This window comes from Paenibacillus polymyxa M1 (assembly GCF_000237325.1).
GTDB lineage: Bacteria > Bacillota > Bacilli > Paenibacillales > Paenibacillaceae > Paenibacillus > Paenibacillus polymyxa_C.
In genome coordinates, this window is sequence record NC_017542.1 from 288,015 (window position 1) to 518,700 (window position 230,686).

At 45.8% G+C, this 230,686-nt stretch carries 180 protein-coding genes, 21 tRNA genes, 6 rRNA genes, 3 pseudogenes and 3 riboswitches (1 of these 213 running past the window's edge); of the genes and pseudogenes, 138 read left to right on the top strand and 72 right to left on the bottom strand.

Annotated features, from left to right (window positions below):
* The first annotated feature begins 167 nt into the window (after positions 1-167).
* The 9 genes from PPM_RS01250 to PPM_RS01290 all read left to right on the top strand — a co-directional run bounded on the left by PPM_RS01250 (position 168) and on the right by PPM_RS01290 (position 7,254).
* Positions 168-842: a hypothetical protein gene (locus PPM_RS01250; RefSeq protein WP_013368883.1), complete on the top strand. Its 675-nt coding sequence runs from the start codon at positions 168-170 to the stop codon at positions 840-842.
* Entirely contained in the window at positions 839-2,254 is a 1,416-nt protein-coding gene (locus PPM_RS01255; RefSeq protein WP_013368884.1) for a contractile injection system protein, VgrG/Pvc8 family, read from the top strand. Before PPM_RS01250 ends, PPM_RS01255 begins: the two co-directional genes overlap by 4 nt.
* A 77-nt stretch (positions 2,255-2,331) precedes the next feature.
* Complete coding sequence (locus PPM_RS01260; RefSeq protein ID WP_013368885.1) at positions 2,332-3,579, top strand: pentapeptide repeat-containing protein; 1,248 nt, start codon at positions 2,332-2,334, stop codon at positions 3,577-3,579.
* A gap of 14 nt (positions 3,580-3,593) precedes the next feature.
* The gene (locus PPM_RS01265) at positions 3,594-4,115 is read left to right on the top strand and encodes a hypothetical protein (protein ID WP_013368886.1); all 522 of its coding nucleotides are present in this window, start codon (positions 3,594-3,596) and stop codon (positions 4,113-4,115) included.
* Positions 4,116-4,532: a DUF4280 domain-containing protein gene (locus tag PPM_RS01270; protein WP_013368887.1), complete on the top strand. Its 417-nt coding sequence runs from the start codon at positions 4,116-4,118 to the stop codon at positions 4,530-4,532.
* A 56-nt stretch (positions 4,533-4,588) separates the two neighbouring features.
* The gene (locus PPM_RS01275) at positions 4,589-5,128 is read left to right on the top strand and encodes an antitoxin YezG family protein (protein WP_419775816.1); all 540 of its coding nucleotides are present in this window, start codon (positions 4,589-4,591) and stop codon (positions 5,126-5,128) included.
* Positions 5,129-5,532: 404 nt separating this feature from the next.
* A complete protein-coding gene (locus PPM_RS01280; protein ID WP_013368889.1) occupies positions 5,533-5,760 on the top strand; it encodes a DUF896 domain-containing protein in 228 nt (75 codons plus the stop codon).
* Between the two features lie 69 nt (positions 5,761-5,829).
* Positions 5,830-6,228 (top strand): DoxX family protein, encoded by a 399-nt coding sequence (locus PPM_RS01285; protein WP_013368890.1) that lies wholly within the window; start codon positions 5,830-5,832, stop codon positions 6,226-6,228.
* Between the two features lie 75 nt (positions 6,229-6,303).
* Positions 6,304-7,254 (top strand): ring-cleaving dioxygenase, encoded by a 951-nt coding sequence (locus PPM_RS01290; protein ID WP_013368891.1) that lies wholly within the window; start codon positions 6,304-6,306, stop codon positions 7,252-7,254.
* A 221-nt stretch (positions 7,255-7,475) separates the two neighbouring features.
* Here PPM_RS01290 and PPM_RS01295 read toward each other — a convergent pair whose 3' ends face one another.
* Positions 7,476-8,627 (bottom strand): glycosyltransferase, encoded by a 1,152-nt coding sequence (locus PPM_RS01295; RefSeq protein WP_013368892.1) that lies wholly within the window; start codon positions 8,625-8,627, stop codon positions 7,476-7,478.
* Between the two features lie 316 nt (positions 8,628-8,943).
* On the opposite strand from PPM_RS01295, the gene PPM_RS01300 reads away from it, so the two are divergent.
* The 8 genes and pseudogenes from PPM_RS01300 to PPM_RS01335 all read left to right on the top strand — a co-directional run bounded on the left by PPM_RS01300 (position 8,944) and on the right by PPM_RS01335 (position 21,170).
* Positions 8,944-9,666, top strand: coding sequence for a GntR family transcriptional regulator (locus PPM_RS01300; protein WP_013368893.1), 723 nt, complete (start codon positions 8,944-8,946; stop codon positions 9,664-9,666).
* A gap of 304 nt (positions 9,667-9,970) precedes the next feature.
* On the top strand, positions 9,971-12,355 hold the full coding sequence (locus PPM_RS01305) for a phosphoketolase (RefSeq protein ID WP_013368894.1): 2,385 nt from the start codon (positions 9,971-9,973) through the stop codon (positions 12,353-12,355).
* Between the two features lie 269 nt (positions 12,356-12,624).
* Positions 12,625-13,466, top strand: a pseudogene (locus PPM_RS01310) (aldo/keto reductase).
* A 177-nt stretch (positions 13,467-13,643) separates the two neighbouring features.
* Positions 13,644-14,303, top strand: a complete 660-nt coding sequence (locus PPM_RS01315; RefSeq protein WP_013368895.1) for a PspA/IM30 family protein — start codon at positions 13,644-13,646, stop codon at positions 14,301-14,303.
* A gap of 26 nt (positions 14,304-14,329) precedes the next feature.
* A complete protein-coding gene (locus tag PPM_RS01320) occupies positions 14,330-15,364 on the top strand; it encodes a TFIIB-type zinc ribbon-containing protein (RefSeq protein WP_013368896.1) in 1,035 nt (344 codons plus the stop codon).
* Complete coding sequence (locus PPM_RS01325) at positions 15,361-16,155, top strand: TPM domain-containing protein (RefSeq protein ID WP_013368897.1); 795 nt, start codon at positions 15,361-15,363, stop codon at positions 16,153-16,155. The genes PPM_RS01320 and PPM_RS01325 overlap by 4 nt, the downstream gene beginning before the upstream one ends.
* A gap of 21 nt (positions 16,156-16,176) precedes the next feature.
* Positions 16,177-17,169: an SPFH domain-containing protein gene (locus PPM_RS01330; RefSeq protein ID WP_013368898.1), complete on the top strand. Its 993-nt coding sequence runs from the start codon at positions 16,177-16,179 to the stop codon at positions 17,167-17,169.
* Positions 17,170-17,429: 260 nt separating this feature from the next.
* A complete protein-coding gene (locus PPM_RS01335; RefSeq protein WP_013368899.1) occupies positions 17,430-21,170 on the top strand; it encodes an alpha-L-arabinofuranosidase C-terminal domain-containing protein in 3,741 nt (1,246 codons plus the stop codon).
* Between the two features lie 141 nt (positions 21,171-21,311).
* Here the strand turns inward: PPM_RS01335 and PPM_RS01340 are convergent, their stop codons facing one another.
* Both PPM_RS01340 and PPM_RS01345 read right to left on the bottom strand, forming a co-directional pair.
* Entirely contained in the window at positions 21,312-22,709 is a 1,398-nt protein-coding gene (locus PPM_RS01340) for a phytase (RefSeq protein WP_014599384.1), read from the bottom strand.
* A gap of 99 nt (positions 22,710-22,808) precedes the next feature.
* On the bottom strand, positions 22,809-23,684 hold the full coding sequence (locus PPM_RS01345) for a helix-turn-helix transcriptional regulator (RefSeq protein WP_013368901.1): 876 nt from the start codon (positions 23,682-23,684) through the stop codon (positions 22,809-22,811).
* A gap of 193 nt (positions 23,685-23,877) precedes the next feature.
* On the opposite strand from PPM_RS01345, the gene PPM_RS01350 reads away from it, so the two are divergent.
* The 3 genes from PPM_RS01350 (at position 23,878) to PPM_RS01360 (ending at position 28,887) form a co-directional block, all read left to right on the top strand.
* Positions 23,878-25,821: a glycoside hydrolase family 127 protein gene (locus PPM_RS01350; protein ID WP_013368902.1), complete on the top strand. Its 1,944-nt coding sequence runs from the start codon at positions 23,878-23,880 to the stop codon at positions 25,819-25,821.
* 27 nt (positions 25,822-25,848) lie between these two features.
* Positions 25,849-27,219 (top strand): MFS transporter, encoded by a 1,371-nt coding sequence (locus PPM_RS01355; RefSeq protein ID WP_013368903.1) that lies wholly within the window; start codon positions 25,849-25,851, stop codon positions 27,217-27,219.
* Between the two features lie 276 nt (positions 27,220-27,495).
* Positions 27,496-28,887 carry an MATE family efflux transporter gene (locus PPM_RS01360; RefSeq protein ID WP_014599385.1) on the top strand — a complete coding sequence of 464 codons (1,392 nt, stop codon included), beginning with the start codon at positions 27,496-27,498 and terminating at the stop codon, positions 28,885-28,887.
* Positions 28,888-28,973: 86 nt separating this feature from the next.
* On the opposite strand, the gene PPM_RS01365 is transcribed toward PPM_RS01360, so the two are convergent.
* On the bottom strand, positions 28,974-29,963 hold the full coding sequence (locus PPM_RS01365; protein WP_013368905.1) for a zinc-binding dehydrogenase: 990 nt from the start codon (positions 29,961-29,963) through the stop codon (positions 28,974-28,976).
* A 134-nt stretch (positions 29,964-30,097) separates the two neighbouring features.
* Between PPM_RS01365 and PPM_RS01370 the strand changes: the two genes are divergently transcribed.
* Together PPM_RS01370 and PPM_RS01375 are read left to right on the top strand one after the other, a co-directional pair.
* A complete protein-coding gene (locus tag PPM_RS01370; protein WP_013368906.1) occupies positions 30,098-30,970 on the top strand; it encodes a LysR family transcriptional regulator in 873 nt (290 codons plus the stop codon).
* Positions 30,948-32,096: an RDD family protein gene (locus PPM_RS01375; protein WP_013368907.1), complete on the top strand. Its 1,149-nt coding sequence runs from the start codon at positions 30,948-30,950 to the stop codon at positions 32,094-32,096. The genes PPM_RS01370 and PPM_RS01375 overlap by 23 nt, the downstream gene beginning before the upstream one ends.
* Positions 32,097-32,200: 104 nt before the next feature.
* On the opposite strand, the gene PPM_RS01380 is transcribed toward PPM_RS01375, so the two are convergent.
* Positions 32,201-34,456, bottom strand: coding sequence for a glycoside hydrolase family 127 protein (locus PPM_RS01380; RefSeq protein ID WP_013368908.1), 2,256 nt, complete (start codon positions 34,454-34,456; stop codon positions 32,201-32,203).
* A gap of 130 nt (positions 34,457-34,586) precedes the next feature.
* Between PPM_RS01380 and PPM_RS01385 the strand changes: the two genes are divergently transcribed.
* The 4 genes from PPM_RS01385 (at position 34,587) to PPM_RS01400 (ending at position 38,890) form a co-directional block, all read left to right on the top strand.
* Positions 34,587-35,480, top strand: coding sequence for a helix-turn-helix transcriptional regulator (locus tag PPM_RS01385; protein WP_013368909.1), 894 nt, complete (start codon positions 34,587-34,589; stop codon positions 35,478-35,480).
* Positions 35,481-35,595: 115 nt separating this feature from the next.
* Positions 35,596-36,534, top strand: a complete 939-nt coding sequence (locus PPM_RS01390; RefSeq protein WP_013368910.1) for a YwqG family protein — start codon at positions 35,596-35,598, stop codon at positions 36,532-36,534.
* 237 nt (positions 36,535-36,771) lie between these two features.
* Positions 36,772-37,290: an RNA polymerase sigma factor gene (locus PPM_RS01395; RefSeq protein ID WP_013368911.1), complete on the top strand. Its 519-nt coding sequence runs from the start codon at positions 36,772-36,774 to the stop codon at positions 37,288-37,290.
* Positions 37,274-38,890, top strand: coding sequence for a DUF4179 domain-containing protein (locus PPM_RS01400; RefSeq protein ID WP_013368912.1), 1,617 nt, complete (start codon positions 37,274-37,276; stop codon positions 38,888-38,890). Before PPM_RS01395 ends, PPM_RS01400 begins: the two co-directional genes overlap by 17 nt.
* A gap of 172 nt (positions 38,891-39,062) precedes the next feature.
* Here PPM_RS01400 and PPM_RS01405 read toward each other — a convergent pair whose 3' ends face one another.
* The 9 genes from PPM_RS01405 to PPM_RS01445 form a co-directional block, all read right to left on the bottom strand.
* On the bottom strand, positions 39,063-42,107 hold the full coding sequence (locus tag PPM_RS01405) for a glycoside hydrolase family 2 TIM barrel-domain containing protein (RefSeq protein WP_013368913.1): 3,045 nt from the start codon (positions 42,105-42,107) through the stop codon (positions 39,063-39,065).
* A 51-nt stretch (positions 42,108-42,158) separates the two neighbouring features.
* The gene (locus tag PPM_RS01410) at positions 42,159-42,983 is read right to left on the bottom strand and encodes a carbohydrate ABC transporter permease (RefSeq protein ID WP_013368914.1); all 825 of its coding nucleotides are present in this window, start codon (positions 42,981-42,983) and stop codon (positions 42,159-42,161) included.
* Positions 42,980-43,876 (bottom strand): carbohydrate ABC transporter permease, encoded by an 897-nt coding sequence (locus PPM_RS01415; protein ID WP_013368915.1) that lies wholly within the window; start codon positions 43,874-43,876, stop codon positions 42,980-42,982. The genes PPM_RS01410 and PPM_RS01415 overlap by 4 nt, the downstream gene beginning before the upstream one ends.
* 101 nt (positions 43,877-43,977) lie before the next feature.
* Positions 43,978-45,267, bottom strand: coding sequence for an ABC transporter substrate-binding protein (locus PPM_RS01420; RefSeq protein ID WP_013368916.1), 1,290 nt, complete (start codon positions 45,265-45,267; stop codon positions 43,978-43,980).
* A gap of 288 nt (positions 45,268-45,555) precedes the next feature.
* Positions 45,556-47,370 carry a cache domain-containing sensor histidine kinase gene (locus PPM_RS01425; RefSeq protein ID WP_013368917.1) on the bottom strand — a complete coding sequence of 605 codons (1,815 nt, stop codon included), beginning with the start codon at positions 47,368-47,370 and terminating at the stop codon, positions 45,556-45,558.
* A 39-nt stretch (positions 47,371-47,409) separates the two neighbouring features.
* Positions 47,410-48,975 carry a response regulator transcription factor gene (locus PPM_RS01430; protein WP_013368918.1) on the bottom strand — a complete coding sequence of 522 codons (1,566 nt, stop codon included), beginning with the start codon at positions 48,973-48,975 and terminating at the stop codon, positions 47,410-47,412.
* A gap of 235 nt (positions 48,976-49,210) precedes the next feature.
* Positions 49,211-49,846, bottom strand: coding sequence for a uridine kinase (udk, locus tag PPM_RS01435; RefSeq protein WP_013368919.1), 636 nt, complete (start codon positions 49,844-49,846; stop codon positions 49,211-49,213).
* A gap of 75 nt (positions 49,847-49,921) precedes the next feature.
* Positions 49,922-50,443 (bottom strand): ClbS/DfsB family four-helix bundle protein, encoded by a 522-nt coding sequence (locus tag PPM_RS01440; protein WP_013368920.1) that lies wholly within the window; start codon positions 50,441-50,443, stop codon positions 49,922-49,924.
* 153 nt (positions 50,444-50,596) lie between these two features.
* A complete protein-coding gene (locus PPM_RS01445) occupies positions 50,597-51,556 on the bottom strand; it encodes an NmrA family NAD(P)-binding protein (protein WP_013368921.1) in 960 nt (319 codons plus the stop codon).
* A 122-nt stretch (positions 51,557-51,678) separates the two neighbouring features.
* Here PPM_RS01445 and PPM_RS01450 point away from each other — a divergent pair, with 122 nt between their 5' ends.
* Together PPM_RS01450 and PPM_RS29780 are read left to right on the top strand one after the other, a co-directional pair.
* Positions 51,679-52,560, top strand: coding sequence for a LysR family transcriptional regulator (locus PPM_RS01450; RefSeq protein WP_013368922.1), 882 nt, complete (start codon positions 51,679-51,681; stop codon positions 52,558-52,560).
* 23 nt (positions 52,561-52,583) lie between these two features.
* A pseudogene (locus PPM_RS29780) lies at positions 52,584-53,153 on the top strand (IS3 family transposase); the annotation flags it as partial.
* Positions 53,154-53,231: 78 nt separating this feature from the next.
* On the opposite strand, the gene PPM_RS01460 reads toward PPM_RS29780, so the two are convergent.
* The 12 genes from PPM_RS01460 to PPM_RS01510 form a co-directional block, all read right to left on the bottom strand.
* Positions 53,232-54,167, bottom strand: a complete 936-nt coding sequence (locus tag PPM_RS01460) for a bifunctional helix-turn-helix transcriptional regulator/GNAT family N-acetyltransferase (RefSeq protein WP_013368925.1) — start codon at positions 54,165-54,167, stop codon at positions 53,232-53,234.
* 266 nt (positions 54,168-54,433) lie between these two features.
* Entirely contained in the window at positions 54,434-54,733 is a 300-nt protein-coding gene (locus tag PPM_RS29785) for a hypothetical protein (RefSeq protein WP_013368926.1), read from the bottom strand.
* Between the two features lie 127 nt (positions 54,734-54,860).
* Positions 54,861-55,205: a hypothetical protein gene (locus PPM_RS01470; protein ID WP_016820169.1), complete on the bottom strand. Its 345-nt coding sequence runs from the start codon at positions 55,203-55,205 to the stop codon at positions 54,861-54,863.
* 112 nt (positions 55,206-55,317) lie between these two features.
* Positions 55,318-58,281 (bottom strand): DEAD/DEAH box helicase, encoded by a 2,964-nt coding sequence (locus PPM_RS01475; protein ID WP_013368928.1) that lies wholly within the window; start codon positions 58,279-58,281, stop codon positions 55,318-55,320.
* A complete protein-coding gene (locus tag PPM_RS01480; RefSeq protein ID WP_013368929.1) occupies positions 58,278-59,933 on the bottom strand; it encodes an SWIM zinc finger family protein in 1,656 nt (551 codons plus the stop codon). The genes PPM_RS01475 and PPM_RS01480 overlap by 4 nt, the downstream gene beginning before the upstream one ends.
* 189 nt (positions 59,934-60,122) lie before the next feature.
* Positions 60,123-60,752, bottom strand: a complete 630-nt coding sequence (locus PPM_RS29790) for a GerAB/ArcD/ProY family transporter (protein ID WP_014599388.1) — start codon at positions 60,750-60,752, stop codon at positions 60,123-60,125.
* A complete protein-coding gene (locus tag PPM_RS29795) occupies positions 60,736-61,242 on the bottom strand; it encodes a GerAB/ArcD/ProY family transporter (RefSeq protein ID WP_014599389.1) in 507 nt (168 codons plus the stop codon). Before PPM_RS29795 ends, PPM_RS29790 begins: the two co-directional genes overlap by 17 nt.
* Positions 61,243-62,397, bottom strand: coding sequence for a Ger(x)C family spore germination protein (locus PPM_RS01490; protein ID WP_013368930.1), 1,155 nt, complete (start codon positions 62,395-62,397; stop codon positions 61,243-61,245).
* A 4-nt stretch (positions 62,398-62,401) separates the two neighbouring features.
* On the bottom strand, positions 62,402-63,880 hold the full coding sequence (locus tag PPM_RS01495; protein WP_013368931.1) for a spore germination protein: 1,479 nt from the start codon (positions 63,878-63,880) through the stop codon (positions 62,402-62,404).
* 165 nt (positions 63,881-64,045) lie between these two features.
* Positions 64,046-64,711: a beta-phosphoglucomutase gene (gene pgmB, locus PPM_RS01500; protein ID WP_014599390.1), complete on the bottom strand. Its 666-nt coding sequence runs from the start codon at positions 64,709-64,711 to the stop codon at positions 64,046-64,048.
* Between the two features lie 24 nt (positions 64,712-64,735).
* Positions 64,736-67,018, bottom strand: coding sequence for a glycoside hydrolase family 65 protein (locus PPM_RS01505; RefSeq protein WP_014599391.1), 2,283 nt, complete (start codon positions 67,016-67,018; stop codon positions 64,736-64,738).
* Between the two features lie 154 nt (positions 67,019-67,172).
* Positions 67,173-68,180, bottom strand: a complete 1,008-nt coding sequence (locus tag PPM_RS01510; protein WP_013368935.1) for a LacI family DNA-binding transcriptional regulator — start codon at positions 68,178-68,180, stop codon at positions 67,173-67,175.
* A 244-nt stretch (positions 68,181-68,424) separates the two neighbouring features.
* On the opposite strand from PPM_RS01510, the gene PPM_RS01515 reads away from it, so the two are divergent.
* Together PPM_RS01515 and PPM_RS01520 are read left to right on the top strand one after the other, a co-directional pair.
* Positions 68,425-70,089 (top strand): PTS transporter subunit IIBC, encoded by a 1,665-nt coding sequence (locus PPM_RS01515; protein WP_013368936.1) that lies wholly within the window; start codon positions 68,425-68,427, stop codon positions 70,087-70,089.
* 5 nt (positions 70,090-70,094) lie between these two features.
* The gene (locus tag PPM_RS01520) at positions 70,095-70,916 is read left to right on the top strand and encodes an endonuclease/exonuclease/phosphatase family protein (RefSeq protein WP_013368937.1); all 822 of its coding nucleotides are present in this window, start codon (positions 70,095-70,097) and stop codon (positions 70,914-70,916) included.
* A gap of 25 nt (positions 70,917-70,941) precedes the next feature.
* Here PPM_RS01520 and PPM_RS01525 read toward each other — a convergent pair whose 3' ends face one another.
* Complete coding sequence (locus tag PPM_RS01525) at positions 70,942-72,141, bottom strand: MFS transporter (protein ID WP_013368938.1); 1,200 nt, start codon at positions 72,139-72,141, stop codon at positions 70,942-70,944.
* Between the two features lie 190 nt (positions 72,142-72,331).
* Positions 72,332-72,829, bottom strand: coding sequence for a DinB family protein (locus PPM_RS01530; protein ID WP_013368939.1), 498 nt, complete (start codon positions 72,827-72,829; stop codon positions 72,332-72,334).
* A 309-nt stretch (positions 72,830-73,138) separates the two neighbouring features.
* Between PPM_RS01530 and PPM_RS01535 the strand changes: the two genes are divergently transcribed.
* A complete protein-coding gene (locus tag PPM_RS01535) occupies positions 73,139-74,638 on the top strand; it encodes a monooxygenase (RefSeq protein WP_013368940.1) in 1,500 nt (499 codons plus the stop codon).
* 97 nt (positions 74,639-74,735) lie between these two features.
* Entirely contained in the window at positions 74,736-75,218 is a 483-nt protein-coding gene (locus PPM_RS01540; protein ID WP_013368941.1) for a MarR family transcriptional regulator, read from the top strand.
* A gap of 103 nt (positions 75,219-75,321) precedes the next feature.
* Here PPM_RS01540 and PPM_RS01545 read toward each other — a convergent pair whose 3' ends face one another.
* Entirely contained in the window at positions 75,322-76,251 is a 930-nt protein-coding gene (locus PPM_RS01545) for a response regulator (RefSeq protein WP_013368942.1), read from the bottom strand.
* A gap of 5 nt (positions 76,252-76,256) precedes the next feature.
* Positions 76,257-77,561, bottom strand: coding sequence for a sensor histidine kinase (locus tag PPM_RS01550; RefSeq protein ID WP_013368943.1), 1,305 nt, complete (start codon positions 77,559-77,561; stop codon positions 76,257-76,259).
* Between the two features lie 211 nt (positions 77,562-77,772).
* Between PPM_RS01550 and PPM_RS01555 the strand changes: the two genes are divergently transcribed.
* From PPM_RS01555 to PPM_RS01595, 9 genes are all read left to right on the top strand, one after another.
* Positions 77,773-79,026, top strand: a complete 1,254-nt coding sequence (locus tag PPM_RS01555) for a cation:dicarboxylate symporter family transporter (RefSeq protein WP_013368944.1) — start codon at positions 77,773-77,775, stop codon at positions 79,024-79,026.
* A 258-nt stretch (positions 79,027-79,284) separates the two neighbouring features.
* Entirely contained in the window at positions 79,285-80,796 is a 1,512-nt protein-coding gene (locus PPM_RS30355) for a PAS domain-containing methyl-accepting chemotaxis protein (RefSeq protein ID WP_013368945.1), read from the top strand.
* A gap of 136 nt (positions 80,797-80,932) precedes the next feature.
* Positions 80,933-81,295, top strand: a complete 363-nt coding sequence (locus tag PPM_RS01565; protein WP_014599392.1) for a DUF1304 domain-containing protein — start codon at positions 80,933-80,935, stop codon at positions 81,293-81,295.
* Positions 81,296-81,487: 192 nt separating this feature from the next.
* Complete coding sequence (locus PPM_RS01570) at positions 81,488-81,937, top strand: hypothetical protein (RefSeq protein WP_013368948.1); 450 nt, start codon at positions 81,488-81,490, stop codon at positions 81,935-81,937.
* Positions 81,938-82,212: 275 nt separating this feature from the next.
* Positions 82,213-83,241, top strand: a complete 1,029-nt coding sequence (locus PPM_RS01575) for an iron ABC transporter permease (protein WP_013368950.1) — start codon at positions 82,213-82,215, stop codon at positions 83,239-83,241.
* A 125-nt stretch (positions 83,242-83,366) separates the two neighbouring features.
* On the top strand, positions 83,367-83,924 hold the full coding sequence (locus PPM_RS01580; protein ID WP_014599394.1) for a GNAT family N-acetyltransferase: 558 nt from the start codon (positions 83,367-83,369) through the stop codon (positions 83,922-83,924).
* Between the two features lie 270 nt (positions 83,925-84,194).
* Complete coding sequence (locus PPM_RS01585; protein WP_013368952.1) at positions 84,195-85,493, top strand: ABC transporter substrate-binding protein; 1,299 nt, start codon at positions 84,195-84,197, stop codon at positions 85,491-85,493.
* 38 nt (positions 85,494-85,531) lie between these two features.
* Positions 85,532-86,404 (top strand): carbohydrate ABC transporter permease, encoded by an 873-nt coding sequence (locus PPM_RS01590; protein WP_013368953.1) that lies wholly within the window; start codon positions 85,532-85,534, stop codon positions 86,402-86,404.
* A complete protein-coding gene (locus PPM_RS01595) occupies positions 86,394-87,224 on the top strand; it encodes a carbohydrate ABC transporter permease (protein WP_013368954.1) in 831 nt (276 codons plus the stop codon). Before PPM_RS01590 ends, PPM_RS01595 begins: the two co-directional genes overlap by 11 nt.
* A gap of 10 nt (positions 87,225-87,234) precedes the next feature.
* On the opposite strand, the gene PPM_RS01600 is transcribed toward PPM_RS01595, so the two are convergent.
* Positions 87,235-88,071 carry a helix-turn-helix transcriptional regulator gene (locus PPM_RS01600; RefSeq protein WP_013368955.1) on the bottom strand — a complete coding sequence of 279 codons (837 nt, stop codon included), beginning with the start codon at positions 88,069-88,071 and terminating at the stop codon, positions 87,235-87,237.
* A 137-nt stretch (positions 88,072-88,208) separates the two neighbouring features.
* Between PPM_RS01600 and PPM_RS01605 the strand changes: the two genes are divergently transcribed.
* On the top strand, positions 88,209-89,495 hold the full coding sequence (locus PPM_RS01605; RefSeq protein WP_013368956.1) for a Gfo/Idh/MocA family protein: 1,287 nt from the start codon (positions 88,209-88,211) through the stop codon (positions 89,493-89,495).
* A gap of 119 nt (positions 89,496-89,614) precedes the next feature.
* Here PPM_RS01605 and PPM_RS01610 read toward each other — a convergent pair whose 3' ends face one another.
* The gene (locus PPM_RS01610) at positions 89,615-90,451 is read right to left on the bottom strand and encodes a carbonic anhydrase (RefSeq protein ID WP_013368957.1); all 837 of its coding nucleotides are present in this window, start codon (positions 90,449-90,451) and stop codon (positions 89,615-89,617) included.
* Between the two features lie 241 nt (positions 90,452-90,692).
* Between PPM_RS01610 and adhP the strand changes: the two genes are divergently transcribed.
* Positions 90,693-91,709 (top strand): alcohol dehydrogenase AdhP, encoded by a 1,017-nt coding sequence (adhP, locus tag PPM_RS01615; RefSeq protein ID WP_013368958.1) that lies wholly within the window; start codon positions 90,693-90,695, stop codon positions 91,707-91,709.
* An 80-nt stretch (positions 91,710-91,789) separates the two neighbouring features.
* Here adhP and PPM_RS01620 read toward each other — a convergent pair whose 3' ends face one another.
* On the bottom strand, positions 91,790-92,155 hold the full coding sequence (locus tag PPM_RS01620; RefSeq protein ID WP_013368959.1) for a winged helix-turn-helix transcriptional regulator: 366 nt from the start codon (positions 92,153-92,155) through the stop codon (positions 91,790-91,792).
* 140 nt (positions 92,156-92,295) lie between these two features.
* Here PPM_RS01620 and PPM_RS01625 point away from each other — a divergent pair, with 140 nt between their 5' ends.
* From PPM_RS01625 to PPM_RS01645, 5 genes are all read left to right on the top strand, one after another.
* The gene (locus tag PPM_RS01625) at positions 92,296-93,492 is read left to right on the top strand and encodes an MFS transporter (RefSeq protein ID WP_013368961.1); all 1,197 of its coding nucleotides are present in this window, start codon (positions 92,296-92,298) and stop codon (positions 93,490-93,492) included.
* A 31-nt stretch (positions 93,493-93,523) separates the two neighbouring features.
* The gene (locus tag PPM_RS01630) at positions 93,524-94,366 is read left to right on the top strand and encodes an aldo/keto reductase (protein ID WP_014599397.1); all 843 of its coding nucleotides are present in this window, start codon (positions 93,524-93,526) and stop codon (positions 94,364-94,366) included.
* A 166-nt stretch (positions 94,367-94,532) separates the two neighbouring features.
* Positions 94,533-95,555 carry a LacI family DNA-binding transcriptional regulator gene (locus PPM_RS01635; RefSeq protein WP_013368963.1) on the top strand — a complete coding sequence of 341 codons (1,023 nt, stop codon included), beginning with the start codon at positions 94,533-94,535 and terminating at the stop codon, positions 95,553-95,555.
* Between the two features lie 181 nt (positions 95,556-95,736).
* The gene (locus PPM_RS01640; protein WP_013368964.1) at positions 95,737-97,212 is read left to right on the top strand and encodes a glycoside hydrolase family 32 protein; all 1,476 of its coding nucleotides are present in this window, start codon (positions 95,737-95,739) and stop codon (positions 97,210-97,212) included.
* 67 nt (positions 97,213-97,279) lie between these two features.
* Positions 97,280-98,698 carry a sucrose-specific PTS transporter subunit IIBC gene (locus PPM_RS01645; protein ID WP_013368965.1) on the top strand — a complete coding sequence of 473 codons (1,419 nt, stop codon included), beginning with the start codon at positions 97,280-97,282 and terminating at the stop codon, positions 98,696-98,698.
* A 127-nt stretch (positions 98,699-98,825) separates the two neighbouring features.
* Here the strand turns inward: PPM_RS01645 and PPM_RS01650 are convergent, their stop codons facing one another.
* A complete protein-coding gene (locus tag PPM_RS01650) occupies positions 98,826-99,614 on the bottom strand; it encodes an AraC family transcriptional regulator (RefSeq protein ID WP_013368966.1) in 789 nt (262 codons plus the stop codon).
* A gap of 178 nt (positions 99,615-99,792) precedes the next feature.
* On the opposite strand from PPM_RS01650, the gene pyk reads away from it, so the two are divergent.
* Positions 99,793-101,208, top strand: coding sequence for a pyruvate kinase (gene pyk / locus PPM_RS01655; RefSeq protein WP_013368967.1), 1,416 nt, complete (start codon positions 99,793-99,795; stop codon positions 101,206-101,208).
* Positions 101,209-101,283: 75 nt separating this feature from the next.
* Here pyk and PPM_RS01660 read toward each other — a convergent pair whose 3' ends face one another.
* Complete coding sequence (locus PPM_RS01660; RefSeq protein ID WP_013368968.1) at positions 101,284-101,682, bottom strand: hypothetical protein; 399 nt, start codon at positions 101,680-101,682, stop codon at positions 101,284-101,286.
* A 291-nt stretch (positions 101,683-101,973) separates the two neighbouring features.
* A complete protein-coding gene (locus PPM_RS01665; protein WP_013368969.1) occupies positions 101,974-102,315 on the bottom strand; it encodes a DUF805 domain-containing protein in 342 nt (113 codons plus the stop codon).
* Between the two features lie 429 nt (positions 102,316-102,744).
* On the opposite strand from PPM_RS01665, the gene PPM_RS01670 reads away from it, so the two are divergent.
* The 3 genes from PPM_RS01670 (at position 102,745) to PPM_RS01680 (ending at position 106,112) form a co-directional block, all read left to right on the top strand.
* Positions 102,745-105,180, top strand: a complete 2,436-nt coding sequence (locus tag PPM_RS01670; RefSeq protein ID WP_013368970.1) for a LamG-like jellyroll fold domain-containing protein — start codon at positions 102,745-102,747, stop codon at positions 105,178-105,180.
* A 384-nt stretch (positions 105,181-105,564) separates the two neighbouring features.
* Positions 105,565-105,765, top strand: a complete 201-nt coding sequence (locus PPM_RS01675) for a cold-shock protein (RefSeq protein WP_007428290.1) — start codon at positions 105,565-105,567, stop codon at positions 105,763-105,765.
* 131 nt (positions 105,766-105,896) lie between these two features.
* A complete protein-coding gene (locus PPM_RS01680) occupies positions 105,897-106,112 on the top strand; it encodes a cold-shock protein (RefSeq protein ID WP_013308357.1) in 216 nt (71 codons plus the stop codon).
* 82 nt (positions 106,113-106,194) lie between these two features.
* Here PPM_RS01680 and PPM_RS01685 read toward each other — a convergent pair whose 3' ends face one another.
* A complete protein-coding gene (locus PPM_RS01685; RefSeq protein WP_013368971.1) occupies positions 106,195-107,019 on the bottom strand; it encodes an alpha/beta fold hydrolase in 825 nt (274 codons plus the stop codon).
* Between the two features lie 186 nt (positions 107,020-107,205).
* Here PPM_RS01685 and PPM_RS01690 point away from each other — a divergent pair, with 186 nt between their 5' ends.
* Positions 107,206-107,538: a hypothetical protein gene (locus PPM_RS01690; RefSeq protein ID WP_013368972.1), complete on the top strand. Its 333-nt coding sequence runs from the start codon at positions 107,206-107,208 to the stop codon at positions 107,536-107,538.
* Between the two features lie 50 nt (positions 107,539-107,588).
* Here the strand turns inward: PPM_RS01690 and PPM_RS01695 are convergent, their stop codons facing one another.
* Positions 107,589-108,134 carry a GNAT family N-acetyltransferase gene (locus PPM_RS01695; protein ID WP_013368973.1) on the bottom strand — a complete coding sequence of 182 codons (546 nt, stop codon included), beginning with the start codon at positions 108,132-108,134 and terminating at the stop codon, positions 107,589-107,591.
* 261 nt (positions 108,135-108,395) lie between these two features.
* Positions 108,396-108,968 carry a hypothetical protein gene (locus PPM_RS01700; RefSeq protein WP_013368975.1) on the bottom strand — a complete coding sequence of 191 codons (573 nt, stop codon included), beginning with the start codon at positions 108,966-108,968 and terminating at the stop codon, positions 108,396-108,398.
* A 218-nt stretch (positions 108,969-109,186) separates the two neighbouring features.
* On the opposite strand from PPM_RS01700, the gene PPM_RS01705 reads away from it, so the two are divergent.
* The 6 genes from PPM_RS01705 (at position 109,187) to PPM_RS01730 (ending at position 113,933) form a co-directional block, all read left to right on the top strand.
* The gene (locus PPM_RS01705) at positions 109,187-109,600 is read left to right on the top strand and encodes a GntR family transcriptional regulator (RefSeq protein WP_013368976.1); all 414 of its coding nucleotides are present in this window, start codon (positions 109,187-109,189) and stop codon (positions 109,598-109,600) included.
* A complete protein-coding gene (locus PPM_RS01710; protein ID WP_013368977.1) occupies positions 109,597-110,310 on the top strand; it encodes an ABC transporter ATP-binding protein in 714 nt (237 codons plus the stop codon). The genes PPM_RS01705 and PPM_RS01710 overlap by 4 nt, the downstream gene beginning before the upstream one ends.
* The gene (locus tag PPM_RS01715; RefSeq protein ID WP_013368978.1) at positions 110,307-111,074 is read left to right on the top strand and encodes an ABC-2 transporter permease; all 768 of its coding nucleotides are present in this window, start codon (positions 110,307-110,309) and stop codon (positions 111,072-111,074) included. The genes PPM_RS01710 and PPM_RS01715 overlap by 4 nt, the downstream gene beginning before the upstream one ends.
* 39 nt (positions 111,075-111,113) lie before the next feature.
* Complete coding sequence (locus tag PPM_RS01720; RefSeq protein ID WP_013368979.1) at positions 111,114-111,599, top strand: cytochrome c biogenesis protein CcdC; 486 nt, start codon at positions 111,114-111,116, stop codon at positions 111,597-111,599.
* A gap of 355 nt (positions 111,600-111,954) precedes the next feature.
* On the top strand, positions 111,955-113,172 hold the full coding sequence (locus PPM_RS01725) for a stalk domain-containing protein (protein ID WP_013368980.1): 1,218 nt from the start codon (positions 111,955-111,957) through the stop codon (positions 113,170-113,172).
* Positions 113,173-113,255: 83 nt separating this feature from the next.
* Positions 113,256-113,933, top strand: coding sequence for a hypothetical protein (locus PPM_RS01730; RefSeq protein WP_040102345.1), 678 nt, complete (start codon positions 113,256-113,258; stop codon positions 113,931-113,933).
* A 93-nt stretch (positions 113,934-114,026) separates the two neighbouring features.
* Here the strand turns inward: PPM_RS01730 and PPM_RS01735 are convergent, their stop codons facing one another.
* The 3 genes from PPM_RS01735 to PPM_RS01745 form a co-directional block, all read right to left on the bottom strand.
* Positions 114,027-115,031: a LacI family DNA-binding transcriptional regulator gene (locus PPM_RS01735; RefSeq protein WP_013368982.1), complete on the bottom strand. Its 1,005-nt coding sequence runs from the start codon at positions 115,029-115,031 to the stop codon at positions 114,027-114,029.
* 166 nt (positions 115,032-115,197) lie between these two features.
* Positions 115,198-118,638, bottom strand: a complete 3,441-nt coding sequence (locus tag PPM_RS01740; protein WP_013368983.1) for a GH36-type glycosyl hydrolase domain-containing protein — start codon at positions 118,636-118,638, stop codon at positions 115,198-115,200.
* 13 nt (positions 118,639-118,651) lie between these two features.
* Positions 118,652-120,826 (bottom strand): glycoside hydrolase family 3 N-terminal domain-containing protein, encoded by a 2,175-nt coding sequence (locus PPM_RS01745; protein ID WP_013368984.1) that lies wholly within the window; start codon positions 120,824-120,826, stop codon positions 118,652-118,654.
* A gap of 504 nt (positions 120,827-121,330) precedes the next feature.
* On the opposite strand from PPM_RS01745, the gene PPM_RS01750 reads away from it, so the two are divergent.
* The 14 genes from PPM_RS01750 to PPM_RS01810 all read left to right on the top strand — a co-directional run bounded on the left by PPM_RS01750 (position 121,331) and on the right by PPM_RS01810 (position 137,103).
* Positions 121,331-122,584 (top strand): extracellular solute-binding protein, encoded by a 1,254-nt coding sequence (locus PPM_RS01750; RefSeq protein ID WP_014599401.1) that lies wholly within the window; start codon positions 121,331-121,333, stop codon positions 122,582-122,584.
* Between the two features lie 36 nt (positions 122,585-122,620).
* The gene (locus tag PPM_RS01755) at positions 122,621-123,505 is read left to right on the top strand and encodes a carbohydrate ABC transporter permease (RefSeq protein WP_013368986.1); all 885 of its coding nucleotides are present in this window, start codon (positions 122,621-122,623) and stop codon (positions 123,503-123,505) included.
* 18 nt (positions 123,506-123,523) lie between these two features.
* Positions 123,524-124,378 (top strand): carbohydrate ABC transporter permease, encoded by an 855-nt coding sequence (locus PPM_RS01760; RefSeq protein WP_013368987.1) that lies wholly within the window; start codon positions 123,524-123,526, stop codon positions 124,376-124,378.
* Positions 124,379-124,911: 533 nt separating this feature from the next.
* Entirely contained in the window at positions 124,912-125,292 is a 381-nt protein-coding gene (locus PPM_RS01765; protein WP_051507720.1) for an SPASM domain-containing protein, read from the top strand.
* Positions 125,273-126,160 carry an ABC transporter ATP-binding protein gene (locus PPM_RS01770; protein WP_043885855.1) on the top strand — a complete coding sequence of 296 codons (888 nt, stop codon included), beginning with the start codon at positions 125,273-125,275 and terminating at the stop codon, positions 126,158-126,160. The genes PPM_RS01765 and PPM_RS01770 overlap by 20 nt, the downstream gene beginning before the upstream one ends.
* 4 nt (positions 126,161-126,164) lie before the next feature.
* A complete protein-coding gene (locus tag PPM_RS01775) occupies positions 126,165-126,854 on the top strand; it encodes an ABC transporter permease (RefSeq protein WP_013368991.1) in 690 nt (229 codons plus the stop codon).
* Positions 126,851-127,996, top strand: a complete 1,146-nt coding sequence (locus PPM_RS01780; protein ID WP_013368992.1) for a hypothetical protein — start codon at positions 126,851-126,853, stop codon at positions 127,994-127,996. The genes PPM_RS01775 and PPM_RS01780 overlap by 4 nt, the downstream gene beginning before the upstream one ends.
* A gap of 63 nt (positions 127,997-128,059) precedes the next feature.
* A complete protein-coding gene (locus PPM_RS29810; protein WP_228392882.1) occupies positions 128,060-128,488 on the top strand; it encodes a hypothetical protein in 429 nt (142 codons plus the stop codon).
* Between the two features lie 223 nt (positions 128,489-128,711).
* Positions 128,712-129,905, top strand: a complete 1,194-nt coding sequence (locus PPM_RS29815; RefSeq protein ID WP_228392883.1) for an ABC transporter ATP-binding protein — start codon at positions 128,712-128,714, stop codon at positions 129,903-129,905.
* 419 nt (positions 129,906-130,324) lie between these two features.
* Positions 130,325-131,107, top strand: coding sequence for a hypothetical protein (locus PPM_RS01790; RefSeq protein WP_013368994.1), 783 nt, complete (start codon positions 130,325-130,327; stop codon positions 131,105-131,107).
* A gap of 247 nt (positions 131,108-131,354) precedes the next feature.
* On the top strand, positions 131,355-132,869 hold the full coding sequence (locus tag PPM_RS01795) for an alpha-N-arabinofuranosidase (RefSeq protein WP_013368995.1): 1,515 nt from the start codon (positions 131,355-131,357) through the stop codon (positions 132,867-132,869).
* A gap of 415 nt (positions 132,870-133,284) precedes the next feature.
* Positions 133,285-135,180 carry an HSP90 family protein gene (locus PPM_RS01800; protein WP_013368996.1) on the top strand — a complete coding sequence of 632 codons (1,896 nt, stop codon included), beginning with the start codon at positions 133,285-133,287 and terminating at the stop codon, positions 135,178-135,180.
* 24 nt (positions 135,181-135,204) lie between these two features.
* The gene (locus PPM_RS01805) at positions 135,205-136,266 is read left to right on the top strand and encodes a hypothetical protein (protein ID WP_013368997.1); all 1,062 of its coding nucleotides are present in this window, start codon (positions 135,205-135,207) and stop codon (positions 136,264-136,266) included.
* Positions 136,267-136,356: 90 nt separating this feature from the next.
* Positions 136,357-137,103 (top strand): glycerophosphodiester phosphodiesterase, encoded by a 747-nt coding sequence (locus PPM_RS01810; protein WP_013368998.1) that lies wholly within the window; start codon positions 136,357-136,359, stop codon positions 137,101-137,103.
* A gap of 165 nt (positions 137,104-137,268) precedes the next feature.
* On the opposite strand, the gene PPM_RS01815 is transcribed toward PPM_RS01810, so the two are convergent.
* The 5 genes from PPM_RS01815 to PPM_RS01835 all read right to left on the bottom strand — a co-directional run bounded on the left by PPM_RS01815 (position 137,269) and on the right by PPM_RS01835 (position 142,999).
* Positions 137,269-138,096: a class I SAM-dependent methyltransferase gene (locus tag PPM_RS01815; protein WP_013368999.1), complete on the bottom strand. Its 828-nt coding sequence runs from the start codon at positions 138,094-138,096 to the stop codon at positions 137,269-137,271.
* 142 nt (positions 138,097-138,238) lie between these two features.
* On the bottom strand, positions 138,239-139,120 hold the full coding sequence (gene galU, locus PPM_RS01820; RefSeq protein WP_013369000.1) for a UTP--glucose-1-phosphate uridylyltransferase GalU: 882 nt from the start codon (positions 139,118-139,120) through the stop codon (positions 138,239-138,241).
* Complete coding sequence (locus tag PPM_RS01825; protein ID WP_014599404.1) at positions 139,117-139,539, bottom strand: GtrA family protein; 423 nt, start codon at positions 139,537-139,539, stop codon at positions 139,117-139,119. The genes galU and PPM_RS01825 overlap by 4 nt, the downstream gene beginning before the upstream one ends.
* Positions 139,540-139,541: 2 nt before the next feature.
* The gene (locus tag PPM_RS01830; RefSeq protein WP_013369002.1) at positions 139,542-140,633 is read right to left on the bottom strand and encodes a glycosyltransferase family 2 protein; all 1,092 of its coding nucleotides are present in this window, start codon (positions 140,631-140,633) and stop codon (positions 139,542-139,544) included.
* 17 nt (positions 140,634-140,650) lie between these two features.
* Positions 140,651-142,999 carry an ArnT family glycosyltransferase gene (locus PPM_RS01835; RefSeq protein ID WP_013369003.1) on the bottom strand — a complete coding sequence of 783 codons (2,349 nt, stop codon included), beginning with the start codon at positions 142,997-142,999 and terminating at the stop codon, positions 140,651-140,653.
* A gap of 241 nt (positions 143,000-143,240) precedes the next feature.
* Between PPM_RS01835 and PPM_RS01840 the strand changes: the two genes are divergently transcribed.
* Together PPM_RS01840 and PPM_RS01845 are read left to right on the top strand one after the other, a co-directional pair.
* Complete coding sequence (locus tag PPM_RS01840; RefSeq protein ID WP_014599406.1) at positions 143,241-143,927, top strand: response regulator transcription factor; 687 nt, start codon at positions 143,241-143,243, stop codon at positions 143,925-143,927.
* On the top strand, positions 143,924-145,420 hold the full coding sequence (locus PPM_RS01845; protein WP_013369005.1) for a sensor histidine kinase: 1,497 nt from the start codon (positions 143,924-143,926) through the stop codon (positions 145,418-145,420). Before PPM_RS01840 ends, PPM_RS01845 begins: the two co-directional genes overlap by 4 nt.
* 83 nt (positions 145,421-145,503) lie before the next feature.
* On the opposite strand, the gene PPM_RS01850 is transcribed toward PPM_RS01845, so the two are convergent.
* A complete protein-coding gene (locus PPM_RS01850; RefSeq protein ID WP_013369006.1) occupies positions 145,504-149,790 on the bottom strand; it encodes a S8 family serine peptidase in 4,287 nt (1,428 codons plus the stop codon).
* Positions 149,791-150,152: 362 nt separating this feature from the next.
* On the opposite strand from PPM_RS01850, the gene PPM_RS01855 reads away from it, so the two are divergent.
* The gene (locus tag PPM_RS01855; protein ID WP_013369007.1) at positions 150,153-151,088 is read left to right on the top strand and encodes a manganese-dependent inorganic pyrophosphatase; all 936 of its coding nucleotides are present in this window, start codon (positions 150,153-150,155) and stop codon (positions 151,086-151,088) included.
* A gap of 62 nt (positions 151,089-151,150) precedes the next feature.
* On the opposite strand, the gene PPM_RS01860 is transcribed toward PPM_RS01855, so the two are convergent.
* The 3 genes from PPM_RS01860 to PPM_RS01870 form a co-directional block, all read right to left on the bottom strand.
* Complete coding sequence (locus PPM_RS01860) at positions 151,151-152,074, bottom strand: alpha/beta hydrolase (protein ID WP_051507721.1); 924 nt, start codon at positions 152,072-152,074, stop codon at positions 151,151-151,153.
* Complete coding sequence (locus PPM_RS01865; RefSeq protein WP_013369009.1) at positions 152,071-152,610, bottom strand: MarR family winged helix-turn-helix transcriptional regulator; 540 nt, start codon at positions 152,608-152,610, stop codon at positions 152,071-152,073. Before PPM_RS01865 ends, PPM_RS01860 begins: the two co-directional genes overlap by 4 nt.
* Before the next feature lie 111 nt (positions 152,611-152,721).
* Positions 152,722-153,684, bottom strand: a complete 963-nt coding sequence (locus tag PPM_RS01870) for an RNA ligase family protein (protein ID WP_080567848.1) — start codon at positions 153,682-153,684, stop codon at positions 152,722-152,724.
* 193 nt (positions 153,685-153,877) lie between these two features.
* Between PPM_RS01870 and PPM_RS01875 the strand changes: the two genes are divergently transcribed.
* The 35 genes from PPM_RS01875 to PPM_RS02045 all read left to right on the top strand — a co-directional run bounded on the left by PPM_RS01875 (position 153,878) and on the right by PPM_RS02045 (position 173,316).
* Entirely contained in the window at positions 153,878-154,153 is a 276-nt protein-coding gene (locus PPM_RS01875; protein ID WP_013369011.1) for a GNAT family N-acetyltransferase, read from the top strand.
* Positions 154,154-154,440: 287 nt separating this feature from the next.
* The gene (locus PPM_RS01880; protein WP_013369012.1) at positions 154,441-155,007 is read left to right on the top strand and encodes a DUF420 domain-containing protein; all 567 of its coding nucleotides are present in this window, start codon (positions 154,441-154,443) and stop codon (positions 155,005-155,007) included.
* 184 nt (positions 155,008-155,191) lie between these two features.
* Positions 155,192-156,466, top strand: coding sequence for an ABC transporter substrate-binding protein (locus PPM_RS01885; RefSeq protein WP_013369013.1), 1,275 nt, complete (start codon positions 155,192-155,194; stop codon positions 156,464-156,466).
* Between the two features lie 64 nt (positions 156,467-156,530).
* A complete protein-coding gene (locus PPM_RS01890; protein WP_013369014.1) occupies positions 156,531-157,412 on the top strand; it encodes a carbohydrate ABC transporter permease in 882 nt (293 codons plus the stop codon).
* A complete protein-coding gene (locus PPM_RS01895; protein WP_025674445.1) occupies positions 157,412-158,302 on the top strand; it encodes a carbohydrate ABC transporter permease in 891 nt (296 codons plus the stop codon). The genes PPM_RS01890 and PPM_RS01895 overlap by 1 nt, the downstream gene beginning before the upstream one ends.
* A 50-nt stretch (positions 158,303-158,352) precedes the next feature.
* Positions 158,353-160,179: a protein O-GlcNAcase gene (locus PPM_RS01900; protein ID WP_013369016.1), complete on the top strand. Its 1,827-nt coding sequence runs from the start codon at positions 158,353-158,355 to the stop codon at positions 160,177-160,179.
* Between the two features lie 95 nt (positions 160,180-160,274).
* Positions 160,275-161,816, top strand: a complete 1,542-nt coding sequence (locus PPM_RS01905) for a DUF4127 family protein (RefSeq protein WP_013369017.1) — start codon at positions 160,275-160,277, stop codon at positions 161,814-161,816.
* Between the two features lie 5 nt (positions 161,817-161,821).
* On the top strand, positions 161,822-162,541 hold the full coding sequence (locus PPM_RS01910) for an N-acetylmannosamine-6-phosphate 2-epimerase (RefSeq protein WP_013369018.1): 720 nt from the start codon (positions 161,822-161,824) through the stop codon (positions 162,539-162,541).
* Complete coding sequence (locus PPM_RS01915; protein ID WP_013369019.1) at positions 162,519-163,358, top strand: MurR/RpiR family transcriptional regulator; 840 nt, start codon at positions 162,519-162,521, stop codon at positions 163,356-163,358. The genes PPM_RS01910 and PPM_RS01915 overlap by 23 nt, the downstream gene beginning before the upstream one ends.
* A 116-nt stretch (positions 163,359-163,474) precedes the next feature.
* Complete coding sequence (locus PPM_RS01920; RefSeq protein WP_014599409.1) at positions 163,475-164,416, top strand: ROK family protein; 942 nt, start codon at positions 163,475-163,477, stop codon at positions 164,414-164,416.
* 23 nt (positions 164,417-164,439) lie between these two features.
* Positions 164,440-166,050, top strand: a complete 1,611-nt coding sequence (locus tag PPM_RS01925; protein WP_013369021.1) for an FAD-dependent oxidoreductase — start codon at positions 164,440-164,442, stop codon at positions 166,048-166,050.
* Positions 166,051-166,438: 388 nt separating this feature from the next.
* Positions 166,439-167,992 (top strand): 16S ribosomal RNA (locus PPM_RS01930).
* Between the two features lie 217 nt (positions 167,993-168,209).
* Positions 168,210-171,138, top strand: a 23S ribosomal RNA gene (locus tag PPM_RS01935).
* Positions 171,139-171,215: 77 nt separating this feature from the next.
* Positions 171,216-171,332 (top strand): 5S ribosomal RNA (gene rrf, locus PPM_RS01940).
* The 16S, 23S and 5S rRNA genes sit together here with 21 tRNA genes alongside, the layout of an rRNA operon.
* Before the next feature lie 34 nt (positions 171,333-171,366).
* A tRNA-Ile gene (locus tag PPM_RS01945) sits at positions 171,367-171,443 on the top strand.
* A 22-nt stretch (positions 171,444-171,465) separates the two neighbouring features.
* Positions 171,466-171,541: transfer RNA gene (locus tag PPM_RS01950), tRNA-Ala, on the top strand.
* A gap of 4 nt (positions 171,542-171,545) precedes the next feature.
* Positions 171,546-171,621, top strand: a tRNA-Asn gene (locus PPM_RS01955).
* Between the two features lie 34 nt (positions 171,622-171,655).
* Positions 171,656-171,729 (top strand) — tRNA-Met (locus tag PPM_RS01960).
* 3 nt (positions 171,730-171,732) lie between these two features.
* Positions 171,733-171,824 (top strand) — tRNA-Ser (locus tag PPM_RS01965).
* 31 nt (positions 171,825-171,855) lie between these two features.
* Positions 171,856-171,927, top strand: a tRNA-Glu gene (locus PPM_RS01970).
* 6 nt (positions 171,928-171,933) lie between these two features.
* Positions 171,934-172,009: transfer RNA gene (locus PPM_RS01975), tRNA-Val, on the top strand.
* A gap of 10 nt (positions 172,010-172,019) precedes the next feature.
* Positions 172,020-172,093, top strand: a tRNA-Met gene (locus tag PPM_RS01980).
* A 25-nt stretch (positions 172,094-172,118) separates the two neighbouring features.
* A tRNA-Asp gene (locus PPM_RS01985) sits at positions 172,119-172,195 on the top strand.
* A gap of 50 nt (positions 172,196-172,245) precedes the next feature.
* A tRNA-Phe gene (locus PPM_RS01990) sits at positions 172,246-172,318 on the top strand.
* Between the two features lie 25 nt (positions 172,319-172,343).
* Positions 172,344-172,419, top strand: a tRNA-Thr gene (locus PPM_RS01995).
* Positions 172,420-172,424: 5 nt separating this feature from the next.
* A tRNA-Tyr gene (locus tag PPM_RS02000) sits at positions 172,425-172,510 on the top strand.
* Positions 172,511-172,526: 16 nt separating this feature from the next.
* A tRNA-His gene (locus tag PPM_RS02005) sits at positions 172,527-172,599 on the top strand.
* Between the two features lie 18 nt (positions 172,600-172,617).
* Positions 172,618-172,692, top strand: a tRNA-Gln gene (locus PPM_RS02010).
* 4 nt (positions 172,693-172,696) lie between these two features.
* A tRNA-Lys gene (locus tag PPM_RS02015) sits at positions 172,697-172,772 on the top strand.
* 15 nt (positions 172,773-172,787) lie between these two features.
* A tRNA-Leu gene (locus tag PPM_RS02020) sits at positions 172,788-172,875 on the top strand.
* A 6-nt stretch (positions 172,876-172,881) separates the two neighbouring features.
* Positions 172,882-172,956, top strand: a tRNA-Gly gene (locus tag PPM_RS02025).
* A 10-nt stretch (positions 172,957-172,966) separates the two neighbouring features.
* Positions 172,967-173,037, top strand: a tRNA-Cys gene (locus PPM_RS02030).
* 26 nt (positions 173,038-173,063) lie between these two features.
* Positions 173,064-173,140: transfer RNA gene (locus PPM_RS02035), tRNA-Arg, on the top strand.
* Between the two features lie 22 nt (positions 173,141-173,162).
* A tRNA-Pro gene (locus PPM_RS02040) sits at positions 173,163-173,236 on the top strand.
* 9 nt (positions 173,237-173,245) lie between these two features.
* Positions 173,246-173,316: transfer RNA gene (locus PPM_RS02045), tRNA-Gly, on the top strand.
* 204 nt (positions 173,317-173,520) lie between these two features.
* Here the strand turns inward: PPM_RS02045 and PPM_RS02050 are convergent.
* From PPM_RS02050 to PPM_RS02060, 3 genes are all read right to left on the bottom strand, one after another.
* The gene (locus PPM_RS02050; RefSeq protein ID WP_013369022.1) at positions 173,521-174,624 is read right to left on the bottom strand and encodes a PAS domain-containing sensor histidine kinase; all 1,104 of its coding nucleotides are present in this window, start codon (positions 174,622-174,624) and stop codon (positions 173,521-173,523) included.
* Complete coding sequence (locus PPM_RS02055) at positions 174,617-175,270, bottom strand: response regulator (protein ID WP_013369023.1); 654 nt, start codon at positions 175,268-175,270, stop codon at positions 174,617-174,619. The genes PPM_RS02050 and PPM_RS02055 overlap by 8 nt, the downstream gene beginning before the upstream one ends.
* Before the next feature lie 143 nt (positions 175,271-175,413).
* Complete coding sequence (locus PPM_RS02060; RefSeq protein WP_013369024.1) at positions 175,414-175,863, bottom strand: GAF domain-containing protein; 450 nt, start codon at positions 175,861-175,863, stop codon at positions 175,414-175,416.
* Positions 175,864-176,161: 298 nt separating this feature from the next.
* Here PPM_RS02060 and PPM_RS02065 point away from each other — a divergent pair, with 298 nt between their 5' ends.
* The 4 genes from PPM_RS02065 to rrf (PPM_RS02080) all read left to right on the top strand — a co-directional run bounded on the left by PPM_RS02065 (position 176,162) and on the right by rrf (PPM_RS02080) (position 182,314).
* Positions 176,162-176,902: a Crp/Fnr family transcriptional regulator gene (locus PPM_RS02065; protein ID WP_013369025.1), complete on the top strand. Its 741-nt coding sequence runs from the start codon at positions 176,162-176,164 to the stop codon at positions 176,900-176,902.
* Between the two features lie 520 nt (positions 176,903-177,422).
* Positions 177,423-178,976, top strand: a 16S ribosomal RNA gene (locus PPM_RS02070).
* Positions 178,977-179,193: 217 nt separating this feature from the next.
* Positions 179,194-182,119, top strand: a 23S ribosomal RNA gene (locus PPM_RS02075).
* 78 nt (positions 182,120-182,197) lie between these two features.
* Positions 182,198-182,314: ribosomal RNA gene (gene rrf, locus PPM_RS02080) — 5S ribosomal RNA — on the top strand.
* A gap of 176 nt (positions 182,315-182,490) precedes the next feature.
* Here the strand turns inward: rrf (PPM_RS02080) and PPM_RS29545 are convergent.
* Positions 182,491-182,649, bottom strand: a complete 159-nt coding sequence (locus PPM_RS29545; RefSeq protein WP_013369026.1) for a hypothetical protein — start codon at positions 182,647-182,649, stop codon at positions 182,491-182,493.
* A 294-nt stretch (positions 182,650-182,943) separates the two neighbouring features.
* Between PPM_RS29545 and PPM_RS02085 the strand changes: the two genes are divergently transcribed.
* The 5 genes from PPM_RS02085 (at position 182,944) to PPM_RS02105 (ending at position 189,130) form a co-directional block, all read left to right on the top strand.
* Positions 182,944-184,275, top strand: a complete 1,332-nt coding sequence (locus PPM_RS02085) for an extracellular solute-binding protein (protein ID WP_013369027.1) — start codon at positions 182,944-182,946, stop codon at positions 184,273-184,275.
* A 133-nt stretch (positions 184,276-184,408) separates the two neighbouring features.
* Positions 184,409-185,299, top strand: a complete 891-nt coding sequence (locus tag PPM_RS02090; protein WP_013369028.1) for a carbohydrate ABC transporter permease — start codon at positions 184,409-184,411, stop codon at positions 185,297-185,299.
* A 5-nt stretch (positions 185,300-185,304) separates the two neighbouring features.
* Positions 185,305-186,138, top strand: coding sequence for a carbohydrate ABC transporter permease (locus tag PPM_RS02095; RefSeq protein ID WP_014599411.1), 834 nt, complete (start codon positions 185,305-185,307; stop codon positions 186,136-186,138).
* A gap of 30 nt (positions 186,139-186,168) precedes the next feature.
* A complete protein-coding gene (locus PPM_RS02100) occupies positions 186,169-187,965 on the top strand; it encodes a cache domain-containing sensor histidine kinase (RefSeq protein ID WP_013369030.1) in 1,797 nt (598 codons plus the stop codon).
* Positions 187,946-189,130, top strand: a complete 1,185-nt coding sequence (locus PPM_RS02105; protein ID WP_013369031.1) for a response regulator — start codon at positions 187,946-187,948, stop codon at positions 189,128-189,130. The genes PPM_RS02100 and PPM_RS02105 overlap by 20 nt, the downstream gene beginning before the upstream one ends.
* 72 nt (positions 189,131-189,202) lie before the next feature.
* Here the strand turns inward: PPM_RS02105 and PPM_RS02110 are convergent, their stop codons facing one another.
* Positions 189,203-190,108, bottom strand: a complete 906-nt coding sequence (locus PPM_RS02110) for a LysR family transcriptional regulator (RefSeq protein WP_013369032.1) — start codon at positions 190,106-190,108, stop codon at positions 189,203-189,205.
* Positions 190,109-190,269: 161 nt separating this feature from the next.
* On the opposite strand from PPM_RS02110, the gene PPM_RS02115 reads away from it, so the two are divergent.
* From PPM_RS02115 to PPM_RS02140, 6 genes are all read left to right on the top strand, one after another.
* Positions 190,270-190,860 carry a flavin prenyltransferase UbiX gene (locus PPM_RS02115; protein ID WP_013369033.1) on the top strand — a complete coding sequence of 197 codons (591 nt, stop codon included), beginning with the start codon at positions 190,270-190,272 and terminating at the stop codon, positions 190,858-190,860.
* A 28-nt stretch (positions 190,861-190,888) separates the two neighbouring features.
* Positions 190,889-192,307, top strand: coding sequence for a non-oxidative hydroxyarylic acid decarboxylases subunit C (locus PPM_RS02120; RefSeq protein ID WP_043885860.1), 1,419 nt, complete (start codon positions 190,889-190,891; stop codon positions 192,305-192,307).
* 41 nt (positions 192,308-192,348) lie between these two features.
* Positions 192,349-192,573, top strand: a complete 225-nt coding sequence (locus PPM_RS02125; RefSeq protein ID WP_016818874.1) for a non-oxidative hydroxyarylic acid decarboxylases subunit D — start codon at positions 192,349-192,351, stop codon at positions 192,571-192,573.
* Positions 192,574-192,644: 71 nt separating this feature from the next.
* Positions 192,645-193,106 carry a hypothetical protein gene (locus PPM_RS02130; protein ID WP_013369036.1) on the top strand — a complete coding sequence of 154 codons (462 nt, stop codon included), beginning with the start codon at positions 192,645-192,647 and terminating at the stop codon, positions 193,104-193,106.
* A 163-nt stretch (positions 193,107-193,269) separates the two neighbouring features.
* Positions 193,270-194,430, top strand: coding sequence for a serine hydrolase domain-containing protein (locus tag PPM_RS02135; protein WP_013369037.1), 1,161 nt, complete (start codon positions 193,270-193,272; stop codon positions 194,428-194,430).
* A gap of 139 nt (positions 194,431-194,569) precedes the next feature.
* Positions 194,570-196,906: an Ig-like domain-containing protein gene (locus PPM_RS02140; RefSeq protein WP_013369038.1), complete on the top strand. Its 2,337-nt coding sequence runs from the start codon at positions 194,570-194,572 to the stop codon at positions 196,904-196,906.
* 111 nt (positions 196,907-197,017) lie between these two features.
* On the opposite strand, the gene sdaAA is transcribed toward PPM_RS02140, so the two are convergent.
* The gene (gene sdaAA / locus PPM_RS02145; protein WP_013369039.1) at positions 197,018-197,917 is read right to left on the bottom strand and encodes an L-serine ammonia-lyase, iron-sulfur-dependent, subunit alpha; all 900 of its coding nucleotides are present in this window, start codon (positions 197,915-197,917) and stop codon (positions 197,018-197,020) included.
* Entirely contained in the window at positions 197,907-198,596 is a 690-nt protein-coding gene (gene sdaAB / locus PPM_RS02150) for an L-serine ammonia-lyase, iron-sulfur-dependent subunit beta (protein WP_013369040.1), read from the bottom strand. The genes sdaAA and sdaAB overlap by 11 nt, the downstream gene beginning before the upstream one ends.
* Before the next feature lie 211 nt (positions 198,597-198,807).
* A riboswitch (glycine riboswitch) is annotated at positions 198,808-198,922 on the bottom strand.
* Between the two features lie 214 nt (positions 198,923-199,136).
* Here sdaAB and PPM_RS02155 point away from each other — a divergent pair.
* The 8 genes and pseudogenes from PPM_RS02155 to PPM_RS02185 all read left to right on the top strand — a co-directional run bounded on the left by PPM_RS02155 (position 199,137) and on the right by PPM_RS02185 (position 207,789).
* Entirely contained in the window at positions 199,137-200,741 is a 1,605-nt protein-coding gene (locus PPM_RS02155) for a DUF6359 domain-containing protein (RefSeq protein ID WP_013369042.1), read from the top strand.
* A gap of 328 nt (positions 200,742-201,069) precedes the next feature.
* Positions 201,070-202,101 (top strand): ABC transporter ATP-binding protein, encoded by a 1,032-nt coding sequence (locus PPM_RS02160; protein WP_013369043.1) that lies wholly within the window; start codon positions 201,070-201,072, stop codon positions 202,099-202,101.
* A complete protein-coding gene (locus PPM_RS02165; RefSeq protein WP_013369044.1) occupies positions 202,079-203,005 on the top strand; it encodes an ABC transporter ATP-binding protein in 927 nt (308 codons plus the stop codon). Before PPM_RS02160 ends, PPM_RS02165 begins: the two co-directional genes overlap by 23 nt.
* A gap of 13 nt (positions 203,006-203,018) precedes the next feature.
* On the top strand, positions 203,019-203,987 hold the full coding sequence (opp4B, locus tag PPM_RS02170; RefSeq protein WP_013369045.1) for an oligopeptide ABC transporter permease: 969 nt from the start codon (positions 203,019-203,021) through the stop codon (positions 203,985-203,987).
* A gap of 37 nt (positions 203,988-204,024) precedes the next feature.
* Entirely contained in the window at positions 204,025-204,924 is a 900-nt protein-coding gene (locus tag PPM_RS02175) for an ABC transporter permease (protein ID WP_016818864.1), read from the top strand.
* A gap of 43 nt (positions 204,925-204,967) precedes the next feature.
* Positions 204,968-206,788: an oligopeptide ABC transporter substrate-binding protein gene (opp4A, locus tag PPM_RS02180; RefSeq protein ID WP_013369047.1), complete on the top strand. Its 1,821-nt coding sequence runs from the start codon at positions 204,968-204,970 to the stop codon at positions 206,786-206,788.
* A 158-nt stretch (positions 206,789-206,946) separates the two neighbouring features.
* Positions 206,947-207,027: pseudogene (locus PPM_RS29820) on the top strand (LysR family transcriptional regulator); the annotation flags it as partial.
* 6 nt (positions 207,028-207,033) lie between these two features.
* Positions 207,034-207,789, top strand: a complete 756-nt coding sequence (locus PPM_RS02185; RefSeq protein WP_231860481.1) for a LysR family transcriptional regulator substrate-binding protein — start codon at positions 207,034-207,036, stop codon at positions 207,787-207,789.
* A 27-nt stretch (positions 207,790-207,816) separates the two neighbouring features.
* On the opposite strand, the gene PPM_RS02190 is transcribed toward PPM_RS02185, so the two are convergent.
* The 4 genes from PPM_RS02190 to PPM_RS02205 form a co-directional block, all read right to left on the bottom strand.
* Positions 207,817-208,467, bottom strand: coding sequence for an amino acid ABC transporter permease (locus PPM_RS02190; protein WP_013369049.1), 651 nt, complete (start codon positions 208,465-208,467; stop codon positions 207,817-207,819).
* 14 nt (positions 208,468-208,481) lie between these two features.
* On the bottom strand, positions 208,482-209,141 hold the full coding sequence (locus tag PPM_RS02195) for an amino acid ABC transporter permease (RefSeq protein ID WP_013369050.1): 660 nt from the start codon (positions 209,139-209,141) through the stop codon (positions 208,482-208,484).
* A gap of 71 nt (positions 209,142-209,212) precedes the next feature.
* Entirely contained in the window at positions 209,213-210,043 is an 831-nt protein-coding gene (locus PPM_RS02200; protein WP_013369051.1) for a transporter substrate-binding domain-containing protein, read from the bottom strand.
* Between the two features lie 45 nt (positions 210,044-210,088).
* Positions 210,089-210,871 (bottom strand): amino acid ABC transporter ATP-binding protein, encoded by a 783-nt coding sequence (locus PPM_RS02205; protein WP_013369052.1) that lies wholly within the window; start codon positions 210,869-210,871, stop codon positions 210,089-210,091.
* A gap of 284 nt (positions 210,872-211,155) precedes the next feature.
* On the opposite strand from PPM_RS02205, the gene PPM_RS02210 reads away from it, so the two are divergent.
* Complete coding sequence (locus PPM_RS02210; protein WP_013369054.1) at positions 211,156-211,620, top strand: cupin domain-containing protein; 465 nt, start codon at positions 211,156-211,158, stop codon at positions 211,618-211,620.
* An 80-nt stretch (positions 211,621-211,700) separates the two neighbouring features.
* Here PPM_RS02210 and PPM_RS02215 read toward each other — a convergent pair whose 3' ends face one another.
* From PPM_RS02215 to PPM_RS02235, 5 genes are all read right to left on the bottom strand, one after another.
* Positions 211,701-212,402, bottom strand: coding sequence for a GGDEF domain-containing protein (locus PPM_RS02215; RefSeq protein ID WP_014599412.1), 702 nt, complete (start codon positions 212,400-212,402; stop codon positions 211,701-211,703).
* A 51-nt stretch (positions 212,403-212,453) separates the two neighbouring features.
* Positions 212,454-213,104: a class D sortase gene (locus tag PPM_RS02220; RefSeq protein WP_013369056.1), complete on the bottom strand. Its 651-nt coding sequence runs from the start codon at positions 213,102-213,104 to the stop codon at positions 212,454-212,456.
* A gap of 107 nt (positions 213,105-213,211) precedes the next feature.
* Positions 213,212-216,823 carry an LPXTG cell wall anchor domain-containing protein gene (locus PPM_RS02225; protein ID WP_013369057.1) on the bottom strand — a complete coding sequence of 1,204 codons (3,612 nt, stop codon included), beginning with the start codon at positions 216,821-216,823 and terminating at the stop codon, positions 213,212-213,214.
* A 359-nt stretch (positions 216,824-217,182) separates the two neighbouring features.
* Positions 217,183-217,992: a transglutaminase-like domain-containing protein gene (locus PPM_RS02230; protein ID WP_080567849.1), complete on the bottom strand. Its 810-nt coding sequence runs from the start codon at positions 217,990-217,992 to the stop codon at positions 217,183-217,185.
* 12 nt (positions 217,993-218,004) lie between these two features.
* Positions 218,005-218,086: riboswitch (cyclic di-GMP riboswitch) on the bottom strand.
* A gap of 40 nt (positions 218,087-218,126) precedes the next feature.
* Positions 218,127-218,205: riboswitch (cyclic di-GMP riboswitch) on the bottom strand.
* A 107-nt stretch (positions 218,206-218,312) separates the two neighbouring features.
* On the bottom strand, positions 218,313-219,188 hold the full coding sequence (locus tag PPM_RS02235; protein ID WP_013369059.1) for a helix-turn-helix transcriptional regulator: 876 nt from the start codon (positions 219,186-219,188) through the stop codon (positions 218,313-218,315).
* 583 nt (positions 219,189-219,771) lie between these two features.
* Between PPM_RS02235 and PPM_RS02240 the strand changes: the two genes are divergently transcribed.
* Together PPM_RS02240 and PPM_RS02245 are read left to right on the top strand one after the other, a co-directional pair.
* Entirely contained in the window at positions 219,772-221,028 is a 1,257-nt protein-coding gene (locus PPM_RS02240) for a DUF445 domain-containing protein (RefSeq protein ID WP_013369060.1), read from the top strand.
* Positions 221,029-221,174: 146 nt separating this feature from the next.
* Positions 221,175-224,237, top strand: a complete 3,063-nt coding sequence (locus tag PPM_RS02245) for an ATP-binding protein (RefSeq protein WP_013369061.1) — start codon at positions 221,175-221,177, stop codon at positions 224,235-224,237.
* Positions 224,238-224,345: 108 nt separating this feature from the next.
* On the opposite strand, the gene PPM_RS02250 is transcribed toward PPM_RS02245, so the two are convergent.
* Together PPM_RS02250 and PPM_RS02255 are read right to left on the bottom strand one after the other, a co-directional pair.
* Entirely contained in the window at positions 224,346-225,497 is a 1,152-nt protein-coding gene (locus tag PPM_RS02250; protein WP_013369062.1) for a response regulator, read from the bottom strand.
* Between the two features lie 200 nt (positions 225,498-225,697).
* Positions 225,698-226,372, bottom strand: a complete 675-nt coding sequence (locus PPM_RS02255) for an NAD(P)H-dependent oxidoreductase (protein WP_013369063.1) — start codon at positions 226,370-226,372, stop codon at positions 225,698-225,700.
* Between the two features lie 186 nt (positions 226,373-226,558).
* Between PPM_RS02255 and PPM_RS02260 the strand changes: the two genes are divergently transcribed.
* Positions 226,559-226,942 (top strand): winged helix-turn-helix transcriptional regulator, encoded by a 384-nt coding sequence (locus PPM_RS02260; protein ID WP_013369064.1) that lies wholly within the window; start codon positions 226,559-226,561, stop codon positions 226,940-226,942.
* 96 nt (positions 226,943-227,038) lie between these two features.
* On the opposite strand, the gene PPM_RS02265 is transcribed toward PPM_RS02260, so the two are convergent.
* From PPM_RS02265 to PPM_RS02275, 3 genes are all read right to left on the bottom strand, one after another.
* A complete protein-coding gene (locus PPM_RS02265; RefSeq protein ID WP_013369065.1) occupies positions 227,039-228,286 on the bottom strand; it encodes a stalk domain-containing protein in 1,248 nt (415 codons plus the stop codon).
* 191 nt (positions 228,287-228,477) lie between these two features.
* Positions 228,478-229,227, bottom strand: a complete 750-nt coding sequence (locus PPM_RS02270) for a YcnI family protein (protein WP_013369066.1) — start codon at positions 229,225-229,227, stop codon at positions 228,478-228,480.
* 30 nt (positions 229,228-229,257) lie between these two features.
* Positions 229,258-230,686 carry the 3' portion of a copper resistance CopC/CopD family protein gene (locus tag PPM_RS02275; protein ID WP_013369067.1) on the bottom strand. The gene runs 290 nt beyond the window's last position, so 1,429 of the gene's 1,719 nt are visible here — the last part of the coding sequence; its start codon lies beyond the right edge, outside the window — the gene reads right to left on this strand; the stop codon is at positions 229,258-229,260.

Consider the following 230,686-nt stretch of genomic DNA (forward strand, 5'->3'; position numbering starts at 1 on the left):
GATTTCAGAAATATACATTGAAAATAACGCATGCTATGGTTCTTTCTGTAAACAAAATATCTATTCTGGCCGATACATACATAAGATGGGTTATTGTTAAATATGCCCTTTTGCTTTTATATTTTGAATTAAATACTCATCTTTTTTAAGAAGAAGGGACTAACCCTATGAACTATATGGACGAGCATATTTTAAGTCTTAAAAATAAGCTTAATTATGATGTTGCATCTAATAACGTAAATACGAGTCTTTCCCAAACTGTTATTTCCGAACAGGATCACTCCGTTTCTGAGAAAAGTTTGGCGTTACGGTTAGGTGATGAGCTCATTCCGCTGGAATTAAGGGTGATTTTGGACGGACAAATGCAGGTAAGCGTGCCGAAATCTTTTAGTTTGATGCCACTGGAGCAGGCCAAATTTAAGTATCCTTCGGAATATCGTCCAGAGGCCATTTACACCTCAGAGGATGGGACGGTGAATATCACCTTTAGTCGGACAGAATCATTTTTGGCGGACGAGGAACTTCCTGATTTTGTGGAGCAAATGGCGGACACTTTGCGAGCTGTACAACCAATCCGTAATTGGCTGGGCACTCAAGTGATCGTGAATCATTCTGGTCTGTCCATTAGGTTGATCCGTTTTGTTGCTGCAGGCGTGGATACAAATTTGTACAACGAAATCCTGCTGTTCACCCATGCAGGACAGGTAATGATGGGAACGTTTAACTGTATGGAATCGGACATGGAGGCATGGCTGCCTGTAGCGGAAAATACAGTACATTCACTCCATGCAGTTTCATTGCTTTTACATCCTACGCTTGAGAAAGAGGCGAATCAAATATGAGTTTGGGCTACGATAATATCCAAATCCAGCCTTACGAGCTGGTTGAGCTGGAGCACCTTACCCTCGCGAAGAAAATCAACGAGCATACTCGGCTCTATTTTACAGGGATCATCCCGGAAGAAATGCAGGACAGCTATGTGGAAACGACGGAAAAGAACACGGTTATTGAGGTAAGCCATCGCAATGAATCGGGTGAAAGTAAGCCGCTATTCAGCGGAATTGCGCTATCGGTCGAAGTGAAGGTTGTGCGGGATGTGTACTATCTGGAGGTAGAGGCCATTTCCCATACTTATCGGATGGATATCCAGCAACGCACCCGTTCTTTTCAATATACCAAAATGACAATTCCTCAGATGCTGGAGCAGATTGGTAAGGATTATGAGGGGTTGGATGTGATTGATGGAGCGACCGGTGGAGAGCCTATCGGACGGATTGCCATCCAGTATCAGGAGACGGATTGGGCTTTTTTAAGACGCATGGCTTCCCGCTATCATACGAGCCTGATGCCTGTGTCGCGTTTTGATAGTCCCAAATTTTATTTTGGCATTGAAGACAGCTCTGCACAGGCCGTACTGGATCATACCCGTTATACGGTACGCAAGCAGATGCTGCCTTTCCGCTACTTTCAGGAAAATGAGCAGGCAAAGGTGAACGAAAATGATTTTATTTTTTATGAGGTGGAGACAGACGAGGTGCTGGATTTGGGCGCTCAGTTGACCTTTCAGGGACACAGTTTGTATGTCATGGAGGCTTATACGGAAATGAGACAGGGTCTGTTGCGGCATCAATATGTGCTTGCCTCGTATAAAGGCTTACGGCAGAAAGGCTACTATCAGGAAAAGCTGGCGGGCGCTTCATTAGGAGGGGTGGTCGTGGACGTGCGTCAGGATCAGGTACGTATCCATCTGGATTGCGACGAGAAGCAGGCGGTCGATCAGGCGCATTGGTTCAATTATTCGACGGTATATAGCGGCGGGGGACATACAGGCTGGTACGTAATGCCGGAAAAAGGGGACCCGGTTTCACTCTATTTTCCGGGCAGCCGTGAAGAGGATGGGGTAGCAGGCAGTGCAGTCCGACGTACAGACAGAGGAAGCGGGCATAACAAGCTATCAAATCCGCAGATGAAAATATGGCGAACGCCTCATGGAAAAGAAATTCGTTTGGGACCGGATGAACTGGTCGTGACGGGTAAAGATGGTGCTATTTTTATCAAGCTGGACGACAAGGAAGGTATTCATATTGTGAGCAATAAACAGGTAAGTATCTCGGCGGGTGGCAATCTGAGCTTGTCGGCAGGGAAAACGATGAGTTTGTCGGCGGGCAGCGAGCTGCGTATGGATTGCAATGGCAGTCATATTCAATTGAGTGGATCAGCGGACATGAAGGGCAGTGAAGTGAAGTCGAATTAGCCTATAGGGCAGCGGATGACTGGCGTCAGCCTGAAGATATGAATTTATGAAGAGCTTTAGGTGGTGGTTGAGTACAAATGAAAAAGTCTATTGATGAGTTAGAACCGCAATGGCGAGCTATATTGAATCAGGCGTGGTTTCTCATCAGCAGAGACTGGGCACTGAAGTTTAAGACGACGCAGGAGCAACGGATTCAGGCTTGTGTCGAAGAGTTTCGGGGCTATTGCCGGCACATTCGACAAGAGCAGCTTCAAGGAAAGGAAAGGATCGGCTATATCACATACTCTATGCTACGTACCACATGGCTGGAAGAACGGCCTGCTTATCTCGTAGAGGCTTCCGATGCTTTATGGATGCTTGATCCGCAGCCGATCCGATTGGAATGGGATACAAGCTGGGCATATTCCTATTGGACCGATTTGCAGCGACAATTGCGAGGGGAGGTAGAGAAGCAGCAAGTTTCTCTATCAGAGCTTGAATGGGAGCAGGTTATGTTGGAAGCAGCGGTACACATTCATGCGCTCGTTGTGAATGTGGTGCGCTCGGCAATGAAACAGGCGGTGTACTTATCGGAGTTTCAAGAGCTGGAGCGAGAAGAGACATTCGAGATTCGTGTCGGCGAATATTTGGATCATAGTGTATCGGTATATCGAGAAGATCGCAGAGCCATGGAGGCGAATGAGATTCGGTCGTGGTTGGAGGAAAAAGAGGAACATGCGTACAGCTATCAGGCGTTGACTCAAGTTCATTTGTCGGATGGGGATTTTAGCCTGTTGGATTTTCGTTATACAGCCTTTCGCCAAATCAGGTCGGAGCATAGCCGTCTACATGGCTGTGTTCTAGTAGGAACAGTGTGGCAGGAAAGTGAGTTAAATGGAATTGATTTGACATACAGTTTGCTTCATGGAGCCAATTTTAGCGGATGCTCGATGAAAGGGGCCATATTGGATGTCGTTATAGGGAACGCCAGATATGGATCAGATGCTTCACTGGATTGGGAGCCATTAGGTTTTGCTGGAGTAGATTTCACAGGTGCGAGCTTGCAAGGAGCCCGTTTTCATGATGCACAATTGCGGGGAGCCATTTTTCAAGAGGCGTTACTACAAAAAGCGTCCTTGGACGGGGCAGATCTAACCGATGCCTGCTTTGTTGGAGCAAATGTGACAGGTGCATCCTTTAAAGAGGCTTGTTTGATCGGAGCTAATTTTACAGGTGCCAATGTACAAGGAGTTATTTTTACCGATGAACAGCGTAGAGGAGCTATTGGTTTGGAGTGGTCTACGCAGGTGAGGGATGTTGGTAGCAAAGGGGAGTGGCTGCATTGAGATATTTTCGACTGATGATAGACGAGCGGGTAAAACATCGGGTGGAGCCTGCTGCGCTATCTCCTTTGCAAGTAGAAGAAATCCTGACGGAGGCTGAGGGAGAGCAACAGCAGGATGATCCGCTTTTTTTGGCTGTACATACCGATCCACGAACAGTGTACCCGGATTTCCTGGAATTTCCCCTACCCCTGGTGTCCGACCGGTTGAAAGTATTATTGGAGAAATATATGCCAGGACTGAAATGGAAAGCGGCCATCCTTACCGATTTCCAGCAGGCTAGACAGGAGGTATACTGGGTGCTTCGTCCGCCGCTGGTGGACTGTTTGTCCGCACAAACGGAATGGTACCCCAGCGGTACATTGAAGCATTTGATACTAAGACAGGGGGAGATAGAGCCCCCTGTTTTTCGGATTGAGGGACTGATTGAACCTCATATCTATATCCATTTGGCTGTGGCAGAGAGCCTGCTGCGCCGATCTTTTACAGGCATTCGAGTGCAAAGAGTCGAGATGGAAGCACTAAGGAGGATGGGGTAAGTGGAAGAAGCCCAAGTGAAACCGGGAACGGGCGCAAAAAAAAGCTATGTCGTGGCAGGAGCGATCTTAAGTTATAGTTATGGCACACAACCTACCCGTTTGAAAAGACCTTTTAGCCATGGCGTCTACGTAAAAAACAAAGCACAAATGAACATTGGAGATTACGTTCCAGGAGTGAACATTCAGTCTTTTGGAAATTGCTCCAGTCCTTTAAATCCGGCCGTGCAGGCCAGTGAGATGGTGGACATCTATGGCGTGAAAAAGGCTCCGTGTGTTCCAGTTCTGACCATGCCTTGGCTGAATGGGAAAAGTGATGTGAAGATCGAGGGACAGCCGGCCTTGACACAAAATTGTACCCATCAGTGTCTGTATTGTGGTCATATCCAAATTGAAAATGATGGACAGGAGCTGGACTAAGAGTCTGTTTCTCTAGTCCCTGCGAATGGTTTGAAAATATTAATATGGGGAGGGCATTGATATTATGGCAGGAGGACTCAATAAAAAATCAAAACGGGGTTGGTAAGACTATGGAGAAGCAAATGGATCAGTTATATCCTCAAATTGCAGAGCATATTTTAGATATGATACCTGAAGACAAATGGCATGAGATTTATTTGTATGCTGAAATATTAGATGGCTCTAGTAATGTATACTTTTATTTCAATGCTTCTGAGGACGGAGACAATATATATTCTCATGATATCTCTGATAAATACGGTGTAAGTGGGGAAGTTTATGATGACTTGCTATTAGGATTACAATCCAAATTTGAAAAGCTAAGAAAAATATTTATTGATAATGATCAGGAGGCGTGGACGAATTTAACCTTAGCACTGAAGTATCCTGGTAAATTAAATATTCAGTATAGCTATGAAGATATGATAACTTCAGAATTAACGTCAACCCAACGACAAATAATTTTTGAATATCAACATTTAGGGTTGTTGCCTATAAGTGAGAGAAATATACAATTTTTAGAGGGGTATTTAGATAATCAAGATAAGTCCCGGTAGAACCAAGCCCACTTTGACATAATCGTCATTGTGGTTTTTTATTAAGCTATAGCCTCGGGATGAAAGAGCGCTATATATTGGGAAGGAAGTAAGTAAAAAATGACGAAATGAAAAAATAAAACCATTCCAACTTCTAAACTAAAAAAAGGAGCCCTTTATAAAGTCTAAAGAAATATTTAAGGGATGGAACAAACAGGATCTTTGGAAGGGGACTTGCCTCCGTTGAGTATGCAATCATGTTTTCGCGGCTTCTTTTTTCATTCATCTTCAAAGGCAACTCAAGGATTCATTTTTTCCTCTCTTTAATAAAGTGTTGACAAGAACAATAAAATATTATATCTTTATATCAAGATAAATAAATTAAAGATAAAACAACAGCGAATTTTGAATAGGGAGGTATACACATGATTGCGATTTTAGAAAGAATTAACCAGTTGGCAAAAAAAGCAAAAGAAGTTGGGTTAACTGAAATTGAAAAAACGGAACAAATGGATCTTCGCAAAGAATACCTTCAAATCTTTCGAGGCTCTATCAAAAGCATACTTTTGAATGCTACGATTTATGATCCGAATGGAGATGATGTTACTCCTGAAAAATTAAGAAAAGAACAGGCTCAAATCGTTAAGCCATGAATTTAATTTTGTCTAATATCTCTAATTTAAAAATCTTTAAATAATAAATATAATATGGAGAGTGATTTTATGTTGGCGAGTGGATTGTTGTTAATACGTTTGGTGGTTGGATTGCTATTCGTGGGGCACGGGGCTCAGAAGCTTTTTGGCTGGTTTGGCGGCTATGGTCCAAAAGGTACCGGTGGTTGGATGGAATCAATCGGGATCAAGCCTGGGGTATTGATGGCTGTGGCCGCTGGATTGATGGAATTGCTGGGAGGGGCTCTATTTACTGTAGGACTGCTCACTCCACTAGCTGCACTTTTGATTACGATGGCGATGCTCGGAGCGATTGTCAAAGTGCATGGTCAAAACGGAATCTGGGCAACCGCTAATGGCTATGAATATCCACTGGTTCTTATTGCTGTCGTAATCGGGATTGCGTTGACAGGTGCAGGTTCATATTCCATTGATGCAATACTTCATTAATACATGAACTTAGATCATTAAAAATTGAACGATAATGGAAAATAAGGATTTCTACGATTTAAAGGAGGGTTTTATATGTCACTTCAAACGACAGGTATCCATCATATTACAGCTTTTGCCGGTAATCCGCAGGCTAATGTCGATTTCTATGCAGGTATTCTTGGACTTCGGTTAGTGAAGAAAACCATCAACTTCGATGCCCCCGAGGTTTACCACTTGTACTTTGGTAACGAGGCAGGGAGCCCAGGAACGATCATTACTTTTTTCCCTGCACCGGGAACTCCCAAAGGGCGAATCGGAGGCGGCCAGGTGGGTACAACCTCGTATGTGGTACCGCTAGGTTCGCTTGATTTTTGGCAGCATCGTTTGAAAAGCTTTGGTATTCAAGTTACGAAAACAAGCCGTTTTAATGAACAATACCTTCAATTCGAGGATAATGAGGGCCTACGTCTTGAGCTTGTTGAACGTGCAGAGGGAGCGAGCAGTACTTGGTCTTACGATGGCATTTCGGCTGATAAAGCAATCAAGGGGTTCGGAGGTGCAGTGCTATTTAGCGCCAACCCACAGAAAACGATGGATGCATTGGAGAGCATACTCGGATTTACGAAAATCGATGAAGACGCCGAATATGCTCGTTATCAGTCCGCTGGAGAAATCGGCAACATTGTGGATGTTCCGCTCGTCAAAATGGGCTTAGGCTTTGGTGGAGCAGGCACGGTACATCACATTGCATGGCGCGCAAAAGATTTCGAGCAACATGAAGAGTGGAGAAGCGCAGTTCAGCATTATGGCTATCAGCCAACTCCAATCATCGACCGCCAATATTTTAATGCAATATATTTCAGAGAAGCGGGCGGCATACTTTTTGAAATTGCTACAGATCCACCGGGATTTGCTAACGATGAACCTGCAGAATCTTTGGGGCAGAAATTAATGCTGCCAGAGTGGTATGAACCGCAGCGGGCTCAGATCGAGGCAAACCTGCATCCTATTGAAGTGAGAACATTAACAGATAAACAAAAGTAAACGAAATCAAACGAAATAGCTGCTGTTTTGCATCCAGATGAAGTCACGTAAATCCACAATCTCATTCGATTGTGGATTTTTCATTTGATAGGTTACCACCTGAAAATGAAATCCTCCGCAATTAACCTATATTTATGATTTGACTAATCTAATATACGACATTATCTATCCAGGACAGAATCTGCTTCCAGGTATGTGTCTCGTGTGCTACCGTCCTCTTGTTATTCCAACAGCTTTTCAGACTTTACCAGCATTTCTCGTAACACGTGGGCGACTCGGCTTTTCCGGTTCTCAGCTTTCTTTTTTATCGCTCGTAATGATTGCTGGTATGCTGGGGTATTGTTGTGATAATAAAACTGCTTGGCAGCAATGCGTAGTGTCCTTCTCAACAACATAGCCGATGAACGTGTTAACCTAGAACGGAGTCCCCTGCGCAACACGCGCAGCGTATTTTTGTAGGTCTCAAAATCCTCGGATGGAGGAATTAGAGCGAATAAATTTAACGAGGAGTCATTGAACCCGTAAGTTTCATACATAATTCTCAAATTTTCCGTATTTAAAACGTTACCTCTAAGATGGGTTGGATGTTCTTGATGATATCCGACCAACTCTTTGATGCAATAAAAAGGGATTTTTAAGCGATGCAGTCTATAGCCCAAGTCCCAGTCTTCGAGTCCGTACAGCACAAACCGTTCATTGAAACCTCCAATACGAATCAAGTGGTTGCGTCTGATGGCTACACAACGAGTTACTAGCATCATCCAGGGAGCTACGTCCGTTGAGGCAAATTGTTTTTGAGTACTGGGCGGAACCCTGGTGGGGCTAACGACTTTAGGCAATGCACCCGTTTGATGCAGGACATCATGAGGGGTGATGATCGGGATAATTTCATTCGCTGTTTCAAAGTCGGGATTCCATAAGCCTGATTGTGTAAGTATGCTCCGACAATGTTCTTTTTCTTCCACAGAAAAGTCAGGGTGATAATGGGTAAATGCATCGTCCCACGAGTGAGGAATGCCTGAAAGCACGGATTTGGGATACTTGCGGTGATAACGACTCACGGTTTTAATGAAATGAGGTAGCACCAAAAAGTCAGCGTCGCAGAAAATGATATATATCCCTTTTGCCTGGCGCAGTCCCAAATTTCGAACGGCAGATCGACCACGTTGTTCCGGGTGTGACACATAGATAAGAGGATAGGATGCTTTGAAGTCTTCAACCATTTCTTTCGTTCCATCTGTAGAGCCGTCATCAGCTACAATCACTTCGAATAGTTGCTTGGAATAGGTTTGCGCTTCAAATGAGGCGAGTGTGAGCAGCAGCTGCTGGGCTCGATTATAGGTTGGAATGATGACGCTGTAGCGGATAGCCAATGTGATCTCCCCCCACCATTTTTATTAGAACACGTTTGAACAAGATAAATAATAACAATGTATTCAAGGATTTTAGCCTGGTCTGGTCAAACACCCCTCAAGGTGCGAAACAGGCTTGGTCATATTGAGGATGTTAAGGTGGAGGTTCCGTAATTTTTGCTATTTTGCAGGTATTTTCAGTGGTGTGATGTATATGTCATGGCAGCATTACGCATAAGGATGTAAAGTAAAAGAGATACAAACAAACATGAGATGAAATGGACATGTTTATGGTAAACTATATGGAGTTATAGAAGACCTGAAAGAGGAGTACTATATGACACAATTTGTCTATAAGCAAATTATTGACGATCTTAAAATGAAAATTTTCGCTGGAAAGTTTGCAGATATGAGATTGCCAGATGAACGTAGTCTTAGTGAGACTTACCAGGTTAGTCGTAGTTCCATTAAACGCGCTCTGACTAAAATGGAGAGTGTCGGAATTATTTTCAAAAAACAAGGCTCCGGGACATTTATTAATCCCTTATACATAAGAAATGAATCTATCTTTAACTATGAAGGCTCTAATCTAGGAGTTACTGATAATTTTCAAATGCATGGCAAAAAGCCAAAAATCAAAGTATTGAGTTTCGAGGTCATTCCACCGACAGAAGAACTACAGCGCGATTTGTTCTTGGATACCCATGATTTTGTTTATAAAATCGTTCGCTTACGCCTGTTTGATGACGATCCCTTTATGATCGAAACGGGCTACATCCCCATTAAAATTGTCCAAGATTTAAATCAGACGATTATTGAGGGTTCCATTTTTAATTATTTGGAAGACTCGCGGAACCTGGCCGTCACCAAATCTTTTTTATCCATTTTTGCAGAACCGTCCCAAGAGAATGACCAAAAGCTACTACAATTGAAAGAAAATGAACCGGTAGGCATTATGGAGGGTGTTTTCTTTTTAGATAACGGCACGCCATTTGAATTTTCACATATGCGGTTTCATTACAAATATTTGAAATTTAATACCTTTGTATCGGTACACTAACGAAAAGACTGGAGAATTCTCCGGTCTTTTTTTTATGGTTTTGAAAAAGAATTAGAGTCTGCAAACCTTTCATTTATCACAAATTTTATTGGTTTATCTTTCTATATATTTTAATGTAAGAGCTTTTTTACTGTCTTTTTAATTTATATTTCATAGTATGTTCAAAATTTCACAAAATTGGACCGTATCACTTGTGAAAAAGGTTGAATTAATTTAGCGTAGCGTTATGATGTACATGTAGATGAAATTTCCGGAAATAAATTACAAACAAAATTACAAACCAAATTACTAGGGAGTGGACACCATGGCCTTAACACCCGTGTTAGCAGAATACTCATCTCAAACATATTTGAAAAAACTTGATGCATACTGGCGTGCAACCAACTACATTTCAGTAGGTCAGCTTTATTTAAAAGACAATCCTTTGTTGAGAGAACCTTTGAAAGATTCGGATGTAAAGGTGAAGCCTATTGGACACTGGGGCACGATTCCAGGCCAAAACTTTATTTATGCTCATCTTAATCGTGTTATTAATAAATATGATTTGAACATGCTTTACATTGAAGGTCCTGGTCACGGCGGTCAGGTTATGGTTTCAAATTCATATCTTGATGGAAGCTACACTGAAATCTATCCACAAATCACTCAAGATATCCCAGGCATGAAGAAACTGTTCAAACAATTTTCGTTCCCTGGCGGTATTGCTTCGCATGCTGCTCCTGAAACACCTGGATCTATCCATGAAGGTGGAGAGCTGGGCTATTCCCTTTCTCATGGTGTAGGTGCTATTTTAGATAATCCGAATCTGATTTCGGCTGTTGTTATTGGGGATGGTGAAGCTGAAACGGGACCATTAGCCGCTTCGTGGTTCTCTAACAGATTTATCAATCCAATCACGGATGGCGCAGTGCTGCCAATCTTACACTTGAATGGCTTCAAAATTAGTAACCCAACGATTATGTCTCGCCAATCGAAAGAAGAGTTAACTTCGTTCTTTAAAGGTTTAGGTTGGGAACCGTTTTTTGTTGAAGGTGAAGACCCTGATCACATGCATCCAGAAATGGCGAAAGTATTGGATACTGCCATCGAGAAGATCGAAGCTATCCAGAAGAATGCGCGTGAAAATAATGATCTTACTCGTCCGGCGTGGCCAGTACTTATCTTCCGTTCACCTAAAGGCTGGACGGGTCCAAAGGAATGGGACGGAGTGCCGAATACAAATTCGTTCCGTGCCCATCAGGTTCCAATTCCGGTTGATCAAAAAAATATGCAGCACGCACCTGCCTTATTAGAATGGCTGAATAGCTATAGACCAGAGGAATTGTTCGACGAAAACGGTCGTTTAAAAGCTGAGATTGCTGAAATTCTGCCTACAGGCGAGAAACGAATGGGAATGAACCCTGTTGCGAATGCGGGTAACCTTATTAAAGACTTGAAATTGCCAGATTTCCGTAATTATGCGCTGGATAACTCCACACCTGGTAAAGTGATTGCGCAAGATATGTCGGTTTTGGGCAAATACGTTAAAGATGTGGTTGTATTAAATGAAGAGAATCGCAATTTCAGAATCTTCGGACCTGATGAAACGATGTCTAACCGCTTGGCTCCTGTTTTTGAAGTAACCAAACGCCAATGGATGGATCAAATTATTGAGCCTAATGATGAATTCTTATCATCTTATGGTCGTGTCATTGATTCCCAATTGTCTGAACACCAAGCTGAAGGATTGCTGGAAGGTTATGTGTTAACAGGCCGTCATGGTTTCTTCGCAAGTTACGAAGCCTTCCTGCGTGTGGTTGACTCGATGATCACTCAACACTTCAAATGGTTGCGTAAAGCAACGGATCAAGGATGGCGTGCAGACATCCCATCATTGAATGTTGTAGCTACTTCAACGGTCTTCCAACAGGATCATAATGGGTATACACACCAAGATCCAGGTTTGTTAGGTCATTTGGCTGATAAGAAACCAGAATTTATTCGTGAGTATCTGCCAGCTGACGCCAACTCTCTGCTAGCTGTTTTTGACACTATTTTAAATGATCGTCAAAAGATCAATTTGGTTGTTTCGTCCAAACACCCACGCCCACAATGGTTTTCTGCTGATGAAGCGAAGGAATTGGTGGACAAAGGTTTGAAGATTATTGACTGGGCAAGTACAGATCAAGGTGGAGAGCCTGATATTGTTATCGCTTCTGCCGGTACAGAGCCAACGATTGAAAGCTTAGCTGCGATCTCGATCTTGCATAAAAAACTGCCTGATTTGAAGATTCGTTACATCAACGTAGTAGACTTACTGAAGCTGAGAAGCCAAAAGTTAGATCCTCGTGGATTATCTGACGCTGAGTTTGATCAATTTTTCACAAAGGACAAACCAGTTGTGTTCGCTTTCCATGGCTACGAAGGTCTGATCAAAGATCTGTTCTTTGATCGTCACAACCATAACCTGCATGTACATGGTTACCGTGAAAATGGCGATATTACGACACCATTTGATATGCGTGTATTGAATCAAATGGACCGTTTTGATTTAGTGAAGGAAGCTGTTCTAAACTTACCTGACGCTGGAAAGTACGCGAATATTGCGGATGAAATGGATGCAATGGTTAAGAAGCATCATCAATTCATTCGCGAAGAAGGCATTGACTTGCCAGAGGTAGAGAACTGGGTATGGGAAGGCCTGAAATAAAAAAAGTACAGTACATTTCAGCTTTGTGTTGGACAACCAAGCAGTCTAGCATGAAGTGAAATATATGATTTGGTAGCAGAATAGAAGTGCCTGACCCCCTTGATTTCAACGGGGATCAGGCATTTTTTGATGCAGCACACAGAGAATTTAATAGGGAAGTCACGAGCAAGTGGGTAATAAGTATATGGGGAACTGAATGGTTCGCTGCATTTTGTCTGAATATTGAAGAGGTGTTATGGTATAAGAGAATAGGAGAGGAGGCTGTTAATATGAACCATCCAATTCCGGAGAAGGTATTGAATGATGGCACTAAGGTGCCTGTCATTGGGTTTGGAACTGCTGGATTGAAGGGTGCAGATGGAGTAACAGCGATAGCTAGCGCGATTGATGCAGGTTACCGTCTGATTGACACAGCTTTCAACTATGAAAATGAGGGTGCTGTCGGAAAGCTGTCCGGCAGAGTTCTGTACCCAGAGAAGAATTGTTGATTTGCTCCAAACTACCGGGTCGTCGACATGCGTATCAGGAAGCCATTGTCACGATCGAAGAGTCATTATATAGAGGCGGTTTGGACTATTATGATCTGTATTTAATCCATTGGCCGAATCCCCAAATTGATCGTTATGTTGAAGCCTGGCAGGCGTTGATTGAGGCGAAGAAGCGGGGCTATATTCGTTCCATCGGGGTCTGCAATTTTCTGCCTGAGCATAATGAACGTTTGATTCGGGAAACAGGTATCGCGCCGAGCATCAATCAAGTTGAATTGCATCCATTGTTTAACCAGGAGCATCAGCGTGCAAAAGATGCTGAACAGGGCATTGTGACGGAATCGTGGAGCCCTTTGGGTCGCGGTCACAGCATGATGGAAAACGAAGAGATTGGGGAAATTGCTGCTGCTCATGACAAAACCGCGACACAAGCGATTTTACGGTGGCATATTCAACTAGGAGCGATCCCGATTCCCAAGGCCTCTTCTGTAAAACATCAGACGGAAAACCTGAATATTTTTGATTTTGAGTTGTCGCCTGAGGAAATGAACGTAATCTCGGCACTTAGCAGGGAAGATGGACGGCTATGGGGGCAGGACCCCAATTCCTATGAAGAGCTATAATCTATAAGAATGAATGAGAAGGGTTCAAAAATCTGTGGAAGATTTTTGAACCCTTCGCTTTTAGTAATAACCGAAAGCATGCGATAGGTCCGTATATAGCTATGATGAATGATGAACATTTTTAATCGGATTTGATGTATGATATGGGGGAATGTAGTCCTTTCGAAGGAGGTCATCATGGGGATTTTGTCAAGGTTTAGGGATATTATGAAGATGAATATCAACGCCTTAATGGATAAGGCGAGTGATCCGGAGAAGACGATTGATGATTATATGCAAAATCTAAATAGTGATCTAGGCAAGGTGAAAGCGGAAACGGCCTCAGTGCTGGCTGATGAGAAAAGGGCGAAAAGAGCACTGGATGAATGTAGAACTGAGATCAAAAAGCTCCAGCATTATGCAAGTAAGTCTGTGGAAGCTGGCAATGAAGAGGAAGCCCGAAAGTTTTTGGAGCGTAAAGGTTTGCAGGCGGAGAAATTGGAATCGTTACAGACATCCTATGACTTAGCTTCGGCAAACGCCGTACATATGAAACAAATGCAGGAGAAATTGGTGTCCGATATAGGGCAACTGGAGTTGCGGCGTGCCGAACTTAAAGGGAAGCTGGCGATCGCCAAAGCACAGCAAACCTTGAATTCTATGGGCGACCATGATTCTGTTTTCGAGGCCTTGGAAGAAAAGGTGAACAGGGCATATGATGAAGCGATGGCGATAGCCGAGCTCCGAACAGGAACGAAGGACGACCTGGATGCGTTATTCGCACAATATGAGAAGAGTACCAATCCAGAAGATGAGCTGGCTGCAATCAAGAAGAAAATCAATCCCAAAGAATCATAATAGTTTCTACATGAAGAGGTGAGCAGATGCCGGTTATCGAATACAAATGCCCCAACTGCGGCAGCGGCATGGTCTTTGACAGTGAGACAGGAATGTTATCTTGCCATAGCTGCGGAAGAGAGGACAACATCGATACGATTCCTGATCCTCTGACTAATCGTATTTTTTCAGAAGATGAAGCCCATGAGTATCATTGCAATAACTGTGGAGCAGTGATTATGACCGAAGTGGAGACGAGTGCAACGGTGTGCAGCTTTTGTGGTTCTGCCGTGGTGCTGGGTGATCGACTGACCGGAGAGCTAGCTCCGGCGCAAGTTATTCCTTTTTCGATCAGCAAGGAAGAAGCCATAGCTGCATTCAAAAAATGGTGCAAGAATGGCCGTCTGACACCGAACCGATTCATGATGGCCGACCGAATCAAGGGAATAACTGGTATGTATGTCCCCTTCTGGTTATATGAATTACATAATCATATTGAGGTTCAAGGTGAGGGTACCCAAGTGAGAACCTATACAAGCGGAGATTACGAATATACAGAAACGAAGCATTTTGATGTATATCGGAAAATCCGTTTAAATTATGTGAAGGTTCCGATTGATGCTGCGGAGAAAATGAATGACGAGCTGATGGATAAATTGGAGCCTTTTCCCTATGATCAGCTCAAGCCTTTTAAAACGCCATATCTAGCGGGTTATATTGCGGAAAAGTATAGTTATAACGAAGAAGAGCTTTTCCCGCGAGTAAAAGACAAAGTGAAGGAATATATTGATGCTTATATTCAGTCTACGGTGTCAGAGTATACGTTCGTGAGTTACACGGAAAAGCAAATTGATACTACATTAAAACAAGCGGATTATGTCCTGCTCCCGGTATGGGTCATACACTATGACTACAATCAATTGGAGCATACGTTTGCGATGAACGGTCAGACGGGCAAGGTAGTTGGTAAACCTCCGATTAGCAAGTTCAAAGTGACAGCTTGGTTTGCAGGCATTTTCGGCATAACTCTCTTTTCATTAAGGTTAATCACTTGGCTAATCATGGGAGGAGAATTCTATTGAAAAAATATAGAGCCATTGTGGCTGTTTTGTTGTTCTTTGCCGCTTTTCTAGCGGTTCCTATGGAAATGAAGGGCGAAGCAGCAACGACAGAAATGAAGCCATTGATTTTTGATGAGGCGGGGCTGCTTAATCAGGAAGAGTATGATGTGTTGAACACTATGGCTAACCAATACGGAGCCGAAAGAGAAACAGACATTATTGTTTATACGACCAACAACCCCGACAATATGGATGTTATGAAAATGACGCAGGATTTTTATGATGACCATGGCCCGGGGTATGACAGATCCCATGGGAATGCAGTCATTTTAACGATGGATATGAGGAATAGAGAGGTTTATTTAGCTGGCTTTTACAAAGCAGAACGGTATCTGGATGACGACAGGCTTACTAAAATCCGCCATGAGATTACCCCGGATCTGACGAACGGTAACTATGGGCTTGCATTTCAAAAGTATATTCTGGGCGCGCGCAAATATTTGGCAATCCGCCCAGGTGTGAATCCGGACAGCATATTTTTCAAAGGCTGGCTTCATTTGGCGGTTGCGCTAGGATTGGCGTCTATTATTGTAGGTAAGATGGTTTCGAGTTCCGGCGGTCGGGTTACGGTAAATCGGCAGACCTACGAGGATGCAAGCACGTCAGGGGTTCTGGCACATCAAGATCTGTACACTCACACAACGACAACGAAGCGGAAGATTGAGAAGAGCAGTAGCAGCAGCTCATCAGGTGGAGGAGGCGGAACCACCAGCGGCGGTCATTCGCATAGCGGCAGCAGAGGATCATTTTAATGGAAGGGATGGATACAGCACATGGGGTTCTTCAGGAATCAATTTGGAAATGTTGTTGAATGGGAAGAATTTAGGGATGATATGATTTTTTGGAAGTGGAGCAATCGTGAAATTAAAAAAGGCAGTAAATTGATTATTCGCTCCGGTCAGGACGCCATTTTTGTAAATAACGGCAAGATCGAGGGCATTTTTGAGAATGAAGGGTCATATAACATGGACTCGGATATTATTCCATTTCTATCGACATTAAAAGGATTTAAATTCGGCTTTAACAGTGGCATGCGGGTGGAGGTCTTATTCGTTAATACGAAGGAGTTTACGGTCAAATGGGGAACACAAAACCCGGTTTTGATCCCTACTCCCCAACTGCCAGGCGGGATGCCAATTCGTGCCAACGGCACATTTAATTTTAAAGTAAACGATTATGTCACGCTTATTGATAAGATTGCCGGGGTAAAGGACAGTTATCTTGTTGAGGATGTGAAAATACGGATTACTTCGGTGTTGGATCAGTTATTGATGAAGTGGATCAGCCGAGAAGGCAAGGATATGTTTAATCTACAGGCAAATGCTTCTGATATTTCGAAGGGCATTCAGGAAGATCTGGATATGCAAGTGATGGACAAAGGTATGACGATTACAGGGTTTCATGTGATGAGCTTCAATTATCCTCAAGAAATCCAGGATATGATTACAAAGACAGCTTCTCATGAAATGATCGGTAATCTACAAAAGTACCAACAAGTGACGATGACCGACGGTATTGCATCGGGGAATGTAAAAGGCGGCGGTGCTGCTTCGGATATGGCGAGTATGATGATGGGCATGAATATAGCGAATGAAATGATGAAAAACTTGAACCCAAGCCAGAAGTCCCCGGCTGAGACTCAGCCTGCATCCGATGCTCCCACTCCTTCTGGTGAAGGTAAAAGACCTAATTTTTGTCCGAATTGTGGCACAAAAAACGAGGGAGCTAACTTTTGTCCGAATTGTGGACAGAAATTGAACGGGTAGCCATAGCTAACCGCTGAACTGTTTCCTTTCAGGAAATTGCCGACTGGCTAAGTAATTCTATAAACCAAACAGCAGTTGTTGCAGAGTATTCTCTGTGATGACTGCTTTTTTAATGGAGATTGTTCAAGCATGTTCTTTATAAATCCGATTTATTGGATTGAAAAAGGTACACAGGATAAGGTACTATAGCTATATAGTACGTATTTATATTAACTAATTAGTTATTACATTAATAAACTATAGGTATAGGAGCCATAAAGATGACCAAATTCCAAGATCAAATCATTGCGCGGTACAAGTTTGATGATGCAGAGAATGTCGGCAAGGATAGCTCCGGACAAGGTAATGACGGGATTGCTTCAGGCACAGCAGCACCTACGATCTCCCATACTACCGGAAGAGCGGCTTTGGCACTTGAGGGAGGTCCCAACGGAACATCTTATATTCAGCTACCTTCTGATCTGTTTAAAGATGTAAGCGATAACACTGGTGTTACAGTGACGGCTTGGGTGAATTTCGGCAGATTCACGGATATGTGGGAACGTGTTTTTGACTTTGGTAAATCCCACACGGGTCCTTATATGTTTATGACACGGAATCTGCGTGGAACTCTTTTCACTGAGGCTGACTTATCCGTAGACCCAGGAAGAGGTTTTGTCAGAGATGAATGGATGCACATAGCCCTGTCTGTAATCGGCACGGAGGGGGGCACATTAAGTAGTGCGGGCCCGGTGGTATATGTCAATGGTGAAGTGGCAGCAGACGGTTCCATCAGCCAAACCTCCAGCGGCAACTATGCCAAGCTGCGCAAATGGTTCGAAACGTTTGCAGATTCGACCAACTATAGCAACAATTTTATCGGTCGTTCCCAACATGCAGCGGATGTTGACTTTGCTGGCTTGGTTTCGGATTTCCGAATTTATAAAGCAGGCTTGACGGCGGATGAAGTCATTGAGGTCATGTGCGATTCATTGACAGATGAGGAGATTGTGAAGCTTGCCCGCGATAAGTATTTATCATTTCCGACGACGATTATAACCAAAGACATATCTCTACCAACGGTTCTGATGGGTGGAAGAGTAGAAGTGACCTGGAAATCCAGCCAACCTAGCATACTCTCTGACAATGGACGGGTTCAGGCGATTACTTCCGCACAGGGGGTCACCGTTACGGCTCTCTTGACCAGAGGTTCAAGTCGGATTGAAGAAAGCTTTGAAGTATCCGTTCTCCCGGAACAACTGCCTCCGTACACGCTGACCATTCATGGAAATAAGGAAGTTGTGGATGTTAGCGAAGTGATGTACGGCTTATTCTATGAGGATATCAATAACGCCGCAGATGGCGGGATATATGCAGAACTTGTACAAAATCGCTCATTCGAATCCTTCGAGTTTGATACGTATTCCCATGCTTCGGGTGAATGTGGATGCTCTACAGGACGGAATCGCAATCCGCTGTTCGCCTGGTCTGGTGATACGGACAAGATGAATCCACAACATAGCGGTGGATTGAATGAGTTTTTGGGCGCAAAGGATAAGGATGTGAACTCTTATTATGTGACGGTAGCGGATGGGGCAACGATCCGGAACAAAGGCTTCTCCGATTCTAACCAGAATTGTGCCATGTCCATCCAAGAGGGTGCCAAGTATGAGTTCACCATCTGGGCAAAGGCCGATTCGACGGGGACCATCACACTGCAACTTCAAGACTCGAAGGAAAAGGACATCAGTGATTCGGTAACCGTACAGGTGGAGGGTGGCAGCACGTGGAAAAAATACGGTGTCGACTCCAAGCTGGTGCTGACAGGTACAGCTACGGTGCTGGGACAGCTGGCACTTACATTTGAAGGGGATATTTCCATTGATATGGTTTCCTTATTCCCACAAGATGTATGGGGAGCAGGAGAGGAAGAGCAGTCCCCGTCGGCACACGCCAACTATCAGGGTAATCCGAACTACCGATTGAGAAAAGATCTGGTGAACGCACTGGTTGGCATGCATCCGAAGTTTTTGCGTTTTCCAGGTGGTTGTATTTCCGAAGGATCGTTTATATGGGAAAATGTATACGACTGGAAGGAATCCATTGGGGATATCGAGCTGCGTAAGGAAAACTTTAATGTATGGGGCTATATGATGACCATGGGTCTTGGTTATATGGAATACTTCCAGTTGGCAGAAGACCTGAATGCAGCTCCACTTCCGGTTATGGCCTGTGGTGTGCTTTGCCAAGCCCGCTCGGATTATGCTCATCCGGCTGGAGGCGCACTAAGAGAATACTATATCAAGAATTTTACGGATCTGATCGACTTTGCGATCAGCGTTGATTTTGAACATAATGAATGGGCCGCCATGCGTAAAAAAATGGGTCATGAAGCACCGTTCGATCTGCGTTATCTGGGCGTGGGCAACGAAAACTGGGGTACAGAGTTCTTCGCCAACTTTGAGGTGTTCAAGACATCAATTGATGAGTACATGGAGAAAAATTATCCGGGATATGAACTGCATATCATCTCCACGGTTGGCGCTCAAGCAGACGACGATGCTTATCAGCAGGGCTGGAAGTTCCTGAGCGGTAATATGAAGGGCTCAGCCAAGGTTGCTTTTGCAGACGGTAACCAGGTGACGGAAGAGACTGTAACCTGGTATGAAAAGCAAAAAGACTATATGGACACCATTGCCGATGAACACTATTACCGTTCTAATGAGTATCTGTTGAATAATGTGGACCGCTATAATTACTACTATAGAGCTTATAACGCGGATGGCAGTGTCAACTGGAAAGAAACGTCGAAGGTTTTTGTTGGGGAATATGCCTCGACAGATAAAAATACATTGGCAGGCGCAGTAGCAGAAGCAGCAGTGATGACGGGCTTCGAAAATAATGCTGATGTCGTCCGGTTGGCTGCCTATGCGCCGCTGTTTAACAAAGTCCTGACGGACGGAACTTACAGATGGACACCGGATTGTATCTGGTTCGATGACGAAACCGTGTGGTTTACACCAAACTATTATGTGCAGCAAATGTATGCCCAATATTTGGGCGATAAAGTATTGGCCACTTCGTTCTCTACTTACAAAAATGGCAAGCCAATCGACCTCATTCCTCAGGGGGGAATCGAAATCGCGACAGGCAACGCCGAGGTTGTAGTTAAGCGTGTGACCGTTACCTCCAATAAGGACGGCAGTGTACTGCTGGATCAAGATTTTACTAAGGAATTGAATTCATTATGGAAAGTTATTCCTGGTTCCGTAGGATCTACGTTGGAGGAAGGCAAGGGGCTTGTCCTCAAAGCCCAAGATAGCGGTCTGAATGGCTTGTACATCTTGAACGACAGCTGGAACAACTACAAGGTAGAGGTGGTTGCTTCTCGCCTTTCCGGCACGGACGGTTTTTATGTGGGTATAGGCCTCACGGATATTACCACTGAGAAAAAGAACGTCATCGAATACGCGATTGGCTATGGCGGCAATGCTACCGGCGTGAAGGTTTACAAGCAAGGTATAGAAGGCTATACCATGGGTGACTACTCTTCCAGTACAGCGGCGGGCAACCTGAGAGCGGCGAGCTATGAAGAGTTGGCCGACAACACCGACTACACCATCACGGTGAACTATGGGGGAGAAACGGGCAACAACCTGATTTGCTCCTACACCGACGGCAAAACTACCAGTAAAGTGCTGGACTACAAGTTGGAGGCTTACAACAGAGACGTATTTAATTCGGTGACCCAAGATGCTGAACATGTATATGTGAAGCTTGTGAATGCCGATAACGTAGATAAGGCGACGCAGCTGAATCTGGAAGACATGAGTGTCGAGTCGATCGCCAAGCTGATTACATTAACTGGCGATTCCTCGCTGGTTCATGTACCCAACGTGAATAAGAAAAATGATGAAAAGATAGTGCCTACTGAACAGCAGGTTACGCTGCATACAAATTCTGTCCTCTTACAATTACCAGCTAACTCGGTAAATGTACTGGTACTGGATCTAAAGGCGTAGTACCCCTAAGAAGTCAGGCGATGAGTTTTGCGTTTTTCTCACACTGGATATATTCATATGAAAAGTTAAAACCCGCTCACTGAGCGGGTTTTTTCTATGGATCAAGTCAGAGCGTTGTTAATTCGCTTTTCCCGACGGGCATTACTTGCTGCTTCTGTTTACCAATTCACGCGGATTGGTGCCATCGTCCATCGTTAGCGGGGTAGGCGCACCTGTGGCAATTCGCTCCCAAGGCACCATTTTAAAGTTCTGATTTAACTTCTTGCCGTTTTCGAGGTTTTCGTCATCTTGTGCAACGAAGATGCCATGAGGGAAGTTCTTGCCTAATCCGTAGCCAAGAACATCAATACCGTCTGTGACAGACGTACCATCTACGGTAGGGCTATCACCGATTGTGAAGTTGCTTATATATGCATTGTCGCCTTGTCGTTCATAGATCGCATAGCTGCTGTTGCCTTGGCTGGAGGCCATGAGATACCCCTTGCCGTCTTTGCCGTAATACAATGTGAGTCCCTCTATGTCATCGTGAAGTCTACGTCCATCTGCAATATCAACACGTCGCAGCGGCTTGGATGGACCGTCTGGCTCGGCACTATATTTCCAAATGGCGTAATCCTCTTCAGCAATGTAGAGCGTACCATATTCATCATCAGCGACCATGCCCTCGGATTGCGTAGCCAGCTTAAATTGGCGGACAAGCTTGCCGGCAATTTTATCGTTTCCATTGTCAATCAGCTCATATTGCTCAAATTCACCCTCTTTGCCCAAAACGAGCGCATAAAACTTACCTGTCTTGAGGCTATGGTACAAACTGAATCCATATACTTCTTTCATGGTTGCTTTAATAGGTTTGTCAACCACATTGGTCAACGTTCCTGATACACCATCAATGGTAAAGATATCGATTGTGTTGTTGGTTCGATTGGTTGCACCTGCGATATCGACTTTTTTACCGCCCAATGTGAAACCGTAACGAAGATCCACGTTGTTCATTTTTCCGACTTTCATGTTTTGCAGTTGCTTGCCATCCAGGTCATAGACTAAAATTCCGCCGCCCTTATTGGTAGCTAAAATTCTGCTTTTATCCGGATCAACCGGATTAAGCCAGATTGCAGGGTCGTCAGCTGCATCTTCTCCATCCTCCACGGCTTCTGTTTCGACAGAGGGGAGCACTTTATAGGTGGGGACTGCGTCCTTGGGATCTGTATATTTGCTGTTCTCTGCTTCAAGCGTAGTAATCACTTTTGTAGGAAGATATACATTTCCATTGATCATCTTAATTTCTCGGTCTGCTTTTCCGCTTTGGCCAGCTAGACGATATTGCTTCTCACCGACGGTAAAGGTTCCAACAATGCCATTTTTCAGCTTGATCAACACTGAATGGTCATCACTGTCCCACGTAATTTTTGCCCCTAATTTATCTGCTTGTGTACGAAGGGATTCGTACCCCGTGGGCTGAGCTACTGCCACATGGGGTATTGCAGGTGATACTAGGATCCCGGTCAACATGGTTAATAGTGCAATTTTAGTTGCCTTCATATGTATGCCCCTTTTCTGAAGCGAAAATGATATAACCGACTCAGTATAAAGTGACAATATCAAAAGAATACAATCAAAATGTAAAAGCGACGTAAATATTCAGTTGGCTGGTTTCCAGTATTGTTGTCTGTAATTCTTCGGTGACATTCCAAACCTTTCCTTGAAACACTTAGAAAAATAACTGGCCTGGGAGAATCCTGTTTCCTCCGTAATTTGCTGGATGGACCAGTCGGTTTGCAGCAAAAGACTGCGTCCCTGATCCAGACGATAGTCCATCAAATATTCAAGTGGTGTGCGCTGGAAGGTGGCCTTCATGCATCTGGCAAGATAGTTTTGATGTACGTGAAAATGTGCCTCCAGGTCTTTATTCGTGATGGCATTTCTGTAGTTTTGTTTTAAGAATATTTCGATTTGTTCAGCTAACTTGGAGGAACTGCTTTTGTAATTCTCATCATATTCCAAACTCTGAAAAATATTCACAAATGTTTGTTGAGTCTCCCATAGAGCCAGCTTTCGAGTTTTTAAAGTAGAGGCTAGTAAATAGTCCAATTTGGAGAACAGCTCATGGGGATTAATTAGTTTTTGATATTTGGGTAGATGGATGGTGGTATGTTCTGAGTGAAAATGTAGCTCAGGAATGGGGGTGCTAGGGATAATAAGATTCGGCGAGGATTGGGCGCACCACATACTATTAGTTTGAAAATGAAACCAGTAAAAGGAGGTTTGTTCTGTACATGCCTCTATGGGGAAATGGTGCTTATCCGGCTCAAGAATAAGTGCATGATTTTCAGTTATCTTCCACGACTCATCCTCCTCACCGATGTGCAGTAGTCCTTCTTTAATAATAATTACGTCAAAATATCCCAAGTGATAGCGATTCGGATGCCAGTCCCCTTTTTGGTATGTAGTAAAATTCCCCTCAATGAAATAAGGCAATGGAGGGACAAGGAAAGATAGAAAGTCTGTTTTGCTCATGGAAGTCAGCTCCTTTGTGTGTGAAATCGTATAAGTTTTAGTTAAAGATCGCGATTTTTTTTATAAATTCAGGTTGATAAAATAAGGACTGTAGCAAGGGGAGTTCAGGTTAGCTTGTTCGATATTATCATTACTTTATCCTTATTTTTTCAAAAATGAAAGCGTTCTATTTTCAGGAAGGGATGTTTATCCAATGAAAACGGCAAAACCAGTGAAGCATGTCATCGTCGATGATTCATTTTGGAAAAAGTATAAGCAGGTTGTGGCGGAAGAGGTTATTCCTTATCAGTGGAAAGCATTAAATGATGAATTACCAGATACAGAACCCAGCCATGCGATTGAGAACTTTAGAATTGCGGCCGGGGAATCTAGTGGAGAGTATTATGGAACCGTTTTCCAAGATAGTGATCTTGCCAAATGGTTGGAGACGGTTGCTTTTAGTTTAAGGGATCATCCAAATTCTGCGCTTGAAGAGCGGGCTGATGAAGTCATTGATCTATTGGGAAGAGCACAAGCTGAGGATGGATATCTGAATACGTACTATTTGCTGAAGGAACCTGACAATCGTTGGACAAACTTAAGGGACAATCATGAGCTGTATTGTGCGGGACACTTTATAGAAGCGGCTGTTGCTTATTACGAAACGACGGGTAAGACGAAATTCCTCAACATTATGGAGAAATACGTAGACCTGATTCAGCAGATATTTGGTACAGAAGAAGGGAAGCGGAAAGGCTATCCGGGGCATGAAGAAATTGAGTTGGCCTTGATCAAATTATACGACGTAACGGCTAAGGATCAATACCTCAAATTAGCGCAATATTTTATCGAACAGCGGGGACAGCATCCTATTTATTTTGTGGAGGAGCAAGAAAAGAGAAAGCATATTCAAACAGAGCCCACCTGGAATGATGATAACAATATTAATTTTGGCCTAGGCTTCGAATATCAGCAGGCACACCAACCTGTGCGAGAACAAAAAGAGGCCGTTGGTCATGCGGTAAGAGCAGTGTATCTGTATATTGCGATGGCGGACCTAGCTGCAAAAACGGGAGATGCTTCTCTGCTACAAACCTGTGAAACGCTGTGGGATGATGTCACGAACCACAAAATGTACATTACTGCCGGAATCGGATCTACGGTGAACGCGGAAGCATTCACTTGCCATCATGATCTTCCCAATGACAGCATGTACTGCGAAACTTGCGCCTCTGTAGGGCTGGCTTTCTGGGCCAATCGTATGCTGCGCTTAGCGCCGGACCGGAAATATGCCGATGTTCTGGAGCGTGCGCTCTACAATGGAACGATCAGTGGGATGGATCTGGATGGGAAACGGTTTTTCTACGTGAATCCGCTGGAAGTCAATCCTTTCCAAAAATCGAGAAAAGATCAGGAACATGTAAAAACAGAGCGGCAAAAATGGTTCTTCTGCGCCTGCTGTCCACCCAATTTGGCGCGAATGATTGCATCGGTGGAGGACAATATGTACACCCAGACCGAGGATACGTTGTATACGCATCTGTATATTGCCAGCAAGGTGAACATGACTTTATCTGGACAAGAGATTGAAATTACACAAACCCATCATTATCCGTGGGATGCGGATCTTGCTCTTTCGATTCATGTAACAGAGCCAACTGCATTTAAATGGGCACTGCGAATTCCAGGGTGGTGCAAGCAGGCAGAGGTCAAGGTGAATGGGGAAGTCATATCACTAGACCATCTTGAAAAAGGCTATGTCGAGATTCAGCGCACTTGGAAGGATGGCGATATGGTAACTTTGCACTTGGCTATGCCGGTGGAGCGCATTCGGAGCAATCCGCTTGTCTCCATGAACCAGCAGCAAGTTGCTCTTCAACGTGGTCCAGTTGTGTACTGTCTGGAAGAAGCGGATAATGGGGCGAACCTGGCAGGATTAAGATTACCAAAGGATAATCCCGTTACAGAAGAATTTAGCGAAAATCTGCTGGGTGGCATTGTAAAGCTGACCATAGAGGGATATCGGGTAAAAGGTTCAAATGCATTATACAGCTCGGAGCCCCCTGAACTTGTTCCTCAACAAATTACCGCCATTCCTTACTACGCCTGGTGCAATCGGGCCAAAGGGGAAATGCGTGTATGGTTTTATGAATCATAATTCATTCGCATGGGGAGAGGAAAGATCATGAGTACGAGAATTGTGAGTACGGAACCACCCGAAAAAGCAGCCAGTACCGTTCCTTTTCATCGTAAAATCAGCTATTCGTTAACGGATACGGCAGGCAATCTACTATACTGTGTTATTTCCAGTTATCTATTATATTTTTATACGGATGTATTCGGTCTTTCTATTGGGATTGCCGGAACATTACTATTTATCACCCGTTTTATTGATGCCATTGATGCCCCGATCTGGGGCATCCTGATTGACCGAACCAAATCAAAATACGGCCAGAGCAGACCTTATTTTCTATGGCTAGCTGTTCCGTTTGCCGTGTTCATGGTCCTTACGTTTACGACGCCCAATTGGAGTGAATCGGGGAAAATTGCATATGCGGCCATCACTTATATCATAGCGGGTATTTTGTATACGGGAATCAGTACACCGATTACGTCTATTCTGCCTAACCTGAGCACCAACTCCAATGAACGCGTGGTCTTGAACTCTTTCCGTATGGTCGGGGGAAACGTGGGCTTCTTCATCGCCACCACGTTCACCTTACCTCTGGTCGCCTTCTTTGGACAGGGGAATGACCAAAAAGGATTTTCTCTAACGCTCGTTTTATTTGGAATTATGGCGATTATTATGTTTTTCATAGCGTTCGCCGATTTGCGTGAAAATGCGGCAGTGAAAACGAAATCTGTTCCCATTGCTAAAAGCTTTACAGCCATCAAGCGAAACTGGCCCTGGATGCTCGTTGTAGCTGCTAACCTGTGTTACTGGATCGGTTTGAATATTCGTTCTGCCACGCTTATCTTTTATCTGCAATACAATCTGGACAGTAAGGACTTGGTGCCTTTAATCAACGGACTGACCTCTTTGCAATTAATCTCTATGGTTCTGATTCCGTTGTTTGCCAGAAAATTAAGTAAAAATACGATCATGATTATCGGATTGATATTAGCTGCATTAGGTCAAGTTGTGATTTTAATGGGAAGTACAAACTTAACCCTTATTATTGCTGGCTGGATCATTGGTGCATTAGGATCAGGCTTTGCGTGTTCTATGCCATTTGCCATGTTGTCCGATACGGTTGATTATGGGGAATGGAAAAATGGAATTCGGGCAAGTGGATTCCTGACTTCTATTGGAAGCGCATTCTGTATTAAAGCAGGTAGCGGAATTGGCGGATTATTGCCAGCATGGGTTATGGGTAGCACGGGCTATATTGCTGGAAAGGTTCAGACCCCGACTGCTTTGTCTGGCATTCAGTTCAGCTTCATCTGGCTGCCGTTTATCGTCTTCTTGATCGGAATTATCCCTATGTTTTTCTATAAGAAATTCGAAAAGAATGAAGCTTCTATTCAACAAGACTTAATTGCGAGAAGATCATAGATATTCTCTTAACAAGATGTTATGCATACCGAGGGATGGTATAATCCTGTTTCAAAACCTGTTCACCGAGCTGAGCAGGTTTTTCACCTTTTTTCTATTCAAATGTGAGCAAACGCATTGACAGAATTTTCTTTTGGAGTGATACTTCTATGTAGAGAAAAGTGTACAGAATCAAGAGCCAGAGACATCTAGCCTTGCAACTTTATACATTTTTTCGCCATGAAAGACTCTTCTGTTGAAGGGTTTTTTTCAATTTGATAAAAAGAATGTGATGATATGAGTCAACTGAGTGTAAGGATGAGAACGCACGGCTTTCTGAATAGACATTTTTCTGGAGAGTCTATTGATTATCGGCAGATGATTGCCTTGTTTATCCCGCTTCTAATTGATCAGGCTTTTATCGTGGGTCTTAATTTGGTGAACACAGCAATGATTAGCTCGTCAGGGATGGCGGCGGTCAGTGCCGTAAATATGATTGATTCATTAAATATTTTCCTAATTAATGTGTTTGTGGCAGTGTCTACCGGGGGTACGGTTGTTGTAGCGCAGTATAAGGGGAGCGGCAACGATCTTATGGTCTCTAAAGCAACATCCGGTACGATATCCTCCGTTTCCTTGCTGGCCTTATGTATCAGTCTGTTTATGATCCTGTTGTACAATCCCATTTTAAGCGTCCTGTTTGGCTCTGCCTCGGCTGATGTATTGGCTAACGGCAAGGTGTACCTGCTGGGAAGCTGTATGTCTTTCGTGGGGATTGCGATCGTTGAGGCCGTATGTGGAGCGCTGAGAGGGATCGGCAAGACGAGGGCGTCGCTGGCTCTTTCGCTCATCATGAACCTTTCGTATGTGCTGCTGAATGTCGTATTTATTAACTTGTTAGATATGGGTGTACTGGGCATGACGATTGCGGTCAATGTGTCCAGATATGCAGGGGCTGCCTGCGCGTTGATTTATTTGGTCAGGGTAGATGACGACTTGCGTGTTCAGCTTAGAGATATGCTTTATTTTAATCTAGCCATGCTTAAAAAGATCCTGTTTATTGGTCTTCCTTTTGCAGCGGAACAGATGTTTTTTAATGGAGGTAAAATTTTAACGCAAATCTTCATTGTGAACCTGGGGACCAATGCATTGGCGACGAATGCCATTTGCTCATCCCTAGCTAACGTGTTCCAAATTCCTGCGAATGCTTTGGCTCTTACGATTGTGACCGTGGTTGGTCAATGCATGGGACGGCGAAATGTACACGATGCCCGCAAGTTTACCAAATCGTTTATTTGGCTGTCGTCCGGTTCGTTTATTGTAATGGGGCTAATCCTAATGCCTTTGTTTAAGCCGATGGTGGGGTTGTTTCATCCACCTGCTGAAATTGTAGATGACATTTTTATGGTCATGCTGATTAATACGCTGGCCCAGATTCCACTCTGGTCCATCGCCTTTATTACACCCTCTGCGCTTAGGGCAGGAGGTGATTCCAAATTTACGTCCCTCACCTCGATGCTGTCCATGTGGTTGTGTCGGGTAGTGCTCGGGTATGTTTTGGGCATTGTGTTCAACTTGGGGATTGTTGGTGTCTGGCTGGCCATGGATATTGAATGGGGTGTGCGGGGGATCGTTTTCCTCTGGCGCTTCCGTGGCAACAAATGGGTCCAGCATCGTTTGATCGACTGAATAGGTCCACTACTATAAAATTGACCTCGGGATGAGGCACTTTATAGTAGTGGATTTTTTTATAGACGTTTAAAGTTACGTACGCCTTATTCTATTCTGATCCCTATATTGCCTAACTGCACTCCCTGCTGCATACGGTAAAAGGCTTGCGCTGTATCTTGTAGAGGGAAGACGCTATCTATAATGGGATGAAGGGAATGGCGCTCCATGAATTGGAGCATATCTGCGAATTCCTCACCGCTCCCCATAGAGGTACCGATGATGCTAATCTGTGGGAAAAATATAGAACGCAGCGGAATCTCTATCTGATCTCCTGAGCTTGCGCCAAATGTAATGATCCGGCCATCCGGTTTGATGACATCCAGATATTTGTCGAACGTAGCGGGTCCGATGCTGTCAAGGATCAGATCCACGGTGTCTCCGTTCATGCTTTCTTTCCAATCGCTATCACTGTCGAATGCATGATGAGCGCCATGGGCGAGGGCAGCTTGTTTTTTTGCTTCGCTACGTGATGTGACGCTGACCCGTGCGCCCGCCGCTAAAGCCATTAACATGGCATACGTGGCTACCCCACCGCCAATACCGGGAATAAGGACATGGTCACCCTGCTGTAATTGGCCTCTAGTGAAGAGAGCGCGGTAAGCGGTCAAGGCAGACAAAGGCAGTACCCCTGCTTCTTCCCAGGACAGGTAAGCTGGCTTGCTGACGGCATTTTGAACGGGAACGATAACCGATTCGGCCAATGTCCCGTCTGAAGGAACGCCCAGAATGGCAGGAACCAAGGGAACGTGGTTCGTCTTCTCCCATCCGATACATGGATTGATGATTACGTCAGTGCCTACCAGTGAGGTTGGGACGCCAGCGCCCACAGCCTCGATCACGCCTGCTCCATCCGATCCTAGAATGAGTGGAGCATCGTTGGCGGTTCGATCCGCCATGAGGAACAGATCCCGATGGTTCAAGCCTGCGGCTTTGAGTCTGACCTTCACTTCGCTGTGCCCCGGCTGTCTGTCCGTAACGTCCTTATACATCAGGCCCTCAAGGCCGTGTTTGTCGGTATGTATTACAGCTTTCATTTTAAAGCCTCCTGTGGTCGATTTTAGATGCATTTGCATGTACTTTGAATTGTACAGAGTGGCAAGCATCCGGTAAAATGAACAAAATCGAACGTCAGTATCATAAATGATCATACCAAGCAGGTGATGTATATATGGAAAGCAGTGATTTGAAAATTTTTCGGGCGGTTGCTCGCGAGGGCAGTATCACAAGGGCTGCGCAAGTGTTGAACTATGTACAGTCCAATGTGACCTCACGGATTCAGCAGCTTGAGGCACAATTGAATGTACCGCTATTTCGCAGATCTAATCGCGGAATGACACTAACGTCGGCAGGAGAGAATCTGCTGGAGTATGCGGAATCCATATTGACTTTGCTCGACGAGGCAGAGAAGTCTACTCAATATTCGGACCAGCCTGCGGGACCACTGCGATTGGGCTCGATTGAGACGACTGCGGTTACGCATCTAACGACTTTATTGACGGGATATTACGCTGAATACCCTAATGTGCAGCTATCGCTGATGACCGGGGGGACGCATGCCCTTGTACAAAAGGTATTAAATTACGAATTAGATGGGGCATTCGTCTATGGCCCTGTCGATGATCCGAATATAGAGCATGTTGCGGCGTTTGAAGAGGAGTTGGTGCTTATTTCGGAACCGGGAGAAAGTGATATGAGCAAGTTGCTTGCCAAGCCTATGCTGTTCTTCGATGTAGGCTGCACACATCGGGCAAGAGCGGAAAGTTTTCTGAGCGATGCAGGTGTGGATGCGTATCAGATTATGGAATTCGGAACATTGGAAGTCATTTTAGGTGGTGTAGCCTCTGGTCTGGGGGTGTCCATGCTTCCACACTCGTCAATTGTAAAGGCGAAGAAGGAGGGAAGTATTGCTTCGCATCGTTTACCCGAAACATATCGTAAATTAGAGGTGTGGTTTGTTCATCGGCGGGATTCGGTTTACTCCAGTGCGCTGTCAGGATTGCTCCACTGGATGAAAAAGGATGTTATACTTAACTGGGATTAAATTGACATCAGGGGTGTATCATTTGGAAGAACATAATTTATCGAAAAATCCATCTACAGTAGCTCCGGGAGAATTTGTGAGGAATGGCGGTTATCAACGACGAGAACCAGATAGGATGGCGGTATTATCAGAAACATACGGAGCCTCTATCTTTTTCAGGAGATGGGCCGCCTGGATGATTGACTTCATTCTTATCGTCTTTGGGTATGGTGGGCTTGTCTATTTTATAGCGAAAAAAGTAGCTGAAGCGGAAATCCCAAATATGGGTATGGTAGTGATACTCTTCTTGATTGGCTCTTTCTGCTATTATCTGTTGCTGGAAGGACTTACAGGCTATACGCTGGGCAAGTTTGTACTTCGCATTCAGGTCGTGAATGGAGAAGGAATGCCGCCAGGCATGATTAAATCGTTGATCCGTACGCTCATACATCTGGTGGATACGAACCCGCTGCTTTTCTGGGGGCTGCCCGCCGGTATATGTGTGCTGGTGACACCTCGGAAACAACGAATTGGAGATATGGCCGCCAATACATATGTAGTTAGGACACGGGATTTGGGGAAGGTGAGCAAAAAGAAAACCGGGATTATTGCAGGAGCAATCATCCTGATGACGATCACTTCGATTGTCTTTGCTGTATCCTTAATTTCTACGCTCATTACTCAAATCGTGAAGCCTGAGGTATTTACCAGTAAGGATAATCAGTTTGCAGTTACGGCTCCGTGGAATTGGTCACGAGATAATAGGATTAATGAGGAAGCGGATATTTCCATTAAAAATGAATTTACCGATAGATATTTGATTGTATTGTCTGAACCGAAAAGCGACTTTGACAGCAGTATGACCCTTCAAGAATATAAAGGAATCATTGAGGATCATTTGGTGTCAGGAATTACGGACCCTGAATTGGGGACTGCTTCAGATATGGTGGTGAACGGATATCCTGCCATTGAGTTTACCCTAAAAGGAGAAATAGACGGGAATCTGGCCATGTATAACGTGACCACAATTGAAACACCTTCGCATTATCATCAGGTGCTTGCCTGGACCTACGCCTCGCGATACAGCAGGGCACAGCAAGAGCTGCGCAAGATTAGAGACAGTTTCCGTGAAATGAACATGATGTAAAGTGAACCTGAAGCAATAACGATGATTCAAATTATAAGACGGTAAGCAGAACAAGCAGACAGCTTATAGAAGCGTCTGCTTGTTGTTATATAGGCGGGATAGTGCTATAGATGACTTTTGATCACTCGCAATCCAGCTACCCTCGCCACCTTGCCTTGTGGCTGGGCTGTGAATCGAATCGTAACTTCATTCTTTTCATTCGTCACAGACAGAGGCAGCTCATAGATAAACGTCTCGAATTTATTCATTTCCTCGGATTTCAGCTTGCCTTCTCCTAAGTTCTGACCATCTGCAGTGATGTCAAAGTCACGATGAGAGCGGTCGGAGTCCTTCAGATAGGTCACTGCTAATTGGACAGGCTTATCAGGGAGCACCTTCATGACAAAAGAGAACCAGCCCCCAGACCATGTGTCGCGATATTTGCGATTATAAATGGACCCCAGGCCAACGTGTTCTCCAGTGAAGGCATGATCCCGTTCAGGCTGCATTTCGGCAGGCTGCACAACATCCACTGTAAGTCGTTCCAGCTCTAGCTGGTACGCTAACGCGGTACGGTATTCTGCCTCTGTTGCTGCCCATTCCTCCTTGGAAAAGAGATCCCAGTAGACGGTATAAGAACGATCGTATATCTGATAAAACGGACGAAGCTGCAAGTCCCCGATATAGCCCAGGTCGTTTAGATGGAATGTGTTAGTCTCGTTCCCGTCAGCAATCAGCTTGGTTGTCAGGGAATCAGCTGATCCGATCAGAACAGATGCCAGCAGACGTTCCTCGTTGGACTCCTGTACAACAGGACCCAGATCTCCAGCCAGCACAAGTGGGCCATACATGAATGCAATCCGACGCGGATTATCCGGCATTTCCTCAACTCTTACTGTCATAGGAATATCGTATTCGACCGTATCTCCATCTTTCCATTCCCGTTCAATTACAATATAGCTGGTAGGACAAGCCTCAGCGGCATACTCTTCTCCGTTGATTTTAATCTTCATCCCCTGCTCCGCCCAGTGCGGGCATCTTAGTTTGATCGTGAAGAACTTGGGCTCCTTGCTTATGAGATGAAGCGTTCCCCGCCCATTTTGCGGAAAGAGGGTTTCTTGTTTGAGCTGTATGTTCATCTCATCCCATGTCACGGTAGAAGGGACATATTGGTTGACATAGATTGTGTTTGCCGTGTGAAAATAAATCGCCGTGCCGTACATAGAGTGACTCTCCATACCGGACCCGACACAACATGTAAAATCCTCATATTGAGAATTGAAGGACTTGTGTCCTCCCATTTCCAGCGATACAAAATAGCATACACGTCCATCTACAGGCTGCTGTGAAGCCAGAATATGATTGAACATTGCTCGTTCATAGTAGTCGGCATAGGCTGCGTACGCGTCCCATTCGAACATATGTCTTGTTAATTTCAGCATATTGTAGGTGTTGCAGGTTTCACAGGTGCCTTCGCCCAAACGATCATTCAGCTTGCCGGGTTCGCCAAAATGTTCGTTATAGCTATTGCCGCCGATTACGTAGGAATGCTTGTGAACCACCCGATCCCAGAAAAATCGGGAAAGGTCCGCATATAGAGGTTTGCCTGTCACTTCGAACTGCCGTGCTGCACCAATGATCTTAGGAATTTGCGTATTAGCATGTCGTCCTGCCAGCGTATCGCGACTGTCTGCCAGATCATTCAGCACCTCTCCATGATAAAAGCGTTCCGCCAGGTTCAAAAAGCGCTTTTCTCCGGAATGTTCCGCCAGATCGGTCAGCACCTCGTTCATGCCGCCAAACTCGCAATGGAGTACCTGTTGCACCTGTTCATCGCTCAGTCCTTGGAATACATCCTCCAGCCAGTCGCCGAGTTGGATTTCCATCGCTAAAGCCTTGGGATGATGAGCGAGCAGGTGGGCATCACGCAAGCCTGCGAAGAGCTTGTGCATCGTATATAGCGGAACCCAGCCTCCGTTAAGATCAAAGCCCTGGGAACGAATATCTCCGGCTTTGACTTCTTCAAAAATCTCTTTCCCACGCGGGATGCCGGAAATGTATCCGTTTCCATGACTATTTTGGCATATTTCCAACTCGTCGATCACATAGTTTACTCGTTCCAGTAGTCTTTTGTCGCCTGTGGAGGCAAACATTAGTGCACAACCAGACAGGTAGTGACCAAGTGTATGTCCACTGATGCCGCGTGCCTCCCAGCCCTCATAATGAGCCGCTTTGGGCTCCAAGCCCGCATATTCACGAAAACGTGACAATAAACGGTCAGGTTCCAAACTCAGCAGATAGGTCGTATTCAGCTCCATAGCGTGGTAAAGTGGGCCGGAATCAATGCTTACTTTATGCAAGTCAAAAGCTTGTGCTTTCAAAATCATCGCTCCTTAGCTAAGATGAAAGTGTATATTTCTCCACTACATTAGCATTGCAACCGCGGTATGTCAGTAGCTTAACCATACAATAGGTGGACAAATCCGAACATGAATCCAAAGAGGCGATAACATGACCTATCTGAAAGTGAATGTTGATGCTCCGATCCAACTGATCTCGGCAGGCGAGTTCGTTTCCGAGGTGCCATGGAAGCATATGAGCCGTTCCATAGAGAACTTTGAGCTGATCCTTGGTGTCCAAGAGACGGTATATATACGGGAGGAAGAGGAGTATTTTGAAGTAGGGGAAGGAGATATTCTATTGCTGTACCCCGGTCGTACGCATCGAGGATACCGGGAATCGTTGCCTGGGGTTAAATTTTATTGGTTTCATTTCGATGTACCTGCGACCCCGAATGTATTATCTAGTGAGGAAATGAAGCAGGAAACAAGTGCAATGGACGGGCTTGTACAGCGTCATGGCGTGATACGCGATATCTATTTACCGCAAAGTGTACAGGCAGATAACGGTGATCGGATTCATATTATCGTCAATCAAATCTTGCATGTCGCCAACTCGCATTATCTTACGTATCACAGTGCTAACTATTTGTTCACCTCACTGCTGATCGAGATATCCGAACTGGCCCTCAGTCGCTTGATCTCCAATCCTGTCCATTCACAGGGGAATGTGAGCATGAACAAGATTATTGAGTGGACTCGAATTCATGCTGGAGAACCGCTGACCGTGACCGATTTGGCTCAGAAGTTCAATTACAATAAGGATTATATATCCCGTTTGTTCATGCAGAATACGGGCATGCGTCCATTGGAGTTCATTCACAGTATTCGAATCAACAAAGCTAAGGAATTGATTTCCCGTACAAATATGAGCATTAAGCAGGTAGCGGAAGAAGCAGGATACACGGATGAGAAGTATTTTATGCGGTTGTTTAAAAAGAGAGTACATATGACTCCTTCACAGTATCGGAATGCCTATCACAAAACATTTATGAACAATGTCTAGTCCATTTCCGCTTCACGGCAGCATAGCTTATCAGACCATAATTTGATAATCTGATTTAAGAGAGATTGAATGAGAGCAATCAATACATAATACTTTGTCAAAAGGGGCGAGTGAGATGCTGCAATCACCATTAAAGGAAGAACTGACTCGAATACTCGAAGAGCATTCACTTGATGATGAGTTAAAAGAAGAGATCTATCAGGAAGCCGAAGCTACTATACAATTTCAGCTAGAGCATGAGGAAAACTATGAAAACGTTGGGAATAGTCGGATCGCCGGCTATCCAGATCTGCCGCCCACAATAGAGTGGCCGTGTAATTCAGACGGAGAATATTATACGTTTATTGCTCAGATCAATTTAAGCGAGTTGCCTTTTTCACCATTTGAGGGATTGCCTCATCAAGGTATACTATACTTTTTTCTTGGGCTGGATGAGCCAGCTTACGATATTGAGCATAAAATCTTTTACTATAACGGCGACAGCAGTGCTTTGCAGAAAACATTACCGCCCGCTGGGCGCGTAGAGGTGTCGGTGGAGCAACGGGATTTCACTGCGTATGCAATTTCTTTTCATCCGATCCTGACGCTACCATCGGAGGGTGAGCTAGGAGATATTCTATTAGATCAGTACGAAGAGCTTTATGAGCTTTTATATGAACATAGCGACACGGTGTGGGGACAGCATCAGTCTTTTGCCGGGAACACTCGTCGGGATGCTTATCTGTGCCGTAACGGGCTAAAGGGTCTTCTGTTTAATTGGCATAAGAGTGAGGGTCAGATCCATCAGGAAGCCGAGCAAGCTATGCATAGGGGAAGTACGGAGTATGCGGAGCATTTACGATCCGAAGTGCTGCCTCAGCTGCAAGAATACCAGGCGAATCGGGAAAAGCACGATCAAGCTTCGGAAAATTGGCATGTTTTGCTCTCTGTATCATCCTTGAATGAGGTTGGTATGTGCTGGTGGGACGCAGGGTATTTGGAGTTTTTTATAGATCAAAGGGACTTGAAGAACCTTGATTTCTCGCGAACATATGTTAATCTGGCTACAAGCTAGCCGGGTCGCCAGGACTCATGTTTATTTTGGAGGCTAATGACAGGGGTTAGAGCAGGGTGGTTTTTTTGATTGATAAAAGAAGTGAATTGAGCATGTGGCACAGTATCCGAGCGTTGGGAATTGAACGATCAATAATAGGTGGTCCTATATAGGACTGCCTTTTTTCGATGTAAATGAACGATTGTACTCCGTTAATAGTCTTAATAGATGAGACCACAACAAGGGAGGTGCACGTATATGACTGATCGAGAGCTGTTTGAACTATATAAGGAACAGATATATTATTTTTGTTATTATCTGATGCAAAATCAAGCAGATGCAGAAGATGTTTGCCAGGAGGTATTTGTCAAAGCAATCTTGGCCGACAGGTCCAAAGTACAAGATCTCAAATCATGGATTTTACGAATTGCTTCCAATGAGTGCAGCAATGTGCTTAGAAGGCGAAAAACTGGGCTGATGAAGGAAATACGAACTTTTTTATTGTCACGTCCTCATTCATTTAATCCGGTGGAAGAGAGCTTATATCATCGAGAAACTAAGACAGAGCTACACCAGCTATATAACAAGCTTCCAGATAAAATTCGAATGGTCGTGGTCCTTCGTTATGTAAACGAATTGACTGTGCCGGAGATCTCTAGAGTTATAAATATACCCGAAGGAACAGCTAAATCCAGATTAAATCGAGGGCTTAAACTGCTAAAAAAAATGGTGGTATCCCAAGTAAAGGAGATGAATAGCAGTGAGTCGGTATTTTGAGAAAGAACAGCACATTCCTCAACCCGAATATGATGCAATGTGGGTAAATATAGAACAGGAAGCAACCAAACGAAAAGCAACTCTGCAACAGTCACAGGAAGCACCTATGCATAGAACAAAAATTGTTCCTGCGAGTATTGTATTCTCATGTTTTCTGCTCATTGCCATCCCTGTATTCGCTAGTGTGACTATCAATTGGGATAGAATAGGCGGACGTAGTGTAACCAATGCGATAAATAGTGGTATTGGTCAGCGGTATGATCTAAAAGTAACCGATGCAGGCATTACGATGAATTTGAATGGTGTTGTAACAGATGGCGAAAAAATGAAAATGCTCATCTCTCTGGATCCGGGAACCGACCCAAGCAGTTATATTGGGTTTGCTATAGAGAAAACTATGGTAACTAGCAATTCTAATAACAAGGAACGAGCACACGGATATTTGAATTACGATCCTAAAAGCCAGAAACTCCTAGGCATTTATGAAACTGTTGATACATTAAAGGATCGTAAAAAAGATTATACACTTGAGGCACAGAATCTAATTTTTTATCGTAATCAGGATATTCCTTTAAAGACGAATCATCAAGCTGGGGATACCCTCGTTACGGGGACCAAGCAGTATCCTAACATTTATATAGAATCCGTTCGACAAACCAATAACAAGACTGTTGTCCGCTTTAGAGTTGCTGCAGCTCCATCCGATTTAGGACGTGGGAACCCGCATTTGGTAATGAAAGTGGGCGACAAAGAAATAGACGCCATCCCAACCATTCTACCTAGTGACAGCCCAGAGTTGCATATTGAGCAGGTATTCAACATGACTGCACAAGATTGGAGAAAGGCAAACCTTCATTTCTGTTACATTGAGGAAGCAAAACGAATTGAAGGTACTTGGAAGTTCGAATTTGAAGCGGATGGAAAAAAAGCAAGTGAAGCGATTTATTCTAAGAAGCTGCATAGCAGCGCGGAATTCCAGGAAAATACAGGCGCTACCTTAGACCAACTGATTATTACCCCCTTGGATATTGAAATTCTAGTAACAGAGCGTGATTCACTTAAAAAAGGAAATGTCCATTATAAAACGGCTCAGTTGGTTATAGGTGATAAAAAAATTAACGGAGGATGGAATCTTAAAGGGGCTGGTCCTGAAAATTATCAACACTTATATCAATTTGAATCCTCAGAGTGGTATAAGGACTGGTCTGATGTTCCAATGAAACTTATATTGAAAGATGCTGTCATCCAGAAACGTGATACTTCCAAGAATTGGATTACTCTTCATAAACCCAAAGAAGAAAAACAGTTCGCTGAGCTTAATGTAGACGGTTATCAAATTGATTTCACATACTATACAGAGGGAAAAGATGTGATTGTCGAATCGAAATCCGTTTCCCCTGGCTTCAAAGGTGTCAACCAAACAACGATGCGAATTAACGGCAAAGAAGTAGTACCTGAGATCATTGCGAAGGGTATGGTATCCACAGGAGTTAATGTTGACCGTTATAAAGATATTGAATTAGACGGAAAAGTGGAACTAAATCCTGGCCTCTACAAGTACAGCGATCCTGGACGTAATATTGAAGTTGTTTTGAAATAGATAGGGTGTTCACCGCCTATTCTACAGATAAGGTCAATTTAGGAAGAGTAGTCCATACGATTAGGATAAGTACAACTATTTGGTACGTAAATATTAAAGCCCTTCCGGCTTTCCATGAGGGAAGCAGCGGAAGGGCTTTTATTACATATACTTGTCTATACGGAGAGTTTATTTATATCCGCTGCACGGTAAACTCGAATTCCAGCTTTTGATCAGCCGGAATTTGATATTCCTCATGTACCGGGGCACCCCAGCTGTCGTCGCCGCCTACGCCCATTTGCTTGCCAGCTACGGTGACAACGGTGTAATACACATTGGGCAGTTCATACAGATGGCCTGCACTTTCCAGCTCAAACGCTGTATACGGCGAAATATTGCATTCCACTGGTGCGGTGGCAGGTGCTGTAATGCGAATGCCTCGCTGGGAATCGTCGGTAATATCGACCCGGCGCACGCCTGTACGGTTGCCGGATTCCTGTGGCACGACATACCCGGACACATTATCCGCAGCTTCGTTGCGGAATACGCCGAGTCTAGCACCAAGGGCTCGGTCAATGTAATTCTCCTCCGGTCCCATCGCATACCAGTCCAGATGGCGATAGTCCGCTGGAACCTTGAACGAAAGGGCAAAGATCGGCAGGGTAGGCAGCCCTGATACACCTTCATAGGTGGATTTTACGTTCAAACTGCCATCCGCCAGGACGGTGTAGGTTACCGTTACCTGTACGTCAGCATGAATGCTTAGGGTGTAGCGGAACGTAATGGTCACACGGTCTGTCTGCTCTTCCGTAACCTCGATATCCACACATTTACGCGTCAGGCTTGCGGCGAACCAACCACCAGCTTCAAAACCCAGTGCCGTTCCCCGATCATTGTCTGTGGTCGCTCGCCAGAACAGCGGGGCAGGAGGCGTAGCGATCATCTCACGTCCAGCGTAGCGAAGTGAAGTCAGGCTGCCTGCTCCTTTGGAGAACATGATGGTGAAATCCGTACCGTGAACGCCAATATTTACATCACCATGCACCACTCGTAGGGCTCCAGCTATTGGAGCTTTCAGCGGATTTGGATCTTCCACAATGAAAATATGTTGTCCAAAGGCCACTTCATGCCCAGCCTTAGCCCAGAGCGTCGCTTCCTTCAATACAAGCGCCGTGTGAATGACATATTCCCCAGGCTTCTCGTCTGTGCTTGGGAACGTCAATGGAATATAGGCTTCGGTCTGAGCCGCCACATCCACATGACTCACATTTCGCGCGATCTCTTGACCTTCATGCAGCAGGCTGTATACCAGTTCATAGTCTCCTGTACCCTCGAACAGGTTTTCGTTGCGAATGGTCACACCTTGGGTATCCGGGATGAGCTTCAGATTTTGGTACAGGAATTTGACCTCCTGCATCTTCGGTGAAACCTTCCGGTCTGCATAGACAATTCCGTCTGTACAGAAACCATAGTCTGTTGGACGGTCGTCAAAGTCGCCGCCGATCGCCAGGTACTCGCGTCCGTAGCGATCTTTTTTCATGACCGCCTGATCAATGTAATCCCAAATGAACCCACCTTGATACAGCTCGTATTTGTTCTCCAGCTCGGTATACTTGTGCATGCCGCCTACGGAATTGCCCATTGCATGCATGTATTCGCAACTGATATACGGTTTTTGTGGATTGTCGTTTAAGTATTGCTCGATATCTGCGGGCTTGGCGTACATCCGGCTCTCCATATCGCTGGTATCATCGTACGTACGATTGTGAAACACGCCTTCGTAGTGTACCAGACGGCTCGGATCGGTGGACCGGAAATAGTTAGCGACATTGCGCAGCACTTCACCTGCATACGACTCATTTCCGCAAGACCAGATCAGAATGGATGCATGGTTTTTGTCCCGTTCCAGCATGGAAATGGCGCGATCCATAACGATATCCTGCCACTCCGGCAGATTGGCCGGAATATTCCACGAAGGCTCGACTGCGCCGAGTTTTTGCCAGGAACCGTGTGTTTCCAAGTTCATTTCGTCAATCACGTATATCCCGTATTCATCGCAGAGCTCATACCACAGTGTCTGATTCGGGTAATGAGAGGTACGGACAGCGTTCATATTGTTCTGCTTGAGTGTCCGAATATCCCACAGCATATCTTCACGGGAAATCGCACGTCCGGTACGAGCGTTGAATTCATGACGGTTCACACCTTTAAAGACGATGCGTTTGCCGTTCAGATGCATAACCTTGTTGACCATCTCGAATTTGCGGAAGCCGACCTTTTGTGGGATCACCTCGACAAGTGATCCATCAGCATCATAAATTTGAATGAACAACGTGTACAAATAAGGTTTCTCCGCGCTCCAGCGCTCTACTTGCTCCAAGGTTGCCGACAGCGAGGCGATGCCGTCTGTAAAGTCAGCTTTTAAACAAGCTACAATATGACCGGCGGCATCCTTCACATCGACAGTTGTATGGGCCGTTGCCGGTTGTTCCAAAGTCAGTTTCAATTCCAGCAGGCCCTGCGTGTAGGTAGCATCCAGATCCGCCTTGGCATGCAGGTCGCGTACGTGAACAGTAGGGATCGTGTACAGATATACGTCTCTGAAAATGCCAGAAAAACGCCAAAAATCCTGATCCTCCAGCCAAGCTCCTGTACTTCTTTGATATACCTCTACCGCCAGCTTGTTTTCACCAGCTTGCAGGTAGGGTGTTAGCTCAAAGTCAGACGGTGTAAAACTGTCCTCGCTGTAACCGACAAATTGTCCGTTCAGCCATACATAGAAGGCCGACTCGACACCTTGAAAAGAGATGAACACAGGTTGCGCGTCGGAAGCCATATTTTCGGGCAAAACAAATCTTTTGATATAGCTACCGACCGGATTGTGGTCTTCTGGAATATGGGGTGGACGAACGTCTGAATGTCCGTCCCACGGGTACATCGTATTGGCGTACTGCATTTGGCCGAAGCCTTGTGTCTGAATATGACCTGGTACCTGAATATCGCTCCAGCCGCCATACTCAAAGTCAGGGGCATAGAATTCTACTGGGCGAGTGGCCGGATTCGTCGCATAGTTGAACTTCCAGCTTCCATTCAGGCTGTGACGCCAGGCCATATCGGCCTGGTGCTCTGCTTCCTGAAGCGTGGCGTAATACTTATGGTCGGAATAGGCAGGCAAGCGATTTACCGCGAACTTGGTCACATCGGTGAGCCAGTCCAGACTAGGGGTATGAATGGTCAAGGCGAACACTCCTTATTTTTAAATTGAATGAAGACCGTACACACAAATTTATTATTTTACCGAGCCGACCATACCTGCGACAAAGTGCTTCTGCATTAGGAAGAATACCAGTGCAGTCGGCAATGTGGACAGGACAATGGCGATCATGATAACGCCGTAGTCCGGTGCATAGCTGGAGCCGAGGTTCGAGATCAACAGCGGGATGGTTTGATTTTCTGGCGTTTGCAGTACAATCAGAGGCCAGAGGTAGTTGTTCCAGCTGGACATGAACGTGATGATTGCGGCAGCGGCATAGGTTGTTTTCATCGTAGGCATATACACCCGGAAGAACAGACCCAGCTCGGATAATCCATCCATCCGCCCAGCTTCCAGCAGATCCTTGGGAAACATCTTGGTGCTTTGACGGAAAAAGAAGATCAGGAACGCCGTAGTTACGGTCGGAATAACGACAGAAGAGAGCGTATCAATGCCGATCCATGGTATGACATTAGAAATGCTGCCGAACATCCGGTAAAGCGGGATCATGATTGCCGCAAACGGAATCATCATCGACATCAGCAGGATATTGAAGACAACGTCTTTCGCTTTGCTTCTGTAAATTTCAAAGCCATAGCCAGCCAGTGATGCAATGAGCATAGCTAGCAACGTCGTTGAGATGGAAACCTTTGCAGAATTACTGAGTGCAGTAACGATGTCTACTTGTTCCAGCAGATTGTGCATGTTATCCATCAGATGGGAGCCAGGCAGAAGTTTGCCTTTCGTCACATCGACTGACAGGTTCGTGGAGCTGGATAGCATCCACAGGAACGGGAAAATCGAAATGAATGATACAAGAATCAGAAAGGCGTACGTAAATGCTCTTTTTGTTTTCATCATTTTTTCTCACCTGCCACTTTAAACTGGATAATCGACAAGATAATGATCATAATGACGATGGAATAAGATACGGTCGCCGCATAACCAAAGTCGGATGAATACTTGAAGGACAGATTATAGATATATTGCGAAATAGAAGATGTCGCGTTACCGGGCCCACCCTTCGTAATATTCATAATTTCATCGAAGAGCTGGAGTGTACCAATCGTCGATGTAATCGAGGTGAACAGGATAATCGGCTTAAGCAGTGGAACGGTAATGCTGAAAAACTGCCGAATCGGGGAAGCTCCGTCAATGCGGGCTGCTTCGTAGATAGAGCTGTCAATGTTCTGAAGACCCGACAGATAAAAGATCATGTTGTACCCAGTCCAGCGCCATGTGATCGCAATAATAATTGTTACTTTGGCCCAGAAAGGATCTGTAATCCATTGGATTGGCGTACCAATCACATGCAGATTCAGCAACAAGGAGTTTACCAAACCGTCAGATGAGAACAGATACTTGAAAACAACCGAATAGGCTACAAGAGATGTGATACACGGTAAGAAGATGGCAGTGCGGAAAAAGCCCTTGAACTTCAGGTTTTTATCGTTCAACAATACGGAAATGAACAGAGCCAGAATGACCATTAAAGGTACCTGGAAAATTAAGTAGATAAACGTATTCTTTACGGCGGTGATGAACATTTTGTCGGTGAACAGGCGCTTATAGTTATCAATGCCGTTAAAACTCAGATTAGACCCTGTACCCGTTTTAAAGGATAAGATCAGCGCCTGGATCATCGGATAGAAATAAAAAGCGGCAATCATGATCACTGCGATGGATATGAACAACCATCCTGTCATACCTGCTTTGAGACGTGTTGTAGTCATTTTGGGCGCGGCTGTCTTCATACCATGTCAACTCCCTATGCAGCAATAAAACCTTGAACTCGCAAGCCCAAGGTTTTAAGTGCTTATCGTTTTATTGTTTAGCCTTGGCTAGATGGACTGTCTTATTTAAGCTGTGCTTCCGCTTGTCCTTGAGCGTCCTTCAGAACTGTGTCTACATCTTTCCCGTTCAGGTAGTTTTGAATTTCAACGGTCATGATGTCCTCAATGGCATAAGTGTGCAGGCCATAATTGACTTTTGGAACTTGTTTAGTCCAATCAGCAAACTTCTTATACACTTTGTCGCCACCGAAGTAAGCATCTTCCACGTCATAAGCTTTACCGCTGGAAGCAGCGTTCAATGAACCGACAATTCCGATTTTGCTCAGCATATCTTGATACAGCTCTGGATCTGAACCGAATGTTTCTTTCAGGAAATCAGCAGCGGTATCTTGACCGTCCGAGTTGAGGACATACCAGGAGCTGCCGCCGAGGCTGGAAGCATTCACGGATTCAGGTATATTTTTCAGCTTAGGGAAAGGAACTACAGCCCATTTACCGGATTGCGAAGCTTCAGCTTTAATCGAAGGCGTAATCCAGTTACCTGTAGGTACGGAAGCAACTGCACCGCTGTTGAACGCGGCCAAGAATTGACTCCAGTCGGCATTCATTTTAACAATGTTAGCGTCGAACAAGGATTTGTACGTCAAGAGTGCTTCCTTCAGAGCTGGGTTACCAGCCAGGTTTGGTGTTTTACCGTCTTCTTTCAGGTACCAAGAACCTGCAGTTTGGATCATGCCACGGATCAGACCCAGGTCATTCGGATCTTGAGTCAGCATATCTTTGCCTGTTTTCTGTTTTACAGCTTTACCGATTTCAATAAATTTGTCCCAATCAATATTGGTCAAGTCCGCTACTTTGTAGCCGGCTTGTTCCAGATAGTCCGTTCTTACATACAATCCCATAACACCGGAGTCGAATGGAACACCGTATTGCTTGCCGTTGTAGCTAGTCGGTCCGATTTTATAATCAGCGAAGTCGGATGCTTTGATCGAATTAGTCATATCATGGAAAGAATCGGGATAGGCTTGCAGGAAGTTCTGTGCCCGGTAATCCTCAATTAGAACCACGTTCGGCAATCCTTTAGTAGAACCGGAGTTGAGGCCGGCATTCATTTTTTGTACGATATCATTTTGAGCATATTCAACAATGTTTACGGTTACATCTGGATGTTTGGCAACATAGCGATCTTTTGCCAGCTTCAGGGCTGCGATATTAAAGTTCGGGTCCCAAGCCCAGACTGTGATTTCTTTCTTGCCTGAATCTGTGGTCGTAGCTGCTTTCTCGGAATTGCTGGAGCACGCGGATAGCAAGATCAAGCTTGCGATCAGCAGAAGGAAAGACATTTTTTTCATTTTGTTCAACCCCTACTCTTTTTTTATATGTTGCTAATCATAGAACTTTTTTTGAAAGCGGTTACCTTGTTTATGAATTTAGTTTATCATCCTTGCTTTGCTGGCAGTTAGGAATATCTTTATACAGATTGGTCTTATTATTATGATTTATCTAAAAAGGTACCGCTTACATTTGTACTTTCTTTAGTTTTAGGTACTTTTTATAGACTGAACTAAAGTTCTTCACGAAGCATCATTCCGCCCACTCCGTTCTTGTTTCACCTTCTTTGTTTAGTTCAGCCTATATTTTTATGGGGTAGGAGGGACGGGTTTTAGGATCAGTGGCAGGGTCATTCTTACTTTGGTGCCCTCGCCCTTCTTGCTGGAGATGGTTACGCCATATTCTTCTCCATACAGAAGGGTAATGCGATTGTGTACATTCTGGATGCCGATGCCCGTAAATAGTTGGCGCTTGCTCTTGGGATTCGGCAGTCCGTCTTGCACTGTATGCCCATCCAAATCCATACCGTCTCCATCGTCGACCACTTCACAGATTAATGTATCATCCGTTTTGGACACCAATATATAGATGTGCCCTGCATTCTTCTCATTAAAGGCATGGAAAAAGGAGTTTTCGATGAAAGGCTGAATGATGAGTTTGGGCACATGGTACTCCAGACAATCGGGGGATACAAAGTAATTCACTTGTACCCGTTGCCCGTAACGTACATGATTAATAAATACATAATTTTGCATGTTGGCCATTTCCTGCTCGATGGTGATCGTTTCGCTCACATTGCTGATTGTATTTTGCAGCAGGGAAATGAGCGCATTAATCGTCTCGGCGGCGGTTTCCTTGTTTCCTTTGAGCACGAGCATTTTGATGGAAGCCAATGTATTGTACAGAAAATGTGGATTGATCTGCCGTTGTAGTGCAGCAAGCTCTGCATTTCGTTGGCCTTTTTGCGTTTCTAAAAGCTTACGAATATAATCATTTAGTTCATCGAGCATGTAGTTGTATGCATGACTTAGTTGTCTGACCTCATAGCTGCCTGTGACCGGGATATAATTATCAAAATTTTTCTCGCGTATCGTCGACATTTGCTTGACCAGCCGAGTCAGTGAACGGATCAGGCGACGGGAAATGAGGAAAACAATCACCAAAGCAATCAGTACAATGGCGATGCAGATCCATACTACAGATTTAACGTCAATAATTTGCCCAACCGCCGTTTGTCTATCGATCATGTTCACCAGATAAAAATCAAATGAAGGAATATAGTTGGAAAGGACGATACTCTCCTTATTCATCACATCCGCATTAATATAGTTCAGTCCCTGTTCATTGATTTTGGTGGCATAGCCCAGCAGTTCACTGGAGCGTTGTCCGATCAGGTCCTGGCGGTTGCTTGATACAATCAGTCCTGATTTGTCCATAATAAGCACATCATTACCGTTACTCGTGAAATTGTTATAAAAACGCCGAAATTCCGGCTCTCGGATAGCGATGTAGATCATACCGTACATGGTGCCGCTCGTTCGCTCCATAAATACTTTGGAGGCGATAATATAGGGGGTTGGCTTTTGTGCGGTGCTATTCATTTGTTGATGAAACAACTCCGTATCCATTTGATACATAAGCTGTGCTGGCCGTGCCACGCTTCGGGCTGTAATGGAACTGCTCTTAAGCTGTTCCGCAGTTACAGGCCAATAGGACGAGTCGGAGTAAAAGCTCCGACCGTTCATCCCTGTTACAGCGACACCGACATCATAAGCATCGACGTTCGATTTAATTTGCTTCATTTGCTGTGCCATACCAAAGTAAATCCTTGCCGAGTTAATCGAGTCAGATTGGCCGCCAGTCAAATAGTTTTTGACGGTTCCATTTTCCGAAGCATGGGTTACAGCATTCACGATAGAGTCATTGAAGGATTCAAAGCTGGATTGAATCTGGCTAAGCACCTTGGCATTCGTAATACTGAATGTCTCAGCGAATAGTCGTTCAGACATTCGAATCGTCACCAAAGAGGTCAGCAAGGACACCGCAGTGATGCTGATCACCATAACAATAAAGATTTTGAAGAACAGACCTTGATATTTGATCTTGTGGATATATCTTTTCATATTTAATCTCTTTTCTGCTGGCAGATATGCGCTTGCTCTCTAATGGAGATGCTCCCGGCGGTACTGGCTGGGTGAGTAGCCCTTCACTTTTTTGAACACTTTAGTAAAATAGCTGGGGTCCGAATAACCTACTGTACTACTAATATCTGAAATGGGCAGCGTCCCCGATCGCAGTAATTCAGCAGCCTTCTCAACCCGGATTTTGTTCAGATACTCGCTAAATCCCTCTGTATGGTGTGCCGTAAAATAACTGGACAAATAAGAGGGGTTAAAATGAAAATATTGCCCAAGGGTCGTCAAATTGAGTGTTTCAGCATGATGTTCCTCAATATACTCCAGCAGTTTTTTCATGCTTGCACTACTTCCTTGCTGTGTTTTGGCCAGGATCTGTCGGTTCGCTTCCTCCAAAAAAGTCTCCAGCAACCGCACGGCTTCATGTACATGAGGAGCATCATTAATTGTTTTGAAATACGAATATTTCGCCGCATCCAGCTCCTTCATATCATACCCCTGATTCCCGAGCAAAATTGTAATGTTGAACACGATATTTCCGAGCAGCGATTTGAATTCAAAAGCGGTAGAGGTATAGTTGCCGGACATGGCGGCTACATAGGACCTCAAATCCTGAAAAGCCGTATCAAAATGCTCACGCTTCATCTCTTCCGTAAACTGTTTTAGGTTAAACGAACTATTCACCTGAACAGGCTGAGGGAGTTCATCTTCCATCAGTAGCGCTGTCTCTGGGAAATAAAAGCGGTAACTCAGTAATTTGGGAAGCTCATCCTGATAGACATTGCTAATCTGGTTAAAATCATCAAATAGATGGCTGACCGCCCAGCCTGTCTGTGGCTCGACCTGCTTCGTCTCTTGAGCAACTTCCCTAACCGCAGCCATCCAGGCGTCTAATTCCCGTGGCTCCAAATTGGCTAAAAAAACAGCTGTATAGACATCAGATGGCAGTTGTCGCAGAACCATGTGTTCACAGGCAGAGGCTAACCGATCTGTAAGCTTGGAAAATAGGTCCGAAGCAGAGGTAGTAGTAGAGCGCCCCTTATCTTGCTGTACCGACTGTTCTATACCTATGAGCGCAAAACGGGGATAAGGAAATGCTTGCTTCAGCAGTTCAGCGTCATAATCTATGCTATAGCCGGAAGTCAATTTTTCGATCACATGATCTATCGTAATTCGATTATTCCCGGCATCTTCCTGATACTGAATGGATGGGATTTTGCGGGCCGTTCGCTGAAGCACTTGAAGCAGCTCATCTGTGTCCAACTTGGGCTTCAAAATATAGTCAGCCACACCTTGCTGAAAGGTGGAGCGTACGTAATTAAACTCGCCGTAGCTGCTGAGCACAATGACCTCGATATCTGGATAGTTCTGTCTGACTATGCGTGTCAGCTCCTCGCCGTCCATGATCGGCATCACGATATCCGTTATGATAATATGAGGACGTAAGGCTTCAATCAGCTCCAGCGCCTCTTTCCCGTTGGAGGCCTCACCTACAATTCGAAATCCGTATTGTTCCCACGACAAATGATGCTTGATCCCTTGCCGTACCAATATCTCATCATCTACAATCAAAATGTTGCATAGCTCATTCATGACAGCACTCTCCATAATTATATCTATTCAAAAAAGACGCCATTAAGGCGAGGGCCTAATCACCTGCCGGACACAGTTGATAACGCTTCCAACTTTAACTAAAAACGAATGCATTAATCTTTACATGCTAACATAAACGACAGGGTGATTCCAAAGATAATTTAGTTCAAATGGCATATAAAAGACAAAAAAGGCTGCCGAGAAAATCTCGACAGCCTGAACAACCGGGATTACTTTATACAGTACCCCATGTCCGATCTCCTGCCAAATATTTTTCAGTCAAAATAGACAGCAGTTGAATACCGACCTCGTTATGTCCTCCCTCAGGAAGGATCAGGTCGGCGTATTTCTTGGAAGGCTCAATAAATGCCTCGTGCATTGGCTTAACCGTCGTCAAATAGTGATCATGGATCGAATGGATGGTGCGACCGCGTTCCTCAATATCGCGAAGAACCCGACGAAGAATGCGCACATCAGGATCCGTATCCACAAATACCTTAATATCAAGCAGGCTGCGGAGTTTTTCGTCTGACAGTACGTGCAGACCTTCCAACATAACGATATGATTTGGTAAAAGCTCTACCGTCTCGTCCGTGGAGCGGGCATGAACCGTAAAGTCATACACGGGCGCTTGAGTTGCTTGTCCTTTTTTTAGACATTGGAGATGCTCAATCAGCAAGTCGTTGTCAAAGGCAAACGGATGATCATAGTTGACCAAAGCACGTTCGTCATAACTCAGATGTGAATGGTCTTTATAGTAGTTATCCTGAGATATGAAAGTCACTTTATTAGATCCCAGACGCTCAACGACAGCGCGTGCGACCGTCGATTTACCGGAACCTGTACCGCCGGCAATACCAATAATAAGCATGGCGTTTCACTTACCCTTCCCTAAATGTATCCCGATACAACTAAAGTATTGTAGCACAATGCACACTTTTTTTCATCACTGTTGCGCGTTGTATTTCTTCCATTTCCGTATCTTGGCTCTGAATGTTTTAAACGGTGCTACAGAGTTGATGTGAATCCATCTCGCCATAGGCCAGTTCGGATTAGTGCCTGTCCACTTGTGAACGCCCTGGGTGAAGAGTTCTTCATGACTGAGTGTGTCCACCCAATTCAGCCACGTTTGCTCAGCCAGCTTGAGCATATTTCGTAATTCATATAGAGAGTGGTCGGAATAGGTCTTGTAGAATGATTGGTATAGTTCGCCTAGTCTATTCCACTTATAATTCGGGGCGGGCATGATGACGGTTTTTCCCTCCTGTTCGTCTCTGTCCCAACTCATGACAAGATGAAGCCATCCGAGCTGGTAGGCAATCATCTCTGCGGGTGTTTTATCGACTTCGTCGATTCGAGTATCCTTGTGGCTTTCGTCGATCTCTTGGAACTCACTGTCAAACCGTAAGTAGGAGGTATGAATGGCTTCTTTTAACTCTGATTTGGAAGCATATTCGTAGCTAGACATCTAATCGCTCCTTTACATGATATGGGTGATACTCACTCCTTTATATGTACCATTCTCAATATGACAACCGTATGTCTTATTCAAAAATAAAAATATTGAGCCCGCATTGTGCGGGCTCATACCTGGGGACGGTGTAGATGGTGTTTAAAGATTTTATTTCATGTCTCGCCAGTTTTGGATATTTTCTTCCCAAATATATTTATATTTTTCGACAATATCTTTAGCTGTCTTTGGTTTTTGTCCAGTCAATAATTCAATTGCATTAGATTCAACGTTTAAAAGACCTTCTTGAATGCTAGCATCAGTTGTCATGAGATCTTCGCCACAGAATGGAACAGGTGATTGAGAGAAATCTCCCGTAATTTCTTTGGGAATGTGTAACTTTTTCAGGTATTCATAATATTGCTCTGGATTGACAGGAATGTACTCAAGATCTTTACAAGAAATTTCTTTAATTAGGTTACAAAGATCTCTTACAGAAACAGACTCTGACCCTACAATGTTATAAGCCTTGTTGTCTTCGCCTTTTCCAAGGAGAGCTGCGGCTGCGGCTCTTGCACAGTCATCTTTGTGAACTAAAGTGGCTCGGCCTTCACCAGCAGTGCTTAACCATTTATTATCAGACATTAGTGCTAACATAGGATACATGGTCAGATAGTTCTCTAAATATAAATTATTTCTCATTGCATTATAGGCAATACCTGTTGACTTTAAGTAATTTTCAGTCGCTGTATGGTCTGGAGTTACAAAAACGTGAGCATATTTTGGATCCGTTGCACCAATAAAAGAACTATATGTGATGTGAGAGATTCCTGCTTTAATTGCCGTATCAATCGCATTTTTGTGTTGTTGTACTCTTTTGCCTACTTCAAGACCCGAGACAATATAGATACGATCACCATTTTTGAATGCTCGTTCCATTGATGGAATGTCATCATAATTGATTTCAAAGATTTTTACTCCTGCATTTTCCCAACGTTGAACCCTAGCTTTGGGAATTCTATCTTTTTTCATGCAAGTGAAAGTTAGATTATGACCATCTACTTCTTCAAGAACAGTTTCTGCTACGCGACTTGCTAATTGACCATCTACTCCTGTAATAATATAACGCATTTTGATACCTTCTTCTCTAGTGATAATTTTCACAAGGAAAGAATATCATAGGTTGACGCAAGTGTGTAATTACCTTATGTTATGATTTATAAAAAACATTTATTACTAAAAGGGTGTTTCAAATGAATATTCAACAACTAAAATGCTTTGTTTCTCTTGCTGAGACACTTAACTTTTCAACAACTGCGAATAAATTAAATTTGACACAACCTGCTGTGAGTCACAACATCAAAAGCTTAGAAAATGAATTGGGAATCGTTTTAGTCGTTCGGAACAAAAGAACTGTCAATTTGACTGTAGCCGGCAATAGTTTTTATGAAGATATTGAAGGGCTTCTATTTAGATTAGACCAATCCATAAAGAAAGCAAAACGACTTTCGGAAAAATATGATAGTACCTTAATCATTGGCTACACGGAGACTGTTTTTGAGAAGAAAGTTTTGCCGGATATTATTAAGCGATTTAAGGAAAAATATCCACAGATTCAAATTCAGTTAAAAAAATCCAATTTGACTAGAGAAAAAGATGACTTATTAAACCAAAAGTTTGATATTATATTTACTACAGAAGATAATTTAGGAAAGGACATTGATTTTTGCTTTTACCCCGTTCTTAAAGGCTCGTATGTTTGTGTTTTGCCCCAAAATCATCCTCTTGCGAATGAACGTGAACTAACCTTCGAACAATTAAATCATAAATCGATCATTTTATTTAACGAGCACCAATCCCCTCCAACACTAAAAAGCATGCACAGGAAAATTATTGAGAATTGTCCTGAGTCAAGTTTTACCTATGGAGATACCATAAATACAATACACACCATGATAAAAAGTGATCTTGGTGTTTCGGTTCTGCCGAACTTTGTGGTTGTTGAGGATAACGAGATCTCGTTTGTTCCTTTAAGCTACACTGAAGAAGTGATTTATGGCGTTGCTTGTCTTCGAGGTGAAGAGCGCTTAGAAGTAAAACGATGGATTTCAACTTTAAAAGAATTACTCACCTGAACCAAGTTCTTCGCTCACAATAGCGTAAAGAAAAGGAAGAACTTCTGGAATCTCATATGTTGTCCATCCACCGTCTTCATCCCTATTTTGGTTATCTGCGTATGCAGTTGCCTTACGTAAGGAAGGCTTCTTGGTCAACCACAAAAAGGTATACCGACTCATGAGAAAATGGGGAATTCAGTCGGTTATCCGGATCTATTTAACAATGGAATCGTCGCTTGGCGTCTTTCACAGCGAAACGATCTTGCCCTCGTTAACGAAACACTAGATGCACTAAGTAAGGACGTAAATATAGAGGGGGTTATTCTCCATTCAGACCAGGGTTTTCAGTATACCTCGAAACCGTTTAACCGCAAGCTTAAAAGCTCGGAATCCTTGGAAGCCATTCCAGGAGAGGAAACTGTCTAGACAATGCCTGCATAGAGTCCTTCTTTTCTCACCTGAAAACAGAAAAGATTTATTTAAGCAAACCCGAAACCTTTGCTGAGGCAGAACAACAGGTATGTGAATATATCTCATTTTATAACCAAAGTAGATTCCAGAAAAAATTAAACAACCGTTCCCCGGTTGAATACCGAGAAACGGCTGCTTAAAAGTGTCTTTTTAGTCCTGTCTACTTGACAGGGGTATGACCACAAAGCGGTGTTTTTATTTTAAGCTCTCGCAAATGATTATGACAAATTCCACTCATATGTAAGCTCAACATGGTCAACGCCCCATGCACTGCTGCGGTATTCCTTCTTAAATCTGAAACCTGCTTGTGTATACATATGAATCGCATGTTTTTGGTCTTCCGTTGTTTCCAGATAAACTTGCCGATAACCTTTTTCCCTGCAATACTGTGTCGCTTGACTCAGCAGCCTTTTCCCAAGCCCCATTCCTCTAAAGTCAGGATGTAAAATAAACCATCTCAATTGAGCTTTTTCTGATGTATGGCCGATAATCGCAATAGCGCCAATTATTATTCCGTTTGCTTCAGCAAGCCATATCCTGTCTTTTTCCGGACTATAGTTCTCCAAGAACTCATAAAAGGTTTTGCAGACATAGCCTTCAAATACATGATTGTATCCGCATTCTTTGGCATATATCCAGCCGTGCAGGTAAATCAGATAACCAATATCTCCAGCTCTAATCTCTGAACGTATGCTAATTTTTTCTTCTGTGGAAACAGGGTTGTCAGTGAGAGCACTTTCGATCATCTCCATGCCCTCCACAAGCTTTTTTTGGTTATGTACTTGCAGTTTGTCAACCATTTGGGAAATTTGTTGGTCGGAAAGCGCGTCCAGTCTGGCAAGCGTCTCCCGTCCTTTATCGGTGAGATAGAGAAAATATAATCGCCCATCCTCAGCAGACCGCACTTTGTAAGTCAGGTTAAACGCCTCAAATCGTTTCATCATCCTACTTAAATAGCCTGAATCCATTCTTAGGGCTTCGATTAACTTTTTCGACGTACAATTCTCGATATTATTCAGTTCGTATAATACACGAGCTTCAGATAGAGAAAATTCACTATCCAGCAAATACTGCTCTAACAGTCCAAGAACATTTGTATAAAAACGATTGAATTTTCGAATGGAATGAACTATTGACGTGTAAGTTGAATTCATAAAGATACCTCCTGAAATTACTATTTGGAATATTATGATAATGGAGATATCTGACAAAGTCAATTATTTTATCTGACTTAGTCAGGTATTTAATTCGTTCCACTCCGCCCTTCCAGAAAATCATCATCATGAGATCGGAACTACTAAAGAGCTTTATATGTACGTGACGCTTCTGACAATTCGACAGTATAAGCCCGCTGTCTGTTCAGCGAGAAAAGCATTCTGCCAGTTTTATTCATATCACTGACGAAAAGGACAACATCTGGTCAGGCATCCGAGTACGTCAGTCCATTGTTCACAGAAAGATAAAAGCTTGAGAAACGATCTTTTGAAAGCAGGTTGTTTCTCAGGCTTCTTACATTTTTCGCAACCTTTGTTGCAGCTACTACAGAATCCGGATTTATTGCTCCGGTATAGACTTTTGCGCCTCTTTTTAAAAGCTCAAGAGCTAAATGCTTTCCAAGTCCCCGATCCGCTAGGCCTATTCCAGCCTTGAAACTGACCGGGTCCGACGCAAGAGAGCTTCTGTCTATGGAGCTGATTTTCATAACGTCATTCACTGTCAATAGTACTTTTCCTCAGCAATTCGTTGGAGTTCAGATATAGGTAGTTTGAAAAAAACAGTCAGGACAGATACGCTCTGTTCCTGACTGCTCTTTTTGTTAACTAGGTCTAGCTGCGTTCGGTACGAACTTAACCGATTACGACAAATGAGGATACGCCAGCAGGTACGGATCTAACGCGGAATAATACTCCATCATCTCTAAAAGTACGCAGAATATAAGGCTGGTTCGTAGGTGTGCGGACTCTGTTGAATCGGGCAGTACCAAAGCGGTCGAAGCCTGCAGCTTGAACAAAGGTTCCATCTAAACGCCGGAGTGTTGCAAAAAATCCAGACGTGTTAAAAGGTACACCATCATTGTTAGCCCAGATAACTGTAAATCTACGAAGGGTTTGTGTTGGACTCACATTGCGATATCTCGTAACAGGAACCTTTCTGCCCGTAGATTTCAGCGTTTGTGGAGGACGAATGGCCACTTCAAATCAACTCCTTTGTTGTGATGAGATAGTAAATGCACACAAAGGAGCTTTGGACCGTGCTATAAACTACGGCTTCCTAAAAATAGGCATATATTGAACTTGGGACATATTATGCCCACTCACGCCGTAGCGTAAAGAGGTCTTTTAACGCGTCTGTAGACAGCTCAGTAATCCAGCCCTCGGTGCTGGTGATAATTTGGTCGCTGAGCTGCTGCTTGCTCTCCAGCATCTCGTCAATGCGTTCCTCTAGCGTACCCAACGAGATAAATTTGTGAACCTGTACATCCTTGGTTTGTCCCATTCGGTAGGCTCGGTCTGTAGCCTGATTTTCAACAGCTGGATTCCACCAGCGATCAAAGTGAAAGACGTGGTTGGCAGCTGTCAGGTTGAGACCCACCCCCCCGGCTTTGAGCGATAAAATAAACACGGACGGCTGCTCGTCAGGAGAGAGCGTATGCGATTGGAATTGGTCAATCATTCGGTCACGTGCAGATTTGGATGTACTGCCATTCAGATAGAGCACAGGTTCTTGGAGCTCCTGAGCGAGTACCTGCTGGAGCATCTGACCCATACCAATATACTGCGTAAAAATAAGGCAGCGCTCGCCCTCTTCCCGCAGCTCCTTGACCATAGCCAATATGCGCTCCAGTTTGGATGAACGGCTAATGACTGCTTCAAGATCGGGCTGACTATAACCAGAAGCTGCTGCATCCAGAAGCGCCCCCTTGGTTAAAAGAGCAGGGTGGTCACAAAGCTGCTTCAACTGGGTCAGAGCTGACAAAATAGCTCCTTTGCGCTCGATCCCCTCCAGCTTCTGCATCCGTTCCATCAGTTCTTTAACAATCTGATCATAGAGCGCACCCTGCTCGGAGGTAAGGTGAATGTATGTTTTCATCTCGTTCTTGTCAGGCAAATCAAGTTGAATCGCAGGGTCCTTCTTTTTGCGCCGCAGCATGAAGGGCTGAACCAGCTTCTGCAAATCCATCGTGCGGTGCTCATTATGTTCTTTTTCAATAGCATTCATAAAGCGATTGCTAAAGGCGCGTGAGCTGCCCAGATAACCTGGATTGATAAAATCATAAATGGACCATAGTTCGGACAACCGATTTTCAATAGGTGTTCCTGTCAACGCGATACGATGACGTGCAGGGAAACTGCGCACAGCTGTGGATTGCTTGGTTTGCGCATTTTTAATGTTTTGCGCTTCATCCAGACAGATCGAATCCCAAGTCATGCTTTGCAGCAGCTCTTGATCCAGAGTTGCTGTAGCGAAGGAGGTCAGGATGACATCGGCCTGCTCGACTTTTTCGCGGAACAAGTCTCCTTGTTCCCGCTTGCTTCCATAGTGCAGCATGACTCTTAATGAAGGAGCGAAGCGGCTGAGCTCTTTCTGCCAGTTGCCCAGCACCGAAGTCGGGCAAATCAGCAACGAACTGGAGCGTACACCCGTCTCAGCGGCAATTTCCTGTAGGTGCAGTAAATAAGTAATAAACTGCACCGTTTTGCCGAGCCCCATATCATCGGCCAGACAGGCGCCCAATCCGAAGCGCCGTAAAAAGGCAAGCCATGCGTATCCGTCCCGCTGATATGTCCGCAGCTCGGCTTGCAGTCCATCCGGCACGTCCAGAGCGGGCCATTCCGATTGCCGTCCGAGCTGGCTGATCAGCTTCAGTAGATGAGCGTTCAGCTCTACTTCCAGTCGGAAGCGTGCCGGGTCCTCCGGCTGCTCGCCTGAGGCATCGCCTTCAGGCTCGTCGGTGTTGCCAAGCAGATGCAGCTGCAGAATGTCCTGAAAGGACAATCCCTGAGCGCTGTCGATTCCGTCCATGGCGCGGCGGATTTGCGCCAGCAGCGCAGGGTCGAGCGCGATCCATTGCCCGCGGAAGCGCACCAAGCGCTCGTTGCGAGCCACGAGCTCGGCGAATTCCGACTCGCTCAGATCGGCATCGCCGATGGCCACACGCCAATCGAACTGGACAATCGAGTCCAGTCCGAACAGCGAGCTGCCCTTCGAGCGCTCTCCCGCTCCCTCGCCGGGGCGAACCTTGGCCCGCAGCTTTGGCTTCTTGCGGGTGGCTGCCTCCCACCAAGCCGGCAGCAGCACCTGCCAACCACTTTCCAGCAGACGTTGGCTGTCGGTCGTCAGGAATTGCCACGCTGCTTCGTCGGAGAGCGGGCGACTCAGTATGCCATCGCGGCTTCCGGCACGCTGCCCTGCGGGCAAAATAGCGGTCAAGCGTTCCAGCCATCCGCCTGAGCGCTCACGCACATGCACCGTCCACGCATCGGGCCATGAGCCGGATGCATATCCATCATCGGCGAGCTGTACAGGCACCAGCAAGGCTGGGTCCTGCTTGTCCTGCAACACAAGCTTGAGCTTCCAAGATGGCTCGTCGTCCTCCAGCTCTGGCTCCAGCAGTTGTAGAAGCGGGCGAAATGGCGCGGTATCGGCCTTCCATCCAATGGCGATAAGCCAGACTTGGGCATCCAGGCCCGCCGCAGCCTGTCGATTGGGGGCGAAGAGAACCGGATACTCTCTTCGCAAATCAGCGGCTTCCGCTTCAGTGCCGTACCAGCGCTGAAAAACAGCGGCCGAGAACGCCGCTACCAGCCCTTCGCGCTCGTTTTCATCCAGGTTGTCCAGCAAAGCAAGCTCTGCCGGTTGGATGTTTTCCAATGCTTCTGCATCCCACTTCCATTGCAGCTTCCCTGCTTGGAATGACGTGAAGTTGGGCACATAGGCTTTCGTTTCAATACAGTGAGCCAATAGAGGGATCAGCCGAAGCCACGGGGCATTGGCCTCGTCCCAGATCCATTCGATATGCTGTAGAAGCTCCTGCTCTGCCAGAAAAGGAATTACTTGCTCCGAGGGCAGCACGATAATATCCGTGTCTTGAACATGCTGAATCTCCAGCTCGGTGCCATAAAATGAAGCCTCATGCCAAGCAAACAAACGCTGCTTCAACATTTGACCGGAAATGCTATAGTTCATGGAGGAATCGCCATAGATCAGCGCGTCCCCATAGGTAGTTAATTGAATATGCACCGTAATCGTTTCGGTATATTGGCTCATGATAACAATTTCCCTTTCCGCAATTCCTCCTGCAGCGCCCGCAGGCGGCTGTGACGGCTGGTAAAGGTCGTGAAGAACAGCCCCCAGCGTGTTTCTTGCTTCATTTTCTTGTACAGCTTGAACAATCGTTTTAACAGCTTAACCGCTGCTTTATAGCTAGATCTGTTTTTTTCCAGCACATAACGTTCTACCGCTTGATGGTAAAAGGGCAGCAACAACTCAGGCGCGTTCTTTTCAATAGGTTGCAGCACGCTCACCCGAAAACTTAAAGGTTCACTGCGTATGCTTAGCTGATAGTCGATCCATTGCCGCCATTTTTCATGAGCAAGTAGAGCCTCTTCATACATTCCACCCGCAAATGGAAGCATACCCTTCAGCGTGTCCCACATGTCCTCCTCTGCTTCTGGAAGGTGCTGCAAAACCAGCTTCCAATCATGCATATAATCCTGTAAATGATCATCCCGATGACTGTGAAGGAGGGGGCCGATATGTCGCAGTCCGTTTTTGAGACGTACCCAATCTTCGGCCTGTCGCAACGCATGTAGGAACAACAGCAATTGGCTGGAGGAGATTTTTAGTGGAAAAGCCCGTTCCGCCTCCTGTAGCAGTTCCCAGGCTTTATGATCCTGCGCTTGGTAAACATACATCCAGCTCTGAGCCAGCATCCACGGAAGCCGTGCCAACCGTGCACTATGCTCCTCCTCAGCTGCATGTAAATGCTGTAATTCCTCCGTATATATATTGGAGTCCTGCCTTGCAGGATGCACCCAGTACAGCCAAAACTGATAATACGCGTCTGAAAAATAAGTACCGTTCCGCGACTCTGTCAGCATTCTTCGGCGCAAATAAGCTAAAGTTTCTGCCATACGGGCCTCATGCATCGGTTCATCAGTCAGCTCCAGTGGACTTTCAAAATCACGCTCAATCGCTTCTTTAAGCTCATCTGCGGCAATTTGTGTGTAGTATCCCATATAGGTATGAGTAGGGTAACCCGTCACGGGGGTCTGAGGCACCAGCTTTTCCAACACACGCAGATGAGCATGCAATCCATATAGCTGCTGCATGCCAGATGAGAGCTGCGGCTTTACGGCATAGATCGAAGCTAAAGCACTTTGGACATATTGAGAATTTTGGGTGTGTACATGATTAAGGGCGATACACTGATCAAACAGATCATGCCATTCGGAAACGGGCATGTCCGGTATGTTGCTTGCTGTTTTACTGAGAGCATCTCGTGTTGTTTCCTTGTGCTCCAGCGAAAGGTTCGACCGGAAAGCAGTTGGGGTACGGGTGTCTGCTTTTGCAGCCAGCCGAGTGAATCCCGCCGAATGAGCGTTCACTAATGCATGAACGGAACGTTCCTGTTCATTCGCGTAATTCAGCAATACGGCGATCATATGCTTGCAGTTGATGCGAACAGGGCATGTACATCTGCTAGCAGCAAAAGCACTCAAGTGGAGATCCACTTCGTAGAGCTCATTCCCATCCACGACAGCCGCAATATGGTCAGCATCAGGCATTGCGAATTCTTTTACCTTTCCCTGCTTAAAGTACTGAAAACCTCGTTTGATTGTCACATCATTAAAATGGTCAGCCACGTTTTGAATGAGCTGCTGCCACTGTATATCATCCATAAGATAGGTTGGTTTCATATGCAATAGTCTCCTAAGAGAGAATAGTTGATCTGGAAGTAGCTTAACTCTTCCATTATATCAGTTCACGAATGTAATTGAGTGGAGGGGGAGTTGGAAAATTTCGAGGAATAACCGCTGGCTAAAAAGTAAAACCCCTTACGCTATAGCATAAGGGGGGAGTCATTGGCAAGAGCGAGGAGATACCCTTTACTGTTTTCCATCCGTTTTTTCTGTTCGATGGAAGACCATAGAGATGACAAGAAGCACCGAAGGTACTGCTGCACATACAACAATTCCAACATAACCTATTATTTTATCGAAGTTGCCTATTTCAATAAAATTTTGGGGATACATGCTCAGGCAAAATAATATAATTAACGGGAGATAACAGATATACTTGTTCCACTTCTGGGTGAGCTGGCTGATTCCAGTAACAATATAGAAATAATAATTTGAGGCGGTCATGAAGATTTTGATCGTCCACAAAATGATAAATAATATTTCAAATCGTTCCAGGAACGCACCGGGGAATTCAATTTGCTGTGCAAAAGAAACGACGGGCCACTGCAATCGGGAAACTTCTTCTACTGACATACAGCCAATGACCATCGTTACCATTAAAATATACAAACCCATTGCAATCGAGTAGCCAATCCACCCGGCCTTCCATGCTTTTTGTGGGTGGGTCATCACATTAGTTAATATAAGGATCGATTCAAAACCCATTGTAGAGAAAGGTATAACTTTAAGTGATTCAAAGATCGGACGCCAACCTTTATGAAAAACAGGGCGCAAATTATCAAGATTAAAATGGTTGATATTAAGAATGATCAACAATAAAAAAACAATAAAGGTTAAAGGGAAAAAAAGACTCGATCAATCGCACCATTGCATGGAGACCGCCCCAGGTCAAATACCCAATCAGCAGAAGAAACGGCAAGAGAATCATGCTTATCGGGGTTCTCTCCAGTGCAAGACCTTTGAGGAATTCCGCCATCATTCTACATACAAGAGAGCAGATCATCGTGCAAAATACAATAAATGCGATATTGATCAGAAAGCCGATGAATTTACCTGCAATCACAGGATTGAACTCATAGAACGTCTTCCCTGGAAATCTATGGCACAATTTAACGTGGATAAAAATGACGCCGATCCCAAGCAGAGTTGCCAGCAAAAGTCCCTGCCACACGTCGGGTGTTTGCGTCTTCTCCGCAATGGTTCTTGGTAAACTGACAATACCCACAGCATACACAGTCGAAGTGACGGTGAATAAGGCTTGCAGGGTAGATATTTTCTCCTGTTTCATGGAAGGTATGTTAGACATTTACTCACCCTCTTCCTTTGAATAGGCACCAGTTCGCTCTATCTGTACTTTAGCCTTAACATCGATCGGTATTTGACTGAATGTGTCTTGCCAATTTTCCTTTACCCGATCCCAGTAAGCGGGATAATTTACTTTTACTTTTGTGCCAAAACCGACTACATCTGCTCTCATTTCTTTCTGGAGTGTGTTTAGCGATTGGGATACGGTCTGTTTGATTTCATCCTGCGCCTCTTGTTTGGCGGTTTGGATGAATGATTCCTTCAGGAAGTCTTCAGAATTAACCGTGCTTTCGTTTAGTTTGATATCTGTTTTAATACGAACTGTGAATGAGAGGTCCTGCCCGTTGAGGTGGGGAATAAGTTTTGTATGGACATCCTCAACTTCAAAGACCATAGATTGATTTGACTTTGAGCTCTCAGTTCTAATAATTGAACCCTTCGTTTTTCCCAGCATCCAGTTGATTCCGATGACGTCCTCTTCGTCCAGCCAATAAGCAAATTTCTTCGTTTTGCCGCGGATCAGAGCTGCACCTGAGAAGTGGTTGCCTCCACCGGTTTCTAGGCATTGAATGAGGAAGTCAGCTCCTTGTGAGATATGCGTAGAAATTTCCCCTAATGTTATTCTATAAGGTATTTTTGAATTTAAATTGCTGTTTTTAGCCAATGCTTCAAGGTCAATAGAAGGTATCTCTTGATGTTTGCCCATCTTATTGAGCGCATCTTTCGCATTGTCTTTTACGATCATAACAAGTGATTTTCGACTTGGTTTATAGGAGCGAGTAAACGTATCTAACAACTGATCGATTCTTCTTTTTTGTATAGCTTGGTCACTAATCAAAATCAAGCGAATAAAACTATATAAAGGAGCACGAGATACCTGCTTAGCCTGTTCCCTGGAAGCAGACTGGATGGAATCTTTATTGAAGGTTGTTACGTTGCGATACATATTTTTTCTGGATTTCTGCGCGATTAAGTGCTGGTAGGTAAGTTCCAGCATATCCTGCTGATCCGTATCAATGGCGACGCCTTGAATAATACTCAAGTTATCGATCTCTCTGCTATCCCAACAACCGGTGAGGAGAGTACACGCGATCCATGCGGCAAAGCATTTTTGTACCCATAGGGTGCGACGAAACAGAAGGCCGTAAGAAATCATAGTTTTACTTCCTTTTCCTGTTAGAGTGTGTTTCGTCCTGTGTTTTTAGCATCATAGGACGTTTTCTGAGATATTTATAAGGAACCCGAACCAAGGTGTCTTGTTGATCTCTTAGCCGAACAGGGGCTAGGGGTGACATGTAAGGAACACCAAAGCTCTTGATCTGGACCATGTGTACACCTAAACAAATAAAGGCTAAAATTACTCCATAAAGCCCAAAAACCCCTGCGATCATCATAATGGGAAAACGAAGAAGCCGAATTCCGATACTGCCGCTGTACTGCGGGCTTGCAAAGGACGCAATGGCAGTAAGACCAACAACAATAATCAGAAAAGCACTTACAACCGCCGCCTCGACAGCTGCTTGTCCAATAACAAGACCGCCTACAATACCGATGACCTGTCCTATCCCTTTGGGTAGCCGCAGACTGGCCTCGCGCAATATTTCCAATGCCAATTCCATAATTAAAGCCTCCACAAAAACGGGAAAAGGGATTCCCTCCCTTGAGGCAACGATAGATATGACCAGCTCAGGCGGGATTAATCCAGGATGGAAAGAAATCAGTGCAACGTACAACGAAGGTAGGAATGTTGCAATGAACAAAGCCATTAAACGAAGCATGCGGAAAAATGTCCCTAAGGGGAAACGCTCATAATAATCTTCTGGCGATTGAGCCAGCATCCAGAAGGTCATGGGAGCAATTAGGACAAAAGGGGTGCCATCTAGCATAATGACAACCCTCCCTGACATTAAGGCCGTTATAGCTTTATCCGAGCGTTCAGAGGCTTGAATCTGGGGAAACGGAGACCATGGATGTTCCTCGATCCATTGCTCAATAACCCCGGTATCGGAAGCATCATCCACATCAATCGTTTCGACTCTTCGCTTAACTTCTTGAACTAGCTCCGGATTTGCGATATCCGATATGTACAAGATTGCTAATTTACGGGAAGATCTCCTTCCTATGGTTATTTTGTCTATTCTGAAACTAATATCTTTGATGTGCCTTCTAACCATTGCCAGGTTGCTTTCCAAATCCTCAATAAAACCTTCCCTTGGTCCTCTAACCAAAGTTTCGGTGCTGGGTTCCTCAACACTTCGCGAAGGAAATTTGCCTGTAGAAGCAAAAAAAACATCATCAGTCCCTTCGATCAGCAGACAAGTATATCCCGATAATACTTTGCTTACACACGTCTCAAGGTCTGTCCCTTCTGTCATATCGATCGTAAATGCTGTCTGCTGTATCAACTCCTCCTTTATTTTGTCAGGATTAACTGGGGAGTGGTTTTCACGGATTCCAGTTAAAATGAGCGGCTTGACGATTTGTTCGTTAATCATACTTGTATCCGCAATACCGGAGAGATAGATCATAATGACATGAATTCCCGTTTGGCCTACATTCATTTTTTTGAAGACGACATCAGGAAGATGACCCAGAGTCTTTTCAAGATAATCTAATTTTGCCTCGAGTGGTCTTGCCAATGACGTTTCCCCCTTCAAAAAGCTTAAAGCATGATATGCATGTAATATGTGTAAAATAGTGATAAATATTCATTGATCGTTTTTCCCAGCAAAAGCAAAAACGAACACCTAATGGTGTTCGTCTTTAGTCATACATAAGGCTATATGAACTTAATCAGAATGGGATCATTTTTTGAACTCGTAAAAATGTTCCTCCAGCATGCTCAAGGAAAGCTCGGCTGTAGTGGCTACCACGATATCTGCACCTTGCATTTGCGAAGGTGTTCCTACACCGACCGCGAACATCCCGGCACCCTTGATCGCCTGTATGCCTGCCTGTGCGTCTTCTATGCCGATACAGTCGGCAGGCTGAACGCCTAGATTCGCAGCTCCGGCGAGGAAAATTTCCGGGTCAGGTTTTCCATGCCGAATGGCAGTAACATCTACCACACTGTCAAAATAGTGCGCTAGCTCCAGCCGATCCAGTATAAACGCTGCATTTTTGCTCGCAGAGGCCAGCGCGATGCCAACTCGGGCTTCACGCAGCTCCTTCAAAAGCGCTTGAATGCCCGGAAGAACGTCTGAGGGAGTCAAGGCTGAGATGAGCCGCTGATACTCGGTGTTTTTTTGTATAGCCAGTTCTTGCTTGCCTTCTTCTGATAACGTATTGGACAGGTTACCGCGTGCCAGTATTTTGTCGAGCGATTCCGTACGGCTGATTCCTTTTAACTGTTCATTAAATTCCCGATCAAAAGGGATGCTGAGCGCTGCTGCCAAGCTACCCCATGCCTGAAAATGATATTCGGCGGTATCTGTAATGACTCCGTCCAGATCAAAAATAACTGCTTTCATTTGCTTTCCCCCTGTCTGGTCCATTTATGAAGCACTGCTCGCCATTAACGACTGCCCACTGGTAATATGCGTTGGCTGTCCATACAGCTCCAGCGTCAGCGGTTCTCCGTCCAGCAGGGTAATGATTACTTCACCCTCCTGTACGAGAATACTTAGCAAGCGGCCGCGATAGTTGATTTTAAACGTATATTTGTTCCAGTCCTTCGGCAGAAAAGGAGAAAAGCTGAGTGTTTCATTATAGGTTCTCATCCCGGCAAATCCCTGTACAATCGCCAGCCAGCTTCCTGTCATGGAGGTGATATGAAGTCCGTCTTCGGTGTCATTATTATAGTTATCCAGATCCAGACGGGCCGTCCGTTTATACATTTCGACTGCCTTATCCTCCATTTTGAGTTCAGCGGCCAGCACGGCATGAATCGAAGGAGACAGACTGGATTCATGAACGGTCATTGGCTCGTAAAATGCAAAATTGCGTGCTTTTTCCTCCAGCGTGAACTGGTCTCCAAAGAAATAGAGCCCTTGCAGTACATCCGCTTGCTTAATGAAGCAGGAACGCAGGATTTTATCCCAAGACCATTTCTGATTAAGTGGTAGATTGCTAGGATGCAAAGTGGATACAGGCTGCAAATCTTTATCCATAAAGGTATCGTGCTGTACGAAGACGCCCCGCTCTTCATCATAAGGATAGTACATGTTGTTAATGATATCTTGCCAATGTGCACGCTCATCAGCTGTTACGGCCAGGCGCTGCGATTTCTCAGTCGAAATTTGAGGCAAGACTGACAAAGTATATTTCAGAACCCACGCAGCCAGCGTATTGGTATACCAGTTGTTATTAACGTTATTTTCGTATTCGTTTGGCCCGGTAACCCCGTGGATCATATACTGCTGACGGCTCTTGGAGAAATGAACTCGATCGGCCCAGAAACGGCTAATTTCGACCAGTACGTCGATCCCGTAGTCATGCAGATAGGTCAAGTCCCCCGTATAATTGGTGTAATTGTAAATGGCATAGGCAATTGCACCGTTACGATGGATTTCTTCGAAGGTAATTTCCCATTCGTTATGGCATTCCACGCCTGTAAAAGTGACCATAGGATACAGTGCCCCGCGAAGCCCTTGCTGGGTTGCGTTATGCTTGGCACCCTCCAGATGTTGATGACGGTACAGCAGCAGATTTCGCGTTACCTCCGGATCGGCAAGCGCCAGATACATAGGTACGGCATATGCCTCTGTATCCCAATAGGTGGCACCGCCATATTTTTCACCCGTAAAGCCCTTCGGCCCGATATTCAGACGAGCATCTTCACCGTAGTACGTAGAGAATAGCTGGAAAATGTTAAAGCGTATTCCCTGTTGGGCCTCCGTATCCCCCTCAATTTCAACATCTGCCTTGTCCCAGCGTCTGGCCCAAGCGTCGATATGATCTTGCTTAAGAGAGGTGTAGCCTTTATTCACAGCTTCTACAGCGATGCGTTCACCTTGCGGAATCAATGCATCCTTTTCCATATCGCGTGAAGTGGTGACGGCTACAATTTTTTGCAGTTGGATACGGTCACCTGGCGAGACGTTGTATTGATAGTGGCGTGCAGCATACAAAAAGCCCTCTTCCGTCGTCTGCTCATATTGTCCCTCGGTTACAATACCCATGGTAGCGTTTACGGTAAAGCGCGGAATACCGAAGGGATTATCTATCGTCGTTGTGGACAGGCTGATGAATTGCTCTTGAACCTCACGGGCCTCTTCCAGCCAAAATACCTCGTCATAATTTGTGTCCTCATTCTTCGTATTGCCGTCCAAATAAGGAACAAGCTCAATGTTTAAAGGCTGATCACTTATATTTTCGACCTGATAATCAATCAGGCATAATTCACGTGTAGTAATGCTCAGAAAACGCTCTGTAGTGATACGAATCTGGTCGTTCACAGTACAAGCGCGCCGCAGGATTCCCTGCTTCATGTCCAGTTCCTGCACAAAATCGCTGATCTGTGCCGTAAATAAGTCCACTTCCTCTTGGTTTACAATCAAACGGATGCCGATGAAATTCATGGCATTGATGACCTTGCCGAAATATTCAGGATAGCCGTTCTTCCACCAGCCTACCTTTGTTTTGTCAGGGAACCATATACCGGAGATATACGTCCCCTGATGATGATCCCCTGAATAAGTTTCCTCAAAATTGCCGCGCATGCCCATATAACCGTTGCCTATGGACGTTAAGCTTTCCTGTAATCGCATGTGTGTGCTATGTAGAGTGTGTGTTGTCAGCTTCCAACTATCTACGTCAAATAATCGGTTGTAAACCATGATTGCGTACCCCTCTCGGAAAATGAGATCGTTGTTTTAACGGAACCAATATATGAGCGAGTTCAGTATATAGTGCAACCGTTTGCCCTGTCAACGCAAAAAAACTGATTTTATGAATATCCATAAAATCAGTTCTTGTTCATTTCTTAGAGATTCATAGTGTCTGGCTTGATTTGCGCTCTACAATTCGGTGGGGAACAATGATGTGCTTGGTCAATTCTTTCGGGTCTTCAATTTTTTCGATCAGACTTTTGGCAGCCTGATAACCAAGGCTGAAGATATCAATATCCACGGAAGTAAGTGGGGGATTCATCAGCTCAGCCAGCATCAAGTTATTGAAGCTCACCATGGACAGCTGCTCTGGCATGGATACGCCTAACTGAGCAAGCATTTTCTGTACGGCCATGGCTACAAGGTCGTCGCTAACGATCATCGCAGTAGGCGGCGGGGTAGCCTGCAATAACGTGCGCATGTCCTCTAGATTAAAGGGCTCCCTGACCACGTATTCCTTCGGTAGAGGCAAGCCGGCTTCTCGTAGTGCGTCTTGGTAGCCTCGGAGTCTTTCAAGATTTACGATGTGTTCCTGATCACCGCCAACATAAGCAATGCGCTCATGATTCAGCCCCGTCAAATAAGTGACCACATCTTTGGCTGCCTGGTAGTTATCGTTGTCTACATGGGTAGTTTCACTGACAAACTGCTGAGGCTTGCCGATAACGGTATAGGGAATTTTCTCTTTATGAAGATACTCCACGATGCTATCCTTTTGCTTGGAGTACAGGACAATGTAGCCGTCAACGCGTCCGGTCCGGGTCATTAGCTTTACGCGGGATAGCAATTCATCACTCGTTTTGCCTGTGACAATCGACAGTGTATAGTTGTGCTCGTTTACCCATTCGCTGATCCCGCGTAGGCTTTCCGGAAAGAAAGGATTCTGAAAGATCGCCACGTCCGATTCAGGCATAATAATGCCTATTGACTGTGTGACACGGTTAGCCAGGCTTTGAGCGGAATAGTTGGGTTCATAGCCAAGCGCCTTCATTTCTTTACGAACGCGTGCCTTGGTGGCTTCGCTGATTTTGGGGCTGTCTTGAATGACACGGGATACGGTGGAAGTAGCAACTTTAGCACGTTTTGCGACATCTTTGATGGTTACTGCCATCGTCTTCGTCTCCTTTTGCTATCTCAAGCAGAAAATATTATGTTCTATCATACGATATTGCTCCAATTTCAACAAATTAGCGGCTTTTTCGAGTATTTCTATCAGCATTAACCAAGATATTTATAACTAGGGTATTGCCAATAGAAAGCGATATCATTATAATAATCGTGCAACCGATTGCATAATTTTCTTATTGAGCACTACCCATGCTATACATACTATAAGGGATGGAGACTGAACGAGCATGAAAAAACTTCTATCATTTGATTTTTGGCAAAAGCTTGGGAAGGCACTTCTTGTGGTTGTTGCTGTCATGCCAGCAGCCGGGATTATGATTTCACTTGGTAAAGTAGTGGCGATGTTGGCTGGCGATATTCATTTCTGGGTGACTGTCGGCGGGGTCATGGAGAATCTGGGTTGGGGTATTATCAACAACTTACACATCCTGTTTGCCGTGGCGATTGGTGGTTCCTGGGCTAAGGAACGGGCGGGCGGAGCTTTTGCGGCCTTAATTGCTTTTGTTCTCATCAATATATCAACAGGAACGATTTTGGGCGTATCCTCGAAGATGCTAACCCAGGAAGGAGCAACCACTCATACTCTTTTCGGTGCATCGATTCCGGTCAGTGGTTATTTCACCTCTATTTTGGGGGCTCCTGCACTCAATATGGGTGTGTTTGTCGGTATCATCTCCGGCTTTGTCGGGGCCGTGGTGTTTAATAAATACTATAATTATCGCAAGCTCCCCGATGCTCTAGCTTTTTTTAACGGTAAGCGCTTTGTTCCGTTTGTCGTGATTCTCTGGTCTGTGATCGTGAGTTTGATCATGTCTGCTGTCTGGCCATTTGTCCAAGGCGGGATTAACCAATTTGGCGTTTGGTTGGCGACTTCGGGAGAATCGGCTCCTTTTATAGCGCCATTTGTCTATGGTACACTGGAAAGACTGTTGATTCCTTTTGGTCTTCATCATATGCTGACCGTTCCTATTAACTATACTCAACTTGGTGGCGTTTACACGGTACTCACGGGTTCTGGAGCAGGAAGTGTTGTTGCTGGGCAAGACCCGCTGTGGCTGGCTTGGGCTAGTGATCTCAGTGCGCTTCGTGGTACCGATCCGGCAGCCTACAACAGCTTGCTGGGAGGCGTGACGCCTGCCCGTTTCAAGGTAGGACAAATGATCGGCGGAGCGGGCATCCTTATGGGGCTGGCAGTAGCAATGTATCGCCGTGTAGACAAAGATAAACGCGGCAAGTACAAGTCGATGATTTTCTCTGCAGCAGCAGCCGTTTTTTTAACAGGGGTGACGGAGCCGCTGGAATTCATGTTTATGTTCGTGGCGCCTGTATTGTATGTGGTTTATGCTATTCTTACCGGTATTGCTTTCGGAATGGCTGATATTATACATTTGCGTTTACATTCGTTTGGTATGATTGAGCTGCTGACTCGCTTGCCATTGTCTATAAATGCAGGGTTGGTGCAGGATATCATTAACTTTGTACTGACTTGTGTAGTGTTTGCGGTAGCAACCTACTTTATCGCTTATTTTATGATCGGCAAATTCAAAATGGCTACGCCAGGAAGACTGGGGAATTATACAGATGAAGAGCCTCAAGCGACTTCCGAGGCAGAGAGTACAAAAGCCGATGGTTTGGCAGCGGTTTCAACTAATAATCAATTGGCTGCGAATATCATCAAGACACTTGGGGGTGAGCAGAACATTGTCGAGGTGGATGCTTGCATGACCCGACTGCGTGTAACGGTGAAGGATACAGAAGCCGTCGGGGATGAAAAGACGTGGAAAGCGTTAGGCGCCTTGGGCTTAATTAAAGTAGATAATGGGGTACAGGCGGTTTACGGACCAAAGGCCGATGTGCTTAAATCAGATATACAAGACATACTCAATAGGTGATTAGCTTGAAATTATTAACCTTAAATGCACATGCTTGGATGGAAGAAAACCAACACGATAAGCTGAAGCAATTGGCTGCTTTTATTGATGAACAGCAGTTTGATGTCATTGCTTTGCAGGAAGTCAACCAGTCCCTAGAAGAGACTCCGTTGACACCGGACGATTTGGGCGCGTACTATAGTGCAGATCCTGAAGTTGTCATTAAACGCGATAACTATGCTTATGTGCTGAACGGTCTATTGTCCGATGCTTATCACTGGACGTGGGCTCCCGCGCATATTGGTTTTGCCAAATATGACGAGGGTTTGGCGATTCTGTCCAAAACACCGATTACAGCGACGGTGAACGAATATATTTCCTCAATGCAGGATTATGACAACTACCGCTCGCGTAAAATTGTAGGCATTCAGACTGTGGTGGACGGAGTACAGGCCTGGTTTGTCAGTGGGCATTATAACTGGTGGAATGATGAGGAATCCTTCCGTGGACTATGGGATCGTACAACCGAAGTGCTCGATCCTTTAGCTCCGGCTCCTGTATTTGTGATGGGGGATTTCAACAACGCGGCTGAAGTGCGCGGAGAGGGATACGACTATGTAATGCAATCCGGTTGGTCAGACACCTATTCGAACGCTGCAGTACGTGATGCAGGACACACAGTTATCAAAGCTATTGCTGGCTGGGAAAGTAATGCGGAGCCGCTTCGTATTGACTATATTTTCTCCAGTAAGGCAGCACAGGTTCAATCCTCAGCAGTTGTACTGAATGGGAAAACAGGACCGGTTGTATCCGATCATTTCGGCGTTGCAGTCGAGTTGGAACTGTGATGAACACACAAAGGAGGCCATTTGCTTATGCAATTGGCCTTTTTCTTACGGATTTCGATTTTAATCGAATGGTATATTGAATAACAATCGCAATCAATACCAAAATCATATTGTAATAAAAGGGAGTATTGATGCTAAAACAGTCCATGAGCGCGCCTGCAATGATTGGAGACACAATGGCCCCCAATTCGGACAAAGATACGACGTTGCCGATAAATGAGCTTCTATTTTCTTCTGGAATAACATCCCCTAGCTGCGAGTAAAAGGAATCCAGATAGCTGGCTCCTCCTATACCTCCGATGAACATCCCCAAGTATACGATCCACGGTTCTGTGAACCATAAAAATAAGATAATTTCCATCATGATTAATAATAGACCGATGATACATAGCAGCAAGCGATCCTTGAGCATATCAGATATTTTACCAATAAAGGGTGCTGATACAAAGGTAGATATGCCGATGATTGTAAAAGCTAAGCTGATTTCTGCTGGACTCCAATGGAGCTTGTAGGTTGCATACACAGAGAAGTATGTTAAAAATATAGCAAATGCACTCATTTCAAGGAGATGAACGGTGGAATAAAGCAGCAACTGTTTTGTTAATATGATTCTTCTTTGCGGTTTTTGAAGGGGGGGATGCTGTTGCTGTGGCTTTAAGGGAGAATTAGCGAAAGTCATTCTTGAAACGGCAATAAAGGATATACATGCAAAAATAGCAACGAAGTAAAACGGTACGGATAAAGAAAAATAGGAAACAATGACTCCACTTATAAGAGGGCCTAAAATCATACCGGCACCTTCACTGCTGCTAATATATCCATTTAGCGTGCCTCGATTCTCTGCGGTGCTCATGTGATTGACCGTGACTCTTACAAAGACGGTTAGCCCTATAGCCACCAAGCCTTGAAGAAGTCTCAGTATGGATAGAATGATGAAGCTTGTTGCAATCGGAAACAGGAGCATACAAGCGATTTCAGCGATGAGTAAGCCTAACCCCAAGCGTTTTGCGCCAATCTTTTCATAGATTCGTCCTGCCATGCCTCCGCCAAGAAATCTTCCCACATAAAACAAAGAAAATAAAATGCTCATGCCAAGTGTAGATATCCCGAATTGCTCTACATAAATAGCAAAGAGTGGAAGGATCATACTTCCACTCATGTTAGCAATAAGGCTGATCACGATCATACAGGCAATATTACGATTTAAATATAAGTTTCTTACCATATCCTCGAAACCTCTCTTTGAGCTTGCATCATGGGGACCGTTTTTTTCGATGACTTTTTATTATGAATGAACGGCTTCCATTCGAGCTAGTGGGTTCCTTCATAGGATACGCAGGTGTACTCCACGCTGTGCCTAAATCCCAGTGCAATTTTGGAGGTGTGACACGTATGACAAGGGAGTGGTGTAGCCTTTAAGCAGGGAAGCCGCCTCCTGGGGGTGGCCAAGCTCCATAAATCCGGCGCAGTAGTACGATTTCACCCAAATGATAGGAATTGTGGGAAGCGATATTCCGCAGCAATCCCGCTTTTGTTTCTCCTGGGAAATGAGCCAGTAATTCATCCAGCTGCGCGGTCTCGGCAATTTGCACAGCCCGATCTACGCCCTGTAAAAATTCATTAATGACAGCCTGCCATGCCTCTTCGCTTTGCGGTCCAGTTTCTTCGGGCCAGCTTTCCATGACATTGCCTGGAAGCTGGGGCTTCCGTCCTTCCAAATGCTCCAGCATAAATTGCTGCCAGTAAATCATATGCTTCAGCAGTTGATAAATGCTGTAGGGCATTTCCGCGTTTTTCTTCCCTGCCAGCTCAACGTCAATGTCTGGCAAAGCCCGAGCCATTCGAATATGTCCACGTTCCCCGACCAGTGATTTAACCAGTGCTTGAGCGAATAATTGGTTGGCATCCGACATGTATAATCATCCCTTCTATGGAGAGCTTGTTTCTTGCTTAGTCTTATTTAGCAATTATACAATTATATTTTTCGAAATGGAAATAAATGCGTGGTCTAAAGTAAAGGGCAGAAATCATTTTAATAAAGTAGTTGATAATTGTTATCAATTAAATTACAATAATATTGTTTCAAGAGAAACAATAAAATACATTTGTATATGTTGTTTAATATATACGGAAATGTTAAGGGGAGCTTTCCGTATATGTATATTGTTTCTTTGGAAACAATTAGGCGGTGGGAATAAAGTTTTTAAATAAGGGGTGTGAACATGGATTACGAAGTGATTGTAGTAGGCGGCGGACCTGTTGGGATGTGGTTAGCTGCTGAGTTGGCATTGGCGAGGGTAAGCGTATGTGTAATTGAACGTTTAGAGGAGCCTATTCGCCAGTCGCGTGCGCTTACGCTACATCCACGGACGCTTGAGATGTTTGATATGCGTGGATTAAAGGAGCGGTTTATGAAGCGCGGCAGACCTATACGTACAGGTCACTTTTCAATGCTGAATACCCGCTTGGACTTTTCTGTGCTTGATAGTTCCTCCAATTATACGTTGTTTATTCCACAGGTGATTACAGAGCAAGTGATCGAGGAGCATGCGCTCAAGCTGGGAGTTGTCGTTCACCGTGGTATGGAAGTGGTATCTGTGCGAGAGCAAGAGCAGGGCGTAGAGGTGGTTAGTGTATGTGCATCTGGAGCACAAGCCAATGTATCGGTGATGACTGCTGCCTATGTCGTAGGAGCGGATGGGGCCGGGAGTATCGTGCGAAAACAAGCCGGGATTGCTTTTCCGGGCACGGATACGACTCTGACCGCTGTATTAGCGGATGTAGAGTTAGCCAATCCGCCTGAAAATGGCGTACATTCCGAATATAGTGAACGAGGTGGGGTGATGATTGCCCCTGTGTCTCCAGATATTTATCGGGTTATTTTGACTACACCTCGACTGATAAATGTCCCCAAAGACGTACCTGTGACGCTGGAAGAAGTGCGGACAGAACTGCGCGATCTGCTTGGTACAGATCTTGGCGTCACCAATCCTCGCTGGTTATCCCGATTCGGGAATGCAACGCGGCAAGCGCAGACATATCGAAAAGGGAGAATCCTGCTAGCAGGTGATGCTGCGCATATTCACTTCCCGGCAGGTGGACAGGGAATGAATGTTGGCTTGCAAGAGGCGGCGAATCTGGGATGGAAACTGGCAGGAGTGATTCGTGGCTGGGCTCCAGACACGCTGCTGAATAGTTATCATGACGAACGTTATCCGGTTAATACGCAGTTTTTACGGAATACCGAGGTTCAGACTCGCTTATTGGATTTTACGCCTGCTGTATTGGCACACCGCCAATTACACGAGGAATGGTTCCGCCATCCGGAAATTAATCGGTCTATGGCAGAGCAGATTAGTGCACTGGATGTATGTTATCCAGCGGCTGGCAATATACCGCAGCATCCGCTGAACGGAAAACGGTTTGCGGATTTTGAATTGCAGTTGCCTGACGGAGTGACATCGTATGCTTACGATCTTCTTCATGAAGGCCGCTTTGTACTTCTCCATCTTGCACAGGATCCTAAGGTATCGAATGAGTTTCGCCATATCTCCCTTTCACATATTTCATATGTGGAGGCCATAGCCGAAGAATTGCCCGTTGGATGGAGAGGTGTGCATACGGTTTTCATCCGTCCCGATGGGTATATCGCCTGGGCCATTTCGGTGGAACAAACGGATATAGCGAGTGTTATTAAGGCTGGCATTGTCACGTTAATATAAAGAAAAAAGGTATGATCATGACCATATTGTTTCCTGTGAAACAAATGTGGGCTATAATGAAAGGAGGAGTATGCCAAAGGAGTGACTACTTGTTCGTATGGAGAAGGCGACATCGGTTCAGCATGTCTATGATTTGCTTATTAAGATGAATCACCAGCTGGAGCAGCATCAGCAGAGAGAGAGCATGACCTTTCTCGAAGAAATCCGCGAGCACTTTGACGGAATGACTTCGCTCAATATGACGGATGTGCACGTTATGGATTGTATTGGGAGGCATGAGCCGATTAATGTTACGACATTAGCGGAACGAATGGAGCTGAGCAAAGGTACCATTTCGAAAGTTAGCACTAAGCTGCTCAAGGAAGGCTGGATTCGCAGAACCCAGCTGAATGACAACAAGAAAGAAATTTATTTTCGGCTAACCCCGTTAGGGAAAAAGCTCTTTCTTGTACATGAGCGGCTGCATGCTAAGGTACAGCATCAGTTATTTCAATTTTTAGATCGTTATAGCTCGGAAGAACTACATGTCTTGAAGCGTCTGCTGTCCGATGGCGTAGGTTTCTTGGAAGCTATGGAGTAGCAGAACAAGAATCTTAATACAAGAGACATTTAAATCATCGACAATGTGCACCTGTTTCGTCTCTGTGTGATAGCCACATGGGGAGATGCAGGTGCTTTTCTTTTTAATGCAATAGTCGTTTTGCTTCCATATAGAGCACCTGCACGAACTTTTTCGTATTAATGCGGGCTTGGGACAGTGAAGGCTCCACATTGTTTTGCAACTCCAGCATTTTTTTGCGGATTTCAGTAAAATCAAAAAATTTGGATGCATAATTTTCAAACTTAGGATGGGTATAGTCGGTCAATCCGAGCGATACTATATGGCTTAATGTCTGGAAAATGGCGCGGCGGACACGCTGCTCCGATGCCTTGATTTCCTTGCTCAGCTCTATTGCTGAGGCCGAGTCTCCTAATCGTTTGGACGCTATATTCGCAAATATATCCTTTAGCGAGGGAAACAGATAGGGCGATAGATTGCCGGTTTCTTCCTCATATTGCTCCAGATATTCCAGCATATCCAGTAAATCCACACTTCCGGCTTCGCCGATCATTCCCATCTCGGAGAGCAGAAACTGCCCCGAACTGACAATGTTTCGGGTCGGTTCCAGTGTCGCTGATGGGCTATTCGATGTGAACATCGACAGTCCTTGCAGTGTGCGCTGGATATCTGTAATGGATTGTTGCATGCGCAGGCGTTCGGTCACCTTTTGGATAACTGCGATAATTTCCAGTCGATTCAAGGGCTTGGCAATATAATATTCAATACCTAGCGAGTATGCCTCACCGATCATGTTTTTGGATTCAATCCGAGAAATCATAATGATTTTTCCGCTAAATTGATCACCAAGTGCACGCACGGTCTGAATGCCGTCACGAAGCGGCATTAGCAGGTCAATCAGTAACACATCAATTCGGTTCAACTCCAGCAGGCTGCTATTCACGTAGGAACCGTCCTCCGCTTCCCCAACGACCTCCCCTAAACCCTCGTCTTCAATAATGTCTGCCAGCATAGAACGAATCCCCTGATCGTCATCTACTATATAAAAACGCATCCGGGCTATCTTCCTTTCTCCGTCAGTTTCCGTAAAGGCAATATGACTCTAAAAGTGGTCTGTGATCTATCTGTGTGCTCATCTTCATTTTGTAGTAGTTCAAGCGTTCCATCAAGGCTCTCCGCGACTTCACGCACATAAAATAAACCCATGCCGGTCGAAGGTTGTCCTCCCTCATCATACTTGGTCGTGTATCCCGGTGTGAAGATCATTTCCCGTTTACGCTGAGGAATACCTGGACCGTTATCGGTGACACTAAAGGATATTATATCCTCTTGTCCCGGTAGAAAATGAATGGAAACGTCAATCCTTCCGCTGTCCTTCATCGCTTCCACTGAATTGGATGTAAGGTTGTTAATGAGAGTGAGAACTGTATAAACATGCAGTTTGGGCAACAAAGGATCGAAATTCAGCGTGAAACGGATAGACTTGCCCAGCGATTGGGCGTATTTGCTGTTCGTTCGGACGATCAGCTCGCCAAGTTCCTGTGAAGTCATGTAATGCACGTCGCTTTCCGAATCAATGAGCTTGGACAAACCGGCAAAGATCCGCTGGCTGTCTTTTTTAATCTCATGGACCTGTCCGGAAATACGTAGCGCCTGTTTGGCGTAATGCTCTCTATCTTTCAGAGATTCATCCTGCTGCAGTTCACGGTAGAGCCCATAGCTTTCACGGGTAATTTGCTCTGCGTGCGATAGAGTTTTGCCTAACTGGACTGACTCCTCGTACAGGTCCGACACCAGAAGTAAAATTCGCTCTGTCTGCTGTCTTTGTGCCTCTTCATGCTGAACAGATTGATTTAATCGAATCATATTATAGAACCCAAGCACGAAGAAGCTGCGGATCATGGCCATAAAAGCCACTTTGCTGATCTTCATGATGTCCCAGAAATCGCCGTCAATGCTTCGCCGGACACTAAGTTCCGCCACACTTGCGGCAACCTCAATCCCCACCGAGAGGAGGCCTACGCGCAGTGCGCGGTAAGGCTCGGCATTAATGTTAAGGACCTGAAAGAGCAGGCCATAAACCATGTAATAAAAAAAGGTAGGTCCATGCAAGGTCACCAACGCTTCAAAGGAAGACCCGGGATGGAGATAATGATTGAGTGAAATGCGAAAAGCGACTACTGCGATCCCGACAAGCACACCCGAGAGTGCAGGCGGAATTTGACGTATGGATAACAGAAAGAAAAAAAACACAGGCGTACCGAAGCTGAGACGAAATGTATTATCGAACGGGTGAATATTTAACTCACCTGCCAGTGGTACAAAGATAAGCATCAGCAGGAAAAGAAGGGTATTTAGCTTCATCCCAATTCACCTCCGGATATTTGTTTCAGAAAGGCAATGTAAGATAAATTCACAGGCTCAACATTAATGTTTGTGAATTTATAGAAAAAAAGAAATACATGTGTAGATAACTGTCGGTTTTTATAGTTCGGATTGTAGTATAAATAACATCATTTGAATATTAAGAGCTGCATACTGCAAAAATATACAAACCAGCCAGGGGGGACATGAAGTGAAAAAGATTAATTTAACAATGCAAATCTTTATCGGTCTGGCTTTAGGTATTATTGTTGGTGCCTTATTTTACGGCAATTCAGGGGTGGAAGTCTACTTAAAGCCGATCGGTGATATTTTCATCCGCTTAATTAAGATGATTGTCGTACCTATTGTGATCTCAACGCTCATTATCGGTGTAGCCGGCGTCGGAGATATGAAGAAACTGGGGAAACTCGGCGGGAAGTCGATTCTGTACTTTGAAATTGTAACAACCATTGCAATCCTGTTTGGTCTGCTTGTTGCCAATCTGGTTCGACCCGGTGAGGGCGTGGACATGTCCCACCTGGCCAAAAGCGATATCCATTCCTATGTGGAGACTGCAGAAAAGTCTGGCCATAACTTTATAGATACAATTGTGCATATTGTACCTACCAATGTTATTCAAGCTCTGGGCGAAGGAGATATGCTGGCTATTATATTCTTCTCCGTGTTGTTTGGACTAGGAGTAGCTGCGATTGGTAACAAGGGCAAGCCTGTGCTGAACTTCTTTGAAGGTGTAGCCGACGCCATGTTCTGGGTAACCAATCAGGTTATGCGCTTGGCTCCGTTTGGCGTATTTGCACTGATTGGAACGACAGTGGCCAAGTTTGGATTAGCCTCGTTATGGCCGTTATTGAAGCTTGTCCTGTCAGTGTACGGCTCCATGTTACTGTTCATTGTGATTGTTTTTGGAATTATCGCCAAGCTTTGCGGTACCCGTCTCTGGACCATGGTTAAAATTTTGAAAAGTGAGCTGTTGCTTGCGTATTCGACGGCCAGCTCGGAAAGTGTCCTGCCTAAGATCATGGAGAAGATGGAGAAATTCGGATGTCCGAAGGGAATCACGTCCTTTGTCATTCCGATCGGATATTCTTTTAATCTGGACGGCTCCACTCTGTATCAGGCACTAGCTGCCATTTTTATTGCCCAAATGTATGGCATTGATATGCCGATCACGACCCAAATCACGCTTGTACTCGTACTGATTATTTCCTCCAAAGGGATTGCTGGTGTGCCGGGTGCTTCCTTTGTCGTGTTGCTCGCTACGCTGGGAGCAGTGAATATCCCGTTGGAAGGTCTGGCCTTTATCGCTGGTATTGATCGTATTCTGGATATGGCGCGTACGGTAGTCAATGTTTTAGGGAACTCGCTTGCGGCTGTAGTCATGTCCAAATGGGAAGGACAATATGATAAAGAAAAAGGCGAGGAATACGTTGCTTCAATTAAATAAGATACATTGACCCGTATAGTGGATAACAAGAGCACCTTTGCGAAGTAATGCAGAGGTGTTCTTGTTGTTTCCAGACTTGTTAACACACTTCCTTTTTCGACATTTTTCGATGTTTTTTGTATGGATATATAGGTATATGGGCATGAAAAATAAGCCTTAGTACCTATGTGATTATAGAATTATTTATAATGATTCTTAATAAAATACCGATATTAAATTATACCGTTTTATATATTGGCTTAGAAGGGAAGATCATGCATGTTTCTCAAGAAAAATGAGTCTCAATCACTTGCTCCTTTAGTAGAAGAAAGCCGCAAACTTTCACAGAGAATACAGCAAAAGGATTATGCTGCTGCAATACAGGTTCCCTCAGCATCTCCTGAGGTTCAAGAAATCGCAAACAATGTTAACCAAGCGATAGAGTCCATGAAAAATGATGCTCAGCATGTTGATATCCGTTTGAAGCTTGTTACCAAGGCGATAGAGATTGGATTATGGGACATGGAGGTCATTGCGGGTGATCCTGTCAATCCCAATAATACGTTCACATGGTCGGAAGAATTCCGTTCTATGCTGGGATATCAGAGCGAAAAGGAATTCCCCAATGTATTGGACAGCTGGTCATCTCGACTGCACCCCGAAGATTATGACAGGTCTTTGGCAGAATTGTCTGACCATTTGCTGGATTTTACGGGAAAGACGCCATATGACGTACAGTATCGTTTGAAGCTGAAGCATGGAGAATACCGCTGGTTCCGGGCTACCGGAACGACGATCCGCGACGAGAAGGGAGTGCCGCTTCGGATTGCAGGCGCTCTGCTGGATGTGCACGATCAGAAGATTAAGTCGGAGGAGCTTCAGGCGCTAGTTACAAGATACGACCTCATTAACCTCGTGTTGGTTGAAGCTCCTTACGATGTAAATATTATCGGAGGGGACATAGAGAATCCGGATAATACATTTTGGTGGTCACCGCAATTCCGCGAAACGCTGGGTTTTAAGGACGAGCAGGATTTTCCAAGCAAGCTTAGCAGCTGGGCTTCAATCCTGTATCCTGAGGATGCTGAAATGGCGATTAAAGTTTTGAATGATCATTTAAATGATTATACGGGGCGCACACCGTACGAAATGGAATGCCGTTTAGTGCGTAAGAATGGTGAACATCGCTGGTACTATTGCAGTGGGAAAACATTGCGCGATAGTAAGGGAGTACCTATTCGCATTGCCGGAACAATCCGTGATATCACAGTAGAAAAGGAAAAGCAGGCTGTGGCGGATGAGCTTACGCTCAAAATCCAGCATCTCTCTGATTCCATTACAGAAATGGTGAACGGTGTTAACTCGGTTAGTAACCAGGCACAGGAATTGGCTACCGCTCAAGAGCAATCGACAGAGGCAGCGAATCAAGCCAAAGTCAGTGCAGAAGAGACGCAAAATATTTCGAATTTCATTAAAGAAATTGCGAATCAAACGAATCTGCTGGGTCTGAATGCTGCAATCGAGGCATCGCGAGCAGGCGAGCAGGGACGTGGTTTTGCAGTCGTTGCAGATGAAGTGAGAAAACTTGCCATCCATAGTGCTGATGCGACCGGGAATATCGAGACCAGCCTGGACGAAATGAAAACACTCATTGAGCGAATTCTGCACAACATCGGGAATATGTCTACGCTGACACAAACACAAGCTGCGCTAACGCAGCAAGTGAATGCATCTACGGACGAGATCAACAGTATGTCCAAAGCTTTGTTGGATTTTGCGAGAACGATGTAAGGTTTTAGATTTCAGGTGAATATTAGACCGGGCCATAGGCTCGGTCTCTTTACTGTTTTTGGTAGATGAACTATACTTTTGACGATCGATCTAAAAATGACCTCATAGTAACTTCATGTGGAAAAGAGGAAACGATTTGAGCCTACTTAGTTCAATATTGGTTGGAATTGTAGCGCTGGAGCACGTGTACATTTTAGTGTTGGAAATGTTTCTGTGGACGACTCCACGCGCGATTCGTACGTTCGGTACCTCGAAGGAACTGGCAGGAGTGACCAAATCTCTGGCAGCCAATCAGGGGCTGTATAACGGATTTCTGGCTGCTGGATTGGTCTGGGGCTTGTTCTATCCCGATCCTGTGATCGGGCGGCAAATCCAATTATTTTTTGTCTTTTGCGTGGTAGTGGCTGCGGTGTATGGTGCATTAACGGCCAATAAATCTATTTTACTAAAGCAAGGCTTGCCTGCCATTCTGGCATTAATCAGTTTGCTGGTCTTCTAAATGACACTCTTAACGGGTGTCTTTTTTGCTCATTCGATCACATTTCGTTCATTAAAATGGGCATGGGACAAGGATAGCAGCGATACCGGCGAGCTGAAAGAAATTAGTCCCGGCCATTATGTGGCGTACCCGGTTGGCCGTTAGGTTAAGATCGATGGTACGGTGCACATAACCCATAGGAGGTAAAAAACGATGACTGAATCGACGAAAAGAGTACGTATTTCCCAGTGGGACGCGCTCATGCTGGAATCTTTACGTTCATTAGGCTGGTCCCATGAGGAACTCATCCATCGGGCGCAGCAAAATGAGCTGCCAACGGACGGACAGTTTGATTATACGGAACTGGCCACCGGGCTGGCGTCCAAAGAGCCGGAGGTGTTTGTCAACGCGGTAACAGACGGGTATCAGATCAAATATAATACGATCCGTGGCATTCGTTCGTGGATTGCCGTGGCGCTCGGACGTGAGCCTGAGCTGTCTCTGGAAGAAGGAAGCGAAGCTGTGACATCCGAACTGACGCAGGCTGAGTATGATCGGCTACAGCAGGTGCTGTCGCTAGGCTGGGTCATCCAGGAGGTACGGCCCGCGACTGGCGATACTGCAGGAATGTACCGAATTGTGCCTGCTGTACAGACGAATTAAATCGTGGGGAGGGAGTAACCCACTTTACCAGAAATTGAAACGAGCTGGCCAGGGAGGCCAGCTCGTTTTTTAATGCAATTCTTCTTCATCATTTTCATACTTGAGAAGATACGGTTAGGGCTTGGCGCCTCATTCACAACCTTTCTATCTTTTCTCATACGGATATCATCGATTGAATGATTAGAAAGGTTACATTTTTCACCATATATGACCGATAAAAGTATAGTAGTATTTATATTTTATGGAAAATGAGGAAAGGGGATATTTTAAAACTGATGAGTGAACAAGAAATACATAGGAGTGAATGTGGAGGTGGGACGATCGTCGCTGAACCGAACGCAGTTTCACCACGTCCACAAAGAATTGTTTTGACCCTGGTTGCAGGATTGGCTTTATTGATCTTTAGTTTCTTCCTTTCTCTAATCACAGGTATATTCCCTATCAGCTATGCGGAGTTATGGGAAGTTTTGTTTTCTTCCAATCCCGATCCCATATTAAAGGAAGTTGTATACCAAACTCGTATGCCATTTGCCTTGGATATGTTGTTGCTCGGAGGATGTCTGGCCGTATCAGGAACTCTCTTACAATTACGAACAGCTAATGGATTTGCATCACCAACCTTAACCGGACTTATGCCTGGGGCAATGACGGGGCTATGTGTTGTCCTTTTATTGGGATTAGACATAGACTCTTTTGGTAGTATGGCCCTTTGTATTGCAGGAGCGGTATTTGGGGGATTCATTGTATTTAAATTAAATAGAATCCGTTTCATTCGAGGGCGGTCTGCGGGAATTCATTTATTCATGATTGGTTTCATTATGGATGTAGCCCTTCGTTCAATCTCTGGGTTTATTGTGCTACTTGGAGAAAATCAGCAAGAGTGGGCAATTTCTGTGGGAGGCTGGGGAATAAGGGAAGGATCATTCACGTTTTGGCTTGCCTTGGTTACACTTCTCGTTGCAGGATCTGTCTCCGCATTCCCCAAGCAGCTTAGACCACTGTACATTCCCTTTGCAATGGTGTTGACCGCCGCTACGGTGTGGGCGTGTGGTGCCATCGGATATATAGGACTTATTGTGCCTTATTTCATGCGTTGTATGATAGGAAACCGTCCGCGGCTTCTCATTTTGGGCTCCATCCTTTGGGGGGGAGGCCTATTAATGCTGGCCAAAGTCATTTCCGCTAGAATCAACGAGCCGGTTGGGTTGCCCTTAACCCCGGTGCTGGCCTGCGTTGGCATACCCTTCTTGGTCTTTATGGTGCGGGGAGAATGGAAAAGAAGCTCTCTGCTTGAGAAGTACTAGATTATCAAACGTAATATTTACCGGACAGCTAGACTGTTATCATACTGCTCTGCCAGCTCATCATACTCTCTTTTTTATGCTATATTTTATACATTAATAAAATAATCAGAGGGTTGAGGTGCAGCATGACATCAATGACTATTGTCGATCCATCCGTCAAACCAGGATTAACAGCTTTTCAGGCAAGTGCTGAAGATCAGGCTGAGGTTCACGAATTAATTTTAAAGACGGCTAGATGGCTGCACAGCAAGGGCTCCACGCAATGGGGCAAATTACTAAAAGGAGAAGATGATCACAATCTGGGTGGTGCTATTGCACGCGGAGAAGTGGTTATTTTCCGAACGTCAGAGGATCATCGCTTGGCAGGTGCAGTAATTTTGCAGCAGCAGCCCAGTGCTTGGGATAGTAGATTGTGGGGATTAGAGGAGACAGATTCTGAGGAAGGAACTTCCGTATATCTGCATCGTTTGGTTGTAGATCGAGATAATAGTGGGAAGGGACTGGGCCGTGAGCTCATGCAGTGGATTGAGCAAGGCATCCGTTTTGCAGGCAAGGATCGAATCCGTCTAGATTGTATTGCGGGCAATGACAAGCTTAGTGGGTTTTACAAACAATGCGGCTATACTTATATGGGCGAAACGAATGGCTATAACACTTTTGAAAAGATGCTAATAAAGTCATAGAAAAACGAATCCTAATTGAAGGAATACAAAAGAAGGAAGCAGGTGATCTGCATTCTTCTTTTTTTGTTGTGCAGACCTTTACGTCCTCGTGAGAATGTCTTTCTTCTGGATTGCTGTCATATCAGATCCACTCAAAAGAAAAAAAATTATATAAAAATGAAAATGGGGATATCGCGCTTTCTCCTTCTACATATGATGATAGGGAAAGTTTGTAAGCGCTTCAAATGAAGGGTGATATACAACCATGCGAAGCTACAGGAGGCGGTTAAGGTGGATAATTACATGAGCTGGATAAAGATTGGATTTTTCCTCAGCGTTCTGTTTTTACTTGCAGCGGCATGCAGCACTTCTCCCAAGATAGAGAACACAGCTGGGCAAAAAGTGCGGCTTACGATGCAGGTTTGGGGTAATCCTGCGGAGGTGAAGGTGTATCAGCGGGCACTGGATGCATTTGAAAAAGAGAATCCGAATATCGAGGTTAAGCTGGTACCTGTACCAGGAGACCAATATGAGCAAAAGCTGTTGACACAGTTACAGGGAAGCCGCGGACCGGATGTCTTTTATTCCTATGAATCGACGATGGCGCGTTTGATCGGAGCAAAACAGGTGCAGCCTTTGGGTGAATTTTTAAAAAGTGACGCAAGTGACGTGAAGGCCGAGCATTTTCCGGAAGGATTATGGGGGCCGGCCAAGCGTGATGGGGAAATCTATGGAGTCACTCCTGACTCCAACCCGATGGTCATGTACTACAACAAAAAGGTATTTAAGGAAGCAGGTGTGAAGACACCGCAGGAATACTATGATGAGGGCAAGTGGAACTGGGACGCCTTTGAGGAGGTTACATCTAAGCTGAAGGCCGCTGGAAAGCAGGGCTATATTGCGGAAAACTGGTGGGCTCACTGGTATTCATGGGTGTGGTCGAATGGTGGCCGGATCTTTGATGAACAAGGCAAATATGTGCTGGACCACAATGAAAAGGGTAAGGAAGCCTTCGCTTTCATGCACGATATGGTGAAAAAGGGAAATGCGGTATACCTTGGTTCGCTTCCGAAAGGGCAGGGGGCAGATGCCATGTTCATGTCCAACCAGGTCGGCATGCTGGCGGCGGGAAGATGGCTGGAGCCTTTGTTTAGCCAAAATAAAAGCCTTGACTTTGATTATATCTACTGGCCCTCCAACACTGGTAAAAATGAGCCTGTCGCCATCCCGGTTGCATATGTAGCTGTAAACAAAAATAGTCCGCATGTGCAAGAGGCCATGAAGCTGGCAGCCTTCTATGTCTCTGTGAAAGGGCAGGAGGAGCGGCTGGTTGAAGGTGGCAATGCCATGGGTACGCTTGCTGCCGCAGACGAGAGCATCATGAAAAAGGCGACGATTGAGCACTCAGGCTATCTGACTGAGGGACGAGATAAAGGGCATGCTTATGGTTCTGCATTGGCGTATGATGCACAGGTGCCGGGGTTGAACTCCGATATCACGGAAACCATTGACCTGATGTTCCTGGGCAAGCAGGATGCTGCGACAACCATTGAAAAGTTGAATCAGATCATATCCAAGGCGGTCAAGTAAACACGGGATCGGCCGTGACCAGGGAGGAAGGTGACAAGATGCAGAAAAAGCATCAAGCGCTGTGGGGCTATCTGTTCATTGGCCCCCAGTTTCTTGGTCTGTTATGTTTTTCGCTGCTGCCCTTGCTGTATGCGTTTTACTTAAGTTTTGTAAATTGGGATGGTTTCGGGGTACCTTTGTTTGTCGGCTTGGACAATTTTAAAGGTCAATTATCTGATCCTGATTTTTGGAAGGCACTTATCAATACGGTCTACTATATGGTGCTGGTCATCCCGGTGGGGATTGTGTTGGCTCTGCTCGTAGCCATCGTGCTCAATAAAGTAAAGGGCAGGGAAATCTATCGCTTGTTTTTTTTCATGCCTGTCGTAACCAGCTCGGTATCGGTTGGGGTCATCTGGATGTGGATACTGAATGGTGAATTCGGCATTTTAAACCACTTGCTGCGAGCGATTGGGATTACAGGCCCAATGTGGCTTACCGATACGCATTGGGTGATCCCATCGATTGCTCTACTTAGCATATGGCTGGGACTGGGATACAACATGGTCATTTTTTTGGCAGGACTCCAGGGCATCTCCAAAAGCTATTACGAGGCAGCCGAAATTGACGGGGCCAGCAAGTTCCAGCAGCTAAGGTATATTACATTGCCGCTATTGTCACCAACGACCTTTTTTGTCACCATCATGATGGTTATTAGCTCTTTTCAGGTATTCGATCAGGCGTTCGTCATGACGAACGGCGGACCGGCCAAAGCAAGCTATACGCTTGTGTATCACATTTACGATCAGGCATTCATAGATTTCACGATGGGAGAAAGTGCGGCAGCGGCGATGATTTTATTCGTGATCATTCTCATATTTACACTGCTGCAATTTAAAATGCAAAAGAGGTGGGTGCACTATGGAGATTAGTTGCAGAGGCAGGATGTTCCTGCGCCATGTGCTGCTCGCTGTCGGCTCTTTAATCATGTTTTTTCCATTTCTGTGGACCATCCTCAGTTCTCTAAAGGATATCTCTCAAATTTTTGTCGTTCCGCCGCAATGGATTCCCGATCCGTTTGTATGGAGTAACTATCCGGCTTCGCTGGAGGCCATGCCCTTCGTGCAGGCGTACATGAATAGCTTTTACATTACGTTTATCATCGTGACAGCAACGTTGATTAGCGCTTCTATGGCGGCGTATGCTTTTGCTAAAATCCGTTTTCCAGGTTCGGATATATTGTTTATTTTGTTCCTCGCTACGATGATGGTGCCTAAGCAGGTAACGATGATTCCGTTATACTTGGTGATGGATCGTATCGGTTGGCTGGATACGCATTGGTCGCTGATCGTACCTGGAGCCTTGTTTAATGCATTTGCGGTGTTTTTGCTCCGTCAATTCGTCATGGGTATTCCACGCGATCTGGAGGAAGCAGCAGTCATGGACGGGGCGGGATACATTCGCATTTACTGGAGTGTCATTCTGCCACTCGTTCGTCCAGCATTGGCGGCGATCGGAATTTTCACCTTTTTGGGTGCCTGGAATAGCTTTCTTGATCCGCTGATCTATCTCAATACACCGGAGAAATTTACAGTTCCGCTTTTGCTCAACAATTTCAAAGGACTATATACCGCCGATTGGTCACTGATGATGGCAGGCACCACCATCTCTGTCGTCCCGGTGCTCATCGTCTACATCATTGCCCAAAAGCAAATTATTGAAGGCATTACCTTAACAGGCATCAAGGGGTAGGGGCGTTTCCCTACTCCTTTTTGTGCGATTTCCGATACTGTAACGGAGTACGCCCGGTGAAATGCTTGAATACACGGCCAAAGTGAGCAATGCTGTCAAAGCCCGTTTTTTCAGCAATGGCGGTCACTTTCCAGTTCGTTTCCTTCAAATACGCCCGAGCCTGCTGGACCCGTACATCTTGAAGATACTCGACCAGGGTAAAGCCTGTGGTCTGCTTGAAAATGCGGCACAGATATGTGCTGCTAATATAAAAATGTCCTGCCAGTTGCTCCAACGACAGCTTCTCGGCATAGTGGGCATGCAGGTACTCAATCACCGAGTACACACGTTGCTGCTGCTCGCTGCGTTCCGGCGCTATGGTGTCAGGAGCCGCTGATTGTATGCGGCGGATTCGGATCAGTAGCTGTAGCAACAGGCTTTGAAGATACATATGACGGTATGCATGCTCTTGATGGTATTCATCCAGCATTTGCTGGAACAGATGCTCCAGCTCGCGTTGTTCTTCCGCGGAGGGGCGAAGCAAAAAGCTTTTTTCAGGCAAAAGCAGGTGGCTCTGATCGCTGGATGGAGTAACAGACGTGGACGAGGCTACAAACGCTTCATCAAAGTTGATTAAAATTCGCTCATGGCTGCCGCTCCCCTTGTTACTCGTACGGTGAAAATCATGTTTGCTAATCCAGATCAGATCGCCCTTTTGTAGCGCGTATACACGCTGATTAATGTAGTAGTAGCGCTCTCCTGCCAGCAGATAATAGATTTCATGCGCTTGATGGACATGGTCGGCAGACATGCTAAAAGGCACCATCCGAAGCGCTTGCTCGATGGCAAAAAGGGGTGTAGCGATCATAGCAGCGTTCTCCTTTATGAAAGCATTCATGAGAATAATATATGCATACTTTTTGGATGAATTCACAATAAAAGCGAAGATTTTGCTCTTTCTTATACTATAAAATATAAGTAATTCATGTAAAGGGTGTGAACCAATTGGCTAAAATCAAATATGCGCTTGTGGGCACCGGAGGAAGAGCTGAATTTTTTTACGGTGAAGTTGTTACCGTTTTCAAAGATACATCAGAGCTGGTCGCGTTCTGTGACGTCAATCAGACGAGAATGGATTATGCCAATCGGCTGTTGCAGGAGAAATACGAACACCATCCGATTCCAACCTATAAAGCCCACGAATTTGACCGAATGATCGCGGAGACGAAGCCGGATATCGTCATCGTCACCACCATTGACCGGGTGCATCATCATTATATTATCCGGGCGATGGAGTTGGGCTGTGATGTCATTTCCGAGAAGCCGATGACGGTCGACGAAGACAAATGCCAAGACATTCTGGATGCCATAGACCGCACGGGACGAAAGCTGCGCGTCACCTTTAACTATCGCTATGCCCCGCATAATACGAAAATCCGTGAGGTTATCATGGACGGGACGCTGGGTGACATCTTGTCAGTCAATTTTGAATGGCTGCTGAATACCCAGCATGGCGCAGATTATTTCCGCCGCTGGCACCGGGACAAGCGCAATAGCGGCGGTCTGCTGGTGCATAAATCGACGCATCATTTTGATCTGATGAACTTCTGGCTTGGCTCAAAGCCGGAGACGGTATATGCGATGGGCGACTTGAAATTTTACGGCCGGGAAAATGCGGAGCAGCGTGGCGTGACGGAGTTCTATCAACGCGCTTACGGCAGCAAGGCGGCGGAAAATGACCCATTTGCCTTACACCTGGATCGTAACGAACATCTAAAAAACATGTATCTGGATGCGGAGCATGAGGATGGGTACGTGCGGGACCAAAGCGTATTTGGCGACAATATCAGTATCGAGGATACGCTGAGTGTCATGGTGAAGTATCAGAATAAAACGGTAATGAACTACTCACTGAACGCTTATATGCCTTGGGAGGGCTTTATCATCGTATTTAACGGCACCAAGGGACGGATGGAAGTTCGGGTATCCGAGCAATCCTATGTCAATTCCGGTGGCAGCAAGGCAGATGAGGGGGCGTTAAAAGAGAAAACCATCACGATCTATCCTCACTTTGCAGCACCTTACGAGGTCGAAGTAGAGGAAGGCGTGGGGGGACATGGCGGAGGAGATCCGGTCATGCTACGGGATATTTTCGATAAGCCGGCAGAGGATCGGTTTCATCGTGCGGCCTCTCATATCGACGGCGCGTGGTCCATTTTAACAGGCATCGCCGCCAACCGCTCTATGCGTACAGGCCAGCCGGTGAAGGTGGAGCAACTGGTGCGATTATAACGATTGTAAGCTAGGAAGCACCTTTAATAACAAGAAGCCCCTCTATTCAGATGAACAGAGGAGGCTTCTTGTTTGTATTAGATATAAATGCACTTTACATCGTAGGGCACTATATTTTATTATTTATCGGCCTTCAGCTCACGGGTTCCCAGTTGTTGTACAGGACGATGGTTATCGGGAAAAATGGCAGCAAACTGTTTAATTTGGTCTGCCGACATTTCAATAGGCTGTTCCAATACCGTCCAATTCACATGTTCTGTGCATGGCGGGGTAGTCAGCGACCCGTTGTAGCGAACGGAGTGCAGGTCTTTTGGCAGCAGCGCAGCGAGATTTACATCCTCATCCAGAACCGCCTCTTGGGAAATATCTTTCGGCAGTTTGGACCAGATGCGATTGAAAGCCTTGTTTTCTTTGCCGCTTTGAATAAGAACGCCTAAGACGGCTGTGCTTCCGGTGTCGCTTTGATGAACAAAATGAAGCTCCATTTCAGCATTTTTACCATCTATTTGGTGTTCACTTGGATGATGAAAATGAAACTGCTTTAGAGTGAATTTTGTGCCGTCCACGACAATATCATTGCTGGGACTAGCTGCATTGACTTGGACGGTGTGTCCATTATTCAGTATGGATACTTTAGTGGTTGAATAATGAACCTGTAGCGGTTGCTGCGTATGCGAAGCTTCCAGATGGGAATGCTCTATGTTGATGGGAGATTGTTCCTGACCATTACCACAAGCGACAAAATCCTTTTCCAGCTCCCCCCAATGCTCGGGTCCTTCATCCCCTTCGTAGGACCAGTGCGGGCTTTTCTGAACAACTGCATGTACGTTGTTAGCGGATGATGATGATGTTGCGCTAGTAGTACTAGAAGTGGCGGATGGTGTACATCCTGTTACCGACAATGCCAAGATGATGGAAAATATGCTGAACAAGCAACCTCTCCAGTGTTTTTTCATGTTTCTTTATCCTTCTTCCAAATAGATTATGTGAAACTTTTTACATTGTAAATTATTGTACAAAGTTCCTGCAAGGGTACAAGGACTTAGGAAAAAGGTAGAACTGGTTGCTTATTATTACCGGGTGTAGAGAGAATAATGGAGTGGTGAAATATTTGTTTGTCCTCTTTGGGGGAAGTAACTATAATAGTGGGGTGTGCATTACAAAATAATTCCATATCCACTCAAAGGAGAGATCTACATGAAAGCAGCGATTGTTACAAAAGACAAGAAAGTTAGTGTAGAAGAGAAACCTTTGCGCTCCCTGAAACATGGGGAAGCGTTAGTCCAAGTTGAATATTGCGGGGTTTGCCACACAGATTTACACGTAAAAAATGCAGATTTCGGTGATGTCACAGGCAGAGTTCTGGGACATGAAGGTATTGGGAAAGTCATTGAATTAGGTGAAGGAGTAACCAGCCTTAAAGTTGGCGATCGCGTAAGTATTGCCTGGATGTTCGAAAGCTGCGGTCACTGCGAATATTGTTTAACCGGACGAGAAACTTTGTGTCGTGAAGTTAAAAATGCCGGATACACGGTAGATGGTGCAATGGCAGAACAATGTATTGTCACAGCTGACTATGCGGTCAAAGTACCAGATAATCTTGATCCTGCTGCTGCAAGCAGTGTAACTTGCGCAGGGGTTACAACCTATAAAGCTGTTAAAGTGAGTGATATCAGACCAGGACAATGGATCGGTATCTTTGGTATTGGCGGTTTGGGTAACCTGGCTGTACAATACGCAAAAAATGTGTTCAATGCTAAAGTTGTAGCCTTTGACATCAGTGATGAAAAACTCGAACTGGCCAAAAAAATTGGTGCTGACTATATTGTTAACAGCATGAAAGAAGATCCAGTCGCCCGAGCTAAGGAATTAACGAACGGTGCTGGTCTGGATGCAACCGTAGTTACTGCTGTTGCCAAAACACCTTTCAACCAAGCCATTGACGTTGTAAAGGCTGGCGCGCGTGTCGTAGCTGTAGGTCTTCCAACTGATAAGATGGATCTCGACATTCCGCGTCTGGTTCTGGACGGCATTCAAGTAATCGGCTCCTTGGTCGGTACTCGTGAAGACCTTAAAGAAGCATTCCAGTTCGCTGCAGAAGGTAAAGTTGTACCTCTTGTACAAAAACGTCCGCTTGAAGACATCAATGAGATCTTCGAAGAGATGGAGCATGGCAAAATCCAAGGACGTATGGTCATTGATTTCACAAAATAAAATGATGTCCAATTCGTAACTCTTGGAATTCTAAGAGAGAGAAAGCGCCTGCTGATCTATTGCAGACGCTTTTTTTTACTTTACAGCTTATTCAGAATATTATCCTCCAAAACCGCGGATTTATCCCCGTATTCTTTAATAATATGTCTTTCTCCCCAGGCACAAAGTGAATCCAAAATGCTTTTCAAACTACATCCATATTCACTAAGCTCGTACTCCACTTTGGGTGGAACCTGATTATAGCTAATTCGATTGACAATGCCGTCTTCCTCTAATTCACGAAGCTGTTGAGTCAGCATTTTTTGTGTTATAGAAGGCATCATTCGCTTTAATTCACTTGTCCGCATTTTTCCATGGGTCAAATGACACAGAATCACACACTTCCATTTTCCCCCGATTACCTCTAATGTCGCCTCAACAGAGATATTGTATTTTTTCTTTCCCAAGGCCGATCCCTCCGTGTATGTCACCAGTAGGGTACTTTTTGGTACCTATATCACTAAAAAGTACGTACTGTTCATAATTGATTGAATAACTCATAATAACATCTGCTGGTCGAAGATTACTATAGATAGGAGTGAAAAACATGTCGCCAGAATCCAAGCGAAGTATCTGGCCATTACTGGCTTTAGCCGTAAGCGCCTTTGCCATTGGGACAACTGAGTTCATCAGTGTAGGACTGCTTCCCCTGATCGCTGAAGACTTGCACATATCCGTAACGATGTCCGCACTAACCGTAACGCTGTATGCATTAGGGGTTACCATTGGGGCACCTGTGTTGACCTCATTAACATCGAGTGTTCCTCGTAAAACGCTGGTGCTGTGGATCATGATTGTATTTATAGCAGGCAACAGCCTTGCAGCGGTTTCTAGCGGAATCACCCTGCTGCTGATTGCACGTGTAATCTCGGCGTTCTCCCATGGGGTGTTCATGTCCATCGGGTCCACCATCGCGGCCGACCTTGTTCCCGATGATCGGCGGGCGAGTGCTATTTCTATTATGTTCTCTGGCTTGACCGTTGCCACCGTCACAGGGGTACCGTTGGGCACCTACGTTGGGCAGCAATGGGGTTGGCGGGCTGCATTTATGGCCATTGTGGTCGTCGGTGTTGTGGCCCTCATTGCCAATCTGATTCTGCTGCCCTCTACGCTTCGAAAAGGAAATAAGACTCCTTTCAGCGAGCAGGTCAAACTGGTTACGAATGGTCGCTTGCTACTTGCATTTATCATTACTGCCTTGGGATATGGTGGCACATTCGTCGTGTTTACTTATTTATCTCCATTACTTCATGACATAACCGGTTTTGGACAAAATACGGTAACGCTCATTCTTTTATTGTATGGAATCGCCATTGCTATCGGGAATGTTATCGGTGGAAAAGCTGCGAATCGCAGACCGCTTTCAGCTTTATTTTATATGTTTCTCATTCAAGCCGTGATCCTGTTTCTGCTGTGGTTTACCGTGCCATTTCAAACAGCAGGCCTGATAACGATTTTCTTTATGGGATTGCTTGCGTTTATGAATGTGCCTGGTCTACAGGTATATGTAGTCATGTTAGCCGAACGTTTTGCACCCAAAGCTGTCGATGTCGCCTCTGCTGTTAATATTGCGGCCTTCAACGCAGGGATCGCAATTGGAGCATATGTGGGAGGAATGGTGACGGATTCACTGGGTCTTATGCATACGACTTGGGTCGGTGGGGTAATGGTTTTTGTTGCGGTTCTACTGACAGCCTGGAGTCGTATGCTCGAAAAAAGGGATACAACCGCCTTGGTAGGCTAAAACTTTTAAAAAATAGAGAGGAAGATACACAATGATACAAAACCTACAAAGCACAACAACATTGCACAACGGAGTTCGCATGCCTTGGTTTGGCATCGGAGTATTTAAAGTGGAAGAAGGTTCAGAGCTGGTCAATGCTGTAAAGGCTGCTGTAAAGCATGGCTACCGCAGTATAGATACAGCGGCAATCTATGCGAATGAAAACAGTGTAGGACAGGCTATTCAGGAAGCCCTCTTGGAGAATAATCTGTCGAGAGAAGATCTGTTCGTCACGTCCAAAGTGTGGAATGCAGATTTAGGCTATGAAGAGACACGAGCCGCTTATGAAGCAAGCCTAGACAAGTTGGGACTGGACTATCTGGATCTATATCTGATTCATTGGCCGGTTCAAGGGAAGTACAAAGAAGCATGGAGAGCTTTGGAGTCGTTGTATAAAGAAGGACGGATTAAGGCAATTGGAGTCAGCAACTTCCAAATTCATCATTTGGAAGATCTCATGAAGGATGCAGAAATCAAGCCAATGGTCAATCAGGTGGAATTCCACCCGCAATTAACTCAATCCGAGCTGCTGCAATTCTGTCAAAAGAACAACATCCAAATGGAAGCCTGGTCCCCGCTCATGCAAGGCCAATTGCTCGATCATCCGGTACTACAAGACATAGCGAACAAGTACGGTAAATCGGTGGCTCAAGTGATTTTACGCTGGGATGTACAGCAGGGAGTCGTCACTATTCCCAAGTCCACCAAGGCACATCGAATCGTCGAAAATGCCGATATTTTTGACTTTGAATTGACGCGTGAGGATATGGATCGAATTCAGTCGTTAAATGCCAATCTTCGGGTAGGTCCAGATCCGGATAACTTCGATTTTTAAATTCAGTTCATCATGAACCGCCGTTTCCTTCTTCATGGAGGGGACGGCTTTTTGTGTATGATGAGTTTGGAGCTACAGCAATCCAATCCCGCCATATGGTATTATAGATTTATATAAAATGAGAAGTTTTGGACACTTATGAAAATGAAAATCTCCGGGGGACCTCATGAATAAGACGATTGCAGATATAGCCCAAATGGCTGGTGTATCCAAGAGCACGGTATCCCGTTTTTTGAACGGTGGGTCTGTCAGCCTGGATACGAGACGTAAAATTGAAAAGGTGGTCAAAGCCACGGGGTATGTGCCCAATACCTTTGCCCAGAGTCTAAAGGCAAAACGAACCAACATTATCGGAACCGTCGTGCCACGGCTGGATTCTTTTGCCACATCCCATACGTTAATGGGGATTGACGAGGAGCTGCGTTCCCAGCATTACCAGATGTTGATCTCTAATACGAGTCAGGATGTAAAACGTGAAATCGAAGCGATCTATGAGTTCGCACGGCAAAAAATTTCAGGTATCATTCTGCTGGCTGCTCAAATTACAGACGACCATCTGACCGCGATTCGAGACATCAGTATTCCGGTATTGCTGGTGGGCCAACAACATGAGCAGATCCATAGCCTTATCCATGATGATTATCGTGCCGGATATGATATCGGTGCATATGTCCTGTCACAGGGCCACCGTGAAATTGCCTATGTCGGTGTGACTGAAAGGGATGTTGCTGTCGGTGTACAACGCAAAGAGGGCTTTAGGCAGGCTGTTCACGATGCATTACCTGCTGCGTGTTATACGGACGAGGCGATGCGAGCCGCAGGATATGATATCAGATACTATGAGACCGGGTTTAAAATGTCCGATGCACGGATTGCTGCATCCGCTATTTTGGACAAATTCAAACCATCGTTAATGGTGTGTGCTACAGATAATATCGCGCTTGGGGTAATCAACGCAGCTTATTCCAGAGGAATTACCATTCCGTCGGATTTGTCGGTAACTGGCTTTGGGGGATACGATATTACGGAGGTCATTCACCCTGCGCTAACAACTGTTCAATATCCGTATATGGAGGCTGGACGTGTAGCAGCACAAAATATTGTACGGCTGGTAGAACATAAAACGGTAGAGCAAGTGACAGTCATGGATTATTCCCTTATTGAAAGAGAAAGCGTTGACAAACGTTAAACAAGTGGATTATAATTTCTTCGAAACCGGTTCCATTTTACTCTTGCACAATTGGAATCGGTTGCAACTCCATGGATGAGTATTTTTTTTAATCGTATAGGAACCGGTTCCGTTATAATATTTTTTCGTTAATTTGGAACCGGTTCCCTAAATCTAAGTTTTTAAAAAATGAGGTACACCTATGAAAATGACAAAAGAACAAAAGTATCGATTGATCGAGCAGGCAGAGCCCGGTGAAATAGCGAGCTTGCAGAAAAAGGTGGAGCAATGTCAGTGGCGACAGTCGTTTCATATCCAGCCACCGACAGGTTTACTCAATGATCCGAATGGATTTTCATATTATCAAGGTGAATACCATTTATTTTATCAGTGGTTCCCGCTCGGAACCGATCATGGGATGAAATATTGGTATCATTTGAAATCCAAAGATTTGGTCACATGGCATAGTGCAGGCATTGGCATCACACCTGGGGACGATTTCGACTCGCATGGGGCTTATTCCGGCAGCGCGCTAGAGCATGAGGACAAGTTATACATGATGTATACAGGAAATACAAGAGACGAAAACTGGATTAGACATCCTTATCAATGCATGGCTGTGATGGATGAGAGCGGTCGCATTACCAAGTGGGAGCATCCTGTTATTGACCATGTACCAGAAGGCTATACAGATCATTTTCGTGATCCCAAGCTGTGGAAGGACGGCGATAGTTTCTATTGTGTGATTGGTGCCCAGAGAACGAATTCAACAGGCTGCGTTGTCCTTTATCGTTCAACCGATCTTCATACTTGGCAGTTCGAGGGGGAACTGAACACCGGGCTGGAATCGTTTGGATATATGTGGGAATGTCCGGATTATTTTGAACTGAACGGAGCAGGGGTCTTGGTCTTTTCTCCACAGGGCTTGGAGCCCTCAGGGGACGAAAACCAAAACATTTATCAATCGGGCTACGTCATCGGCAAACTGCTGAATACAGAGACAAGAACACTGGAGCATGGCGCATTCCACGAGCTCGATAGAGGCTTTGATTTCTATGCACCACAGACGATGATTGACCCGCAGGGGCGGCGTATTATGGTGGCCTGGATGGGGCTGCCGGATATCGAATACCCGACAGATCCGAACGGATGGGCCCATTGTCTGACGTTACCGAGAGAACTTACGCTTCATGAGGGGAAACTCTTGCAGCGGCCAATCCCAGAACTAACCACATTGCGTAGAAATAGTGAGGATCGGGTAGCTGATACGTTATCTTCAGAGAGCAAAACCTATGAAGGATTTAAAGGTACAGCGTATGAGCTGATCTGTGAAGTAGATCTTTTGGATGCGAAGGCATTTGGTATCGAATTCCGTGCGAGTGAGACGGAGAAAACGGTGATAAAATATAACGCCGTCAGCCGCAAACTTGTATTGGACCGTTCGCAATCGGGTGAGCCTGTAGCCGCTGAGTATGGTGAAGTGCGGCAGTGTGCATGGGATAAGGATCATATCAAACTTCATCTGTTTGTGGATACATCTTCGGTTGAGATTTTCATCAATGATGGGGAAGAAGTGTTCACCAGTCGTATTTTTCCGCACCCAGAGAGTGACGAAATACGCTTTTTTGCCGACAAGGGAGAGGCTCTCTTCCAAGCGGTAAAATGGAATTTTACATGAGTAGGCTAATTCATCAAGTGGATCGTTAATCATCAAACATAACGGAATGAACGAGGGGATGAACATCATGGCGGAAAACAGAGAGATAGCTAAAGAAGTGATCGAGGCGATCGGTGGAAAGGAAAATATCGCTTCGTTTGCTCACTGTGCAACGCGCTTACGAATTATGGTGCATGATAAGGAGAAGATTGATCAGAAAAAAGTTGAAGAGATCGACAAGGTTAAGGGTGCTTTCTTCAATTCAGGTCAATATCAGATTATTTTTGGTACAGGAACGGTAAATCGGATTTTTGAAGAGGTTGAGAAGCTTGGCGTGACGGGTTCATCTAAAGAAGAGGTGAAGAGTCAGGCGAAAAAGGAGGGCAACGTCTTCCAGCGGTCCATTCGTACCTTTGGCGATGTGTTTGTACCGATTATTCCAGTGCTGGTCGCTACGGGGTTGTTCATGGGACTGCGCGGTTTGCTTACTCAGCCGCAAATTCTCGCTCTGCTCGGTATGACGCCGCAGGATATTTCACCTAACTTTTTATTATATACACAGGTATTAACGGATACGGCTTTTGCCTTTCTGCCTGCGTTAGTCGCATGGTCAGCCTTTAGAGTATTCGGCGGTAGTCCGGTGCTGGGTATCGTTCTCGGTCTGATGCTGGTAAACCCGGCTCTCCCTAACGCGTATAGTGTTGCGGACGGCTCAGCTCATCCGTTGACGATGTTCGGATTCATTCCAGTGGTGGGCTATCAGGGCTCAGTATTGCCAGCCTTCTTCGTGGGTTTGATCGGAGCCAAACTGGAGCGTGCGCTGCGTAAACGGGTGCCTGAAGCGCTGGATCTGATTCTGACACCGTTTTTAACACTGTTGATTATGATCACTTTGGGACTGTTTGCTATCGGTCCAGTGTTCCATTCACTTGAAGAATGGGTGCTGCACGGAACAATATTTGTACTTGATTTGCCTTTCGGTATTGCAGGGATCGTCATCGGCTTTTTGCATCAGATTATCGTCGTTACAGGTGTGCATCATATATTTAATTTTCTGGAGATCCAACTGCTTGAAAAGAACGGCGTAAATGCCTTCAATGCTATTATTACCTGCGCAATGGCTGCACAGGGAGCTGCCTGCCTGGCGGTTGGTCTGAAAACGAAGGACAGCAAGCTGAAAGCGTTGGCGCTTCCTTCTTCGTTCTCTGCTTTCTTGGGGATTACAGAGCCGGCTATCTTCGGAGTCAATCTGAGATATATGAAGCCTTTTGTCATGGGTCTCATCGGCGGAGCGGTTGGTGGTTTTATTGCTTCAGTCTTCCATTTGGCGGCTACAGGGATGGCGGTTACAGTTATTCCGGGTACGTTGCTCTACATGAACCATCAGCTTCCGCTTTACATTTTGGCGAACTTGGCTGCTATGGCTGTATCTTTTGTCCTGACTTGGATGTTTGGCTTTAGCGATAAAATGCTGGATAAAGTCAAAACAGCGGGTTCCTCCAAATAATATCATCCAGTCAGCCCAAATACACGCAGATTTATCGCGTAAGTATAATGATAATGGTCGCTTTTACATGAATTCCATGTAGGGCGACCATTTTTTTATCTATGATATTCCGCTTCAGGCTATCAGATTAGACGATGGAGGAACGTTCATCCAGAAATTCGGACGGCGAGCAGCCTGTTAAGCGTTTGAAGATCCGATGAAAATAGGAAACATCGCTATAGCCCACATACTCCGAAATTTCACGAATCGTTAGCCGCGACTCGGTTAGCATGTAGATGGCGGTTTTAATACGTTGCGTATGTACATGCTCGCTAATCGTTTGGCGTGTGACCTCACGCAGCAGTGTCGCCGCATAGTTGGGGGTTTTGCGGATGGCGTCGCCAAGCTCTTCTTTGGTTACCTTTTCCCTGTAGTGATTCTGAATATACTGTTTCATGTGTTCCACATGCCGCTCTTTATCGCAAGAAATGGCGCCTTTGTCCCATTCCTGGTTCACATAAATCATGGCCTCGGTCAGCAGACAGTCAGCCATCAGAGTATAGTAGCTTGGGTGTTCTGTCCATTGATAATACATCGATTTGATCCGTTCATGCAGCATATCGTAGCATCCTGGTTTGATTAATAACGGCTTGTTTGTGTTCAGTATAGGAAGTGTACTGTTCGTACATGTTTTGCGGCAATGTATCACATACTTGGTATGGAAAAGCGTAGGAATACTCTTTCCATAGTAGTTCAGATGAGCGGGTAAAAGCAGTGCTTCACCCTTGCCAAGAATGAACTTGCAATCGTTCACCCAATATACACATTTGCCAAAGGTGACCAAGATGAACAGTAAGTCATCGTGGCTGCTATTTGTGCCAGCCTTTTCATACCAGTCCACACCGTTGTCCTGCCGTATATCCATCAATGTAATCACGAAACTCACTCCCCGATGTCTTCAACATTCACTATACTGTAGTACATTCATCATACTATAGTTCATAGTCTTGGTGCACGGGTACAGGTAGAATAGAAGCATATAAGTTTAATGTAGATAGAGAAGCAAAGTGGAATAGAAACCATACAGTAAAGACATTCAGGAGGATGACATTACTATGCTTAAAACGAAAATTATTTGTACTATGGGACCTGCCTGTGACTCCATTGATTTGTTAAAAGAAATGATCCAGGCTGGTATGACGGTAGCTCGCTTAAACATGGCTCATGGGGAGCTGGAGGATCATGTTAAACGTATTGAAAATGTAAGACAGGCAGCGAAGGAAATGAATACCTGTATCCCTGTCATGATGGATATTAAAGGACCGGAAATACGGATTGGCAAGCTGAAAGAGGCATCTGTTCTACTGAAGCCAGGCAGCCAGCTCATTCTGACCACGGAAGAGATTTTGGGGGACGAGCATCGTATTTCGGTGAATTACCCAGATATGCCGAAGGATATCAAAACAGGTGACCGCATTCTCATCGACGACGGTTTGGTTGATTTGACTGTAACCTCCATCGAAGGAACCGAGATGATTTGTAATATCGTAAGCGGCGGTATTTTGAAGCCGAGAAAAGGTGTGAATCTGCCAGGGATTCATACAACTCTTCCAGGCGTAACAGAGCGCGACGTGAAGCACATTCAATTTGGGGTGGAGCAGCGTATCGAGCTTATTGCGGCTTCTTTTGTGCGTAAAGGCGACGACATCCGTGAAATCCGTGAGATTTTGAAGGGACATCATGCCGAGCACGTACAGATTTATTCCAAAATTGAAAATGCCGAAGGCATGGAAAACCTGGATGATATCATCGAAGCTTCGGACGGTATTATGGTAGCTCGTGGCGACCTGGGCGTGGAAGTGCCGATTCAAGACGTGCCTGTGATGCAAAAAGAAATGATCGACAAGTGTAATCTGGTCGGTAAGCCCGTTATTGTCGCTACTCACATGTTGGAGTCCATGCAGGTGAACCCGCGTCCGACGAGAGCTGAAGTTAGTGACGTGTTCAATGCCGTTATGCAGGGAGCTGACGTAGTGATGCTGTCGGGCGAATCTGCTGCAGGTAAATACCCTGTTGAATCCGTACGGACCATGGCTGCGGTAGCTGCCAGTGCAGAATCCCAATTGGATTACCAGGAGCAGTTCGATAAGCGCAGAGCACGCCAAAGCACCAACATTACTGAAGTCATTAGTCAGGGTGCGGTGAGTTCGTCTCTGGAGCTGGATGCCAAAGCGATTATTACCTCGACTGCCAGTGGATTCACGGCTCGTATGGTGTCCAAATATCGTCCGAAGGCACCGATCATTGCGGTTACTCCGAATAACACAGTATTCGCTAAAATTTGCCTCTTGTCCGGTGTATTCCCGATTAAAGGGGATAAGGTAGCCACAACGGATGAAATGTTCGAATCTTCCATCCGTAACGCGCTGAATGCAGGCTATATCCAAAAAGGAGATACTGTAGTCCTGTCAGCAGGTGTTCCTGTAGCTGAGGCGGGCACTACCAATCTGATTCGGGTATATCAAGCGTAAGTTACATCAAATACAGAAAAGGCGCTGATCCTCTATGGGTTCAGCGCCTTTTTGATGTTCGGTTGTGTCCTAGGCTTAAAGGCCGAACACACTTTTGGCAACGACTTGTGTCAGTTCTGCCTTATGGGCTTGGTATTGCTCAAGGGTAATGCTCTTATTGGCCAGTCGTTGATCCAACTGCTCCGTCAACTGAGCTACCTGTAAATCAACGATAGCCTGAGCATCCTGATTATGGGTTTGTGCAATATCAGCCAAGGTTTGACCATTATATAACGCATCATATAATTGCTCATCAGAGGATATACCCAGTGTTTTCAACAAGTCATCATCCTTGGAAGCTTCATTGTCCTGTACATGAAGGGCTCTCTCTGGAGCCAGTGCAGCAGCATTAGTCCGACTTCCCCAAGTGGATGACTGCCCAATAGATAACGCCAGCAACAGTGTGCAGATGACCAACATTCGTTTTCGATTCATAAGTGTAAATCTCCTTTTGTGTTTCATTAAATTTCTGACGGGGTGGAACGGTATATGGATATCCAACGGGAGTGATGTTTATGCCTTTAGCCCATCCGGCCTATGTAGTTACCAGATTCTTAAATACATCATACACGCCCAATCTTAGCGCCAGCTTAATACTCGTTTAAAATAAACTAAAAGAGAAGATTGTAAACAGGTAGCGCTAAAAAAATTCGCAGATGACAAAAAGAGGATATGAAAAAAACCTCCTTCACAAAAGTGAAAGAGGTTTTAGACAACTACATCAAATTACAATTTAGGGTTTTGCCCATACTTATTGTCGCCAGGCTGACTGTCTAGACATGTGAATACAAGCAGCACAATGCTCCCAAAAGGAACCAAAGCGATCAGAATCCACCACCCGGTTTTGCCCGTGTCGTGTAGTCTGCGGAAAAGAACTGCCAGAGACGGTAACAAAACAGCCAAGCCATAGATAAATGACAATACGAAAGGAAGTCCTAAGAGGAAATCCAACAAGTATAATACCAGGCCAGCTATCGCATTGAACAAAGTAAACATCCAGTATTCTGTACGTCTTGCTCTACCTTGGAATCCTACATAGTTTTGCAGCACTTTTAAATACCATTGCATAAATTTTCACCTCCTCATAAAATGTAAATATTTGTATTACAATTATCATAAAACAGTTATTTTTAAATATATCGGCAGGTAACATATAGGATTTTACTTGTCAAATTATAACTTTAAACTAGGAATTAAAGCAACACATTTATTAATGTTAATAATTAAATGAATTATTTATAAAAATATAAAATTACATATTGAATTTTCTATACCCATTGAATAATATAGAGATACGATTACCATCTGGTTTGAATCGTCCTTCTTAATAGAAGGAGGTTTTATTTTTCGAATTATTTGAAAGCGCTTTAATACAAAGGAGGAGATGATCAACATTTAATTTGAGAGTGAGGAAGTTAATACAAACATAATCCTGACCGTCTTATTCATTGTTGTTTTATGTTATCAGGAATGTTCAAAACGAGAGGAGATTGATTTATGAAGCAATTATTTGTTCGTAAAGTAACGGCCGCTTCTCTGGCAGGTGCGCTGTTGTTGCCTGCTTCTCTGGTGGGCGCCGAGTCAACACTCAATTCAGATACAGCTGGGATTCAAAGTGTAGAGCAAACTTCCCTTCAAGCTCAAGGTCTGGAAAATGTTTTAAGCCAAAGTAAAAAGGCCGTCTCCTTCAAGGAGACTTCCGTACATGATCCATCCATCCTGAAAGTGAAAGACATATTTTACATTTTTGGCTCACATCTGGCGGCTGCCAAGTCCAAGGACCTTATGAATTGGGATACAATTGCGACAGGTGTGGCAAATGGTAATGCATTGATTCCCAACGTCAAAGAGGAATTAAAGGAAGCGCTGGATTGGGCGCAGACAGACACGCTGTGGGCAGCGGATGTCATTCAACTGGCGGATGGCAAGTTCTATATGTACTATAACGCTTGCAAAGGTGACTCCCCGCGTTCAGCTATGGGCCTAGCAGTTGCTGATAAAATTGAAGGACCTTATAAGAATAAAGGGATTTTTCTGAAATCCGGCATGTGGGATCAACCGAGTGAAGATGGGACGATCTATGACGCAACCAAGCATCCCAATGCCGTAGACCCTGACACTTTCTATGATAAGAACGGCAAGCTGTGGATGGTATATGGCTCCTACTCCGGAGGCATTTTCATTATGCAGATGGATGAAAAAACAGGGAAGCCTCTGCCAGGCCAAAGCTACGGGAAAAAGCTGACGGGCGGTAACCATGCTCGTATGGAGGGGCCGTACATACAATACAGTCCACAAACGGACTACTATTACTTGTTCCTATCCTATGGCGGATTGTCAGCGGATGGCGGATACAACCTGCGTGTGGCTCGGTCCAAAACACCAGATGGCCCTTTCTACGATGCTGAGGGCAACGACATGATCAAGGTTAAAGCGAATCCTGATAAACCTCTTTTTGATGACGCTTCCATTGAGCCATATGGTGTCAAGTTAATAGGTAATTACTTGATTCCAAGAGAAATTGGCGATCCGGGAACAGGGCTGGGTACGGGCTATGTGTCGCCTGGACACAACTCGGCTTATTATGATCCCAAGACGAAAAAGCATTTTGTCATTTTTCACTCCCGTTTTCCGGGGAGAGGCGAGCAGTTTGAAGTGCGTGTACATGAAATGTTCATGAACGCCGACGGTTGGCCTGTCGTTGCTCCTTATCGCTATACAGGAGATGAGGATTCACTGAAAAAGCTGTCAGAGAAGGATGTCATCGGTCAATACTCGTATGTAAATCATGGGAAGGAAATTTCGGCCAATATTAAGCAAGCTGTTACCGTCAATCTGGATCGCGGTGGCAAACTGTCTGGCGGAGTGAACGGTACATGGAAGCTGGGGGCAGACAATCAGCTGGAAATTACAGCAGATGGTGCGAAATACAAAGGGGTATTCCTGCGGCACCGTGATCCAGACACGGGAGCCAAGACGCTTGCTTTTACCGCATTGTCCTCCAAGGGTGTTGCGGTATGGGGTTCGCTAAAGCCTGACCTGAAGGCCAGCAAGATTGTAGCTGCGGTGCAGAAGGATTTGAGTCTAGGCGATACGAGCAACGTTTTTTATGATCTCACGTTACCTACTCAAGCTGCACAAGATACTACTATTTCGTGGGAATCTTCCCGTCCCGAGATTATTTCTGTCACTGGTGAAGTGTACCGTCCAGAAGCCGGTTCTCAGCCTGCAGCAGTTACATTGACAGCGACTATTAAAAAGGACAAAGCGACTGCAAAGAAAAGCTTTACAGCCATTGTTCCTGAACAGGCTCAGGGTCCTCAACTCGCACGTTACTCGTGGAGTGAGGATCAAGGAACCTCGGTTGTCGACAGCACATACAACCAACTCGACGGTAAGACCTATGGCGGTGCCACATGGGACAAAGACGGGAAGCTTGGCGGTGCTCTTAGCCTGAACGGCAAAGATGGTTACGTGCAGCTGCCCAATACGGTAACCGATGCGAAGGACTTTACCTTTTCCGCTTGGGTGAACTGGAAGGGCGGAGCAGCTTGGCAACGGATTTTTGACTTCGGCAACGGCCAGGCTCGCCATATGTTCCTCACCCCTTCCCAAGGAAGCGGTGTACTCCAGTTTACAATCCATGAAGGTACGGATCAGAGCTTGCTTTCCAAATCATCATTACCGCTAAACCAGTGGACCCATGTGGCGGTTACACTGGAGGGGAATACAGGGAAGCTGTATGTAAATGGTGAAGAAGTAGCTGTAAATGACGGTATTACCTTTAACCCCAATGAGTTGCTGACGAACGAGGCGTATCTCGGTAAAAGCCGCTTTGTTGCCGATGCTTACTTTAACGGTAGCCTGGATGAGGTACAGTTATATAACAAAGCGCTGACAGCAGAGGAAATTAAAGCACTGGCGGATTTGTAATTAAAATGAGCAAATAAAGCAGGAGATGAACTTTTTCTCAAGAAGTTCATCTCCTGCGCAACGTTGTGTATATTTATTTCTTGATTACTGGTATAATAGGAGGTAATTGCGGATATAATGTTTTAAGTAGGCGTTGATGATTCACTCTTGTCTGATGAAGACAGGTTGAAGCAGCAATAGATGACATGAGCACTCTGCATAAATTAAATTCTCCAGTGCTTGCGTTTTCAATACACTTATGGTAATATGAGTATATTGAAATTGTGACCTGAGATTCACATATTGTAGAGGGTTATTGTTTTAGGTTGAAATAACCTTGTGCAATATGTGAATTTTTATTTGTAAAAAATAAAGGTCATATAAATATATTTTGGAGGTAATTCCATGCAAACAGGTACAGTTAAATGGTTTAACGCAGAAAAAGGTTTCGGTTTCATCGAAGTTGAAGGTGGAAGCGATGTATTCGTACACTTCTCCGCAATCCAAGGCGAAGGTTTCAAATCTTTGGACGAAGGCCAACGCGTAGAATTCAACGTAGTTGAAGGAAACCGTGGACCACAAGCTGAGAACGTTGTAAAACTGTAATTTTAAATTACAGCCTACTTCAGATGCCCCGAACATAGCGTTTGGGGCATTTGTTTTTATCTGTTCACAAGACCGTTTTTGAACTGATTACATCTTATCGCTTTATAAATCATGAAGAAAGAGGGATGTTTATGTACAATTCACGGAAAAAGCCAATGGATGAAATTCCTGAGGAAATAACAACAGTTTGGAATTGCGCCAGTGATACATGCAACGGCTGGATGCGGGATAACTTCGCTTTTTCTGTCGAGCCGACATGCCCCATTTGCGGTTCTGCCATGGTGAAGGGCGAGAAAAAGCTGGCTGTTTTGAATAATACGAGCTTTAATCATACCAAACAATCCTAAGCGGATAGATGTTTGTAGTGAAAGATGCCCCATAGCCATAACGGCGCTGAGGCGTCTTTTTTGTTTTTCTGAGAACAGGCTTTCAATTAGGGTGTAAAGAGGATGGGGATAGTATGCTCAGTAAGGTGGAATTAAATTCAGGTAGTGCTTCATAAAATACACTGTGACCACTTCGTTCGAAAGGAATAAGCCTGGAACCGGCAATTCCTTTTTGAGTTTGGATCGCTAGGGGGAAGGGGCAGACTCGATCCAGCTTGCCGTGCAGAATCCACGTAGGCACGTGTATACATGGCAAATCGGGCCGTAAATCAGAGTCACGCAGTGAATACAAAGTACAAGCCATGCTATGAACCGAAGCCGCAAAGCCCTGATCACGTAACCAGTCACGTAAACTCTGGCTGACAGGATTGGCGAACAACATTTCGCCAAATGATGTTACCAGTTGCGGGCGATCTGTATAGGCTTGTTTGATGAGTTTATCTACCTCAGCGACAGGAGTACCGTAAGGAAAGTCGCTGGTAGGGGTAAACCGAGGCGTGGCAGCTCCGATCAAAATCAGCTGGTCAACCCCCCATCCCCGGTGCCTACTCATGTAGCGCGTAACAATAGCTCCCCCCATGGAAAAGCCGATCAGTCGTATATGGCTTAATTGAAGGGCCTGTATAACAGCCAGAAGATCGTCTGCCAGTCGATCATAATGGTAGCCATGCCATGGTCGATCAGACTTCCCGAACCCCCTAAGATCTACTTGAATACAGCGGTATCCGTAAGCAGGCAACAGGGCAACCTGGTATTCGTACATTCGATGGTCCAGCGGCCAGCCGTGCACCATCAGAACAGGGATGCCTTCTCCTATATCTTCTACATACAGCTTAACGCCACGTTCCACTTCAATATAATATCCCATGATGCTCCCCCCTTTAAAAATCACGAAATTTCGTTCTCTCTCACATATATGTAGCCAGGGCTTAGCTCATTCGAAAAAGGGGTGAGATCGTCGCTATGCAGGTATGAAATTGGTAAAATATGTATGTCATCCTGCATGGGGATAGGATATACTTATGGAATGAAACAGCATTGGGAGAGTGGAACAATGACACCATCAAAAACATTAAAATGGATCACAGGCGGATTGGAGCTATTTTTTGCTATTCCTGTTCTGGGCGGGCTGCTCGTCATAAATTCTGCGTATACTGTATTGTTCTTTATGTTGATTTTCCACATTGTTACGTTGGTGCTATCGGTGACTAATAAAGAGGCGTATTATGGATCTGTTTTAGGGATTGTAACCTCAGTTATTGGGTGGATCCCATTTGTGGGCTGGTTAATGCACTTGATTTCAGGCATATTTTTGATGATTACCGCAGCCCAACAGCCGCGGGATCAGTATCGCAATCGCAACCCCTACGATGATTATCGCTACTAGGGCAAATACCGCGCTGAAATGATGAAAGATCCTGTGGACAGGATCTTTTTTTAGTTATGAATTCTTCCCATGAGTATGGTGTTGTAGTATTGACCATCTGAAAGAATCTTGTCGTTTTTTAACACCCCTTCGATTTCGAATCCATGCTTTTTATAAAGCGCAATAGCTTTATTATTGGTTTCCAAAACTTGTAGAGTCATTTTCTGGATACCGTTGGAGTCTGCCCAGGAAATAGATTTTTTCAAAAGATTCGTACCGATTCCATAACCCCAGAAATCCTTTAGTACACACACACCGAATTCAACTTTATGAGCGAATCGACGCAGAAGATGACCTTCACATCTTGAAAATCCAACGACTTTATCATGAACGACAGCAACTAAAAATAGATTTTTGGCATGCTCTGTATCGGCTTTAATAAGCTGTTCAAAACCGGATGTACTTATGAATGCTTCTCCCTTCTCTCTGTCTAAATTTTCAGTCTCTCCATCAATTAGCACGCGGATTTCCGACAAGTTCATCGCATCCTGAATCATAGCCGATCTGATGGTATAGCTTACTCCTTCTACATTAAATTCCTGTTTATTTATTTTCATTACATACTCCCTTTACCTGAATCAGGATAAAAAATGTGATCTCTGGTTTATGTTAGTTTACCACATATTGTATGGAATGCATGAAAAATAAGCCTGTCCTCTTCTGTTGTATCGCAGTAGAGGACAGGCTTATTCATTCTCGATCCGTACAGGGAAGCCGGATGGAGATTTTATTATTATGGAGTGGCTGTATCAGATTAACAAATGGTTTTTACGAATATGACTTATCGAGCTACAGCTTTTGGAAAACAGAAGCTGTAGCTATTTTTGCTTAGCAGAGGCTTTAGCTGTATTTGTTTTGGCGGGAGCCTTGGCCGCCGCATCTGTTTTAGCAGGAGCTTTACCTGTTTCTCCTTTAGCCCCGTCTACTGGTGGCTTAGAGGGCTTAACGCCATTCACCATATCGGTAATCATTTGCTTTAGGTTGGAAACACGTTGATTATATTCGCTTGCGGTAATCTTGCCGTTTTGTTTTTCCGTAGCGAGTTTTGACTTCATATCCGAAACCATCACATCAATCACGGAGTTTACACTCACGCCTTGTGCTGTGGCGATCGTAGCAAGGGATTTACCGGCTTTCAGCTGTGTATCCAACTGACTGGAGGACAATTTTAATAGTTTCAGGAGAGCCTTGTTCTCAGCATAGTTTCCTCCTGCGATTTGTGGACCGTTAGCATCGCCGGGGTTTCCCTTAGGTGCCTGTGCTTTGTTTGCAGTGGAAGCATCAGGTGTAGTTGAAGCAGCATGGGCTGCGCTTGTGGAGTACAGCGCTCCGCCTCCTAAAAATGCCAACGCCAACGTTCCGGCCAAAATTGCTTTCTTGGTGCTCTTCATCTTCATTTTCCACCTTTCAGTTATGGTTTGTTTGGTACGTGATACATCATAAGGGATCAACTTGAATGCTATCTGAGCGCAAGCTGAGCATTTACTGAATGAAATTTGGATGGCAGGACTAACTAACATTTTAACGAATTGTACTTGTATTAAGTGTATTAAGTGATATAATACACTACAGGCACGATAGATACAGCTGAATTAGGGGGAAAACACCCATGGAAGAACAACGGGTTGGCTCGTTCCGATTTTTAATTGACTTTAGCCAGCCATTATATGAACAAATATTAAATCAAGTACGAAGCTCCATTGCTAAAGGGGAGATCGAAATGGGAAGCAAAATGCCATCTGTTCGTGATCTGGCGCAGGAATTGCGTATGAATCCGAATACCGTGATGCGGGCGTATCAGGAGTTGGAGCGGGACGGATTGACTGAGAAGCGGCGCGGCCTGGGTACATATGTAACTTCGTCCAGTGAGCGGATTGCCAGCTTTCGGGAACAACTGGCTATGACGTATATAGATCAGTTTCTCGGACAGATGAGCAGCCTGGGATTATCCTGGGAAGATGTACAGCAATATATAAGAAACCGACAGGACGGAGATCACGAGGAAGGAGGCGAAAAGGCATGACAGAGTCTGTGGTAACCGCAAAGAAGCTGATAAAGCAATATGGAAATAAAAAAGCATTAGACCAACTGGATGTCGTCATTCCGACAGGACGTATTGTAGGTGTGCTTGGGCCCAATGGCTGCGGGAAGTCCAGCTTCTTTCGAGCCATCACGGGGTTAATTCAGCCGGACGGGGGCGAGCTTCAGGTGCTGGGCCAACAGCCTGGCTGGGAAACCAACCGGAATATATCCTATCTTCCTGACCGGGCACGCTGGTATCCCAATCATACAGTTCAGCAGACGCTGGAATGGGGGAAGTCCTTTTTGCCTGGCTTCAATATAGAGGATGCCTATAAACTTGCTGACCATATGGATGTGGAATTGGAGCTAAAGATGGCCGGGTTGAGTCGCGGACAGGAGGCACGTGTGCTGCTGATTCTGTGCCTGGCACGAGAAGTACCGCTTATGATCCTGGATGAACCTTTTGTAGGCATTGATGTCCTCTCTAGAGAAGCGATCGTAGCTGGGATTATTGATTATTTGGAGGATCGTCAACAATCTATACTCATTAGCACACATGATATTCAGGAAGTGGAAGGCTTGTTTGATTACACGGTCATGATGGACCGCGGGCGAGTGATATGGTCTGGTGAATCGGATGATCTGCGTGCAGAGCATGGCTCGCTGAACCAGGTGTTCCGCAATTTGTACAAAAGGGAGTGGAAGGCGTGAATTCATCCGGGCTGTTCAAAGATTTAATACGCCATGAATTTCGAAATAAAGGAAGCTGGAGAAAGCAAAGCCGCAATCGACTGCCCAGATCGTGGAGACTTGTATATTTCTCACTATTTCTAATTGCGGCGTTCGCGATTTCCTTGTACTTCGCTCTTCACAACCAACTCGAATTGACAAGGCTGTGGTACGTCACTCTGGGCTTGCCGTACATGATTGTTTTCATGGGTGTGGGAATGCTGAGAAGAGAATGGGAAAATGACACCTACGGATGGTGGCTGACCCTTCCCTATCCGCGTATGTGGCTAATTAGCGCCAAATGGATTGCTGCTATTTTACAAACCATTGTCGTGATATTGCTCTTGTTTGTAGTAGGTTCTCTATACGCGCTATTTATCTCATCGACCATACAGGCTTATACGTTTGCTGATGCAGCGTCTTTTATGATAGCCGGCTTAAACTGGTTTGTAATGATTATTGGTTTTACTCCATTGGTTATTGCGCTGGGTCTGCTGACGGCTAGTACCAAATACAGCACTTTGCGGCCACTTAGCCCGATTCTGTGGATTCTTTTGATGGGTGGAGGGAGTATCTTTTATTGGTCAGGCGATCAGCGGATTTATGAGCAGTTTGATCGTGTCCAAAACGGACATTGGTTTCCTTTTACCTGGCATTTCCCGGTTGCGGTGTTGATTAGTTGGGTTGCTGCATATGCATTGATCCGCTTGAACGCTTATTTGCTGGAGAAAAAGCTGTCGATTTAAATTAGGATAAATGACTATATATTAGAAAGGAATTTCACCATGACGACAATCTTTATTTATGCGTTGATGGCTGTTCTGGTGGGGCTAATGATCTGGTTGAGAACCAAGAGACGAAGGGGCCCGGTAAAAGGAAATGGATTCCGGATTTTGCTTCCCATGTTTATTGCTTTCCCAGCTATGATGATATCGGTATATCAATTGATGCATATTCCTGGTCAAACGTACGCGCTCCCCGCCTTTTGGGAACTGTTGGTTGCTGGGTTATTAGGGGCTCTGTTTGGCTACGTTGTTTTGCTGCATACGGCGTATGAAAGACGGGATGACGGTCTCATCTATCCCAAGCCGAACCAATATTTTAAATATATTATTATCGCTATTATTTTGATTCGCGTTGTTCTGACCCAATACCTCAGTAGTCTGGGTACGACCGAAATTAGCATGCTGGCTATTACGATGGCGCTGGTATATATCTCAATCTGGCGAATTGGGAGCTTTATCAAGTTCCGGAGAACGTTGTCCGTATAACAATATTAATGAGGTTAATAGCGGCTTTCTATTCAAAAAGCGTCTATTCGCTTGGTGATAGGAGCCGTTTTTTTGAGCTAACTTTATTAGTGCATGTTATTCATAATAAAATTATGGAGAGTATCATACATTGTTATTGCTTTCCATATCCTTTATTCTAAGGTTTGTGGTTTGCGTGGCAACAGTCATAAGTATAAAAATTCAAAGGAGGGTTATTAAGGTTTCAAATGATTTAAATGGGGTTTAAAGTTAGATAGGGGGGAATGTTTATACTTCCGCGGTTAACTGCAACTATATTGGTTACATAAAATTTCATTTCATACTCTATTTTACAGGTTGAGAGGGGCTTACATTCATGAAAAAACATACGGTTACTGCTGCGCTTGCTGGCTTGCTTGTTCTGTCTTCTGCTGTACCGGCTTTAGCAGCCGACGTAAAACCTGCCACGGGTATTCAGGTTTGGGTAGATGGCAAGAAGGAGGCTTACAAAATTGCGCCTATCGTGAGAAACAAGCAGGTGTTGATCCCCCTGAGACAGTTGGCCACCAGTTTAGGAATTCCACTGGACGCCAAGCATATTACATTCAATACGGCGCGTCAAAGTACGACGATTCGTTATGATCAAGCGACGGTTGTACTAGTATCCGGCAGTCCGGAAGCACAAATCAACGGGATTAAGGTACCACTGTCCACCTCGACCATCTTGACCAAGCAAGGGGTAACCTATGTGCCGGTCGATGTCGTCAAAGAAGCGTGGGGCAAGCAAGTGATTTGGGATCCGGCCAGCCAAACCTTGCAAATCGGGGTGAGTAATAAGGATAAGGTTGTAGAGATTCTGAAAAGCTTTGAAACGGGTAATACGAAAGCAGCTGAGGCTTGGATCAGCAAAGATCAGTACATTCAGCATAATCCGAGCTTTGCTAGCGGGAGAGATGCCTTTTTGCAAGGGATTAGCCATTCGAAGGGAGCCAACGTACTGGTTGAAGTCCAGCGGGTTATTCAGGATGGCAATGATGTAGCAGTACATTATAAAAAGTCCATTGCAGGGAAAACGAGTATTGGTTTTGATATTTTCCGCTTCGATAGCAATGGTAAAATTGTTGAGCATTGGGACAACATGCAGGACTCAGCTCCAACCAATCCAAGTGGACATACCATGATTGACGGAACAACACAAATCACGGATCTCAACCAAACCGAGACGAACAAAACGCTGATCCGCAAGTTTGTAGATGATGTGCTGGTTGGCAAAAATCGTGCAGCATTGGAAAGCTATTATAATGGGGATCAGTATATTCAGCATAATCCTCTTTTTGGTGATGGTGTATCCAGTCTGAAGCAAGCATTATCGGCAGCAGGTCAGGGAGCTTCTATTGGATATGATCAGGTGCATATGGTTCTTGGAGAAGGCAACTTCGTGCTGGTTGTAAGTGAATTGAAATCTCCTAAGGGGACCTCAGCCGCTGTCTATGATCTGTTCCGTGTGGAGAACGGCAAAATAGCCGAGCATTGGGATGTAGTTAAGGAGATCCCAGCTAAAACAGAGTGGAAAAATACGAACGGTAAATTTTAAAAAATGCACATATAGTGCGAGCTGATTGGCACTTTCCAGACCGTCCGGTTCCTGTTAAAATGATGCAAACATAGATCAGGGGGATGGAAGGTTTGAAGGAACGTGTGGGTTGCCTGCATGCGCATCACTCGAATATAGCTTATGTGGAACGGGCTTTTGCTTCTTATGAGGTGGAACTGGTACATTTTGTGGAACCGGGACTTATGCGCCGGGTCTCGTCGGACCCTCATTTTTCTGCGGATGATGCCAGTCGCAAGGTAGAAGAGCAATTGAGTTGGATGTCTCAAAGCGATCTAGACGTTATTTTGATAACGTGCACGAATTATATTGCTTTGGCGGAGAAGGCTCAAGGGGCCATGTCTACACCAATAGTCGCACTGGATGAACCCTTTTTTCATGAAATGTGCGATGATTTGCTGCCACGAACCTTGGTATTCACGAATCCAGCTACTGTAGAGGGCACGATGAAGCGTCTTTATCATACGGCCACTCTATTAGGCAAGCCGGAACTCTCTTCACTGATAGAGGTCAAGGTGGTGGAGAGCGCTTTTGAACTGATTATGCAGGGACGTAAAGATGAGTATGAGGAATTGCTGATTCGTTCATTGCATGAATTGAGGAATGCTGATCCAAGCAGAGAGCTGGCTGTCGCACAGTTATCCATGGTTGATGCTGCTTTGCAGGTGGAGCTGGAGACAGGGCGAACGATTGGAAACCCCCTACGGTCGCTGGCGAATTTAATTAAGGTTTTGTTAGGTTAAATAAGTATAGCTAAAAGAACTTCCAACCCATTTTTGGGACAGTGGAAGTTCTTTTTTTGGAGTGGGTGGGTGGGGCACCTCTTTTGCTGTTCATCAGAGATTCTGTTGGTCTTGGGTGATGAATGCTGCGCCTGCCGATTCTCTTTGAACAAGCGTAACGTATAACCGTTCATGTTCCACGTCTTCCCCGGCAATAATTTTGAGAACCTGTTCGGCGGCTACAGCGCCCCATTTTCGTTTGGAATAGTCAATCGTTGTCAGCCGGGGCTGAATATATTGCGCCAGCTCGATATTATCAAAGCCGACGATATGAACATCCTTGCCAATGGTAAGCTCTGACTGAGCCATTCGATTGTAAAAGCCTACGGCCATTTCATCATTGAGACAAAATACGGCTACAGGCTTCGAATCCGGGTCAGCTTGCTGCTGTAAAATGATTTCAGCCGCCTGCTCGCCGCCCGATTTCTCGAAATTGCCGCCTATTTCAATCATCTCGGCGACGCCGCTACGCTCAATGGTTTGCTTGACCGCCTGCATCCGCTGCCAGGAATCATAAGAACCTTCGGGTCCGGTCACAACATATAACTTGCGGTGTCCCAATTCCAATAGATGCTCTATTGCAAGCGCGGCACCTGCTTTGTTATCCAGCAGCACCTGGTTAATGTTAGGATGATTCAGTTCACGGTCCAATACGACAATTTTATGTCCCCGCTCGGCGTAGTTCAGCAGCTCCTGACTATCAAACGTCTGATCCAGTACAATGGCTCCGTCAATCATGCGTTCTGGCAGCATTCGATGTGATTGCTTTCCGCTGCATACAATGAGGTCATAGCCCTTGCGGTTCAAAATTTCCTTGATGCCGTACAGCAAATCTCCATAAACATCTCCGCGAAAATCAGTCAGGAATACGCCAATAATTTTGGTTTGCCTTTTTTTGAGATTCCGTGCGGCGGCATTTGGCACATAGTTAAGCTCTTTGGCAATGGCCAAAATACGTGCGCAAGTCTCTTCTGTTACCTTATCGCTACCGTTCAAAGCATATGAAACGGTAGATATGGAAACGCCCGCCTGTTTGGCGATATCTTTAATGCTGACCACAGCGTCACCTCCTTGTGTCCGTCTTATATCTGCTATTGTATATTCATTATTAACCACATATCTATTCCAAATGTCGTAGTTCTACATGCAAGCAGCAAAGGGCGATCCCGCAAGATCGCCATCCCTTTGTTGCCTATACCAGATTTCGCTTATGCATCATTCGATTTTATAAAATAATCTCCAGGCAGTGTACACCATCATGTTCTGCTAACGCCTGCTCGAAAGTCTCGCGTTTGATGCGCAGGGCACCGGAACGGTAGCGATTATCATCGGCTGGCTCGCTTTCCAGAGGGGCACCGTTCAATACTGTACGGCCTTGCTCACCGCTCGTATGCTCTTGCAGCATGCGGTAGACGAAGGTGATTGGCTTCCCTGCAAAGGAAAATTTAAATTCCAATCCGTCGAGATCGTCTGGCAGCACAGGGTCCAGGATTAGGTCCTCGCCTGACTGACGAATACCAAGGACATTCGATATGAGCTGATTCATGTAGATTCCCGGACCGCTGGAATAGATTCTCCAGCCACCCTTGACGGGCACGGCTCCTTCCCGCAGTTCACCAAAACGTTCCTGTGCTTCATAGCGGGTGTTAAATTTACCGTCCGAGCTGCTGAAATACGCGTTGCTTTGGCGCCATTCGGCATTCGGTACGGTCGCACGGATGCCGACCGGATTGATGAGCTTCAGGCTATGCCAAGCGTCATCCTTGCGTCCTAATTTGGCCATAGCTTCCACAAAGCGGATATGAGCATGCACATATTGCAGCCCGACTTCACGTCCGAAGTTGGCCGCTTGCTCTGCGCGCTTGAAGTGCGAACTCACACCGCCGTCATATTGTGCAGGGCGGTTCATCAGACGCACACCATCCGGGCAGAGAAACTGCTCGCGGATGAGCTGCTCGTGAGCCAATGCTTGCTCAGGCGTGAGCAACTGGCTAATCATGCTGCGTGTCATCGGCAGCAAGCGGTAGTGGATTCCCGTCTCGGTGTCGGACGGATGGAGCATCAGCTTGGGTTGACCGGGCTCTTCCATATATACGAAGCCTGGAATAATTCCACTCTCCAGCATGTAGCGATTGAAGTCTTTACGGATGCCGTTCGCCATCTGATGTAGATCTTGTGCGATCTTATCAGCTTCGCTTACTACATCTGCAGGAGCTTGCTCCAACGCAGCAGCAAAGTTACGAACCACTTGGTAGGTGAGGGCAACCGTCCAGCTGCTCGCCATGTATTGCTTCAGCTGCGCATTGGCTGGCTGGAGCGTGTCGTCCCAATCGCCATCGCCATAAGCCGATAAGTACGTGTCATGCAGGAAATTTTCCCGAATATATTCGATTTCCTTCAGGGCATGTTCCATAAGGGTCGCAGTCTGCTTGGTATAATCGAAAGTATGCCGATGAGTGTAAGGCACATTTTCTCCCAGAATACTGTAATCACGGGTAGCGGTCAAATAATCGCCCAGTACCTTGAGTGGCCAAACGATAATATCCCCATGGCTTTCTTCTTGCTGCACGTGAGTATAGTTGTCAAACATAAACCATTGCGGCCAGTTTCCGCTGTCTTCATACTGATGGCTGAATACAGTTAACAAAATGGAACGAACCTCATCAAACTTTTGCACCGCCGAAAAATATTCCACAGGCCCCTGACATACATCGCGTGTTCCCCAGGCTGCTCCGCCGTATTGCTCCAGACCGTGAGGCACAGAGTAGTGGACGAGCATATTGTGGGTGTACCACCAAGCCACTGCGTTCACACGGAATAGCTCGCTGGTTTCCTGTTGGCCAAGCGTCAGATGGAAGCCATTCATAAGCTCGGCAAAATATTCCCGGTAGCGCTCACGCTCATCTTCAAAGGAGGCGTGAAGCTCTTTATGTGCTCGGTCCTTCCCGGTCGAACGGCCATGCAGCCAGCCCTGTACAGTGCAGGTCCATTCGCTGCTGTCGCCCAGTTCCAAAACGACCAGTGACGCATCAGGAGAGGCTCCACCCTGTAGCAGTGCTTGAGCATCACTCACCTGCTGTAACGAAGCGCCTGCTACGTGCATGCGGTACAAAAGGTCCGGATAAGCCTCGGCGCTTAGGGAGGCGGAATCAGCTCTAAAGAGCAGGTCGTCACCTTCGCGTTCCATATGAAACGGAAGCTCATATTCGTTCACATGCATACACATTTGCTGAGTGATCAGAAATGGGTAAGCTTTACCACTTGCCGAACGCATGTGAAGTCGCACTTCTGGGCTATCGGCATTCGTATGATTTGTAATAATGAATGTATCGTCAGCCGTTTTGTAATACCAGCGCACATAATTAAAGCCAATCTCGAACAGGGAGGGCATGGTGAGCAGGCGGTATTTTCCTTGAATTCCGACGTAGATACGTTGACCGGATGTCTTGGGAATGTTGAGCGCATTACGCACGTTGGTGATCATTTTGTTGAAATTGGTATTACCGATCACGAGTTGGGAATTGAATACCCCGTACATATAGGAGGTGGTTGTAATGGTTTCTTCCTTACCTCCAGAGTAATGCCCACCCATTAAAATGTGCCCGTGAGGACGCTCTACACGAAGCTCTTTGGATTTGAGTACAACATGCTCATAGCTATCCGTAAAAAAGGAAAGTAGTTCATCGCCATCCCGTTCTTCTTCCTGGCGTTTCGGGAAAAGCTGATCCACTTCGGCATCGGTCAAGTCCAGCGTGCGCAGCGGTTCACCGATGGTTTGCGCTGTAGCTACACGTTCTGCCTGGAAGTCACTTGCGATGCGCGCTGGTATGATGGTCGCGGAAGCGTCCGCTAGAACGCCAACTACTTCATCGCGTGCTTTGGTTACCAGGTCCTGATACTCCAGCTTCGTCACTGCAGCCGGATGGCTCGGCTGGAACAGACCGTAAAACGTAAAGCGTGCTTCCCCGGCGAGTTTTACCCGCTCAGATTGCAGCGCTGTATAAGCGAATTCGTATTGATACACTTCATTGGCGAGCGAGTCGCGGCGCAGTGCTTCCGGCTCATTCGTTTCCTTGTAAGAAAGTCCAAAGAACTGAAATCCGTCAGTCGAGTATCCGACAGTACGAGTTAACGAGCCTTGTTGAATGTAAGGGAATGCCTGGCTTTGCGGCTGATTCTGACGTGAGCAAACGGTATAGCCTCTTTGTTCATCATGATAGACAGTATGGTCAATATATTGAGACAAATAAGCTTCATTACTGCGCACAGCAGCGGTATCGGCAATACCGATATCCTGACCGTACACAATATCTGCTTCAACGTCATCGCCCTGTAGGGTTACATCCCAGAACCATACTCCCAGGCGGCTTAGTGTGAAGGTCACCTGATAGCCTACACCGGCGGTGAAGCCTTCCCAAATAATCTGCTGATCCGTTTGTCTGATTACGCCGGGCGAACGAACTCCAAGCAGTGGAGTGATGCTTACGCCAGAAGGACGATACAGTCTCAGGTACAGATTATTCAAGGAACCATCGACTGAATTGGTCAACAGCTGGTTGATCATCGTTGAGCCGTGAGCGATCTTGTACACATCACCGCTGCTTAAGAAGGTAAAAGACAGGTCTCCGGCTCGCAGCAAAATATTTTGATCTAGACTTGTATTCATCAAAGGGAACGCCTCACTTTCCTGTTTCTTTTACTAACCGAAAACGGCCTTCTGTAGTATCTCGGCTGTTAGGTCCTGTAAAGACGGCAAATTCACCGCTGTCACTGTCGAAGCTCAAATCTGCATGATGATAGCGCAGCTGAGGCTCGGTCACTGTAAATTCCACTTCCTGGCTTTCGCCTGGGGCAAGCAGGACTTTGCAGAAATCTTTCAGTTCTTTCATTGGACGAACCGTATCACCGCTGATATCACGGACATAGAACTGAACCGTTTCCTCGACTGGACGTGTTCCTGTGTTCGTTACCTGTACTCTAACAGTCAGTTCTTGACCGGGAATAAGGGTATCGCCGGAAAGCTGTAAGCTGTCATAGGCTACATCGGTGTAGCTCAGGCCATAGCCGAACGGGAATAAAGGTTCGTTCGGTATATCTAGATACTGGGACACATAGCGTTCTGTCGTGTTCGGATCTAACTGTGGACGTCCTGTATTAAAATGATTGTAATACACAGGCACCTGCCCGACCGATTGCGGGAAGGACATCGTCAGACGACCCGTAGGTTCGGCATCACCGTATAACAAATCGGCAATTGCTGCGCCGCCTTCGCCACCAGGGAACCAGGCTTCCAGTACAGCGTCTGCTTCTTCGATGACACCGTGCAGATCCAATGGACGACCATTAAACAGTACGGCTACCATTGGCTTATTCAGTGTCTTCAGGCGCTTCACCAATTCCAATTGGGCCTGTGGCAGGCGAATATTCGAACGGCTGCCTGCTTCACCACTCATATCCGAGCGCTCACCAAGCGCTAATACGATGACCTCTGCTTGACTGGCAGCATGCAGAGCTTCTGCATATTGCTCCTCTGTTATGTCGTCTACAGAGCATCCTGCCGCTACGGTGAGCAGCGAGGAGGATATTTTCGAATGGAACCCGTCGACAACACGAATGGCTTCCTCTTGTGAACCGCTCCACGACCAAGAACCCAAAATATCGCCGCTCTCTGCAAAAGGTCCGATCAATGCAATACGTTGATTGCGATTCAATGGAAGCACGGAATCATTTTTGAGCAGCACGCATGATTTAATGGCTAGTTCTTTGGCAACCGCACGATGGGCTTCGCAGAACACAACTTCACGTTCACGCTCAGGGTCTGCGCCGCGTAGCGGATTCTCGAACAAGCCCAGCTTTTGCTTGAGCTTCAATATACGCATCACTGCTTCATCAACGAGTGCTTCATCCAGCTGTCCGCTGCGAATCAGCTCAGGCAGGTGTCCATTATAGCAGGAGGTCATCATTTCAATATCTACGCCTGCCAGTAATGCTTTCTTTGCTGCCTCCCGCTCATCTTCGGCGATGCCATGAGGAATAAGCTCTTTGATCGCGGCCCAATCCGAAATGAGTACACCGTCAAATCCCCATTCATCACGAAGCAGATCACGCATCAGGCGCTTATTGCCCGATGCCGCTACGCCTTCTACGGTATTGAAGGACGTCATCACCATTTCGCAGCCTTCATCTAAAGCAGCTTTGTAGGAGGGGAGATAATACTCTCGCAGCTGCCATGCGGATACATCTACGGTATTGTAATCTCGTCCGCCTTCACCGGCTCCATAGGCAGCAAAGTGCTTCACGCATGCGGCTACCCGCTCGGTATCATTCGTCAGATCTTTACCCTGAAATCCGCGCACAAACGCACGGGCAAATTGACTGTTGAGATAAGGGTCTTCCCCAGTGGATTCCATTACACGACCCCAGCGGGGGTCACGTACCAGATCGACCATAGGAGCGAATGTGACGTGAACACCAGATACGGCTGCTTCCCGGGCAGCGATAGTAGCGCTCTCTTCTGCAAGTTCCATATCCCATGAGCAACCAATAGCCAGCGGGATCGGGAAAATCGTTTTGAAGCCGTGTACAATATCTGCCATAATTAAAAGCGGAATACCCAGACGATTTTTACTCAAATGAGCCTGCTGAACACGAATCGCTTCCTGAGCTCCTGCAAGGCCGAGCACGGAACCAACATTGTGAACCGTTTGCTCGGTAATGCCGAGAGAAGCCATAGGACCCGTAATTTGGCCCTCTGTACCCGCTTCTTCAAAAAAGCCACCCACAAGCTGTAGCAGTTGGTCAACTTTTTCTTCAAGCGTCATGTTTTGTAGATAGGAATTCAGGTGTTGTTCCATCATAATCCTCCATAAGCTGTATGGTTGGTAGAACAGCTCTCTTTTTCAAATTCATGAGATTTTTTGGATAAGTTGATTCAAAAAAGTGCTGAACAGGCTAATAGCTAGTATAGAAGCATAATATTCTGTTGTATTATTAATCGAAACGTTTCTATTGTTGAACTCAGTTGGATTATATACGCTTTCAAATGGAGAGTCAAATGCAAAACGGAGGTCTTTTTATAGGATGAGTAGCGTAATAAAGATAAAATAAATGAAAAAAAGATGCGATTCTAAGTAAACAAAAAATAATATCCCTATTGAATACGGTTTCAATTTGTTCTATAATGACTATCGAAACGTTTCTATTGATGAGTATGGTCCTTAGGCTTTAAACATAATTGTTATAACGGTATGCTTTAACTGCTATGTATTTGCATGTATCAGAATTTTGCAAAACTCATGTATTTGAATCCGTTATTATATTGCATGATCGGTAAACAGATCATCTCGGGAGGAATTCGTATGATGAAAAGAACATTGGGGATCATTTTGGCAAGCACCTTATTACTGGGGGGGGCGTTGGCAGGCTGTTCATCCAAGGATGATTCGTCAGGCAAAGATGCAAATGGCAAGACGACCATCACCATGTGGGGCATGGGAGCGGAAGGAAAGCTGCTGCCTGAAATTGTAAAAGATTTTGAGAAAGAAAATCCGGATATTCACGTTGATGTACAGGCGTTGCCTTGGGATAACGCTCACGATAAGCTGCTGACAGCAGTTGCTTCAAAATCCGGGCCGGACGTGGTTCAGTTAGGTACATCATGGGTTCCCGAACTTGCGTCTGCGGGTGCACTAACAGACATCACACCTTATATCAGCAAATACCCTGAGCTTGAAGCGAAAAATTTCTTCGAGGGCGCTGTGGGTACGGCCCAATTTGAAGGTAAGCCAGTCGCTGTACCTTGGTACACTGAAACGAGAGTCTTATTCTATCGTTCGGACCTACTGAAACAAGTCGGATATAATGAAGCACCTAAAACGTGGGAGGAACTTTCCGATGCTGCTCAAAAGCTAGCGGCTCGGGGTAAAGGCAAATATGGTATCTCCTTTAGTGCAAAGGAGCAGTCCATGGGCTTTATGTTTGCTCTCCAGAACGGTTCCAAATTGGTTGACGAGCAGGGCAATCCGCTGTTCAACCAACCACCGTTTGTAGATGCTGTGAAGTATGTGAATACCTTTTTCCAAAATGGCTCTAACGCAGTGGATATTGGAATTGATTCCGTTCAAGGTTTGCAAGGCGAGGGTATCGTTCCAATGTTTATCAGCGGTCCTTTCATGATTAAAGAAATCAAGAGCAAGGCACCAGAATTGGAAGGTAAGTGGAATATAGCGGAGCTTCCTGGCAAAGTAAACAACCTGTCCGTTTTGGGTGGAGCCAACCTTTCAATTATGAAATTCAGCAAGCACCCAGAGGAGTCGGCCAAATTCCTGGCTTACATGAGCAAACCAGAAACACAGCTGAAATGGATGGATCTGTCCAGTAACTTGCCTGCGACTACTAAATCGTGGGAAGATGCCAAACTGAAGAGTGATCCGATGCTTCGGACGATTCGCAAACAGTTGGATCATTCCGCAGCATTGCCGCAACTGGCCGCATGGGAAGAGGTTTCTCAACAATTCATCAAGAGCTTCGAACGTATTTACCGCGGTCATGCCGATGTACAGAAGGAAATGGATGACTTTAATCAGCAGGCTGCAAGTATAATGAAAAAATAATGATCCATATCCGTCATTGTCAAAGGGAGTGAAGGCATGAAAGGAAGCTCGCAGAAGCTTGCGCCATACTTGTTTATCGGTCCCTCCATCATCCTGTTAACGCTGTTTTCGTTGTTGCCGATACTACTGGCGCTCGTGATCAGCTTCACGGATATGGATCTGTCCGGACTCGTTAATTATGAAAGTATTCGCTTTATAGGATTGGAAAATTACACGAACGTGCTTTTGGACCCTTCCTTTTTGAAGTCCATTGGTAATACGTTGTTCTTTGTCATCATTGGTGTTCCGTTGGTGCTGATATTTTCGCTCAGCATCGCGATCCTGATTAACATGGGTAAATCACGTGCTTTCAAAATATTCCGCGTCGTGTTCTATCTGCCGTCCGTAACGAATGTAGTTGCGGTCGCAGTCGTTTGGAGCTATCTGTATAATCCGACGCTTGGATTATTCAACTACGTACTTGGTCTGATGAATTTAGGTCCCGTCCCATGGCTGACCGATCCAACAGTAGCGAAAATTTCGCTGATTGTGTTAGCGGTTTGGCGGGGCATCGGCTTAAACATGATTATTTTTATTGCGGCTATTAAAGGGATTCCGGGCTCTTATTATGAAGCGGCACAGCTTGACGGGGCCAATACATGGCAGCAAATTCGTTATATTACGCTTCCGCAGCTTCGTTACGCTATTTTCTTCGTGTCCATCACAACGATGATCGGCTGGCTGCAATTTTTCGAGGAACCTTTTGTCATGACCAAAGGGAAACCGCTGGACGGCACGCTAACGGCATCCTTGTTCATTTACAATAACGGCTTCCAATTTAGTAAATTCGGGTATGCCGCGGCGGGATCGTTCATTCTGTTCTTTGCGATCATCGCGGTAACGCTGATTCAGTTCCGTTTGCAAAATAAAGCGGAGTCCTGATAGAGAGAGGTGATGAACGTGAAAACAGCTGTTCAGCAAGCCCGCGCCAATACGCGCAGTGGTGAAAAAACATTTCAATGGTTCGTGGCGATTCTCCTGACTGTGGGAGGTCTGTTGATGGTGCTGCCTTTTGCGTGGATGATTTTATCCTCCTTTAAGACAGAGGGCGAGGTAACCAAAATTCCTCCAACCATCTGGCCGGAGCATTTTACACTGGATAATTTTAAAATCCTATTCGATAGCATGGCGTTTGGAACCTATCTGACGAATACGCTGATCATTGTCCTAGCTTCCTTCTTCGGATTATTCCTTAACGCCATGGCGGGTTATGGTTTTGCTAAATTCCAGTTTAAGGGCAAGGGCTTCCTGTTCTATTTGGTGCTGGCAACCATGATGATTCCAGGTCAAGTGACGATGATTCCCGTCTATTTGATTCTGAACCAGATGGGGTTGACCAACTCTATGCTGGGGATTGTCCTTCCTGGATTGGTGGGCGCGTTTGCGATCTTCCTCTTCCGGCAGTTCATGTCCGATATCCCAGAAGAACTGCTGGAGGCGACCCGTCTTGATGGAGCAGGTGAGTTCCGCACTTTTTTACAAATCGTGCTACCCATTTCGACGCCGATTATCGCGGTACAGGCCATCCTGACCTTCATCGGTGGCTGGAACAGCTTCTTATGGCCGCTCATTATTGCGAACGATGAAAAGCTGTACACCTTGTCCGTCGGTCTGTCACTGCTCAAGGGACAGAACGAAAGTCAATTTGCTCTGCAAATGGCGGGCTCGACCTTCATGGTCGTTCCGATCATGATTATCTTCATTATTTTCCAAAAGTATATTATCGAGAATTATACGATTTCGGGGATTAAGTAGGGGGATAATAGGTGAATTGATAAAAACACAAAAACGGAGGACTTCCTAGTTTGAGCAAAAGAAGTCCTCCGTTTTTTGTGTATAAAAAAAATTCCTGGTCAGCTCATATTCATTCTTAGAGAAGTTGCATCAGGATTTTGTTTATATATGGGGAACGGAAATATGAAAAAGTTAGAATTCAGATTGAGTGTTACGAAGGTGAATAAAAGTTTCGGTCTCCAGAATCATTAGGGTATGCATTACATTAACAACGATCGGCTTTTTTCAGCAAAGTGAACTATACTTTTTTTATATTTATTTGAAAATATTTTAAAATAATAGGTTAACAAAATTTATATAATTACTTCACAAAAAGTATAGAGGGTAACGAATACATATAGTATGACAACGAACGGCACCTTGATTTCCAAAGAAATTGAAAACTTCTTATTAGATCATCATGTTTCTATTCAGATAGGTCTACATGGTGATCAAATGACGCACGATTTCAATCGATATTATCAGAACAGAAAAGGTGTGGAGCGGTCTCGCATATGCTTGCCGTTGATGTGCATGGTAATCTTTATCCTTGTCAACGATTTGTTAATGAAAAGGATTACTCTTTAGGAAATGTAAGGGAAGGGATGGATGTAAGAAAGAAGAGTGGCATGCTTAGTGAGATGCGTTTAGAGAAGAGAACTGTATGCGGAGAATGTTGGGCTAAGAATCTATGTGGTGGAGGTTGTCCTCAAGAAAATATGGTGCTTAGTGGTTCAATTAATGAGCCAGTGGATAAATACTGTAACTTTACTCGTAGTGCAATAATGGATTGTATGAAATTGTATTTACGATTAACTAAAGAAGACAAGAAAAACCTGTTCTCTGCTAAGCGGCAGCGAGAGCAACTATTGGAGGATGCCTCATTTGACAATTGATATTCAAGCTTTAAGTAAGTCATATGGTTCTCACCAAGTACTTAACGAGCTTCATTTTCACATTGATAATGGTATATTCGGACTGCTCGGAGACAATGGAGCGGGTAAGACCACTTTAATGAAAATTCTTGCCACTTTACTTAGATTCGACCGAGGGGAAGTTGAAATATTCGGACATTCTTTGAAAAAAGAACCTGATGCTATTCGTTCTTTACTAGGTTACTTGCCTCAGTATTTTGATTTTTTTCCAAATGTGACTATTTTGGAATCCATGAACTATTTTGCGGCTTTAAAAGGTATTCAAGGTAAACATCATATTCAAGAGGAGACATCACAGCGATTAATTGAGGTGGGACTTATCGATCAAGTTGATAAAAAAATAAAACAGCTGTCTGGGGGAATGAAGCAGCGCTTAGGAATTGCTCAAGCTATGTTAGGACAGCCTAAGTTGTTAATTGTTGATGAGCCTACGGTTGGACTGGACCCCAAAGAACGAATTGCTTTTCGAAACTTGCTTCAAAATTATGGAGAAGACAGGATTATATTGTTATCTACTCATATTGTTCCTGACGTTTCAAGCACATGTGACAAACTACTCGTTTTAAAAGAAGGCCGTTGTCTGTACCAAGGGGCTATAGACGATATGATTCGAACTGTCGAGGGTAAAGTGTGGTTGGTTGATGTTGGAAAGCGTCAATTGGAACAATTAAGCCAACAAGCTCGAATCACTTCCATTGTGCGGAAGGAAGGAAGAGTTCAGGCTCGATTATTGTGTAACTACCCTCCAGATTGTTGTACAGAAGTCACACCCGAAACGGCTAATCTTGAGGATGCGTATCTGTACATTTCCGATCCGGAGGAGAGTTAGCAGAATGGGACAAGTAATCAGAGCCCTAGTTCAATTTGAAGTTTTGCTTATGAAAAAGAGTGTAGTGTTTTTTATAGCACTAACGTTCTCTTGTTTTTTAATTCCTTTATTTTTATATCTAGGAGCAGGAAATAAGAATAACACGTTATGGATATTTTTGCATCATGGACAAATGTTCTTTACCATATTACTAATGCCGTTAATGTATTCTGTTCTTTATGATGGCGAGAAGCAAAAAATGATCTCTTCTGTTATTATGCCTAAATTGCCTAAAGGAGCCCAATATTTTTATTGTAAGAGTTGTGTATTATGGGGAGTGGTTTGCTTATTTCAATTTGTCGCTTTAGCTATATTTTGTGTGGTTCAATGGACGACTCATGGTAAGGCTCCATTCTTGATACTGCTTCATCTAACAGTAGCAGGTGTAGCAACTATGGGATATTCTGTTCAAATTACTGTCATATTGAACTTGCTCTTACGTAAACAACTGTATGTGAACATTGTAATGCTCGTTTACCTTTTAATCAGTATTACTATCAACTTGCCTTACATTTCAATCTGGTTTAATCCAGATTGGATTATTTCCAATTTCTTCACACAGTCGTTTGCTTTTGGGCGAGTATTCCTATTTTTGCTTATGTGGGTATTGATGAAAGTCAGTAATCATCTATGGATGGCGAGGGTACAAGAATGAATGGAATTATAGTTCGTTTCTGGCTACAGCTTTTACTTCGAAGAGAACAAGCAGTAACCTTGCTGGTTTCCTTTAGTGTGGTTCTTTTATTCAATTTAATAATGAATGAAGGTATTGCAATAACTTATAGTGTTAACTTGTTATTTGTAGCTTTTTTTTCTTTACAGATTGCGAGTATACACAATCGTAATCATACAGAACCGTATATATATATTTCTGTCTTTCCTAATTATCGTCTAATCGCTTACCAGCTTTATGTTTCTTTAATTCTTTCGTTTCCTCTCTTGCTCATGATGGTAGGACTTTTATGGAAATCATTCGCTGATGTATCATTATGGAATTTGGTTATCATTGTATTTTTTTCTAGTGTTTTTTCATCGATGTTGGGTCTCTTCCTGGGGCAGGTAGTAAAGCATTATGGGTTGGCCTTCACTTTTCTCATTGCTTTTTACCTTCCTATAGGTTTAGTTTCCTGGTCTTTTAATGAAAAGTTACGTTACATATCTCCTGTAGTGAATATATTCAACCCCTATATGATCAACTGGCGAAATCTCTTTGGACTCTTAGGCTGTAGTTTATTATTTTACGGATTAGGCACATTGTTATCCAGTCGGCGCGGAGGCGGCAAAAAGTCTATAATCCCTTGGATTAGTACGGTCCTTGCTTGTAGTATATTGATGGGCGTATGGGGATATGAGAGGCTATTTAATGAGAATGTACAGACATCGTCGTTTCAAAAAATAACTGTGGGACAAACACAAGTAGAGTATAAGGGGATTAGTTCGTATCAGGCTAGGCAATTTGCCACCCTTTTTGAAACGCTGTATCAAGTGGCTAAGAAAAAGGAGACACACCCGATTCACTATACCTTGGAAATCACCCGAATACACTCCATGTCATCGTTCGAGCCGAAAATAATAGTGCAAAATCATAATAAACTTCAAATCAATATTTATTCAAATAAGCTTTTAGAGTTTAATTTCGGAATGGATTGGGCGAGTAAGTGGATTGATTACATTTTGCCACAATTGACCCACTTGTCCAATGAGCAAGTTGATGCTTTTAAACGCCTCAAAAATGAAATTATTTTGGAAGTTAGAGAAAAAAATCCCGAAAATATCTATACAATTCAGGGTGACTGAGAGCTAAAATAGTGAGATTTCATGAAGAACGAATAATAGTAGATAAAGAAAGGGATGGAATGCATGGAACGTGAGGCAGACCATTTGAATATAAGAGCTATATTTCATTCATTCCAATATTGGCCGAAGTTAACTAAGTTACTATGGAGTACAGAACCTATCTACTTTATTATCATTATTTTTGGCTATCTACTAAAAGGAACACTCCCGATTGCTAACCTTCTTTCCATACAGTATTTGGTTTCTGAATTTGAGACTAACACGGTATGGCATAAGCTTCAAATCAGCGCAGTTTTCCCTGTAATTATCGTGATGTTTTCTAGTTTGCTTATTTCAAGTTTAATTGAATACTCTGATAAATTGTTCCAAATTTCACTGATAAATAAATTACAAACATTAATAGTATCACAAGCATCAACATTTAATCTTGCGGATTTTGAGTCCGCAAGTACACAATCAGCTCAAAAGAGTACAGAACGACTCAATAGATAGACCTATTCAGATCTATAAAGAACTCATTAATTTGTTAAGTTCCATGGTTACGTTATGCTCTAGTATTGCCATTTTAATAGCATTCAGATGGTGGATATTACTCATTCTTGTTGTTTCCCCCCTGGCATCTTTTTATTCTTTATTGAGATTCACACAAATTCAATATGTAGCCAAGAAAAAACGGGCTCCTTTACAACGTAAATCCAGGTATATTAATTACTTATTGACTAATGAGAAGTCTTTTAAAGAAATCCTATTGTATCAACTTAGTGACTACTTTACAGCAAAATATAAGGACATTTTTGATGTTTTCTACAAAGAGGATAAGTATTTAGCCAAAAAACGTATTGCGTTATATTTGTCTTTTCAAGTAATAAGTACATTATTTATAGCCATTGCTTTGATTATGATTATACAAATATCATGGAAAGAAGAATTTCTCGTTGGCAGCATTTATGCATTAGTTCAAGCAGTATTATTAGCTAATCAAAATATTAACACAGTATCTCAAGGATTGATTTCATTGTGTGATCATAATCTGTATCTAGATGAATTATTCGCTTTTTTTAACATAAAACCTAAACAAGACAGTTCTAGAATGTTGCTAAGAGAGTCAGGTATACAAGCTGATTCAACGATAGAATGCATAGAATTTAAGAATGTTTCATTTGCTTACCCAGATCAAAAAGAATTGGCTCTCAAAGATATAAGTTTTAAAATGAAACGTGGTGAATCTCTTGCTCTAGTGGGCAGGAATGGATCAGGGAAAACAACAGTGATAAAACTTTTAACGGGGTTATATGAAGACTTTGAAGGAGATATTTTAATCAATTCTATCTCGGTTCGAAATTACAATAAAGAAATGCTTTACAAGAAAGTAGGTGTTATATTTCAAGATTTTGTCCAATTTGATTTTTCAGTAAGAGAAAATATAGGTTTTGGCAGTATAGGGGATCTTGAACTTGATACCAGGATGTGGGAATCGGCGCAACATACAGGAGTAGATTCGGTAATACGAGATTTGCCTAATCAATTAGAACAACAGCTAGGAAGAAACTTCGAAGGGGGGATACAGCTTTCAGGAGGGCAGTGGCAAAAGATTGCTATATCGAGAGCGCTCTTCAAAGATGCTGACGTTTATGTATTAGATGAGCCTAGTTCATTTCTTGATCCAGAATCGGAAAAACAAGTATTTAAACAATTTCAAAAATTCGTTGATAATAGACTATGCCTCTACATATCTCATCGCTATACCTCTGTTTTATATGCAGATAAAATTTTAGTTATGGAAAAGGGTCAGATAGTAGAAGGAGGAACCCACCAAGAACTAATTGAAAATAGAGGGTTTTACTATAATTTATTTTCTGACGAAATTCATACATTCCAGAAAGCGCTAGTTATTAATGATGTACGCTAACTGTGTATTAAGATTCTGGCAAATAGTGAGACTGCGAACAGAATTGTTTTTTACCTTATGAGAAGTAGACTATAACAAAAAAGCGGAGCTTCCCTTTGAGAGGCCCTGCTTTTGGGCTTCACATTGGACATTTTCTATATGAGTTAGCCAATATTGATGGGATAGTGCACGAATCTTTCTTTTCAGTCTGTAGATGCGGGTCGTTATCGCCGTAACTGAAATATTATATTTGTCAGCGAGGAAGGACATAGACAGCGGAGGTTGCTTACATATAACAAATTGATAGACGATAAAGGACTGCTTAACAGTGAAAAAGGAATGAAGAATTTGTGAAAAGCGATGATAAAATATACAAAAACATACAAAAAAACCGATATACCTCTAGAATTACTATTTAGAAAAGAAATGGAGGTTTTAAGATGAATGTATCTTTTACATCATCTCACCAATCGTCGTTCCATACCACAGATAACAACCGACTTGAACTACGGCATCCCCTTTCCCCTCAGGCTGAAAGGAAGAGTATAGGCAAGCCGCAAAACAAGATTATTAAGCAATTGATAGAGCAGAAGCAAAATCTGATGGAGAGGCGTTCGGACTATATAAGTAATGCTCTAAAACGTGGCCTCGGTTCGGAAGCTGTAAAAGCCGAAATGGAAAAGATAGATAAGCAGATTCAACAAATTGACGAGAATATTCAGAAGCAATCAATAGAAGAACAAAAAAAAGCATTTGGAATGGATGAGGAAAGTAAAAAAGAAGCCCAGGAAGATAAAAAGGAACAATATACGCACAAGACTGCAGAGGAGCAGAAGCAAAGTCTCATGACTTATACGATGCATAGTATTGTATCAGCAAACAACCAGCTAAAGAATTCCAAAATCACTAAAAGGGCACAAATTACATTAGAAAGCGAAGCTAAAGGTTGGGAAAACACTAACCCTTCAAGATCAACTACTTTGCGTGAGAAGGCAGAAGGCCTTAATGGGAAAATTATGGAGATTGCCTCAAATATCAATGAGTGCATTAGAAAAGCAGTGAATGAGGAAGCGACGATAATAGATCGAGATGAATCAAAGGATGAGAAAGAATCAAGTATAGAGGTTGGTAGGGTGTGGACTGAACAAGAGATCAATGCCTATGTGGATTCGGCTAAAGACGAAGCTAAGAATGCAGGTGTGAAGATTAATATTGCAGTTTAATCGGACTATTATTGCTATTTAGTAAAGAGGCTATTTGCTCAATAGGTTTGTTTATAAAATGAAGTGTTCAAAAATACGTAACCAAATGCTTATCGTTTATTATTAAATAGTTAATACATATATTAAGTATTTAATAATAATATTGACTATGCTAATTACGGTGTGTTATATTGGAAGCGTTAATAAAATGGCTTGTTAATTTTAGGTACAACAAATTTTATTTTCGCATTCAGAGAGGATGGTTTAGGTGGCAGCAGCTGTAAAAGCAAAGATGATTGTAGACAAATCTTTTCGTATTGCTGAAGTCGATAAACGCATTTATGGTTCTTTTGTAGAGCATCTCGGGCGTGCTGTATATGGTGGTATTTATGAGCCTACTCATTCGACTAGTGATGAAAGCGGTTTCCGCAATGATGTTAAAGAACTGGTAAAAGAGCTGGATGTTCCTATTATACGCTATCCGGGCGGCAATTTTGTATCCGGTTACAATTGGGAGGATGGTGTCGGCCCTGTTGCATCCAGACCTAGACAGTTGGAGCTGGCGTGGAGAACAGTGGAGCCGAATGAAGTAGGAACGAATGAATTTTTTAAATGGGCCAAGGATGTTGGCTCTGAAGTAATGATGGCGGTAAATCTGGGTACGCGTGGAATTGATGCGGCGCGTAATCTGGTGGAATATTGCAATCATCCAGGAGGCTCCTATTGGAGTGATTTACGTCGTAGTCACGGTATAGAGCAGCCACATAAGATTAAAACCTGGTGTCTTGGCAATGAGATGGACGGACCGTGGCAGATTGGGCACAAGACAGCGGAGGAATATGGCCGTCTGGCTGTAGAATCTGCAAAAGCCATGAGGCTGATTGATCCTGACATTGAACTTGTATCCTGTGGAAGCTCCAGCTCCACGATGCCGACGTTCCCGGAATGGGAGGCAACCACACTGGATCATACGTACGAGGTAGCCGACTATATTTCCCTGCACCAATACTACGGCAACCATGACAATGATACGGCTAATTATCTGGCACGTTCCATGGACATGGATCATTTTATTCATACTGTCATTTCGACTTGTGATTATATCAAAGCGAAGAAACGTAGCAAGAAAAAAATGATGCTCAGCTTTGACGAATGGAACGTATGGTACCACTCCAATGATGCAGACAAAAAAATCGATCCATGGTCTGTGGCACCACCGCAGCTTGAGGATATTTACAACTTTGAGGATGCATTGTTGGTGGGCAGCATGTTGATTACGTTCTTGCGTCACGCGGACCGTGTAAAAATGGCTTGCCTGGCTCAACTGGTCAACGTTATTGCGCCAATCATGACCGAGAATAACGGAAAAGCGTGGAAGCAAACGATCTTCTATCCGTATCTGCATGCTTCCCGTTATGGTCGTGGGGTATCACTGATGCCTGTAGTGGATTCCGAAAAATACGATTCCAAGGACTTTACAGACATTCCTTATCTGGATAGCGCTGTGGTTTATGATGAAGAGGGAGACGCGCTGACTGTCTTTGCAGTGAACCGTCACTTGTCTGAATCGCTGGAGCTGACGGTGGATGTACGCAGTTTCGAAGGCTACCGTATTGTCGAGCATACCGTGCTGGAGCATGATGATCTCAAAGCGACCAATAGCCCAGCTGGAGAAAAGGTTACGCCTCATAACGGTGGCAATGCCAAGCTTGAAGACGGAATTGTAAAAGCTCATTTGGGCAAAGCCTCGTGGAACGTTATTCGTCTTGCTAAATCTCATTAATTCTCTTTCTAAAAGGAACGGACTGAGTTATATCTAAAAAGCCCGCATTCTCTCTTGTAAGGCTACTACAAGAGCAGGAATGCGGGTTTTTGTATAAAAATGAGCCATTTGTCCCTCCATCGATATAGTGCTCAAAAGGAAGAGGTAATTCCAATAAATATTAATATTTATTCCTAAATTTAACTAGGCAAAGATGATCCTTAATCACTAAGTGTTCGTGCCTCGTACATTTTTATGAAGTTAATTAGACCCAGTGTCCACACTCCTGGGTGAAAAAAGACCCTGTTATACCGTTGTCAATGAATTGATATCTGAAATGAAGGTGTGTAATCCGACTTAAATCCACGTTATACTTTAAAAGATAGCTATTCTAAATAAAAGATGGCTGTAGCATTTCGTGAAAGGAATGATCTCTATGAGTCAAACAGACGAATATCGTTTTCAAGTAAATTTGGGCGGCATGATTGATATTTTGGCCAATCATTTATATAGCAGTCCACGGGTGTTTATACGTGAAATACTACAAAATGCAACAGATGCGATCACGGCTCGCAAGGAGCTACGAAAGACTGAAGCTGAAAGTAGATCATTGAAAGAAGACAATACCCTTGAAGATACAGTTTCTGAGAGTAACGACTATGAAGGCAAAGTCATCGTAGAGCTATCCGGTGCCGGGGATCAGCAGGTATTGATGATTCAGGATAACGGTATTGGATTGTCTGAAGAAGACATTCACCGGTTTCTGTCGATCATCGGGCAGTCTTCCAAGAAGGGGGCTGATTTGCTAACCTCGGAGACTTCATTTATCGGGCGTTTTGGGATTGGCTTGCTGTCTTGTTTTATGGTGAGCGATGAAATTGTAGTACTGACCCGTTCGGTGAAGGAAGGCATCTCTATGGAATGGAGAGGGAAGCCGGATGGGACGTATACGATTCGTCGATTAGAGACTGAGCTGCCTATAGGGACGCAAATTTATTTGCGCTGTAAGCCGGGGAGCGAGTTTTATTATGAGCCAGCGCAGGTGAAAGACTCCTTATTTTATTATGGAGCCTTGCTGCCATATCCTGTCCTGCTGTCTGTAGACGGGGAGACTAAGCAGGTCAATCTTCCATCGACAAGCTGGATGCAGGACCCGGAACAATTACGGAGTCGACGCGGTGAGGTGCTGGATTTAGGCTATCGCCTAATGGGTGAGCGCTTCAGTGATTTTATACCGCTGCGGACGGCATCGGGCAGAACAGGCGGGATTGCATTCATTTTGCCTCGCAGTGTTAATCTGAACAGCAAGCGGCTGCATCGGGTGTATCTGAAGCATATGCTCGTGTCCGACAAAGCGGAAAATGTATTGCCAGAATGGGCATTTTTCATTAAAAGCCTGATTTGGACAGACGAATTGCAACCAACGGCATCTCGTGAATACTTTTATGAAAATGAGCAGCTTGATGCGGTTCGTTCCGAATTGGGAACCTGTATTCGAGAAGAACTGCTTCGCATGGCGGAATATGAGCCAGACCGCTTGCAGCACTGGATTCGTTTGCACGAGCTATCCATGAAGGCGCTCGCGGTCGAGGATGATGAATTTCTGCGGATTATGCACCGCTGGTTTTCCTTCGAAAGTACTTTTGGGCGGCGCGAGCTGAGTGAACTGATCCGAGAGGCGGGCGGGCGTCCGCTCCATTACACGGCGACCGTGGATGAGTATCGCCAGATTACGCATGTGGCGGCAGCGCAATCGATGCTGGTGATCAACGGCGGATATATCTATGATTCAGAAATTTTGGATAAGCTGCACTGGATCGACGCTACCCTGCAAACAGAGCGACTCAGCCCTGAGGATGTATCTTTATCATTTACCGGGTTGACGCAGGAAGAGCACACCAAGTATTACGATGTGCTACGTGTGATGGATGCTGCTTTGCAGCCGATGCGCTGCCGTGCTGAGTTGAAGCGTTTTGAGCCTGCGAGCTTGCCTGTGCTTTACACCATTTCACAGGATGCACTAACCTTGCGCTCCATGGAACACACAGTTGAAGAGACCACTTCGCTTTTTTCCAATGTGCTCGATAGTCTAAAAGCGGGAGTCCAGCAGAACGCGGGCTATTCGACCTTGTATTTTAATTTAAGCAACCCGGTAGTGGCGCGGATTTTTGAAGCTACCGATACACAGATGATTACGGCTGCAACAGAAATGATGTATGTGAATGCGCTTATGATGGGTCACTATCCGATGAACCGCAGTGAGCTAGGGCTGATGAACCGGAGTGTGCTGCATTTTATCAATTGGGGATTAGGGAACGGACAGAATACGTAATTGCGTAATTAAAGGAGGATTCAAATGGAAGAGACGATATATGAAATGATGGAGCAGGCGCAGGATATGCCCGGAGGGGCGGCAAAGCTGGCGATTCTGGAAGAGGCTGTTCGCCTGGCGGATACCTCAGGTTTGAAGGAGCTCGCTTATGAAATTCGGGGAGAGATTGTAGACTGTGCTATTTTTAACGGATATCCATTGAAGTCGCTGATTGCTTTTTCATGGCAGCTGGGTCAATTTGACCAAAATCCAGAGGAATACGACCCCGTTGAGCTGTTGTGGAACTATAAATGGATACTTGGAAAGGTGTGCAGTTTTCCGAATATATCAAAAACTCAAATCGAGGATCTGGTAGAGGATATGCGCAGACGTTATGCTGAATACGGGTATAATGAGCGACCATATTACTATTATAAGTTCCGCATCGCGATGGACATGGGTGAACTGGATGAAGCACGGCGGTATCTGGATATGTTCCGCGTAATTGAGCCAGACAGTATGAGTGATTGTGAAGCCTGTGAGCAGAGCCAGATGGTGCGATTCTATTACTTGACCGGAGAAGACGAGCAGGCGCTTGCCGTGGCAAAACCGATTTTATCGGGACGGATGAGATGTGCAGAAGTGCCGCATGTGACGCTCTCGCAGGTGCTATTGCCGCTGTATCGTCAAGGCGAGGTTGATCAGGCGAAGGAGCAGTATCGCAAAGGCTATCGCCTGGTTCGTGATGACCGTGACTTCCTGAAAACGATAGCAGAGCATATTGAGTATTTGACGGTTGCAAATCCGATTGAAGGAATCGGAGTGGTGGAACGTCATTTGCACATCGCATTGGACTATGAGAGCGGATTGGAGCAAATGTATTTTTACGCAGCGATGGTAGGGCTGCTGCAAAAGCTGGATACTTCGAGAAAACTTCGTTTGATTCGGATGCCTGCATCTTTTGAATGGGGCAAACAGGAACGTACGTTAGAAGAGATCATTGCGTACTTCAGACCACTGGCAGAGTCTGCGGCAGCTGAATTTGACCGACGGAATGGGAATGCATTTTATTCGAAATGGATTGGGAAGATTGTTCAACCGGCGTAGAAGAACAGGCGACTGTGGCGAATATTTTATACAGCCCAAACAATGAACGAGTAGAATATTCTTGTTTGAAATGACAGGAGGGATGATATCGTGACTATGACCCAGAAGGTAATTAATTTTGCGCATCGCGGAGCTTCCGGGGTATGTCCTGAAAATACAATGGCGGCTTTCCGCCACGCGTTGGAACTGGGAGCAACAGGCATTGAAACGGATGTGCAGCGTACCCAAGATGGGCATTTGGTGCTGATTCACGATGAGTCGCTGGAGCGCACGACAGGTTGCCCGCTGGATGTAAGAGATATCACGCTGGAAGAATTAAATAAACTGGATGCAGGCAGTTGGTTTGATGAGAAATTTCGAGGCGAGCGGGTACCGATGCTGGGTGAGTTACTGGAACTGGCACAGTCCTCGGATACCATTATTAATCTGGAACTGAAAAATAGCATTCATCTCTATCCGGGGATGGAGGAAGAGGTCATTGCCGCTGTGAAGCGCTTTGGATTGGAAAAGCGGGTGATCTTATCCAGCTTCAATCATGAATCGCTCGCGCTCTGTGCGCAGATTGCCCCCGAGATCAAGACGGGAGCGCTCTATATTGAGATTATGGTTCGCCCATCGGAGTATGCAACCCAATTCGGGGCTACAGCACTTCATGCCTACAAGCAAGTGGTTACACCGGAAGCGGTGTCCGAGGCTTTGGCATTAGGCGTTGTCTACCACCCATGGACGGTGAATGAGCCGGAGGAAATGGAGCGTCTGCTGGAGGCCGGAGTGAACGGCATCATCACAGACTATCCTGATCGGTTGGCGCACATTCTAGCTGTCCACTCTTCCTAAGAGGAAGACGCAGTAAACCTACAGCTAAGGATTGTAGGGAAGTAGATGTAGCTATGTATTAAAAGAAAAAAGACTCTCCTACGTACTCGCTTTCACGAGACAAGGAGAGTCTTTTTTTTTGGTTTGAGCCGAAGTGAATGTCATCACGACGATTTTGATTCCGTTCTACTTGATGCCGATTCTCATACGATAGCTAAACAGGATATCCAGTGTTCTGCCTTCAAAATGATTCTCAACCAGCTTCACGAAGCGGGCTATATCGTCGTCAAGCGTTCGATTGCCAAGTTTGAACAGGCTCTGAATTCCTCCCTGGCTAAGAGCGAGCCCAGTATAACGAGCAGCGTCACATTGCTCACGATTGTGGAAGACAATCTCCCGAATATAGCGGAATTGCCCGCTATGGTGCAGATTAGCTAGATGCTGATCCTTGCTCCATTTATGAGCCTGTTGCTCTACAGGAGCTTCCTGTTCCAAAACGGTATCAGCTTTGGTGATAAGCTCTGTATAAGCTTGCTCGATCTGCCATTGCAGCACAGGAGGCCAGTCACAGTCAAAGGCTGCGAACACGCCGCCTTGTGCCAAGACCCTGCCTGCTTCCTGGAGTGTGCTCTCGGGGTCCATCCAGTGAAAGGATTGAGAGCAGGTGATGACATCTACAGTGCCGTCCTCAAAGGGCAGGTTGTTGGAGAACCCGCTTTCGAAGGAAATGGTACCTGTCATTGTCGTTCCTGCTCTCTCCAGCTTGCGCTGCGCTATTCCTCTCATGTCCGGGTTAGGCTCGATGCCGACGATTCGACGAGCGGTGTCTTTCCATATGAAAGTAGAGAGCCCAGTACCGCAGCCAATATCGGCAACTAGCGCTACGTTCCGATCCAGATAGCGGCTGATGATTTCCACGACGAGTGATGGCGCTTCTGGACGGTGTTGATCGTAGTTGTCGGCAAAGCCATTGAAACGATCCACATTACTTTGCAGATTTCCCTCAGGTATCATAGAGGCTTTTCCTCCTTAGTTTCGGCCGGGCGACCGCGTAAATTCCGATGCTCTGTACTTTTACATTGTACAAGTTTATGTGCTTAACCAGCTACTTTCGTGATTTCACAACATGATTGGATTTCGGTAGGAGGAAATTTGCCTATTTTATCATTGAAGCAAGTGCCCACTCACGCATCATGGAGTCAAGCATTGGACGCAAATCTTCGCGCTGCATGCCCATGTGGAGCACTGCTTCCAGATAGCCAGCTTTATCACCAATATCGTAGCGTGTGCCCTCCAGTTCCAATGCAAGCAGTTGGTTCTGCAATGCTACTTGATGCAGAGCATCTGTCAATTGGTATTCACCGCCCGCTCCAGTGGACATGTTCTCCAATATGGAGAAAATAGAAGGCTCCAATACATAGCGACCAATGACAGCCTGCCGCGAAGGAGCATCTGCCGGGGATGGTTTTTCAACAAGTCCGCCGACTTCATGAATAAGGCCATTTTGGTGAGTGGAGCCAATAATGCCGTATTTACTTACATCCTGTTCTTCTACCGTACGCACGCCGACCACTTGCTTGCCAGTGGCTTCGTATACATCCATCATCTGACGAATCGCCGGAGTGGAGGAATTCATAATATCATCGCCCAATAACACGGCGAAGGGCTCATCGCCAATGAACTGACGGGCGCAGCGTACCGCATGTCCCAAGCCGAGCGGTTCTTTTTGACGGATATAGTGGATGACTGCCTTGCCTCCGATGCTTTGAACTTCACGCAGAAGATCATATTTTCCCTTGCTCTCCAGTACTTGCTCCAGCTCTACAGACTTGTCAAAATGGTCTTCGATGGCTTTTTTATTACGCCCCGTAACGATAATGATGCTCTCAATTCCAGATTTGATGGCTTCTTCAACGATATATTGAATGGCTGGTTTATCTACGATTGGAAGCATCTCTTTTGGTAAAGCTTTCGTAGCTGGCAAAAAACGGGTTCCCAAACCGGCGGCAGGGATAACGGCTTTTGTAATTTTTCTCATAGAGATTCACTTTCCTTTCGGGATGGGGAACCGAACACCCAGTATCGGCTCCCGATATAATTGATGATCATTCCGGCTGCGGTGGCGATCAGCTTGCCTAAAGCAAGCGGCAGCTTGGTTTCAGTGTGAAGCACTTGCAGCAATAAGGAGGTTATCCCCAATACGATGAGGTTGATGACGATAAATTTGAGTAACTGACCTTTGCTTGTGTTGTTTGCTTGTTGTTTGCTGAATGTCCATTTGCTGTTCAAAATATAACTGTTGGCTGTGCCGCAGCTGTACGAAATGATCTGCGCTACCACGACCGGCACTCCGGTCCAAGCCAGTAGCATAAAAATGATATAATCTACTCCTGTATTCACCAGACCTACGATGCCAAATCGGATCATAGGAAGCAGCTGGGCCATGCGACTTTTCATAGTTAGGCCCCACGACCGGATTTGGGTCCAGTATATACCGCGCTGTTGTCGCGTACTGTACGTCCACCCGAAATCAGACTGTCACGGGCTCCTTTCATGTACAGGGACTCGCGTTGTTCAGGAACCTTCATAGCATGTGTCGGACCGTTATCGTATTGTCCACCCAGACGCTCACGGACAATGTAGAGTGGACGTGCTTTGGTTTCGTCATAAATCCGTCCAATATATTCACCCATGATACCGAGAATAATCAGAATCACTCCGTCGAAGATCAGGCTGATGCTAATCATGGATGACCAGCCTTTCATCACATAGGAATCGGTGAAAAAGTTAAGAAACAATACATACATCAGATACAGGAAGCCGGACATGGACAAAAGTGCGCCGATATAACCTGCCAGCTTGAGTGGCTTAATCGAAAAGGATGTGATCCCGTCGAGACTGAGCTTGATCATGCGTTTTAGCGGATACTTGGTTTCGCCTGCAAGCCGCTCATCGCGCTCATATTCAACAGCAGTTTGTTTAAAACCGATCCAACTGACCAGACCGCGCACGAATCTGTTATTTTCCGGCAGACGTTTCAATTCATCTATGACCTTGCGATCCATTAGGCGGAAGTCCCCGGTGTCGACCGGGATATTAATATCCGTTGATGCTTTAAGTACGCGGTAAAAGAGGCTGGCAGACCATTTCTTGAAGCGAGTTTCACCATTGCGTTTGAGTCGTTTGGCGTAGACGACTTCATAGCCTTCCTTCCACTTGTTAGCCATCTCAACAATCAGTTCCGGCGGGTCCTGGAGGTCAGCGTCAATGACGACGACTGCCTCTCCCACCGCATAATCCATCCCGGCGGTAATTGCTAGCTGATGACCAAAGTTGCGAGAGAAATCAATCAATACAATCGTGTCATCTCTGAGACTGAATTCCTTGATGAGTTGGACGCTGCGGTCCGAACTTCCATCATTGACGAAGATCAGCTCGTAGGGCTCGCCCATTGAGCCCATGACTTGTTTCAGTCTCCGATAGGTTTCTGTAATAACGGCTTCCTCGTTGTACATCGGGATAACTATGGAATAACGGATAGGTTCACTCATTCGTAGTTCCTCCTCATTTATAATGTGATTTCGTATAAAGTACCGCTTCCGCCACGCTCGTCTCCGCCAAATCCACCTTGACCATCCTGAACGGTTGCGTTGGTGTTCGTGGTGTCGTTTCCGCTGTTCGTTGCTTTCACTGCTGTACTTGTTTCTGCTGTGGTTGTTGTTTTCCATTCATCTGTAGGGATTACTTTGCCGTGTTCTTTAATCCAAGCAGTGACTTCAGAGTTGCCGCCGTCCGGTCCACCGCCGCCACCAGAAATCATAAAGTATTTCACTTGCCCACTTTCGACCAGCGCCTTGATTTTATCGACGGTATAGACCGGATCGGAAGACACAAAACCGTTCATAATAATTACTTTTTGTCCGGCCTCGACCAGGTAAGGAGCGGCTGTTGAATAATTGCTTGCTGCGAAAAGATAGGTTTCACCTGTGTTATTTTTTTGCAAGTAGCTCAACGTTTTTTGATCTAAACTTTGGCTACCGTTCGGGCCTCCCATTCCTCTGGTACGGGTAGAAGCTTTTTGTTCCGTGTCTGTACTTGTTTGTGTGCTTGAAGTATTTCCAACAGAGTTGGAATTCTCTGCATTTTGAGTCTGGTTATTCATTTGAGTTCCTTCGGCTTGTTGACCATTGAAGCTTGCACCTCTATTGCCATCATTGCGGCCTGGCATTCCGCCACCGCCGTCGCCAAATTGAGTCGGTCCAGCTTGTGGGATCATGCTGTTCCCCCCGTAGACGATTGGTGTCAATGCCCAGTACACAGGGCCGATAAACATAGCGAGTACACTTGCGATAATGGCATATCTTGTGAACTTCTCGGATTTCATTCGTGCTACCACCAGGAGTGCTGTGCCGATGATCCCTAGGATCAATACCGCGATGGACCAGCCACTGCCGATGGTATCGTTGTAATTTTGTAGAATGAACCAGCTAAATACCGATGTTGCTAATACTGCCACGGGTAACAGCCAGGAGAGCCAGTTGGAACGCTCACGATACTGCTGCCACAATTCTACGAATCCTGCTCCGAAGAGCGCTGCAATCGGAGGTGCGAGCATAATTAGGTAATAATGATGGAAGAAACCTGCTACGCTGAAAAATGCAGCTACGGGAATCAACCAGGCGAGCCAGAAGATAACTTCTTTATGTTTCTGTGTGATATTACGGCGTCGAATACTGGCAAGCAGGCCGATGGAAGCAATGATTGCGAACGGAAGCAGCCAGCTCGCTTGGCCTGACAGGGAAGATTGGAACAACCGTAAAGGTCCCTTTTCACCAGTACCGAACATGCCGCCACCGGAATTTCCACCCGGGCCACCGCCTGGACCACCCTGGCCGTCTCCACCAGGAACGCCTTGTCCGTTCCCCCCGAATCCGCCCGGTGGCATTTGACCACCTGCACCGGGTCCGTCTGCTGTCATGTAGTTGGCACCAGAGTCATCCGTAGTGGTAGTGCTGTTGGAGGATGTAGTCGTCTGGATCTGATCCGTGTTCGTAATGTTGCTATTCGTCGCAGCGTTATTGTTTTGCTCTGAGCGTTGACCGCCACGATTGCCACCTGTTCCCTGATCTCCTGTCAGGCGAGACAGGCCGTTATAACCGAAGGCCAAATTCAGTACAGAGTTGGTTCCGCTACTCCCCATATAAGGACGTTCATCGGCCGGAGTGGAATCCACTACGACTGCCCAAGAGAGCGATACAATCAGGAGAACCACTGCCGATCCTGCCAACGTTATGGCTTTTCGTTTCCAGTTATACTTGGAAGCCAGCAGATAGAACAGGCCCAACGCAGGAACGATCATATAGGCTTGCAACATTTTTTCGTTAAAGGCAATGCCGACGACTGCGAAAGCAGCCAGGATCAGCCCGGTTTTGCTATTTTTAAGGCCTCTGAACAATAGCCAAGTTGCGAGCAATAATGTGAAGACCAACATGGCGTCAATGTTATTCGTGCGGCTAACCGCTACGGCTATCGGTGTTGTTGCCATGGCGAAGGCAGCCAAACGTGCGGCCAGTGTACCAAAGCTCGGTTTGACGAGTAAGTAAACGAGCAAGACCGATCCGACCTGAGCCAGTGCCTGCGGCAGGATCACGCTCCATCCGTGAAGTCCGAATATATAGGCGCTCAACGTCTGAATCCAGAACACCACAGGCGGTTTGTCTACCGTTACCGATCCTGCAGAATCAAGTGAGGCGAAAAAGAAATTGTGAAAACTCTGCAGCATGCTTGCTACTGCCGTCGTGTAGTAGGTGTTTACGTACTTGTCTTGCCAGATGTTGTATCCGTTCAAAAATGTGGATATCAGCATAATGATGATCAGGGGGATGTCCGCCCTGGTCTTAAACCATTTCTTAATCATGTTCATTCCACTCCCTGTGAAAGTTTCTTTGTATTTATTCCGATCTTGGCCCGGTGAACTACCGGCTTGCTATTATCATGCCAGACGTACCTTAATGGGTTCTGAGCGCTCCCTGAACGTTAGCTGAAAGCTGGGGTGAGGTGCTTTTTTTACGGCAGGATTCAGGTATATTAGATACAGGTAAAAATGAATCGACTTTTAATATGATAAAAATGAAGCAATATGAAAGGGAAGATTAATAATGAATCCAATACACGGAGTTAAGATTATGCTGGCGGACGACGAGCCTCATATTTTGCAATTTTTAGAGCTTGGACTGATTAATGAAGGATATGAAGTCAGAACCGCCGAGAACGGGAGTGATGCACTCGATCTGGCAAGAGAGTTTCGTCCGCATGTAGCGGTGCTGGATGTAATGATGCCTGAAATGAACGGATTTGAGGTATGCCAAAGTCTCAAGGAGACAGAGGATAACATCGCAGTTATTATGCTGACCGCCAAGGATGATGTGGACGATCGGGTAAAAGGGCTCAAGCTCGGCGCGGATGATTATATCGTTAAGCCCTTCAGTTTTAATGAGCTGCTGGCTCGTATTGAGGCGCGTTTGCGAAATCAGTTCCCTGACCTGTTGGGGGAAGTGGTTCACGGACCCTTTCAAGTGGATGATCGACGAAAGGAGATTCGCTATCAGAGTCAGGTGCTGGAGCTATCGCCTACCGAATACGAACTATTGAAGTTTTTGGTGTTAAACCATGGAATCGTGCTGAGTAAAAGTCGTATTCTGGACCGAGTCTGGGGGTATGACTTTGGGGGCGAGGATAATATTGTGGAAGTGTACATTCGCTCCTTGCGAGAAAAACTCAAAGATAAGGAGCATCGGGTCATTCGGACGCTGCGTGGTGTTGGGTACCGAGTGGATCTGTTATGAAGGCGGGGAGGAAAAAACGGAGAAAATATGTGCTTCGTTCTCTCCGGTCCCAGCTTTTGGCCAGAACCTTACTCATTTTGGCATTGCTGCTGGTGTTGATCGGTTTTCTCCAATACTTTCTAATGAAAGATTTTCTGTATCGCAGTCGAGCAGACGCTATGAATACACAGCTGAATTCAATTCCTGTCGACTTATTGATTAAGGATTCACAGGAAAATAGTGGGGATGGAATCGCCGCTCCCCAAGATGATACCAATCGGAGAGGTAATCGACCGGGGCCGTTTCTGTTTTGGCCGGATATGTCGCTTGCTTCTATAGGTATAGACGGCACCTTTCAGAGCTTGTCCAACGAAAATGGGCTTAAACCGCCGCGCCTCACCACTCAGCAGTATCAAGCAATGCAGCAGAGCAAGCGTATGCGTCACGGCTATCAATTAATTACGGATGCACAGGGAAAAGAGCAGCTGGTTGTATTTCGCCCGCTCGGTCCACCAGACCGTTCGTCAGGGTTACTGCAAATGGGCGTATCTACGAATTCCATGCAAGAGCAGCTGATTAATCAACTCCGCACCTTTATTTTATTGTCTCTGATTGCACTTGCGATTGGTTTGGCGCTTATGCTTCCTGTGCTTCGCCGCACATTGGTGCCCCTTTCCAGAATGGTCGAGGCAGTCAAACGTATTGATGCGGGCAATTTGGACGAGCGCTTTGACGCAGAGCAGGGTCAGTATGAGGTAGATCGCCTGGCAGTTTCATTTAATGGAATGTTGGAGCGGCTGGAGCATTCTTTTGCTGCCGAGCGGGAATTGCAGATGCAAATGCGACGATTTATTGCGGATGCTTCTCATGAACTGCGTACCCCGCTCACATCCATCCATGGGTTTTTGGAAGTGCTGCTTCGTGGAGCAGCATCCAATCCGAAGCAGCTCCAATCAGCACTAGAAAGTATGTATGGTGAATCCAAGCGCATGAACAAGCTTGTCTCTGATTTGCTATTGTTGGCTAAGCTGGACCGAACACCGGAGTTGAAGCTAGAAGATATATCGCTAGATGCATTGCTGCTGGAAATGAAGCCACAGCTCCTTATGCTGGCAGGCACACGTAAGGTATTTTTTGATATGACGGCAGGTGTTCGGGTATTGGCAGAAGGCGATAAGATCAAACAGGTCGTACTTAACCTGTTTCACAATGCTGTTCAACATACCGATATGGAGCAGGGCGTGATCCATGTCAACTTATCGGCTGGTAAGAAGCTGGCAGATATTCAAATTCGTGATAATGGACCCGGCATGGGGAAGGAACAGCTGGAGCGGATATTTGAGCGATTTTATCGTGGAGATGAATCGCGTACACGCAGCTCAGGCGGAGCGGGCCTTGGTCTGGCTATTACGAAATCAATCGTGGAAGCACACGGAGGGAGCATTACAGCTGAAAGTACACTGGGAACGGGAAGTATATTTAAAGTAACGCTGCCTTTAGCAGGAACAGTATAGTATCGCAGATTATGGTCTAACATAAGAATAGCCCCCCGAACCGCGACTTTGGTTAAATAACGGCTCGGGGGGCTTTGTAATTGTTAGTTTATGAGTGCAGCTTTTTGTAAGAGCACATGCAGTACTTTGGCAGATGCCTCACGTGTTGTAGGTGCATTCGGTTGGAAGTAGGAAGAGCCTTTAATCGTGGCTCCGTTAATAATACCTGCCGCACTTACTTTTTCAATACTGTCCTTGGCATAGCCTGCAAAGGATGAAGTATCATGGTATGGTGTGCGTGCAGGACCATCGGCTGCTGTTTTGATTTGAAGCAAGTCTACTGCTTTGCCCAGCACAACAGCAATTTCTTGACGACTGATATTTGCTTGCGGATCAAACTTGTCGTTGTTGCGACCTGTAATCAATCCGGCCCCATAAGCGGCCGCCACATCCCCGGCATACCAGCTACCTGCCGGAATATCACTAAATGGTGCAGCAGTACCTGGTGTCAGGCCAAGTGCCCGGGTGACCAAGACTGCAAATTCTGCACGCGTCACGTTTTGCTTCGGTGAGAATTTCGTGTCGGTTGTGCCGTTAATGAGCAATTTATTTGCAAGCGATTGAATTTCGGATTGGGCATACGACGATGAAATATCTTCAAAGCTAACAGGTCGTGTCGCCGCTGCATACGTCGAGAAGCCCGGACGGCTTACCTTAACGACGGTAGATCCATCAACTTGCTTGGTGAAGACGGATGGGACGGGATAGACATTTCCGTTCGCTGTATAGAGCACACCGGCTGTATTAGGATCAATTTGACCAGGTACGGTAAAGGATCGGCTAATAAATTGTCCTGGCGCAACTTTGAGCGGTTGGCTCTTACCGCCAGTGATTACGTTGGCCTCAAACCCTACCGGGGTGCCGATCACATTCGAGCCTTTAAGCTTGCTTGTAAATGTGCCGCTCGCCTCTGCTTGGCTACTGATGACCACTTCAATGCCCGCACCTTCAGGTGCATTTTTTAGAACAGATACTGGCAATGCCAGGGAAGAACCTGTATTACTCACAACCAGGCTGCTTCCTGCTGCGGCTTTGCCCAGCGTTGCCAGCTGTGACGAAGTGAGTGATGCTTTAGTCGTTTGGCCTGCTTGGCTAGTAGCCGACAATACAATAGCTGTCGGACTGGAGCCAGCTGTTGCCACAGCAGCCTGCAGGTCTGCATCAGCTACTGTCAGTGACTGTACATTATTGTTTAACGCAACGGCTGTAGGCACAGCTTTTACAGCTTGTCCTTGCTTCACTACGCTTTGCAGTGAAGGTGCAGATGTAGCGACAGGGGTGGATGTATTCGTTGCAGCAGAAGGTGTAGTATTGCTTCTGCCGCCACCTCCACCCCCTCCGCCGCCACTACTACCACCGGATGGGGCACTATTATCCACACGGATCGATTTAGTGGCAGTGAACAGTTTAGGACCATCGGTATTGCGTTCGACTTCTCCCTTTTCATTCAGTTCTGGAGAGCTGACTTCCAGCTTGTACACGCCATCCTTCAAGTGCTGAATAACAGGCTGACCGTTAGCATCCAGAACAGGCTTGCCATTGTCATCAAATTCAACGTAACTTCCGTTAATCCCCTTGAAGGAATATGCGCCTTGTTTGAGGCGAGCGTTAGCACCTTGTTCCTTGGTAGTGGCAATCCCATCAATCAGACCGATCAGCTTATCATCTAATCCATATACATAGAGCGCGATCTGATTGGTTTTATCTGTGGTCAGACGGAAAGTCAAATCTGTTGTGCGCTGCGCACCTGTGCGATTTGGGTAAATAATCGGGTTCGTGAAACTCAGGTCCTGCAAGCCGAAGCCTGTCGTTGGATTTTCTTTGCCGACATGCACAACGAACGGAAGATGAAGTGTTGGCTGTCCAGCGCTTTTAAGAATAACCTCTCCTTCATATACACCAGTAGCTGCATTCGCACTTGGTTGTACAGACAGGAAGAACGGTTGCGATTTGCCCGGTTCTGCCGAGATGGCTCCATTCGCGCCAATACCCTGCAACTGAACGCTAATATTGCTCACATCGGGGGTAGCAATAGGCTTAGTCGGATCAGAGGTGACATTATCATGTAAAACGTAGCTGGCTTCATACTGCACAGGGTTTGCGGACAAGTTTTTGAGTTGAAGCTGGATCTGCTTCGCATCACTACCAGGTCGTAACAGCCCGAAGCTGGCGGAAGGATTATAATTCACAACCTCCTGCCGATTAAAGTTCTTGTCAAGAATCGTAATCTTTTCAACGGTTTCCAGCAGGGCTGGAGTCTGAATCGCATTCGCAATGTTTACAAGACCCGCACCTTGGGAATACACATCATATTGAGTTTTATCCTCATTAAAGAGTGTAACCGAAGTGTTTGCCAGAGCAGCGCGGATATCAAACGGTGTCCAGTTCGGATGCTGCTGCTTCAGCAGCACGGCAAGTCCAGCCACATGCGGAGATGCCATACTCGTTCCGTTGCTGCGTTTGTAAGCTTGCTCATAGGATGCATCTGGATAGAACTTGGCGAAGGCAGGGTACGTTGACATAATGCCAACCCCTGGTGCGCTCACGTCTGGCTTGATGCTCAGCAGTTCATCGCCATTTGGTCCGCGGGAGCTAAATCCGGCCATGGTATTACCAGGATTGTCAGTACGACGATACTCTTCACCAAAAGTAATAAAGAATTTTTGTTTGTGGTTTTGGCTTTCAATGATTTGTCTTGCCAGTGCTCTACCTTCTTTTCCTGTCATGTCAAAGGTAGGAATATAATCTACATTGTCTCCTTGATTCGAATTAATGTAACCGTCGTAACCAGGGATAGCTTCACTCAGATTGGCTTGTGTACTGTCGCTAGATTTCGCTTGACCATTAAAAATAATAATAGCCTTTGCACCATTTAGTTGTGCGTTCGCGATTTTATCTACGAAGCCCAAGACGCCACGCGATACGACCACAACCTTACCTTTTACATCTTTAGAAGTGAAATCATCTGGATATCCCAAGTTGGCATAAACTAATTCCAATGGTTCTGTCCCCAAAATAGAAGAAAAATCCTCGTGAAATGTTTGCCAACCCATCATGTTAAAATTGTAATAGGTATCTGATGTAACTGTTATCGGCTTTTCATCATCACCATAGGTTACAAGATTGACAGATGCTTTATTGGAATAGCTGTGGCTCGGTGAAGTGGCTGCACCAACGGAAATCGCCAGCTGAGATGTTGCGGGAGAACCCATGGAGTAAAAATAGGGCCCTTGTTGTGCAGCGTTACCGTTTGCGATGACCGCGACTACCCCGGAAAGTACCGCATTATTGATGGCAATGGCGTCTGGGGAGTTGGGATCCTTTTCAGAATCCGAGCCTAGCGACAGGTTGATGACGTTCATGCCATCTTTGACAGCACGTTCTATACCGTCAATGACCTGTGCCGAGGAACCGGAGGAACGACCGGTCTTGGTATTGCGTCCAAGCACCTTATATACGTATAAGTCCGATTTATAGGCAATCCCTTTTTGTACAATATCTGAGGATTTATTCGCGGCTTTCCCGGCAATTGTACCGGAGACGTGAGTACCATGTGTCGTTCCACTAAAACCTGTGCCGTATGGATCATTCTCTTTTTCAAGGAACGGTTCCTCGTAGGGGTCGTTGTCCTGTTCAAAAGAGTCATAACCGCCTTTGTAGGCTTCTTTCAAATCCGGATGCTCATAATCGATACCGGTATCAATAACCCCGACCTTGATTCCCTCGCCATTCAATCCTTTGGCCCAGGCTTCAGGAACACCAATTTGGTCCAGTGGCGCATTGTCATAAGTGGCTTCGTTGGCTGTAAGTGTTGGCGGGTCCTGCACGGGGATAGAATAATATGTTTTGTTTTCGTGAATGGATTTAACGCCTGGTAGTTTAGCCAATTCTGGAATTTTATTGGCTGGCACTGTAACCTCCAGTCCGTTAAGCACCGTGTTGTACTGGTAATTTACTTGAAGAGAAATACCGTGCTCAGCGGCTTGGTCTACGAACGTGGTTTGCTCGGTGGCGATCGCAGATTCGGCTTTTTGCTCGGATTGAGCGGTGAAAGCTTTAGCGCTTGAACGTGCTGCATATTTGTCCACTGCTAGGGGCTCACCATCAAGCTGCACGATGACTCTGACCTGACGGGAGGAGTCTGTACTCAGCTCAGGTGAGATAAAGGCCGGAGCCGCCTCAATAGTTAATGCTTCCTGAGCTTTTAAAAATGAATTGATTTGTAGATCTGCGGTAGCGGCAGAACTGAAAGACGGCAGAGATAAGCTTACCGTCAAGGCAAGAGCGAGTGATACGACAGGTATTTTTTGCAAAATGATCGGCTTTTTCAAATATTTCCCTCTTTTCAATCAAAATATGATATCTCTACATACTAGGATTTGAAGCCACTGCCGTTGTTCTCACGCCTCCCTTAATATCTAAAATAATAGAATTGACCACTGGTGACTAACTTGCCAGTTTTGAGGCATATCTTACCATATTGGTGGGATATATTACTATATGTTTTTTATATTTTTAGAAAAAATAAGGTTAACTTCACATGTAGATTCCATGGAAATGTTATGAATTTACTAGATTATTTTTGAAATCAATCGTAGGGGAATGGGAGAATGCAAGATTTAATGATATAATCTGCATTGGAATTGTTGAGGTTACACAATCACGTAAAATGCTTAAGGTGAAGGAGTCGATTATGTTGGCAAAAACATTGATTTTCGGGCATAAAAATCCGGATACGGATACCATTTGCTCAGCTATTGCTTATGCAGACTTGAAAACCAAACTGGGCGCCGACGTAGAGCCGGTTCGTCTGGGAGAGGTTAACGGGGAAACGCAGTATGCGCTGGATTATTTCAAAGTGAGCGCGCCGCGTCTGGTTGAGCAGGTTGCTACTGAAACAGACAGCGTCATTCTGGTCGATCATAATGAACGCCAGCAAAGCGCAACGGACATTGACAAGGTGCGCGTAACTGAAGTCATCGATCACCACCGGATCGCTAACTTTGAAACAAGCCAGCCGCTGTACTTCCGCGCTGAGCCAGTAGGTTGCACAGCCACCATTTTGAACAAACTCTACAAGGAAAACGGTGTAGCCATTCCCAAAGAAATCGCAGGTCTGATGTTGTCCGCGATTATTTCCGATTCCTTGTTGTTCAAATCCCCGACCTGCACAGATCAGGACGTAGCCGCTGCCCGCGAACTGGCCGAAATTGCTGGTGTAGATGCAGATCGTTACGGTTTTGACTTGCTTAAAGCGGGTGCTGATTTGAGTGGTCACACGATTGAGCAGTTAGTAAGCTTGGACGCAAAAGAATTCCAGATGAATGGACGCAAAGTGGAAATTGCACAAGTGAACGCAGTAGACGTAAACGATGTGCTGTCCCGTCAAGCTGATTTGGAAGCTGCATTAGCCCAAACCATTGCAGCTAAAAATCTTGATCTGTTCTTGTTCGTCGTAACAGACATTGTGAACAGTGATTCCATTGGTATTGCGCTGGGAAGCCAAGCCCAAGCAGTTGAAAAAGCCTACAATGTACAGTTGGATGACAACAAAGCTGTTCTGAAAGGTGTCGTATCGCGCAAATCGCAAATTGTGCCTGTATTGACAGAAGCTTTTAACAGTTTGTAATGATATAAAATAAGCCTCCTGAACCCGACTGCATGAAGGCAGTGGTAGCAGGAGGCTTATTTTTATTTCCTCAGATCTTCCAGAACGTCCTCGATACGAAATTCAAATGCCAATTTCAACTGGTCGCTCATCAGGTGCCAGGCACTTTCAGCTACAGCGAGATCCCCGCTATGAGTAAAAGCATGTGCGGCACCCATGTATTTCTTATACATTACGGGTACATCCGCTTCAATCAGCCGCTTGGCATACAACTCAGCTTCATCAGCCAAGGAGTCCAGCTCGGCCGTTATGATCAGCGCAGGAGGGAGATCATGTAGCGATTCTGCATAAATAGGAGAAGCCAACGGATTTCGCGCCTCATCTGGCGAGCGCAAATAGCTTTCATTGAAGATTTTTGCCACGCGAGGCGGAATCGCCTTCTCAAATTGAGGCTTCAGCTTGGGATCTGTAGCGATATCCAGTGAAGGGTAATCCAGCACCTGATACACAATCGGGAATTCCTTGCGATCTCGGGCCATAAGGCACAGTGCTGCTGCAAGATTACCTCCTGCGCTATGTCCGCCGACCGCAATGCGTTGGGGATCGATGTTCAGCACGTTAGGATGCTTGTACACCCATTGGGTCACATCATAGCTTTCCTGTAGCGGAATAGGGAATTTGTGCTCCGGGGCCAAGCGATAATCGACATTAACGACGACGCAATTCGCACGTTCGGCAATGACCGGGCACCAGGGGTCATCCATTTCAGCGCTGCCCATAATGAATCCGCTACCATGAAAATTGACGAATACGGGGAGTGGATCAGCAGACCTGAGGGAAGGCTCATATACAATCACCCTGGAATCACCTACAGAGGTGGGAATCATCTTCCCTGTCCGATGTACTTTAGGAGAATGCGAAGGTTTAAAATCGGATGCTGTTATCATCCGGCCAGCCGATCTGCGGGCAAGTTTGACGAACAGAGTTTGTCTCAGTCTTCGCACTATTTGTCTTCCTCCTCTCTGAGGGCACTGGGGGTGGTTAGACGCGAACCTTTAACATCTTCAAAAGCATCTCGTACGCGTGACAAATAGGTCTGAAACTGGCAGAGTTCCGCTTCAGTAAAGTCTGACATCAGACGTGAAGCCAGCCCTATAAAAAAAGGGTCCATCTGCTGAATTTTACTTCTTCCTTTATCATTCAGGGAAACAAACACTCCCCGCTTGTCATTGGGATCGTCGTATTTATTAATGAATCCTTCTTGTTCAAGAGAAATGACCATAGAACTGATTGCTGCTCGGCTGACACCCATCTTTTCAGCTAAAGCAGAAGGAGAGGACATTTCATCTCTTTGCGCAGAAAGTACACAAAGTGCAATATATTGCCCGTAGGAGAGACCAAATTCACGCGAACGTTTTTCCATATTTTTTCTTATTTCGTACGTTATAGAAAATAAATCTACCAAAACACCAATCGGCTTATTGCCACCTGGAAATAGATTATAGGCCAGTTGACGAATTTCGGAGTCCAAAAAAAAGAACATGCGATCCACCTCGATGTAGTTAATTAGTTAACTGTAATTTAATTAACCACTGGTTGCAATGATTTATACAAACTTTGTTCTGCATTTTTTTGAAAAAGTATCGGCAAAACGTCACTTCCAAGGTCCGATGCACTGTTCAATACCTTGATCCACAAGAGCTTGGATGGAGGGCTGACGCAAGGTACGTCCTTCTTGCCATCGCCATTCACTATATTGAATCTTGGCGGTAAACATGGGCTTTACCCAAAATGCGTCTTGATGCCGATCCGGTTTATTAATAAAAGGTCGCTCCGATATGGTATGTGGCAAGAGGCGCTCGGTTAGCTGACGCCAATCTCCACGAGTCAGCTTACCTGTCCCCACGTGCCCGATATAGCGCAGCATTCCTTGTCTATCATACTGGCCCAGCAATACAGCGTTGATAACGCCTCCGTTTAGGGTATAGCCACCGATAACGGCAATGATATCACCATAATTTTTGACCTTGACCCATCGTCTGTCCTGTCCGCCCAATGTGTATGGACTATCCAGTTTTTTGCACACAATACCTTCCATTCCTTGGCTGCACATAACCTGAAATAGAGCTTGTCCATCAGGATGAGCGGGAGCCAGTTGGATCCGTTCATTCGGTATGATGATCTGATGCAGCAGTTCAAGCCTTTCCTGTAACGGTTTGCGATGAACCCATTCCCCATTTAGATAAACAATATCGAACAACATGTAAGTAGCGGGTACGGCTGTATAGGCTGCCTGAATTCGATCCGTCCGGCGAATCAGATCCCGGCGCATAATTTCATGGAACGACGGTTTACCGTCGGCACCAAGTGCGATCATCTCCCCGTCCAGTATGACTGAATCTGCCCTGCAGTAGGAGGAGAAGTGGGCAAGCTCCGGATACAATAGCGTTCGTTCATGCTGCTTGCGATTGAACAGACGCGTGCTGCCCTGATCGTGATACGTTAAAATTCTTGTACCGTCCCATTTTATTTCGTAACGCCAAAGGCCTACATCTACAGGGACTTTTTCGCTCAGTTCTGGTTCAAACGGGATGACAGGCTTCATTTCCGTACCCAACACAGCACCTCCCTTTACCTTAATTGGAATAAATATAGTGTCGACGATAGTTCTTTTTTTATGTATGTGATGTTTCGTCGTCCCCTAAATAGGGGAATGATAAGGATATCTAGCGTGGGCATCAAGTGATTGCAGTACTCGTTCGCATGGAGTTGTACCGGCATTTTCTTCAGTCAGAAAGGGGATTGGTCTCATGAGACAAATTCGCGAGGAAGACCATGCAGTAGTCATGGTGGATGATGGACAGGTAGTTGCAGAAGTAGGTTATAAATCCGTAGATGACCACTCTTTGGTCATTGACCATACATTTGTATCCGAGCAGTTACGGGGTCAAAAAATTGGCAAGGAGCTTATCGACAAAGTTGTTGCTATGGCAAGGGAACAGCATAAAAAGGTGATCCCTGCTTGCTCGTACGCGCTGGCTCTGTTCAAGCGTCATCAGGAATACAGTGACGTCTGGCAGCAATAGATATGATATCATGGCAGCGTATTGCATAGCCGACACAACACCGGAGTGGGGAACGATCCCTTTTCGGTGTTTTTTTATGTGTATAAAGCTTGTAAAATGAATGCATTCTACCGTTGATATGGGGAGATAAGAGCGATTCCCAAATGATGAAGCATATTTTCAGGAGAATCGCTGTGAAATTGTTCATACTGTTGTCACTTCACAGGCTATCTATGAGTTCTATATAATATATTATGGTTATGACCGCAAAAATAACGAAAACCTGAATTTAAACGAAGGAGACGCTCATGATGAATAAAGCGAGTGAGGACAAGCAGTACGTTCCAACGAGCAATCGTAATTTTACAGCCTTGATTATCACCGTTTCCATTATAGCCAATGTGATTATTTTGCTGCTGTTCTTTTCGCCGATCGGATACCAGGGGAGTGTTAGTTTTGATCTCACTATTTTCCCAAGGTTGAATGCGATTTTTAACAGCTTCACATTTATTTTCCTGGTGGCTGCATTGGTTGCGATTTTCAAGAAAAACATTAAGGTGCATAAAACCTTTATTCTGCTGGCCTTCGCCAGTACCGTTTTGTTTTTATTTTCCTACCTAACCTTCCATTACATTTCGCCGGAAACTGCAAAATATGGTGGTGTGGGTATCCTGCGGCCGATTTACTTTACGCTGTTGATTTCGCACAGTATACTGGCTGCGATTATCGTACCGCTGGCGCTATTCACAGTTGTATGGGGATGGACGATGCAGGTAGCAAAACATCGTAAAATTGCCCGTTGGACGATGCCTATTTGGCTATATGTGAGCTTGACTGGGGTTTTGGTGTACGTTTTCATGGCTCCATATTATTAATAGATGTCAATCCTCTGTAGGTTGATTTGGAAAACATGGCGTCTCTGTTGAAGAGGCGTCTTTTTTGTATCCAATAAAAGAAAAATTATTCCTTCTAAATTTATTTTATTGAAAAAATGTTCCTTCTATAACGGTATTTCTGTTATAATTTACCTTAATCAACTAAGAACAAGGGGGTCACCATGTGACAAAGAAAGCGAAAGGCAGGTTACGGTTGCTTGTATCTATGCTGGCACTGGTTGTACTGCTGAGCGGCTGCGGTGGCGGAGGCTCAAAGCCGGAAAAGGTAGACGGAGGGAAAGTGACACTGCAATTTTGGACCATTGCGCTACAACCTACATTTACCCCGTATTTTAATCGGGTCATTGCCGATTATGAGCAGAAGAACCCTAATGTCAAAATTGATTGGAAGGATTACCCGTATGATGCAGTGACCAATAAGTTATTGACGAGTATTGCTAGCAACAGCAGCCCGGATGTAGTGAATCTCAATACGGAATTTGCTAGCCAAATGGGCTCTAAGGGTGCTGTTGTTGATATGAATGAACACTTGTCGCCCGAGGAAAAGGCTGCTTATTTCGAGGGTATTTATAATTCTACGGTTATTAACGGTAAAGCTTATGCACTACCCTGGTATACCGGCACGGAAGTACTTTACATGAATACAAAGCTGGTTAAAGCTGCTGGATTGGACCCTGCTCATCCGCCCAAAACACGGGGGGAATTGTCAGAATGGGGCCGCCAAATCAATAGAAAAATCGGTAAGGCTGGCTATGCTCAGCAGCTCGTATCCAAGCTTTTTGCGGTTGACGGTATTCCCATACTAAATAAAGAGAAGACAGCAGCTGCATTCAACACTCCAGACGCAGTCACCATGATTGATAATCTAAAAAAACAGATGGAAGATGGTGTCGTGCTCAAGGAAGATGCTGATTTTTCACAGCAAGTGAAATATTATGCCAGCGAACAGGTTGCCTTTGAGCTGGCAGGTCCGACGTTCATCAATTTTATCAAAACGGCGGCGCCGGACGTATATAAGAATACGATTGCTGTTCCCGTCCCAACCGGCAAAGCTGATGTGCGGCTCTCCAACTCTATGGACCTGGTCGTACCTACTAAGTCTGCACATATAGACGAGGCGGTGAAATTTGCTGTTTTCTTAACAAATGCTGAGAGTCAAACGGCTTTTTCTAAAGAGGCCAATACCCTACCTTCCACGAAAGAATCCATTAAAGACTCGTATTTTACTCAGTCTGACCAATCATTAGAAGCACAAGCCAAGGTAGTATCTGCACAAAGCTTGGATAAGGCGACAGATTATATGGTCGGTGTGCCTAATGCCAAGGATGTGAACAGCGCGATCGCGCGAGCCTTGCAAAATATTTTATTGAACGGAAGAGATACGAAGGAGACGCTTACTGCCCTGGAGCAGGAAGTAAACGATATTTTAAAGCAATAGGTATGACAGGGGAGTAATGCGAATACTCCCCTGTTCATTTATCAAAATCAGGTGGTGATGCAGCATGATCAAATGGTTGAGGTCGGAGTCCTTTACGGCCTGGGCCTTTATGACGCCGGGACTGTTATTGCTTGCCGTCTTTGTATTTTGGCCTATTATTTACAGCATTCCGCTGGCATTGACGGACTACTCTGTCATATCAGATACCCATTTTGTCGGCTTGGATAATTTTGAAGCAGCGTTTAAGGACCGTAACTTTCTTATTTCGATTTGGAATTCATTGTTATACGTGCTCATTGTCCCCTTTCTTCAACTTTTCTCTATCCTGATGGCTGTGCTGGTGAACAGCCGTATCCCTGGAATTAAAATATTTCGTACGACCTACTACATCCCTGTTGTGACTTCGATGGTAGCTGTGGCCTTAATTTGGAGTTGGCTGTTGGGCAATAACAGCGTAGTGAACTATTTGCTTATACAAGCAGGTTTGATAAGCAAAGACATACACTGGCTATCGGACAGTAATTTAGCCTTGTATGTACTGATGTTCATCACGATGTGGAAGGGACTCGGGTATTATATGATGCTCTATCTGGCAGGATTACAAAACATTCCTCATGATCTATACGAAGCCGCTAGGGTGGACGGAGCAAGTCGATGGCGTTTGATTATTCATATTACGCTTCCGCTGCTAAAACCTTACGTTTTATTCTGTACCCTCATATCGCTTATGGCAGCTATTCGTGTTTTTGATGAGGTATATGTGTTAACCAAGGGTGGACCGGGAACGGCCACGTTGACATCCAGCTTGTATATTTTTCAAAAGGGGATGGAGCAGTTTAATTTTGGGTACGCTTCGGCACTTGGCTTAATTGTCGGTGCAATGATTGCAGTACTTAGTATTATCGTATTCCGATTCAATAGGAAAGGCGGTGTCAATCCCTATTGATGAATCTACAGAATGATAAAATGCTACACTCGTCTCTTCCTAAAAAGGAGAGCAGTCGCATCATGCGTAGTCTTGGTCGAGTGCTCAGAATGACGATAATGTATTTGCTTTTAGTGCTGCTAGCCCTCTTTTTAATGGGACCGTTTCTATGGCTGCTTAGTGTATCCCTCATGCCAGGCCGTAATATTTTCTCAACGCCGCCTGCGATCTTCCCGACCTTTATTGATTTCGACAACTATGTTCAGGTGTGGCAGTTCATGGATTTTCCTAAATATATGCTGAATACAGTCATCATTACGGTATTGGGCGTTGTGCTCAATGTGATACTGGCCAGTTTGACGGGATATCCCCTGGCTGTATTTCGTTTTAAGGGTAAAAATGTGGTGTTTACGTTGCTGATTGCTACAATGATTATTCCTTCTTATACGGCATTTATTGTGCATTATCTGACCATTCAAGGACTTCACCTGGGCAATACATATATGGGTGTAGTGTTGCCTGGGGCAGTCTCTGTGTTCAACATTTTTCTAATGCGGCAGACGTTTATTCATATCCCCGCCGACGTGCGTGATTCGGGTAAAATGGACGGCGCTTCGGAGTTTCGAATCTGGTGGCAGTTGGTGCTTCCGCTGGTCAAACCGGCGCTTGCTGTGATTTCTCTGTTGGAGGCCATGTCGTTCTGGAACAGCTTCCTGTGGCCTATCGTTATTCTGAACGATACGGAGCTATACCCGCTGGCAGCTGCACTTACGTATCTCAATGGTCAGTTTGCTTATAATTTTGGCTGGATTGCTGCAGGCACAATGATTTCGGTATTGCCGATCATTATATTGTTCCTGTTCACACAGCGCTATTATATGGAAGGCTTGGCGGGAGCGGTAAAAGGATAATTAAGAAGTCTCGGCTACGGAGAGTCCGTAAATGGAAGGAGACGATTGCGATGGAACTGTCCAGAGGAATGCGGCCTAATTCGGGTGTAGGGCTAACACCGCAGGAGATTCAATATTATTTTCGTGATGTGTATGACAGTGGGGACAAACTGGTTATCTCTGAACCGAACCTGATCTGTGAACTGTCCTCGCGCTTCGCAATGAACCAGGAATATGAAGGTGCACTGGATCCCGAGGGACCGATCAGGCTCATTGCACCTCCGGGACCCGGTGTTCCGACTGAAACAAGGGGAAGCGTGCAGTTGGTACTTGAGTATGACAGAACGCTTACTGCAGATGGATATCGTTTGGACATTCAGAAGGAAGGTAGAATTGAAATCCATGCGTCCAATAAAAGAGGGCTCAAGTACGGCATGGATGCCCTGCATCTCCTGCTTCAAGTAGAACAGGAACGATGTACGCTACCGGTGATATCTATTCGAGATGAGCCTTCCTTTCCGGTCAGAGGAATCATTGAAGGCTTCTACGGAAAACCGTGGAGTTTCGCGGATCGGTTGGATGCCGTCCATTTTATGGCTGCGCATCGGATGAACACGTTCATGTACGCTCCCAAGGACGATCCATATCATCGTGAGCTATGGAGGGAACCGTACCCTGAGGAGACGTTTGCCCAGATCCGCGAATTAAAGGAAGCCTGTGAACGGCACGAGGTTGATTTTCATTATTGTATCAGTCCAGGGAATGACCTGAGTTTTGGCAGCGATGAAGATTTCCTCAAATTAACGGAAAAGCTGGCGGCCATGATGGCGATTGGCGTGCGCCATTTTTCTATATTAATGGATGACATTGATTATGTCCTTAAAGGAGAAAATCGACATTTGCTGGGCCGCTCGGGCCACGCCCATGTCTTTTTGACGAATAAGGTTCATACATGGTTGGCTGAACGGCTGCCTGAATTTACGCTGACAGTCTGTCCTTCGGAATATTGGTCCTATTGGGATACCGAATACAAAAAGGATTTCCGGGAGCGATTGCATCCGGAGATTAAGGTGTTCTGGACGGGATACTTTGTTTTTGCTCCACAGATTAGTCGCCAGCATGCTGCCGATAATCATGCGTTCTATAGGCATGATCTGTGGTTGTGGGATAACGTTCCGGTGAATGATTGTGACCATGATCGGTTATTCCTCGATCCACTGCGCGGACGGTATTCCGGTCTTCCAGATTGCGGACATACCGGCATGGTAGCCAACCCGATGAACCAGTGGGAGTGCTCCAAAGTGACGCTCATTACGATGTCCCACTATATGTGGAACAGTGAGCGGTATATGCCAGAGCTGTCCTGGGAATGGGCTGTGCGGGAGTTGGTGGGGGAGCATACAGATGAACTGATGTTTTTCTGTCGCCAAAACAAGAACAGCCGACTGGGCGGCAGCACGTATGAGGATGTGGACCTTGCTTTGCAAATGCGCGATATCCCTGCGCTGGATATATACTTCGAGCGGCTGCTTTACGTCGTGAGCGTCCTACAGAATATATCTGCCGATGATCCGGCGGCAGGCTTCGTGGCACAGGCTGCGCCTTGGCTGGAACGTGCCAAGTTGGACGTGAGCCTGTGGCAAGTGCTGCGCCAAGCTGCGCTCGGTAGCGAGCGCCAGAACGATGTGCAGTCGCTAGGAAATCTCATGCAGAGCGAAGCAACTGACGGACAAGAGCCGCCGCCTCTGACGGACGAGGTCGTGGACGAACTACGACGCAGTATTACGGCTTGCCTGGAAGCGGAGGCTCGGCTGGGGAGCAATCCGGCGATCCGTGCCGCCGTGCAGTGGGGCTATGTCGATCAGGATGAACAAGGCAAACATCGACTGATCTTGTGAGAATTTGTGATGGTTAAGAGACAAGGCAGCATAGCTGCCTTGAAAATTACCATTTGCCGTTAGGATAACGGTGATTTTCAGGAGAGGTGGAGCGTATGGTGAAGCCAAATACTCGATTACTTTTTGTGCCGCTTGATGAGCGGCCCTGTAATTATCAATTTCCTTACTTACTGGCACAGGGCACAGACCTTGAAATGGAGCGCCCTCCATTGGAATGGATGGGACAAAAGAAAACCCCTGGCGATACGACCAGACTATGGGCATGGCTCGAAGAACGTGCGGCGAGTGCTGATGGAGCTATTATTGCGATGGATACGCTGCTGTACGGGGGGATCGTACCCTCTCGGCTACACGGAATGTCAAGTGAGCAGGTCAGGAACAGGGCTAATCGTCTTCGCAGGTTAAAGCAACTATACCCGCAACTGACTCTGTATGCATTTCAATTGATTATGCGTTGTCCGCAGTACTCTTTAGCTGATGAGGAACCAGACTACTATGCTGATTGGGGCCGTGAGATATTCAGAAAGGGTTTCATTGAGCATCGTCAGGAGCTAGCGATCGCTACCGCAGAAGAGTTGCTGGAATTAGCGGACATCGATGAGCGTTTGCCTATAGAGATTTTGGATGATTATCTAGGGCGTCGCCGTGTGAATTTGGAAGCCAATCAAGTAGCACTGGAACTGGTAGCAGAAGGCGTGATTGATTTTATGATCATCCCACAGGATGATTCGGCTCCCTACGGCTATACCGCCAAGGATCAACAGCGGCTAAGGAGTCGTATTTCCGAGCTTGGGTTAGATTTGAAAGTATATATGTACCCGGGGGCAGACGAAGTGGGTTGTACGTTGCTAGCTCGTTGGGTGAATCAGACGAATCATGTAGTTCCACTGGTGTATCCTCGATTGTCTGCTTTGCAGGGAGCATTTGTAGTCCCGCTTTTTGAGGATCGTTATTTTTACGAGACGTTAAAGTATCAGATTATAGCGGCAGGTGGGCTGATTGCTTCCTCAGCAGCGGAGGCTGATTTGATTTTGCTGGCGAACACGCCCGGCGACACGATGGCAGAAGCTTCATCCCAGCAGCATGCGATGGCCGGATATGATGTACATCGGAATCTGGTAGAGCTGGTTGAGTACGGTGCTCATATGCAGCATCATACCAATAAAAATATTGCAATTGCGGATGTAGCCTACGCCAACGGCGCCGATCTCAAGCTACTTAGACTATTGAGGCAAAAGGGATTGCTATTTAAGCTGGCAGGCTATGCAGGCTGGAATACTAGTTCTAACACGCTCGGTACTGTCATTGCTCAGTCTATGCTTTATGTCCGCTATGGTCCTACGGAGGAACACCTGGATTTTCTGGGGCTACGCTACGCTGAGGATGCCTGTTATTGCGCCGTGGTACGTACAGCTATGAATAATGGAATTGTGGAGCAGATGGGTTTTAACAAGTTTATGCTCGATGGCTCTAGAGGGTCGGTAGCTGCAGTCATTCGCGGACGGCTGGAGCAGGCACTCGATGAATATGTAAACGGGCCGGAAGGTCGCGTGGAAATTACAGATTGCTACATGCCGTGGAACCGTACCTTTGAAGTTGGATTGACTGTACGGCATTATGCAGAGGGGAGGGAGTGATTCCTATGGGAATGGAAGGTGTATTATCCAAGGTTCGGCATGGACTGATCGTTTCCTGTCAGGCGCTACCAGGCGAACCGTTGCATGGAGCAGATTCTATGGTCAAAATGGCGCGTGCTGCACAGGAGGGTGGAGCTGTAGCGATTCGTGCCAATGGTGCATCGGATGTACGTGCGATTAAACAGGCGATCCCTCTACCAGTCATTGGTTTGATTAAACGGGATTATAATGATTCTGATATTTACATTACGCCTACCCTCCGTGAAATGGAGGAACTGGTGGAGGCAGGTGCGGATATCATTGCGCTGGATGCCACATTGAGACCGCGCCCAGCTGGGTGTAAGTTGAAACACCTCATAGATTACGCCCATGAGCACGGAGTCGCTTCCATGGCGGATATATCGACACTAGAGGAAGCACTTCATGCGGCTTCCCTTGGTATAGGCTGCGTATCCACGACGTTATCCGGTTATACGCCATATTCTACTCAGATAGAGGGTCCGGATCTGGAATTGGTTCGGAGAGCATCAGAGCTGGTTCCTGTTCCTGTCATTGCAGAGGGCAGAATCCATGATCCGGCACAAGTAGAGGAAGCGTTTCGGCTGGGTGCACATGCAGTGGTTGTAGGCTCGGCGATTACTAGACCCCAATTGATTACGCAGCGGTTTGCCGATGCCGCAAGGAAGGCAGTGAAATGCATCTATGGAGATGAACGACCGAATTAACACGTATTATCCTTCATTAACGAAATCGGAGCAAAAGGTCGCTTTGTGCGTACTGGAGTGCCCCGCTGACATCATATATTTCTCCGTGACGGAGCTGGCTGACTTTGCAGGTACAGGCGAAACGACTGTTATGCGTTTTTGCCGGAAAATTGGTTTTAAGGGGTATCAGGATTTCCGACTGTCGTTGGCGCAAAACCAGACTTATCGCAAAACCGATATGAGCGAGGAGAACATCGACCCAGATAACGAACATGATATTACCCGCACGGTGTATCACAATATGCTCGATATATTGCATTCCAGTATGGGGCTCTTGGATCGTTCGGAGCTTAGTCGTGCGATAGCGTGTCTCGATCAAGCGGGTTATGTTCAATTTTTCGGGGTAGGTGCATCGGGCATTTCCGCGCAGGATGCTAAAAACCGCTTCTTGCGGATTGGGCGGCGCGCCGAGGCTGTGGCAGACGGACATATTCAGTCGATGATGGCGGTGTCCATGAGTCCTGGTGATGTCGCTATTGGTATCAGTGTATCAGGAAGTACGCTGGATACGAATGACATGCTGCACAAGGCCAAGCAGAACGGTGCAACAGTTATCGCAATTACGAATTATGCAAAATCACCTATTACCTCCATTGCAGATATTGTTTTACTGACCGCAGGGAAGGAAGCTCCGATAGAAGGCGGTTCAATCGGCGCCAAAATCTCACAGCTATTCGTGATTGACCTCATCTGTGAAGGACTTGCTCGCAAGCACACGAGTCACACCAAACAAATGAAGGAAAAAACAGCGAGAGCGGTGATTGAACGAAGTTATTGAAATTCTGCGATTGTGGATTGGAATACGGCACGCTCCGACAGTTCATCATGTTTTTCTATCTATAGAAGGTTTGTGCTAAGAGCTCGTAAGCTTTTATGTGGGGGAACAAGGAGGATATGGTGGTGGCAGTTGCATTGAACAAAGTCATTGGGATCGACATTGGAGGGACTTCTGTAAAGGCCGCCATAGTGGCACGGGATGGATCTGTACTTGATGAAATTCGAATGGATACAGATGCCTCCCGTGGGCGTGACTGGGTGTTGTCGCGTGTATCTGATTCTGTATTCGGACTGATGTGTTCTTTTGGGGATACCAGTGTGAGTACCCCTGTAGGTATAGGCGCTTTAGGTATTGCTACTGCTGGCAGAGTGAATGTGGAGAGCGGTGAAGTTGTGTACGCTACAGATAACCTACCTGGCTGGCAGGGTACATCCTTGGTGAGGTGGGCTAGAGAAAAGCTTGCTTTACGTGCGGTTGCTGATAATGATGCGAACGCTGCGTTACTTGGAGAAGCTTGGCAGGGGGCCGGGAAGGGTAAGCAGCGCCTAGCCATGCTCACCTTGGGAACAGGGGTCGGAGGCGCGTATATGGAAAATGGCCTCTTGTGTAGAGGTGCTCATTGGAGCGGCGGCGATTGGGGGCACAGTATTTTGTTTCCTGGAGGTCACCCCTGCAATTGCGGGAAAAAGGGATGTGCTGAGCAATACGTATCAGGTAGCGCCCTGTTACGTCGAGGTAGTGAATGCACCGGAAAACTGTATTGTTCTGGGAACGAGATTGTGGAAGAGGCCGCTCACGGCAACCTGAAGACAATTCAGGCGCTAGATGACTACACAGCAGATTTAGCTGTTCTTCTGGCTAATATATCGGTGACTCTTGATCCTGAGTTGATCATTGTTGGGGGAGGAGTAGCGGACGCGGGAGATGTCTGGTGGCCCTTGCTGGAAAAGCATCTGGACCGACTGGGAGTTCAAACAGAAGTAAGTCGGGCAATGTTAGGAAACCGCGCTGGATTCATTGGCGCTGCCAGGCTTGCTTTTGAGATGACGGAATCTTAGTGAAAATGAAAGGGGAACGAACCATGACGCAAAAACGGCTTGATGCCGATATTGTTGTGATTGGCGGAGGTCTGGGTGGGACATCGGCAGCCCTTGCAGCGGCGAAAGCTGGTATGAGAGTGATCATGACAGAGGAGACGGACTGGCTGGGAGGGCAATTAACTTCACAGGCTGTTCCTCCGGATGAGCACCGCTGGATCGAACAGTTTGGTTGCACAGCAACGTATCGTGAGTTCCGCAATCGTGTACGCGACTACTACCGTCAGAACTATCCATTAACTGAAGAAGCCTACAATGATCCGATTCTTAATCCTGGGAACGGCTGGGTAAGTCGTCTGGCTCATGAACCACGGGTAGCTCTACAGGTGCTTGAGGATATGCTTGCTCCTTATTTAAATACGGGACGTGTTCGTGTATATTATCACACCGTGCCTATTGCTGCTCAGACAGATGGAGATTCTATCACTTCTGTTACCGTCCGCACCTCGTATAATCCTGATCATAAGAGTGGCCTCAGAGTGCTGCATGGAACGTTTTATCTGGATGCCACAGAGTGTGGTGATCTCCTTCCCATGGCGGGTGTGGAGCATACGAGTGGAGCGGAGTCCCGAGCTGCAACGGGGGAGCCTCATGCACTGGAGTATGCTAATCCTCTTGATATGCAATCTATCACGCATGTGGCTGCTGTAGACTACATTCCTCAGGAAAGCTTCATTATAGAGCGACCGCAACAATACGATTTCTGGAGGAATTATATCCCGTCCTTTTCCCGTTTTCCGATTTTGAGCTGGTTTGCAACAGATGCAGATGATACCAGTAAGCTAAAACAGTTCACATTATTCCCTAACGATCAGGGTATTGTATCCTTATGGGATTATCGTCGTATCGTAGATCCTTCCATATGGAGCGAACCGCTAAACGATGGTGAGGTTACTCTTTTAAACTGGGCTCAAAATGATTATTACCTGGGACCATTGATTGGTGTCACCGCTCAGGAGCAGGCAAGGCATCGAGAAGGAGCGCGTGAGTTGACTCGTTCATTAATATATTGGCTTCAAACTGAGGCTCCCCGATTAGATGGAGGTTTCGGCTATCCAGGAATTCGACCACGGGGTGATTTTCTTGGCACTTCTGACGGTCTGGCTAAAACGGCTTATATTCGCGAGTCGCGCCGGATTAAGGCCAAGTATACGATTTCGGAGTTTGATGTAAGTCGTGAGCTTCGGGGGAAGGAGGGACCCAAACGGTATTCAGACAGTGTAGGTGTGGGCAGCTATCATTTAGATCTTCATCCGACTACGGTATCTCAGCGAACCTTTTACATCCCTAACTATCCTTATGAAATTCCATTGGGTTCACTGATTCCTGTGAGAGTACGTAATTTGCTTCCTGCATGCAAAAATATAGGGATGACTCAAATAGCCAATGGTTGCTATCGGCTACATCCTACAGAATGGAATATAGGAGAGTCATCGGGAAGCTTGGCGGCTTACTGTGTCTCCAACGGAGTATATCCTATTGAAGTGAGCCGATCAGAAGAACATCTTGGACGTTTTCAAAATGTTCTCCTTCGTCAAGGTGTGGAGCTGCATTGGCCAGTAGAGGTGTTCGAACCAGAAGGAGTGACCAGTTAATGAAGGGGCATTAGCCCCTTGACTGATTTATCGGAGCAGAAAATGAGTAGATGTATTCAAAAAATAAAAATAATAAAAAAATACTTGCTAAGTTGCTTAGGTATATGATATATTATTTGAGCTGACAACAAAACAGCCGTTTCGAAAAAGAATAACTAGGGCGAAACAATCTTCGAAAAGAAGAGAAAAATAACCCTTGCATTTTTGAAACGAATATGATATGATCTTATAGCTGCTGAAAAACGCAGCGAAAAAGAATTTGATCTTTGAAAACTGAACAACGAGTGAGTAAATGATTTTGTTCGCAAAATCAAACAATGAGATATTTTATCTCGTCAGTTTCAAAATGAGCTAATCGCTCTTTCGATAAACCAACTTCGGTTGGTCTTTAATGGAGAGTTTGATCCTGGCTCAGGACGAACGCTGGCGGCGTGCCTAATACATGCAAGTCGAGCGGGGTTATGTAGAAGCTTGCTTCTACATAACCTAGCGGCGGACGGGTGAGTAACACGTAGGCAACCTGCCCACAAGACAGGGATAACTACCGGAAACGGTAGCTAATACCCGATACATCCTTTTCCTGCATGGGAGAAGGAGGAAAGACGGAGCAATCTGTCACTTGTGGATGGGCCTGCGGCGCATTAGCTAGTTGGTGGGGTAAAGGCCTACCAAGGCGACGATGCGTAGCCGACCTGAGAGGGTGATCGGCCACACTGGGACTGAGACACGGCCCAGACTCCTACGGGAGGCAGCAGTAGGGAATCTTCCGCAATGGGCGAAAGCCTGACGGAGCAACGCCGCGTGAGTGATGAAGGTTTTCGGATCGTAAAGCTCTGTTGCCAGGGAAGAACGTCTTGTAGAGTAACTGCTACAAGAGTGACGGTACCTGAGAAGAAAGCCCCGGCTAACTACGTGCCAGCAGCCGCGGTAATACGTAGGGGGCAAGCGTTGTCCGGAATTATTGGGCGTAAAGCGCGCGCAGGCGGCTCTTTAAGTCTGGTGTTTAATCCCGAGGCTCAACTTCGGGTCGCACTGGAAACTGGAGAGCTTGAGTGCAGAAGAGGAGAGTGGAATTCCACGTGTAGCGGTGAAATGCGTAGAGATGTGGAGGAACACCAGTGGCGAAGGCGACTCTCTGGGCTGTAACTGACGCTGAGGCGCGAAAGCGTGGGGAGCAAACAGGATTAGATACCCTGGTAGTCCACGCCGTAAACGATGAATGCTAGGTGTTAGGGGTTTCGATACCCTTGGTGCCGAAGTTAACACATTAAGCATTCCGCCTGGGGAGTACGGTCGCAAGACTGAAACTCAAAGGAATTGACGGGGACCCGCACAAGCAGTGGAGTATGTGGTTTAATTCGAAGCAACGCGAAGAACCTTACCAGGTCTTGACATCCCTCTGACCGGTCTAGAGATAGACCTTTCCTTCGGGACAGAGGAGACAGGTGGTGCATGGTTGTCGTCAGCTCGTGTCGTGAGATGTTGGGTTAAGTCCCGCAACGAGCGCAACCCTTATGCTTAGTTGCCAGCAGGTCAAGCTGGGCACTCTAAGCAGACTGCCGGTGACAAACCGGAGGAAGGTGGGGATGACGTCAAATCATCATGCCCCTTATGACCTGGGCTACACACGTACTACAATGGCCGGTACAACGGGAAGCGAAGCCGCGAGGTGGAGCCAATCCTAGAAAAGCCGGTCTCAGTTCGGATTGTAGGCTGCAACTCGCCTACATGAAGTCGGAATTGCTAGTAATCGCGGATCAGCATGCCGCGGTGAATACGTTCCCGGGTCTTGTACACACCGCCCGTCACACCACGAGAGTTTACAACACCCGAAGTCGGTGAGGTAACCGCAAGGAGCCAGCCGCCGAAGGTGGGGTAGATGATTGGGGTGAAGTCGTAACAAGGTAGCCGTATCGGAAGGTGCGGCTGGATCACCTCCTTTCTATGGAGAATCGTTTCCTGCAATGGAAACATTCAAATATGAAGCATAAGCTTCAAACTTACTCACTCGTTGCTCAGTTTTGAGGGTTCAAACTCTCGAATTGCACCTTGAAAACTGGATACCGAAACGAAATTGCGTTTTAGAATATTCCTTTAAGCTGATCTTGTGTAAACAAGTGAAATAAAGGTAGCATATCGTATTTACAATGTAGATACTAGGTTAAGCTACAAAGAGCACACGGAGGATGCCTAGGCGCCAGGAGCCGACGAAGGACGTGGCGAACAACGATAAGGCCTCGGGGAGCTGTAAGCAAGCTTTGATCCGGGGATGTCCGAATGGGGAAACCCGGCTGTCTTCATCGACAGTCACTACTCACTGAATTCATAGGTGAGTGAGAGGCAGACCAGGGGAACTGAAACATCTAAGTACCCTGAGGAAGAGAAAACAATAGTGATTCCGTCAGTAGCGGCGAGCGAACGCGGATTAGCCCAAACCAAGGAGCTTGCTCCTTGGGGTTGTGGGACGTCTCACATGGAGTTACAAAGGAACCGGTTAGATGAAGAGGTCTGGAAAGGCCCGCCAGAGAAGGTAAAAGCCCTGTAATTCAAAACCTGTTCCCTCCGAGACGGATCCCGAGTAGTGCGGGGCACGTGAAACCCCGTATGAATCCGGCAGGACCATCTGCCAAGGCTAAATACTCCCTGGCGACCGATAGTGAAGCAGTACCGTGAGGGAAAGGTGAAAAGCACCCCGGAAGGGGAGTGAAATAGATCCTGAAACCGTGTGCTTACAAGAAGTCAGAGCCCGATCTATGGGTGATGGCGTGCCTTTTGTAGAATGAACCGGCGAGTTACGTTCCCGTGCAAGGTTAAGGTGAAGAGCTGAAGCCGCAGCGAAAGCGAGTCTGAATAGGGCGACTGAGTACGTGGACGTAGACCCGAAACCGGGTGATCTACCCCTGTCCAGGGTGAAGGTGCGGTAACACGCACTGGAGGCCCGAACCCACGCATGTTGAAAAATGCGGGGATGAGGTGGGGGTAGCGGAGAAATTCCAATCGAACCCGGAGATAGCTGGTTCTCCCCGAAATAGCTTTAGGGCTAGCCTCGGAAAGAAGAATCGTGGAGGTAGAGCACTGATTGGGTGCGGGGCCCGCAAGGGTTACCAAGCTCAGTCAAACTCCGAATGCCATAGATTTAGTTCCGGGAGTCAGACAGTGAGTGCTAAGATCCATTGTCGAAAGGGAAACAGCCCAGACCATCAGCTAAGGTCCCCAAGTGTGTGTTAAGTGGGAAAGGATGTGGAGTTGCACAGACAACCAGGATGTTGGCTTAGAAGCAGCCACCATTGAAAGAGTGCGTAATAGCTCACTGGTCGAGTGACTCTGCGCCGAAAATGTAACGGGGCTAAACACACCACCGAAGCTATGGCTTGATGCTTTGCATCAGGGGTAGGGGAGCGTTGAATGCGGGTTGAAGGTGTACCGGAAGGAGCGCTGGACTGCATTCAAGTGAGAATGCCGGTATGAGTAACGAAAAGATCTGTGAGAATCAGATCCGCCGAAAGCCTAAGGGTTCCTGAGGAAGGTTCGTCCGCTCAGGGTAAGTCGGGACCTAAGGCGAGGCCGATAGGCGTAGTCGAAGGACAACAGGTCGAAATTCCTGTACCACCGTAATCCGTGATGAGCAATGGGGTGACGCAGTAGGGTAGTGACGCGGACTGATGGATGTCCGTCTAAGCAGTGAGGCTGATGTGTAGGCAAATCCGCACATCGTTAAGGCTGGGCTGTGATGGGGAGCGAAAATTATAGTAGCGAAGGTCATGATCTCAGACTGCCAAGAAAAGCCTCTAGCCAGGAGAAGGTGCCCGTACCGCAAACCGACACAGGTAGGCGAGAAGAGAATTCTAAGGCGCGCGGAAGAACTCTCGTTAAGGAACTCGGCAAAATGACCCCGTAACTTCGGGAGAAGGGGTGCCTCGGTAGGGTGAATAGCCCGAGGGGGCCGCAGTGAAAAGGCCCAAGCGACTGTTTAGCAAAAACACAGGTCTGTGCGAAGCCGCAAGGCGAAGTATACGGGCTGACGCCTGCCCGGTGCTGGAAGGTTAAGGGGAGTGGTAAGCTCTTCGGAGCGAAGCTATGAACCGAAGCCCCAGTAAACGGCGGCCGTAACTATAACGGTCCTAAGGTAGCGAAATTCCTTGTCAGGTAAATTCTGACCCGCACGAATGGCGTAACGACTTGGGCGCTGTCTCAACGAGAGATCCGGTGAAATTTTAATACCTGTGAAGATGCAGGTTACCCGCGACAAGACGGAAAGACCCCATGGAGCTTTACTGCAGCTTGATATTGAATTTGGGTACGATCTGTACAGGATAGGTGGGAGCCGTAGAACTTTGAGCGCCAGCTTGAAGGGAGGCATCCTTGGGATACCACCCTGATCGTATCTAGGTTCTAACTTGGTACCGTGATCCGGTGCGAGGACAGTGTCAGGTGGGCAGTTTGACTGGGGCGGTCGCCTCCTAAAGAGTAACGGAGGCGCCCCAAGGTTCCCTCAGAATGGTTGGAAATCATTCGAAGAGTGCAAAGGCAGAAGGGAGCTTGACTGCGAGACCTACAAGTCGAGCAGGGACGAAAGTCGGGCTTAGTGATCCGGTGGTACCGCATGGAAGGGCCATCGCTCAACGGATAAAAGCTACCCTGGGGATAACAGGCTTATCTCCCCCAAGAGTCCACATCGACGGGGAGGTTTGGCACCTCGATGTCGGCTCATCGCATCCTGGGGCTGAAGTAGGTCCCAAGGGTTGGGCTGTTCGCCCATTAAAGCGGTACGCGAGCTGGGTTCAGAACGTCGTGAGACAGTTCGGTCCCTATCTGTCGTGGGCGTAGGAAATTTGAGAGGAGCTGTCCTTAGTACGAGAGGACCGGGATGGACGTACCGCTGGTGTACCAGTTGTTCCGCCAGGAGCACCGCTGGGTAGCTATGTACGGAAGGGATAAGCGCTGAAAGCATCTAAGCGTGAAGCCCCCCTCAAGATGAGATTTCCCAATACGTAAGACCCCTTGAAGACGACGAGGTAGATAGGTTGGGGGTGGAAGTGCAGTAATGCATGGAGCTGACCAATACTAATCGGTCGAGGGCTTATCCTAAGATAAGACGCAAGGAAGTTTCGGATCCAGTTTTCAGGGTGTAACCTTGAAGTTAGAATTTGCGAGGCAAATTCATGTTTGGTGGCGATAGCGGAGGGGTTCCACACGTACCCATCCCGAACACGACCGTTAAGCCCTCCAGCGCCGATGGTACTTGGACCGCAGGGTCCTGGGAGAGTAGGACGCCGCCAAGCAAAGTCCTTTAAAGGATGATAAAATTATAAATTAGGGCCTTTAGCTCAGCTGGTTAGAGCGCACCCCTGATAAGGGTGAGGTCGGTGGTTCGAGTCCACTAAGGCCCACCATTTCTAGATTGACTAAAAGTATGGGGCTATAGCTCAGCTGGGAGAGCGCCTGCCTTGCACGCAGGAGGTCAGGGGTTCGATCCCCCTTGGCTCCACCAATATTCCCTGATAGCTCAGTTGGTAGAGCACTCGACTGTTAATCGAGTTGTCACAGGTTCGAGTCCTGTTCGGGGAGCCATATTTTTAATACTTCTGAATTTTATATATAAGGTGGCGGCGTAGCTCAGCTGGCTAGAGCGTACGGTTCATACCCGTGAGGTCGGGGGTTCGATCCCCTCTGCCGCTACTCGGAGAGATACCCAAGTGGCTATAAGGGGACCCTCTGCTAAGGGGTTAGACTGCGAAAGTGGTGCGAGGGTTCGAATCCCTCTCTCTCCGCCATAAATTTATTAAATCAGAATTCATTTTGTAAGGCCCGTTGGTCAAGGGGTTAAGACACCTCCCTTTCACGGAGGTAACAGGGGTTCGAATCCCCTACGGGTCATAATATGGAGGCTTAGCTCAGCTGGGAGAGCATCTGCCTTACAAGCAGAGGGTCGGGGGTTCGATCCCCTCAGCCTCCACCATATTTTATATCGCGGGGTGGAGCAGTTCGGTAGCTCGTCGGGCTCATAACCCGAAGGTCGTAGGTTCAAATCCTGCCCCCGCAATTAATTTCCTATTGGAAATGCCTCTGGAACTGTGGTGTAGAGGCCTAACATGCCTGCCTGTCACGCAGGAGATCGCGGGTTCGAATCCCGTCAGTTCCGCCATTTAAATGCATATAGTACGAACTATATGGTATAGTTATAAAATTAAATATGGCTCGGTAGCTCAGTCGGTAGAGCAGAGGACTGAAAATCCTCGTGTCGGCGGTTCGATTCCGTCCCGAGCCACCTTTCAAGTGGGAATTGGTAATGTGCCGGTGTAGCTCAATTGGTAGAGCAACTGACTTGTAATCAGTAGGTTGGGGGTTCAAGTCCTCTCGCCGGCACCATTTTTGGAGGATTAGCGAAGTGGCCAAACGCATCAGACTGTAAATCTGCTCCCTTACGGGTTCGGTGGTTCGAATCCATCATCCTCCACCAGTTTTATAATCATATGGCGGTCGTGGCGAAGTGGTTAACGCACCGGACTGTGACTCCGGCATTCGTGGGTTCAAGCCCCATCGGCCGCCCTTTGATTCTTAATTTAATGGGGATTAGCCAAGCGGTAAGGCAACGGACTTTGACTCCGTCATGCATAGGTTCAAATCCTATATCCCCAGCCATTAAGAGCCATTAGCTCAGTTGGTAGAGCACCTGACTTTTAATCAGGGTGTCGAAGGTTCGAGTCCTTCATGGCTCACCATTTATAAATTATTTTGCGGTCGTGGCGGAATTGGCAGACGCGCACGGTTCAGGTCCGTGTGGGCTAACCCCCCGTGGAGGTTCGAGTCCTCTCGACCGCACCATATTTTGCGGACGTGGCTCAGCGGTAGAGCATCGCCTTGCCAAGGCGAGGGTCGCGGGTTCGATTCCCGTCGTCCGCTCCATTATCCATACGGCGCCATAGCCAAGTGGTAAGGCAAAGCTCTGCAAAAGCTTCATCCCCAGTTCAAATCTGGGTGGCGCCTTAACTGCTCATTATGGAATTTAATATGCGCCCTTAGCTCAGCTGGATAGAGCGTTTGACTACGAATCAAAAGGCCGGGAGTTCGAATCTCTCAGGGCGCGCCATTTCTTAAAAAATGTATAATGTCGGGATGTAGCTCAGCTTGGTAGAGCACCTGGTTTGGGACCAGGGGGTCGCATGTTCAAATCGTGTCATCCCGATACTGATTTGCGGGTGTAGTTCAATGGTAGAACTCCAGCCTTCCAAGCTGGTAGCGTGGGTTCGATTCCCATCACCCGCTTTTTGCTATAGCGGATTCTTGTTGCCTCAGTGGTGACACCTTATAAATAAAGAGAGCCTGTCTGGGGACAGAGCTCTCTCTTTTTTTTGTACATTTATATTCCATAGATTCCACAAAGTGATGGCTATTGTTAGTGCTTGCCATCGGTGTATCTCTCCTGTTCCTGCATGGGGATACACCGATAACTGATCTAGTGCACAGATTTTACACTGGAATGGTTAGTTGGATGGAGGTTCCCTGATTTGGAGCAGAAGTCATGCTCATGAAGCCGCCTACTCCTCTAGCTCGTTCTTCCATGCTGAACAATCCAACTCCCTCTCCTTTGGATTCTCCAGAGAAGCCCATACCCTCATCCCGAATAGTTACTTTTATTATTTCGTCTTGATCCTCTACATCAACGTATGCTTCTGCTACATCTGCGTATTTAGCCACATTCGTCAGTGCTTCTTGTACAATTCTATAGATTGCTATTTCTTTTCGGATATCAAGGCGTTTACGTAAAGTACATTGAAAATGCACTTCGATTCCGTAATGCGAACAGAAATTTTCAATATAAGTTCTTAGGGCCGGTACGACACCCAAATCATCCAGAACTGAGGGACGAAGTTCCCACGCTAAGCCACGAACATCTTTAATGATATCAGTTACCTGTGTACGTAGATTTTCCAGAGTAGCACTGGGCTGTTCAGCTAGTTGGCTATCTAGTTGAATAATAAGTGAAAACAGGCTTTGACCAATCCCATCATGAAGCTCTCTTGAAAAGCGTTTACGCTCTTCCTCCTGTATTTGCATGACTTGCGTCATCATGGTCTGAAGCTCTGCCTCTACTTTTTTTAATTTTGTTACTTCATTACGGATCGCTAAGTACTGATAGGGTTTACCTTCCTCGTCCATAAATGGAACAATCGTAGTATTTACCCAGTAGTAGCTGTTATCTTTAGCACGATTTCGTATTTCTCCCTGCCATACCTCACCAGAACGGATCGTAGTCCACAGGTTCTTCATGAAGGCTCGAGTATGATAGCCCGAATTAATGAGACGATGATCCTGCCCGATCAATTCTTCACGACTATATTGCGAAATCTCACAGAACTTATCGTTTACGTACTGAATAATTCCTCGATGATCGGTCAGAGCAACGATGGAAGATGTATCTAGAGCAAATTTAAGATTGGATAGCTGGTGGAGAGAACTACGCAGTACATGGAGAAAAGGAGAATCTGGTATATGAATTTCCAAATCATTCAGTAGTTTATCGGTTGACTCCCCAAAGGCGGGCTGCAGTAAAGGGTTAGAAGGTTCATTCATAATGGAGCAACCCCTTTTTCAGTGCAAATTTGACCAACTCAGGCCGTGTTTTCAAGTTAAGCTTCTCCATAAGGTTGCTTTTGTGGGACTCTACGGTTTTGACGCTAATCACCAGGTGTTCGGCAATTTCCTTGTTGGCATATCCTTTGGCTACCCATGATAGGATCTCTTTTTCCCGCTCAGACAGGGATTCATACGGTCCGGCAATGCCCTCTTGTTTGATTTTGTCCAGATATTCACTCATCAGGCGTTTGGTTGCATTGGGGTATAGATAGGCACTGCCTTCGGCCACAGACTGGATGGCAGCGAGTAATTCCTCATGAGGTGCACTTTTTAAAATATATCCAGATGCTCCGGCTTGAATGGCTCGGAACAGATATTCCTCATCATCATGCATCGTTAAAATAAGCACTTCTGTATCCGGCAACTGTTTTTTTAATTCGGTGGTTGCCGTGAGGCCATCTTTGCCAGGTGGCATACTAAAATCCATGAGCACGACATCAGGTTGTAGCTCCACCGCTTTGCGGATTGCTTCATCCCCGTCTGCGGCATCTCCTACTACCTTAATACCGTTTTTGCCGTCCAATAGGGCCATGAGGCCAGAACGTACGACAACATGATCATCCACTACTAGTATACGAATCAATTAGTCATCCCCTCGAACGGTAAAAAAACCGTGCGTTTTGTCATAATCATAGCAAATTTTAGGGATTTCAATCAACAGAGATAGTTAGATGAGCTGTTCATGTCCACTTATATTTATAATTTTATTTTTCTTCAAATATCAATCTATGGAGTGAGAGGGAGAGCACATAGCTGGCCAAGGCGATGAGCGACTTGAGTGGCCTTGGCTACATCAGATTCGGTGAATGTTCTCACTTCACGGTTACCAACAAGTAGCACACCGTTTGGCAAGTCTCCTGTACTGGAAAAGGGAATGGCTACTGCAGAATGTAACTGTTCGGCCAGCATAAGCGCACATTCTTGACGTAAACGTATACTGCCTGATATTAAAGCGCTAACGGTTACGGTACGCCCCAGACGAACAGCCATCCCGGCAATCCCATGACCGACTTTAAAAGAGATAAGGCGATAGCGATTGTTTCGGCTGCCGGAGGCATAATACCAATGCAACTTACCCCCTGACCTGGACATAAATGCAAGTGCAGTGAGATCCCCATGAACATGATCTCGCAACTGGTTCAGTTCATTTCGCATTTCATCCGTTATTTGTAGCATAGAAGACACATCCTTTATCTTAACCAACTGTAGCTCTAACTTATTGTAATTCCGACAGGTACAAAAGTAATTCAGGGAACCCCCTGATCTATAGGCGCAGGAAACACTGACTTTTCATTAGACTGGGTAATCAATAAGAGGCGGGGCGATAAATGGGGCGTTAGATAATCCTGGAAGTGATATTTATCACTGCAAATCAGGGAGTAGGGAGGTGCAAAATCAGGTGTTCTCCCGATAACAACCCAGGAATCAAAACATTATGATAAAGATATCAGGTAAACACGAGGAGGACGCTAATATGCAAGCCACTTGTATGGAACGGTTTAGGGACGAAACGCAGCGCACGGGGATTCAGCTTTTTCTGACGGAAGAGCATTTTGAGCTGTTAAAAGATATTATGTCGTGGAAGAAGGTAAAGGCAGGCGTTATGCTTTTTCGAGAGGGTGATGATGCGGAGCAGCTTTATTATATACATTCGGGTCATGTTAAACTCCGTAAATCGACAGAAGACGGTAAAGAATTGATTCTGACTATTCAGCACCAAGGCGATTTGATCGGGGAGTTTAGTGGGATAGATGGGGAAGAGTATAGTTGTACTGCAGAAACAGCCGATGTGTGTGAGTTAGGTGTCGTGCTTGTTAAGGACCTGGAGTCTCTCCTGTCTAAGAACGGGGAAATGGCGCTTCAGTTCATACAGTGGATGGCAATGAAGCAACGAATTATGCAATCACGGTTTCGGGACTTACTGTTGTATGGTAAAACGGGGGCACTAGCGTCTACACTGATCCGTGCAAGTAATACATGTGGTGTAGCTGTGAAGGATGGCATTTTACTGAACATGAAGCTAAGTCACTCCGAACTGGGCGAGATGATTGGAGCAACGCGCGAAAGTGTGAATCGGATGCTGAGCTCGCTAAAAGAGCAGGGAACCTTGGATACGAGAGACGGAAAAATCGTTATTCATGACCTAAAGGTGTTGCGTGCCATGTGCTGTTGTCCTTCGTATGGCCAATGTGCCCATGAGATTTGTAGGTTATAAAATGATGAGCATCGTTAGGCGGGGGGCTAAAAGACTCCGTCTAATTGTAAGTCTTCTGACAATAAGCGAATAAAAGGAACGAGTATTATAAATATCAAAAAATCGACGACGCGTTTAGCGGCAAATCAACGATATAGTTTTTTTAAAAAGTAGTACATGTTGAAATAACTGACTATTAGTAAATAAAATTTAGATATTGGATATTTGTAAAATATTACAAGTTGTATTCTGTAGTTGAAAATGGTATATTATTTGAGCTGACAATAAAACAGCCGTTTCGAAAAAGAATAACTAGGGCGAAACAATCTTCGAAAAGAAGAAAAAAACCTTGCATTTTTGAAATGAACATGATATGATCTTATAGCTGCTGAAAAACGCAGCGAAAAAGAATTTGATCTTTGAAAACTGAACAACGAGTGAGTAAACTGATTTTGTTCGCAAAATCAACAATAAGATATTTTATCTCGTCAGTTTCAACATGAGCTAATCGCTCTTTCTATAAACCAACTTCGGTTGGTCTTTAATGGAGAGTTTGATCCTGGCTCAGGACGAACGCTGGCGGCGTGCCTAATACATGCAAGTCGAGCGGGGTTATGTAGAAGCTTGCTTCTACATAACCTAGCGGCGGACGGGTGAGTAACACGTAGGCAACCTGCCCACAAGACAGGGATAACTACCGGAAACGGTAGCTAATACCCGATACATCCTTTTCCTGCATGGGAGAAGGAGGAAAGACGGAGCAATCTGTCACTTGTGGATGGGCCTGCGGCGCATTAGCTAGTTGGTGGGGTAATGGCCTACCAAGGCGACGATGCGTAGCCGACCTGAGAGGGTGATCGGCCACACTGGGACTGAGACACGGCCCAGACTCCTACGGGAGGCAGCAGTAGGGAATCTTCCGCAATGGGCGAAAGCCTGACGGAGCAACGCCGCGTGAGTGATGAAGGTTTTCGGATCGTAAAGCTCTGTTGCCAGGGAAGAACGTCTTGTAGAGTAACTGCTACAAGAGTGACGGTACCTGAGAAGAAAGCCCCGGCTAACTACGTGCCAGCAGCCGCGGTAATACGTAGGGGGCAAGCGTTGTCCGGAATTATTGGGCGTAAAGCGCGCGCAGGCGGCTCTTTAAGTCTGGTGTTTAATCCCGAGGCTCAACTTCGGGTCGCACTGGAAACTGGAGAGCTTGAGTGCAGAAGAGGAGAGTGGAATTCCACGTGTAGCGGTGAAATGCGTAGAGATGTGGAGGAACACCAGTGGCGAAGGCGACTCTCTGGGCTGTAACTGACGCTGAGGCGCGAAAGCGTGGGGAGCAAACAGGATTAGATACCCTGGTAGTCCACGCCGTAAACGATGAATGCTAGGTGTTAGGGGTTTCGATACCCTTGGTGCCGAAGTTAACACATTAAGCATTCCGCCTGGGGAGTACGGTCGCAAGACTGAAACTCAAAGGAATTGACGGGGACCCGCACAAGCAGTGGAGTATGTGGTTTAATTCGAAGCAACGCGAAGAACCTTACCAGGTCTTGACATCCCTCTGACCGGTCTAGAGATAGGCCTTTCCTTCGGGACAGAGGAGACAGGTGGTGCATGGTTGTCGTCAGCTCGTGTCGTGAGATGTTGGGTTAAGTCCCGCAACGAGCGCAACCCTTATGCTTAGTTGCCAGCAGGTCAAGCTGGGCACTCTAAGCAGACTGCCGGTGACAAACCGGAGGAAGGTGGGGATGACGTCAAATCATCATGCCCCTTATGACCTGGGCTACACACGTACTACAATGGCCGGTACAACGGGAAGCGAAGCCGCGAGGTGGAGCCAATCCTAGAAAAGCCGGTCTCAGTTCGGATTGTAGGCTGCAACTCGCCTACATGAAGTCGGAATTGCTAGTAATCGCGGATCAGCATGCCGCGGTGAATACGTTCCCGGGTCTTGTACACACCGCCCGTCACACCACGAGAGTTTACAACACCCGAAGTCGGTGAGGTAACCGCAAGGAGCCAGCCGCCGAAGGTGGGGTAGATGATTGGGGTGAAGTCGTAACAAGGTAGCCGTATCGGAAGGTGCGGCTGGATCACCTCCTTTCTATGGAGAATCGTTTCCTGCAATGGAAACATTCAAATATGAAGCATAAGCTTCAAACTTACTCACTCGTTGCTCAGTTTTGAGGGTTCAAACTCTCGAATTGCACCTTGAAAACTGGATACCGAAACGAAATTGCGTTTTAGAATATTCCTTTAAGCTGATCTTGTGTAAACAAGTGAAATAAAGGTAGCATATCGTATTTACAATGTAGATACTAGGTTAAGCTACAAAGAGCACACGGAGGATGCCTAGGCGCCAGGAGCCGACGAAGGACGTGGCGAACAACGATAAGGCCTCGGGGAGCTGTAAGCAAGCTTTGATCCGGGGATGTCCGAATGGGGAAACCCGGCTGTCTTCATCGACAGTCACTACTCACTGAATTCATAGGTGAGTGAGAGGCAGACCAGGGGAACTGAAACATCTAAGTACCCTGAGGAAGAGAAAACAATAGTGATTCCGTCAGTAGCGGCGAGCGAACGCGGATTAGCCCAAACCAAGGAGCTTGCTCCTTGGGGTTGTGGGACGTCTCACATGGAGTTACAAAGGAACCGGTTAGATGAAGAGGTCTGGAAAGGCCCGCCAGAGAAGGTAAAAGCCCTGTAATTCAAAACCTGTTCCCTCCGAGACGGATCCCGAGTAGTGCGGGGCACGTGAAACCCCGTATGAATCCGGCAGGACCATCTGCCAAGGCTAAATACTCCCTGGCGACCGATAGTGAAGCAGTACCGTGAGGGAAAGGTGAAAAGCACCCCGGAAGGGGAGTGAAATAGATCCTGAAACCGTGTGCTTACAAGAAGTCAGAGCCCGATCTATGGGTGATGGCGTGCCTTTTGTAGAATGAACCGGCGAGTTACGTTCCCGTGCAAGGTTAAGGTGAAGAGCTGAAGCCGCAGCGAAAGCGAGTCTGAATAGGGCGACTGAGTACGTGGACGTAGACCCGAAACCGGGTGATCTACCCCTGTCCAGGGTGAAGGTGCGGTAACACGCACTGGAGGCCCGAACCCACGCATGTTGAAAAATGCGGGGATGAGGTGGGGGTAGCGGAGAAATTCCAATCGAACCCGGAGATAGCTGGTTCTCCCCGAAATAGCTTTAGGGCTAGCCTCGGAAAGAAGAATCGTGGAGGTAGAGCACTGATTGGGTGCGGGGCCCGCAAGGGTTACCAAGCTCAGTCAAACTCCGAATGCCATAGATTTAGTTCCGGGAGTCAGACAGTGAGTGCTAAGATCCATTGTCGAAAGGGAAACAGCCCAGACCATCAGCTAAGGTCCCCAAGTGTGTGTTAAGTGGGAAAGGATGTGGAGTTGCACAGACAACCAGGATGTTGGCTTAGAAGCAGCCACCATTGAAAGAGTGCGTAATAGCTCACTGGTCGAGTGACTCTGCGCCGAAAATGTAACGGGGCTAAACACACCACCGAAGCTATGGCTTGATGCTTTGCATCAGGGGTAGGGGAGCGTTGAATGCGGGTTGAAGGTGTACCGGAAGGAGCGCTGGACTGCATTCAAGTGAGAATGCCGGTATGAGTAACGAAAAGATCTGTGAGAATCAGATCCGCCGAAAGCCTAAGGGTTCCTGAGGAAGGTTCGTCCGCTCAGGGTAAGTCGGGACCTAAGGCGAGGCCGATAGGCGTAGTCGAAGGACAACAGGTCGAAATTCCTGTACCACCGTAATCCGTGATGAGCGATGGGGTGACGCAGTAGGGTAGTGACGCGGACTGATGGATGTCCGTCTAAGCAGTGAGGCTGATGTGTAGGCAAATCCGCACATCGTAAGGCTGGGCTGTGATGGGGAGCGAAAATTATAGTAGCGAAGGTCATGATCTCAGACTGCCAAGAAAAGCCTCTAGCCAGGAGAAGGTGCCCGTACCGCAAACCGACACAGGTAGGCGAGAAGAGAATTCTAAGGCGCGCGGAAGAACTCTCGTTAAGGAACTCGGCAAAATGACCCCGTAACTTCGGGAGAAGGGGTGCCTCGGTAGGGTGAATAGCCCGAGGGGGCCGCAGTGAAAAGGCCCAAGCGACTGTTTAGCAAAAACACAGGTCTGTGCGAAGCCGCAAGGCGAAGTATACGGGCTGACGCCTGCCCGGTGCTGGAAGGTTAAGGGGAGTGGTAAGCCTTCGGGCGAAGCTATGAACCGAAGCCCCAGTAAACGGCGGCCGTAACTATAACGGTCCTAAGGTAGCGAAATTCCTTGTCAGGTAAATTCTGACCCGCACGAATGGCGTAACGACTTGGGCGCTGTCTCAACGAGAGATCCGGTGAAATTTTAATACCTGTGAAGATGCAGGTTACCCGCGACAAGACGGAAAGACCCCATGGAGCTTTACTGCAGCTTGATATTGAATTTGGGTACGATCTGTACAGGATAGGTGGGAGCCGTTGAATCTTGAGCGCCAGCTTGAGAGGAGGCATCCTTGGGATACCACCCTGATCGTATCTAGGTTCTAACTTGGTACCGTGATCCGGTACGAGGACAGTGTCAGGTGGGCAGTTTGACTGGGGCGGTCGCCTCCTAAAGAGTAACGGAGGCGCCCCAAGGTTCCCTCAGAATGGTTGGAAATCATTCGAAGAGTGCAAAGGCAGAAGGGAGCTTGACTGCGAGACCTACAAGTCGAGCAGGGACGAAAGTCGGGCTTAGTGATCCGGTGGTACCGCATGGAAGGGCCATCGCTCAACGGATAAAAGCTACCCTGGGGATAACAGGCTTATCTCCCCCAAGAGTCCACATCGACGGGGAGGTTTGGCACCTCGATGTCGGCTCATCGCATCCTGGGGCTGAAGTAGGTCCCAAGGGTTGGGCTGTTCGCCCATTAAAGCGGTACGCGAGCTGGGTTCAGAACGTCGTGAGACAGTTCGGTCCCTATCTGTCGTGGGCGTAGGAAATTTGAGAGGAGCTGTCCTTAGTACGAGAGGACCGGGATGGACGTACCGCTGGTGTACCAGTTGTTCCGCCAGGAGCACCGCTGGGTAGCTATGTACGGAAGGGATAAGCGCTGAAAGCATCTAAGCGTGAAGCCCCCCTCAAGATGAGATTTCCCAATACGTAAGACCCCTTGAAGACGACGAGGTAGATAGGTTGGGGGTGGAAGTGCAGTAATGCATGGAGCTGACCAATACTAATCGGTCGAGGGCTTATCCTAAAGATAAGACGCAAGGAAGTTTCGGATCCAGTTTTCAAGGTGTAACCTTGAAGTTAGAATTTGCGAGGCAAATTCATGTTTGGTGGCGATAGCGGAGGGGTTCCACACGTACCCATCCCGAACACGACCGTTAAGCCCTCCAGCGCCGATGGTACTTGGACCGCAGGGTCCTGGGAGAGTAGGACGTTGCCAAGCACAAAAAAAGAGCACAGCCTTAATGGCTGTGCTCTTTTTTTGTATATCCGATTCATTTATCATTCATATGAAAGGCTCATGGCATGCCTTTAGTTAAAAGCACTACAATATTCTGGTTGTCCTTGTATAGTGCTGCCTGACGCGCTGTTTCAACTGACATCCAGCACTGTGCGATGTTAATCTATTTCAACCTGTTCTGCCTGGAGGGCACTTAAGGCTTGAAGTTTACGGGTAATTTCCTTTTGCCACTTTGTATCTCCGACTTGTACGGCAAGATTGAGAAGATCCAAATAATCATCGATATGCAGGGAGGTTTTACTAAAAGCTTCTTTCACTGCGGTCCTGCCTCCTTTAAAGTCTATGTGTATTTATTATTTAATAATGATAATCATTATCAAATAACGATCTTATTCATATTATGCCTGTCTTCTAGATAAATTGCAAGTTATGATATGAATGAATTTTGAAGCACGCAAATGAGGGCTTAAAAAAACAAACCCTTCTCCTTAAGTTCACGCATTGTTCACGTCTTTTCTATGGAACATAATGAAAAGAACAAGCGGGCATTGAGTGTCCACCGACTAGGAGGATAAATTGCGCAATGCTTCAACCAGAGGAGGAATAGGAACATGAGCAGAATAAAGATGAAAGCGTTTGCCGTTGTGGCGGCGGGCGCCTTGGCATTGACGCTGGCAGCTTGTAATAACGGACAGAGCGCAGGTCCGGGAAATTCAGGGGAAAAGGGTGGAGGCAATGTAACGAAGGATGTGACGATTACTTTTCAAAACATCAATCCTGATCCGAGCACCCCTTCGTACAAAATGATTAAGCAGATTGTAAGTCAATACGAGCAGGATCACCCTCATGTCAAAATTGAATTGGATTCGTTAAATACAGATCAGCAAAAGCTCAAGCTAAAAACACAAGCAGCAGCGAAGGAAGTACCGGATATTACGATTGTAAATCCGGCTGCACAGATGAAGCCCTTTGTAGATGCCGGGCTACTGGCACCATTAAATGATGTAGCTGATAAAGAGGGGTTAAAAGATACGTTTCAGGATGGCCTTCTTAATTACTATAGCTTCGATGATAAGTTGTATGCTTTTCCGGATGGTAACAATATAGAAGTGGTCTTTTACAACAAAGAGCTGTTCGAGCAGGCGGGAATTCAAAAGTTGCCGACTACCTTTGATGAGCTGATTACGACGGTCAAGACACTAAAAGCGAAGGGAATTACTCCAATTGCTATTGGGGAAAAGGATTCATGGACCGGTTCCCTCCTTTTTATGAATATTCTGTTGCGTACGAATGAAGGACCAAACTTCCTTAATGATGTGCTGGATGGCAAAAAGACGTTTAACGACCCGGCTTTTGTGGAAGCTGTGGATGCGTTCCAGGAATTGGTGCAGGCTGGGGCTTTCCCGGATGGAGCCACATCTATTGACTATAATGCAGGTGGTAATATTTTTAAAACAAGAAAAGCTGCGATGTATATCATGGGCACTTGGGAAACAGGTTCTATTGATGCTTCCCCGGTAGCGGGTAAGGTCGGAGCGTTTCAGTTCCCTACGGTCAATGGCAAAGGGAATGTAAATGAGTATGTCATCGCGCCAGGTAGCGCGTTTGCGGTATCTGCGAATAGTGAACATTTACAGGAGACGAAGGACTTTCTGCACTATTTTATTACAGAGATGCCCAAGATTCAGTTTGATCTGAAAAATGCAATTGGCAGTGGTCAGAAAATGAAAGGCGATCTGAAGGAAGCTGGTTATTCCGAACTAGCCATTAGTCTCAATGAGCTGTTCAAAAATGTAAAAGGAGGAGACCTCGCTTTTGATAATACGATGAATCCGGCTATTGCGCAGGCGCATCTAAGTAGCATTCAAAACCTGTTTGTGCAACAAGAAGACTCTGCGCAAGTTGCGAAGGAACACCAGAACACTTTTGAAGCCAATAAATAAGTGAGGATTTTGCAAAAATCCTGAAGTAGCGGACTCTAGGGGAGGGAGCGAAAGTACCCTTTCCTGATTCGGAATCACATATGGTTAAGCATCCCCAGAAGATACTCCGAATCAACACAAAGGAGATTAGAGCATGAATGTACTGAAGGTGCCGGCACGCACGATTGCCGTTTTCGTGCTGCCCTGCCTGTTGCTGTATACCTGTATGGTATTTGTTCCGATTCTGGTATCTGTGTATTGCGGGTTGCTAGATTGGAACGGAATTGCAGAGGCGAAGTTTGTGGGGCTAGCTAATTTCAAACGAATTTTTACAGCCGATCCAGTGTTCTGGCCGTCCGTGAAGCGGACGATGATGTTCGCTGTATTTTCCATGCTGGAAATTCCACTCTGTCTGCTGCTGGCGATTTTACTCAATCGTTATGTGCGTAAGGCAAATACATTGGTAACGATGTATTTTCTGCCGGTCATTCTATCGGTGGTCATTATCGGGCAGTTGTGGAAAACGATCTATAATCCGGCCTCGATGGGTGGGATGCTGAACGGTATTTTGATGGCGGTCGGGCTGGAAAGCTGGACACGCTCTTGGCTGACGGAACCACAGATAGCGATGTATGCTCTATATTTTGTATCGTTGTGGCAATATTTTGGCTACCATTTGCTTATCCAGTTTACCGGTGTACAAAATATACCCAATGAGCTGTATGAAGCAGCTAAAATTGATGGGGCAGAAGGATTCAAAGCAGACCGTTACATTACGTTGCCACTCATTGTGCCTATTTTCAAAATATCTATTGTATTAGCCTTTATCGGGTCCTTGCAATCGTTTGATTTGATCTGGGTGATGACGGGTGGAGGACCGGCCCATGCGACGGATACAGTATCCACGTATATGTACAATATGTCCTTTTTATCTATGAAATACGGGTATGGCAGTGCATTGGCTTCGTTTCTCGTAGTAATCTGCTTGTCATTTACAATTGTGATAAATTTTGTTTTCAAACGGATCGAAAATAAGGTAAGCTAAAGGAGATGGGACTGTTGAACGCCTTGAAAAAAACGGGAGTCTTCTCCCTGTTGGCTGTCTTAGTGGTCACGCAGCTGTATCCACTCTTTTGGTTGTTGACCTATTCGTTGAAGACGAATGAAGAGATATTAAGTTCAAGCTTCTTTGCACTCCCTCAAGTGCCCCAGTGGCACAACTATCAGGAAGCCTATGAATCGGGGAGCTACTTGCGTTATTTAGGAAACAGTGTGCTGGTGACTGGGGTTACGATGATGTTCGTCATTGTATTAAGCTCGATGACTGCTTATGCAATTACACGTTTCCGCTGGCGTTTCGGGGCTGTTGTGCTGACGTTGTTTTTGGTCGGGATGATGATCCCCATGCAAGCTACACTGCTACCGTTGATGGTGATGTTTAAAAACGTCCATATTCTGAATACGTATTTCTCGCTGATTTTACCCTACATTGCTTTTCAGACACCGATTGCGGTCTTCATCCTATCCGGCTTTATGCGGTCCATTCCCCACGAAATTGAAGAATCCGCCTACATTGACGGAGCGAGCATTTATCGTATCTTCCGCAGTGTAATCTTACCCATCTCGATTCCGCCTATCATGACAGTGTGTATTTTAACTTTCATTAATATCTGGAATGAATACATTATGGCTGCCACCTTTATCTCGTCCGAAAAGCTAAAAACTCTCCCTTTCGGCGTTTATACGTTTGTCAGCCAGTATTCTGTGAACTACGGCAATATTGGTGCTTTTCTAGTTATGGGAGCCTTACCGGTCATTATTATTTATTTTGCCCTGTCCGAAAAAATCACCAAGGGCATGGTTGCAGGAGCGGTTAAGGGATAGGCGGCCGATGCGAAAGGAGCGCACGGAGGTATGATGCGCCGTTTTCAATCCATTCAATACCGCTTGTTTGTTCTGTTCCTATTGAGCATGTCCAGCATTGTGCTGGCGGTCAGTCTATTATTTTACAACCGTACTACAGTGCAGTTCCATGATAAGATCAGCGAGCTTGCGCGTAAAAATGTATCTCAGACGGCAGGACTGTTCGAGTTGCTGCTCGACAGCTATAACAGTCTTTCCAAGTCGATCAGCAACAATATGGATTTGGTTCGTCTGCTGACGACAGATCATAGTGATTTACCTGCTGTCAATTACATCAACGAACGTACGATTACAAATATCCTTGGAGCCATCTACTATTCGCGGGAGGATCTAATCGGCATTCATGTCATCACAGACACAGGCAAGGTATACAATTATGGCAATTATATGAATGTCATTGATACTCATTACGAGCATACGGAATGGTACAGGGAAATTCGAAGATCGGCGGGCAAAATTGCATGGCTGGGTGTCTATCCTCACTCTGTCATCGACCAAGTGGAAACCAGACCTGTGTTTGCATTCGGACGGCAGCTCTATGATCTGGATGAACACAAGCCGATTGGTATTGTTCTGTTTGAGGCTGAACCACGTTCAGTATTGTCCGCTCTCCACAATTTGCGGCTGAGCACTAATAGTCAGGTATATCTGTTGGGCCATGAAAATCGAATTGTATCGGCTACTTCTTCTGATCCGCCACCAGATTTGCGAAATCTACAGGAACAGGTCCCGGAGGAGGATGTAATTGTAGATCGGAATAATGAGAAAGTTGTAATCGCTTCCAAACTTCCGTTTGCCGATTGGTCGGTGATTAGTGTGACACCCAGTGAGGATCTGAACGTAGAACTGGCGCAAAATCAAAGATACTTATTTATCGTGGCACCTATACTCATTATGGTGTCAGCGCTAATTGCGTCCATCGTCTCTAGGAGCATCTCCCATCCGCTCAAACGAGTTATTGGGGAAATGAAACGGGTAGAGACAGGCAATTTTCGTCACACGGTAAACATCGAATCCTATGAAGAAATCAACCAGTTGGCTACTTCTTTCAACCATATGGTAAGACAGATTGCAGAACTGATTGAGTTAGTGCGTATATCATCAGTCAGCGAAAAAAATGCGGAGCTGCACGCTCTACAGACGCAGGTTAATCCACATTTTCTGTACAATACGCTGGATATGATCTATTGGATGCTGGATGAAAAGGGACAGGATCAGCTCGGTGAGGTGGTTCTCTCCTTATCCCATATGTTCCGTTACAGCAGTCACTGGGAAGAGGGAGCCGATGTAAGTCTTCGAGAAGAGGTAGAGCAAGTCGGCCACTACCTCACCATTATCCAAGCTCGGCTGGAGGGCAGGGTATCTGTTGACGTCAACATTGAGGAACAATGGCTGGATATCCGTTTGCCCAAAATGACCTTACAGCCGTTAATTGAAAATGCGGTGAAACACGGGCTGGAGCCTCTTCATGCAGATACAGGTGGCAAACTGCTCGTCAGAGCGGAGGAGTATGGCGGTGTATTGAGTCTGCATATCATAGACAATGGTGTAGGGATGGAATATGAACGATGGGAGGTGGTCCAGGTCGCTTTGGCAGAACCCGGCAAACAGGCGGGCAGCGGGCAGGCGGGAGGCATCGGCCTGCAAAACCTAAATTTACGGCTACGGCACATGTTCGGAGAAGAGTACGGCCTACGGATCTCCAGCACACCAGGGGCCGGAACGACAGTCACTGTAAGTGTGCCTCTGCCACAGAAGGAGGAGAAACATGAATATTCTGATAGCTGACGATGAAAATATGATTCGACAGGGGATTCGGCGCACTATTGGCCAAGCTCTACCAACCTGCGGCATTCATCTCGCTGCTTCCACCGAGGAAGCAGCAGGCATTCTGGCGGAGCATCCTGTGGATATTGTATTGACTGATATCCTGATGCCCGGTATGGATGGTCTGGAGTTCATGCGTATTTCCAAGCGAAAGCATCCTCATCTGCAGTGGGTTGTCATTTCGGCCCATTCCGACTTCCAATATGCGCAAAGAGCAGTAAAGCTGGGTGCCAAAGACTACCTGTTAAAGCCAATCGGCAAAAAGAAGCTACTGGAATGCATTGAAATGTTAGCAGCCGAAGCGCTCGTGGCCTCGCAACAGGCGAACGAGGGCAGGCTTCTTAAATCCAATATGGTTTATTTACGTGAAGCTGTTTTCCAACGTTATGCACTCGGATTGGATACGGGGAAGCTGGATATACAGCCTTTCGTCGAAAATTATCCAGAATTCCATCTTTTTATGGTTCGCATGGAACCTGATCACAAGCAGACACATTTGGAGCATTTTATGATTGAAAATGTACTGTCTGAGCTCATTGAGGCTGGAGGCAGCGGTTTTGTCGTCAGTCTAGACCGCCATAGTCTGCTGGGGATTGCAAGGCTAAGGGATGAAGCAGAGGCTGCACGGTTAGAGATGTTGCTTGAATCCCATTTAAAGCGTTATGTCAGAGTGCCTCTGCAAATTACACGTTCAGGTGTCCACCACAATTTCTCATCCATACCTGAAGAGGTGGCGCGACTAAGACGAACGCCAGAGGAGATTGCAGCCGCAGCAGCGGATACAGGAGAATGTCTCCGCAAGGGCATGCATACAGTTGATGTAGCATTGCAGTATATTCGGGCTCACTTTACAGAGGAGCTGTCACTGGAAAAAGTGGCCTCAATCGTATTTTTAAATCCAGTATATTTCAGCCAGCTATTCAAGCAAAAGACGGGACAAGGTTATAAGGATTACGTCATTTCCTTGCGTATGGAAGAGGCAAAGCGGCTGCTAAATGATCCTCATCTGCGGCTGGCTGATATTTCCGAGCGGATTGGCTATCAAGATATGAGACATTTTACACAGGTATTTCGGCGCAAATGTGGAATGACTCCGACCGAGTATCGGCATCAAGGAGTTAAATAAGTTGGTATCAACGACCGAATGAAGGAAGTTCATCCAGCATCAGACTGTTTCAGGAGTAGAGCGGTAGAGCATCTACTCGGGAACAGTCTTTTTCGTGTCTCCAGCTTGTAGCAGTTCAACAAATTTGCGAGCTGCATTGGATAAATAACGATCCTTGCGCCATACGACGGCAGGCTGTGTGAAGGGGAATGGCTCCTTAATGGAGAGTGTGCGAAATCTGTCCCCGTATTCTTGTGCCAAGCCAGCGTCTGGAATAATGGTAATTCCCATGCCTGTGGAAACGAGCGAGAGAATGGTCGATATTTCTGGACAGTCCAATACGACGCGCGGAATAAGATGGTGTTCCTGAAATTTGCGGATGACGGTTTCGTATAGTCCGTGTCCTTCTGTTCGGCGTCCCAACAAGAGGTCATAGCTGGCAGCTTCCTGTAATGTAATTTCCCCACTGGGATGGCGATCTGCCCATTCACACGGAAGAACCGCAACAAAAGAAACGCCCTCCAGTTCAATCGTATGGTACGATTTGTTGTCTACCGGAAGTAGCAGCAGGGCCAGATCGACTTTATTTTGATGCAGCAGCTCTTCCAGATGATGTGTGTCTCCGTGTCCTATTTTAACGTATACCTCTGGATAAACCTGATGAAAGTGACTGAGTTGTTCAGTAATCAGAGACATACAGGCGGATGACGTGCCTATGGCAAGTGTGCCGGTTACTCTGTTTTCAAACTCCCCAATTTCTCTACAGGTGTCCTCCATTTCAGCCAATAATCGTTTGGCGCGTGTATACAGTGTATATCCGGCCTCGGTAACTTCCCACTTCTTTCCTTCACGGTAAATCAGCTTTACACCAAGCTCGTCCTCCATATTTTTGAGTTGTTGACTCAATGGAGGCTGGGCCATGTTGAGCGTTCTGGCGGCCTTGGTGATTTGCCCTTCCTCCACGATGACGCAAAAGTAATGCAGATGCTTCAAGTCCATTGGGGATTCCTCCTCATTTCTAAGCAACGCTTCGATTTAAATACTTTTAAAGTATGCATTACATATATTATATATATTTTTCGTGTGCAGGGAACGGGCGTATAATTTTTGACAGTAATGCATGGGTGAACATAAAACGATGGGATGGAAGGAGGGGACATATGAAGAAAATCATTGTAGGAATATCGGGAGCGACAGGGTCAATCTTTGGTATCCGTATATTGCAACAATTACGGGAGGCTGGAGTCCAAAGCCATCTGGTGCTATCCCCGTGGGCTATTGCCAACATTCCCTATGAGACAGGCTACACGGTGAAGGAAGTGGAGGCAATGGCGGATGCAGTCTACTCGTATAAGGATCAGGCCGCACGTATTTCTAGCGGCTCCTTCCGGGTAGATGGTATGGTCGTCGCTCCTTGCAGTATGAAGACTCTTGCCTCTATTCGTATCGGTATGGCGGACAACCTGCTTACCCGATCAGCGGATGTGATACTGAAGGAGCGAAAGAAGCTGCTGCTCATGACCAGAGAAACACCATTAAGCAGTATCCATCTGGAAAATATGCTAGAGCTGTCACGTATGGGCGTGATGATCCTGCCGCCGATGCCTGCCTTTTATAATCATCCTGCAAGTATTGAGGAATTAGTGGATCATATTGTTTTTCGCGCATTGGATCAGTTCGGTATTGTCACAACCGCAGCCAAACGCTGGGATGGGATGAAGCAGAATGACTCCAGGCTGCACCAGAATTGAGAAATCGAAAGACGAAGGAGAATGAATGATGGCTTATAAAGACTTTCGCGATTTTCTACACACCTTGGAAAAGGAGGGACAATTACTCACGATCAGCGATGAGGTAAAGCCGGAGCCGGACCTCGCAGCAGCTAACAGAGCATTAAACAATCTTGGAGATAAGACGCCTGCTCTCTTTTTCAACAACATCTATGGATATACGGATGCTCGTATTGCAATGAATGTGATGGGCTCCTGGCCCAATCATGCCCTCATGATGAGAATGCCCAAAAATACGCCGCTCAAGGAGCAGTTTTTTGAATTTGCCAGACGCTATGAACAATTTCCGGTGCCCGTGAAGCGGGAAGACGCCGCTCCTTTTCATGAAGTCGAGATTACGGAGAATATTAATTTGTTTGATATTTTGCCGTTGTTTCGTTTGAATCAGGGGGACGGAGGGTTTTATTTGGATAAAGCAATTCTAATTTCACGCGATCTGGATGACCCGGACACCTACGGTAAGCAAAATGTGGGCTTATACCGGATGCAGGTGAAAGGCAAGAACCGTTTGGGCATCCAGCCTGTACCACAGCATGATATTGCGATCCATATCCGTCAGGCTGAGGAGCGTGGCGAAAATCTGAAGGTGGCTATTGCCCTCGGATGTGAGCCTGTGATTACAACGGCTGCTTCTACGCCGCTGCTGTACGATCAATCCGAATATGAGATGGCGGGCGCCATTCAGGGTGAGCCTTATCGTGTGGTCAAAGCGAAGGATGCAGACCTGGATCTGCCTTGGGGAGCCGAGGTCATTTTGGAAGGCGAAGTGTTAGCAGGTGAACGTGAGTATGAAGGTCCATTCGGTGAATTCACAGGTCACTATTCTGGCGGTCGCGCGATGCCAGTCATTCAGATTAATCGTGTATATCACCGCAAACAGCCTATCTTTGAGCATCTGTACATCGGGATGCCTTGGACGGAAACGGATTATATGATCGGTGTGAATACAAGTGTACCGTTGTTTCAGCAGCTTAAGGATGCTTTTCCTAATGAAATCGTAGCTGTTAATGCCATGTATACGCATGGGCTGGTCGCTATTATTTCCACGAAAACCCGGTATGGCGGCTTTGCGAAGGCTGTGGGAATACGTGCGTTAACGACTCCGCATGGATTGGGGTATTGTAAGCTGGTGATTGTGGTGGACGAGGAGGTCGATCCGTTCAATCTGCCGCAAGTCATGTGGGCTTTATCCACCAAGCTTCATCCAAAGCATGATGCTGTCATTGTTCCTGGCTTGTCTATTTTACCGCTTGACCCCGGCTCTGATCCGGCAGGTATGACGCACAAAATGATACTGGATGCGACGACACCTGTAGCACCGGATATTAGAGGCCATTACTCGCAGCCGCTCGATTCCCCGCTGGGTGTAGCGGAATGGGAGAAAAAGTTGAGCCAAATGCTTCGCTAAATATTTTTAAAAACAAAGAAAGATTAAAGGAGTGCTGACAGATGCATATTTGTCCCCGTTGTGAGTCCAATCGTTCAGAAGTCGTTTCCCATTCGCCGGTTAAAGGTGCCTGGGAGGTTTTGTTGTGCCCTGTATGCCTGTTCACATGGCGAACCTCAGAACCGGATAGCATTACGGATCCAGCAAAGTATAAATCGGCGTTCAAGGTAAACCCCCAAGATATTCCGGATGCTGCTCATGTTCCTCCTATTCCAGAGCGGATATAGGGTCGTTCGTAAGTAGCCGTAAATTATGGTATTTTGAAGTTATAGGCCAAATGTAAAGGGGATTATACTTCATGCAGACGCCAAGGATCGGTAAGGAGCTGTTCACGCTGCTGAACGGCAAGGAGTTGGAGCACAAGCAACAAGAAGCAATGATGCTGTTGACGGTTACAGAAGATCAGTGGCCGCACATAGCGATGATTAGTGTGGGCGAGGTTGTAGCGCTGGACGAGGGAAATTTGCGTCTGGCCCTATGGCCGGGTACGACCACGACAGGCAACATGATCCGTACTGGGAAGGCAACGCTTGCGGTGTTCACCGGGGGAAAGGCGCATTATGTGCGGTTGTCGCTGAAACATCTGCCTGCTTTACCCGGAGCCAAGCATGTACGTGAGCGATTTGCGGCCCATGTTTTTGCAGCCAGAGAAGATTCGGCTCAATATGCGGATATCTTGACAGGTGTCACAATTCGCCTCAAGGAGCCGGAATCGGTGATCCATCGCTGGAAAGAGACGGTGGCAGAGTTGTTGGTATAAAGCTATCTGATTATGACAAATCATCTTTGTAATTACCAAGTTTACCGTTAAAATAGATGCAAGGGAATAAGCGCTTACAAGGAATCAGGTTGAGCTTGTTGGAACAGGAATTAGAGCGTGAGGGGAAGCTTGTTTCTTTTGAAGGAAAATAGGAGGGATGAAAATGTCTCGTTTTGACAAGGTAGATCAGCTATTGCAACGATTCTTAGCGAATGGGCCGGCAGGGTGTGGTTGTGCCATTGCACAAAATGGTCAAGTGTTGTATGAAGGGTATCATGGATATGCTGATGTGGAAACTCGGAAACCGATTACTGAAGATACCGTGTATCGCTTGTTTTCTATGACAAAGGTCGTTGTATGTGCGGCTGCACTTATGCTGTACGAACGTGGGCAATTTTTGTTGAATGAGCCTTTATGTGAATATCTTCCCGAATTTCGTAATGCGCATGTATTCAAAACCGCTCCTAACGGATACACCTACGTGGATAAGGCAGAAAAACCCATTTTAATTAAGCATATATTCAATATGAGTATAGGTCTTCCTTACGCTTCCGAGTCTTCAGAAACAGGAAAAGCTATGCAGAAGGCCATTGCAGGATTAAAGGAAAAGCAGGGGAAATATGACCTGCGCACAGAAATTAAAGCGCTTTCTGAAGTTCCGCTTGCATTTGAACCAGGAACACGATGGTTATACGGATATGGCCATGATCTTGTTGCGGGTCTTATTGAAGTCATTTCAGGTAAATCATTAGGGCAATTTTTGAAGGATGAAATCTTTGATCCGCTTGGAATGAACAATACAGGTTACCGTTATCGTGGAGATATTGAATCGCGGATGGCTTCCATGTACCAACGGACAGACTCCGGAAAACTTGAAAAAATTGAGGGTTTCCTGGATGAATATCATCAGCCAGATGCTATATATGAAGGTGGAGGCGCAGGTTTATATTCGACAGTCAAAGATTACCTCACATTTTCACAAATGATGTCAAATGGCGGCACGGTAAACGGTGTGAACTTATTGGGGAGAAAAACCATTGATTTAATGCGTACAAATCATCTGAATACAGCTCAACTATCGGATTTCACCAATTCATACCATACAGGTTATGGCTATGGACTTGGTGTACGCACGTTAATGGATAAAGCGGCTGGGCATGCCAACAGCTCAATTGGGGAATTTGGTTGGTCGGGAATGGCGGGCACCTGGGTTTCTATAGATCCGAGCGAGCAGTTCTCCGTCGTTTATATGCATCAGCTTGATCCCAATATGGAAGAGTACCACCATCTGAGAATTCGTGCAGCAGCTTACAGCTGTCTGTAAAAGTACCGATTCTAGTTAATAAGGACCAAATTTTCTTTAAAGTCTAAACTATTCTTTTCCATATGACGACATAAAACGTAGGTGTAGGGATTTTGCGAAATCCTTAATTTTTAGCTTTGAAATGGGAGGGAATTAGATTTTGAAGAATAGATGGTCCGGTTTTCTGGCGTTGGTCATCCTGATTTCAAGTTTTACATCATATGCAGGGTTTGCATCTGCAGCAGAAGCAGTGCTTTCCAAGATTGTCCTTTCGTCTAACGAGGTAACTTTGCAACAGGGGGATACAGCTGCGTTGACGGCAACGGCTGTTTATAGCGATGGGACAACCTCCAATGTAACCGTAAGCACAGATTGGAAAAGTGATAATACATCTATTGCTACGGTGTACAATGGTACAGTTTCAGCCAAAGCTGAAGGGGAAGCCACTGTGATTGCGACCTATAAGGAGAAGGTACAATCCGTTCAGGTACATGTAACGAAAAAGGTTAAGGCGCTGACATCCAATGTACAAAGCCTGAACTTGCGTTCAAGCGGTACAGGACAGATCAATCTGACAGCGACTTACAGTGATAATACAACAGCTCAGGTTTCAGGTGATGCGACCTGGACTTCGGATAATCAGAAGGTAGCGACTGTAGTCAACGGATTAGTTACTGCTCAGGGAGCAGGTTCAGCTAATATTAAGGCTGTATATGGACAACAGACCGTAACGATTGCTGTACAGGTAGAGCAGGTCAAACGGCTGGATGCCAGTACATCAGAGGTTTCTCTTTTGTTAAAAGATACGGAGAAGGTTAAATTGACAGCCACGTTCCCGGATGGATCGACTCAGGATGTTACAGAGTCTGCCGAGTGGAGCTCCAGCAATACAGCCGTGGCAGATGTTCTGAAAGGCACTATTACCGGCTATAGCACAGGGAAGGCGACAATCACAGGTAAATATGGCACGATGTCCGCTACGATTGCGGTGGATGTGGATCAGACGAATAAGCTGAAAGCCAGCGAAACCAATATTTTTCTCCGTTTGGATGAATCAAAAAAAATACAGGTATCTGCTGTGTACCCGGATGGTACGGTAACAGATATCACAGATAAAGCTGCTTGGACATCAAGCGATGAAAAAATTGCAACAGTGAATAAAGGAACGATTATGGCCATTGGAGCGGGGTCGGCTACAGTGACCGCTAAGTACGGAGATAAGACGGTTTCGATCAAGACAGATATTGAAACCTCTAGATTTCTGGATTTAAGCGAGGACAAGCTGAGCTTGAATGCTAAGGAATCCAAAAAGCTCAAGCTGACCGCAACCTATGTAACAGGGACGGAAGAAGATATCACAAGTAAGGCAGAGTGGAAATCCAGCAATGAAGATATCGCTTTTGTCAGCGTGGGGGAAGTCACAGGTTATAAAACAGGTGAGGCTACGATCACAGCTTCTTATGGCGGCAAAACAGCTACAGCTACAGTATCCGTAAATGTGCCTGGTGATCTGTCTTTGTCTTCCAAAACGGCAACGATTGATATTAATGAGGACTATATTGCAACTCTGACGGCTACTTATGCGGATGGACGCAAGGAAGACGTGACACAGGATGCGGAGTGGGCTTCAAGCGCGGAAGATATTGCTTCTGTGTCCAAAGGAACGATTACGGGTAAAGCAGCCGGTAAAGCGGTTATTACAGCAACCTATAACGGCAAAAAACTGACAATAAACGTACAAGTGGGCCTTGTGGACCGTCTGGAAACAGACTCGCGCGTGATTGCGCTTGGTGCTCAGGAAACAAAGCAGCTGAAAGTAACAGGCGTTAAGAGTGGCGGTACAAAAACAGACGTAACCAAGGACGCCACTTGGACTACTAGCAATGTAAAAGTAGTTGAAGTTAGCGAAGGTTTGATCAAAGCGAATGCTAGCGGTAAGGCAACGATCACTGCTTCATATGGCAAGCAAACCATTACATTTACGGTAGAAGTAGACGTAGCGCAAAAGATTGAAGCGGATGCCATTGCGTTATCACTGAAATCCGGGGATCAAAAAACGATTGCGATTGTGGTTAAATCCAGTGATGGTAAAGAAAAGGATGTTACAACCCAAGCTGAATGGAAAACGTCCAACTACAGGGTAGCCACCGTCAAAAAAGGTCAGGTTACCGCGATCAGCTACGGTAAAGCTAACATTCAGGCGAAGTTCGGCGGTAAGGTGATCAGCGTGCCTGTTGATGTTGATACGCTTAAATATCTGCAAACGGACGAAGTCGCCTTGACTTTGAAGGCAGGGCAGCTGGCTAAGGTTACGGCTACAGCCACGTATAAGGATGAGTCGGAGAAGGATGTTTCCAAGCCGGCTGTCTGGTCCTCATCCAGAATTATCGTTGCGACCGTCAAAGACGGTAACATTAAAGCACAGGGTAAGGGCAAAGCTGTAATTACAGTAAAATATGCTGGTAAAATGACGAAGGTACAGGTAACCGTTCAGTAATCTGTAACCGTCTGAAAAGAAAAAGAGCAAGCATACGTCTAGGGACGGCATGCTTGCTCTTTTATTTTTAAGGGACGTACTCGCTTCTTAATACAGAGGAGGTTACCCCAATTATGGCTTATCCTTTTTGACCGATGTGTTGCGAGTAAGGGATTCGGTCAAACGCTTGCCAGTGGGGGTCTGGGCCAAGCCGCCTTTGGCGGTCTCGCGGTGCTTTGACGGCATTGCGCTGCCGACTTCAAGCATCACGTCAATGACTTCGTCAGACGGAATGGCGCTGCGCACACCCGCCAAAGCCATATCCGCTGCGGCAAGTGCGGTCACGGCTCCCAGCCCGTTGCGCACGATACACGGAATCTCGACGAGTCCGGCGACGGGGTCGCATATCAGGCCGAGCGTGTTCTTGAGCGCTAGGCCTACGGCGTGAACGGCCTGCTCAGGTGTGCCACCGCGTAGCTCGACCATAGCGCCAGCGGCCATCCCGATGGCTGAACCAATCTCAGCCTGACAGCCTCCCTCCGCGCCGGAAATGAAGGAATTGTTGGCGATGACGTAGCCAATGGCTCCGGCTGCGAACAAGCCGTGCACCATATGCTCATCATCCCAGCCGAACCGCTCCTGCGCACTAATGAACACACCGGGGATGACTCCGCATGAACCTGCAGTGGGCGTGGCGACAATGCGCCCCATGGACGCATTAACCTCCGACACGGAGAGCGCATAAGCCATGGCGAGCGCGGAGGCATCGCCGGAGCAGGTTTCCCCTGTCCGCAGATATTCGGCTAAGCGCTTGCCGTCGCCGCCCGTCAATCCACTGCGGGATACAGTGTCTTGCGTCTGACCGCGATGAACGGCCTCCTTCATGACTTCATAATAATCAGACATTTGGCGGAAAATTTCTTCTTCCGTTGTATTCGTCTCTTGTACCTGCTCTTGAATCATCAGGCGGCCAATCGTGGTGGATTCCTCAGCGCATATAGCGCTGATTTCATGCAGATGGCTAAATCGCATCAGATTCAGCTCCTTTTTTCAAATTAATCATTTTAATTTCGTACATATGTGGTAAGGATTGTAGTTTTGCGATTAATTCAGCCGTAGGAAGACTGTCCGTTTCGATGGCTGTAAGTGCTTCTCCATCCCGGCCTTTGCGATCCACGTGCATATAGGCAATGTTAATGTCAGCGGCGCCGAGCGCTGAAGTCACCGCACCTAATGTACCGGGCTTATCCGAGTGAAGAAGCACCAACGTAGACAGCTCCCCGGTCAGGTTAACTCGGAATTCATTGAGCTGCTGGACATGGATGCTGCCGCCGCCGATGGAGGAGCCCAGCAGTGTACGCTGATCCTCACCCTTCCACAGCTCAAAACGGACAGTGTTCGGATGGGGGGCGGGTAGTCCGCTGACGGCAAATTCTACGGCCATCCCGGCCTGCTCCGCCCATTGCTCGGCATCTGGAATTCGGTGGTCGTCTGTATCGTAATTGAGCAGTCCTGCGATGAGCGCCAGGTCTGTACCGTGTCCTTTGTAGGTGTCGGCGAAGGAGCCGTACAGTGTCATGCGGGCACGGTCAGGCTGCGTCCCGAGCCAGTGACGGGCAACGCGTGCAAGCCGCACCGCGCCTGCAGTGTGTGAACTGGAAGGTCCGGTCATGGCCGGACCGATAATGGAAAATACATCTTTGAAACGCATGGTGTGGCCCCCTGTATGTTCTAGTACCATAGTATATGGTATTTCCGCGTTTTTGCGCGGCTATGACGGTTCCTAATGCTGACGTAAAATGTGAGCGCAAAAAAGGACAGGATAAGGAAGTTTCCCTTATCTCTGTCCTCGTTACCTGAGAGTTTCGTACGGTGTCCTTACCGCCTTACCCCTTGGGTGGCTTGCGCTCTCTCCAGAGTTGCGTCAGATGACGATACATGGACCTGAGAGATTATCCGCCAGCCGGGTGTTGGCGTCTTGCTCCTTCGGTGCCGCCAGCGTGTAAGCCCCTGGACAGACTCTCCCGTCATCTTCATTCGCGTATACCGTTCTACATATCTTTCTTAGCGTAATGTATGCCGTGCTCGGTGTCAATCGCAGGGTTCATTTTTTACATAAACAAGCGAGTTTCCGATAAAAGAGATTAAAATTTACATAATTATGGATGAAATCAGGAAGGAATTAGAAGATAGACAGCTAATCTGATAGAGGACAAGTACATTTATGGAATTATAGGAGGGATATTGACGTATGGTAAAAGGCTTGCGGTTCACAGGTTCACGCTTGAAAGGGGTGCTGCATCTGGCAGCGATCGTATCGCTGCTGATCGGGATCTTCGTTCCATTCGGTCAGGTCAAAGCGGAGGGAGCACTGACAGTAGCCGAGGCACTTCAGCGCCAAGGCAGTGGAGGCACAGTGACGGTGGAAGGTTACATCGTCGGACATGCTACCGGATCGAAAACGGCTAATTTTTCTTCTCCGTTTGCGAATGATTTTAACGTACTGATTGCCGACCAGGCCAATGAACGTAGCACGTCTAATCTATTGGATGTACAGCTGACATCAGCGTACAGAGGGCAATTTGGGCTAACAGGCCATCCTGAGCTGATTGGCAACAAAATCCGTGTGACGGGTACACTCGGCGCCTACAATAATTTTGGTGGAGTGAAAAGCCCAAGCGCTGTTGAACTGGTGAACGGAAGCGAGCCGGGTGAACCAGGTGAACCTGGCGAGCCTAATCCTGGTAACCCGGGTCAACCCGGTACTACACTGCCGGATGGCAAAGGTAAAAAGGTGCTGTTCGATAATACGCACGCACAGACGGCTGGGGCAGCAGATTGGGTCATTGAAGGCGCCTTCTCCGACTTTGCCAATGGACTGCGTAATGTAGGTTTTACAGTGGACCAACTGAACCGTCCCATTCCTTTTACTTATGGAGAACAGGCCATAACCTATGATAAGCTGCGCCAATATGATGTGTTCATCATCGGTGAAGCGAATGTTGCCTTTAAGGCATCCGAGCAGGCTGCCCTGCTGCAATATGTGAATAACGGGGGAAGTGTCTTCTTCATCTCCGACCACTATAATGCGGACCGTAACAAAAACCGTTGGGATTCCTCTGAGGTTATGAATGGCTACCGTCGTGGAGCCTATACTAATCCGGCCAAAGGCATGACTACAGAAGAAGCAGCATCACCGGCGATGCAGGGGTTAACTAGCTCCGATTGGCTGGCAACCAACTTTGGTGTTCGTTTCCGTTACAATGCGCTCGGTGACGTGAATGCTACGGACATTGTAGCCGCAGATCAATCCTTTGGCATTACCAAGGGTGTACGCTCGATTGCCATGCATGCGGGATCTACGCTGGCTATTATTGATCCTACCAAAGCCAAAGGAATTGCCTATATCCCTACAGGTACGAATAAATGGGGCAATGCTGTAGACCAGGGTGTCTATAACGGCGGAGGCCGTGCGGAAGGGCCTTATGCTGCGATCTCCAAGGTAGGTCAAGGCAAGGCAGCATTTATCGGTGATTCTTCCCCTGTAGAAGATGCTACACCGAAATATGCGCGTGAAGAAAACGGACAGTCGAAAAAGACATATGATGGTTTCAAGGAAGTGGACGATGCCACCTTCCTGGTGCAAACGGTCCAATGGCTTGCGTGGAAGCAGGACTACACCAAATTATCCGATGTGGCAGGTTTAACGCTGGATCAACCGACGAAGCTTCTGCCGTTTGAGGAGCCTGCGGCTTCCACAGAACCGCAACCCGAGCCTTGGTCTGCTCCAGCAGCAGGCTACAAATGGTACGATCCAAAAACGTTCAAGTCGGGCTCCTATGGGGCGGCTTCGTAATAAACGTAAAGAATTCAGTGTGAGTGGTTGGGTGCTAGTTTGCCGTTTGATCCTCTGTAGGGGATCAAACGGCTTTTTTGTGATGAAAATTAACCTGTGGTTGGTTATTTGATTACATTTTGTGCCAGGAAAGTCGCGCTACTGCTGGATCATTGATTTTTTAAATGATGTTGATAGCATAATCTTAATTGATATATCCATATACTGGTGATAGGATGTATTCAAATTATTCCGACAAAAACGGTATGTAATGTTCATGAGAGGTTTTAAACATCAAACATGGTGAGAATAAGCGGGACAAGACCATGGAGAATGGAGGAAGCGCGCATTGAATATCAAACCCGTGTTGGAGATTAAGGGATTATCCGTATCTTTTCGCATCAAGGATCAATATCACCCCGCAGTCGACCATCTGGATCTGACGGTCAATCCCAATGAAGTGCTGGCTGTAGTCGGAGAATCCGGTTGTGGCAAAAGCGCGCTGGCGCTTTCGATCCCACAACTGCATGACATGGAGCGAACACGTGTCGAAGGAAAGGTTCTTTTTAAAGGCACGGATCTGATCCGTCTCTCCTCAGGGCAAATGAATAAAATCCGCGGAGCGGGCATTGGCATGATCTTTCAGGACCCGCTGACAGCACTTAACCCGTTAATGTGCATTGGTAAGCAGATCGAGGAAAATCTCGATTATCATACGTCCCTATCTACGAAGCAAAAAAGGGAACGTGTACTGGAGCTACTGGAAAGCGTGGATATACCCAACCCCGTACGTGTGTATGAACAGTATCCGCATGAACTTTCAGGAGGGATGCGCCAGCGTGTGATGATCGCGATTGCCATAGCTTGCCGACCCTCTCTTATTATTGCAGATGAGCCGACGACTGCGCTCGATGTAACCATTCAATCGCAAATTCTTGACTTGCTCAAACAGCTTCAACAGGAGACCGGAAGCGGAATTATTCTGATTACGCACGATCTTGGCGTTGTGGCCGAAGTAGCCGACCGTGTGGTGGTCATGTATGCCGGAGAAATCGTGGAAAGCGCAGATGTTTTTGAATTATTTCGGCATCCACAGCATCCGTATACGCGTTCCTTGCTAGCCTCCATGCCGGGATCGCATACCAAGGGAGAACCGCTGCATGTCATCGGTGGTATTGTTCCCTCATTGCAAGATATTCCTCGCAATAGCTGTCGCTTTGCTTCGCGTATTCCTTGGATTCAGCAGAGAATGCATGAAGACCATCCCCGATTAAGTGAAATTTCTCCCGGCCATTGGGTCCGCTGTACATGTTACCAGCATTTTCATTTTGAAGATGAGACAAAGGGAGAGGCTGCTCATGGCACTACTAGAGATAAATGATTTGAAGGTTCATTATCCGGTGCGCGGCGGTTTTTTCCAGCGTGTCGTTGACCAGGTAAAAGCAGTGGATGGCGTGTCGATCAGCATAGAGGCAGGCCAAACATACGGGCTAGTAGGAGAATCCGGCTGTGGAAAGACGACGACAGGAAGAACGATTATCGGCCTGAATAAGCTGACGAGCGGACAGATTCTTTTTAATGGCAAGGATCTTACGGCTCTGAGTCGTAATAACCGCCATCCGCTGCGTAGAGACATTCAGATGATTTTTCAGGACCCCTATTCTTCGCTTAACCCGCGCAAGCGCGTATTGGATGTCATTGCTGAACCACTGCGAAACTTTGAAAGGCTGAGTAATGAGGAAGAACGGCGGAAAGTACAGATGCTGCTGGAAAAGGTTGGCTTGAACGCTGATGCGGCCTACAAATATCCGCATGAATTTTCCGGGGGACAGCGGCAAAGGATCGGGATTGCGCGTGCGCTGACATTAAACCCAAAACTGATTATTGCAGATGAGCCCGTATCAGCGCTTGACGTTTCTGTGCAGGCACAGGTGCTTAATTTTATGAAGGATGTGCAGCGGGAGTTCAAATTGACGTATTTGTTCATTAGTCATGACCTGGGGATTATCCGCCATATGTGTGACCAAATCGGCATCATGTACCGAGGTCGCTTAGTGGAACAGGGGAGCGAGCAAGATATATATGAGTGTCCACAGCATTTGTATACCCAGCGGCTTATTGCCACCATTCCCAGTATCGATCCTGCGAAACGGCTGGAAAATGCTCAAAAAAGGCAAAAGCTTTTATCCTCTTACAAGTCAGAGCTGCCCAAACATCTAGATGCGAGTGGAAAGCCGTTTGCACTAAAGTCAGTAAGTTCATCCCATCAAGTCGCGCTACCATAAGGGGGGACAGAATATGTGGAAATTTACAATGCGCCGGCTGCTGGTTATGATCCCTCAACTTTTTGCACTGAGTGTGCTTATATTTTTCCTAGCTAAGGCTATGCCAGGGGATGCCCTGACAGGGCTCATCACTTCAACTCCCAATCTAAATCCGGCTGCACTGGAAGAACAGCGGCAAAGACTGGGATTGAATGACCCGGTGTGGGTGCAGTATGGGAACTGGCTCGTCCAGCTTGCTCATGGGGATCTGGGCAAATCTTATGTACATAAAATTAGCGTTACCGATTTGATTGGCAGTCGTTTGGGGAACACGTTCTTTCTGGGTGTTGTGATTCTGGTTCTAACGTATCTGATCGCCATTCCGCTGGGAGTACTCAGCGGTCGTTATCAGCATAGTCTGCTGGATAAAACCGTGGTCGGGTATACCTATCTCAGCTTTGCGACACCTCTATTTATACTCGCATTGCTGTTGTTGTACGTGTTTGGGTTCAGGCTTGGCTGGTTTCCAACCAGCGGCAGTGTGGATGTAGGTGTAGAGCCGGGGACATGGTCATATTACGTGAATAAGTCATATCACCTCATTCTACCGGCGGTTACAGGCGCATTACTCAGTACAACGGCTACGATTCAGTATTTGCGCAATGAGGTCATTGACACACGTCTGAAGGATTTTGTGAAAACGGCGCGTTCCAAGGGGGTACCCGAAGGAAAGATCTATTCCCGTCATATTTTCAAAAACTCTTTATTACCTATTGCTGCTTTCTTGGGCTACGACCTGACGGGTGTGATTGCGGGCAACGTTTTCCTAGAATCTATTTTTGGTTATCCGGGGTTGGGCCAGCTATTTCTTCAGTCCATCACCCAACGGGACTTTTCAGTTGTGAACGCACTGGTCATGATCTCCGGCTTCTTGGCACTATTAGGGACCCTTTTATCTGATGTCATCCTAAGCAAGGTCGATCCCCGCATTCGAATTGAATAGAGAACAAGTCTAGAGAAAAGGAGGGATTATGGTGTCTATGCAGGTGGAGGAAGTCTTCTCGCCGGAAATCATTCGTAAATCACCGTCTAGCTGGTCTGTACTGCGTCGTGAACTCGTACGTGACAAAATGGCCTTGATTTCCATTGGATTTGTGGCTCTGTTCTTGATTTTTATATATGCCTCTGTCCTGTTTGTCAATCAGGATGTAGTCACGACGGTCGATTTGGGTGCGATCCGCGAAGCTCCCGGTTCGGTGCATTGGCTGGGTACGGACCGAGCGGGCAGGGATATATTCGGCCAGCTGGTCATTGGGGCCCGCAATTCCTTTACCATTGGCTTTACGATTACTTTGTTATCCGCCGCCATCGGCTTGACGCTGGGCTTACTGGCTGGGTTTTATGGAGGACTGGTTGATAACATCATCATGCGAATCATTGATTTTATCCTGGTGCTTCCATTCTTGATGCTGGTTATCGTATTTGTCAGCATTGTGCCCAAAAGCGGCATAGGTTCCTTTATTTTTATTATGACTGCCTTTTTATGGATTGGAAAAGCGCGCCTGATCCGGGCCAAGGTGCTGTCTGAGCGGGAATTGGACTACGTGCAGGCTTCCAAAACCCTTGGCACACCCAATTGGAAGATCATCTGGTTGGGTGTGCTGCCCAATCTCAGCTCTGTTGTGATTGTTAATCTGACGCTCAGTCTTGCGGGAAATATCGGGATCGAGACCGGGCTTTCCTATCTCGGCTTTGGCTTGCCGGAATCTACTCCGAGCTTGGGGACACTGGTGAGTTATGCGAATGACCCGGATGTATTGCAGAACAACTGGTGGATGTGGTTGCCTGCCTCACTGCTTATATTGGTGCTAATGCTGGCAATCAACTTTATCGGTCAGGCGCTCAAACGTGCCACGGATGCCAAACAACGATTGGGTTAAACCGAAATTCAAGGATAAGGACAACAACAAGGAGGGGTTTACAATGGTTAAACGCTGGAAAAAAGGAATTCTGCCTGTTCTATCTGCCATTTTGGTGCTTTCTTTGGCTGCATGTAGCGGCTCGCCTTCCGCTTCGAATGGAGCAAAATCGTCTGACGGTACAGGTGGATCAGGGGCCGACAGCAAGCAGGTGAATGCGACTGCGCTGGCAAAGGCGGTCAAGAACGATAACCCCCCGATTAAGGGCGGCATCATCAATTATGCACTCGTGTCCGATACCCCTTTTGAAGGTATTCTGAATCCTGTATTTTATGATGGGAATCCGGATTTTGAAGTCTTCCAGTTTTTCTACCCTTCCCTGTTTTCGATTGATTCCAATCTGAATATTGACGATAAAGGAGCGGCGACGATTTCCTTTTCCGCAGACAATAAGGCGGTAACTGTCAAAATTGATCCCAAACTGAACTGGACAGATGGTAATCCCGTAACGGCAGAGGACTATGCTTTTTCCTATGAAGTGATTGGCCACAAAGACTATGAAGGCCCACGTTATGATAGTTTTATGACCAACATTGTAGGTATGGAAGATTATCACGCCGGCAAGGCCAAAACCATTTCTGGCATCAAGGTGCTGAATGAGAAAGAGGTTACCATTCATTTTAAGGAACCTAATCCTTCGGTAAAGTCGGGACTTTGGTCCACACCACTGGAGAAGAAGGTATTCCGGAACATTCCCGTAAAGGATATGGCTGGATCTGACCCTGTCCGTAAAAATCCGATTGGCTATGGGCCATTCAAAATTAAATCTATGGTCACAGGTGAATCTGTGGAATTCGTCAAAAATGAAGATTATTTCCGCGGTGCGCCCAAGTTGGATGGCCTTCATCTGAAGGTTGTGAATCCGAATGTCATTACTGAGGCGTTGAAAAGCGGAGAAATCGATTGGGCCAGCTATCCGACTACCCGTTACAATGAGGCCAGTAATCCGAAAAATGTACAGTTTCTCGGTCAGGAGGAATTATCTTATAGTTATGTAGGCTTTAAGCTTGGCAAATTCGATCAGGCCAAGAGTCTAAATATCATGGACCCGAACGCCAAGCTGGCGAACAAGTCATTGCGTCAGGCCCTTGGCTATGCGCTGAATAATGAGCAGGTTGGCAAGCAGCTCTATCATGGGCTTCGGACTCCTGCGACATCCCTGATCCCGCCCGCCTTCAAGGGATACCATGATGTGAATGCGAAGGGCATTGCGTATGATCCAGACAAGGCGAAAAAGCTGCTGGACGAGGCAGGATATGTGGATACCAATGGAGATGGATACCGTGAAGACCCTAAGGGCAAGGAACTGGTGCTCCATTATGCAGCAATGAGCGGGGATGCGACGGCCGAATCGCTGGCTAAGTTTTATTTGCAAAATTGGAAGGATGTCGGGCTTCATGTCGAACTGGTGGACGGTCGTCTGCTGGAGTTCAATTCTTTCTATGACCGTGTGCAGAAGGATGACCCGGGCATTGATATTTTTGGCGGCGCATGGAGTACAGGTACAGATGTAAACCCTAGTGGGCTGTATGGACGCGGAGCCAGCTTTAACTACTCGCGTTTTACCAGTGAAGAGAATGATAAGCTGTTGCAGGAAGGAGTGTCTGTAAAAGCCTTTGACGACAATTATCGTAAAGATATATACAATCAGTGGCAGGCGTATATGAGCGAGGAGGCGCCGATTGTACCGACGTTATTCCGTTACTCATTGGAGGCAGTAAATAATCGGGTAGCCAATTACGATATTACCCGCGGCAAGGAGTACGATGCAGACGCGTTTGCGAATATTACGTTAACTGCGGAAAAAGCAGAAGTAGCCCAATAATCTAAAAAAGCGCAATAACCTGAAGAAGCGCGAACCGGATTGATCCGATCTCGCGCTTCTTTTGACCTGTTCATGCAAACATTTCTGGGGATTCTCGAAGGGAGAGAAGGAAGACGGAAATACGTCAGCTTCAATACTTCATAGCCGTATGCGAGGAACTGCATTTTACGAAGGCTTCGGAAAAGATCGGTATCTCTCAACCCACGCTTAGCTTGCAAATTAAGGCGCTGGAAGAGGAACTGGGCATGACGCTCTTTGACCGTGCAGGCAAGAAAATCAAAATGACAGATGCCGGGAAACTGCTGCTGCAACACAGTGCGCATGCGCTCAAAGATTTACAGCAAGCGAAGGCTTCTATTGAGGAACTGCGTACCGAGCAACGCGGCAGTTTACGGATTGGTATCGCATTACCGGAGCTAGAGGAGTCGTTGCAAGAGATGTTTGCCCACTTTCATCGGTCATTTCCTAAAATCAGCTTGCACATCTGTCCATCCTTTGATGTAACAGAACAGCTGCTGGATAACCGTGTGGACGTTGGCATCACCCTACATTCGGGTACAGATGAAAGGCTTGTCCAGCTTCCTCTTCGCACAGAGAACTACTGTCTTATTGTCCCCGTAAATCATGCATTTTCCAATCGTTCTTCCCTTATGCTGGACGAATTGAGGCATGTACCCTGGGCGATGCAGCCAGAGTGCCATCCCGGCAGGAAGCTGATTGAGAAATGCTTCCTTGATCGCGGGTATCCCTTTGCAACCGTCCTGGAAACAAATTCTATACCTTCAATCCTGCGCTGGGTGCAGGAGGGACTTGCCGTAACCCTACAGACGAAGTCCCTTGCGGCCGAACTGGATCGTTCACTTTTTTGCACGGTACCTATTTTGCGTGGCGTGCCCCAAGGTCAGCTAGAGTTGATTTATCGGTCTGACCGTTACCAGGGAGAAGCAGTGAAGCGATTGATTGAAAAGATACAAACTGTACTAACAGAGTGTTCCAACTAGTGGCAACCCTGATGAGTACTACGTGCTTTAATGTGTACGAACTTCTAGCCTGCGTGCAATCAGTGACATACTGTAATTAACGGCAAAGTACAGGAAAGCGGCGAACAGCAGAGCTGGAATGACAAAAGATTGATTTTGTCCACCGACGATCTGAATGTTATGCGTCAGCTCCGGCAAACTGATAATGACAGCCAGTGAGGTATCCTTGAATAGGGAAATGAACTGGCTGACAATAGGAGGTACCATGCGACGAAGCGCTTGGGGTAGAATGATATGCCATAAGGTTTGAGAATAGCTTAGACCGGAGGAGCGTGCGGCTTCCAGCTGTCCTTTATGAACCGAATTGAGACCGCTGCGTACAATTTCGGCAATCATGGCTCCCTCGAAGATCGACAGTCCTGTAATGGCTGCCCACTTGAGGGAAATCGATAATCCGATGGATGGCAAAACCATGCCGATGAAGAAAATAATGAGCAATAAGGGCAGGTTGCGAATCAGATCAATGATAAAGGCTGCAACCTGTGAAAGGACAGGTATACGGGTATAGCGCAGGATGCCGAACACAATACCGAGAGCGAAGCTGAATATGATAGAGTAAATAGCGACCTCCAGCGTGAGCAGGAAGCCCTCCAGTATAAAACGCACATTAGGCCATGCAAACAATCCACCGAAATCCATGCGGGCTTCCCTCCTTAGGATGTTTTGGACAAGCGTCGCTCCATATATAGCACAAGAAAGCTGAGCGGAACCGTCAATACAAGATATAGCAGCGCCGTGATCGCATAGACTGTGATGGGCAGAAAGGTATCTGAGTTAATGAGATCCGAGTAATACATGAGATCCAGTCCAGCCACAATGGCCAGTACGGAAGAGTTTTTAACCAGATTGATGAATTGATTGCCGATTGCAGGCAGTACAATTTTAATGGCTTGCGGTAAAATAATGCTGATCATCGTCTGGTTGTAATTCAACCCGGAGGACCTTGACGCCTCAAATTGTCCCTTGGGTACAGATTGAATGCCGGCACGTATAGCTTCTGCAATAAAAGAGGCGGTGTACACAGTCAATCCAAGCGTTCCAGATACAAAGCCGTCCAAGGGGATGCCCAGAGTGGGAAGACCGAGATAAAAAAACAGTACAACAATCAGCAATGGAATATTGCGGATGACCTCTACATAGACAGTACCGATCCAGTTTAGCCATTTAAAAGGCGCAATTCGGAAGATGGCAATGATAGCCCCCAGAATAAAGCTTCCGATCAAGGCAATAACACTAGCTTGAACGGTATGAAGCAAGCCTTCTCTGAAACGGTCGCCATGATCGAAAAGTACGTTGATATCAAAAGTTAGCATCTACGGGTATACCTCCTTTTTCAGAGCTAAGAAAGGAAGGAGCACGCAATCGCGGCTCCTTCACAAGATCATTATTCGGGTTTAACCCCAAGCCATTGCTCATGCAGCTTATCGTATTCACCATTGCTTTTCAGTTCCTTGATCGTATCATTAATGGCTTGCAGCAGTTCGGTCTGCCCCTTTTTCACTGCAATGCCGTAAGGTTCCTCTGTGAAGTTCCCACCTACTAGGGTATAATTCGGATCTTGCTGTTGCATGCCAAGCAGAATAGAGTTATCGGTCGTCAGCGCTTGCCCTTTACCTGCCTTAAGGGCGTTGAAGGCATCTTGATAGTTTTCGAACTCTAAAATCGTTGCTTTGGGCGCTTTTTCGCGGATATTTTTTGCGGAGGTAGAGCCTTTAACAGCGAGTACCTTGGTATCGGGTGTCAGGGACTCCAGACCGGTGATCGGGCTTCCTTTTTTCACGAGTAGGGATTGCCCTGCATTAAAGTAGACATCGCTGAAATCGACCTGTTTTTTGCGCTCATCCGAAATGGTCATCGTGGCGATAATAGCGTCGATGTCCCCATTTTGCAGTAAGGTGATTCGTGTTTTGGACGTGACTTCCTTGAGTTCGAGCTTGGTTTCATCACCAAAAATATGCTTGGCTACAGCCTTGGCGATGTCGATATCAAAGCCCTCGACTTTCCCGCTAGCCGGATCTTTTAGTCCGAATAACTTGGTGTCGTACTTCACCCCAACGACCAGTTTTCCACGCTGTTTGATGGCTTCCAGCCCGTTGGAAGCTGCTGCTTCATTTCCTGACGTTGCTGCTTCTTGCTTACCTCCACAGCCTGCCAAGACGAGCAGACAGGTTAATGCAACCAGCACCAAAGTACTCCACTGAAATCTTTTTCTCATTACAATGATCCCCTTTCAATTTTTATTCCATTAATAATAGTCTGTTTAATGATGAATCAGACGGCTCAGGAACAGGCGAGCCCGTTCTTCACCCGGATTCTGAAAAAACTCAGCAGGTTGGCTGTCTTCCAAGATCTGTCCTTTGTCCATAAAAATCACGCGGTCAGCCACTTCACGAGCAAAGCCCATTTCATGAGTGACGATGACCATCGTGATGCCTTGATGGGCAAGCGAGCGCATGACATCCAGCACCTCTCCGATCGTTTCGGGGTCCAGAGCTGAAGTCGGCTCGTCAAACAGCATAATTTTCGGATTCATTGCGAGTCCACGGGCAATTGCAACCCGCTGTTGCTGTCCACCGGACAATTGGGCGGGGTAGCTCTGTGCCTTTTCTTCAATTCCGACACGCTTCAGATAGGTGAGGGCAGTTTGAATAGCTTCTTCTTTCGGGATACCCAGTACCTTCATCGGTGCCAGTACAATGTTCTCAATCACCTTTTTGTGGGGATACAGGTTGAAATGTTGAAATACCATCCCGATATTGCGGCGGAAGGCGTTAATATCAATCTTTTTGTCATGCACGGGGACATCGTTAACGATTAGCTCCCCATCAGATATCGTTTCCAGACGATTGATGCAGCGAAGCAGGGTGCTTTTACCTGAGCCGGAGGGACCGATGATGACAACGACCTCGCCCTCCTTAATCTGAAGATTGATGTCTTTAAGTACATGAAAGTGACCGTAATGCTTGTTGACATTGCGAAATTGGATCAGAGAGCTCACCCCTTTTTTTGACTTGAATACATCGCTTAGTAGACAGACTGACATGATTAAGCTCTATTAGAATTTCGAAATTTCTCTCATGATACTATAAGCTTACAATAAAAAACAAGATTTTATGTCAATAAACTTTACGTGAAAAGTGTTTTTGACTGTTTTTATACTAGTTATTTGTTATTTATATGATGAAAACGAATATATATCCACAATTTAATGTTATTTATTTTGACATAAACTATGAAACCTCGACATGCAGAGGGAGAAACGTGACAAAAGCAGCGCTATGTTTTACAGTAGGGAAGAAGGAATTTAGGGTAAAGGAAGGATAGACAATGACGAAAGCTATTTCACCGCTAGTCACGGCATTGGGCATGGAGCCCCATCCAGAAGGCGGCTGGTACAAAGAGATGTGGAAGGCCAATTTTCAAATTCCGAAGCCTGTACTGCCGGATGTGTATTCCGGTCCGCGCTTTGCAGCTTCGTCTACGTATTTCTTGCTGCATCCGGGTGAGTTCTCCGAATGGCATGTGGTCCATTCTGACGAGCTGTGGTTGTACCATAGTGGAAGCCCTATAGAGTTAAAATTGGGTGGAAGCGGAGAAGAACCTGGCGAAGAAACGGTAATTATCGTTGGCGCAGATGTGGAGGCAGGACAACATCCACAAGCACTCGTACCAGGAACTGTATGGCAAACGGCACGTCCGCTGGGGGATGAGCCTGTGCTGGTAACCTGTGTTGTTGCACCAGGATTCCACTTTGATGATTTCAAGCTGATTGCCAAAGGTAAGGTGGAGTAGGAATATTTTATCGGCGGGTATAATCCTGGATAAACAGGACTTACCCGCCTGATTTGTTGTTACGGGTATTTTTGTTAGTGTTAGAGAGTTGCCATTTGTTGTATACCTTGGATCTTTGTTTTTTTTCGAAAACCAGCTGCAAACTTTATCACTCGTGCAGTACCATATGATCTGACGTTTGGCCTCTGTCTGATCCTCTGGTATACAGCATAGCGGTTTCTCCCCATTCCTTTCGCTTGGTACATGGCGATATCGGCCTCTTTCAGTAAAGAAGGTAGGGGCTTCTTCGGAGAAGGATGCATAGTAATCCCGATGCTACCTGTAACTTGAAGATTGATTCCCTGGATGTTATAAGGAACGCTGATTTTTTGCAGCAGCAGTTCTGCCAGAACTGTGACCTGATCGGCATCATAATCCTTCATAATGAGTAGAAATTCGTCACCACCGATTCGAAAAGCTTTCTGATGGGAGTTTGTTACCTGGAGTAAATGATCGCTTACCCGTCTGAGCAGCTTATCACCGATTTGATGTCCATATGTGTCATTAATGGCTTTGAATCCATCCAGATCAAGATACATAATAGCAAAGCCTTCTTTGCCGTTGCTTCGTTTCCAAAATAGCTCAAGTGCATTCCGATTGAACAGACCCGTTACAGGGTCCTGATAGGCAAGTTTCCGCAGCAAATTTCTTTCCATCATCACAGAATGCAAAAAAATTAACGTATATATCCACAGCGCCAAAGTTAGACCGATTAGAAGTAAGGCTGTTAAAGATATACTCAATAGGGTCACCACCAATATAGTTTATAGGTTATTCCGCTTCTATTAGCGGCATTAGGTTAGTTGTCTGGCATGAACGATGAGTCGATGTGTCGGATTTACAAGAGGATCACAGGTAATTAGTGTGAGAAGCTTTTGTTTCTTGATGCTTTTTAAAACGGAGACATTTGAAGGAGTGACGACTGAAATGTTGTAGACCTTGTATACGTATTTTTCACCCCGAGTGTGAATTAGAATCTGATCTCCGATTTTCACCTCATTAAGCCGGTTAAATAAACGTCCAGTTGTTCGTGAGCGATGAGCGGCTATGGCAGCATTCCCCACCTGGCCGAGTGTCGCAGTTTCCGACATATGTACGGCTGCATATCTCATATGCTGTTGGGTTGCACCTTCGAGTACAGGAAGTTCCAGCCCGATACGATCAATCTGGATTGTAGCGATTGGGGCTTGCTCTGAAGCCGACGATGGGGGAGTGGCTTGTGACAATTGTGGCCCATCCGCTGCTGCAGTATTTGTCAGCCAATTGGACAAATCTGTATAGCCTTTCATCATTTCGGGAGTCAGTGTCGATGTATCTGTATTTGATAATGATTCAGCTTCCTGTAATAGCTCTTTTTGCTTTTGATCTTCCAACCATTCATTAGCGGTAGGAAATAACATGATGATGATTCCTAATATGATGCTCACGTATGCCAGCTTTCGCAATTGAAAAGCCTCCTAATACAGTAATCCATAGATCGGACATGTAAAATAATTCCCCTTCTCGCTGAAATGATGAGTTGAGAAGGGGATTTTTGATTATAAAATGTTATTTATTTTTTATGCGTTCGTCTATAACCCAGATAGGCCCCCAGAAGAATTAAGAACATGCCACTTACATAGAAGGGAGCAGGACTGTTTTCTCCTGTCTTTGGCAATGTATCCACCTTGGGTGTATGACCCGGATCACTTGGATTCTCTGGTTTTTCTGCTGGTAGGCGGATTACACCCTTAGGTACTGGGTCTTCTTCAATCTTCACGGGCGGAGAAGGCTCCTGGTGAGGATCGGCTTCCGGTGTCTCAGGTTGCACCCCTGGTTCAGCGGATGGTTGCGCCTCTGGTTCTACAGGTGGCTGTTCAATAACCGGAACGCCCAACGGAACATCCTCATCCTCGATAATTTTCGGCTCTTCGGTTGTTACGGGCGTAACAGGCGTCGCCGGAGGTTCAGTTATTTCAGGGTCCTTATCATGTTTTTTGCCTGAGCCCGGACTCGTAGGTGTACCCGGATCGGTAGGCGTACCTGGGTTTGTAGGCGTACCTGGATCAGTAGGTGTACCCGGACCCGGATCAACAGGAGTGTCTTTTTTGTTGGTGATTACGATTTGTTTAATGCCTGAACTTTGTTTGATAGTTGTATCTATTTTGATTTCTGTTTTTGGCGCTGTTATTTTGTAGCCTTCAGGAGCAGTAAGCTCCTCCAGGATGTAGTCATCATAACTCAATGAAGAAAATACGATTTTCCCGTCCAAATTGGTAGTTTGGACAAGAGGTGCTCTTTTCTGATTCTTGTCATAGAGTGCAAAACGTGCCCCGGATAGAACCTTATTGTGATCGTCCTCATCAACTTTGGTAATCTCCAGACTTCCCGTAACTCCTCCTCCTGATCCTGAACCAGAGGATGTGCGCACGGTAATTTCCTTACTTGTTTCCCTGATTTCGGTGGTCAAACGGTCGCCCTCGAAATTAACCTTATTGCTCACTTTTGCCTTGTCTTCAGCTTGAAGAAAGGATTGATATTGCAAAATATAACCCGATGATATAGCCTTCGCAAAGGCAAGCTCAAAGGATTGCTGACCTTGAGCAGTCGTTGTTATTTTTAGCTTATAATCCTGATCCTTGACTAACTCAGTGTCCCTAACAGCTTCTCCGTTGGCAGACACTTTGGTGGAGTATAGATGAAAGGAATCTTCAATCAGAATTTGATTATTGCTGGGCGTATCCACGATCTTCGCATTGGAAACATGGGATTGCCCTTCATTGATATGGATGTTCCAATCGATTTTATTTCCATTCTGAGCACCAGACTTTGTCACGTATTCTCCACCGTGGGGCACAGTCACTTTGGCAGCCCATTCCGAATCTACATTTTTTCCATCCATAAGCAGAGCGTTATTGTTAATCTCTTTATCAATAAGCTCTCCTTCCAATGTTGTTTGGAAAGTGACCCAGTAAGGAGAGTTGATGGACTGGTTAAACTGGATGCGCAGTTCGTTGTTGTTAGCGGCGGAAGGTAAAACCAGAGTATATTGGCTCGAAGGTACTTCGGCCCCTTTCTGTACGCCATTCCACCATCCAAGCAGGGTCATATCGTATACCTTAACAGAATTTGGGACCAACTTTTGGCCCTGTAACAAGGTATCTCTAATCTCAGCATAATTGAGAGTTTTGCGGTTATAGTTGGCCTTAATGTCCCATGTAATTTGCTTGGAGCTGGCATTGTAACTACCTGACTTCGCCCCATTTTGCTGGGTCATATTGTCCGGCCATAATCGAGCTTCGGCCTCAGCAGTTTGTGTTGTTCCGTTGTATAACCAAGTGATAGAGGCTTTATTCCAAAAGTCCGGCTTGGTTTTGTCGATTTTCCATTCGTTGTTAAAGGTAGTTGTATAGTTAATGGTGTACGTGTCTTGAATCTTTTTATGAAAACGTATAGTGAACCCTTTTTTGTAATCCAGCGTAAGAGGGATCAGTTCGTAGTCTGTCGGTGATGTTAGTGTTGTTTTTCCGTCCGCGCTTTGGATCTTCAATGTGTTCGGCAATAAGGCCAGACTGCCATTCGGAAAGGCATCGTCGATAACGATTTGATCCATTGTATACTTATCCGCATTAATAGAAATGACCCAAGGAATTGTTTTGGTGTTATAGTTCGGTTCCTTATAGCCTTTGGTGATAATTATACTTTTCAGTTCGGTGGTTGTTTCTTTTGTTACCCCATCAGAAGTTACACTGTTCTTTATTTTACTATTTTTAACTACACGATCTATAGCCTTTGTTTGATAACGGATGGTATATGGGGCTTCAATATCCGTATTGAAAAGCAGATTGAAACCATTGGTACCATGATCGTCAATAACTGGAGTGACGCTGTATTGGGATGCAGGGAGCTCATCCTGTGTATCCCCTTTATACACTTTAAGTGAATCTATGATGAGTTGTTGGCTGTTATTAAAACGGTCACTTAACGCGGCTTTAGCTGCGGGAATTTTTTTGTTGGCAAAATTATATTTGATTGCCCATGAGATCGTTTGAGTGACTGGGTCGTATTTCTCCACTTTTTTGCTTAAAAAATCCCCGCGTTGAACAGTGACTGTAGCTGTTGCGGACGTATCCTTCACATCGTCCCCTGAAAAAGTGGCTGTGTTGGAGAAACGAGTATCCTCGCTTGTTATGTTTGTGGAATATTGAATACGGTAGGCGCTGTTAATACTCTCCTCGTTAAAACGGATTATAAAGCCCGGCACAACCGGATCAGTCTCTACTGTATACTTATCTGCGCTAACAGTGTCCCCCAGCACGGTGGTTCCGTTCACATTAATTTGTAAATGGTTTACCCGGATGGAGTCCTTGACTAGTTCTAGTCCTTGGGGAGTTGGGTCGGTTACTACAGCGTGTTTGATAGGATCCAAGTGTTTATTTACGTCAACTGTCCAATGAATTTGGTCTTTTCCATCAAACTTTCCTTGTTTCTCCATTGTAGGACCAGCTGCAGGCTTAATATTTACGATAGCCGTTTGCTCGCCGCCTTTGATCGGGATCGCAATAATAACTTGTGTACTGCCTTTTTCTATTTGTGTGCTAAATTCAGTTTTGATCTCTAGCTTACCGCTGACATTAGAGTGGCTTTCTACGTAATCATTAAATGTCATAACCACTTTACCTTGACGGTCTACGGTAAAATGACCTACTTCTCCATCTGTATTCGTCAAAGGAGACATAATATCTGTGTAAATTTGGAATTGCTCAGGTAATTGAAAGGTAAAGGTGTCTCCAGCTTTATACGTATGGTTCGGCAGTTCCCATTCATAGCCTAAATGGATGGCGGAACCAATATCAATACGGCTATCGGGATTATACACTGCATCAATAACACTTCCAGTAGAATCTGTAAGGGTTAGCTTGGTTAAAATACTTTCTTGAGTTGCCCTAACTTCAGAAGTTGAGCCAGCAGTTGGTTCAGGGGCTGGAGCCGGGACAGCAGGTGGGATGTTAATTGGCTCTGAGGGCATTGGATAAACATCGTTAGTCACACTCTGAACCGGATCGGCTCCTGGGGTCACTGGCAGAGTAGAGTCGGGATTTTGTGCATAAGCTTGTGTTGTGCTGAACAAACACTGCAAAAAGAGCAATAGCGCAACCGTTGCTGCATTCCATTTTTTTCTCATACGGTAAACAAATCTCCTATTCTTAAAATACTCTTATTTAACGGCTAATGGTTATTCCTTCGAGGTCGAGAGAACTGTATTTATATATTCATCATTCATTCATATGATGCTATGTTAGCCGCATTAATTACTTGTTCAGAATTTATGAAAATTCATGTTCGGGGATGAACCTCCTCCTTTTGACTCGAAATTAGATAATGGTTGGAAATCTCATTGTCTTCCTGGACTAGAATACATGCCACATCTCAACAATTTCTCAACAAGGATAGAAAAAGAGCCTTGATCATGTGATCAAGGCTCTTCAAGAAATGTAGTTCTATTTTTTCATTTTTTAAAAATATGAATTAAAAACATTGATATTAATATTGCTTTGTTTTAATGTATTTGGAGGGATCTTTGACCATTTGGAATTTCTGTTTACCCATATAAAGTGCTGCATCTACTGTAGTGTCTACGACCACCCACTGATTATCGATGTAGACCTCATTCCAGGCATGATAAGTGTCCACGTAGGAAGATTTGCCCATAACCAGCTTGGTTGGTACATCTACACTTCGTAACATAGCAGCCATCAGTGAAGCATAACCATAACAAATATCTTTTTGAGAGCTTAACGTATGATCAATTTGTGGCAGATAGTCAGTCGTTAAGGCAAAGGCCTGATTGGAGTCATACTTGATATGACTAATTACGTAGTCATAGATTTTTTGCAGCTTCTCGCGATCCGTTGTTGCACCTTGGGTTAACTCACGGGCTTTTTGAATCGCTTGATTAGTACTACTCCAGTTAATATTTTGAACGGAATTAAGATACACCGCTTTGCTATCGTTTAGCTTTAACTCGATCGTATCTTGTCCTATCACTTTATATTGATTACCACTAAGCTGTTCTAAAATACTGATGTTATAGTTCCCATTACCCATTTGGAGAGGAAATACTTCTTCGGATTTCCCGGGTGTTAGATTATAAGAGTATTTTTGTGCATCTTTGGTAACCAAAATCTTGGTTTTAACGTTAGGTTTAACAGGGTAGCGCACACTGACCGTCCCATGATTTACATTGTTTTGGTCCAACCATGCAACACTATCAGCAGCGTAAATTGTCGAATTTAAGAGAATTGCGGACAGCATGAAAAATAGGAGAAGTGTGGAAAGTATCATTTTCCCCATAAAAAACTTCCTTTCGGTGGCCAGGCTGCCATCATCAATAGAAGGCCCTATAGCTTTGCGTCCCTGCCTTTCGACAGGTTTGCCATTTCGTATAAAGTTTTCGGGAAAAATAAGCACGACAAAAAGCCACTTCAACCGGTAGCTGGCTGCCATCATACAGAAGGCCCTGTAGCTTTGCGTCCTTGCCTTTCGACAAGTTTGCCATTTATCCTGAATAGCTTGTACTATTATTCTATCAGTTAGGTACTCTATTAGGCAAGTTTAAATCTCAGATTTTCGCTATTTATCGACAAAGCAAGCTTGCAGATTATACATAAGACCTATTTTATACGGTTTCCCCATTTTTTGCGATAGGAATGAGGCGTTTCTCCAATGTGTTCTTTGAACAGATTGATAAAATGACTTGTGTTGGGAATGCCCACATATTGTGCGATGTCCACAATAGCTACATCACTAGTTTTAAGCCAGCTTTGAGCAGCCGTGATACGAACATTAATAAGATACTCAATAGGGGAAAAGCCAATCTGTTTTTTAAAGTTTTTAGCTAGGTTGAACTTGTTTAGACCAAACATTTCTGCTAGCGAATCCAGCGTGATCCGTTCGCAATAGGATTGATCCAGATATTGCTTTACCTTGCGCACCTCTGCCGTTCCATCTGAATTCGCGTTGGGATTGGTGTAGGGGTGCTGTAAAATAATCGTTAACAAGTCAACGATTATCCTGGATGAGAGCAGCTCAGAGGATAAGCTTCGTTCTGGCTGTACATGTAATAAGGTGCGCAGCTTGTCCAATACTGCACTTGAATCCTGTAGTGAAATTACAGGCTTATTGTGTTTATCGAATTGTTCGTAGAAATGGTCAATAAGATTGCCATATAGATTCACACTAATAAACTCCCATGTCTTCTGACAGGAAGTTTTGTACTGTACATATTCTTCGCAATTAATAAAAAGCATATCATGAGGTTTCAATATATAATCCTTGCCCCGGTATTGTAATTCCCCTCTTCCGGACAGAGTAAAAAGGAGCAAAAAAGAGGTGAGCTTTTGCCGTTCCATTACATAAGCATCTGTTTTGAAATAGCCTATTTCCTGTATATAAAAGAGGGATTTTTTAGCAAAAGCAGAGGGTGTACATATAATTGCAACTGGATCTTCGCTCCAGACATACTGGGCATTTTTTTGGTTTGTTGTCATATCCAATTCCTTTACAAAAGAACAATTTTAGTAAGACAATTGTAGTTTGTTTCATGAATATCCTTTTAGAACCGGAGTTCCCATTTACAAAGGTTATTTTATCACATTAAAGTATATTCATGTATCGATTTGAGGCTATACATCATATAACAAAATTAACCAGAAAGTACCTATTTGAAAAGGATAGGGTCTTTCTGGAATTCATTCCTTAAATTGATGTAATAAAGAATGAGGTTGGAAATAATTAATTTCCTCAATGAATATATCGTAATCTTGCAATTCCACTTTTTGAGGCGTATATCCTTTAGGTTTCAGGAAAAATGGGACTATATTTCGACAAAATGATTCAAAGGGCTCATTTTGTTAGAAAATAGTTGTAACTTAATTGTTGTGATTTTGTTCACGAAAATGTATGAATAAGTGTGGTTATGCGAACTCAATTTAAGCTAATATGCAAATTTTAAATATCATGCAATTTGTTGACAATAGAGTATGGTTACCTTTGGTATCTGCACAGGCAATGATATGATGGTACTACAGATGTAATGAAACAAATTTTACAGTTAGTTTGGAGGAGTACATGATGGGAAAAACAAAAAACACAAAAACCGCAGCAGCTTGGTCACTTGTTATGATGGGAGCGGGCTTTGCTGCTACGTTACCTTTTCAACAATTTGGCTGGGCCCGTCTTTTGGCCGGATCTTTTGAAGCCGGACTTGTAGGAGGGTTGGCAGACTGGTTTGCCGTAACCGCGTTATTCCGTCATCCGCTGGGCATTCCGATTCCACACACAGCGCTTCTCCCTAAAAATCGGGGAAAGCTGACCGATGCCTTGGTTAACACGGTCGAGAATAATTTGCTTCATAAAGAAAGTATTGCATCTAAAATTGCCGAGATTAGACTGGCAGAGCTGGTGCTGAAAAGTGTGGAAAAAGGAATACGTACGCCCGAAGCGGTTACTTTTATAGATGTTCTTGCCAAGCAACTTGTCCGTTCGATTCCGCTGGCAGAGCTGGCCCCGGCCATCGCAACCGGGGTTAAGCGACAGGCGACAGAATTCGATATAGGACCATTGCTAGAGGTGCTCGCCCGGCAAGCTGGCGAGCGAAAGTATGACCAACGGGCGTTGGATTATGCGCTGGAGCAGACGGAGTCCTGGCTACTGCGGTCAGACACCGGGGTTACGCTAGGCACCTTGGGGATGCAGGCTGTTAGCGGCTTGCAGGTGAGCGGGCTTATGCAGTTTGCCCTGAACGCTTTCCTTGGCTATTTGAATGAGGAGCGTATGGGCGAGATGATTCGTCACTTTTTGCTGGACCGCGTAGCGGAGCTTCGAGATGAAGGACATCCGCGTCGTCAGGCCGTCCTGGATGGGTTCAACACACAGCTGATTCATCTGGCAGCCAAAGATACGGTCAGTGAGGGGCTGAATCACTGGAAAAACACCTTTATTGATTCTTGGGAAGGTGATGCAGCTATATCCGATAAGCTCGAAGAGCTTCGTCGTAATCTGCTGGATTACATGGAAGATGCCAGTTATGTAACGGCGTACATTGTACCTTTGCTAGATCAAATGCTGTCTGATTTATGGAGAAATACGGAGCTGCTGGACAAGATCAATTCGTGGATCGTAGCAGGTGTTACTGGAGTAGTGGAAGCAAACCATAGCCAGATTGGTAATCTGGTTCGAGAAAATGTAAATCGAATGGATGATGCCTCACTGATCGCTTTAATGGAGGACAAGCTGGGGCAGGATTTACAATGGATTCGGATTAACGGTGCGCTTACAGGTTTTCTGATTGGAATTGTGCTTACTGGGGTTCGTATGTTGCTTGAGTAGCACGGACAATCTAAGCTAAGGAACAATAAATGAAATTTGTGTAGATAAGGTTGTGAAACTATGAGGATTGGTCACCATCCAATGCTGCTGGTTCAGATGAGAGCCCGGCAACGGTACGTTGATATATGGTGCCGGATCACCAGTAGATGAATAAGCGGAACTTTTTTTTAATTACGCTGTCATTTCTGATCGTGATTATCGGCTTGCGTTTGTTGTGGTTTGATTATTACCACAATCAGGATTATCCCCGGGCCAAGGCGGGAATTCTGGATCTGAGGGGCTTGAATCTGCAGGAGATTAAGACCCTGCCATTAAATGGGGAGTGGGAGTTCTATCCTGGAACTTTATCTTCTCCTGCCGAACTGAAATCCTTACTTATGCAGAAGCAGCGCCAGACCATTCAGGTACCAGGATTATGGAGTGAGTCAGTATCTCCTGTGGATCATAAGGCATATGGCGTTGGAACCTATCGGCTGCTTATTTTGAGTGACAGGTCGGAGGACACTCTATACGGACTTCGGATTGGAAAGATCAGTACGGCATCCAACATATTTGTGAACGGTCGTTTAATTAGTCATAGTGGTCAGGTCTCTAGCAAGGTCGAACAGCATATAGGAACAACCGTTCCATTCTCTGCCATGTTTGATGCGAACAGGCAGGCCATTGAGATTGTCATCCAAGTATCCAATTTTGATTTCTCCGCTAGTGGAGGAATTATGAAGCCTATCATTTTTGGAAGCGCGGATGCTGTGAATAGCCGAACCAACTTCACGATCGCAATGCAAATCATGGTATGTATTATTTTGCTGCTTCACGGGTTATATATAGTCGTTATATTTTTTATGAATCCACAAAAGAAGGCGCTTCTGTATTTTGCGGGAATTGTAATCTGCACGGTATTATCCATCCTGACAGACGATGACAAGCTTTTATTGGACTGGTTCCCCATTAATCTGGGTCTTTCGTTAAAGATAACCACCCTTTCCTATATTGGAATAGGCATGTGTGTACTGAAGCTGGCGCAGTCTCTGTTGGTTCGATCCCGAATCATTCAGATTGTTTTTATAGGCCACTGTTGTTTTGCGATTTTGGTGTTACTTGCACCTGCATCCAGCCTTTATGCATTTCTTATGGTTCTTATCGCATTACCGGCTATTACTCTATGTGCTACAGTTCCCTCCCTTGCTTTTCTTAGAACATTCAGAGGGCAAAAAGAGGCTGTTTTTCTGTTGCTAGCATCCATTAGCATTGCATCCAGCATGCTGTGGGGCATTTTCAAGACGAATGATCTCCCCTATTACCCTTGGGATATTGTGCTGGCTTTTGTGGCATTTGCATCCTATTGGTTCAAGCGTTTTTTTAATACGAATGCTGAACTGAGAAGGCTGTCGGACAGATTGCAGCGCGCTGATCAGGTGAAAAATGAATTTTTAGCCAACACCTCTCATGAGCTGCGAAATCCACTGCATGGGATGATCAATATAGCACAGACCGTACTGGAGAATCAGGGCAGCGCCCTGGATGAACCCAACAGGAGAAACATGCAATTGCTCGTTACGGTCGGTCGCCGTATGTCCTTATTATTGAATGATTTGCTGGATGTTACACGTCTACGTGAAAAGGATATTATTCTGGAAAAAAGAAGCCTGAAGCCCAAGGCTGTAGCCTCGGGTGTATTGGATATGCTTCAATTCATGACAGATGGGAAACCTTTAAACATGGTAGTTAACATCCCTGCTGATTTTCCGAATGTATTAGCGGATGAAAACCGAGTAATCCAAATCCTGTTCAATCTCCTTCACAATGCTGTTAAACATACTGCTGAGGGGACTATTTCCGTTCACGCACACATCCAAGGCGAAATGGCCAGTATTCAGGTGCGTGACACTGGCGTTGGGATAGATGAGGAGACGCAAAAGCGGATATTTCATCCATATGAACAAGGAAACTCTCATTTGACGGTTATTGGGGATGGGCTTGGACTTGGGTTGAGTATCAGCAAGCAATTGGTGGAGCTTCATGGAGGATCTTTGAGTGTAAGTTCTGAACTTGGTCAAGGCTCAACCTTTTCTTTCACACTACCGCTCGATCCCTCACCTACCCCAGACGAATCACGAGATAACGAGCAGGTATGTATGGATGAAGAAGCAGGTACTGATTTTATAGCTCTACAGAATGAAGCTGTGATGCAAGTTGCGGCAGGCTCTGCACGATCTGCCATACTCGCAGTAGATGATGATCCGGTCAATTTAAGGGTGTTAGAGGGCATTCTCGCCTCGGAGTCGGAGCCTTACGAACTTGTCACTGTAACCAGTGCCCAGGATGCCTTACATAGGCTGGATCATCGGGAATGGGATTTAATTATAGCCGATGTCATGATGCCCCAAATGTCGGGTTATGAGTTAACTCGGCGTGTGAGGGAATACTTTAGCATTTCCGAGCTGCCTGTGTTGCTGTTGACAGCACGTAGTCAGCAGGAGGACTTATATACGGGATTTCTTGCAGGGGCCAACGATTACATTATGAAGCCTGTGGATTCTATGGAATTGAAATCAAGGGTCCGTGCCTTGACTGATGTTAAAAAGTCCGCAAGGGAGAGGCTTTGGATGGAGGCTGCGTGGTTACAGGCACAAATCAAACCTCATTTTTTGTTTAACACCTTGAATACCATTGCATCTTTAAGTCATGTGGATCACACCAGAATGGTGAATCTTATTGAAGAATTCGGCAAATATTTAAGATCAAGCTTTAACCCTCAAAATCTGGATAGAGTCGTATCACTAGAATATGAGCTTGCTCTCCTGAAATCTTATCTTTATATAGAGAAGGAACGCTTTGGCAATAGACTAGATATTGTATGGGAAGTAGACGAACAGATATCTTTGTTATTGCCACCGTTATCGATTCAGCCACTTGCAGAAAATGCAATCAGGCATGGTATCATGAATCGGATCCATGGAGGAACATTGTGCATTCGTATTCAGCAGCGGGAGGATGGAACAGAAATAGCGATCATTGATGATGGTGTGGGTATGAGTCAAGAGGAACTGGACCGTCTGCTGAGTCATCATCAAGAACAGGATAGCGGGATTGGATTACGGAATACAAATCGACGTTTGAAGCAAGTATACGGTAAAGGATTATCTATTAGCAGTCTTCCCAACCAGGGTACAACGGTAAGCTTCCATGTTCCCCAGGTACAAAGATAAGGAACATAATATCTCTGTCCCGTAGGTCCTCTATACAGAACGAGGCGAAGTAAGTGACGCTTCTAATGGGGACTCTACGGGTACGGAGAATGATTCCCAGTCGTGAAATTAGGCATGAGCCATTTGCCACTCTTTAAACCAATTTGTAATTTGTTCATTGGGCTTCTCATGAAGCTCTTCCCATAAGACGGATGATAATAAATCATACCATTTGATCACTAAGCTATTTTTATACATCTCAGCATAAGTCTTCATTAATCCCCAGTAGGCTTCCTCTTCTTGGGGGTGACGACTACAGATGCCCTCATAAATAGAGATCGCCTCTTCAGGCTGGGAGTTCCCTCTATACCATTCTGCCATTTTTAATGATACGGATAACCACATTTTATGCAGCCTTTGGCGTTCACTTTCAACCCACCAAAAATCATATTCTTGTAAATAGTCCCCTTTGTAAAGTTCCATCATTTTTACATAATATGGGATTGATTCCTTGTTCATCTGTGGAGCGGATGCCAGGAGAGACTCCCATCTTTCTGTATCTAACAGAACGTTTTGCGTGTGCAAAATATAACCGCCATTAGTATTGGAAATCTCTAAAAAGGAATGATACGGCGCTATCGTTTTTCTAATGTAATAAGCGGCTGTATATAAAAGAGAGTAGGCCTTATCTTCTTCATATTCTGGCCATAGTAATTCAATCAAAGCTGATTTTCGAACCCATTGGTCATGATTTTGGAGCAAGTACAAAAACAACTCCTGGGTCTTTTTAGTCCTCCACTGAATAACAGTGGGTTGCTGATCCGGTAATGTAAAGACGACATATTGAAAAACCTGTAACTGGAGAACAGAAGGCTGATTCTCAGGCATGGAGGCAGCTTGATCGTCACGCTTCAGAATGCGATTCATGGTTTTGATAAGACGTTCTGTCGTGACCGGCTTGAGCAGATAATCCAGTGCGTTAAGCTCGAAGGCCTGAATAGCGTACTTATCGTAGGCTGTAACAAAAACGATCTGAATATGGGGTTTGTGCTCCAAAATTTGATGTGCTAATTCAATTCCGCTGATCCCTGGAAGTCTTACATCCAAAAAAGCTATATCTATATCATCAAGTAGAATATAGTCCTTAGCCACGAATGGATTCGTAAAAGCTCCTGCAATATGTATGCCTTGTAACTCGCCAAGCAGACGCTTCATATAATCCAAAGCTAACTCTTCATCATCGACAATAACAATCCTTGTCAATATCTCTGATCTTTCCACGTGTACTGTACTCCTTTGTAGGCAGATACATCTTATTATATAGGATAACTTGACTACGGCTATAAGCAAACAGTTGTAGAAGAAAAAATTTTAAATAAAGAGGCGGGCTGCGATGGGCCATCGTTAAGATGAGTGATCGCAAGCCCGCCTGTTCAAATTGTGTCAAACTTAAAGATTGACTAACAGTATTGGACGAATATTTACAGGACCCAGCGTGTGACCTTCTCCAGGGGTTGTCTGGATTTTTCCCGCTTGGGTTCATGAGCACGATAACCGAAGGCGGCTATGACTGAAATATCCAGCAGCCCGTTCTCAAGCAATCCTTCTTCCTCTAAAATGGCATGTACCTGATCATAGTTAAAGCCTTCAATCGGGCAGGAATCGATACCGATCTGAGCTGCCGCTGTCATCATATTGCCTAAGGCAATATAGGTTTGCTTGGAGGCCCAGTCAAATAACGTGCGTTCGTTTTCCAGCAGGCGTTGGTTTTCACCCTGGAAAATCTTATAGCGGCCTGGTAGGGAGGCAAAGTCTTCGTCAGACATCCCCTTAACCTCTTTATACATGTGCTCCACGTAAGGAGAATCATAACGAACATCCTTACGTGCCAAGATCAGGACGACGTGGCTGGCCGCAGGAAGTTGCTTTTGACCACCACTGGAAACCGCCGCCAGCTTTTCTCTCAATGCCTGATTTTGCACGACCACAAACTGCCACGGTTCAAATCCTACGGAGCTTGGGGAAAGTCGTCCGGTTTCGAGAATAAATTGAAAATCCTCCTCAGGTATGATGCGATCGGGGGCGAATTCCTTCGTGGCATGTCTGAATAAAAAGGCATCCAGAATTTCCTGCTTTTTAGCTGATGTATTGGACATAAAATGTACTCCTTTTGATATGGGTTTAGTTGGTACTCTATGGGTTTTCTGCTACTATAATGAGAGCTAATATCGAATATATAGTTATCATATAGAAAGTTTTTGCAAGGAACAAGTACGCACATATTTGTTCCTGTTATAGGTCTGAGGCTATTAGCCTACATCCTGTAGAAAGAAGGGGAATACATGGCACAGGAGATGGAACATACAGTTAGCGTTAATTTTGGATGTCCGGTAGCCAAAACTGTCGGGGTGATTGGAGGCAAGTGGAAGGGAGTCATTTTATATCATTTGACCACAGGACCGCGGCGCTATAATGAAATTCGACGGACCTTGCCTAATATTACACAGCGGATGCTAACCTTGCAGTTGCGCGAATTGGAGCGTGATGGCATTGTACACCGTGAAATTTATAACGAGAACCCACCACGTGTGGAATACTCGCTTACCCCGTTAGGGGATACGTTAAGACCGTTGCTGGATTTTATGAGAGACTGGGGGATCTTCTACGGAGAACAGGGATGCGAGCCTGTGGAGACAATTTCCAAGTCAGGCAAGCATTTTTGCTAAGATAGACATGAGAAAAGCCCACCGATGATTTCATAGAAAACACATGAAAATCATTAGCGGGCGGAATAAGGACGGATTCCTTTTACAAAATGGACACTATTTAAACTCGATCGATTCGTTCATCTTCGCCCAGGCCGTTTCTCCAATAATACCCAGACGCCAGATGGCGATTCCCTTGAGGTCATAACGTTTGGCTAAACCGATCTTGGCGTTAACGGTACTGTCTTTTTCGCTACCCATTGAAATTCCCAAAATGAGCTTGTCCCGCGAGGTTTCCTTCAACGCCAGCTTTATGGCTTCATCCACTTTATCCAGTGGCTCAGGCGTAGATTTTTGTCCGTAATCATAGGCCATGATGATCAGATCGTCCGCCAGATTGCCCAGCGTCTTGTAATCATAGCCAGTGTAAGAGCTATTCAGCGGATGCAGAACGACGGTAAGCTTGAGCCCGGCTTGATGCGCTTTGGCTGATAACTTTTTAATAAAGGCGTTGTAATCGGAGCGAGCTTTGGCCTTATCGCCGCTCCAGCCTAATCCTTCAAGATCTAACGTAATGCCCTTGAACTGCTTATCGGTGGCAGTGCTGACGATTTGGGAAATGGTCTGTTCTTGAAGCTGCGCGTTTTCCAAAATCTTGGTTAGCTCATGATTACCGTCGACAGAATAAACCATCAGGTAAGGGGAAGTCCCCTGGCTATCTGCCTCCTGTAGAATAGACTCGGGCGTTACAGCTCCAGCAGCTTGAGGCCATTTATATTCTTTGCCGGTCGTTGTGAACTGTCCGTTCGTATCAATTCGGCTCCAGCCGAAGGCAACGGCATTAAAATTCGGTATTTTGGATTTTTGGTCAAAGGAAGACAGTGCATAGAAGCCTACAGTGTACATAGCTTCACGTGGCGATGTGATAGAGACCGTCCGTGTTCCCTGGTTCCAGTTCACTGTGGCTCCAAACTGTTGCCCGAAAAAGCCCAGCGGAATCATCGTGCTGCCGCGTACGGTTTGCGGTGCTGCTGTTAGTTGAACCGTTTGTCCATCTACTGTGGCATTGCGGCTCCCCATTTTGAGAACCACCTGCTTGGTTGCATTGCCTTGCGCTTTGGTAGCGGTGATGCTTTGGTTGGCTTGATCCCATTTCACTGTAATGCCCAGAGCCTCAGAAATAGCGCGAAAGGGAACCATCGTCGTGCCGTTCATCATGGCAGGCTGTACAGGGAACGGCAATGGATATCCGTCCAGCATGATGCTGACCTTACCCGCCTCCGCTTGTGCCAAGGGACTATAGATGCCCGCTGCGGTACTCAGAAAGATAACGCTAGATAACAGAGCCTTATTTACGATTTTCATCCTATGATCTCCTATGCTTAATAGATTGCAATGCTATCATGTTAGAATCGTGAGGTTTCTATCATTTTACCAAAAAAATGATAGATAGGTGAATGTAAAATGATAGGATGAGATAACGATAAAAAAAGCTGGTGCCTGAATGAATGGCACCAGCTTTTTTACATGTAAGGCTCTGTTGTTTGTAACTCAGATTACTTGCGACGCTTGAGTGCAATGCCTACTGCTGCGGCACCAAGCACGACTGCGATGATCGAGAGGACAAGTGCTGTTGTTTGTGCAGCAGAGCTGGCTGGAGCAGAAGCGGCAGGCGTAGCCTCAGCAGCATTGTCCGAGGTCGGCGCTGCACTGCTGTTATCTTTGGCCGTATCTGTGCTCGCATGGCCCTCTGCGGTGCCTGCCGAATCATGTCCGCTGTCTGCGGCAGGAGCAGAAGTTTCGGGTGTGGCATCTGCCGTAATTTTGGTAATGGAATGAGGATTGTTACTTCCTTCATCGCCTGTCCATTCCACAATACTTCCGTCACTGTAATATTGAAAGGCGTCCCAGGCTGCCGCGGTATTCTGGTCTGCATTTTGTGCTACAAAGCTGAAGCGTTGGTACTGTCCCGCTTGAATGCCGTCTTTTTCAGACGTCCATGTGACGGTGGTTATTTTGCCAGAGCTGTCTTTTTCGGTGGCTACCTTCCAATCCGGTACAGGCTCGTATTGTTTGAAAACGACCTCTTTAGGAACTTTTAAAGCGACTTTGGTGGTTGGAATGTTTTTTTCCACAGGCACTTTCAACGTGTACGTTTCCCACGCATTAGGTTGTGAAACGGAAGGCTTGACCGTCACATGCGCACTGGCCATACCTGCAAAAAGCAAGGCACCAGCCGCAATTAAACCTATAGAGGTTGTGAGCCTGGAAAACCTGGATTTTGCTGTTTGAATCGTTATATTCATCTTCATTTCGCTCCTTGTTAGATAAAATAATTATTTTTTACCGCCTACATGCAGAGTAAATTCAGCATCAACCGCATCGAGTGATGCCGTCAGGGCATGTACTTTTACCGCCCATGTTCCTTCGGAGGTTATCAATTCCTGACTGCGGAAGGGCTGTTGCTGCTTCACGGGCAGAACAAATTCCTGTTGATCTTGGTCAGGATCAGCTGGGGTAAGCGTCAATGTGACTTGCTGGATACCTGAAACGGCAGTACCCTTGCTATCCTGAACGGATACCTTAAATTCATTGCTGCCCACAGCATTCGGGCTGACTGCCAGTGTAACGCTGTATTCGCCAGTAGTGCGAGTCTCCTCAAACGGTACAGCAGGTGCCTGGCCAGGTGACATGTGAGTGAGCACCGCTGCCAACAGCATCACGAGCAGGCCGACGGACAGCTCGACACGCAATCCTCCGGCGGCTCGTTTGCTCGCTGCCGCTTGTCGAGCGCTGCGGAACTGGCTGGCTGCAAAGACCAGCATAACTAGCAGTAGCGCTGCTTTACCGAGCAGAACGAGTCCATAGGACGTGTTCAGCAGCATGAAGGGAGCCGGAAGGTACAGCACCGCTCCATAAATACCAGTGGCGAGTAGCGCCGCCACCATAGCAATGCCCCAGCCAGCAAAGCGGCGCAGGGCGATTTGTCGCAGAGCTGCCTGCTTGAATACAGGCAGCTCCGATCCGGCAACAGGCAGGCACACCACCATGACGGTAAGTGAGCCGATCCAAAAGGCTGACGCTGCAAGGTGGACGAAATCTGCCACAATGGCTGGAGCCGGATGGGTAGCTGCTGCCGGATGCCCAACAAAGGCCTTGGATAGCATGAGGCTCAGCGTTAGTAGAACGGAGCTGTAGCCCCATACACGGCGCTGGCGATTGGAAATGCTGGGATCAATCGCATAAATTAACGTTACGCTTAGAAGCAGCACGAGAATCATCTGGATAAACCAGATTTTCCCTGCCCCAGTAAATTGAAGCGCTTCTCCCAGAATGGGAAGTGAGAAGCCCTCCCTGATGGAAACTCCAGCATCCCAAGACGCCTGAAGCGGTAGGCTGATTAAAATGGCAGCAGACGTTATGCCATAGCCGCTCCATAGCAACTTAGTCCAACGGGGTAATGTGTCAGAGGGCTGCTGATTAAGCATCTTCTGCTCACTGCGATTCTTGTCTCGGTTTATGCTCGGTAAGAGGAACAGTCGGAAACAAATCGCTCCAAAAAGCAGCGATAGTCCTATGTAAAGGAGCCAACGGACAGCGATTAAGTCGATTCGTGATGTCCCAGAGCTTTCAGAAGGGGTAGCTTGATCGGTATACGCATTGGAACCGCTACCTACTTGAAATGGAATCACTCCATTGACTGGATGTCCATCTGCGGACAAAGCTCTCCAAGTGATGGTGTAAATTCCATTTTTCATCCCTGGA

Coding starts and splice junctions, on each gene's coding strand:
- PPM_RS01250 (WP_013368883.1), top strand. CDS start 168: ATGAACTATATGGACGAGCATATTTTAAGTCTTAAAAATAAGCTTAAT.
- PPM_RS01255 (WP_013368884.1), top strand. CDS start 839: ATGAGTTTGGGCTACGATAATATCCAAATCCAGCCTTACGAGCTGGTT.
- PPM_RS01260 (WP_013368885.1), top strand. CDS start 2,332: ATGAAAAAGTCTATTGATGAGTTAGAACCGCAATGGCGAGCTATATTG.
- PPM_RS01265 (WP_013368886.1), top strand. CDS start 3,594: ATGATAGACGAGCGGGTAAAACATCGGGTGGAGCCTGCTGCGCTATCT.
- PPM_RS01280 (WP_013368889.1), top strand. CDS start 5,533: ATGATTGCGATTTTAGAAAGAATTAACCAGTTGGCAAAAAAAGCAAAA.
- PPM_RS01285 (WP_013368890.1), top strand. CDS start 5,830: ATGTTGGCGAGTGGATTGTTGTTAATACGTTTGGTGGTTGGATTGCTA.
- PPM_RS01290 (WP_013368891.1), top strand. CDS start 6,304: ATGTCACTTCAAACGACAGGTATCCATCATATTACAGCTTTTGCCGGT.
- PPM_RS01300 (WP_013368893.1), top strand. CDS start 8,944: ATGACACAATTTGTCTATAAGCAAATTATTGACGATCTTAAAATGAAA.
- PPM_RS01305 (WP_013368894.1), top strand. CDS start 9,971: ATGGCCTTAACACCCGTGTTAGCAGAATACTCATCTCAAACATATTTG.
- PPM_RS01315 (WP_013368895.1), top strand. CDS start 13,644: ATGGGGATTTTGTCAAGGTTTAGGGATATTATGAAGATGAATATCAAC.
- PPM_RS01320 (WP_013368896.1), top strand. CDS start 14,330: ATGCCGGTTATCGAATACAAATGCCCCAACTGCGGCAGCGGCATGGTC.
- PPM_RS01330 (WP_013368898.1), top strand. CDS start 16,177: ATGGGGTTCTTCAGGAATCAATTTGGAAATGTTGTTGAATGGGAAGAA.
- PPM_RS01335 (WP_013368899.1), top strand. CDS start 17,430: ATGACCAAATTCCAAGATCAAATCATTGCGCGGTACAAGTTTGATGAT.
- PPM_RS01340 (WP_014599384.1), bottom strand. CDS start 22,709: ATGAAGGCAACTAAAATTGCACTATTAACCATGTTGACCGGGATCCTA.
- PPM_RS01345 (WP_013368901.1), bottom strand. CDS start 23,684: ATGAGCAAAACAGACTTTCTATCTTTCCTTGTCCCTCCATTGCCTTAT.
- PPM_RS01350 (WP_013368902.1), top strand. CDS start 23,878: ATGAAAACGGCAAAACCAGTGAAGCATGTCATCGTCGATGATTCATTT.
- PPM_RS01355 (WP_013368903.1), top strand. CDS start 25,849: ATGAGTACGAGAATTGTGAGTACGGAACCACCCGAAAAAGCAGCCAGT.
- PPM_RS01360 (WP_014599385.1), top strand. CDS start 27,496: ATGAGTCAACTGAGTGTAAGGATGAGAACGCACGGCTTTCTGAATAGA.
- PPM_RS01365 (WP_013368905.1), bottom strand. CDS start 29,963: ATGAAAGCTGTAATACATACCGACAAACACGGCCTTGAGGGCCTGATG.
- PPM_RS01370 (WP_013368906.1), top strand. CDS start 30,098: ATGGAAAGCAGTGATTTGAAAATTTTTCGGGCGGTTGCTCGCGAGGGC.
- PPM_RS01375 (WP_013368907.1), top strand. CDS start 30,948: ATGTTATACTTAACTGGGATTAAATTGACATCAGGGGTGTATCATTTG.
- PPM_RS01385 (WP_013368909.1), top strand. CDS start 34,587: ATGACCTATCTGAAAGTGAATGTTGATGCTCCGATCCAACTGATCTCG.
- PPM_RS01390 (WP_013368910.1), top strand. CDS start 35,596: ATGCTGCAATCACCATTAAAGGAAGAACTGACTCGAATACTCGAAGAG.
- PPM_RS01395 (WP_013368911.1), top strand. CDS start 36,772: ATGACTGATCGAGAGCTGTTTGAACTATATAAGGAACAGATATATTAT.
- PPM_RS01410 (WP_013368914.1), bottom strand. CDS start 42,983: ATGATGAAAACAAAAAGAGCATTTACGTACGCCTTTCTGATTCTTGTA.
- PPM_RS01415 (WP_013368915.1), bottom strand. CDS start 43,876: ATGAAGACAGCCGCGCCCAAAATGACTACAACACGTCTCAAAGCAGGT.
- PPM_RS01420 (WP_013368916.1), bottom strand. CDS start 45,267: ATGAAAAAAATGTCTTTCCTTCTGCTGATCGCAAGCTTGATCTTGCTA.
- PPM_RS01425 (WP_013368917.1), bottom strand. CDS start 47,370: ATGAAAAGATATATCCACAAGATCAAATATCAAGGTCTGTTCTTCAAA.
- PPM_RS01430 (WP_013368918.1), bottom strand. CDS start 48,975: ATGAATGAGCTATGCAACATTTTGATTGTAGATGATGAGATATTGGTA.
- udk (WP_013368919.1), bottom strand. CDS start 49,846: ATGCTTATTATTGGTATTGCCGGCGGTACAGGTTCCGGTAAATCGACG.
- PPM_RS01440 (WP_013368920.1), bottom strand. CDS start 50,443: ATGTCTAGCTACGAATATGCTTCCAAATCAGAGTTAAAAGAAGCCATT.
- PPM_RS01445 (WP_013368921.1), bottom strand. CDS start 51,556: ATGCGTTATATTATTACAGGAGTAGATGGTCAATTAGCAAGTCGCGTA.
- PPM_RS01450 (WP_013368922.1), top strand. CDS start 51,679: ATGAATATTCAACAACTAAAATGCTTTGTTTCTCTTGCTGAGACACTT.
- PPM_RS01460 (WP_013368925.1), bottom strand. CDS start 54,167: ATGAATTCAACTTACACGTCAATAGTTCATTCCATTCGAAAATTCAAT.
- PPM_RS01475 (WP_013368928.1), bottom strand. CDS start 58,281: ATGAGCCAATATACCGAAACGATTACGGTGCATATTCAATTAACTACC.
- PPM_RS01480 (WP_013368929.1), bottom strand. CDS start 59,933: ATGAAACCAACCTATCTTATGGATGATATACAGTGGCAGCAGCTCATT.
- PPM_RS29795 (WP_014599389.1), bottom strand. CDS start 61,242: ATGTCTAACATACCTTCCATGAAACAGGAGAAAATATCTACCCTGCAA.
- PPM_RS01490 (WP_013368930.1), bottom strand. CDS start 62,397: ATGATTTCTTACGGCCTTCTGTTTCGTCGCACCCTATGGGTACAAAAA.
- pgmB (WP_014599390.1), bottom strand. CDS start 64,711: ATGAAAGCAGTTATTTTTGATCTGGACGGAGTCATTACAGATACCGCC.
- PPM_RS01505 (WP_014599391.1), bottom strand. CDS start 67,018: ATGGTTTACAACCGATTATTTGACGTAGATAGTTGGAAGCTGACAACA.
- PPM_RS01510 (WP_013368935.1), bottom strand. CDS start 68,180: ATGGCAGTAACCATCAAAGATGTCGCAAAACGTGCTAAAGTTGCTACT.
- PPM_RS01515 (WP_013368936.1), top strand. CDS start 68,425: ATGAAAAAACTTCTATCATTTGATTTTTGGCAAAAGCTTGGGAAGGCA.
- PPM_RS01525 (WP_013368938.1), bottom strand. CDS start 72,141: ATGGTAAGAAACTTATATTTAAATCGTAATATTGCCTGTATGATCGTG.
- PPM_RS01530 (WP_013368939.1), bottom strand. CDS start 72,829: ATGTCGGATGCCAACCAATTATTCGCTCAAGCACTGGTTAAATCACTG.
- PPM_RS01535 (WP_013368940.1), top strand. CDS start 73,139: ATGGATTACGAAGTGATTGTAGTAGGCGGCGGACCTGTTGGGATGTGG.
- PPM_RS01540 (WP_013368941.1), top strand. CDS start 74,736: ATGGAGAAGGCGACATCGGTTCAGCATGTCTATGATTTGCTTATTAAG.
- PPM_RS01545 (WP_013368942.1), bottom strand. CDS start 76,251: ATGCGTTTTTATATAGTAGATGACGATCAGGGGATTCGTTCTATGCTG.
- PPM_RS01550 (WP_013368943.1), bottom strand. CDS start 77,561: ATGAAGCTAAATACCCTTCTTTTCCTGCTGATGCTTATCTTTGTACCA.
- PPM_RS30355 (WP_013368945.1), top strand. CDS start 79,285: ATGTTTCTCAAGAAAAATGAGTCTCAATCACTTGCTCCTTTAGTAGAA.
- PPM_RS01570 (WP_013368948.1), top strand. CDS start 81,488: ATGACTGAATCGACGAAAAGAGTACGTATTTCCCAGTGGGACGCGCTC.
- PPM_RS01575 (WP_013368950.1), top strand. CDS start 82,213: ATGAGTGAACAAGAAATACATAGGAGTGAATGTGGAGGTGGGACGATC.
- PPM_RS01580 (WP_014599394.1), top strand. CDS start 83,367: ATGACATCAATGACTATTGTCGATCCATCCGTCAAACCAGGATTAACA.
- PPM_RS01590 (WP_013368953.1), top strand. CDS start 85,532: ATGCAGAAAAAGCATCAAGCGCTGTGGGGCTATCTGTTCATTGGCCCC.
- PPM_RS01595 (WP_013368954.1), top strand. CDS start 86,394: ATGGAGATTAGTTGCAGAGGCAGGATGTTCCTGCGCCATGTGCTGCTC.
- PPM_RS01600 (WP_013368955.1), bottom strand. CDS start 88,071: ATGATCGCTACACCCCTTTTTGCCATCGAGCAAGCGCTTCGGATGGTG.
- PPM_RS01610 (WP_013368957.1), bottom strand. CDS start 90,451: ATGAAAAAACACTGGAGAGGTTGCTTGTTCAGCATATTTTCCATCATC.
- adhP (WP_013368958.1), top strand. CDS start 90,693: ATGAAAGCAGCGATTGTTACAAAAGACAAGAAAGTTAGTGTAGAAGAG.
- PPM_RS01625 (WP_013368961.1), top strand. CDS start 92,296: ATGTCGCCAGAATCCAAGCGAAGTATCTGGCCATTACTGGCTTTAGCC.
- PPM_RS01630 (WP_014599397.1), top strand. CDS start 93,524: ATGATACAAAACCTACAAAGCACAACAACATTGCACAACGGAGTTCGC.
- PPM_RS01635 (WP_013368963.1), top strand. CDS start 94,533: ATGAATAAGACGATTGCAGATATAGCCCAAATGGCTGGTGTATCCAAG.
- PPM_RS01640 (WP_013368964.1), top strand. CDS start 95,737: ATGAAAATGACAAAAGAACAAAAGTATCGATTGATCGAGCAGGCAGAG.
- PPM_RS01645 (WP_013368965.1), top strand. CDS start 97,280: ATGGCGGAAAACAGAGAGATAGCTAAAGAAGTGATCGAGGCGATCGGT.
- pyk (WP_013368967.1), top strand. CDS start 99,793: ATGCTTAAAACGAAAATTATTTGTACTATGGGACCTGCCTGTGACTCC.
- PPM_RS01660 (WP_013368968.1), bottom strand. CDS start 101,682: ATGAATCGAAAACGAATGTTGGTCATCTGCACACTGTTGCTGGCGTTA.
- PPM_RS01665 (WP_013368969.1), bottom strand. CDS start 102,315: ATGCAATGGTATTTAAAAGTGCTGCAAAACTATGTAGGATTCCAAGGT.
- PPM_RS01670 (WP_013368970.1), top strand. CDS start 102,745: ATGAAGCAATTATTTGTTCGTAAAGTAACGGCCGCTTCTCTGGCAGGT.
- PPM_RS01675 (WP_007428290.1), top strand. CDS start 105,565: ATGCAAACAGGTACAGTTAAATGGTTTAACGCAGAAAAAGGTTTCGGT.
- PPM_RS01680 (WP_013308357.1), top strand. CDS start 105,897: ATGTACAATTCACGGAAAAAGCCAATGGATGAAATTCCTGAGGAAATA.
- PPM_RS01685 (WP_013368971.1), bottom strand. CDS start 107,019: ATGGGATATTATATTGAAGTGGAACGTGGCGTTAAGCTGTATGTAGAA.
- PPM_RS01690 (WP_013368972.1), top strand. CDS start 107,206: ATGACACCATCAAAAACATTAAAATGGATCACAGGCGGATTGGAGCTA.
- PPM_RS01695 (WP_013368973.1), bottom strand. CDS start 108,134: ATGAAAATAAATAAACAGGAATTTAATGTAGAAGGAGTAAGCTATACC.
- PPM_RS01700 (WP_013368975.1), bottom strand. CDS start 108,968: ATGAAGAGCACCAAGAAAGCAATTTTGGCCGGAACGTTGGCGTTGGCA.
- PPM_RS01705 (WP_013368976.1), top strand. CDS start 109,187: ATGGAAGAACAACGGGTTGGCTCGTTCCGATTTTTAATTGACTTTAGC.
- PPM_RS01710 (WP_013368977.1), top strand. CDS start 109,597: ATGACAGAGTCTGTGGTAACCGCAAAGAAGCTGATAAAGCAATATGGA.
- PPM_RS01720 (WP_013368979.1), top strand. CDS start 111,114: ATGACGACAATCTTTATTTATGCGTTGATGGCTGTTCTGGTGGGGCTA.
- PPM_RS01725 (WP_013368980.1), top strand. CDS start 111,955: ATGAAAAAACATACGGTTACTGCTGCGCTTGCTGGCTTGCTTGTTCTG.
- PPM_RS01730 (WP_040102345.1), top strand. CDS start 113,256: ATGGAAGGTTTGAAGGAACGTGTGGGTTGCCTGCATGCGCATCACTCG.
- PPM_RS01740 (WP_013368983.1), bottom strand. CDS start 118,638: ATGAATACAAGTCTAGATCAAAATATTTTGCTGCGAGCCGGAGACCTG.
- PPM_RS01745 (WP_013368984.1), bottom strand. CDS start 120,826: ATGGAACAACACCTGAATTCCTATCTACAAAACATGACGCTTGAAGAA.
- PPM_RS01750 (WP_014599401.1), top strand. CDS start 121,331: ATGATGAAAAGAACATTGGGGATCATTTTGGCAAGCACCTTATTACTG.
- PPM_RS01755 (WP_013368986.1), top strand. CDS start 122,621: ATGAAAGGAAGCTCGCAGAAGCTTGCGCCATACTTGTTTATCGGTCCC.
- PPM_RS01765 (WP_051507720.1), top strand. CDS start 124,912: ATGCTTGCCGTTGATGTGCATGGTAATCTTTATCCTTGTCAACGATTT.
- PPM_RS01770 (WP_043885855.1), top strand. CDS start 125,273: ATGCCTCATTTGACAATTGATATTCAAGCTTTAAGTAAGTCATATGGT.
- PPM_RS01775 (WP_013368991.1), top strand. CDS start 126,165: ATGGGACAAGTAATCAGAGCCCTAGTTCAATTTGAAGTTTTGCTTATG.
- PPM_RS01780 (WP_013368992.1), top strand. CDS start 126,851: ATGAATGGAATTATAGTTCGTTTCTGGCTACAGCTTTTACTTCGAAGA.
- PPM_RS29810 (WP_228392882.1), top strand. CDS start 128,060: ATGGAACGTGAGGCAGACCATTTGAATATAAGAGCTATATTTCATTCA.
- PPM_RS01790 (WP_013368994.1), top strand. CDS start 130,325: ATGAATGTATCTTTTACATCATCTCACCAATCGTCGTTCCATACCACA.
- PPM_RS01800 (WP_013368996.1), top strand. CDS start 133,285: ATGAGTCAAACAGACGAATATCGTTTTCAAGTAAATTTGGGCGGCATG.
- PPM_RS01805 (WP_013368997.1), top strand. CDS start 135,205: ATGGAAGAGACGATATATGAAATGATGGAGCAGGCGCAGGATATGCCC.
- PPM_RS01815 (WP_013368999.1), bottom strand. CDS start 138,096: ATGATACCTGAGGGAAATCTGCAAAGTAATGTGGATCGTTTCAATGGC.
- galU (WP_013369000.1), bottom strand. CDS start 139,120: ATGAGAAAAATTACAAAAGCCGTTATCCCTGCCGCCGGTTTGGGAACC.
- PPM_RS01825 (WP_014599404.1), bottom strand. CDS start 139,539: ATGAAAAGTCGCATGGCCCAGCTGCTTCCTATGATCCGATTTGGCATC.
- PPM_RS01830 (WP_013369002.1), bottom strand. CDS start 140,633: ATGAGTGAACCTATCCGTTATTCCATAGTTATCCCGATGTACAACGAG.
- PPM_RS01835 (WP_013369003.1), bottom strand. CDS start 142,999: ATGATTAAGAAATGGTTTAAGACCAGGGCGGACATCCCCCTGATCATC.
- PPM_RS01840 (WP_014599406.1), top strand. CDS start 143,241: ATGAATCCAATACACGGAGTTAAGATTATGCTGGCGGACGACGAGCCT.
- PPM_RS01845 (WP_013369005.1), top strand. CDS start 143,924: ATGAAGGCGGGGAGGAAAAAACGGAGAAAATATGTGCTTCGTTCTCTC.
- PPM_RS01855 (WP_013369007.1), top strand. CDS start 150,153: ATGTTGGCAAAAACATTGATTTTCGGGCATAAAAATCCGGATACGGAT.
- PPM_RS01865 (WP_013369009.1), bottom strand. CDS start 152,610: ATGTTCTTTTTTTTGGACTCCGAAATTCGTCAACTGGCCTATAATCTA.
- PPM_RS01875 (WP_013369011.1), top strand. CDS start 153,878: ATGAGACAAATTCGCGAGGAAGACCATGCAGTAGTCATGGTGGATGAT.
- PPM_RS01880 (WP_013369012.1), top strand. CDS start 154,441: ATGATGAATAAAGCGAGTGAGGACAAGCAGTACGTTCCAACGAGCAAT.
- PPM_RS01890 (WP_013369014.1), top strand. CDS start 156,531: ATGATCAAATGGTTGAGGTCGGAGTCCTTTACGGCCTGGGCCTTTATG.
- PPM_RS01895 (WP_025674445.1), top strand. CDS start 157,412: ATGAATCTACAGAATGATAAAATGCTACACTCGTCTCTTCCTAAAAAG.
- PPM_RS01900 (WP_013369016.1), top strand. CDS start 158,353: ATGGAACTGTCCAGAGGAATGCGGCCTAATTCGGGTGTAGGGCTAACA.
- PPM_RS01905 (WP_013369017.1), top strand. CDS start 160,275: ATGGTGAAGCCAAATACTCGATTACTTTTTGTGCCGCTTGATGAGCGG.
- PPM_RS01910 (WP_013369018.1), top strand. CDS start 161,822: ATGGGAATGGAAGGTGTATTATCCAAGGTTCGGCATGGACTGATCGTT.
- PPM_RS01915 (WP_013369019.1), top strand. CDS start 162,519: ATGGAGATGAACGACCGAATTAACACGTATTATCCTTCATTAACGAAA.
- PPM_RS01920 (WP_014599409.1), top strand. CDS start 163,475: ATGGTGGTGGCAGTTGCATTGAACAAAGTCATTGGGATCGACATTGGA.
- PPM_RS01925 (WP_013369021.1), top strand. CDS start 164,440: ATGACGCAAAAACGGCTTGATGCCGATATTGTTGTGATTGGCGGAGGT.
- PPM_RS02050 (WP_013369022.1), bottom strand. CDS start 174,624: ATGAATGAACCTTCTAACCCTTTACTGCAGCCCGCCTTTGGGGAGTCA.
- PPM_RS02060 (WP_013369024.1), bottom strand. CDS start 175,863: ATGCTACAAATAACGGATGAAATGCGAAATGAACTGAACCAGTTGCGA.
- PPM_RS02065 (WP_013369025.1), top strand. CDS start 176,162: ATGCAAGCCACTTGTATGGAACGGTTTAGGGACGAAACGCAGCGCACG.
- PPM_RS02085 (WP_013369027.1), top strand. CDS start 182,944: ATGAGCAGAATAAAGATGAAAGCGTTTGCCGTTGTGGCGGCGGGCGCC.
- PPM_RS02090 (WP_013369028.1), top strand. CDS start 184,409: ATGAATGTACTGAAGGTGCCGGCACGCACGATTGCCGTTTTCGTGCTG.
- PPM_RS02095 (WP_014599411.1), top strand. CDS start 185,305: ATGGGACTGTTGAACGCCTTGAAAAAAACGGGAGTCTTCTCCCTGTTG.
- PPM_RS02100 (WP_013369030.1), top strand. CDS start 186,169: ATGATGCGCCGTTTTCAATCCATTCAATACCGCTTGTTTGTTCTGTTC.
- PPM_RS02105 (WP_013369031.1), top strand. CDS start 187,946: ATGAATATTCTGATAGCTGACGATGAAAATATGATTCGACAGGGGATT.
- PPM_RS02110 (WP_013369032.1), bottom strand. CDS start 190,108: ATGGACTTGAAGCATCTGCATTACTTTTGCGTCATCGTGGAGGAAGGG.
- PPM_RS02115 (WP_013369033.1), top strand. CDS start 190,270: ATGAAGAAAATCATTGTAGGAATATCGGGAGCGACAGGGTCAATCTTT.
- PPM_RS02120 (WP_043885860.1), top strand. CDS start 190,889: ATGGCTTATAAAGACTTTCGCGATTTTCTACACACCTTGGAAAAGGAG.
- PPM_RS02125 (WP_016818874.1), top strand. CDS start 192,349: ATGCATATTTGTCCCCGTTGTGAGTCCAATCGTTCAGAAGTCGTTTCC.
- PPM_RS02130 (WP_013369036.1), top strand. CDS start 192,645: ATGCAGACGCCAAGGATCGGTAAGGAGCTGTTCACGCTGCTGAACGGC.
- PPM_RS02135 (WP_013369037.1), top strand. CDS start 193,270: ATGTCTCGTTTTGACAAGGTAGATCAGCTATTGCAACGATTCTTAGCG.
- sdaAA (WP_013369039.1), bottom strand. CDS start 197,917: ATGCGATTTAGCCATCTGCATGAAATCAGCGCTATATGCGCTGAGGAA.
- sdaAB (WP_013369040.1), bottom strand. CDS start 198,596: ATGCGTTTCAAAGATGTATTTTCCATTATCGGTCCGGCCATGACCGGA.
- PPM_RS02155 (WP_013369042.1), top strand. CDS start 199,137: ATGGTAAAAGGCTTGCGGTTCACAGGTTCACGCTTGAAAGGGGTGCTG.
- PPM_RS02165 (WP_013369044.1), top strand. CDS start 202,079: ATGGCACTACTAGAGATAAATGATTTGAAGGTTCATTATCCGGTGCGC.
- opp4B (WP_013369045.1), top strand. CDS start 203,019: ATGTGGAAATTTACAATGCGCCGGCTGCTGGTTATGATCCCTCAACTT.
- PPM_RS02175 (WP_016818864.1), top strand. CDS start 204,025: ATGCAGGTGGAGGAAGTCTTCTCGCCGGAAATCATTCGTAAATCACCG.
- opp4A (WP_013369047.1), top strand. CDS start 204,968: ATGGTTAAACGCTGGAAAAAAGGAATTCTGCCTGTTCTATCTGCCATT.
- PPM_RS02185 (WP_231860481.1), top strand. CDS start 207,034: ATGACGCTCTTTGACCGTGCAGGCAAGAAAATCAAAATGACAGATGCC.
- PPM_RS02190 (WP_013369049.1), bottom strand. CDS start 208,467: ATGGATTTCGGTGGATTGTTTGCATGGCCTAATGTGCGTTTTATACTG.
- PPM_RS02195 (WP_013369050.1), bottom strand. CDS start 209,141: ATGCTAACTTTTGATATCAACGTACTTTTCGATCATGGCGACCGTTTC.
- PPM_RS02200 (WP_013369051.1), bottom strand. CDS start 210,043: ATGAGAAAAAGATTTCAGTGGAGTACTTTGGTGCTGGTTGCATTAACC.
- PPM_RS02205 (WP_013369052.1), bottom strand. CDS start 210,871: ATGTCAGTCTGTCTACTAAGCGATGTATTCAAGTCAAAAAAAGGGGTG.
- PPM_RS02210 (WP_013369054.1), top strand. CDS start 211,156: ATGACGAAAGCTATTTCACCGCTAGTCACGGCATTGGGCATGGAGCCC.
- PPM_RS02225 (WP_013369057.1), bottom strand. CDS start 216,823: ATGAGAAAAAAATGGAATGCAGCAACGGTTGCGCTATTGCTCTTTTTG.
- PPM_RS02230 (WP_080567849.1), bottom strand. CDS start 217,992: ATGGGGAAAATGATACTTTCCACACTTCTCCTATTTTTCATGCTGTCC.
- PPM_RS02235 (WP_013369059.1), bottom strand. CDS start 219,188: ATGACAACAAACCAAAAAAATGCCCAGTATGTCTGGAGCGAAGATCCA.
- PPM_RS02240 (WP_013369060.1), top strand. CDS start 219,772: ATGGGAAAAACAAAAAACACAAAAACCGCAGCAGCTTGGTCACTTGTT.
- PPM_RS02245 (WP_013369061.1), top strand. CDS start 221,175: ATGAATAAGCGGAACTTTTTTTTAATTACGCTGTCATTTCTGATCGTG.
- PPM_RS02255 (WP_013369063.1), bottom strand. CDS start 226,372: ATGTCCAATACATCAGCTAAAAAGCAGGAAATTCTGGATGCCTTTTTA.
- PPM_RS02260 (WP_013369064.1), top strand. CDS start 226,559: ATGGCACAGGAGATGGAACATACAGTTAGCGTTAATTTTGGATGTCCG.
- PPM_RS02265 (WP_013369065.1), bottom strand. CDS start 228,286: ATGAAAATCGTAAATAAGGCTCTGTTATCTAGCGTTATCTTTCTGAGT.
- PPM_RS02270 (WP_013369066.1), bottom strand. CDS start 229,227: ATGAATATAACGATTCAAACAGCAAAATCCAGGTTTTCCAGGCTCACA.